At 44.2% G+C, this 230,686-nt stretch carries 211 protein-coding genes, 2 tRNA genes, 1 other RNA gene, 1 pseudogene and 2 other annotated features (2 of these 217 cut by a window edge); of the genes and pseudogenes, 182 read left to right on the top strand and 33 right to left on the bottom strand.

Features of this window, described 5'->3' with window-relative positions:
- A protein-coding gene (locus Dia5BBH33_RS03310) for a hypothetical protein (protein ID WP_108849849.1) crosses the window boundary here: on the top strand, positions 1-25 show its final stretch. The gene continues 812 nt to the left of window position 1, outside the view; 25 of the gene's 837 nt are visible here — the last part of the coding sequence; the start codon falls outside the window, past its left edge; it ends in the stop codon at positions 23-25.
- A gap of 493 nt (positions 26-518) precedes the next feature.
- Positions 519-1,802 (top strand): O-acetylhomoserine aminocarboxypropyltransferase/cysteine synthase family protein, encoded by a 1,284-nt coding sequence (locus Dia5BBH33_RS03315; protein WP_143332381.1) that lies wholly within the window; start codon positions 519-521, stop codon positions 1,800-1,802.
- A gap of 170 nt (positions 1,803-1,972) precedes the next feature.
- Here Dia5BBH33_RS03315 and Dia5BBH33_RS03320 read toward each other — a convergent pair whose 3' ends face one another.
- A complete protein-coding gene (locus tag Dia5BBH33_RS03320; RefSeq protein ID WP_022381488.1) occupies positions 1,973-2,428 on the bottom strand; it encodes a PaaI family thioesterase in 456 nt (151 codons plus the stop codon).
- 175 nt (positions 2,429-2,603) lie between these two features.
- Here Dia5BBH33_RS03320 and hslV point away from each other — a divergent pair, with 175 nt between their 5' ends.
- The 7 genes from hslV (at position 2,604) to Dia5BBH33_RS03355 (ending at position 8,681) form a co-directional block, all read left to right on the top strand.
- Complete coding sequence (gene hslV, locus Dia5BBH33_RS03325; protein WP_022382408.1) at positions 2,604-3,134, top strand: ATP-dependent protease subunit HslV; 531 nt, start codon at positions 2,604-2,606, stop codon at positions 3,132-3,134.
- Entirely contained in the window at positions 3,134-4,492 is a 1,359-nt protein-coding gene (hslU, locus tag Dia5BBH33_RS03330; RefSeq protein WP_143332382.1) for an ATP-dependent protease ATPase subunit HslU, read from the top strand. The genes hslV and hslU overlap by 1 nt, the downstream gene beginning before the upstream one ends.
- A gap of 210 nt (positions 4,493-4,702) precedes the next feature.
- Positions 4,703-5,692 (top strand): biotin--[acetyl-CoA-carboxylase] ligase, encoded by a 990-nt coding sequence (locus Dia5BBH33_RS03335; protein ID WP_022382406.1) that lies wholly within the window; start codon positions 4,703-4,705, stop codon positions 5,690-5,692.
- A 63-nt stretch (positions 5,693-5,755) separates the two neighbouring features.
- Positions 5,756-6,313, top strand: coding sequence for a biotin transporter BioY (locus Dia5BBH33_RS03340; protein WP_022382405.1), 558 nt, complete (start codon positions 5,756-5,758; stop codon positions 6,311-6,313).
- Positions 6,314-6,517: 204 nt separating this feature from the next.
- On the top strand, positions 6,518-7,570 hold the full coding sequence (locus Dia5BBH33_RS03345; protein ID WP_108849731.1) for an IS30 family transposase: 1,053 nt from the start codon (positions 6,518-6,520) through the stop codon (positions 7,568-7,570).
- A gap of 150 nt (positions 7,571-7,720) precedes the next feature.
- The gene (locus Dia5BBH33_RS03350) at positions 7,721-8,506 is read left to right on the top strand and encodes a type III pantothenate kinase (RefSeq protein WP_143332383.1); all 786 of its coding nucleotides are present in this window, start codon (positions 7,721-7,723) and stop codon (positions 8,504-8,506) included.
- 99 nt (positions 8,507-8,605) lie between these two features.
- Positions 8,606-8,681, top strand: a tRNA-Glu gene (locus Dia5BBH33_RS03355).
- Between the two features lie 59 nt (positions 8,682-8,740).
- On the opposite strand, the gene Dia5BBH33_RS03360 is transcribed toward Dia5BBH33_RS03355, so the two are convergent.
- Complete coding sequence (locus Dia5BBH33_RS03360; RefSeq protein ID WP_108849844.1) at positions 8,741-9,079, bottom strand: branched-chain amino acid transporter permease; 339 nt, start codon at positions 9,077-9,079, stop codon at positions 8,741-8,743.
- Entirely contained in the window at positions 9,076-9,786 is a 711-nt protein-coding gene (locus tag Dia5BBH33_RS03365; protein ID WP_143332384.1) for an AzlC family ABC transporter permease, read from the bottom strand. The genes Dia5BBH33_RS03360 and Dia5BBH33_RS03365 overlap by 4 nt, the downstream gene beginning before the upstream one ends.
- 143 nt (positions 9,787-9,929) lie before the next feature.
- Here Dia5BBH33_RS03365 and sppA point away from each other — a divergent pair, with 143 nt between their 5' ends.
- The 5 genes from sppA to Dia5BBH33_RS03390 all read left to right on the top strand — a co-directional run bounded on the left by sppA (position 9,930) and on the right by Dia5BBH33_RS03390 (position 16,435).
- Positions 9,930-10,880 carry a signal peptide peptidase SppA gene (gene sppA / locus Dia5BBH33_RS03370; protein ID WP_143332385.1) on the top strand — a complete coding sequence of 317 codons (951 nt, stop codon included), beginning with the start codon at positions 9,930-9,932 and terminating at the stop codon, positions 10,878-10,880.
- A 9-nt stretch (positions 10,881-10,889) separates the two neighbouring features.
- A complete protein-coding gene (locus Dia5BBH33_RS03375) occupies positions 10,890-11,480 on the top strand; it encodes a YIP1 family protein (protein ID WP_022381587.1) in 591 nt (196 codons plus the stop codon).
- Positions 11,481-11,738: 258 nt separating this feature from the next.
- A complete protein-coding gene (gene glmS / locus Dia5BBH33_RS03380) occupies positions 11,739-13,565 on the top strand; it encodes a glutamine--fructose-6-phosphate transaminase (isomerizing) (protein WP_143332386.1) in 1,827 nt (608 codons plus the stop codon).
- Positions 13,566-13,696: 131 nt separating this feature from the next.
- A complete protein-coding gene (gene trpS / locus Dia5BBH33_RS03385; RefSeq protein WP_108849841.1) occupies positions 13,697-14,692 on the top strand; it encodes a tryptophan--tRNA ligase in 996 nt (331 codons plus the stop codon).
- A gap of 165 nt (positions 14,693-14,857) precedes the next feature.
- Positions 14,858-16,435, top strand: a complete 1,578-nt coding sequence (locus Dia5BBH33_RS03390; RefSeq protein ID WP_143332102.1) for an IS1182 family transposase — start codon at positions 14,858-14,860, stop codon at positions 16,433-16,435.
- A 150-nt stretch (positions 16,436-16,585) separates the two neighbouring features.
- Here Dia5BBH33_RS03390 and ptsP read toward each other — a convergent pair whose 3' ends face one another.
- The 3 genes from ptsP to Dia5BBH33_RS03405 form a co-directional block, all read right to left on the bottom strand.
- Positions 16,586-18,214, bottom strand: a complete 1,629-nt coding sequence (gene ptsP, locus Dia5BBH33_RS03395; protein ID WP_143332387.1) for a phosphoenolpyruvate--protein phosphotransferase — start codon at positions 18,212-18,214, stop codon at positions 16,586-16,588.
- Between the two features lie 32 nt (positions 18,215-18,246).
- On the bottom strand, positions 18,247-18,822 hold the full coding sequence (locus Dia5BBH33_RS03400) for a cob(I)yrinic acid a,c-diamide adenosyltransferase (RefSeq protein ID WP_022381591.1): 576 nt from the start codon (positions 18,820-18,822) through the stop codon (positions 18,247-18,249).
- Between the two features lie 257 nt (positions 18,823-19,079).
- Entirely contained in the window at positions 19,080-19,763 is a 684-nt protein-coding gene (locus Dia5BBH33_RS03405; RefSeq protein WP_108849838.1) for a TVP38/TMEM64 family protein, read from the bottom strand.
- Between the two features lie 378 nt (positions 19,764-20,141).
- Positions 20,142-20,332: a binding site (T-box leader), on the top strand.
- A 42-nt stretch (positions 20,333-20,374) separates the two neighbouring features.
- Here Dia5BBH33_RS03405 and Dia5BBH33_RS03410 point away from each other — a divergent pair.
- The 3 genes from Dia5BBH33_RS03410 to citC all read left to right on the top strand — a co-directional run bounded on the left by Dia5BBH33_RS03410 (position 20,375) and on the right by citC (position 25,844).
- Positions 20,375-23,032 (top strand): valine--tRNA ligase, encoded by a 2,658-nt coding sequence (locus Dia5BBH33_RS03410; RefSeq protein WP_143332388.1) that lies wholly within the window; start codon positions 20,375-20,377, stop codon positions 23,030-23,032.
- Positions 23,033-23,197: 165 nt separating this feature from the next.
- A complete protein-coding gene (locus tag Dia5BBH33_RS03415; protein ID WP_143332389.1) occupies positions 23,198-24,535 on the top strand; it encodes a bifunctional folylpolyglutamate synthase/dihydrofolate synthase in 1,338 nt (445 codons plus the stop codon).
- A 220-nt stretch (positions 24,536-24,755) separates the two neighbouring features.
- The gene (gene citC / locus Dia5BBH33_RS03420) at positions 24,756-25,844 is read left to right on the top strand and encodes a [citrate (pro-3S)-lyase] ligase (protein ID WP_022381595.1); all 1,089 of its coding nucleotides are present in this window, start codon (positions 24,756-24,758) and stop codon (positions 25,842-25,844) included.
- 58 nt (positions 25,845-25,902) lie between these two features.
- On the opposite strand, the gene Dia5BBH33_RS03425 is transcribed toward citC, so the two are convergent.
- Positions 25,903-26,466, bottom strand: a complete 564-nt coding sequence (locus Dia5BBH33_RS03425) for a hypothetical protein (RefSeq protein ID WP_108849835.1) — start codon at positions 26,464-26,466, stop codon at positions 25,903-25,905.
- A 158-nt stretch (positions 26,467-26,624) separates the two neighbouring features.
- On the opposite strand from Dia5BBH33_RS03425, the gene Dia5BBH33_RS03430 reads away from it, so the two are divergent.
- The 13 genes from Dia5BBH33_RS03430 to Dia5BBH33_RS03485 all read left to right on the top strand — a co-directional run bounded on the left by Dia5BBH33_RS03430 (position 26,625) and on the right by Dia5BBH33_RS03485 (position 39,142).
- Positions 26,625-27,383 carry an NAD-dependent protein deacylase gene (locus Dia5BBH33_RS03430; protein WP_108849834.1) on the top strand — a complete coding sequence of 253 codons (759 nt, stop codon included), beginning with the start codon at positions 26,625-26,627 and terminating at the stop codon, positions 27,381-27,383.
- A gap of 315 nt (positions 27,384-27,698) precedes the next feature.
- The gene (locus tag Dia5BBH33_RS03435) at positions 27,699-29,003 is read left to right on the top strand and encodes an ammonium transporter (RefSeq protein WP_022381598.1); all 1,305 of its coding nucleotides are present in this window, start codon (positions 27,699-27,701) and stop codon (positions 29,001-29,003) included.
- A 10-nt stretch (positions 29,004-29,013) separates the two neighbouring features.
- The gene (locus Dia5BBH33_RS03440) at positions 29,014-29,385 is read left to right on the top strand and encodes a P-II family nitrogen regulator (protein WP_022381599.1); all 372 of its coding nucleotides are present in this window, start codon (positions 29,014-29,016) and stop codon (positions 29,383-29,385) included.
- A gap of 679 nt (positions 29,386-30,064) precedes the next feature.
- Positions 30,065-31,510, top strand: coding sequence for a cysteine--tRNA ligase (gene cysS / locus Dia5BBH33_RS03445; RefSeq protein ID WP_143332390.1), 1,446 nt, complete (start codon positions 30,065-30,067; stop codon positions 31,508-31,510).
- 82 nt (positions 31,511-31,592) lie between these two features.
- Positions 31,593-31,970, top strand: coding sequence for a Mini-ribonuclease 3 (locus Dia5BBH33_RS03450; protein WP_231939236.1), 378 nt, complete (start codon positions 31,593-31,595; stop codon positions 31,968-31,970).
- Positions 31,957-32,838 (top strand): 23S rRNA (guanosine(2251)-2'-O)-methyltransferase RlmB, encoded by an 882-nt coding sequence (rlmB, locus tag Dia5BBH33_RS03455; RefSeq protein WP_231939235.1) that lies wholly within the window; start codon positions 31,957-31,959, stop codon positions 32,836-32,838. The genes Dia5BBH33_RS03450 and rlmB overlap by 14 nt, the downstream gene beginning before the upstream one ends.
- A gap of 3 nt (positions 32,839-32,841) precedes the next feature.
- The gene (locus tag Dia5BBH33_RS03460) at positions 32,842-33,354 is read left to right on the top strand and encodes an NYN domain-containing protein (RefSeq protein ID WP_143332391.1); all 513 of its coding nucleotides are present in this window, start codon (positions 32,842-32,844) and stop codon (positions 33,352-33,354) included.
- A 192-nt stretch (positions 33,355-33,546) separates the two neighbouring features.
- On the top strand, positions 33,547-33,783 hold the full coding sequence (gene secG, locus Dia5BBH33_RS03465; protein WP_022382024.1) for a preprotein translocase subunit SecG: 237 nt from the start codon (positions 33,547-33,549) through the stop codon (positions 33,781-33,783).
- Between the two features lie 117 nt (positions 33,784-33,900).
- A complete protein-coding gene (rnr, locus tag Dia5BBH33_RS03470) occupies positions 33,901-35,937 on the top strand; it encodes a ribonuclease R (protein ID WP_143332392.1) in 2,037 nt (678 codons plus the stop codon).
- Positions 35,938-35,977: 40 nt separating this feature from the next.
- A complete protein-coding gene (gene smpB, locus Dia5BBH33_RS03475; protein WP_022382022.1) occupies positions 35,978-36,448 on the top strand; it encodes an SsrA-binding protein SmpB in 471 nt (156 codons plus the stop codon).
- Positions 36,449-36,461: 13 nt separating this feature from the next.
- On the top strand, positions 36,462-37,397 hold the full coding sequence (locus Dia5BBH33_RS03480; RefSeq protein ID WP_143332393.1) for a hypothetical protein: 936 nt from the start codon (positions 36,462-36,464) through the stop codon (positions 37,395-37,397).
- 166 nt (positions 37,398-37,563) lie between these two features.
- Complete coding sequence (locus Dia5BBH33_RS11180) at positions 37,564-38,103, top strand: transposase (RefSeq protein WP_198419626.1); 540 nt, start codon at positions 37,564-37,566, stop codon at positions 38,101-38,103.
- 301 nt (positions 38,104-38,404) lie between these two features.
- Positions 38,405-39,142 carry a transposase gene (locus Dia5BBH33_RS03485; RefSeq protein WP_408609033.1) on the top strand — a complete coding sequence of 246 codons (738 nt, stop codon included), beginning with the start codon at positions 38,405-38,407 and terminating at the stop codon, positions 39,140-39,142.
- A gap of 146 nt (positions 39,143-39,288) precedes the next feature.
- On the opposite strand, the gene Dia5BBH33_RS03490 is transcribed toward Dia5BBH33_RS03485, so the two are convergent.
- Together Dia5BBH33_RS03490 and Dia5BBH33_RS03495 are read right to left on the bottom strand one after the other, a co-directional pair.
- Positions 39,289-39,834 carry a GerMN domain-containing protein gene (locus tag Dia5BBH33_RS03490; RefSeq protein WP_022382645.1) on the bottom strand — a complete coding sequence of 182 codons (546 nt, stop codon included), beginning with the start codon at positions 39,832-39,834 and terminating at the stop codon, positions 39,289-39,291.
- Positions 39,835-39,844: 10 nt separating this feature from the next.
- On the bottom strand, positions 39,845-40,966 hold the full coding sequence (locus Dia5BBH33_RS03495; protein WP_143332394.1) for an N-acetylmuramoyl-L-alanine amidase family protein: 1,122 nt from the start codon (positions 40,964-40,966) through the stop codon (positions 39,845-39,847).
- 354 nt (positions 40,967-41,320) lie between these two features.
- Between Dia5BBH33_RS03495 and Dia5BBH33_RS03500 the strand changes: the two genes are divergently transcribed.
- From Dia5BBH33_RS03500 to Dia5BBH33_RS03510, 3 genes are read left to right on the top strand one after another with little or no spacing between them, the layout of a single operon-like run.
- On the top strand, positions 41,321-42,226 hold the full coding sequence (locus Dia5BBH33_RS03500; protein WP_022382647.1) for a polysaccharide deacetylase family protein: 906 nt from the start codon (positions 41,321-41,323) through the stop codon (positions 42,224-42,226).
- 27 nt (positions 42,227-42,253) lie between these two features.
- On the top strand, positions 42,254-43,201 hold the full coding sequence (locus Dia5BBH33_RS03505; protein WP_022382648.1) for a phosphodiester glycosidase family protein: 948 nt from the start codon (positions 42,254-42,256) through the stop codon (positions 43,199-43,201).
- A gap of 11 nt (positions 43,202-43,212) precedes the next feature.
- The gene (locus tag Dia5BBH33_RS03510) at positions 43,213-44,157 is read left to right on the top strand and encodes a hypothetical protein (protein ID WP_231939233.1); all 945 of its coding nucleotides are present in this window, start codon (positions 43,213-43,215) and stop codon (positions 44,155-44,157) included.
- 200 nt (positions 44,158-44,357) lie between these two features.
- On the opposite strand, the gene Dia5BBH33_RS03515 is transcribed toward Dia5BBH33_RS03510, so the two are convergent.
- Positions 44,358-45,410, bottom strand: coding sequence for an IS30 family transposase (locus tag Dia5BBH33_RS03515; protein ID WP_143332395.1), 1,053 nt, complete (start codon positions 45,408-45,410; stop codon positions 44,358-44,360).
- 198 nt (positions 45,411-45,608) lie between these two features.
- Here Dia5BBH33_RS03515 and pyrF point away from each other — a divergent pair, with 198 nt between their 5' ends.
- Entirely contained in the window at positions 45,609-46,349 is a 741-nt protein-coding gene (gene pyrF / locus Dia5BBH33_RS03520) for an orotidine-5'-phosphate decarboxylase (RefSeq protein WP_022382650.1), read from the top strand.
- On the top strand, positions 46,346-46,936 hold the full coding sequence (gene pyrE, locus Dia5BBH33_RS03525; RefSeq protein WP_143332396.1) for an orotate phosphoribosyltransferase: 591 nt from the start codon (positions 46,346-46,348) through the stop codon (positions 46,934-46,936). The genes pyrF and pyrE overlap by 4 nt, the downstream gene beginning before the upstream one ends.
- 63 nt (positions 46,937-46,999) lie before the next feature.
- Here the strand turns inward: pyrE and Dia5BBH33_RS03530 are convergent, their stop codons facing one another.
- Positions 47,000-48,130, bottom strand: a complete 1,131-nt coding sequence (locus tag Dia5BBH33_RS03530; protein WP_143332397.1) for an NAD(P)H-dependent flavin oxidoreductase — start codon at positions 48,128-48,130, stop codon at positions 47,000-47,002.
- Positions 48,131-48,761: 631 nt separating this feature from the next.
- On the opposite strand from Dia5BBH33_RS03530, the gene Dia5BBH33_RS03535 reads away from it, so the two are divergent.
- The 8 genes from Dia5BBH33_RS03535 to rnc all read left to right on the top strand — a co-directional run bounded on the left by Dia5BBH33_RS03535 (position 48,762) and on the right by rnc (position 55,601).
- Complete coding sequence (locus tag Dia5BBH33_RS03535; protein ID WP_022382653.1) at positions 48,762-49,286, top strand: DeoR family transcriptional regulator; 525 nt, start codon at positions 48,762-48,764, stop codon at positions 49,284-49,286.
- 12 nt (positions 49,287-49,298) lie between these two features.
- Positions 49,299-50,363 (top strand): phosphate acyltransferase PlsX, encoded by a 1,065-nt coding sequence (gene plsX, locus Dia5BBH33_RS03540; RefSeq protein ID WP_022382654.1) that lies wholly within the window; start codon positions 49,299-49,301, stop codon positions 50,361-50,363.
- A gap of 3 nt (positions 50,364-50,366) precedes the next feature.
- Entirely contained in the window at positions 50,367-51,359 is a 993-nt protein-coding gene (locus tag Dia5BBH33_RS03545) for a beta-ketoacyl-ACP synthase III (protein WP_108849824.1), read from the top strand.
- A 107-nt stretch (positions 51,360-51,466) separates the two neighbouring features.
- On the top strand, positions 51,467-52,405 hold the full coding sequence (gene fabD / locus Dia5BBH33_RS03550) for an ACP S-malonyltransferase (protein WP_143332398.1): 939 nt from the start codon (positions 51,467-51,469) through the stop codon (positions 52,403-52,405).
- A 2-nt stretch (positions 52,406-52,407) separates the two neighbouring features.
- Complete coding sequence (fabG, locus tag Dia5BBH33_RS03555; RefSeq protein ID WP_232518114.1) at positions 52,408-53,151, top strand: 3-oxoacyl-[acyl-carrier-protein] reductase; 744 nt, start codon at positions 52,408-52,410, stop codon at positions 53,149-53,151.
- 45 nt (positions 53,152-53,196) lie between these two features.
- Positions 53,197-53,430 (top strand): acyl carrier protein, encoded by a 234-nt coding sequence (locus Dia5BBH33_RS03560; RefSeq protein WP_008858827.1) that lies wholly within the window; start codon positions 53,197-53,199, stop codon positions 53,428-53,430.
- Between the two features lie 192 nt (positions 53,431-53,622).
- A complete protein-coding gene (gene fabF / locus Dia5BBH33_RS03565) occupies positions 53,623-54,870 on the top strand; it encodes a beta-ketoacyl-ACP synthase II (protein ID WP_022382658.1) in 1,248 nt (415 codons plus the stop codon).
- Positions 54,867-55,601, top strand: a complete 735-nt coding sequence (rnc, locus tag Dia5BBH33_RS03570) for a ribonuclease III (RefSeq protein WP_022382659.1) — start codon at positions 54,867-54,869, stop codon at positions 55,599-55,601. The genes fabF and rnc overlap by 4 nt, the downstream gene beginning before the upstream one ends.
- 96 nt (positions 55,602-55,697) lie before the next feature.
- On the opposite strand, the pseudogene rbr reads toward rnc, so the two are convergent.
- Positions 55,698-56,243: pseudogene (gene rbr / locus Dia5BBH33_RS03575) on the bottom strand (rubrerythrin).
- A gap of 373 nt (positions 56,244-56,616) precedes the next feature.
- Between rbr and Dia5BBH33_RS03580 the strand changes: the two are divergent.
- The 42 genes from Dia5BBH33_RS03580 (at position 56,617) to Dia5BBH33_RS03785 (ending at position 110,755) form a co-directional block, all read left to right on the top strand.
- Positions 56,617-57,243: a DUF47 domain-containing protein gene (locus Dia5BBH33_RS03580; protein WP_022382662.1), complete on the top strand. Its 627-nt coding sequence runs from the start codon at positions 56,617-56,619 to the stop codon at positions 57,241-57,243.
- On the top strand, positions 57,236-58,228 hold the full coding sequence (locus Dia5BBH33_RS03585; RefSeq protein ID WP_022382663.1) for an inorganic phosphate transporter: 993 nt from the start codon (positions 57,236-57,238) through the stop codon (positions 58,226-58,228). Before Dia5BBH33_RS03580 ends, Dia5BBH33_RS03585 begins: the two co-directional genes overlap by 8 nt.
- 156 nt (positions 58,229-58,384) lie before the next feature.
- A complete protein-coding gene (ylqF, locus tag Dia5BBH33_RS03590) occupies positions 58,385-59,245 on the top strand; it encodes a ribosome biogenesis GTPase YlqF (protein ID WP_143332400.1) in 861 nt (286 codons plus the stop codon).
- Positions 59,242-60,024, top strand: a complete 783-nt coding sequence (locus Dia5BBH33_RS03595) for a ribonuclease HII (protein WP_108849818.1) — start codon at positions 59,242-59,244, stop codon at positions 60,022-60,024. The genes ylqF and Dia5BBH33_RS03595 overlap by 4 nt, the downstream gene beginning before the upstream one ends.
- Positions 60,025-60,216: 192 nt before the next feature.
- Entirely contained in the window at positions 60,217-60,834 is a 618-nt protein-coding gene (locus tag Dia5BBH33_RS03600; RefSeq protein ID WP_231939306.1) for a precorrin-2 dehydrogenase/sirohydrochlorin ferrochelatase family protein, read from the top strand.
- Positions 60,818-62,086 (top strand): glutamyl-tRNA reductase, encoded by a 1,269-nt coding sequence (gene hemA, locus Dia5BBH33_RS03605; protein WP_232518080.1) that lies wholly within the window; start codon positions 60,818-60,820, stop codon positions 62,084-62,086. Before Dia5BBH33_RS03600 ends, hemA begins: the two co-directional genes overlap by 17 nt.
- Positions 62,076-63,005, top strand: a complete 930-nt coding sequence (gene hemC, locus Dia5BBH33_RS03610) for a hydroxymethylbilane synthase (protein ID WP_108849816.1) — start codon at positions 62,076-62,078, stop codon at positions 63,003-63,005. Before hemA ends, hemC begins: the two co-directional genes overlap by 11 nt.
- A gap of 22 nt (positions 63,006-63,027) precedes the next feature.
- On the top strand, positions 63,028-64,542 hold the full coding sequence (gene cobA / locus Dia5BBH33_RS03615; RefSeq protein WP_108849815.1) for a uroporphyrinogen-III C-methyltransferase: 1,515 nt from the start codon (positions 63,028-63,030) through the stop codon (positions 64,540-64,542).
- A gap of 1 nt (position 64,543) precedes the next feature.
- Positions 64,544-65,530, top strand: a complete 987-nt coding sequence (hemB, locus tag Dia5BBH33_RS03620; protein WP_022382670.1) for a porphobilinogen synthase — start codon at positions 64,544-64,546, stop codon at positions 65,528-65,530.
- Positions 65,527-66,825: a glutamate-1-semialdehyde 2,1-aminomutase gene (gene hemL / locus Dia5BBH33_RS03625; RefSeq protein ID WP_108849814.1), complete on the top strand. Its 1,299-nt coding sequence runs from the start codon at positions 65,527-65,529 to the stop codon at positions 66,823-66,825. Before hemB ends, hemL begins: the two co-directional genes overlap by 4 nt.
- Positions 66,826-67,020: 195 nt before the next feature.
- Positions 67,021-67,509 carry a ferritin gene (locus Dia5BBH33_RS03630; protein ID WP_022382672.1) on the top strand — a complete coding sequence of 163 codons (489 nt, stop codon included), beginning with the start codon at positions 67,021-67,023 and terminating at the stop codon, positions 67,507-67,509.
- 731 nt (positions 67,510-68,240) lie between these two features.
- Entirely contained in the window at positions 68,241-68,594 is a 354-nt protein-coding gene (locus Dia5BBH33_RS03635; RefSeq protein WP_022382150.1) for a YraN family protein, read from the top strand.
- Positions 68,595-68,632: 38 nt separating this feature from the next.
- Positions 68,633-70,147 carry a YifB family Mg chelatase-like AAA ATPase gene (locus Dia5BBH33_RS03640; RefSeq protein ID WP_108849813.1) on the top strand — a complete coding sequence of 505 codons (1,515 nt, stop codon included), beginning with the start codon at positions 68,633-68,635 and terminating at the stop codon, positions 70,145-70,147.
- Between the two features lie 2 nt (positions 70,148-70,149).
- Complete coding sequence (dprA, locus tag Dia5BBH33_RS03645) at positions 70,150-71,238, top strand: DNA-processing protein DprA (protein ID WP_108849812.1); 1,089 nt, start codon at positions 70,150-70,152, stop codon at positions 71,236-71,238.
- A 194-nt stretch (positions 71,239-71,432) separates the two neighbouring features.
- Entirely contained in the window at positions 71,433-73,793 is a 2,361-nt protein-coding gene (topA, locus tag Dia5BBH33_RS03650) for a type I DNA topoisomerase (protein ID WP_143332401.1), read from the top strand.
- A gap of 13 nt (positions 73,794-73,806) precedes the next feature.
- Positions 73,807-75,111, top strand: coding sequence for a methylenetetrahydrofolate--tRNA-(uracil(54)-C(5))-methyltransferase (FADH(2)-oxidizing) TrmFO (gene trmFO / locus Dia5BBH33_RS03655; protein ID WP_108850892.1), 1,305 nt, complete (start codon positions 73,807-73,809; stop codon positions 75,109-75,111).
- Between the two features lie 570 nt (positions 75,112-75,681).
- Entirely contained in the window at positions 75,682-76,821 is a 1,140-nt protein-coding gene (locus Dia5BBH33_RS03660; RefSeq protein ID WP_162501754.1) for an HAD family hydrolase, read from the top strand.
- Between the two features lie 98 nt (positions 76,822-76,919).
- Positions 76,920-77,936 carry a DNA polymerase III subunit gene (locus Dia5BBH33_RS03665; protein WP_108849809.1) on the top strand — a complete coding sequence of 339 codons (1,017 nt, stop codon included), beginning with the start codon at positions 76,920-76,922 and terminating at the stop codon, positions 77,934-77,936.
- Positions 77,933-78,772: a PSP1 domain-containing protein gene (locus tag Dia5BBH33_RS03670; protein WP_022382727.1), complete on the top strand. Its 840-nt coding sequence runs from the start codon at positions 77,933-77,935 to the stop codon at positions 78,770-78,772. The genes Dia5BBH33_RS03665 and Dia5BBH33_RS03670 overlap by 4 nt, the downstream gene beginning before the upstream one ends.
- Complete coding sequence (locus Dia5BBH33_RS03675) at positions 78,765-79,517, top strand: tRNA1(Val) (adenine(37)-N6)-methyltransferase (RefSeq protein WP_022382726.1); 753 nt, start codon at positions 78,765-78,767, stop codon at positions 79,515-79,517. The genes Dia5BBH33_RS03670 and Dia5BBH33_RS03675 overlap by 8 nt, the downstream gene beginning before the upstream one ends.
- A complete protein-coding gene (gene rsmI / locus Dia5BBH33_RS03680; protein WP_022382725.1) occupies positions 79,510-80,358 on the top strand; it encodes a 16S rRNA (cytidine(1402)-2'-O)-methyltransferase in 849 nt (282 codons plus the stop codon). The genes Dia5BBH33_RS03675 and rsmI overlap by 8 nt, the downstream gene beginning before the upstream one ends.
- Before the next feature lie 140 nt (positions 80,359-80,498).
- Positions 80,499-82,469: a methionine--tRNA ligase gene (metG, locus tag Dia5BBH33_RS03685; protein ID WP_143332403.1), complete on the top strand. Its 1,971-nt coding sequence runs from the start codon at positions 80,499-80,501 to the stop codon at positions 82,467-82,469.
- Positions 82,466-83,242 carry a TatD family hydrolase gene (locus Dia5BBH33_RS03690; protein WP_022382723.1) on the top strand — a complete coding sequence of 259 codons (777 nt, stop codon included), beginning with the start codon at positions 82,466-82,468 and terminating at the stop codon, positions 83,240-83,242. Before metG ends, Dia5BBH33_RS03690 begins: the two co-directional genes overlap by 4 nt.
- 191 nt (positions 83,243-83,433) lie before the next feature.
- Entirely contained in the window at positions 83,434-84,519 is a 1,086-nt protein-coding gene (gene mazG, locus Dia5BBH33_RS03695) for a nucleoside triphosphate pyrophosphohydrolase (RefSeq protein ID WP_108849808.1), read from the top strand.
- Between the two features lie 64 nt (positions 84,520-84,583).
- On the top strand, positions 84,584-84,883 hold the full coding sequence (locus tag Dia5BBH33_RS03700; protein WP_108849807.1) for an HU family DNA-binding protein: 300 nt from the start codon (positions 84,584-84,586) through the stop codon (positions 84,881-84,883).
- A gap of 103 nt (positions 84,884-84,986) precedes the next feature.
- On the top strand, positions 84,987-86,090 hold the full coding sequence (locus Dia5BBH33_RS03705; RefSeq protein WP_022382720.1) for an MGDG synthase family glycosyltransferase: 1,104 nt from the start codon (positions 84,987-84,989) through the stop codon (positions 86,088-86,090).
- 211 nt (positions 86,091-86,301) lie between these two features.
- The gene (gene uvrB, locus Dia5BBH33_RS03710; protein ID WP_108849806.1) at positions 86,302-88,410 is read left to right on the top strand and encodes an excinuclease ABC subunit UvrB; all 2,109 of its coding nucleotides are present in this window, start codon (positions 86,302-86,304) and stop codon (positions 88,408-88,410) included.
- Positions 88,411-88,481: 71 nt separating this feature from the next.
- Complete coding sequence (gene uvrA / locus Dia5BBH33_RS03715; RefSeq protein WP_143332404.1) at positions 88,482-91,340, top strand: excinuclease ABC subunit UvrA; 2,859 nt, start codon at positions 88,482-88,484, stop codon at positions 91,338-91,340.
- Positions 91,324-93,198 (top strand): excinuclease ABC subunit UvrC, encoded by a 1,875-nt coding sequence (uvrC, locus tag Dia5BBH33_RS03720; protein WP_108849804.1) that lies wholly within the window; start codon positions 91,324-91,326, stop codon positions 93,196-93,198. The genes uvrA and uvrC overlap by 17 nt, the downstream gene beginning before the upstream one ends.
- 311 nt (positions 93,199-93,509) lie before the next feature.
- The gene (gene rpmF / locus Dia5BBH33_RS03725; protein ID WP_022382717.1) at positions 93,510-93,695 is read left to right on the top strand and encodes a 50S ribosomal protein L32; all 186 of its coding nucleotides are present in this window, start codon (positions 93,510-93,512) and stop codon (positions 93,693-93,695) included.
- 186 nt (positions 93,696-93,881) lie between these two features.
- Positions 93,882-94,877, top strand: coding sequence for an ABC transporter substrate-binding protein (locus tag Dia5BBH33_RS03730; RefSeq protein ID WP_108849803.1), 996 nt, complete (start codon positions 93,882-93,884; stop codon positions 94,875-94,877).
- A gap of 209 nt (positions 94,878-95,086) precedes the next feature.
- On the top strand, positions 95,087-95,938 hold the full coding sequence (locus Dia5BBH33_RS03735; protein ID WP_231939232.1) for an ABC transporter substrate-binding protein: 852 nt from the start codon (positions 95,087-95,089) through the stop codon (positions 95,936-95,938).
- Between the two features lie 126 nt (positions 95,939-96,064).
- The gene (locus Dia5BBH33_RS03740) at positions 96,065-96,946 is read left to right on the top strand and encodes an ABC transporter permease (RefSeq protein WP_022382714.1); all 882 of its coding nucleotides are present in this window, start codon (positions 96,065-96,067) and stop codon (positions 96,944-96,946) included.
- Positions 96,947-96,950: 4 nt separating this feature from the next.
- The gene (locus tag Dia5BBH33_RS03745; protein ID WP_108849801.1) at positions 96,951-97,739 is read left to right on the top strand and encodes an ABC transporter ATP-binding protein; all 789 of its coding nucleotides are present in this window, start codon (positions 96,951-96,953) and stop codon (positions 97,737-97,739) included.
- A gap of 141 nt (positions 97,740-97,880) precedes the next feature.
- Positions 97,881-98,150, top strand: coding sequence for a 30S ribosomal protein S15 (gene rpsO / locus Dia5BBH33_RS03750; RefSeq protein WP_022382712.1), 270 nt, complete (start codon positions 97,881-97,883; stop codon positions 98,148-98,150).
- 191 nt (positions 98,151-98,341) lie between these two features.
- Positions 98,342-100,429 carry a polyribonucleotide nucleotidyltransferase gene (locus Dia5BBH33_RS03755; protein ID WP_143332406.1) on the top strand — a complete coding sequence of 696 codons (2,088 nt, stop codon included), beginning with the start codon at positions 98,342-98,344 and terminating at the stop codon, positions 100,427-100,429.
- Positions 100,426-100,875 (top strand): dUTP diphosphatase, encoded by a 450-nt coding sequence (dut, locus tag Dia5BBH33_RS03760; protein WP_022382710.1) that lies wholly within the window; start codon positions 100,426-100,428, stop codon positions 100,873-100,875. The genes Dia5BBH33_RS03755 and dut overlap by 4 nt, the downstream gene beginning before the upstream one ends.
- A 496-nt stretch (positions 100,876-101,371) precedes the next feature.
- A complete protein-coding gene (locus Dia5BBH33_RS03765; protein WP_022382210.1) occupies positions 101,372-101,902 on the top strand; it encodes an NUDIX hydrolase in 531 nt (176 codons plus the stop codon).
- A 333-nt stretch (positions 101,903-102,235) separates the two neighbouring features.
- Positions 102,236-105,907, top strand: a complete 3,672-nt coding sequence (cobN, locus tag Dia5BBH33_RS03770; RefSeq protein ID WP_232518115.1) for a cobaltochelatase subunit CobN — start codon at positions 102,236-102,238, stop codon at positions 105,905-105,907.
- Positions 105,908-105,963: 56 nt separating this feature from the next.
- On the top strand, positions 105,964-106,992 hold the full coding sequence (locus tag Dia5BBH33_RS03775; RefSeq protein ID WP_108849796.1) for an ATP-binding protein: 1,029 nt from the start codon (positions 105,964-105,966) through the stop codon (positions 106,990-106,992).
- Between the two features lie 28 nt (positions 106,993-107,020).
- Positions 107,021-108,886 carry a VWA domain-containing protein gene (locus tag Dia5BBH33_RS03780; RefSeq protein WP_232518082.1) on the top strand — a complete coding sequence of 622 codons (1,866 nt, stop codon included), beginning with the start codon at positions 107,021-107,023 and terminating at the stop codon, positions 108,884-108,886.
- 159 nt (positions 108,887-109,045) lie between these two features.
- Positions 109,046-110,755 carry an ABC transporter ATP-binding protein gene (locus Dia5BBH33_RS03785; protein ID WP_232518083.1) on the top strand — a complete coding sequence of 570 codons (1,710 nt, stop codon included), beginning with the start codon at positions 109,046-109,048 and terminating at the stop codon, positions 110,753-110,755.
- Between the two features lie 67 nt (positions 110,756-110,822).
- Here the strand turns inward: Dia5BBH33_RS03785 and galU are convergent, their stop codons facing one another.
- On the bottom strand, positions 110,823-111,707 hold the full coding sequence (gene galU / locus Dia5BBH33_RS03790) for a UTP--glucose-1-phosphate uridylyltransferase GalU (RefSeq protein ID WP_022382203.1): 885 nt from the start codon (positions 111,705-111,707) through the stop codon (positions 110,823-110,825).
- Between the two features lie 265 nt (positions 111,708-111,972).
- Between galU and Dia5BBH33_RS03795 the strand changes: the two genes are divergently transcribed.
- The 8 genes from Dia5BBH33_RS03795 (at position 111,973) to rplT (ending at position 118,291) form a co-directional block, all read left to right on the top strand.
- The gene (locus Dia5BBH33_RS03795) at positions 111,973-112,725 is read left to right on the top strand and encodes an amino acid ABC transporter ATP-binding protein (RefSeq protein WP_269459737.1); all 753 of its coding nucleotides are present in this window, start codon (positions 111,973-111,975) and stop codon (positions 112,723-112,725) included.
- Between the two features lie 14 nt (positions 112,726-112,739).
- On the top strand, positions 112,740-113,432 hold the full coding sequence (locus Dia5BBH33_RS03800) for an amino acid ABC transporter permease (RefSeq protein ID WP_022382201.1): 693 nt from the start codon (positions 112,740-112,742) through the stop codon (positions 113,430-113,432).
- 276 nt (positions 113,433-113,708) lie between these two features.
- On the top strand, positions 113,709-114,338 hold the full coding sequence (locus tag Dia5BBH33_RS03805; protein WP_108850889.1) for an MgtC/SapB family protein: 630 nt from the start codon (positions 113,709-113,711) through the stop codon (positions 114,336-114,338).
- Between the two features lie 352 nt (positions 114,339-114,690).
- On the top strand, positions 114,691-116,598 hold the full coding sequence (thrS, locus tag Dia5BBH33_RS03810; RefSeq protein ID WP_143332409.1) for a threonine--tRNA ligase: 1,908 nt from the start codon (positions 114,691-114,693) through the stop codon (positions 116,596-116,598).
- Between the two features lie 2 nt (positions 116,599-116,600).
- The gene (locus tag Dia5BBH33_RS03815) at positions 116,601-117,044 is read left to right on the top strand and encodes a HutP family protein (RefSeq protein WP_108849794.1); all 444 of its coding nucleotides are present in this window, start codon (positions 116,601-116,603) and stop codon (positions 117,042-117,044) included.
- Between the two features lie 20 nt (positions 117,045-117,064).
- Positions 117,065-117,174, top strand: a sequence feature (ribosomal protein L20 leader region).
- A gap of 15 nt (positions 117,175-117,189) precedes the next feature.
- Positions 117,190-117,708, top strand: a complete 519-nt coding sequence (infC, locus tag Dia5BBH33_RS03820) for a translation initiation factor IF-3 (RefSeq protein ID WP_022382197.1) — start codon at positions 117,190-117,192, stop codon at positions 117,706-117,708.
- A gap of 16 nt (positions 117,709-117,724) precedes the next feature.
- Positions 117,725-117,922, top strand: a complete 198-nt coding sequence (gene rpmI / locus Dia5BBH33_RS03825; RefSeq protein WP_022382196.1) for a 50S ribosomal protein L35 — start codon at positions 117,725-117,727, stop codon at positions 117,920-117,922.
- Between the two features lie 18 nt (positions 117,923-117,940).
- Positions 117,941-118,291, top strand: a complete 351-nt coding sequence (gene rplT, locus Dia5BBH33_RS03830) for a 50S ribosomal protein L20 (RefSeq protein ID WP_022382195.1) — start codon at positions 117,941-117,943, stop codon at positions 118,289-118,291.
- A 238-nt stretch (positions 118,292-118,529) separates the two neighbouring features.
- Here the strand turns inward: rplT and Dia5BBH33_RS03835 are convergent, their stop codons facing one another.
- Together Dia5BBH33_RS03835 and fba are read right to left on the bottom strand one after the other, a co-directional pair.
- Entirely contained in the window at positions 118,530-120,107 is a 1,578-nt protein-coding gene (locus Dia5BBH33_RS03835) for an IS1182 family transposase (RefSeq protein ID WP_143332102.1), read from the bottom strand.
- 112 nt (positions 120,108-120,219) lie between these two features.
- Positions 120,220-121,152 carry a class II fructose-1,6-bisphosphate aldolase gene (gene fba / locus Dia5BBH33_RS03840; protein ID WP_022381637.1) on the bottom strand — a complete coding sequence of 311 codons (933 nt, stop codon included), beginning with the start codon at positions 121,150-121,152 and terminating at the stop codon, positions 120,220-120,222.
- 380 nt (positions 121,153-121,532) lie between these two features.
- Between fba and Dia5BBH33_RS03845 the strand changes: the two genes are divergently transcribed.
- The 12 genes from Dia5BBH33_RS03845 (at position 121,533) to Dia5BBH33_RS03900 (ending at position 131,911) form a co-directional block, all read left to right on the top strand.
- The gene (locus Dia5BBH33_RS03845) at positions 121,533-122,873 is read left to right on the top strand and encodes an ISL3 family transposase (RefSeq protein WP_143332410.1); all 1,341 of its coding nucleotides are present in this window, start codon (positions 121,533-121,535) and stop codon (positions 122,871-122,873) included.
- Between the two features lie 292 nt (positions 122,874-123,165).
- A complete protein-coding gene (locus Dia5BBH33_RS03850) occupies positions 123,166-123,657 on the top strand; it encodes a YajQ family cyclic di-GMP-binding protein (protein WP_022381636.1) in 492 nt (163 codons plus the stop codon).
- Positions 123,658-123,686: 29 nt separating this feature from the next.
- Entirely contained in the window at positions 123,687-124,787 is a 1,101-nt protein-coding gene (gene cbiD, locus Dia5BBH33_RS03855) for a cobalt-precorrin-5B (C(1))-methyltransferase CbiD (RefSeq protein ID WP_231939229.1), read from the top strand.
- Positions 124,772-125,395 carry a precorrin-6y C5,15-methyltransferase (decarboxylating) subunit CbiE gene (cbiE, locus tag Dia5BBH33_RS03860; RefSeq protein WP_022381634.1) on the top strand — a complete coding sequence of 208 codons (624 nt, stop codon included), beginning with the start codon at positions 124,772-124,774 and terminating at the stop codon, positions 125,393-125,395. Before cbiD ends, cbiE begins: the two co-directional genes overlap by 16 nt.
- On the top strand, positions 125,395-125,967 hold the full coding sequence (cbiT, locus tag Dia5BBH33_RS03865) for a precorrin-6Y C5,15-methyltransferase (decarboxylating) subunit CbiT (RefSeq protein WP_022381633.1): 573 nt from the start codon (positions 125,395-125,397) through the stop codon (positions 125,965-125,967). Before cbiE ends, cbiT begins: the two co-directional genes overlap by 1 nt.
- Positions 125,968-125,976: 9 nt before the next feature.
- A complete protein-coding gene (gene cobM / locus Dia5BBH33_RS03870; RefSeq protein WP_143332411.1) occupies positions 125,977-126,753 on the top strand; it encodes a precorrin-4 C(11)-methyltransferase in 777 nt (258 codons plus the stop codon).
- On the top strand, positions 126,753-127,823 hold the full coding sequence (locus Dia5BBH33_RS03875) for a cobalt-precorrin 5A hydrolase (protein ID WP_022381631.1): 1,071 nt from the start codon (positions 126,753-126,755) through the stop codon (positions 127,821-127,823). The genes cobM and Dia5BBH33_RS03875 overlap by 1 nt, the downstream gene beginning before the upstream one ends.
- Before the next feature lie 20 nt (positions 127,824-127,843).
- The gene (gene cobJ / locus Dia5BBH33_RS03880; protein WP_022381630.1) at positions 127,844-128,533 is read left to right on the top strand and encodes a precorrin-3B C(17)-methyltransferase; all 690 of its coding nucleotides are present in this window, start codon (positions 127,844-127,846) and stop codon (positions 128,531-128,533) included.
- Positions 128,530-129,348 carry a precorrin-6A reductase gene (gene cobK, locus Dia5BBH33_RS03885; protein ID WP_022381629.1) on the top strand — a complete coding sequence of 273 codons (819 nt, stop codon included), beginning with the start codon at positions 128,530-128,532 and terminating at the stop codon, positions 129,346-129,348. Before cobJ ends, cobK begins: the two co-directional genes overlap by 4 nt.
- Positions 129,317-129,979 carry a precorrin-8X methylmutase gene (locus Dia5BBH33_RS03890; RefSeq protein ID WP_022381628.1) on the top strand — a complete coding sequence of 221 codons (663 nt, stop codon included), beginning with the start codon at positions 129,317-129,319 and terminating at the stop codon, positions 129,977-129,979. The genes cobK and Dia5BBH33_RS03890 overlap by 32 nt, the downstream gene beginning before the upstream one ends.
- A 187-nt stretch (positions 129,980-130,166) precedes the next feature.
- Positions 130,167-131,126 carry a FecCD family ABC transporter permease gene (locus tag Dia5BBH33_RS03895; protein ID WP_232518116.1) on the top strand — a complete coding sequence of 320 codons (960 nt, stop codon included), beginning with the start codon at positions 130,167-130,169 and terminating at the stop codon, positions 131,124-131,126.
- A complete protein-coding gene (locus Dia5BBH33_RS03900) occupies positions 131,123-131,911 on the top strand; it encodes an ABC transporter ATP-binding protein (protein ID WP_231939227.1) in 789 nt (262 codons plus the stop codon). Before Dia5BBH33_RS03895 ends, Dia5BBH33_RS03900 begins: the two co-directional genes overlap by 4 nt.
- Positions 131,912-132,076: 165 nt before the next feature.
- On the opposite strand, the gene Dia5BBH33_RS03905 is transcribed toward Dia5BBH33_RS03900, so the two are convergent.
- The 4 genes from Dia5BBH33_RS03905 to Dia5BBH33_RS03915 form a co-directional block, all read right to left on the bottom strand.
- The gene (locus tag Dia5BBH33_RS03905; RefSeq protein ID WP_198419628.1) at positions 132,077-133,210 is read right to left on the bottom strand and encodes a transposase; all 1,134 of its coding nucleotides are present in this window, start codon (positions 133,208-133,210) and stop codon (positions 132,077-132,079) included.
- Positions 133,116-133,655, bottom strand: a complete 540-nt coding sequence (locus Dia5BBH33_RS11185; protein WP_198419626.1) for a transposase — start codon at positions 133,653-133,655, stop codon at positions 133,116-133,118. The genes Dia5BBH33_RS03905 and Dia5BBH33_RS11185 overlap by 95 nt, the downstream gene beginning before the upstream one ends.
- A gap of 121 nt (positions 133,656-133,776) precedes the next feature.
- Positions 133,777-134,709: an ABC transporter substrate-binding protein gene (locus Dia5BBH33_RS03910; RefSeq protein WP_143332414.1), complete on the bottom strand. Its 933-nt coding sequence runs from the start codon at positions 134,707-134,709 to the stop codon at positions 133,777-133,779.
- 140 nt (positions 134,710-134,849) lie between these two features.
- Positions 134,850-135,839, bottom strand: a complete 990-nt coding sequence (locus Dia5BBH33_RS03915) for a sirohydrochlorin cobaltochelatase (RefSeq protein ID WP_143332415.1) — start codon at positions 135,837-135,839, stop codon at positions 134,850-134,852.
- Between the two features lie 448 nt (positions 135,840-136,287).
- On the opposite strand from Dia5BBH33_RS03915, the gene Dia5BBH33_RS03920 reads away from it, so the two are divergent.
- From Dia5BBH33_RS03920 to Dia5BBH33_RS04020, 21 genes are all read left to right on the top strand, one after another.
- Entirely contained in the window at positions 136,288-137,322 is a 1,035-nt protein-coding gene (locus Dia5BBH33_RS03920; protein WP_143332416.1) for a rod shape-determining protein, read from the top strand.
- 2 nt (positions 137,323-137,324) lie between these two features.
- On the top strand, positions 137,325-138,236 hold the full coding sequence (mreC, locus tag Dia5BBH33_RS03925; protein ID WP_022382146.1) for a rod shape-determining protein MreC: 912 nt from the start codon (positions 137,325-137,327) through the stop codon (positions 138,234-138,236).
- Positions 138,236-138,727: a rod shape-determining protein MreD gene (mreD, locus tag Dia5BBH33_RS03930; protein WP_022382145.1), complete on the top strand. Its 492-nt coding sequence runs from the start codon at positions 138,236-138,238 to the stop codon at positions 138,725-138,727. Before mreC ends, mreD begins: the two co-directional genes overlap by 1 nt.
- Positions 138,728-138,750: 23 nt before the next feature.
- Positions 138,751-140,589: a penicillin-binding protein 2 gene (gene mrdA / locus Dia5BBH33_RS03935; RefSeq protein ID WP_232518085.1), complete on the top strand. Its 1,839-nt coding sequence runs from the start codon at positions 138,751-138,753 to the stop codon at positions 140,587-140,589.
- Positions 140,589-141,452 carry an AAA family ATPase gene (locus tag Dia5BBH33_RS03940; RefSeq protein WP_108849790.1) on the top strand — a complete coding sequence of 288 codons (864 nt, stop codon included), beginning with the start codon at positions 140,589-140,591 and terminating at the stop codon, positions 141,450-141,452. Before mrdA ends, Dia5BBH33_RS03940 begins: the two co-directional genes overlap by 1 nt.
- Before the next feature lie 6 nt (positions 141,453-141,458).
- A complete protein-coding gene (gene rodA / locus Dia5BBH33_RS03945; RefSeq protein WP_022382142.1) occupies positions 141,459-142,574 on the top strand; it encodes a rod shape-determining protein RodA in 1,116 nt (371 codons plus the stop codon).
- Between the two features lie 9 nt (positions 142,575-142,583).
- Positions 142,584-144,479: a TIGR03960 family B12-binding radical SAM protein gene (locus tag Dia5BBH33_RS03950; RefSeq protein WP_108849789.1), complete on the top strand. Its 1,896-nt coding sequence runs from the start codon at positions 142,584-142,586 to the stop codon at positions 144,477-144,479.
- Positions 144,445-145,170: a TIGR03936 family radical SAM-associated protein gene (locus Dia5BBH33_RS03955; RefSeq protein ID WP_108849788.1), complete on the top strand. Its 726-nt coding sequence runs from the start codon at positions 144,445-144,447 to the stop codon at positions 145,168-145,170. The genes Dia5BBH33_RS03950 and Dia5BBH33_RS03955 overlap by 35 nt, the downstream gene beginning before the upstream one ends.
- A 5-nt stretch (positions 145,171-145,175) precedes the next feature.
- Positions 145,176-146,591, top strand: a complete 1,416-nt coding sequence (locus Dia5BBH33_RS03960; RefSeq protein WP_143332417.1) for an Rne/Rng family ribonuclease — start codon at positions 145,176-145,178, stop codon at positions 146,589-146,591.
- 12 nt (positions 146,592-146,603) lie between these two features.
- Positions 146,604-146,936 carry a thioredoxin family protein gene (locus tag Dia5BBH33_RS03965; protein ID WP_022382138.1) on the top strand — a complete coding sequence of 111 codons (333 nt, stop codon included), beginning with the start codon at positions 146,604-146,606 and terminating at the stop codon, positions 146,934-146,936.
- A gap of 134 nt (positions 146,937-147,070) precedes the next feature.
- Positions 147,071-147,322, top strand: a complete 252-nt coding sequence (locus Dia5BBH33_RS03970) for a type B 50S ribosomal protein L31 (RefSeq protein ID WP_022382137.1) — start codon at positions 147,071-147,073, stop codon at positions 147,320-147,322.
- Positions 147,323-147,508: 186 nt separating this feature from the next.
- A complete protein-coding gene (gene prfA / locus Dia5BBH33_RS03975; protein ID WP_108849786.1) occupies positions 147,509-148,591 on the top strand; it encodes a peptide chain release factor 1 in 1,083 nt (360 codons plus the stop codon).
- Positions 148,581-149,450 carry a peptide chain release factor N(5)-glutamine methyltransferase gene (gene prmC, locus Dia5BBH33_RS03980; protein ID WP_022382135.1) on the top strand — a complete coding sequence of 290 codons (870 nt, stop codon included), beginning with the start codon at positions 148,581-148,583 and terminating at the stop codon, positions 149,448-149,450. The genes prfA and prmC overlap by 11 nt, the downstream gene beginning before the upstream one ends.
- Positions 149,451-149,452: 2 nt before the next feature.
- On the top strand, positions 149,453-150,499 hold the full coding sequence (locus Dia5BBH33_RS03985; RefSeq protein WP_108849785.1) for an L-threonylcarbamoyladenylate synthase: 1,047 nt from the start codon (positions 149,453-149,455) through the stop codon (positions 150,497-150,499).
- Between the two features lie 167 nt (positions 150,500-150,666).
- Positions 150,667-151,113, top strand: coding sequence for a ribose 5-phosphate isomerase B (gene rpiB / locus Dia5BBH33_RS03990; RefSeq protein ID WP_108850885.1), 447 nt, complete (start codon positions 150,667-150,669; stop codon positions 151,111-151,113).
- A 1-nt stretch (position 151,114) separates the two neighbouring features.
- The gene (locus Dia5BBH33_RS03995; protein WP_022381968.1) at positions 151,115-151,672 is read left to right on the top strand and encodes a TIGR01440 family protein; all 558 of its coding nucleotides are present in this window, start codon (positions 151,115-151,117) and stop codon (positions 151,670-151,672) included.
- Positions 151,673-151,745: 73 nt separating this feature from the next.
- Positions 151,746-152,984, top strand: a complete 1,239-nt coding sequence (locus Dia5BBH33_RS04000) for a serine hydroxymethyltransferase (RefSeq protein ID WP_143332418.1) — start codon at positions 151,746-151,748, stop codon at positions 152,982-152,984.
- Between the two features lie 157 nt (positions 152,985-153,141).
- Positions 153,142-154,239: an efflux RND transporter periplasmic adaptor subunit gene (locus Dia5BBH33_RS04005; protein WP_143332419.1), complete on the top strand. Its 1,098-nt coding sequence runs from the start codon at positions 153,142-153,144 to the stop codon at positions 154,237-154,239.
- On the top strand, positions 154,239-154,955 hold the full coding sequence (locus Dia5BBH33_RS04010; protein WP_022381965.1) for an ABC transporter ATP-binding protein: 717 nt from the start codon (positions 154,239-154,241) through the stop codon (positions 154,953-154,955). The genes Dia5BBH33_RS04005 and Dia5BBH33_RS04010 overlap by 1 nt, the downstream gene beginning before the upstream one ends.
- Positions 154,952-156,166 (top strand): ABC transporter permease, encoded by a 1,215-nt coding sequence (locus tag Dia5BBH33_RS04015; RefSeq protein WP_022381964.1) that lies wholly within the window; start codon positions 154,952-154,954, stop codon positions 156,164-156,166. The genes Dia5BBH33_RS04010 and Dia5BBH33_RS04015 overlap by 4 nt, the downstream gene beginning before the upstream one ends.
- A gap of 192 nt (positions 156,167-156,358) precedes the next feature.
- Positions 156,359-157,495, top strand: a complete 1,137-nt coding sequence (locus Dia5BBH33_RS04020) for an acyl-CoA dehydrogenase family protein (protein WP_143332420.1) — start codon at positions 156,359-156,361, stop codon at positions 157,493-157,495.
- 40 nt (positions 157,496-157,535) lie between these two features.
- Here the strand turns inward: Dia5BBH33_RS04020 and Dia5BBH33_RS04025 are convergent, their stop codons facing one another.
- Entirely contained in the window at positions 157,536-158,588 is a 1,053-nt protein-coding gene (locus Dia5BBH33_RS04025) for an IS30 family transposase (protein WP_143332421.1), read from the bottom strand.
- A gap of 650 nt (positions 158,589-159,238) precedes the next feature.
- Between Dia5BBH33_RS04025 and pheS the strand changes: the two genes are divergently transcribed.
- Together pheS and pheT are read left to right on the top strand one after the other, a co-directional pair.
- Entirely contained in the window at positions 159,239-160,252 is a 1,014-nt protein-coding gene (pheS, locus tag Dia5BBH33_RS04030; protein ID WP_179951952.1) for a phenylalanine--tRNA ligase subunit alpha, read from the top strand.
- A gap of 20 nt (positions 160,253-160,272) precedes the next feature.
- On the top strand, positions 160,273-162,744 hold the full coding sequence (gene pheT / locus Dia5BBH33_RS04035) for a phenylalanine--tRNA ligase subunit beta (RefSeq protein WP_143332423.1): 2,472 nt from the start codon (positions 160,273-160,275) through the stop codon (positions 162,742-162,744).
- A 91-nt stretch (positions 162,745-162,835) separates the two neighbouring features.
- On the opposite strand, the gene Dia5BBH33_RS04040 is transcribed toward pheT, so the two are convergent.
- On the bottom strand, positions 162,836-163,330 hold the full coding sequence (locus Dia5BBH33_RS04040) for an S-adenosylmethionine decarboxylase family protein (RefSeq protein WP_143332424.1): 495 nt from the start codon (positions 163,328-163,330) through the stop codon (positions 162,836-162,838).
- Positions 163,331-163,661: 331 nt separating this feature from the next.
- On the opposite strand from Dia5BBH33_RS04040, the gene argR reads away from it, so the two are divergent.
- Complete coding sequence (gene argR, locus Dia5BBH33_RS04045) at positions 163,662-164,117, top strand: arginine repressor (RefSeq protein ID WP_108849779.1); 456 nt, start codon at positions 163,662-163,664, stop codon at positions 164,115-164,117.
- Positions 164,118-164,134: 17 nt separating this feature from the next.
- The gene (recN, locus tag Dia5BBH33_RS04050; RefSeq protein ID WP_143332425.1) at positions 164,135-165,799 is read left to right on the top strand and encodes a DNA repair protein RecN; all 1,665 of its coding nucleotides are present in this window, start codon (positions 164,135-164,137) and stop codon (positions 165,797-165,799) included.
- Between the two features lie 50 nt (positions 165,800-165,849).
- Here recN and Dia5BBH33_RS04055 read toward each other — a convergent pair whose 3' ends face one another.
- The 3 genes from Dia5BBH33_RS04055 to Dia5BBH33_RS04065 form a co-directional block, all read right to left on the bottom strand.
- Complete coding sequence (locus tag Dia5BBH33_RS04055; RefSeq protein ID WP_022381954.1) at positions 165,850-167,577, bottom strand: DUF4127 family protein; 1,728 nt, start codon at positions 167,575-167,577, stop codon at positions 165,850-165,852.
- A gap of 138 nt (positions 167,578-167,715) precedes the next feature.
- Positions 167,716-167,804, bottom strand: a tRNA-Ser gene (locus Dia5BBH33_RS04060).
- A gap of 8 nt (positions 167,805-167,812) precedes the next feature.
- Positions 167,813-168,250: a nucleoside deaminase gene (locus Dia5BBH33_RS04065; RefSeq protein ID WP_232518086.1), complete on the bottom strand. Its 438-nt coding sequence runs from the start codon at positions 168,248-168,250 to the stop codon at positions 167,813-167,815.
- 172 nt (positions 168,251-168,422) lie between these two features.
- Here Dia5BBH33_RS04065 and Dia5BBH33_RS04070 point away from each other — a divergent pair, with 172 nt between their 5' ends.
- The 48 genes from Dia5BBH33_RS04070 to Dia5BBH33_RS04305 all read left to right on the top strand — a co-directional run bounded on the left by Dia5BBH33_RS04070 (position 168,423) and on the right by Dia5BBH33_RS04305 (position 222,365).
- The gene (locus Dia5BBH33_RS04070) at positions 168,423-169,670 is read left to right on the top strand and encodes an IS256 family transposase (RefSeq protein ID WP_143332427.1); all 1,248 of its coding nucleotides are present in this window, start codon (positions 168,423-168,425) and stop codon (positions 169,668-169,670) included.
- A 120-nt stretch (positions 169,671-169,790) separates the two neighbouring features.
- The gene (locus Dia5BBH33_RS04075) at positions 169,791-170,237 is read left to right on the top strand and encodes a hypothetical protein (RefSeq protein ID WP_022381872.1); all 447 of its coding nucleotides are present in this window, start codon (positions 169,791-169,793) and stop codon (positions 170,235-170,237) included.
- A gap of 259 nt (positions 170,238-170,496) precedes the next feature.
- Positions 170,497-172,368, top strand: a complete 1,872-nt coding sequence (gene recJ, locus Dia5BBH33_RS04080) for a single-stranded-DNA-specific exonuclease RecJ (protein WP_232518087.1) — start codon at positions 170,497-170,499, stop codon at positions 172,366-172,368.
- Positions 172,369-172,380: 12 nt separating this feature from the next.
- Positions 172,381-174,801, top strand: coding sequence for a RelA/SpoT family protein (locus tag Dia5BBH33_RS04085; RefSeq protein WP_143332429.1), 2,421 nt, complete (start codon positions 172,381-172,383; stop codon positions 174,799-174,801).
- A gap of 3 nt (positions 174,802-174,804) precedes the next feature.
- Positions 174,805-175,254 (top strand): D-aminoacyl-tRNA deacylase, encoded by a 450-nt coding sequence (gene dtd, locus Dia5BBH33_RS04090; protein ID WP_108849774.1) that lies wholly within the window; start codon positions 174,805-174,807, stop codon positions 175,252-175,254.
- Positions 175,255-175,278: 24 nt separating this feature from the next.
- Positions 175,279-175,917, top strand: coding sequence for an MBL fold metallo-hydrolase (locus tag Dia5BBH33_RS04095; RefSeq protein WP_143332430.1), 639 nt, complete (start codon positions 175,279-175,281; stop codon positions 175,915-175,917).
- The gene (locus Dia5BBH33_RS04100) at positions 175,918-176,970 is read left to right on the top strand and encodes an AI-2E family transporter (RefSeq protein WP_022381877.1); all 1,053 of its coding nucleotides are present in this window, start codon (positions 175,918-175,920) and stop codon (positions 176,968-176,970) included.
- A 10-nt stretch (positions 176,971-176,980) separates the two neighbouring features.
- Positions 176,981-177,445, top strand: a complete 465-nt coding sequence (locus Dia5BBH33_RS04105) for a Fur family transcriptional regulator (RefSeq protein WP_022381878.1) — start codon at positions 176,981-176,983, stop codon at positions 177,443-177,445.
- Between the two features lie 115 nt (positions 177,446-177,560).
- The gene (gene hisS, locus Dia5BBH33_RS04110; protein WP_143332431.1) at positions 177,561-178,823 is read left to right on the top strand and encodes a histidine--tRNA ligase; all 1,263 of its coding nucleotides are present in this window, start codon (positions 177,561-177,563) and stop codon (positions 178,821-178,823) included.
- A gap of 53 nt (positions 178,824-178,876) precedes the next feature.
- Positions 178,877-180,691 carry an aspartate--tRNA ligase gene (aspS, locus tag Dia5BBH33_RS04115; protein WP_144269399.1) on the top strand — a complete coding sequence of 605 codons (1,815 nt, stop codon included), beginning with the start codon at positions 178,877-178,879 and terminating at the stop codon, positions 180,689-180,691.
- 58 nt (positions 180,692-180,749) lie between these two features.
- Positions 180,750-180,929: non-coding RNA, 6S RNA (ssrS, locus tag Dia5BBH33_RS04120), on the top strand.
- Between the two features lie 155 nt (positions 180,930-181,084).
- Positions 181,085-182,395, top strand: a complete 1,311-nt coding sequence (locus Dia5BBH33_RS04125; protein WP_022381881.1) for a replication-associated recombination protein A — start codon at positions 181,085-181,087, stop codon at positions 182,393-182,395.
- Between the two features lie 25 nt (positions 182,396-182,420).
- Complete coding sequence (locus tag Dia5BBH33_RS04130) at positions 182,421-184,916, top strand: DNA translocase FtsK (protein ID WP_232518088.1); 2,496 nt, start codon at positions 182,421-182,423, stop codon at positions 184,914-184,916.
- Between the two features lie 82 nt (positions 184,917-184,998).
- Complete coding sequence (locus Dia5BBH33_RS04135; protein WP_108850884.1) at positions 184,999-186,039, top strand: extracellular solute-binding protein; 1,041 nt, start codon at positions 184,999-185,001, stop codon at positions 186,037-186,039.
- The gene (rimO, locus tag Dia5BBH33_RS04140) at positions 186,036-187,382 is read left to right on the top strand and encodes a 30S ribosomal protein S12 methylthiotransferase RimO (protein WP_143332432.1); all 1,347 of its coding nucleotides are present in this window, start codon (positions 186,036-186,038) and stop codon (positions 187,380-187,382) included. Before Dia5BBH33_RS04135 ends, rimO begins: the two co-directional genes overlap by 4 nt.
- A gap of 20 nt (positions 187,383-187,402) precedes the next feature.
- Positions 187,403-188,674, top strand: coding sequence for a competence/damage-inducible protein A (locus Dia5BBH33_RS04145; protein ID WP_143332433.1), 1,272 nt, complete (start codon positions 187,403-187,405; stop codon positions 188,672-188,674).
- Positions 188,661-189,716 carry a recombinase RecA gene (gene recA / locus Dia5BBH33_RS04150; RefSeq protein WP_022381887.1) on the top strand — a complete coding sequence of 352 codons (1,056 nt, stop codon included), beginning with the start codon at positions 188,661-188,663 and terminating at the stop codon, positions 189,714-189,716. The genes Dia5BBH33_RS04145 and recA overlap by 14 nt, the downstream gene beginning before the upstream one ends.
- Positions 189,679-190,152 (top strand): regulatory protein RecX, encoded by a 474-nt coding sequence (locus tag Dia5BBH33_RS04155; RefSeq protein WP_022381888.1) that lies wholly within the window; start codon positions 189,679-189,681, stop codon positions 190,150-190,152. The genes recA and Dia5BBH33_RS04155 overlap by 38 nt, the downstream gene beginning before the upstream one ends.
- Before the next feature lie 288 nt (positions 190,153-190,440).
- Entirely contained in the window at positions 190,441-190,944 is a 504-nt protein-coding gene (locus Dia5BBH33_RS04160) for a CtsR family transcriptional regulator (protein WP_108849768.1), read from the top strand.
- Between the two features lie 19 nt (positions 190,945-190,963).
- A complete protein-coding gene (locus Dia5BBH33_RS04165) occupies positions 190,964-191,494 on the top strand; it encodes a UvrB/UvrC motif-containing protein (protein ID WP_143332435.1) in 531 nt (176 codons plus the stop codon).
- A 215-nt stretch (positions 191,495-191,709) separates the two neighbouring features.
- Positions 191,710-192,534 carry a hypothetical protein gene (locus tag Dia5BBH33_RS04170; protein ID WP_157952011.1) on the top strand — a complete coding sequence of 275 codons (825 nt, stop codon included), beginning with the start codon at positions 191,710-191,712 and terminating at the stop codon, positions 192,532-192,534.
- A 36-nt stretch (positions 192,535-192,570) separates the two neighbouring features.
- Positions 192,571-194,982, top strand: coding sequence for an ATP-dependent Clp protease ATP-binding subunit (locus Dia5BBH33_RS04175; RefSeq protein WP_143332436.1), 2,412 nt, complete (start codon positions 192,571-192,573; stop codon positions 194,980-194,982).
- A 78-nt stretch (positions 194,983-195,060) separates the two neighbouring features.
- Positions 195,061-196,452 carry a DNA repair protein RadA gene (gene radA, locus Dia5BBH33_RS04180; protein WP_022381893.1) on the top strand — a complete coding sequence of 464 codons (1,392 nt, stop codon included), beginning with the start codon at positions 195,061-195,063 and terminating at the stop codon, positions 196,450-196,452.
- Positions 196,453-196,609: 157 nt separating this feature from the next.
- Positions 196,610-197,713, top strand: a complete 1,104-nt coding sequence (locus tag Dia5BBH33_RS04185; RefSeq protein WP_022381894.1) for a PIN/TRAM domain-containing protein — start codon at positions 196,610-196,612, stop codon at positions 197,711-197,713.
- Positions 197,710-198,873, top strand: coding sequence for a 2-C-methyl-D-erythritol 4-phosphate cytidylyltransferase (ispD, locus tag Dia5BBH33_RS04190; RefSeq protein ID WP_108849764.1), 1,164 nt, complete (start codon positions 197,710-197,712; stop codon positions 198,871-198,873). The genes Dia5BBH33_RS04185 and ispD overlap by 4 nt, the downstream gene beginning before the upstream one ends.
- Entirely contained in the window at positions 198,873-200,342 is a 1,470-nt protein-coding gene (gene gltX / locus Dia5BBH33_RS04195; RefSeq protein WP_108849763.1) for a glutamate--tRNA ligase, read from the top strand. The genes ispD and gltX overlap by 1 nt, the downstream gene beginning before the upstream one ends.
- Positions 200,343-200,423: 81 nt before the next feature.
- Positions 200,424-201,062: an amino acid ABC transporter permease gene (locus Dia5BBH33_RS04200; RefSeq protein WP_022381897.1), complete on the top strand. Its 639-nt coding sequence runs from the start codon at positions 200,424-200,426 to the stop codon at positions 201,060-201,062.
- A gap of 20 nt (positions 201,063-201,082) precedes the next feature.
- Positions 201,083-201,802 carry an amino acid ABC transporter ATP-binding protein gene (locus Dia5BBH33_RS04205; RefSeq protein WP_162849330.1) on the top strand — a complete coding sequence of 240 codons (720 nt, stop codon included), beginning with the start codon at positions 201,083-201,085 and terminating at the stop codon, positions 201,800-201,802.
- A gap of 158 nt (positions 201,803-201,960) precedes the next feature.
- Positions 201,961-202,161 (top strand): cold shock domain-containing protein, encoded by a 201-nt coding sequence (locus tag Dia5BBH33_RS04210; protein ID WP_022381899.1) that lies wholly within the window; start codon positions 201,961-201,963, stop codon positions 202,159-202,161.
- Between the two features lie 648 nt (positions 202,162-202,809).
- Positions 202,810-203,349, top strand: a complete 540-nt coding sequence (gene hpf / locus Dia5BBH33_RS04215; RefSeq protein WP_022382770.1) for a ribosome hibernation-promoting factor, HPF/YfiA family — start codon at positions 202,810-202,812, stop codon at positions 203,347-203,349.
- Positions 203,350-203,499: 150 nt separating this feature from the next.
- Positions 203,500-205,971 carry a preprotein translocase subunit SecA gene (gene secA, locus Dia5BBH33_RS04220; protein WP_143332437.1) on the top strand — a complete coding sequence of 824 codons (2,472 nt, stop codon included), beginning with the start codon at positions 203,500-203,502 and terminating at the stop codon, positions 205,969-205,971.
- Positions 205,972-206,030: 59 nt separating this feature from the next.
- A protein-coding gene (gene prfB / locus Dia5BBH33_RS04225; protein ID WP_288178202.1) for a peptide chain release factor 2 occupies positions 206,031-207,144 on the top strand; the annotation gives its coding sequence in 2 pieces (ribosomal slippage) (positions 206,031-206,099 and positions 206,101-207,144; 1,113 coding nt in all).
- A gap of 12 nt (positions 207,145-207,156) precedes the next feature.
- Positions 207,157-209,193 carry a DUF5693 family protein gene (locus Dia5BBH33_RS04230; RefSeq protein ID WP_143332438.1) on the top strand — a complete coding sequence of 679 codons (2,037 nt, stop codon included), beginning with the start codon at positions 207,157-207,159 and terminating at the stop codon, positions 209,191-209,193.
- On the top strand, positions 209,180-210,286 hold the full coding sequence (csaB, locus tag Dia5BBH33_RS04235; RefSeq protein WP_022382774.1) for a polysaccharide pyruvyl transferase CsaB: 1,107 nt from the start codon (positions 209,180-209,182) through the stop codon (positions 210,284-210,286). Before Dia5BBH33_RS04230 ends, csaB begins: the two co-directional genes overlap by 14 nt.
- A complete protein-coding gene (locus Dia5BBH33_RS04240) occupies positions 210,283-211,116 on the top strand; it encodes a transketolase (protein WP_143332439.1) in 834 nt (277 codons plus the stop codon). The genes csaB and Dia5BBH33_RS04240 overlap by 4 nt, the downstream gene beginning before the upstream one ends.
- Complete coding sequence (locus Dia5BBH33_RS04245) at positions 211,116-212,048, top strand: transketolase family protein (RefSeq protein ID WP_162849331.1); 933 nt, start codon at positions 211,116-211,118, stop codon at positions 212,046-212,048. Before Dia5BBH33_RS04240 ends, Dia5BBH33_RS04245 begins: the two co-directional genes overlap by 1 nt.
- 9 nt (positions 212,049-212,057) lie before the next feature.
- Positions 212,058-212,744 carry a cell division ATP-binding protein FtsE gene (gene ftsE / locus Dia5BBH33_RS04250; RefSeq protein ID WP_143332441.1) on the top strand — a complete coding sequence of 229 codons (687 nt, stop codon included), beginning with the start codon at positions 212,058-212,060 and terminating at the stop codon, positions 212,742-212,744.
- Positions 212,737-213,621: a permease-like cell division protein FtsX gene (gene ftsX, locus Dia5BBH33_RS04255; protein ID WP_022382778.1), complete on the top strand. Its 885-nt coding sequence runs from the start codon at positions 212,737-212,739 to the stop codon at positions 213,619-213,621. The genes ftsE and ftsX overlap by 8 nt, the downstream gene beginning before the upstream one ends.
- A 3-nt stretch (positions 213,622-213,624) precedes the next feature.
- On the top strand, positions 213,625-214,791 hold the full coding sequence (locus Dia5BBH33_RS04260) for a murein hydrolase activator EnvC family protein (RefSeq protein WP_108849759.1): 1,167 nt from the start codon (positions 213,625-213,627) through the stop codon (positions 214,789-214,791).
- On the top strand, positions 214,791-215,942 hold the full coding sequence (locus Dia5BBH33_RS04265; RefSeq protein ID WP_108849758.1) for a S41 family peptidase: 1,152 nt from the start codon (positions 214,791-214,793) through the stop codon (positions 215,940-215,942). The genes Dia5BBH33_RS04260 and Dia5BBH33_RS04265 overlap by 1 nt, the downstream gene beginning before the upstream one ends.
- Positions 215,943-216,145: 203 nt before the next feature.
- Positions 216,146-217,441, top strand: coding sequence for a GTPase ObgE (obgE, locus tag Dia5BBH33_RS04270; protein ID WP_143332442.1), 1,296 nt, complete (start codon positions 216,146-216,148; stop codon positions 217,439-217,441).
- 20 nt (positions 217,442-217,461) lie between these two features.
- Positions 217,462-217,752, top strand: coding sequence for a ribosome assembly RNA-binding protein YhbY (gene yhbY, locus Dia5BBH33_RS04275; RefSeq protein ID WP_022382782.1), 291 nt, complete (start codon positions 217,462-217,464; stop codon positions 217,750-217,752).
- Positions 217,739-218,881 carry a glutamate 5-kinase gene (gene proB, locus Dia5BBH33_RS04280; protein ID WP_108849756.1) on the top strand — a complete coding sequence of 381 codons (1,143 nt, stop codon included), beginning with the start codon at positions 217,739-217,741 and terminating at the stop codon, positions 218,879-218,881. Before yhbY ends, proB begins: the two co-directional genes overlap by 14 nt.
- A 144-nt stretch (positions 218,882-219,025) precedes the next feature.
- On the top strand, positions 219,026-219,631 hold the full coding sequence (nadD, locus tag Dia5BBH33_RS04285; RefSeq protein WP_022382784.1) for a nicotinate-nucleotide adenylyltransferase: 606 nt from the start codon (positions 219,026-219,028) through the stop codon (positions 219,629-219,631).
- Entirely contained in the window at positions 219,621-220,226 is a 606-nt protein-coding gene (gene yqeK / locus Dia5BBH33_RS04290) for a bis(5'-nucleosyl)-tetraphosphatase (symmetrical) YqeK (protein ID WP_332835634.1), read from the top strand. Before nadD ends, yqeK begins: the two co-directional genes overlap by 11 nt.
- Positions 220,210-221,091: an LCP family protein gene (locus Dia5BBH33_RS04295; protein WP_162501756.1), complete on the top strand. Its 882-nt coding sequence runs from the start codon at positions 220,210-220,212 to the stop codon at positions 221,089-221,091. The genes yqeK and Dia5BBH33_RS04295 overlap by 17 nt, the downstream gene beginning before the upstream one ends.
- Positions 221,092-221,108: 17 nt before the next feature.
- The gene (gene rsfS, locus Dia5BBH33_RS04300) at positions 221,109-221,477 is read left to right on the top strand and encodes a ribosome silencing factor (protein ID WP_232518089.1); all 369 of its coding nucleotides are present in this window, start codon (positions 221,109-221,111) and stop codon (positions 221,475-221,477) included.
- Between the two features lie 9 nt (positions 221,478-221,486).
- Positions 221,487-222,365 (top strand): CvfB family protein, encoded by an 879-nt coding sequence (locus tag Dia5BBH33_RS04305; RefSeq protein WP_232518090.1) that lies wholly within the window; start codon positions 221,487-221,489, stop codon positions 222,363-222,365.
- Positions 222,366-222,460: 95 nt separating this feature from the next.
- Here Dia5BBH33_RS04305 and lexA read toward each other — a convergent pair whose 3' ends face one another.
- Positions 222,461-223,039, bottom strand: a complete 579-nt coding sequence (gene lexA, locus Dia5BBH33_RS04310) for a transcriptional repressor LexA (RefSeq protein WP_456298278.1) — start codon at positions 223,037-223,039, stop codon at positions 222,461-222,463.
- A gap of 334 nt (positions 223,040-223,373) precedes the next feature.
- On the opposite strand from lexA, the gene Dia5BBH33_RS04315 reads away from it, so the two are divergent.
- The gene (locus Dia5BBH33_RS04315) at positions 223,374-223,637 is read left to right on the top strand and encodes a LysM peptidoglycan-binding domain-containing protein (protein WP_022382790.1); all 264 of its coding nucleotides are present in this window, start codon (positions 223,374-223,376) and stop codon (positions 223,635-223,637) included.
- A gap of 98 nt (positions 223,638-223,735) precedes the next feature.
- On the opposite strand, the gene Dia5BBH33_RS04320 is transcribed toward Dia5BBH33_RS04315, so the two are convergent.
- From Dia5BBH33_RS04320 to Dia5BBH33_RS04345, 7 genes are all read right to left on the bottom strand, one after another.
- Positions 223,736-224,731 carry a site-specific integrase gene (locus Dia5BBH33_RS04320; protein ID WP_143332444.1) on the bottom strand — a complete coding sequence of 332 codons (996 nt, stop codon included), beginning with the start codon at positions 224,729-224,731 and terminating at the stop codon, positions 223,736-223,738.
- Between the two features lie 765 nt (positions 224,732-225,496).
- Positions 225,497-225,943 (bottom strand): hypothetical protein, encoded by a 447-nt coding sequence (locus Dia5BBH33_RS04325; protein WP_162501757.1) that lies wholly within the window; start codon positions 225,941-225,943, stop codon positions 225,497-225,499.
- 318 nt (positions 225,944-226,261) lie between these two features.
- Positions 226,262-226,693: a methyl-accepting chemotaxis domain-containing protein gene (locus Dia5BBH33_RS04330; protein ID WP_143332446.1), complete on the bottom strand. Its 432-nt coding sequence runs from the start codon at positions 226,691-226,693 to the stop codon at positions 226,262-226,264.
- A gap of 9 nt (positions 226,694-226,702) precedes the next feature.
- Positions 226,703-227,281 (bottom strand): GH25 family lysozyme, encoded by a 579-nt coding sequence (locus tag Dia5BBH33_RS04335; protein ID WP_143332447.1) that lies wholly within the window; start codon positions 227,279-227,281, stop codon positions 226,703-226,705.
- A complete protein-coding gene (locus tag Dia5BBH33_RS04340; protein WP_162501758.1) occupies positions 227,278-227,787 on the bottom strand; it encodes a phage holin family protein in 510 nt (169 codons plus the stop codon). The genes Dia5BBH33_RS04335 and Dia5BBH33_RS04340 overlap by 4 nt, the downstream gene beginning before the upstream one ends.
- Positions 227,777-227,935 carry a hypothetical protein gene (locus tag Dia5BBH33_RS11150; protein WP_162849332.1) on the bottom strand — a complete coding sequence of 53 codons (159 nt, stop codon included), beginning with the start codon at positions 227,933-227,935 and terminating at the stop codon, positions 227,777-227,779. Before Dia5BBH33_RS11150 ends, Dia5BBH33_RS04340 begins: the two co-directional genes overlap by 11 nt.
- A gap of 14 nt (positions 227,936-227,949) precedes the next feature.
- Positions 227,950-228,396 (bottom strand): hypothetical protein, encoded by a 447-nt coding sequence (locus Dia5BBH33_RS04345; protein WP_143332449.1) that lies wholly within the window; start codon positions 228,394-228,396, stop codon positions 227,950-227,952.
- 39 nt (positions 228,397-228,435) lie between these two features.
- Between Dia5BBH33_RS04345 and Dia5BBH33_RS04350 the strand changes: the two genes are divergently transcribed.
- The 3 genes from Dia5BBH33_RS04350 to Dia5BBH33_RS11495 all read left to right on the top strand — a co-directional run bounded on the left by Dia5BBH33_RS04350 (position 228,436) and on the right by Dia5BBH33_RS11495 (position 230,396).
- Positions 228,436-229,461 carry a tyrosine-type recombinase/integrase gene (locus Dia5BBH33_RS04350; protein ID WP_143332279.1) on the top strand — a complete coding sequence of 342 codons (1,026 nt, stop codon included), beginning with the start codon at positions 228,436-228,438 and terminating at the stop codon, positions 229,459-229,461.
- A 492-nt stretch (positions 229,462-229,953) separates the two neighbouring features.
- Positions 229,954-230,169 carry a gp53-like domain-containing protein gene (locus Dia5BBH33_RS11490; protein ID WP_456298280.1) on the top strand — a complete coding sequence of 72 codons (216 nt, stop codon included), beginning with the start codon at positions 229,954-229,956 and terminating at the stop codon, positions 230,167-230,169.
- Positions 230,142-230,396, top strand: coding sequence for a gp53-like domain-containing protein (locus tag Dia5BBH33_RS11495; protein ID WP_456298281.1), 255 nt, complete (start codon positions 230,142-230,144; stop codon positions 230,394-230,396). Before Dia5BBH33_RS11490 ends, Dia5BBH33_RS11495 begins: the two co-directional genes overlap by 28 nt.
- 250 nt (positions 230,397-230,646) lie before the next feature.
- On the opposite strand, the gene Dia5BBH33_RS04355 is transcribed toward Dia5BBH33_RS11495, so the two are convergent.
- A protein-coding gene (locus Dia5BBH33_RS04355) for a gp53-like domain-containing protein (RefSeq protein WP_143332278.1) crosses the window boundary here: on the bottom strand, positions 230,647-230,686 show its 3' end. Its footprint extends 1,004 nt past the window's final position; only the last 40 of its 1,044 coding nucleotides appear in the window; the start codon falls outside the window, past its right edge; its stop codon occupies positions 230,647-230,649.

Genomic DNA, 230,686 nt, shown 5'->3' on the forward strand with positions numbered 1-230,686 from the left:
TGTGACGACCGGAGTAACGCGGTAAAGAAAATCGTTATATAATTTTCTTGACAGAGATTTGCCCATATGGTAATTTAAATGCAACTCTAAACGATGAAGAAAAGAGTAAACAGATGGCGGCAGCCAAGCGAGTCCGGATAGTGGAAGCGGATATGTCAAAACTGTTGAAGTGCATTTCTGAGTTTGAAAGGCTGTAACCAAGTAGGCTTTCCCGGGTCCTCCCGATACAGAGGCACGGTATGCGGCACAGGCCAAGTACCTGTTAAGGCATGTATGGCGACATATATGCAAAATTAGGTGGAATCACGAAGCTCTCGTCCTAAACGGATGGGGGCTTTTTTGATTACATGAAGAGCAGTGCCTCTTCATGATCCGTTTTGAGTAAGCGCAAAGGAGAAGTCATTATGATGGAAAGGCGATGTCGTAGTTAAGAGACCGGGAAGTATAGAAGAAGCGTATTAAAAATGAGTGCAGGATGATTTGCACGTATAAACGGATTTCCAAGGGAGGAAAATAAGATGAGCGAAAAGAAACTTCATTTTGAAACATTACAGCAGCATGCAGGCCAGGTGCCGGATCCGGTAACAGGGGCAAGAGCCGTTCCGATTTATCAAACGACATCCTATGTATTCAAGGATGCACAGGAAGCAGAAGACCGCTTCGCACTCCGCAAGCCGGGTTACATTTACGGCCGCCTGACCAATCCGACGCAGGATGTACTGGAAAAGAGACTGGCTGCCCTTGAAGGCGGCACAGCAGGCCTTGCCGTAGCAAGCGGCGCAGCAGCAGTTACGTATTCCATTCTGAATATTGCAGGAGCCGGTGATGAAATCGTTGCCGCATCCACCCTTTACGGCGGCACCTATGAGCTCTTTACCGATACACTGCCGCAGCTCGGAATTACGACACATTTCGTGGATCCTGATCATCTGGAAGAAATCGAAAAGGCGATTACGCCAAAGACAAAAGCAGTCTATATCGAAACACTGGGAAATCCGGCCATCAATATCCCGGACTTTGATCTGATCAGGGATATCGCTCATGCCAAGAATCTTCCGGTACTCGTTGATAATACATTTGCTACACCTTACTTATTCCGTCCTCTGGAACACGGACTTGACGTATCCATCCATTCCACGACAAAGTTCATCGGCGGACACGGCACGACACTCGGCGGTGCTATTATTGAAAACGGAGAATTCAACTGGAACCAGCCTGAAAGATATCCTCACTTTGCGAAACCAGATGCATCCTATCATGGAATCAATTTTGCAACGGATATCCCGGGAGCCGGCTTCGTAACAAGAATCCGTGCCAAGGTGCTGAGAGACACCGGTGCAGCCATTTCCCCGATCTCCGCATGGTTCTTTATCCAGGGTCTTGAAACACTGTCCCTCCGTGTAGAAAGACATGTCTACAACGCAACGAAGGTGGCTGAATACCTGGAAGCTCATCCAAAGGTAGCAAAGGTCAACTATCCGGGCTTCAAATCTTCTCCATATCATAAACTGCAGGAAAAATACCTGCCGAAGGGCGCAGGTTCCATTTTCTCCATTGAACTGAAAGACGGATTTGAGGCAGCCAGAAAATTCATCGACAACCTCGAAATCTTCTCCGATCTTGCCAATGTAGGCGATTCCAAGTCTCTCGTCGTTCATCCGGCTTCTACTACCCATCAGCAGCTTGATGAAGCAGCACAGAAGGCAGCAGGAATCACACCGGGAACAGTACGTATTTCTGTAGGCATTGAAAATGTCGATGATCTCCTGAATGATCTGGAACAGGCTCTTGCCAGAATTTAATGAATAGAATCAGCCGTCTTCTGAATGCAGGGAAGCCCCTGTGCTCTGATGAAGAATGAAAATGAAAAGGCAGTGTGCGGTAATTTTGCACACTGCTTTTTATAGTGATGATTATAAGGGGTAACAAAAAATCTCTGCAGCAGGTTGAATACTTTCTGCAGAGATTTTTATCAGCCGTTCCAGTGGTGGGGGATTTCAGGAAATTCTCCGATGACCATCATGTTAGCCAGGATATTGGACATAAGGCGTCCTTCCTCGTCGCGCATTTCAGCAGTAATGGCAATGGTAGAGCGGCCGCGGTGAGTGACTTTGCTCGTGACGCGGATCGTTTCTCCAGGCGTTACCGTACGGATGAAATTCATCGTCAGCGTAACTGTTGCAACAACAGCGCCTACGGTTGCGCTTGTCACGCCTGTAACGGAATCAGCAAGCGCTGCAAAAACGCCTCCATGAATGACGCCTCTCTGATTGTTATGCTTTTCTGGGTCAGTCTTAAGGCTGACCGTTGCGCTTCCGCAGTGAATCTCTTCAATGTTGATATGGAAGTAATCCATCATGAAATGATTGGGCTTGTAGATATCTCTGATGTGCTGCCTGATTTGCTCTGGGTCTGTTAAAATTTCCATAAATAACCTCCCGCTGAAATAAGGAACTATATAAATAATCATAATCACGCACCAAGGGAATTGCAAGAATGAATCATCCTGACAGGAGAAATCCGTTCCACTTTACGATGAGTCTCCAAACAACGTATAATAATTATATATGTTCAATTGGATTTAAAAGGTATAAGGAGGTCATATGTTTCACGCAACGACAATATTGGCAGTCAAGAAAGATGGACATACAGCAGTAGCTGGTGACGGGCAGGTCACTATGGGCAATGCCGTCATCATGAAAAATACGGCGCGTAAAGTAAGACGCCTTTATCACGGCAAGGTAATAGCAGGCTTTGCAGGTTCAGTGGCAGATGCCTTTGCTCTTTTTGATAAATTCGAATCAAAACTGGTCGACTGCAACGGCAACCTGGTCAGGGCGGCTGTCGAGTTTGCCAAGGAATGGAGAAGCGACAGGGTTCTACAGAAACTGGAAGCGCTCCTGATCATGACAGACGGGGAGCATCTTTTCCTTGTATCCGGAAGCGGGGAAGTCATAGAACCTGACGACGGAATCCTTGCCATCGGAAGCGGCGGAAATTATGCGCTCGCAGCTGCCAGGGCACTGGTATCCGTAACAGATCTTTCTGCCCGTGAAATCGCAGAGAAATCACTTCATATAGCGGCAGATATCTGTGTTTATACAAATCACAACGTCATTGTGGAGGAAATATAATGAATGATGAATTAACGCCAAGACGTATTGTAGAATATCTGGATCAGTACATCATCGGCCAGCAGGATGCCAAGAAATCCGTGGCCGTTGCTTTGAGAAACCGCTGGCGCGCCAGCAAACTTTCTCCTGAAATTGCAAAGGAAGTCAGCCCGAAAAATATTCTCCTGATCGGGCCTACCGGCGTAGGCAAGACGGAAATCGCAAGAAGGATTGCTTCCCTTACCAATGCACCTTTTGTAAAAGTGGAAGCGACAAAGTATACGGAAGTCGGCTATGTCGGAAGAGATGTAGAATCCATGGTCCGTGATCTGGCGGAAGAATCGGTGCGCCTTGTCAAGAAGACAGAAGCAGACCGCCACAAGAAGGATGCCGAAGAGGCTGCCCTGAAGAAAATTCAGGAAGCTATGTGGCCGTCAAAGAAAACGGAAACCAGAAGCCCGATGGATATCATCTTCGGGGAAAAGAAAGCAGAACCTGCCATTGATCAGGGAGAAAAGGAAAGAAGAAAGGACCTTCTGGAAAGAATCAGGAGCGGGGAACTTGATGACCGCATGATTGAAATTGAGGTCGAAGACAAATCAGGAACCTCCGGAGATTCAGACAATGAACAGGCCAATCAGATTTCCATGATGCTTTCCAACATGATGCCTAAGAAAACACGCAAGAAGAGAGTGACTGTCCGTCAGGCTAAGAGTATCCTGGCAGAGGAAGCCGCAGAAGAAATGGTCGATATGGAAGTCGTCAAGGAAAAGGCAATCCGCCTGGCTGAAGAACGAGGCATCATCTTTATTGATGAAATTGATAAGATTGCCGGAAGAAACAATACGAGCGGGGCAGATGTCTCAAGAGAAGGCGTGCAGAGGGATATCCTTCCCATCGTAGAAGGAGCGACCGTAAAGACGAAGTATGGCCAGATGAAAACAGACCATATCCTGTTCATTGCTGCCGGTGCCTTCCATGTATCCAAGCCAAGCGACCTGATTCCTGAACTTCAGGGCTGCTTCCCTGTCCGCGTGGAACTCTCGAGCCTGACAAAAGAAGATCTAAGGAAAATATTGACAGAACCGCGCCAGGCCCTGATCCGCCAGTATGAATCGCTCCTTGAGACAGAAGGCGTGACGATTACGTTTATGGAAAGCTCTCTCGATGCCATTGCCGAGATTGCCACCCACGTCAATGAAGAGACTGAGGATATCGGAGCCAGAAGGCTTTATACCATCCTGGAAAGAGTGCTCGAGGATATTTCCTTTGAGGCGCCTGACCTGGAGGATAAGAACGTGACGATTGACGGCGATTACATAAGAGAAAAGATGGGAAGGATTACGCAGGATATTGACGTATCCAACTATATACTTTAATACAGATTTGTCATAACAAACCGGGATCTCAAACAGGGATCCCGGTTTTTCGCGCGGCGCATAATGAATAATGTCAATCGAGGAAATCTTATTGGTTGACCGATGGTTTACAACTGATTATAATGTAAGGAAATAAAATAGTCTTGAATAAAGTCCGTTTTATCTATAAAAATAAGGATATAAAGTACTTCACAGGATCGGAGGTTTATTATGCGAAATGAAATTCTGGATTATTTTCGCAAGGCGGATGGCAATTTCGTTTCCGGACAGCAGATTTCAAAAGACCTGCATGTCTCGCGTACAGCAATCTGGAAGCATATTAACGTCTTGAAAGAAAGAGGCTATATTTTTGAATCCAGTACAAGAAAGGGATACAGATTGATTTACGCACCGAATTTGCTGACACCGCTTGAAATTGACAGTGCACTCCATACAGAGACATTTGGAAGACATGTCGTCTATCTGGAATCCACACAGTCCACGAATGAAGAAGCAAAGAAGATAGCACGTGAAGGTGCTGAAGAAGGGACTATCGTCGTCGCTGAAGAACAGATTACAGGACACGGAAGACTTGCGAGAGGATTTTACAGCCCTTTTGCCAAGGGCATTTGGTTCTCTCTGATTCTCCGTCCTAAATTCTTCCCGATGGAAGCATCCAAGTGCACGCTTCTGGCGGCAGTAGGCGTTTGCCGCGGCATCAGAAGGATGGGGCTTGCTGACGCAGGCATCAAATGGCCAAATGATATCCTTGTCCATGGCAAGAAGCTTGTCGGCATCCTGACACTGATGTCTGCATCCATGGAAAAGATCGACTATATCATCATGGGCATCGGCATCAATACAGGGATCAAGAAGAATGAATTCCCGGAAGATTTCCGTGAAGGCGCGACGTCCTTCCTTAATGAAGGCATCAATGTTTCACGCAAGGATCTTCTTGCAGCCATTCTCGGCGAGCTGGAAAAAGAATACAGCATCGCGCAGGATGAAGGCTTTGACAAAGTGCTTGATGACTGGAGAGCGCTTTCTGTTACTTTGGGACAGGAAGTCCGCGTAATCTTCGGCGATGACAGCTATACAGGGAAAGCAGTCGATATTGACCGCGATGGCTGTCTGCTGGTCAATACAGGAAGCGAAGTCAAGCGCGTCATTGCAGGAGACGTATCCATACGCCCTGTAGATGCGCCAATTCCCAAACGCTGATCCAATCTGGTTGACTTAAAGAACGGCAATGATAAAAATGAAATTTCAGAAAAGAGGAAAAGTATGAAAAATCATAATTTTATCAGTGCTGCATTATTTGCCGGTATCATGGCAATATTATCACAATTTGCATTTCCGATAGGCGCCGTTCCGATTACGCTGCAGAGCTTTGTCTGTGCGCTGGCAGGAGGCGTCCTGGGCAAGAAATGGGGCGCCATTTCCATTGGACTCTGGCTGATTCTTGGCATGATCGGGATTCCGGTCCTCACCATGGGGAAAGCAGGCATAGGCATATTCCTCTCCCCAGTAGGCGGTTATTATCTGGGCTTCGTCCTGATGGCTTTGATCAGCGGATTCAGATCAGAAGAGAAGGTCAATATTTTCTGCTATATCGGATTTGCCATTCTTGGACTTATCTCCTGCTATGCATTGGGAACCATCTGGTTCATGGGATACTTCCAGTACGGCCTTGGAAAGGACATGCCTCTCTGGACAGCTTTGACCATGACGGTATTCCCGTTTGTTGTATTTGACCTGATTAAAGTGACCTTAGGTGTATTGAGCGGTGTCAGGATCAGAAGAGCATTGATTCAGGCAGGCTTCCGTCCGACGACACATTAAGGTACCATAAAGAGCTCCGGGGCTTCGGCCGGCTTCCGGAACTCTTTATTTATTGCAAAGAATGCGGCAAAACCGTTATTCCATCGATGACAGCAGAAAAGAAAAGGCGGATTGTATAATTAAGTTGAACACTTAAAAATCCATAGCGAACCCTTGTGGTAAAATGTAGTTGCACAAAAAACACAACCACAAAGGAGAATCGCTATGGATCAAAATCATTTTACCACGGATACGTTACGCAAAAAAGGGGCTCATTTAACTTTTGAGGAACGAGTCATTATCCAAACGCGTCTCCGCGACAAGCAATCGTATCGGAGCATAGCCCGTGAGATTGGGTGCTGTGTCAATACGGTACGCAACGAGGTGAAGCGTGGCAAGGTTCTTTGCTATAACGGCAAGGTGGAACGCTATCGCGCAGCAGACGGGCAAAGCACCTATGAGACGCATCGCGAAAACTGTGGTCGCAAATGCGACGCCATAGCAAAGGGAGCATTCCTCGACTATGTGCAGAAGAGACTTCAGGAACATCACTGGTCGCTCGATGCCTGCTTTGGCAGGGCACTGGTTACGGGAGAATTTCAACGTGGCGAGATGGTCTGTACGAAAACCCTGTACAACTATGTCACGCTGGGGCTCCTAGGAAAAATCAAGAGTATTGACCTGCCCTTGCGCGTCAAGCGAAAAAACGCCAGGAAGCGGGTTCGTGAGCGTAAGAAGAAGTTCGGCCGCAGTATAGATGAGCGCGATCCTTCTGTGGATGAGCGTCAGGATTTCGGGCATTGGGAGTGTGACCTTGTACTGGGATCTCGCTCAAAGGACGAAGTACTGCTGACTCTGGTTGAGCGCAAGACACGCTGTTCCCTCATCAGAAAACTGCCCAACAAGGAAAGTGCCTCTGTAATAGCAGCCTTCAGAAAATTGAAGGATGGAATGTTCCGCGGCTGTTTCAGCCGAGTGTTCCTCAGCATTACGACAGACAATGGCAGTGAGTTTTCCAGCCTGTCGGAGCTAGAGAAACTAAGTCACACACGGATCTATTATGCGCATCCGTACTGCTCCGGCGACAAAGGTACGAATGAGAATCACAACGGCTTATTCCGTCGATTTCTTCCCAAAGGGAAGAAAATCCAGGATTACCCAGTGGAACACATTTCCAGAGTAGAGTGCTGGGCCAACACCCTGCCAAGAAAAATACTCGGCTATAAGACACCCGAGGAGTGCTTTAGGGAAGAAATGCTTGCAGCACTTACTGCATAAAGGTCCGCCGGGTGTTCAACTTATTATTGCAATTCGGGGCAGAAAAGAAAATAGTTTGCAAGTCTTGACATTACGTTAACTTTGTTGCATTATACACTTGATATTAAATTTAGTCATAACCATAGGTTATCATTTGGAGGGGTATTCGAAATGCTTCTTGCCTTTGATGTAGGTAATACGAATATTGTATGCGGTGTCTATAAGGACCGTAAATTAATAAAGAATTGGCGCATAGCGACGGATACACTGCAGACAGCCGATGGTTATGTTGCTCTTCTTGGTACGCTTTTCCACCTGAATCAGCTGGAATTTGATGATGTGGAAGATATCATCATCTCGACAGTCGTACCGCCGATCATTCCTATTCTGGAAACGATGTCTCACCGCTATTTCCATGTAAAGCCGATTTTGGTCGGCCCCGGGATCAAGACGGGACTGAATATCCTGTATGACAATCCAAAGGAACTGGGCGCAGACAGGATTGTCAATGCGGTAGCAGCCATTGCTGAGTATGACTGTCCCCTGATCATCATTGATATGGGAACAGCAACGACATTCTGCGTTATCGATACAAAGGGAAATTACCTTGGCGGCGCTGTCGCACCGGGCATCGGCATTTCCAAGGAAGCTCTGTTCCAGAGAGCATCCAAGCTCCCGCGCATCGAACTCGTCAAGACGCCGAACATCATTTGCCGCAATACCGTATCCGCTATGCAGGCAGGCATCTATTACGGATTTGTCGGACAGATTGATGAAATCGTAAAACGGATTAAAGAAGAACTGAATGAACAGAATGTCAAGGTCATTGCGACCGGCGGACTGGCAACACTGATTGCCAAGTCGTCCAGCACGATCGATATCGTTGATCCGATGCTGACATTGAAAGGCCTTCTGATCTTATACGAAAAGAATAAAAACGAAGGTGGACGCAAGTAAATAGAGAGGCGGATGGATGCCATCCGTCTTTTTGCTTGTTTTGATAGACTTAAAAGGCCTTGAAATTTGCCTGTACATCAGTTATAATTACAAGCACATGGCCGGTTAGTCAAACGGTTAAGACGCTGCGTTCTCAGCGCAGAGAGTATGGGTTCGAATCCCATACCGGTCACCAAATAAAAGGGAGATGCTGCTGCATCTCCTTTTTTGCTGTGGTTGAAGTTGATTAAGGGGTTAAATGAAAACAAACTGGACGAGTCCCATGTAGCATAATGTACCGGCAGCCATGGATAAGAGCATCTGCCCTTTCCATAGATGAACGGCCGTGGTCACGGCGAGTCCTGCAATTTCAGGAATGCCGTAATTTCCGCCAGTCCACTGGACATCTTTCAGGCAGTAAATGACAAGAAGTGCAAAGACTGCAGAAGGGAGGGCCTTTCCCAGAAAATTGACATAGCCGGGAAGACGGCTTCCTGGTTTGAAGATGAGGAAGGGGAGGAGACGTGTCAGGATCGTTGCTCCTGCGCAGATGGCTATAATAAGGACTTGTTCATAAAAGGGAAGTGAAGTCATAAGAGGCCTCCTGCTTTTTCAATACGTCTCCTGAATAAAGTAATGATGCCCAGCATGAGCGCCATGGACGGGATAATGAAAGAATTGCTGCCGAAGAAATAGAGACAGACAATGCTTGAGAAAAGACCAATCAATGCCGTATAATGTTTTTTCTCATGCTTCCATTGTTCAAGAAAAATGACAAGGAACATGGAAGTCATGACAAAGCTCAGTCCCTTTGTATTGAAGGTAATGATGTTTCCCAAAAGGCCGCCTATGGCCGCGCCGCTTACCCAGTATACATAGTTTAAAAATGATACCCAGAACATGAACCAGCTTCTGTCTATACCATTTGGAATCGTTGCTGAATAATTGAGGGCAAACGTCTCATCGCACATCCAGTAGATGAGGAAGGGCTTTTTCCAGCCCATTCCTTCATACTTTTCCAGCATAGCAAGACCATAGAAGAGATGCCTTGCCTGAACGGTGAAGGCAATGATGAATGTCTGCCACGGGGCAAATGGGGAAAGCAGCATCGTGACTGTGATGAATTCAAGCGATCCTCCAAATATGAACATGGCCATAAATAAAGGATACAGGAAACTGAACCCAAGCGTATACATATAAAATCCATAAGCAAAGGCGATGAACCAGAAGCCGGCAAAAACCGGCAGCGTATAAGGCAGTGCTTCTTTGAAAGCAGAAAGCGCTGCATTTCTCTCCGTCATATTGAATCCCTCCATATAAGAGATTTATATCCTATCCTACCAAAAATGATGGCGCAATGGAATATGGAGAGTATCCTTTTTTCTAAGATGATAATCATGAATGTGCTATAATTTAATTAAATGGAAATCAGGGGAGGCAAATTATGGATACAAGCGCCAAGAGAAAATGGGTCATAGCTGCAGTCATACTACTTGTTGCAGCTGCTCTGGGGGCTGCCTGCATGAATGTCTGGCAGGACAGGAGCTTCCAGAACAAGGGAAAAGGATATGTGGTAGTTATCCGCATCGATGGTCCTATTTACGGCGGTGCCGGGTCAGAATCTGTGCTGAATAGTTCTGAAGGCGTCTCCAGTGAGGATCTGATGAGACAATTCCAGGCTGCGCGCAAGGACCCGCAGGCTAAAGCCATTCTTGTAAGAATCAACAGCCCCGGCGGTTCGACCGGTGCGACACAGGAAATTGCCGAGGAAATGGACAAGGTCAGAAGCAGCGGCAAGCCGATTATCATATCCATGGGGGATATGTGCGCATCGGCGGGATACTGGCTGGCAAGCAAGGGGAATTATATATTTGCTTCTCCTGCAACGATCACGGGCAGCATCGGTGTCTATATGGACTATAATAACGTCGAGGATTTAATGAACAAGATCGGTGTCAAGAATGAAAAGATCAAAAGCGGCGCGCATAAGGATATCCTTTCCATGTACCGCCCGATGACGGGAGAGGAAAGACAGATGCTGCAGTCGATGGTAGACGATATCTACAACCAGTTCGTGCAGACAGTTGCTGACGGCCGCAAGATGGATGAGAACAAGGTCAGAAGCATTGCGGACGGAAGGATCCTGACAGGCAAGGAAGCACAGGATTTAGGCCTGGTTGATGCTATGGGAAATTACTATGATGCACTGAACTATGCAGCAAGCAGCGGAGGAATTCCCGGAGAAAATGTACCTGTCAAAACGTATACGAATGGAATATCACTTAAAGGCATCCTTGCCGGCGAGGCAAAGAATGTCAGCAAGATCATGGCCAGAGAAATGGCCGAAAATATGACTAAGGCGCTTTCGGAATCTTCTGTTCCGTCTGTTAAGTAAGGAGGAACTATGAATTCTTTTCTCGATCTTGCATTTTCATTGATTACATCACCCAGAAAAGCGATGGTAGTCATTACGAACAGTGAAAAATTAAAAGAAGGGTTCTTCTTCTGGATTTTCGTCGTACTGCTGATGGCGATTTCTGCATTCAGGGAAGGGCCGGGACTCATCCTTCAGTTTGCACTCCTTTTCCTGGGGATGGGTACAGCCTTACTTTGCCACAGTGCCGCGATTGATTATATTTCAGGCATGTGGGGAGGAATGGGGACTGCAAAGGGGATCACAGCCGGTTTTATGGCTGCCTCTCTTCCTCTGGGCTTTTCGGTATTCTTTATGCTGATCGGCGCCTCCGGCGTCAATGAGATCAGCAGCGCAGGAACCTTTATACTTTCACTGTGGGCTTTTTATCTCGACGTTCTGGCAATCAGTGAAAATTATCGTTTCAGCACGGCAAAAGCCTTTGCTGTGGCAGTCATGCCGTATGCGCTTCTTGTCCTTGCATTCGTACTCCTTGCCGTTCTTGCCGTCCTGACGGCTGCTGCAGGGATCAGCTCCCTTGAAAGCATGGAAGGCATGGAGAATGTGCTGAGCCAGCTTTAAATGCGGGGTGGAAAAGATGCTGCCTTTCAGCGTCTTTTCTTTTTGTTTATTAATGTTAAAATGAATTGGCACCTGCCCGGACGGGTAATGTGAAAGCTTATTTTGACAGTCTATGCGATTTAGTTTGCATAAATTTTAAAATCTTTGCTTTTGTGATATAATAAGCAGAATATGAGCATCTTTAGGGATGCATATAAAAACAATAACAGTGAAATAAAATAGACATTAATAAGAAACTTGTAAGGAGGAATACCATTTATGTGCGGTATTGTAGGTTATGTCGGCAGCGGAGAAGCTTCTGAATTTTTAATTGACGGGCTCCGTCGTCTTGAATACAGAGGCTATGACTCTGCCGGTATCGCTGTGTATGAAAACGGAAAGATCCAGATCGAAAAGAAGAAAGGCGGTCTGGCTAATTTGGAAGCTGTTCTTAAGGAACATCCTCTCCATGGACATATCGGGATCGGTCATACACGCTGGGCTACACATGGAAAGCCTTCTGATGTGAATGCACATCCTCACGGCGACTGCCATAATCACTTTGTCATTGTCCACAACGGTATCATTGAAAATTACATGACGCTGAAAAAGGAATTGATTGAAAAAGGTCATGTTTTCAAGTCAGAAACGGATACCGAAGTTGTTGCACATCTTGCAGAAGAACTTGATGATGGCAATTTCCTTTCTACTGTCAGAAAAGTACTGGCTAAAATTGAGGGCTCTTACAGTCTGGTATTCATGGATGATTCCGATCCGGATACCATTATCTGCACGAAGAAGGATAATCCTCTGATTATCGGTCTGGGCAAGGGAGAAAACTTCATTGCTTCCGATATTCCGGCTGTCATCAACCGTACACGCCAGATTTACATCATGAATGATTATGAACTTGCTGTTGTCAAGAAAGACAGCATCACTTTCTATGATCATGATGATAAGGAAATCACAAAAGAAATCCATGAAGTAACATGGAGTGCTGAAGCAGCAGAAAAGGGCGGCTATCCGCATTTCATGCTGAAAGAAATTTATGAACAGCCGAAGGCTATTCATGATACAGTCCAGATTTATCTTAATAAAGACGGATCCGTAAACTTCAAGGATCTCGGCTGGACAGAAGACTGCTTTGATGATATTGACCACATCCTGATCACAGCATGCGGAACTGCTTATCATGCAGGTCTTGTAGCAAAGCATTACATTGAACGCTTTGTCAGAATCCCGGTTTCTGTCGAAATTGCATCTGAATACAGATACAGCAATCCTCTGACGACAAGCAAGACACTCTGTATCGTAGTCAGCCAGTCCGGTGAAACGATTGATACACTGGCAGCCCTGAAAGAAGCAAAGCGTCTTGGCGCAAAGAGCCTTGCTGTTACCAATTCCATCAGCTCTTCCATTGCAAGAGAATCTGATAATGTCATTTACACAATGGCAGGTCCGGAAATTGCAGTTGCATCCACCAAGGCATATACGACACAGCTCGTAGCGCTTCTTCTCCTTGCGCTGTACATGGGACAGCTCAGGAAGACTGTAAAGCCGGAACTTGTCAAGGAAATCACTGATGCCCTGAAAGATCTGCCGAAACAGATCGAAAAGGTACTGAAGGAAAATGATTACATGGCAGAAGTAGCTGAACGTCTGATCAAGGCTCACGATATCTTCTATCTGGGACGTTCCATCGACTATGCGATTGCCATGGAAGGCGCATTAAAACTGAAGGAAGTATCTTATATCCATGCAGAGGCTTATGCAGCCGGAGAATTAAAGCACGGCACTCTTGCCCTGATTACCGAAGATACACCTGTCATTGCTGTAGCTACACAGGATAATGTCAGCTCGAAGATGTACAGCAACATCGAAGAAGTCCGCGCCCGCGGAGCTGAAGTTCTTGGCATCGGTTATGAAGATGATGCAGAAATCGGCAAGTACACGACGGAAACTGTCAGAATCCCGAGAGTGGATCCTTTCATTGCGCCGATCCTTTCCGTTATCCCCATGCAGCTTCTGGCTTACTACACCAGCATCAAGAGAGGCAACAATGTAGATAAGCCCCGCAACCTTGCCAAGTCTGTAACGGTTGAATAATTGAAAATATGACTGGATTGCAAAGAGGCAGGTGGAGAGCCCTGCTTCTGGCAATCTTTTCATTTATGGATATTTTGTCAGTCACCCATTATAACCAAATCGATCATCAAATATCATAAGGAGGCATCGTTATGGATGTTATTTTTTCCGGAATTCAGCCCAGCGGCGACCTTACACTGGGAAATTATCTTGGGGCATTGAAGAATTTTATTCCGTTCCAGGATAAGGCAGAATGCTTCTACTGCATTGTAAATCAGCATGCGATCACAGTGCCGCAGGATCCAAAGCTTCTTCATGAAAGAACAAGAAACCTGGCAGCATTATATATTGCAGCAGGACTGGATCCGAAAAAAGCAACAATTTTTGTTCAGTCTGAAGTGCCGGAACATGCCCTTCTCGGATGGATGATGATCTGCAGCGCCTATGTAGGCGAAATGGAAAGAATGACCCAGTATAAGTCCAAAGCGCAGAAACAGGAGAAGAAGAACGGCTTTATCCCTCTTGGACTTTTGACCTATCCTCCGCTGATGGCAGCTGATATACTGCTTTATCAGGCAACATTCGTGCCGGTAGGCGATGACCAGCGCCAGCATATGGAAATCACAAGAGACCTGGCAGAAAGATTCAACCGTAAATACGGGGAAGTCTTCACGCTGCCGGAAATGTGGGCTCCTGAAGGAGGCGCACGTGTCATGAGCCTTCAGGAACCGACAAAGAAGATGAGCAAATCGGATGACAACGAATGGGCTACCATTCATATGCTTGATGAACCGGACGTTATTACAAAGAAGATCAAGAGAGCAGTGACCGACTCTATCGGACACGTTCATTATGACAAGGAAAACCAGCCCGGCGTTTCCAACCTGATGAGCATCCATTCCGCTTTCTCGGGCAAGAACTTCGAAGAAATCGAGAAGATGTATGAAGGACAGGGCTACGGCGTGTTCAAGAAAGACCTGATCGATCTCATTGTCGATCAGATGAGCCCTATCCTGAGCCGCTATAAAGAATTGATGGGTAGCCCGGAACTGGATTCCATTCTTGATGAAGGCGCAGCAAAAGCGCATGCAAGAGCAAGCATTACCTATAACAAGGCCATTCATGCCATGGGTCTGTACCGTAAATAAGAAAAAAGGGTCTGTGACGAAATGTGCAGTCATTTCGCCACAGGCCCTTTTGCGTATGCAGATCATAATATAAAAGGGGATGTGACAAAATTCATCCCAACAAAAAGGGCTCTGCCCCGGATCATTTGGTCCGGGGCAGAGCCTTTCGTGTTATAATTTTTTACAATGAAAAATAACAACACTAGCAATCATTTTACCGCAGAACAAGGCATTTTGCCAATGTTTCCCTCTGAGATTCTCAATGTCGATGATCCTGTTTTAATGTATGACAGATTTATGGAGGAAATCGATCTTAAAAAGTACCTTCGTTACATACCGACGCGTGGCGCTGGCAGACCCAGGTATAATCCCGTCAACATGCTGAAAACGATCATCTATGGTTTCGCAGAAGAAGGATATTGCTCTTTTAGAAAACTTGAAGATAATTGCAGGGTTAATATCAGATATATGTACCTGATGAATTATGAAGCCCCATCCTATCGGACATTCTGTCATTTCGTGAAGGGCTTTCTTAAGTATTCTCTCAAGGATATCTTTTATTCAATTACGAAAGAACTCTGCGGCAAACTCAACGTGGATTTGCAGCATATATATATTGACGGTTCCAAGTTTGAAGCGAACGCAAATAAATACAGCTGGGTATGGAAGAAATCCGCTGAAAAATCCCGCTACAAGCTTTTTGCCAAGATTACCAGCCTTTTTGAGTTACTCAATGATGATCTTAAGTATGACCATATGAGTGTAAACATCAATACAGAATACGCTCCGGACTATCTGCGTCTGGTATTGGATAAATTAAAAGAAATCTGGCAGATTGATGAGACGGCCTTTGTTCATGGAAGCGGGCATCGCAAGTCCGATCATCAACGCAAGTATGAGCAGCTTAAGGCATATACATCAAAACTTGAAGAATATGTTGAGAAGATACAGATATGCGGTACTTCCAGAAACAGTTATTCGAAGACCGATACGGATGCAACATTCATGCGAATCAAGTCGGACTACATGGGAAATGATCAGCTTCTGCCTGCATACAATGTCCAAATAGGTGTTGCCGATGAATTTATTGCCGTAATTGATGTTAACCAGTATCGTTCAGATATGGATTGCTTCGTACCGCTGATGGAGGAATTCCACGAAGTCTATGGGGCTTATCCTAAGTATCCTGTGGCAGATGCAGGATATGGATCTTTCAACAATTACATCTATTGCGAGCAGCACGGTATGGAAAAGTATATGAAATTCCCCATGTACAAGAAAGAAACGAAAGACAAGAAATACCATACCAATCCGTTTCGGCCAATAAACTTTAGAGTTGATGAGAATGGAACCATCCGTTGTCCAAATGACAGGGCTTTCAAATTTATCTATAGACATCTGGTCAGAGGGAACTTATACGGCAGGCAGGAGGAAGTATTTGAATGCGAAGACTGCCAAGGATGCCCGCTGGCAGAGCAATGTAAAAAGACCCCGAAGAACAAAAGAATCTCATTGAGCAGAGAACGGAATAACATGTACCAGGAGGTTCAGGATAATCTGGAAAGCATCCATGGAGCCCTGCTAAGAATGAACCGGTCAATCCAGGCTGAAGGAACTTTTGGAATCATGAAACATGACAGATGGTACAAAAGAATCGTCAGAAAAGGGATAGATTCTGTAAAAGCCGAGTTATACCTGGTAGCACTTGGCTATAATTTAAGGAAATACATCACAAAAATAATGCGTATAAGGATTGCCGCCTAAGACAATATAATTAAAAGTCTTATGGGGGTAAGGGGGCTTACGCGCATTTTTACGTAAAAGGCTTACAGCAGAGCTAAAAATGATGAAATAAAGACGCAAAAAAGAGGCTGCAACAAAATGATTAACCATTTTGTCACAGCCCCTTTTATATTATTTTGAAAGATCGATGGAACGGATCTGCTGGCGGAGCGGAAGAACGGAGTAGGGGGCAACGGAGATTTCATCAATGCCCATTCTGAGGAATGTTTCCGTGATGGAAAGGTCAGAACTCAATTCACCGCACATGCCTACCCAGATGCCTGCTTTATGGCCGTTGTCGATGGTCATCTGAATCAGCTTGAGGACAGCCGGATGATGGGGGTTGAAGAAATCAGAAAGGACGCGGCTTGAACGGTCTACAACGAGCGTGTACTGGGAAAGGTCATTGGTACCGATCGAGAAGAAGTCGACTTCCTTAGCCAGCTTGTCGCTGATGAGAGCGGCGGCCGGAGTTTCAATCATGATGCCGATCTGGATCTGATGGTCATAGGCAATGCCTTTCTTATCCAGATCCAGTTTGACCTCATCCAGGATTTCCTTTGCTTTCCATACTTCCCATACCGAAGTGATGAGCGGGAACATGATTGCAATCTTGCCGAATGCGCTGGCACGGAGAATAGCGCGAAGCTGTGTCTTGAATATTTCCGGCCTTTTAAGGGAAATACGGATAGCTCTCATGCCCAGAGCCGGGTTTTCTTCTTTAGGAAGATGGAAGGCAGAGGCATCTTTGTCGCCGCCGATATCAAGGGTACGGATGATGACGCGCTTACCAGTCATCGTTTCAACAGCAAGTTTGTAAATGTTGAACTGTTCTTCTTCGCTTGGAAGGGTATCTCTTCCCATGTAAATGAATTCACTGCGGAAAAGACCGATGCCTTCAGCGTCGTTCTTAAGGACAGCAGCCAGATCGGCGGCAGAGGAGACGTTGGCAGCGACTTCAATCCTGCGTCCGTCTTTCGTTTCACTCGGGACGCCTTTTAGCTCCTGCAGGAGCTGTTTGAGTCTTATGCTCTGATCCTGTTTTTCTTTCATGACAGAAAGCACACCTGGTGTCGGTTCAAGATAAACTGTCCCGGAGAAGCCGTCTATAACAGCGGTCTTTCCATCATAAGCATAGTCTACATCTTCGCCAGTAGCTACAATGGCAGGAACACCCAGAGCGCGGGCAAGGATGGCCGTATGAGATGTCGGTGTGCCTTCTTTTGTGACGAAGCCCAAGATCTTGCTGGTATCCATCTGTATGGTTTCACTTGGTGTCAGGTCGTCAGCATAGAGAATGCATGGTTCATCGGTGGAGAAAAGGACCTTCTTCTGGCGGAGTACGCGCAGAAGAATACGGGAAACTTCCTTCATGTCAGAAACATGAGCCTGCATGTAGGTATCCGAGCCAGCGCTGTAAATCTGGATAAAGTTCTGCTCAGCCTGTCCGATCGCATATTCTGCGTTGACGCTCTGGTTTCTGATAATAGAGCGGATGGAATCAATAAAGGAAGAACTTGTCAGCATATGCTGATAGACCTTGAAAATGAAGGCGTTGTCCAGACCTACATGGGATACGGCTTCCTGATAGAACTGCTCCATTTTGGCACATGCTGTGTTTCTTGCAGAATCAAAACGAGCCACTTCAGTTTCAGGGCGGTCTACCGTGGTCTGAACGATATCAAATTCCTGATGACGGAAAATTTTCAAAGGTCCGATGGTTACCATTCCCGAAATACTTTTACCACTAATTTTTAACATACTTTTCAATCCTTTCTTTGGCAGAGCTGTTGTCAGTCCTCTATGCCTTCGCGTCCTATAACACCCTTATCGTAGTAATGCCTGATTTTCTTCATTTCAGTAATCAGGTCAGCAGAGTCCAGAATCAGTTTCGGAACATTCCTTCCGGTAAAGACAAGCTCGACATTTGGCTTTCGTGCAGAAAGAATCCGCTTTGTATCTTCATCTGTGGCCAGGTCATACCAGCATGCCATATTGTATTCATCGAGGATGACAAGATCATAGCCATCAGAGACAGCTTTCACTGCTTCGTCAATGCCTTTCAGAATGAGCGCACGGTATTCAGCGGGCGGATTTCCTGCCGGATAAATCGTGACCTTGTCTCCCCATGCTTTAATTTCTTCTTCAGTCAGCATGCCTTCTTTTGCAATAAAGTAAGGTTTGCCGAGAGTGATCAGTGTAATTCCGGGAAGCGATTTCAGAATTTTCTGTTCTGAATAGGCCAATGACTTCATGAACTGGATAATGCATACACGATGCCCGGCTCCGATGGAGCGGATTGCCAGGCCAATGGCAGCTGTCGTTTTTCCCTTACCATCACCTGTATATACTTGAATGTAGCCTTTCATGAGAAGCCCTCCTTTTCAAGCAAATCTGGAAATCGGCCGTGCTTAGGCCAATCTGGCAGAGTAATATGATTCAACTATGATTTAAGCTTATTGATCAAGCTTAATCCTATAAGTCTGATATGAATCTATGAATATTATACAATACCTATGAAAATTTTTCGTCTAATCTCTGAAAGATGCATTTTTATCCTTATCAGTAATTGGAGTGAAATATTTCATCGTCTAAAAAAGGCCCGCAAAAAAGCAGGCCTTTCTAATTAAACTTCGTCACAATGTCTTTTCTTATGCCAGCGGTGTACAGCACAAATACCAATAACAAGAAGCAGCATAAGTACAAATCTGTCGCCATGCTTGGAGAAATAAATCAAGTCATGTCCTAGGAGAACTTCAATCAAAACAGAAGGAATCTTCCCAATCAGAGTTGCCTTTAAATGTTCTTTGATGGAAAGCTTGCTGAGAACAGCAAGCGCAGTGATCAGAATATTAGGAGAGTAAGGAATGGATCTTGCCAGAGCCATATTCTTCACGCTGCCGTATTTGTCCAGCTTGGTAAGCATGTGTTTCTGCTCGATAAATTCACGTGCTTCTTTTCTGAAGAATACGCGTCCTATGTGGAAGCTCAGCTCTATTCCGATGACCTCGCCAAGATAAGAGACAAGAAGTCCTGGAATCAGTCCGAATAATGCACCGTTAATTGTCAAAAATAGGATGGTTGGAATGCAAAAAATGTTGCAAAAAACAAGCAGCCCCAGACTTACGGCAAATGCTCCGTAGCCAAAGGATGATATATATTTTGACAGGCCATTAATGTCACCAGCCATCGTTAGAGATACCGTATGATAGTAAAATTCGGGGTAGTAGGTTTTCACAATGAAAAACGATACCGCGCAGATTAGGATCAGTCCGATAAGTCCAAGAACCTTCTTAAGTTTATCGATCATGGTTTATCCTTATGCTGTATTTGTAGAGGACAGTTCTGATTTGCCAGTCTGATAAAGTAAGATAAGTGCCGCTTTGCCTCAGGCTTGTTCTGAAAGCCTGAAGTGATGTATCGGCATATGACTGGCAAAATATGAAAAAACTTGTATTATATGTTTAGCAGGAATAGTCAGTTATTGAAAAATACTTTGCAAAACTATTACACCATTTATATATTATATTACATCAGAGACGGAGTTTCCAATTTACATAGATATCTATGTAAATGATTTAAGCAGTATTTTCCTGCTGGAAGGAAGAGATATCCATTATTTTATTCCTTTTCTCATGATAAGAATATTCTTGCATAAAGAAATAAATCCTGCTATTATATACCATATATAAAAGCTGTGAAGGGAAGAAGTCGTGGATTTCTTTACAGAGAGCCATTGGTGCTGGAAAATGGCAGGAAAGAATCGATAAGTCACCCCGGAGCTGACTCTAAGTCCGCCGCGCACGTTACGCGCTAATGAGAGATCATTTCTTAATGATTATTTAGGTGGTACCGCGGAAGCACTCTTTCGTCCTATAGATGGATGGAAGAGTTTTTTTATTTTAACAGGAGTTGAAAAACATGGCCGATTTAAAAGATCAAAAGCTGGACAAGTATGATCCAAGCGAAATTGAACAGGGTTGGTATCAGTATTGGGAAGATCATGGCGTTTTTCATGATGAACCGGATCCGGAGAAAGAACCGTACAGCATCGTTCTTCCGCCGCCGAACGTTACCGGCCAGCTTCACATGGGACATGCCCTTGATAACACACTGCAGGATATCCTTATCCGTTACAAGAGAATGCAGGGATATAACGTCCTCTGGCTGCCGGGCAAGGATCATGCCGGCATAGCAACTCAGGTTAAGGTAGAAAAGCAGATTGCTGAAGAAGGCCTCAGCAAGTATGATCTCGGCCGTGAAAAATTCCTGGAACGCGTTTGGCAGTGGAAAGAAAAGTTTGGAAACCGTATCGGCCTTCAGATCAGAAGGCTGGGTTCTTCCTGCGACTGGCAGAGAGAACGTTTCACGATGGATGATGTCTGTGCACGTGCGGTAAGGGAAGTTTTCTTATCCTTATATGAAAAGGGCCTGATTTATCAGGGATTCAGAATTACAAACTGGTGCCCGAGATGCCAGACTGCCCTTTCTGATATCGAAGTAGAACATGAGGATGAAGTCGGACATCTTTGGTATTTCAATTACCCGATCGTCGGTGAAGACGGATATGTCCAGATTGCAACGACACGTCCTGAAACAATCCCGGGGGATACAGCCGTTGCTGTCAATCCAAATGATGAAAGATATGCCCATCTTGTAGGCAAGAAGGTAAAACTTCCGACAACAGACCGTGAAATTCCGATCATTGCTGATGATTATGTAGATATGGCATACGGCACAGGCTGCGTCAAGATTACTCCGGCGCATGACCCGAACGACTTTGAGGTGGGAAGCCGCCACAATCTTGAGACCATCGTCATCATGAACAAGGACGGCACGATGAACGAAAAGGCCGGCAAGTACAACGGCATGGACCGTTATGAAGCCAGAAAAGCCATCGTTCAGGATCTGAAGGATGCCGGTCTTCTGGTAAAGATTGAAGAAACAAAGCATGCTGTCGGACACTGCTCCCGCTGCAAGACGATCGTAGAACCGATGACAACCAAGCAGTGGTTCGTCAAGATGAAACCGCTTGCCGGCCCTGCCATGGAAGCCGTTACATCCGGCAAAACAAAGTTTGTTCCGGAACGCTTCTCCAAGACATACATTCAGTGGCTTGAAAACATCCATGACTGGTGCATTTCCAGACAGCTCTGGTGGGGTCACAGAATTCCGGTATGGTACTGTGATGACTGCGGCGAAGTAAGCGCATCCCGCACGGATCTGACAAAGTGCCCGAAATGCGGAAGCGAACATATTCATCAGGATCCGGATGTCCTTGATACCTGGTTCTCCTCTGCACTCTGGCCATTCTCAACAATGGGCTGGCCGGAACAGACACCGGTTCTCAAGCAGTGGTATCCGACATCCACGATGGTCACCGGTTATGACATCATTTTCTTCTGGGTTGCCAGAATGATGTTCATGTCTATGGAATTCATGCATGAGATTCCGTTCAAGTACGTATTCATTCACGGTCTGGTCAGGGATTCCCAGGGCAGAAAGATGTCCAAATCCCTTGGCAACGGCATCGATCCGCTTGAAGTCATTGAGAAGTACGGCGCTGATGCACTGCGCTTTACCCTCGTTACCGGAAACACACCGGGCAATGATATGCGCTTCTACTATGAGAGAGTAGAAGGAAATAGAAACTTTGCCAACAAGCTCTGGAACGCAACAAAGTTCACACTGATGAACCTGGATGACTATGACAAGGATTTCGTCCCGTCCAAAGACCAGCTGACACTGGCAGACAAATGGATTCTTGACCGCCTTGCTTATACAGAAGATTATGTAAGCAATAACCTTGACAAATTCGAACTGGGTGAAGCTGCTGACAGCATTTACAATTTCGCATGGAACTATTTCTGCGACTGGTACATTGAAACTGCAAAAGCCCGTCTCTATGGCGAACACAATGATGACAGAAAAGTCACGCAGTATGTCCTTGTTTATACATTGACACGCATGCTTGCCCTGCTGCATCCGTTCATGCCGTTCATTACAGAACACCTCTGGCAGCATCTGCCGCATGAAGGAGAAACACTGGCAAGAGCTCCATGGCCGAAGGCTGATGAAAACTTAAAATTCCCGGTTGAATCGGAACAGTTTGACCGCATTATGGATGCCATCAAAGCAATCCGCAATATGCGTGCCGAAGCAAATGTAGCGCCAAACAAGCAGTGCCATATCCAGAATGTTGTCCTTCGTGATGACCTGAAGAAGTGCCTTGAAGAGAATAAGGGATACTTCGAAAAACTGGCTCATGTTGAAACCATGGATATCCTGCCGGCAGATGCAGACAAGCCTGAAAATGCGCTGACTGCAGTCGTTACAGGCATGGAAATCTATCTGGAACTGAAGGGCCTGATTGATACTGCCAAGGAAAAGGAAAGAATCGAGAAGAGCAAAGCATCTCTTGAAAAGGAAATTGCCAGAACATCCGGCAAGCTCAATAACAAGGGATTCCTGGCCAAAGCTCCGGAAGATGTTGTAAAGAAGGAACAGGACAAACTGGCTGAATTCGAAGAAAAGATGAAATCTTTGAATGAACGCCTTGCCTTCCTTGAAAACCTTTAATCAATGATTGACACTGACACTGCCTCTTGGGAATACCGACTGGCAGTATTATGGTGTCTTATCCAGGGAGAATAAAGCATTACAGCAGGCAATGATTTTCTTTCGACTTTATTTATTTCAATCCGGAAGGGATGAGTCAGATCCACGGCCGGAAAAGGAGAATCGATGAATTATCAGGAATCAGTAACTTACTTGGAACAGGCTGCTTCTTTCGGCATCAAGCCGGGTCTTGAACGTATTCAGGCAATTCTGGAAAAGCTTGGACATCCGGAAACAGCTTACAGAACAATCCATGTAACAGGAACAAATGGCAAGGGCAGCGTTGTTGCCATGATTACCAGCGTTCTGGAAAATGCACAGCTGAAAATAGGCAGATATGTGTCACCGCACCTGATTGACTACACGGAACGCATCTATGTAGGCGGCCACGACGTGACAAAGGAAACTTTTGCAAAAGCGGCTACTGTTGTCAAAGAAGCTGCCAATCAAGTTATTGCTGAAGGCGTTGAAGCTCCGACTGAGTTTGAACTGCTGACAGCGATGGCCTTCTGGATCTTCCGCGAAGAAAAGGTGGATTATGCGGTTGTCGAAGTGGGCATGGGAGGACTTTATGACTCCACCAATGTCATTCTTCCAGTCGTCTCAATCATTACGAATGTGGCAATGGATCACATGAAGTATCTGGGAAATACCCTGGAAGAAATCGCCCATCAGAAAGCCGGCATTATCAAGACGGGAATCCCTGTAGTTACCGCTGCGCAGCATGTTGCCTTGAAGAAACTCAAGAAAGAAGCTCACGAAAAGGGCTCCAGAATCTACTTCTACGGAAGAGACTTTGAAATTGATTCCAGAAGCAAATGGAAAAACGGACAGGTTGTTGTCGTCAAGAGAAAAGACATGCCGAAGGAACTGGAAAAGAGTCTGCTTTACGTTCCTTTTGTCGGTGCGCATCAGGCTGTCAATGCAGCCGTTGCCACAATGGCAATTTCTGTTGTCATGAAGCAGGATGACCGCATCAATGAAAATGACTTGAGAGAAGGCCTGGCAAGAAGCCAGTGGAAGGGACGCTTCGAAATCCATGATGTCAAGGGTGTTACCTATGTCATGGACGGCGCCCATAACCCGGCAGGCGCAGAAGCTCTTGGCGAAGCTTTGGATGAACAGTATCCTGGAAAACGCAGAATTTTCGTATTTGCCTCCCTGGCAGATAAAGATACGGAAACCGTTCTCCAGCTCCTGGTACGCAAGGGTGATATGGTATTTGCATGTGAAGCACCAACACCGAGAACACGCAAGGCAGAAGAAATCGGAACCATGCTTGAATCACAGAAAATCAAAGCTGAGTTCAAGGCAGAACACAGTGTAGATGAAGCACTTTCCGACGCTGCCGCGGCCGCTGGTGAAAACGATATCGTCATGATCTGCGGATCCCTGTATATCCTGGGAGATGCAATCCGCTTCATTGAGGAAAAAGAAGCATCCGCTGCAGAAGAGACTAAATAATGACCGCAATAAAAAGCTGTGAAAATGAACAATCATTTTCACAGCTTTTTTGCATATCCATCAAAATACACATATTTGATTTAGTAATCATCAAATGATAAATAATCATCATTATCTTGCCGCTGATTCGCTTATGTGCTATAATACTTATATAAAAATAGTAAATAGTATACTCTTGTTATGATATGTCGAGTATTATTTCAAATAAAGGAGCTGTCAAATGATTACAGAACGTGAAATCTTCTTAACGAATCCAGATGAAAAGGCTGCAGTCATAGAATTTTTAAATGGATTTGGACTTACCTTTACAGGCAATATTGATTATACGATGGGACTTTTTGAGGACGGAAAGCTGATCGGGACAGGCTCACTCGGCGGCAGAGTCATGCGTGATATTGCCATCAGCAAAGATTACCAGAAGAAGGGGCTGACAAGAAGAATCATCCGCAACCTTCAGGGAGAATCATACCGCCGCGGAATTACGGGAAATCAGATTTTCACAAAACCTGCCAATGTACCGGTCTTTGAGCATATGGGATTCAAATGCGTTGCTGTCGCTGAACCATATGCAGCGCTTCTTGAACATGGCACGGATACACTGGAGGATTACCTGGGGAGGGTACGCGCCATCCTTGGCTCCGGCGAAGGCAAGAACCGCGGCGCTATTGTCATGAACTGCAATCCTTTCACATTAGGCCACAGGAGCCTTGTCGAATATGCTCATAACAACTGCGATGAAGTCATCATCTTTGCTGTCAGGGAAGACAGGAGCGTATTCCCATTCTCCGACAGATTTTCCCTTCTCAAGCAGGGCGTAAGGGATATGAAGGGCGTAGAAGTCATCAGCGGCGGAGATTATATTATTTCCAATGCTACATTCCCGACATACTTCATTAAGGGCACCGATGAACTCGCTGCCCAGACAAAGCTGGATGCAACAGTTTTTGCAACCAGGATTGCTCCGGCCCTCAACATCAGCGTCAGATTTGTCGGGGAAGAACCGACAGATAAAACAACACTTGCTTATAATAAGGCAATGAAAGAAGTGTTCAACGAAAGCGGCATCGAGCTGAAGGAAATCCCCAGAGAGCAGAAGGGAAATCAGATCGTATCTGCTTCCACCGTCAGAAAGGCACTTGCCGAAGATGACTGGGAAACGGTATACCGCATGGTTCCAAAGACGACGCTTGTTTATCTGAAGAGTGATGCAGGACAGGAAGTCATACGCCGCATCAAGATGATGGACAAGATCAAGAAGATGGAGGCAGAAGAAGCGGCAAAGAAAACAGAACCGGAAAAAGAAAAGTAATATTGGTCAATAAAAAAGGAAGGCTCTTTCGGGCTCTCCTTTTTATTATCTATTCAGATTATTTCAATCCGAGTTCATCCTTGTGCTCAGTCATGCCGTCAATGCAGGCCTGCATGACAACATTCTGGTCAAGGCCGAGCATCTCAAAGCCTTTCTTGATGACGTCACGATTGCATCCGGCAGCAAATCTTTTATCCTTGAATTTTTTCTTCAGGCCTTTGACATCCATGCCTGTAATGCCTTCAGGACGCATGAGGGCGTATGCATGGACGACACCGGTCAATTCATCTACCGTAAAGAGACTTTTTTCAATGTCAGTCGTCGGAATGACTTCATCCGTGCATAATCCATATCCATGAGAAATGATTGTCTTGATATCATCCTCATCGACACCTTCGGGGGCCAGGAATTCCCTGACATGATGGCAGTGCTCATTCGGGTATTTTTCATAGTCTACATCGTGAAGATAACCGATTGCTTCCCAGTGATCCTTGTCACCGCCGTAGATGGCAGCCATAGCGCCCATAGCAGCGCTGACGGCAGCCGCATGAGTGAAAAGATGATCCTCTGTCGTGTATTTCGGCAGTATTTCCTTTGCTTTTGCTAACGTTAACTGACCCATAAAGAACCCTCCTTAAAATGCAGGCTTTAAAGTTTTGAATTATAATAAACAATAGAACAAAGAACGCCGTGTGTCAATGCTTTGAGAAGTATAATCCAGGGGAAAGACTGCCCGGATAAGACTTTCAAATTTATCATGTAAGAGAGGAGAGAGGAGAAATGGCTGAAGAGAATAGCAGTATTGAAAAGCTGGCTGAGATGATAAAGGACCACCAGCATATTGTTTTCTTTGGCGGAGCAGGTGTTTCTACGGAATCTGCAATCCCGGATTTTCGCGGCAAGAACGGATTGTATTATCAAAAGGTAAGCGAGAAATGGTCTCCGGAAGAAATGCTTTCCCACCATTTTTACAGGGAGCATCCGGATTTGTTTTTCACTATGTACAAGAAAATGGCGGAAACAATCAGCCATGCGGAGCCTAATGCGGCGCACAGGGCATTGGCAGAGCTTGAGAAGATGGGAAAACTTTCCGGTGTCGTCACTCAGAATATTGACGGGCTCCATCAGAAAGCAGGGAGCATGAATGTAGTGGAACTTCACGGCTCCACGCTTCACAATACCTGTGAAAAGTGCAGAAAGCAGTATGATCTTCCTGAATTCATCTCCCGCCCAAATCCAGTGCCGCATTGCGACTGCGGCGGCATCATAAAGCCGGATATAGTGCTTTATGAAGAGTCGCTCGATATCAATGCCATAGATGATGCTGTATGGCTCATACGCGGCGCGGATATGCTGATCATCGGGGGAACCAGTCTTGCCGTTTATCCTGCCGCAGGATTTATCAATGAGTTCAGTGGGGATGCACTGGTCATTATCAACAGGGATGCTACATCCAAAGATAACGCTGCTGATCTTGTCTTCCGTGATAATATAGGGGAAGTCCTGGGAAATACTGTCAGGATTCTCAGGGGAGAATGATTGCGGAAGGATATTGAATTTATGATATGGGCTTGTTTTTTGAAAAAAGGCAGGCTATAATTAGAAACATAATTTTACATATGGTGATGAGGCCCGCATACGATACGTATGCGGGCCTTTGACTTTTGGGAGGTGGGAATTGTGATAACATTCATTTTTTGTGGAACTGCTTCTAAGAATGAAAGAAACTATAAAGCATATGTGCATACGGGTTATCGACAGTGAGTAAAATCCGGATAATGAATAATTTTATAGATGGCAAAGATGTCATGACGAAGACTGCGTCATGATTTTTTTATTGGAGGGAATCTATATATGAAAAAGTATCTTTTACCCCTGTCATTTCTCTTAATGACACCAGGCGCTGCCCTGGCAGCAGATGGAGAAAACGCCCTGAATGGGGCAGACACTGCTTACGTAGCAATAGCTGCGCTTCTGGTCCTGATCATGACGCCGGCGCTGGGATTTTTTTATGGCGGCCTCGTAAGAAGAAAGAATACAATCAATACGATCATGATGCCCATGATATGCCTGGCTATCTTCACCGTACAGTGGTTCCTCTACGGGTATTCCCTGTCTTTCGGACCGGATGTCGGAGGTATTATCGGGAATCTTGACTGGGCATTCTTCAAGAATGTAGGCATGGCAGCCGAACCAGAGTATTCTGAAACGATTCCGCATATACTCTTCGCCTTGTTCCAGATGGCATTTGCTATCCTGACACCGGCAATCATAAGCGGCGGAATTGCTGAAAGAATGAGATTTCCTGCTTACTGCCTGTTTGTCCTTCTTTGGGGGACTCTGGTTTATGATCCGATGGCCCACATGGTCTGGGGCGTGGGCGGCCTAATCCGCGATATGGGCGGACTTGATTTTGCTGGTGGAACGGTTATCCATGTAACATCAGGCTTCTCCGCACTGGCTGCTGCTGTTATCATTGGAAAGAGAAGAGGATACGGAATCCTGACCATGCATCCTCATAATATCCCCTATGTATGCCTTGGCGGCAGTTTCTTATGGCTTGGCTGGTTTGGATTCAACTCCGGTGCAGCTCTCAATGCATCGGATGTCATGGCGCAGGCTCTGGCCAACACGGGCATTGCTTCCTGCACGGCCGGATTGGTCTGGGTGCTGATTGAACAGATCCTTCATAAAAAGATGACGGCACTGGGCCTTATGACTGGCATCCTGACCGGGCTGGTAGGTATTACGCCGGCAGCCGGATTCGTAGATGCTTCGGCCTCTTTCCTGATCGGCATAACAACTCCTCTTGTCTGCTATTTCTTTGTTTCCTATGTAAAGGCAAAACTTGGGTATGATGATACGCTTGATGCATTTGGCTGCCATGGTGCAGGCGGCGTATGGGGTGCATTAATGACTGGCGTATTCTGCACGAAGGCAGTCAATCCTGCCGGGGCTGACGGACTTCTTTATGGAAATCCGGCCCAGATGATTCCGCAGATTACAGGAATTGTTACAGGGATTATCGTTGCCGTTGTCATGACCGTATTAATTCTGAAGATTCTTGGCGCATTCATGCAAATCCGTGCGACGGCTTCCGAAGAAGCACAGGGGCTTGACCTGATCGACCATGGCGAACGTGCTTATTTCAAGTTATAAGGAGCCTGCTATGAGTGAAGAAAAGAAGATATACAAGGTAGATGCAGTGATTCGTCCGGAAAAACTGGAAGAATTAAAAGACAAGCTTTACGAAATTGGTGTTACTGGAATTACAGTGACCGAAGTCTATGGGTGCGGACTCACCAGAGGGCAGGAGGAAATTTATAGAGGAAGCGTACTCTATGTGAATCTTCTTCCCAAAATCAAAGTGGAAATCGTCATCTACGAAACACCGCTTGATACATTGATTGATACCATCCGCGGCGTCTGCAATACAGGGCATGTCGGGGATGGAAAGATTTTCGTCTCTGAATTGTATACAGCGGTCAAAATACGTACAGGAGAAAGAGGCGGCGCAGCCATTATCGATGATAAGGCCTAGGAACGCGGACAAATTTATTTATTCCTCAATCGGCATATTTGATGTCATTTTCAGCACGGAAAAAGGGAATTGACGATTCGTCTGTATTGTCGTATCTTATCCCTCTTTTGCTGTTGACAGCTTTGGCGTATTGCATCTATAATGATAAATAAGCATCACAGGTCTGTGGCTGAAAATCGATGGCAGTCGCAGCCAAAACGATCCACGTAACGCAGAAAAAATTTCTGCTGAGCATGGTGCGGTTTAGAAGTAAGTCCTGCCGGTAAACCGAGAGGGTTAGTAGTGAGAGGGAACACCGGGTAGCGAAAGCTCCAGCAGGCGAGTGTGGGGTCAAAAGCCAGGTCAGCTGAGGATGCTTATTTAAAAAAGTCATATGGGCGATGAACAAAAGAAGTACCTCAGGTTTGTCATACAGAGAGGACAGGAATCGGTGAAACTGTCTTGATTAAACGGAGCGAAATGCATTTGTGAGCTGAAAAGGGGAAACGTAGTATCCTTTTCCGTATGTTTGCGATAAAAACATTTTGAGCGGCTTATGCCGACAGAGTGGATAACGGGCCACCGTCTCTGTGAGGCGGTGGTTTTTTAATGGAAGCTGGCAGACAGTTCAATTAAAAGAAAGCAGTGTCTCACTGGTATTAAGGGCTGCGGATTCCAAATAGTCATTGGAGGAATTTTTATGGAAGAAATCAAAGTTTATAACACACTGACAAAGGAGAAAGAAGTTTTCAAGCCGATCACTCCTGGCGAAGTCAAGATTTATGTCTGCGGAGTAACGCCATACAATCATCCGCATATCGGAAATGCGCGTCCGGCAGTTACATGGGATATCATCCGCCGTTATCTTGAATACATCGGCTACAAAGTAAAATTCGTACAGAATTTCACGGATGTCGATGATAAGATCATCAATAAAGCGAATGCAGAAGGCACCGACTGGAAGACAATTTCCGACCGTTACATTGATGCATACTTCAAGGTCATGGATGCGCTGCATGTACGCCGTACAGACGTTTATCCAAGAGTTTCCGATCATATGGATGATATCATTCATATGGTGGAAGAACTGATCAAAAGCGGACATGCCTATGTTTTAGGCGGCGATGTTTATTATGACATTTCCACATTCAAGGACTATGGCAAATTGTCCGGAAGAAAAGTGGAAGATATGCTCGCCGGCGCCCGCATTGAAGTCAACGATGAAAAGAGAAACCCGGGCGACTTTGCCCTTTGGAAGGCAGCAAAGCCGGGTGAACCGTTCTGGGAAAGCCCGTGGGGCAAGGGAAGACCAGGCTGGCATATTGAATGCTCTGCCATGTCTACCCACTACCTGGGAAATACCATTGATTTCCATGGCGGCGGATCCGATCTTATTTTCCCGCACCATGAAAATGAAATTGCCCAGTCCGAAGGATGCACAGGCTGCCATTTCGTAAATTACTGGCTGCACAATGGATTTATTACCATTAATTCTGAAAAGATGAGCAAGTCTCTCAACAACTTCTTCCTTGTGAAGGATGTCCTTGAAAAGTATTCCGGAGATGCTCTCCGTTTCTTCCTCCTGTCTACTCATTACAGAAGCCCGCTTGACTTCTCCGATGACCGTCTGGAAGAAGCAGAAAAGAATATGGACAAGCTGAAAGATGTCATTGCCCGCATCAAGGAAATGTCCTCCATCGAAGGCAGCGAGGAAACAGAAGCTTCCAGGAAACTTGCTGAAGCAGCAGACCATGCCATGAAGGTATTCCATGAAGCCATGGATGATGACTTCAATACAGGCCTCACAACCGGTGCCATGTTTGAACTGGCAAAGGCAATCAATGTATATTACAACGAAGTACATGCAGGCACTGCATTCAACAAGGAAGCTGCCGATAAAGCAGGACAGACATTCAAGACAATTCTCGACGTCCTTGGCATTCTGGAAAAGGAATGGAAGAAAGAAGAAGCCTATGACGACAAAGACTATAATGATCTCATGAATGTTCTTCTTGAAATCAGACAGTCGGCAAGAAAAGCCAAACAGTATCAGATTGCTGATGAAATCCGCGACAAGCTTGGCGAAATCGGTATTGTGATTGAAGATACTCCGACGGGAGCAAGGTGGAAAAAACGTGGAGTTTAAAAGAGTCCTCTTTTTAAAAAAACAGATGACGCGCAAAATAGGAAAGGCATCTCCTGCTCTTAGTGAGCAGGAGGTTTTTTCCATGGATGCGCTGACACTGGCTTATATCGGCGACGTATGCTGGTCTTTCTTCATCAGGAAAGCTTTGATTGATACAGGAATTTATAATGTTCAAATTTTAAACAGCCTGGCCTCTGAAATGGTATCGGCCAAATGGCAGAGCCGTATCCTCTTTGATATCATGGAACTTCTGTCAGACAGGGAGCTCAAGGTCTGCAAACGTGCAAGAAATACACATTCCAATGTGCCGAAGAGTGCAACTGTCGAGGAATATCGAGAATCGACAGCTTTTGAAGCTCTGATCGGTTATCTGTATCTTTCGGGCCAGACGGAACGACAGAATTTTATCATGGACAGGGGACTGCGCTTTTTAGCGGAGGAAATGAATGATGAAGGATAAAAGAGCATCTCATACAACCAGGGAAAAAGATTCCTCGTATAAGCAGAACAAAGACACAGGCAGAAACGAAAAGCGTCCGAAGAGCATGCAGGCAAAAAGGAGAAATCCCGCCCAGCACAGGGGAGAAAGAAAGCCCGACATTGATACTTCCCTTGTGACATACGGAAGAAACAGTGTCATGGAATTTCTGCGTGCCGGAAAGGTCAGGCAGATCTATCTTAAAAGCGGCAGACATGATGAAAGGCTTCAGGAAATCCTTGAAGAAGCAAAATCACGTGCTGTTCCGATAAAGGAAGTGGAGGAAGAAGAACTTGACTCCATGTCCGGCGGTGTTGTCCATCAGGGAATCGCTGCGCTTCTCTTCCCTTATGAGTATCAGGATATGAACGCTGTCATTAAGAAATGGGAAGGAAAGGATCCGATTTTCATTCTTTTTGATGGAGTGGAGGATGTCAGGAATTTAGGCGCCATTGTCCGCACAGCTGAATGCGCCGGTGCTGCCTGTGTGCTTCTGCCGAATCATAAAAGCTCTCCTGTCACAGCAGCCGCTATGAAAACAGCAGCAGGCGCTTTCGCATATCTTCCTGTCTGCAGGATCGGCAACATACAGCAGACGTTGAAGTATCTGAAAGAAAAAGGTTTCTGGGTTGTGGGAACAGACATGGACGGGGAAAGCTTGTATTATGAAGCCAACCTCAAAGGGCCTCTTGTCATTGTCATGGGCGCGGAAGGAAAAGGGATGAGTCCTCTTACGCGCAGGATGTGTGATTTCTGTGTCCGTATCCCCATGAAAGGAAAGGTCTCGTCACTGAACGTTTCCGTGGCGGCGGCTTTATTGCTGTATGAGGCGGTAAAACAGAGGAATTAAATCATGAGAGATCTCTATCTGGTTGATGGATATAATGTGATATTCTGGGTGCCGGATGTATTTGGCAGAGATGATCTGGAATCCAGCCGGAAAAAGCTGATCGACCTTCTTCAGGATTACGGAGCCCATAACAATATAGAAATGATTGTTGTGTTTGATGGCATGGGCACATCGACAAAAGTGAAGAAGGAAGTATTGTCGGATTCTTTTGCCATTGTCTTTACTCCGAGCAGGATGACAGCAGACAGCTATATAGAAAAGGAATCGTATATCAGGCGGAATGAGTACAGGTCCATCTACGTTGTCACCTCTGACGGGCCTGAACAAAGACAGGTCCTGGGAAACGGATCCTACCGCGTGGCTGTTGATGATCTGATGTGGTCCTTGAAGCATGACAAGAAGGATCAGCATACATTCATCAAAAAGAATAATCAGACAAACCGCAGAAGCGAAATAGGACATTCACTTCCTCCATCCGTTCAGGAAAAACTTGATAAACTCAGAGGCAAAAAATAGACGGCAGTGCTTCCGGCTATGATCATGCACCATGTGAAACAATACATTGTATTTTTAACCGGGATTATAGTGTTGGTATTGACCCGCATGCAAGAGTAGTATAAAATAAAGGTTAATGTTAGGTTTATTATCTTAAGAAGGGCCGTGTCTGCTTTTAGGTATTGAAAAAGCGGATATAGAGGAGGATTTACAGTGAAGTACTTTTTGATCGGAACTACATTATTGGTATCTATTTTATTGATTGTCGTTGTTGTTGCCCAGGAATCCAAACAGCCGGGCATGGGTTCAGCTATCGGCGGCGGTGCTGAAGCAGTAGCAGGCGGCAAGACCAGGGGCAAGGATGCAGTTCTCTCTAAGTTTACTGTGGTATTTGGCATTATCTTTGCGGTGCTCTGCCTCGTACTTGGGAGATATATGAATACTTTCTGATTGATGAAAGGAGGCTTGCATAAACTGCAGGCCTTCTTTTTATTCACAGGGAAATATTCCGGCCTGGATAACGGATAAGCGAAGTATAAAGTGCGGTTTGGATAATTGGAGAGAAGAATGGAAAAGACAGAGAAACTAGTTTATAAGCCAGGCGTAACGCTTGAGGGGATTTATAAGGCATACAGTCCGCGTTTTGGTTTTCTCATTACAGATGATGACCATGAAGACGTATATATCGGGGAAGATAATCATCTGAACGCTGTTAATAATGACAAAGTCGAAGTGAAGACAATCAAGGGCGAGACCGGAAGGCATAATACGGAAGGCCGCATTACCCGTGTCATTGAAAGAGCAAATGATACGTTTGTATGCACGTATGAAATGCTGAAAGACGGCGGAGAGGCTGTGCCGATCGATGAAAAGGTCGATATGGTCATTGAAATTCCTGAAGGCCAGGAAATGGAAGCAACAACTGGCGCAAGGGTCATCGTTGAAGTAACGGAATGGCCGGGGAAATGGACGGATGCAAAGGGCCATGTCACGGAAGTTATCGGTTATGAAGGGGACAAGGGCCTTGATATCGATATCATCATTGCCCAGCACAGGCTGCCGCATGTATTCTCCGATGAACTCATGAAGGAAGCCGATGCGCTGCCGCGTGAAGTCGTTCCGGAAAATGGCGTAGCGGATTTCAGGGATCTTCCTATCGTTACCATCGACGGACCAGATTCCAAGGACCTTGATGATGCGGTATACTGTATCCGCAAGGAAAACGGTCATTTTGAACTGGGCGTTCATATTGCCGACGTATCCCGGTACGTGAAAAAGGGAATGCTCCTTGATGAGGAAGCTTACAGACGCGGAAACAGTGTGTACCTGGCAGACCGCGTAATTCCTATGCTCCCGTTCCAGCTGTCCAATGATCTTTGCAGTCTGAATCATGACGAAGACCGCTATGCGATGTCCTGTGTCATGGATGTGGATCAGAACGGAAATGTTCACACAGAGAAAATCACGCCATCCATGGTCCGCGTGGCACGCCGCTGCAATTATCCTGAAATAAACAAAGCATTCGAGGAAGGAATTGAACCGGATGATCTGAAACCGTTCCTCCCGATGCTGAAGGAGCTTAAAGCCTGCGCTGACTGCCTGCGCAAAAACAGATCCGAGCGCGGCGCATTGAATTTCGATTTCCCTGAATACAAGGTAGTCCTCGATCTTGACGGAACGCCCCTGCGTATCGAAAAACGCATCAGAGGCGCTGCCGAGATGATGATTGAAGACGCTATGATTGCGGCCAACGAAGCTGTTGCACGTTTCCTTGAAAAGACAGGAAACACATCAGTATACAGAGTCCATGACCATCCGGATGAAGAAAAACTCAATGCACTGAAGCGGCTGGTATCCATTATGGGACTTCCCATTCATATTCCGGAAGATCCCACGCCAAAGGATATACAGAAGCTTCTTGAAAGTGTAGAAGGCGAAGATATTGAACCTGTCGTACAGGTAATGACACTCCGCTCACTGCCGCAGGCATGCTACAAGACGGAAAATGCCGGCCATTTCGGTATCGCAAGCAAGTGCTATACCCATTTCACTTCGCCGATCCGCAGATATCCTGACCTCATGGTTCACAGGCTGATCCGCCAGGCACTGAGCGAGCAGCTCAAGAAGAATCAGCTCAAAGCGCAGACAGATTTCCTGGTAAGAGCCTGCGACCACTGTTCTGAAACAGAGCAGAATGCAACACAGACTGAAAGAGATGTCGATGATCTGAAGATGACAGAATATATGATTCCTTTCGTAGGGGAACCATTTGATGCCCATATTACGGGCATCACACGTTTCGGTATATTTGTTGGACTTGATAATGGTGTTGAAGGTCTGATCCATATCGATACCATGGAAGATGATGAATACGTCTATCAGGAAGACAGCATGACGCTCAAAGGCCGTTTCTCCGGAAAGACATATTCCATGGGCATGCCCGTCAGGGTAACGCTGGTAAAAGCGGACAAGGAAAGAAAAGAAGTCGACTTCTTCATGGGAGAAATCCATTCACCGCTGAACCTTGAGAAAAAAGTCAGATCATCCTCGAAATCACATTCCAAAAAGGGAAAGAAAAACAAGAAATCAAAAGGAAGAAGGTAATCTGATAAGGATTACCAGATAAAATATCCAGGAGGCGAGTATGGACGGAAGCAAGAATGCACCGCCTATTGTGAGTAATCGGCAGGCGTATCATAATTATTTCATTCATGATACTTATGAATGCGGGATCGCGTTGACTGGGACAGAAGTAAAATCGATCCGGGCCGGAAAAGTAAACCTGAGGGACAGCTTTGCGAGAATCCAGAATGATGAAGTATATTTATGGAATGCGCATATCAGTCCGTATGAACAGGGAAATATATTCAACCATGATCCGCTTAGAACCAGGAAGCTGCTTCTGCATAAAAAAGAAATCATGAAAATTGAAATGCAGCTTAAGACAAAGGGATATACACTGATACCGCTTAAAATGTACTTCAGGCATGGAAAGGTCAAAGTGGAGATCGGAACTGCTACAGGCAAAAAGCTGTATGACAAGCGGCAGGATATGGCGGCAAAAGCTGCAAAGCGGGATTTAGACAGAAGAATTAAAGAACAGAGATATGACTAGAAGGGATTAGAAAATGGACGAAAACAATAACCGCAAAGGACATTCCTATACATCGAAAGGCCCTCGCGGGAAGCGCGATTTTTCCAAGCGCGGCCATGGGAAACCAGGATTCTCCGGCGGCAGGGGAGCAGGACACGGTAAAGACTTCAAGGACGGAAAAAGGGAATTCCGCAGGAAACTGGAACCCGGTGTTGAATTCATAGACAGAAAACTTGGGGTCGGCATTGTACGCAAGGTTTCCGAGGATGGAATCACCGTAGTCTTTGGCGATCTTGAAAAAGTCATTCCCCGCAGAAAACCTGAAGACAGGAAGCCGGGAGGAAGATTTGCCGATAAGGACAGAAGAGGAGGAAGATTCGAAAAGAGCGGCAGACCTCCGCTGAAGAGAACAAATGCGAAGGGCGAACCGATTGAGAAGAAAATATTCTCATTCGATCCGAGCGAAATGAAGCCCGCTCCGGTGAAGAAGGAAGAAAAGGATCAGCAGCTTCTCGGTCTCGTTGTCATTGATGATGTCTTGGGAAAGGGAACGGCCAGCCGTATTACTGAAAGAGGCACTTATGTGACCTATGAAGCCACGGGCGAACACGTTATGTATCCGACCGGACTTCCGCAGAAGCTCCTGCACTCTGCCTCTCCTTCCAATAAGAAAGCGAAGAAAGATGCATTGCCCAGGGGCAAGGGAAGAACGTATACAGTGCCGGAAGGGGAAACAAGGAAAGAGAAAGCGGCACCAAGCACGGGTTCTCCCAAAGAAACCAGACACGGAAATACCGTATACTTCGAACTTGGAATTGGAACACTTGTCCATTCTCCTCTTTATGGAAACGGAAAGATTTCTGAAATCGGCAGCGGCCGCCTGACAGTTGCTTTTGACAGCGGGGATCAGGAATTCAGATATCCGCAGGCATTTGCAGATGGTGAGATAGCAGTAATTACAGAAGACTAAATAAAAATACTGGCGCTAGATCCGGGCGCCAGTATTTTTTTACGAATTTGTAAAGGTTATGAAGGCAATAAAAAAGGGGATGTGACAAAATTCATCCCAACAAAAAGGGCTCTGCCCCGGATCATTTGGTCCGGGGCAGAGCCTTTCGTGTTATAATTTTTTTGCAATGAAAAATAACAACACTAGCAATCATTTTACCGCAGAACAAGGCATTTTGCCAATGTTTCCCTCTGAGATTCTCAATGTCGATGATCCTGTTTTAATGTATGACAGATTTATGGAGGAAATCGATCTTAAAAAGTACCTTCGTTACATACCGACGCGTGGCGCTGGCAGACCCAGGTATAATCCCGTCAACATGCTGAAAACGATCATCTATGGTTTCGCAGAAGAAGGATATTGCTCTTTTAGAAAACTTGAAGATAATTGCAGGGTTAATATCAGATATATGTACCTGATGAATTATGAAGCCCCATCCTATCGGACATTCTGTCATTTCGTGAAGGGCTTTCTTAAGTATTCTCTCAAGGATATCTTTTATTCAATTACGAAAGAACTCTGCGGCAAACTCAACGTGGATTTGCAGCATATATATATTGACGGTTCCAAGTTTGAAGCGAACGCAAATAAATACAGCTGGGTATGGAAGAAATCCGCTGAAAAATCCCGCTACAAGCTTTTTTGCCAAGATTACCAGCCTTTTTGAGTTACTCAATGATGATCTTAAGTATGACCATATGAGTGTAAACATCAATACAGAATACGCTCCGGACTATCTGCGTCTGGTATTGGATAAATTAAAAGAAATCTGGCAGATTGATGAGACGGCCTTTGTTCATGGAAGCGGGCATCGCAAGTCCGATCATCAACGCAAGTATGAGCAGCTTAAGGCATATACATCAAAACTTGAAGAATATGTTGAGAAGATACAGATATGCGGTACTTCCAGAAACAGTTACTCGAAGACCGATACGGATGCAACATTCATGCGAATCAAGTCGGACTACATGGGAAATGATCAGCTTCTGCCTGCATACAATGTCCAAATAGGTGTTGCCGATGAATTTATTGCCGTAATTGATGTTAACCAGTATCGTTCAGATATGGATTGCTTCGTACCGCTGATGGAGGAATTCCACGAAGTCTATGGGGCTTATCCTAAGTATCCTGTGGCAGATGCAGGATATGGATCTCTCAACAATTACATCTATTGCGAGCAGCACGGTATGGAAAAGTATATGAAATTCCCCATGTACAAGAAAGAAACGAAAGACAAGAAATACCATACCAATCCGTTTCGGCCAATAAACTTTAGAGTTGATGAGAATGGAACCATCCGTTGTCCAAATGACAGGGCTTTCAAATTTATCTATAGACATCTGGTCAGAGGGAACTTATACGGCAGGCAGGAGGAAGTATTTGAATGCGAAGACTGCCAAGGATGCCCGCTGGCAGAGCAATGTAAAAAGACCCCGAAGAACAAAAGAATCTCATTGAGCAGAGAACGGAATAACATGTACCAGGAGGTTCAGGATAATCTGGAAAGCATCCATGGAGCCCTGCTAAGAATGAACCGGTCAATCCAGGCTGAAGGAACTTTTGGAATCATGAAACATGACAGATGGTACAAAAGAATCGTCAGAAAAGGGATAGATTCTGTAAAAGCCGAGTTATACCTGGTAGCACTTGGCTATAATTTAAGGAAATACATCACAAAAATAATGCGTATAAGGATTGCCGCCTAAGACAATATAATTAAAAGTCTTATGGGGGGTAAGGGGGCTTACGCGCATTTTTACGTAAAAGGCTTACAGCAGAGCTAAAAATGATGAAATAAAGACGCAAAAAAGAGGCTGCAACAAAATGATTAACCATTTTGTTGCAGCCCCTTTTAAGTCTTGGTCTGCTGGATGTAACTTTCATCTCTCATGAACTGCTTGGTCATATCCATCTGGAACTGGAGCGGTTTTCCTTCTGCCCGGAATTCCACGCGTTTTATATTGGGGAATTCGGTCAGCGTATCAACCGTCATAGCGATGAAAAGGGATTCCGATGTTCCGCCTTTGATCTGGTTGACCTCACCCGTGAAGTTGGCGATAGCCGTTCCGTCCTGAATGGACAGGTCTTTCAGATGAGTGCCGGCAGGGATGAACGGATACTTGGCTTTCCTGTCATACCTGATCATCTCTTCGACTGCATTCTTGGCTGTGTGATCTTCCGCCTTCACCTTGATGGAAACAGGGAGAATATGAAGAGCATCATCTGTCGGCCTGTAAAATACGAGTGTCGAAGATTCCTTGGCCGGAACAGATGACGAATTGGCCGATGCAGAAAGAGCTGATGCATTGGAAGCTGGTTTCGATCCGCTGTCAGGGGAACATCCGGCAAGAACCATGGATAAAATGAGCGCTGAAGCTAAGGCTATTTTTTTTCTCATGGGACCTCCTTTATTCTATAGCAGAGAAATAACTTACAAGGCCGTCAAACAGGCTCTGAGCCATGCTCTTGGGCGCCCAGCTCGAAGTCAGCATCTGGACCCTGTGATTGTTTGTAATGAAACCGACTTCCATCAGGACAGACGGCATGGCGGTATGAACATTGACATAAAAGTCATTGGAACGTACGCCTCTGTCCGGGATGGATAAAGAGTTGATGGTTGCCTGATGCATCATTTGCGCCAGAAGCAGATCGTTGGCGCTTTTTCCATTGTAGTAAGCAGTGATTCCATCAATGCTGGAATTGGCAAAAGAATCAATGTGGATGGATACGAAGGCGTCTGCATGGGCTTCATTAGCGACATCGCAGCGAGCCTGAAGTTCTGTCGTTGCATCAGCCCATGGACCGTAGACATCTTTGTCTGCGGAACGTGTCATGACAACCTTGGCGCCAGCGGATGTCAGAAGATCCCTGAGCGGAAGAGCGATGGAGAGGGTGATATCCTTCTCATAAATATCCTTTTTGCCAAGGTGTCCGATAGCACCGGTATCTGTTCCGCCATGTCCCGGGTCAAGACAAATAATTTTACCTTTCAGGACGTTTTTCGCTTTGTCAGAGACATCATACGTCTTGGCAGAAGGAGCAGCCACAGCAGGTGTTGAAACACTCTTGGCCGGTTTTGTGTAAGTCTGTTTTGCTCCCGGAATCGGTATATCTACGACTAAACGATGAGGCTTGTTCAATTTGCTGTCCGGACGAAGCGCAAAAACACGGATGTCATCCATCTTCTGTGATTTGGATAAGGCGACATCCAGGTATGTGTCTCCATCCTTTTCGGACAATGTCGCAAAATCAACTGCCCTTTTATCCATATTGTCAAACTGGGAAGCCGTGCCGCCTTTACTGGTATTTCTTAAGATGACCTCTAAATTTTTGCCGGAATCATCCATTGCGGCTTCTGCATGAACCGCTTTGGATAAATCCATGACGATCCGGACGAAAGGCGGATTTCCATCATTCCTGGATGTCCAGCGGAAATCGGTCAATTGCGCATCCTTTGCCAAAGATGTGGATCCGAACGGTATCAGAAGAAGTACCAAGAGAGGAATAAGTAACTTAAACAGATTCTTCATATTTAATCCTTTCTGGTAATAAACCACGTTCCCGTAATCCGGGATTCATTACTTTCATTTGCGTGACATAATTTATTATAGCACGATTGATGTTGATTCCCAAAAACCAATCTTTAAAAAGAGCCCGCGGCATATAGTATTTTACGATTAAAGAGGAGCATCCAATACAAAATATTTCTTGCTGAATCGTGCAATTAAGGGTGCTCCATTCTGGATTGATAAGGCTGAATATGCAGAGTTTATGGAAAATTTCATGAAAGAATTTTGTTTTATTATTGAATTCGTAGTAAAATGTACTATGTATTGTCAAAATAGGTGTAATGTAAGTTTCAATACCAGAAGGAGACTTAGAAATTGAAGATATCTTTGAAAAGCTGGCAAAAGGCAGCGCTCGTTGCCGCAGCAGCTTTGCTGTCTGTATCCTGTTTTGCTCTGGATGGTTTTAGCGGAAATGCTGCAGGAAAACCTGAAGCTGTTGCAGCATCTACAGTGCCGGCTGCTGCATCTAAAAGTACGGCGGCATTAAAGCCTGGAGAAGCGGTTGTCCACAGAGGACCGGATGTCAAGTATACGGTTCCCGAGGGCGTTTCCATCCTGATGTACCATATGATCGGGAACCAGTCAGGCAACGCAGCTATTATGAGTGAAGCAAACCTGAGAATTCAAATGAATTATCTTCGTGATCATGGATATCATCCGATTACCATGAAGGAACTGTATGACTATGTCACAAAGGGCGCTCCACTTCCGGAAAAGCCGGTCTGCATCACTTTTGATGATGGGTATCTGGACAGTTATACGGTCGTTTATCCTCTGATGAAAGAGTACGGATTCCCATGGACACTCTTCCTTGTTACTGATGACGTGGGCAAGCCCTATAACCGCATGACCTGGGATCAGCTGCGCGAAATGGCAAACAGCCACACTGTTACGATTGCCAACCATACGCTTTCTCATCCAAAGCTGCACAATCTCAAGACCAGAGCGGAAAAAGAACGTGAAATCGTAGGTGCCAATCAGGCTCTGAAGTATCAGCTTGGGATAGATAATGTCTGGCTTGCATATCCGTATGGCGATTATGATGATGAAGTCATTGATGTATGCAAGAAAGCAGGCATCAAGATGGCAGTTACTACAGATGCAGGGCGCGCACATGTAGGCAGCTATCCGTTTGAATTAAAACGCGCTTATATCGGAAATGACATTTCACTGGCACGCTTCTCGGAACGCTTGAGTAAGGATAATTATTCTACTGTTTAATGGTTGCAGAAACGTTTAGGAGAGAGAATGAAACGTATTTTTAATAATATTGTTGTAAAGTTCGTCATAATCACACTTTTGTTTTTCCTGTTCACATCGCCGATCGTCGTACTGTTCGGACCTTTCCCGAATCTGAAGAGGGCCGTAGTCGGTGCAATCATGCGCTCCCGCCATCCGCAGTACATTACCTGGCTGTATAACAAGGATGAACTGAACCAGATTCTCGGAACTGTGACAACGACAGACACGCAGAAAGTTTTCTCGTTCAAGCTTCGTACGGATCCCACTTTGAATTTGAAGAAGATTGAAACGTCAAGATTTGTCGGATACCTTCTTGAAATTCCGAACCCGACGCGCGTTCAGGTGGCAATGGCTGAGGATATCAACGAGAAGGGGGATACGACAAGCAATATTGCAAAGAAGAATAATGCCGTGGCAGCCATTAACGGCGGCGGATTCTATGATCCGAACGGCACGGGGACAGGCAGGCTTCCTTACGGATTTATTCTCCATGAAGGGAAGTACCTTTTAGGACAGCAGGTCGATGATAAGGAAAAGGTCGATTTTGTTGGCCTGACCAAGAGCGGAAACCTGATAGCCGGCAACTACAATAAGAAGCAGCTGAGTGATCTGGGGGCTGTTGAAGGACTGACCTTCGGACCGCCGCTTATCATTAACGGTGAAAAAGTAATTAAAAACGGCGATGGCGGATGGGGTATTTCACCACGATCTGCTATCGGGCAGAAGAAAGACGGAACAATCATGTTCCTCGTTATTGATGGAAGACAGCCAGGATACAGCATAGGGGCAACACTCGTGGATGCGCAGAACATGATGTATGAAAACGGCGCTTATATTGCCGCCAACCTTGACGGCGGTTCTTCTACCACGCTCTACTATAATGGCAAGGTAGTCAATAAACCTGCCGACCTTTTAGGCGAAAGAATGATTCCGACCGCGTTTATCGTTAAATAAGGAGGAGCAGATTGAAAAATAAAATTACGAAATTTATGATTTGCTTTGCTCTTGGATTAACGGTTCAGGCAGGCGCCTACCTTTACATGGACAGGGTCTTATTTGCACCGCTTGCAAGCGGAGACTACGACATGTCCGATGTAAAGGATAAAGTAGCAGAAGCAGCAGAAAAAGAAGGGAAAAAGACTTTCTCCAAGGTAAACGTCAAGGGGAAAGCGTATTATTCCTACGATTACAAGTACATGGCTGACGTAACAGCTGACTCGGTCACCATTTATAAAGCTGAAAACCTCAGCAATCCGCAGAAGGTGGATCTGAAGAATCAGGGCGTATCCTTCTTCGAATGGATGCCTGACCGCAATCTGGCACTGATGGCGCTGTATCCTATTCACTGGAATGGCGGACGCTGGGACGTGACGCTGGCCCGTTACAATCCTGAAGGTACGACTCATGAGTCAGATGCACCGATCAGGGATCTTCCGCGTGATGCCAAAATCGTTTCCGTTGCTTATTCTACAGCGACCAATGCAGTTTACATGAAGATGGAAGTCGGAAAGGGACTGTACCGTATTTACCGTACGGATGCCAACTATGACACACGCCGTATTTACGTGCAGACCTCCCATATCGGCAAGATTGCTGTATTCTATGATGAAGACAGACTCTTCTACGACGACAGCCAGAAGGGCATCATGTATACATTTAACGGCGATGACAGCTCCTGGCGCGTCATTTCACCTCCTGGTGCCTTCCGCCTCGTAGGTCTTGGCGATGACAAGACAATTTATGCCGCCAAAATTAATTCAAAGGGAGAAGCCGTCGCGTATTATACGGGCAAGCTCGGAGTAGGCTTCAAAGAAGTAAAGGCACTCCCGTCACCTGTTGATTTCAACTCTGTCACAGTGCATATGATCCATGAAGCAGCTCTTCAGGCGGCTTCCGCTTCGACAAAATAGTGAAATATGAGCCTTTCTCAGGCAGCAAAAACCGTACCGGCAAAAAATCAAAGCCGGTACGGTTTTTTATTGAAATCTTGTGAATCGGTATGTGCGTAGAAAGAAAATAACAAAAGAAAATGAATTTATTTTATTAAGATTAAAAATGAGTGCAAAAGAAAACCCGAATTGCAATAATAAGTTGAACACCCGGCGAATCTTTATACAGTAAGTGCTGCAAGCATTTCTTCCCTAAAACACTCCTCGGGTGTCTTATAGCCGAGTATTTTTCTTGGCAGGGTGTTGGCCCAGCACTCTACTCTGGAAATGTGTTCCACTGGGTAATCCTGGATTTTCTTCCCTTTGGGAAGAAATCGACGGAATAAGCCGTTGTGATTCTCATTCGTACATTTGTCGCTGGAGCAGTACGGATGCGCATAATAGATCCGTGTGTGACTTAGTTTCTCTAGCTCCGACAGGCTAGAAAACTCACTGCCATTGTCTGTCGTAATGCTGAGGAACACTCGGCTGAAACAGCCGCGGAACATTCCATCCTTCAATTTTCTGAAGGCTGCTATTACAGAGGCACTTTCCTTGTTGGGCAGTTTTCTGATGAGGGAACAGCGTGTCTTGCGCTCAACCAGAGTCAGCAGTACTTCGTCCTTTGAGCGAGATCCCAGTACAAGGTCACACTCCCAATGCCCGAAATCCTGACGCTCATCCACAGAAGGATCGCGCTCATCTATACTGCGGCCGAACTTCTTCTTACGCTCACGAACCCGCTTCCTGGCGTTTTTTCGCTTGACGCGCAAGGGCAGGTCAATACTCTTGATTTTTCCTAGGAGCCCCAGCGTGACATAGTTGTACAGGGTTTTCGTACAGACCATCTCGCCACGTTGAAATTCTCCCGTAACCAGTGCCCTGCCAAAGCAGGCATCGAGCGACCAGTGATGTTCCTGAAGTCTCTTCTGCACATAGTCGAGGAATGCTCCCTTTGCTATGGCGTCGCATTTGCGACCACAGTTTTCGCGATGCGCCTCATAGGTGCTTTGCCCGTCTGCTGCGCGATAGCGTTCCACCTTGCCGTTATAGCAAAGAACCTTGCCACGCTTCACCTCGTTGCGTACCGTATTGACACAGCACCCAATCTCACGGGCTATGCTCCGATACGATTGCTTGTCGCGGAGACGCGTTTGGATAATGACTCGTTCCTCAAAAGTTAAATGAGCCCCTTTTTTGCGTAACGTATCCGTGGTAAAATGATTTTGATCCATAGTGATTCTCCTTTGTGGTTGTGTTTTTTGTGCAACTACATTTTACCACAAGGGTTCGCTATGGATTTTTAAGTGTTCAACTTAATTATACAATCCGCCGTGCAAAAGAAAATATCCGGAGAAAATTAAGTGTCATTGCCGGGTTTAAATGGTATAATGAATCGGATATATATTTATAGTCAGGAAGGGAGAGCGAGCATGGAAGAAGAAAAGGAAATCTATAAAGCGGATGATCGTCTGATCGTAGCGCTTGACGTAGATTCTTTTGACAGTATGAAAGCGCTTGTTGATGAGTTAGGTGATCTGGTTTCCTATTATAAAGTAGGAATGGAACTCTATTATAGTGCCGGCAGCGCAACGATCCATTATTTGAAGGAACATGGGAAAAAGGTGTTCCTGGATCTAAAGCTGCATGACATTCCGAATACGGTGGGACACAGCGTCGCTTCCGTTACCAGATTAGGCGTAAATCTTATTACGGTCCATGCTGGAGGCGGAAGAGCCATGATGCAGGCTGCTGCGCGTTATGCCAAAATAACCGCTGATGAATTAGAAGTGGAAAGACCAAAGATTCTGGCAGTAACAGTTCTTACCAGCTTTGATGATAAAGGCTGGCAGGAAATCGGAGGACATCTTCCGATCCAGGATCATGTACTTGAACTGGCATCCCTTGCCAAGGAGGCAGGCGTTGACGGTGTCGTAGCATCCCCGAAGGAAGCAACTTCCATCCGTGAGATGGCTGGAGATGATTTTCTCATCGTTACGCCGGGCATACGTCCTGCATTTGCACAGACGGATGACCAGAAGCGTATAGCAACGCCATCCCAGGCATTTAAAGACGGAGCTTCAATGCTGGTCATTGGCCGTCCTATTACACAGGCAATTGATCCGAAGGCAGCAACCCGCCTGATTTTAAAAGAGATAAAGGAGAATGCATGATGAATGAGAAGGAAGTAGAAACTTTACTAAAGGAAACCAAAGCTATTTTAGAGGGACATTTTCTTCTGACCAGCGGCCTCCACAGCCCGCTTTATGTAGAAAAATTCAACGTTCTCCAGCATCCTGAATACACAGAAAAACTTTGCAGGGAAATTGCAGAACATTTCAAGGACCAGGGAATCGAAACAGTTATCGGACCGGCTACCGGCGGAATTATCCTCTCGCAGGTTACTGCAAGAATCCTTGGAGTCAGATCCATTTTTACAGAACGTGAAAATGGCAAGATGACACTCAGACGCGGATTCACCATTGCGCCAGGTGAAAAAGTGCTGATTGTTGAAGATATCGTTACCACCGGCAGCTCCATCAAAGAAGTCGTGGATGTAGTCAATAAGGCAGGCGGAGATATCGTAGGCATCGGCCTTCTGGTCAACCGCTCCGGCGGCAAGGCAGACTTTGGAGTTCCACAGGAAAAAGTGTTCCCGCTCCTGAATCTGACAGTCCCGACCTATGATCCGAAAGACTGCCCGCTGTGCAAGGCCGGAGTTCCTCTGACTGAACGCGGAAGCCATCACTTGAAAAAATAATCAGGACAGAAAAATCAAAGCAATAAAAAATGTCCGGTCTGAGCCGGACGTTTTTTATTTTCGTTATGCTTGTTTCTTTACCTGTTCAACAGGGATTGTCTTATCAGAGGCATCCGTCGGGATTGTTTCATCAACCGGATCCTGGGTGAGTTCCTGAATCAGATCGTGAACGGTTGTGATTTTGTCGATCTTCCACGAATTAGCACCGGAAAATACCAGACCATGATCGACATCTCCGCGGACGGCACGGATCAGTGCCATGGAGATGCAGTAGGGGGTAGTAGCCGGATCGCAGGTCTTCAGGCAGTGGAAGCAGTTGGTGACCGGAATTCTGTGCTGGCGGAAAGCTTTGACAAAAGGATTCAGCAGAGCGCGTCCCGGCATATGGACCGGACTCTGAACGATGGTAACATCGCCTTCCTTTGCTTTGACGTACATATTCTTAAACGCATCAGAAGCATCGCATTCCTTGGTAGCAACAAAGCGCGTAGCCATCTGTACGCCGGAAAGACCCAGCGAGAGGTAGTGTTCAATGTCCTTCTTATCGAAAATGCCGCCGCCGAAAACAACGGGGATTTTCTTGTTGAATTTCTCTTCAAATTCTTTGACGACATCAAGAATTTCCTCGATTTCCTTTTCGTAGCCGTCACTCTCATGCATTTTCACCTGCTCGCGGGTATAGCCGAGATGGCCGCCAGCCTTAGGTCCTTCAATAACAATCATATCGGCTGTGCGGTGATGATGTCTTTCCCAAAGATGGAGAATGACGCGTGCTGCCTTCGGGGAACCGATAATCGGTGCGATTTTGGTGGAAGTGCCTTCAACGCAGTCCGGAAGGTCAGATGGAAGGCCAGCACCGGAGAAAATGATATTGGCGCCGTTTTCAACAGCACAGCGTGCATAGTCTTCGTAATGCTGTCCGCGCCACATGATGTTGACACCTATGATACCGTCCCCGGCAATTTCGCGTGCTTTCTTCAGCTGTTTGGCGAGAGCTCTCTTGTTGGCCTCAACAGTATTGGTCATGAAGTCTGGTTCATTAAAACCGACCTGGGCAGCGGAAATGACACCTACGCCGCCTTCACGTGCGACTGCCCCGGCGAGACCGGAAAGGCTTACGCCGATTCCCATACCACCCTGGACGATCGGGACTCTGGCGGTTAATTCGCCAATGTGTAATGCGGGTAATTGCATATTATCACTCCTAAAAGATGCAAAAATACTTTCGAAATATATATACGATTAATAGAAAGCGTTTAACTAAGTTTAGCGATTAAAACTTGTGTTTTATATTCCGTGTTTATTGTAGTTTATGATAAGAAACGAAATAAGTCAATCATGATATTGAGAAAGAGACTGCCATAAAATTAAAACAAAAACAAAAATTAGTTTTAATTATCAAAATAAAATTTTCCCTTGAACCGCAGTGGGGCAAGGGAATTTTCTTCCTCCGCTAAGGATGACAGGTCCTCTATATTCAGGAAATCCAGGCAGATGAAAAGCATGCTGCCTGATGACTGTATATCTATTATACAATGAACCAGTTAAAAATTCATCGAGTTATAGCAAGACTTTCTTTGATTCAGAACATGGTTTTCCAAATCATGGCAAAACGGTGCGGGAATATGGATTGGAGGATAAAATTGCCAAAATATATCTTAAAATATATCTTTAAGAAACGGGAGGGCATGGAGACGAAAAAGGCAGGATTTACGGGCTTTGATGAATGCAGATGCACACTAGTTTTCAAAATAAGTTATACAGGACTTGCGTGATTGTGGTATAGTATTATCGGCAGGTGATATAAGGTGGGTGAAAACGTAAAATGGATAAAAATGCCAGAAGAGAAGAAATGCAGAAAATACTGCGTCAAAATCCGTGCCTGACAGATGAAGATCTGGCAAAGCATTTTTCTGTGTCCTCAGCAACGATCCGTCTGGATAGGCAGACGCTGGGGATTCCGCAAATGCGCGAACGGATGGAACAGCTCGTTTTCGGACATCCTTCCGAGTACGTTGAAGGTGTTCACGTATTGGATCTCGATGTCGGTGTGAAGGGTGTAGGCCTTTTCCGGACAACATCTGAAATGGCGGATTCAACAGGAGCAGTGGCAGGTGACAAACTTTATGGTGCAGCCTCAAATTTTGCAGAGAAGCTGGCTGGTGTCCCTTTTGCACCCACACAGGTCGGGAATATTAAATACAAAGTTCCGGTAAAGCCGAATACCGTTCTGGCCGTCAAGGGCAGAATCGTACTGATGAGAGGCAAGAAAAAGTACATATATATTGGATTTTTTGACGGCGACATAGAAGTTTACCGCGCGAAATTCATTATGGAGATTTTAAACTGATGGAGGCATTCCATGGAAAAAATAGCCGTTGACGCAATGGGCGGCGATTTTGCGCCGCTTGAAATTGTATTGGGCTCCATACAAGCCGTTAGAGAATTCAAGATTCCGGTTGTGCTTGTAGGGGACAAAGAACAGATTTTAACGATTCTGAAAAATAATCATGAAGAGAACAATCCTCTGATAGAAATTCACCATGCGTCTGAAGTCATTGAAATGGGAGAACATCCCGGACTGGCTTATCGTAAGAAGAAGGATGCATCTGTATCAGTCGGAGCCCGTCTTGTGAGAGCCAAGGAATGCGGAGCTCTCGTCGCTCCGGGATCTACTGGTGCAGCTGTCACTGCCGGACTTCTTGGAATCGGACGAATCAAGGGAATTGAACGTCCTGCCATACTGACTCCAATTCCAAATGAAAAGGGAAGGTACACTTACCTGATTGATTCAGGCGCAAGTGCCCAGCCCAAGGTAGAAACGTATGTCCAGAATGCAATATTGGGATATATTTATGCTTCTAAAGTGGCAGGCATCAAGAATCCGCGTATCGGTCTTTTGAACATCGGTGAAGAAGATACGAAGGGAAGCCCGCTTGTAACAGAAGCAAACAAAGTTCTTCAAAACCAGTCTATTATTCCTTTCTCGGGAAATGCAGAAGGAAGAGATATCATGACTGGAGAGTTTGATGTTGTCGTTACTGATGGATTCACAGGAAATGTTGTCCTTAAATTTGGCGAAGGCGCAGGCAAGCTTGTCAAGACATTGCTGAAAGACGCAGTGACTAAAGGCGGAATCCGAGCAAAGATCGGAGCGCTGCTTCTTGCTCCGGCACTGAAGAAATATCTGGCCAAACCTATGGATTACGCTGAATATGGCGGAGCTCCGCTTCTCGGTATCAACGGCGGACTGATTATCTGCCATGGTGCATCCAAAGCGAAGGCAATCAAAAATGCTATCCGCATGGCTGAAGATGTCTGCAAAGAGAATTTGGACAAGGTAGTCACTGAAACGCTGGCACAGCTGAATGAAAGCACAAAGGCAGAAAGCGAAGAGGAAAAGTCAGTAACAGATAAGGAGATTTAATATATGGCTGAGCTACGATTTGCCAGTATTCTTGGAACCGGCCACTACGCGCCAGAGAAAATCCTGTCAAATGCCGACTTGGAAAAGATGGTAGATACATCGGATGAATGGATCCGGACGCGGACAGGGATCGCAACGAGGCACATTGCTTCTGCATCGGAAACCACATCGGACCTTTGCGTGAAAGCAGCTGAAAAAGCGTTGGAGGCTGCGGGAAAAACAATTGATGATATTGATTTCATACTGGTCGCAACAGCTTCTCCTGACTACGTCGTGCCTTCTACAGCCTGCATGGTTCAGGACAAGATGGGTGCAAAACACGCAGGAGCCATGGATATCTCCGCAGGCTGCTCCGGATATATTTATGCGGTAGCATGCGCTTCAAACATGGTCAAGGCGGGCATGTATGATAATGTTCTGGTCATAGGTGCTGAAATTCTTTCCAGGCTTGTTGACTGGCAGGACCGTTCTACATGTATTCTCTTCGGCGATGGCGCAGGAGCAGCGGTCATTGGACAGGTGGATGAAGGCTACGGTCTTCTGGCATCTGAGCTTGGATCCGACGGAAGTCTTGGCAAGATTTTGAATATCCCGGCAAGCGGCGTGGCAGAACCTGTTACGCACAGAGCCATCGATTCGAAACGTATTTATATCCATATGGAAGGCTCGGAAGTGTTCAAGGCGGCTGTCCGTCATATGGGACAGACAACACTCAGCACTTTGGAAAAAGCAGGAATTACGAAGGAAGATATCAATATGTTCATTGCCCATCAGGCCAATGACAGGATCATTCAGTCTCTTGCCAAGAAACTCTCGATCCCGTCTGACCGGATGTATGTCAATGTTGACCGCTACGGCAATACGTCTGCAGCATCGGTCGGCATTGCTTTGGATGAGGCCGTCCGGGCAGGCCTGGTAAAACACGGGGACTATGTGGTCCTGACAGGCTTTGGAGCAGGTTTGACATGGGGCTGTGATGTCCTTCGCTGGATGTAACAGGAATTCCCATGATCCATTCGTTGGACTGATCGCCGCGATAATAAGACAATATTATATCTATAATATATAGTAAAAAGTAAGCTGTATTTACATGAGGTGATACGATGAAAATTGCATTTCTTTTCCCGGGACAAGGCTCACAGAAAGTAGGAATGGTGCATGATCTTTATGAAAAGTACGATTCTGTAAAATCGCTGATTCATGAAGCTGATAATACCCTTGGATTCTCCATTTCCAAAATGATGTTTGAAGGTCCGGACGCCGAACTGATGAAGACAGAATTTACACAGCCGGCCATTCTTGCTGCCAGTGTTGCAGTATGGCAGGTACTTAAGGAAAACGGGATTGAAGCAGATATTGCTGCCGGACACAGTCTTGGCGAATACTCTGCCCTGGTAGCAGCAGGCGCACTTTCCTTTGCTGATGCCGTTCATACCGTTCATCTGCGCGGAAAATTCATGCAGGAAGCTGTACCGCTCGGAAAGGGTGCTATGGCTGCTGTCATCGGACTTACACCTGATGAAATCGTTAAGATCTGCGGAGATGTTTCTACCGAGGATGCACCTGTGCAGGCGGTTAATTTCAACTGCCCGGGACAGGTCGTCATTGCAGGTGAAGCAGGCGCAGTGGAAAAAGCATGCGGCGCACTTAAAGAAGCCGGAGCAAGAAGAGCAGTCATGCTTAAAGTCAGTGCTCCATTCCATTCGACTTTGATGGAACCGGCAGCAAAACGCCTGAAGGAAGTACTTGACACAATCTCAATTCATGATACACTGATTCCTGTCTTTGCAAATGTAAATGCAAAGGAAGAAACAAAGGCAGATGAGATCAGAAAGAATCTGGTGGATCAGGCTGCTCATGCAGTACACTGGGAAGAATCTGTAAGAAATATGATTGCCGGCGGTGTTGACTGCACTGTTGAAGTAGGACCTGGAACCGTGCTGTCCGGATTCATGAGAAAAATTGACCGCTCCGTCACCAATCTGCATGCTGAAGATATAGATACAATAAATGAAGTAGTTTCAACATTGAAGGGAGAATAATGATGGAGAATCTGGGAAAGACAGCACTTGTAACAGGAGCATCACGCGGTATCGGCAGAGCAATTGCTCTCATGCTCGCATCAAGAGGATATGCAGTAGCTCTCAACTATGCAGGAAGCCGCGAAGCTGCAGAAGCAGTAAAGACTGAAATCGAAAATGCCGGCGGAAAAGCATTCACCATTCAGGGAGATGTTTCAGTCAGCGAAGATGTCGATCGTATTTTCAAAACGATCAAGACAGAATTCGGCGGTCTCGATGTTCTTGTAAACAATGCAGGCATCAACAGAGATGCTCTTTTGATCCGCATGAAGGAAGAAAACTGGGATGCAGTCATTGCAACAGACTTGAAGAGCGTATTCCTTACGACTAAGGCTGCTGCTGCAATGATGATGCGCAAGAAAAATGGTGCAATCGTAAATATTTCTTCCGTCGTTGGTCTGACCGGAAACATCGGCCAGGCTAACTACGCTGCAGCCAAAGCAGGCATTGTAGGATTTACAAAAGCCTGCGCAAAGGAACTGGCAGCAAGAAATATCCGTGTAAATGCTGTGGCTCCAGGATTCATCGGTACAGATATGACCGACAAGATTCCTGAAGATCTCAAGGCTAATATGCTTCTGTCCATTCCACTGGGCCGTATGGGTCAGGCTGAAGACGTTGCAAAAGCGGTATGTTTCCTTGCATCTGATGAAGCAAGTTATATTACCGGACAAGTTTTGAATGTAGACGGCGGAATGGTTATGTAATATAATCTAAAAGGTACGAATACTTTGAAAGGTGGTGAAATCTCAATGAGCACATTTGACAGAGTCAAGAAAATCGTAGTTGATCAGCTCGGCGTTAACGAAGCTGACGTTACTATCGATTCCACTTTTATTGACGACTTGGGCGCTGATTCCCTCGATATTGTTGAATTGATCATGGCATTCGAAGAAGAATTCGATATTGAAATTCCGGATGATGCTGCTGAAAAGATCAAGACAGTAAAGAACGCTGTAGACTATATCGACAGCCAGATTCAGTAATAAGTAGTGAATTTGATATTCATAATGGAGCCGGGGAAGTATATTGCTTCCCCGGTAAACCAATATGATAAGGAAAATTGGGGAAAATGCCTCAAAAAAGCGGATTACGTATCTGCTGTCATCCGTTTTTTTGAGGTTTTGTCCTGGGATCGAATACATAATAATCATATTTTTTTAGTGAGGTGCTCCTTTATGGAAAAGAGAAGAGTCGTTATTACAGGGATGGGTGCAGTAACCCCTGTTGGTATTGGAACAGAAGAATTTTGGGATGCGCTGCTGGCAGGAAAATCCGGCATCGCTCCGATTACTGAATTTGATGCAACAGATTTCCCTGTAAAGATCGCAGGCGAAGTCAAAGGCTTTGATCCTGAAAAATATGTTGGAGATAAAAAAGCTGTACGTCACATGGACAGAAATGCCCAGTTCGCTGTAGCAGCAGCTAAGATGGCAGTTAACGATGCAAAGCTGGATATGGCTAATGAAGATCCAAACCGTGTAGGAACCATCATCGGAACGGGCATCGGCGGCATCAAGACAATGGAAGATACCGTACACCGCATCGATACCCGCGGTTCTGCAAAGGTCAACCCGTTTGCTGTACCGATGATGATTGCAAACATGGCTTCCGGCCAGATTTCCATTACATTCGGCCTGATGGGACCGGTACTTGCTGATGTAACAGCATGCGCTTCCGGCAACAATGCAATTGGAAGAGCAACAAGAATGATCCAGTACGGTGATGCCGATGTCATGTTTGCCGGCGGCACCGAAGCTGCAGTAGCGAAGACACCGATGGCTGGATTTGCTGCCATGAAAGCACTCTCCTCAAGAGACTGCCCTCCGGAAGAAGCATCCTGCCCGTTTGATATCAGACGTGACGGATTTGTTCTCAGTGAAGGCAGCGGCGTCCTGATTCTTGAAGAACTGGAACACGCTAAAAACAGAGGCGCACATATTTATGCTGAAGTTATCGGCTACGGCACAAATGGTGATGCATACCATATTACAGCTCCAAGACCGGATGGCGAACTTGCAGCACGCTGCATGCAGAAAGCTATCGATGATGCAGGAATTTCTCCGGAAGACATCGATTACATCAATGCGCATGGCACATCCACAGGTCTTAACGACAAGAACGAAACCAAGGCAATCAAGAAAGTACTTGGAAAACATGCCTATGATATCGTTGTCAATTCAACAAAATCCATGACAGGGCATCTTCTTGGCGCTGCAGGCGCAGTTGAAGCAATCGTCTGCGTCATGTCCATTATGAACAATAAGGTTCATCAGACACTGAACCTGGTTACTCCGGATCCGGAATGTGATCTTGACTACGCTCCGGAAGGCCCGAGAGACATGAAGGTTGATGTAACCATGTCCAATGCATTCGGCTTTGGCGGACATAATGCTGTTGTTATCCTGAGGCGCTATGAAGAATGAATCATTCGGAAATAAGACGGAAGGAACGTCTCGCAGAAGTGAGGGAATTTGCTGAAGAAAATCAGATTCCTGTGCAGAACATTCAGCTGCTAAATACTGCATTGACACATACGTCTTATGCGAATGAACATAAGAATGAAGTGATCCATGACAATGAGAGACTTGAGTTTTTAGGCGATGCAGTCCTGGATCTTGTTGTCGGTGAATATCTTTTTCTGCGTTTCCCGTCATGGCCGGAAGGCGAACTGACGAGAGCAAAAGCCAGTGCAGTATGCAAGCCGGCTTGTGCGGAATGTGCTGCCAAGTTTCAGGTAGGGAAGTACATGCGTCTTGGAAAGGGCGAAGAACTTTCCGGCGGGCGTACAAGGATTTCGATTCTTGGAGATGCCTTTGAAGCTGTTATCGGTGCCATCTATCTGGATAATAATTATGAAGTCGCTGCCCGTTTTATCCTGGGGCATCTGAAAAAGTTCCTTGATCTGATTGATCAGGGCGATTATGATCATGATTACAAATCCGATCTTCAGGAACTGGCGCAGAAGCACGGAGACGTGGATATTCGCTATGACGTTGTCAGGGATGAAGGCCCCGATCATGACAAGACCATTTGGATGAAGATCATGATTAATGGCAAAGACTTCGGTACGGGCGTTGGAAAAAATAAAAAGGAAGCAGCGCAGAAAGCTGCCAAGGAAGCAATAGAGCGTATCCATAAGGGAGAACGCTTTTAACGAAAATAAAAAGCTGTGAAAACGAATCATCATTTTCACAGCTTTTTTTGTTACATTGATTCATATTTAAGTAAGAAATCGAAGGCAGACGAAATCTTAATAATTCTCAGCTTTGATTTCGAAGAAAGATCTTGGGTGACCGCAGACAGGACATTCAATAGGAGCTTCTACAGATTCAACCGTGTATCCGCAGTTGGAGCAGATCCAGAGCTTCTTTTCACCTCTCTTGAACAACCTTTCGTTTTCTACATTGGCAAGCAGAAGCTAGTAGCGGGTTTCATGGGACTTTTCAATTTCGCCGACCTTGGAGAAAAGGAATGCAATCTGCGGGAAGCCTTCTTTTTTAGCGGTTTCAGCAAATTCAGGATACATGGAGGTCCATTCATCGTGTTCGCCTTCGGCAGCCATCTCCAGATGTTCAGCGGTCGATTTTCTCAGATCTCCGACAAGCCAGAACTAGATCTTGGCATGTGCTCTTTCATTATTGGCTGTTTCTCTGAATAAGTCAGAAATCTGGCGGGAGCAGTCCGGATCCTTTTCAGCTTTATTGGCAAAAAGATTATATTTTACATGAGCCTGCGATTCACCGGCATATGCTGCACGCAGATTCTTTTCTGTTTCTGTGCCTTTGAGGCGCACCATTTCTTTCGCAATCTTTTCTCTGTTCATGATATATTCTCCTTTACCCTAAAAAAACGAGCGGCTTTGCATATCCGCTTTTTTTATTTTCAGTATAGGTTCATTGGGTATTTATGTCAATTCATATATGACTTGCGGCCGGTTTGACAGGTGCATCGGCTATAAATTTGCCATTGGATGCTCTTAATTGAGACCTGAATACCATTATAGCTAAAAGGAATAGGTACATAACTTCCTAATACAAAAATCATATAAAAACTTAACTTTGTAAGCACAAAATTTACATACATTTTACACAGGTAAGGTAACATTGGAAATAGAGTAAATTTTTCATAAAATTAATAATAATATTAAAAAATGGAGGATATCCGATATCATGTTTAGTCTGGTTAACAAGCATGAAGAGTTCTTTGATTTTCTTGTGACAAATGCGGAATATTTCCACAAGGGAACTGTCATGGCAAAAGAGGTTCTTCAGGATCCTTCCAAGCTGGAACGTTATTCCAAAGAAGTAAAGAATCTGGAGCATTCCGCAGATCGTGTAACTCATGAAATTACTACCAAGATGCGTCATGTATTCATTACTCCGATTGACAGGGAAGACTTCTTCCTCTTGACCAGTACACTTGATGACTGCGTTGATGATGTACAGGATGTCGTATTGAGCCTGAAGCTTTATCATGCGGGAATTGGCTGGGAACTTCCGCTGCGTATGTCGGAAATCCTTATTGAAATGTCCAATGAACTGATTATCCTCTTCCGTCTTCTGAAAGATATAGACAAGAATGAAACTGAAATAGGGGAACGTACAAGAAAGATCAATTCGCTGGAAAGTGAAGGCGATGCTGTTTACAGAAATGCGATTTCAGATCTTTTTGACGGTACCCATGAAGTCATGGAAATCATACGGTGGAAGGAAATCATGGAAGCGATGGAAGATACCGCCAATCGTGCAGAGAAGGTGGGGAACCTGATTAAAGAGGTGGTCATGAAATATGCCTGATATCTACATGATTGGAGTCGTTATTGTATTGGCACTGTGCTTCGATTTCATCAACGGATTTCATGATACGGCCAATGCAATTGCCACCTGTGTTGCAACGCGCGCATTAAGTCCTCGTGTTGCGATCATTATGTCGGCTATATTGAACTTTGTTGGTGCAATGATTTCAACGGGCGTTGCTAAAACTATCGGCGGAGAGATAGTTACATCTCCTCACATGGTCGATTCTGTTGTTCTGGCTGCGGCTCTGGCATCTGCCATCCTCTGGAATCTCTTTACCTGGAGAATTGGGATGCCTTCGAGCTCCTCTCATGCACTGATCGGCGGCGTTATCGGCGCAGTCATCATTTCTTACGGAACGGGTGCCATTCATCTGGCCGGCGTTCTGACTATCGTTCTTGGCCTCGTCTGCTCGCCTGTAGTAGCACTTGTCATGGGTTACATCTTAATGACTCTTCTATACCTTGTTTTCCGCAACGTAGGCAAGTCCAGAGTCAACTATGTCTCCACCCATATTCAGATCCTTTCTGCCGCACTTATGGCATTTTCCCATGGTTCCAATGATGCTCAGAAATCCATGGGTATTATCACGCTGGCACTTCTTTCTGGCGGCTATATCGGAGCGCTTGAAGTTCCGTGGGAAGTAAAAGTTGCCTGCGCTCTTGCCATGTGCTTCGGAACAAGTATTGGCGGCTGGAAAATCATCCGTACTGTCGGCAATAAAATTTTCCGCATGCAGCCTGTCAACGGCCTTGCTGCAGACTTGAACTCTGCAACGATCATTTTTACAGCTACGATGCTTCATCTCCCGGTTTCCACAACGCATGTTGTTACCGGTTCCATTATGGGGGTCGGCTGGGCTAAAAGATTCCGTGCTGTTCACTGGAGCGTTGCTTATCAGATGGTATCTGCCTGGGTAATGACGATTCCGTGTACGGCAGCCGTCGGAGCATTCGTATATCTTGTAATCAGACATATTTATTAAATACAGAAGTACTGATCATAAAAGCACTGAGGCGTTCAAGTCACGGTGCTTTTTGTTTTCATTGTAGTTACAGAAACCTGATGGATATATTGCCATTATAATAGTGCTGTTTATGATAAAATAAGTATAAAAGTAAAATACGCAGGAGGAAATAAAGTGCTTATTCAGTGGTTCCCCGGTCATATGACCAAAACGAAGAGAATGATAGAAGAGCATTTGAAAGCAGTGGATGTCGTCGCCGAATTGCTCGATGCCAGAATCCCTGTTTCAAGTGCCAATCCCATGGTAGAAGAGCTTGTATCAGGAAAGCCCAGAATCATTATTTTAAACAAGGCGGATCTTGCCAACCCAAGAGCAACTGACCAGTGGATTTCATATTATGAAAAAAAGGGCATCCCCGTTTTGCCCATGAGTGTAGGAAACAGCAAGAACAAGAAAAAACTGCTGCAGGTTATCCGTGATACAGCAGAACCGATTCTTGCAAAATGGAAGAGGAGAGGAATGAAAAGCCGCTCTGTCCGTCTGATGATTTTGGGGATACCGAACGTAGGCAAGTCCTCATTGATTAATTTTCTTGCAGGAACAGCAGCGACAAGAACAGCCAATACACCAGGCCAGACGAGAGGAAAACAGTGGGTGCGCCTTTCTGAAGGGCTGGATCTCCTTGATACGCCAGGCGTGCTCTGGCCAAAGTTTGATGATCAGACTGCTGCACTGAGGCTGGCAGCTACAGGAGCGATTGCCGGGGATGTGTTCAATGCCAGCGAAGTTGTGGCTGAACTCATGTCATCTCTGGGCAAGACTTCTCCGGAAATATTAAAGGAACAATATAATATAGAAAATCCGGATCAGGATCCGCAGGTTCTTCTTGAACAGGCCGGACGAAGGAGAGGCTGCCTGCTCCCCGGAGGGAATATAGATTTTGACCGGGCAGAGATGGTTGTTTTAAGAGATTTCCGAAATGGCAAGCTTGGAAGAATTACATTAGATCCAATACCGGAAGGGAAAGACGAATGACAATTCAGGAAATCAGGAACATCCTGAAAAATGATGATGTGCCGGCGTCATTGATGGAAGAAATTCTGTCTGATGAGCGCAAAGGTGTCAAACAAGCCGTGGTTTCTTACATGAACAGGCTGAGACGCGAAAGCGAAGAACGCCTGCGCGTGGAATCCATGTATGAGAAGGAAAGCGAGTTCTACAAAAAAGGAATCAACCTTATTGCAGGGATTGACGAAGTGGGAAGAGGCCCGCTTGCCGGACCCGTTACCGTAGCAGCTGTCATATTGCCGGCGCACTGGTTTGCATCCGGTCTTAATGATTCCAAAAAAGTAACGCCCAGACACAGGGAAGAGCTGTCCCGGAAAATCAGGGATGCAGCTGTAGACTACTCCATTGTAAGCATGTCTCCGGAAGAAATTGATTCGCTGAATATCTATGAAGCAACCATGCTGTGCATGTACCGTGCGGTCAAAGAACTCAAGGTAAAACCGGAAGCTGTCATCGTAGATGCCATGCCGCTCCACTTTTCAATTCCTACGATTTCTTTGATTCATGGTGATGCTATCAGCGCTTCTGTCGCTGCGGCTTCGATTGTTGCCAAAGTATACAGGGATTCATTGATGGATGAATATGATGCCAGGTATCCTGGATATGGATTCAAGCAAAATAAGGGATATGGCACAGCCGATCATATTTCAGCAATCCATCAGCTTGGCATTAATCCGATTCATAGAAAGAGCTTTGAACCCATAAAAAGCATGATTTTAGAAGGCACTTGCATTGAGCAGAAGTAATAGGAACACATTGTTCATTATTTCGCGTAATATTGATAAGTTATCCATGCATCTTTGTTGTTATGAATGGCATTCAGTGTTACAATTTTAAAGATAGAATAATTATAATCAGCTTAAGAAATAAAAAGCTCTCAATGAGCTTTTATCCTACTTATATTGAGGTGTATTTGTTTGTATCCTGTCAATCTAAAAGTGGAAGGTATTCCGTGTCTCGTAATCGGAGGAGGGCATATTGCACTTCGAAAGATTAGGAAACTGCTGAAGGAGAAAGCATTGATTACTGTACTGGCACCTGAAGCCTGCAGTGAAATTGGCGATATGGCCGTGAATAAGGATATTCAATGGGAAAAACGGACTTATACCGCCAATGACTGGAACGGGTATCAGATTGTAATCACTGCGGCAGGCCGGCGGGATGTAGCGGAAGACATAAGAAAGGAATCCATCGCGCATGGATTCCTTTATAATGCGGCAGACTTTCCAGAGCTTGGGAATTATACGATTCCGGCAAGCTTTAGGACTGGAGGGATACAGATAGCCGTTTCCACCGACGGCAGATCACCAGCTATGTCCAGGTATGTAAAAAAATGGCTTGAAAATAAAATACCTTCGGACTTTCCCCGATGGCTGGACAGGGTGGAGGCAATCAGGCTTGAAGTCAGGGCCGGCATTGCCGACAGCAAGGTACGCGAGGAATTTTGGCATGCTGCCTTTAACGATCAGATTATGGATCTTGTATTACAGGGAAATTTAGACGAAGCAGAGGAGTGTGTACGTCATGCGATTGGTAGTTTTGGGGTTAAATCATAAGACTGTGCCCGTAACTATTCGCGAGCAGTTTGCCGTTTCGGAGGAAAGCGCCAGAAGCGGCCTGCGTCATCTGGATGAGCAGTCAGGGATCAATGAGGCCGTTATCCTTTCTACATGCAACAGAACCGAGATTTATGCAGTTCTCGGCGATGCAGGATCAAGGGAAGGATTAATGAAGTTTTTCCTGGCTCTGTCCGGAAATAGTGAATCCAGGGATGAATATTTCTTCTATTATGAAGGAGAGGAATGCATCCGTCATTTGTTTGAAGTTGCTTCCGGCCTTGATTCCATGGTCATTGGCGAAGGCGGAATATTAAATCAGATCAAGACGGCTTATACGCTGGCACTGGCTGAAAAAGCAACAAAAACAATACTGAACACTTTATTCCACCGTGCAATTACAACCGGGAAACGTGTAAGAACAGAGACGCAGATTGCATACAGTGCCGTCTCAGTCAGCTATGCAGCGGTAAAACTGGCAGAGAAAATTTTAAACGGCCTGGAAGGCAGGAGCGCTATGGTATTTGGCGCAGGCGAAGCAGCTGAGCTTTTAGTTAAGAATCTTCAGGGAAAGGGACTCAGCCGCCTTGTCATTACAAACCGTCATTACGACAAAGCTCTGGAACTGGCAGGCAAGTTTGATGGGGAAGCTGTTCCGTTTGCCAATGCACTTTCACATGCTGATGATATTGATATCATCGTAACCGCTACCGGTGCATCCCAGTATATTGTAAAAGCATGGGATGTCAGGAACCTGATGATGAGAAGAAGCGTCAAGCCGCTTGTTGCCATCGATATTGCAGTACCAAGCGATATAGAGCCTGAAGTTGGAAATATCCGTAATGTTTCCTTGTATAACATGGATGACCTTCAGGGAATCGTTGAAAAGAATATCCGTTTCAGAGAAGGCGAAGCGGAAAGAGCGGAAATTATCGTTGAGGAAGAAATCCGCTCCATTGAAGAGAGATTTACTTATCTCAGCACCCGGCCTGTCATGGTTTCCCTGTCAGACAAAGCAGAGGAAATCAGGCAGAGGGAAATGAGAAAAGGTATGGCCAAAATTGATGGCCTTACCGATGAGGATAAAAGAGTACTGAATCATATGACTCATATGATCGTACGCAAAATACTTAGGGAACCAATGATCCATTTGAATGAGCATGCGGGGACAGAATGGGAAACCCCGGATAAAATTGCTTTGACACGCTTGTTCAAGCTGGACGTCAGAAAGGGGCAGGAACTTGAAAAATAGGATCGTCATTGCAACCCGTGAAAGTTTATTGGCACTTTGGCAGGCTCGTTATGTAGCCGGTAAAATTAAGGAAGCACATCCGGAAATCGATGTGGAGCTTCTTCCTGTAACGACCAAGGGGGATCAGATTCTCGACAGGCCGCTCGTTGAAATCGGAGGGAAAGGGCTCTTTATAAAAGAGCTCGAAGTGATGCTTCTGGAAGGGCAGGCGGATCTGGCGGTTCACTCCTTGAAAGACATGACGGCAGAACTGGCTGATGGACTGACTCTGGCAGCTGTGACTGCCCGTGAAGATCCAAGAGATGCATTTGTATCAGGGAAATATGCATCACTGGATGAACTTCCGCAGCATGCTGTTGTCGGTACATCAAGCTTGAGAAGACAGGCTCAGCTTCTTCATTACAGACCGGATCTTACTGTTAAATCCCTTCGCGGCAATGTACAGACAAGACTGCGGCATCTTGATGAAGGAGAATATGATGCAGTCATACTTGCTGCAGCAGGCTTGAAGAGACTCGGGCTGGATAGAAGAATCAAATCGTATATTGATACGAATGACAGCATACCGGCTGCCGGACAGGGCGTCATGGCGATAGAGGCCAGAACGGATGATGCAGATACGCTGGAAGCGGTTTCTTTCCTGCATAATGCGAATATTGCTTACTGCATCAGGGCAGAGAGAGCCTTTCTTGCCAAAGTAGGCGGCGACTGCAAAGTTCCGGCCGGAATATTCGTGGTTCCTGATGGAAGAAAGAAAATTGTGGCCAAGGCCTTTATTGCTTCGCCGGATGGAAAAGAATTGTACAGGGGCGAGGATGGAGCCTCGGATGCAGAAGCGGAAGCTCTTGGCGAAAGACTGGCGGAAAAACTGCTGAATGCCGGCGGCCGTGAAATCTTGAAAAATCTTCAAAAAATATAACCATACTAGTGAGGAGACGTACATGAACAAGGGAAAAGTTTATCTGATCGGGGCTGGCCCCGGGGATCCGGAACTGCTGACTTTGAAAGGGAAACGGTGCCTGGGAGAGGCGGACGTCATTGTCGGCGATTACCTGGCAGATAAGAGAATATTGAAGTTCGCAAAACCTGATGCTGAATATATTTATGTTGGCAAAAAAGTGGGCTGCCACACGATGAAACAGCATGAGATCAGTGAGCTTCTGGCGGAAAAAGGCAGGGAAGGCAAAATAGTTGCCCGTTTGAAGGGCGGCGATCCTTTCGTCTTCGGTCGCGGCGGGGAGGAAATCGAAGTACTGCGCAGGGCGGGAGTTGCCTTTGAAGAAATTCCGGGTGTAACAAGCGCAATAGCTGCGCTGGCTTACGCAGGCATCCCTGTAACTCACAGAGGTGTTGCAGCTTCCTTTACGGTTATTACCGGTCATGAAGATCCGACAAAAGACAAGTCTTCCATCCACTGGGATAAGCTTGCCTGCGGCTCTGACACATTGATTTTCCTGATGAGCGTCGGCCACACGGAACTGATTGCTTCCCAGCTGATGAAGTATGGCAGAAGCCCTGATACACCTGCGGCTTTTGTAAGATGGGGCACAAGGCCGTATCAGGAAACATATACAACGACACTGGAAAATGCAGCCAAGGATGTTGTCGAAAAAGGCATTGAGCCACCGGCCGTATTTGTCGTCGGAAATGTTGTAAAACTGAGAGAAGAAATGCGCTGGTTCGATAACCGCCCGTTATTTGGAAAGCGCATCATCATTACAAGATCACGTACACAGGCATCCCGCCTTGCCAACGCATTGGAAGAAAGAAGCGCATGCTGCATTGAAATTCCCACCATTTCGATTGAAGCGCCTTCTGATGATTATGCAGGCATGGATGATGGCATTGAACATTTAGATGAATATAACTGGCTGATATTCACAAGCCAGAACGGCGTCAACTATTTCTTCAACCGCCTGTTTGAGAAAGGAAAGGATCTCAGATCTGTCGGCCATCTCAAACTGGCAGCCATTGGACCTGCTACCGCCAAGGAACTCAAAAAGTACGGATTGAATAACGACTGCGTGCCTAAGCAGTATAAAGCGGAAGATCTTGTCGAAGAAATGAGACCGCTTGTCAAAGCAGGGGATAAGATTCTGATTCCCCGTGCCAAAGTGGCAAGAAGCGTCCTTCCGGAAGGATTGGAATCCATGGGCTGCGATGTGAACGTTGTTGAAGCGTATACAACGCATCCTGACAAGGGTGGAAAAGAAAAGCTTCTTGAAATACTTGAAAACAAGAAAGTAGACATTGTTACTTTCACAAGTTCATCAACAGTCTATAATTTCATGGACCAGCTTGATGGCCGCACCGAACTCCTGAAAGGGGTCCAGCTTGCATGCATTGGGCCTATTACAGCTGATTCATGCAGGAAATATCACTTGGAGCCGGATGTTGTTTCTGATGTTTACACAATTGACGGCCTTGTAGATGCTATTGAGAAGGGAGTTCATTAATATGAAATTAAATACACTTCGTCCGCGTCGTTTGAGAAGAACAAATGCAATACGCAGCATGGTCAGAGAAAATTCTCTGGAAATCAATGATTTCGTATATCCGATTTTCGTCGTTCCCGGTACGAATGTTAAGGAAGAAATTCCGAGCATGCCCGGACAGTATCATCTGTCCGTAGACAATGCAGTCAAAATGGCTGAAGAAGTCTATAAACTTGGAATTCCGGCAGTTGAAGTATTCGGCCTTCCTGAATATAAGGACGAAATCGGTTCTTCTGCATGGGACATGACAAGCCCTGTTCAGCGCGCAATCAAAGCTATCAAGTCGGCTGTCCCGGATCTTGTTATCGTTGGGGATGTCTGCCTATGCCAGTACACCTTAAGCGGCCACTGCGGAGTTCTTAAAGGACATGAAGTAGATAATGACCCGACACTGGAACTGATTGCGAAAGTCGCTCTTTCCCAGGCAGAAGCAGGTGCCGATATTGTAGCGCCTTCCGATATGATGGACGGACGTATTGCGGCCATTCGTGAAACACTGGACAAGAATGATCTCCAGAATGTAATCATCATGTCTTACGCTGTTAAATATGCATCCGGCTATTATGGTCCATTCCGTGATGCTGCTGATTCTGCACCGCAGTTCGGTGACAGAAGAGGATACCAGATGGATCCGGCAAACAGCAGAGAAGCTATGAAGGAAGTAGATCTGGATATGGAAGAGGGCGCAGATATTATCATGGTAAAACCTGCACTCGCATATCTTGATATCGTCCGTCAGGTCCGCGACCGCGTGGACAGACCGGTTGCCGTGTACAATGTATCCGGCGAATATGCCATGGTGAAGGCTGCCGCAGCCAAGGGCTGGATTGATGAGAAGAGAATCGTTATGGAATCACTCCTCAGCATGAAACGCGCAGGATCGGACATCATCATTTCCTATCATGCTCCGGATGTAGCAAAATGGCTTAAGGAGGAATCCGGAAGATGATTGACCTTCAGAAATCCAAGGCTGCATTTGAAGAAGCAAGAAAGTTTATGCCTGGCGGCGTAAACAGCCCGGTCAGATCCTATCCGCATATGGGCTGCCCGCCACCATTCATTGCAAGCGCTAAAGGCTCTCATATTACAGATATCGATGGAAATACATACATAGATTATGTCGGATCCTGGGGTCCGATGATTCTTGGCCATGCTCATCCGGCTGTCATTTCAGCTATCTGCAAGGCAGCGGAAAATAGCACCAGCTATGGCGCACCGACACTCAAGGAAACGGAAATTGCAGAACTGATTCATTCCGTATATCCTTCCATTGAAAAAATAAGAATGGTCAATTCCGGAACGGAAGCAACCATGAGCGCCTTAAGGGCAGCAAGAGGCTACACGGGAAGAGATAAGATTCTCAAGTTCGAGGGTTGCTACCACGGGCATGGGGACAGCCTTCTTGTAAAGGCAGGCTCCGGTGCAGCTACCTTCGGAAAGCCTGACAGTGCGGGTGTTACAAAGGGAACAGCCAAAGATACCCTCGTTACGCCATACAATGATATCCCGGCGTTTAAAGCCATAATGGATGCTGAAGGCGACGAGATAGCAGCTGTCATTGTTGAGCCGGTAGCAGGGAATATGGGATGTGTACTGCCGGTTCCGGGTTTCCTGGAAGCACTAAGAGAAGAGACGGCAAAATATGGCACTGTCCTGATTTTTGACGAAGTCATGTGCGGCTTCCGCACTTCATCACATGGAGCGCAGAGCTTCTATCATATCCATCCGGATATGACCTGTCTCGGAAAGATCATTGGCGGAGGCCTTCCAGCTGCTGCCTATGGCGGCAGGAAGGAAATCATGGCCTGCATTGCCCCTGACGGATCTGTTTATCAGGCAGGAACCCTGTCTGGCAATCCGCTTGCTGTTACTGCAGGGATTGAAACAATCAGGCAGATGATGAACATTCCGGATCTCGATAAGAAGCTGGCCGAAAAGACAAGTGCTCTTCTGGAAGGATGGAAGGAATCTGCAGACAAGGCAGGCGTTCCTCTCATCTGCCATCAGTCCGGATCCATGTTCGGCATTTTCTTCTCCGAAAAGGATGTCCTTAATTATCAGGACTCCTGTGAAGCAAATGCAGCTCAGTTCAAGGCATGGTTCCTTTCCATGCTTGACCAGCATGTTTACCTGGCACCATCCCCGTTCGAAACATTGTTCATGTCCTGGGCACATACAGATGAGGATATCGAACGTTCCATTGCAGCATCCCGCAAGGCAATGGAGGAAGCTGCAAAAGCGTAGCTGGTACCTGCAAAGGGATTCAGCATGATCTGAGGATGATAAAATAGTTTATAAACTATAGATATTTATAAATGAATAAGCGTATTTTCTCTTTACACTTTCCGTGTCCGGCGTTATAATATATATATATTATATATATATAAGGCTCGATAATGAGCCTTACCATTGGTTATTGGATACAAAGGAGAATGCCTTATGAAATTATCTGAAAAGCTTCTGAAGGCCCTTGTTGCACAGGTCAACATGGAATTCGCATCTGGCTATCTGTACCGCTCCATGTCTCATGACATGAAAAACCTGGCTCTGAACGGCTATGCTAAATGGCTCGACAAACAGTATGAAGAAGAAAGAACACATGCACTGAAACTGATCGGCTACATTGAAGACAGAGATGGCGTTGTTGATTTCACCGATATTGCCGGCGTAAAGAAACACTACAGCAATCCTCTCGATGTTGCTAAAGATTCTCTTGCACATGAAGAAGCAGTATCTGCTTCCATCCGCAGCATTTTCAAACTTGCCCGCGAAGAAGGAGATCTGGAAACAGAAGTTTTCCTGCAGTGGTATCTGACTGAACAGGTTGAAGAAGAAGTCAACGCCAGAGACAATGTTGCAGGCTTCGAAAAAGCAAAAGACTGCGATGGACTGCTCTACATGTTCGACGCTCATCTTGCTGATCGTTAATCGTATTATGGAAGAACGGCACCTTATTGGTGCCGTTCTTTTGTTTTTTAAAAAGGATAAATCTCGGCTTATAGGACATTTCGTGTTGTTTTTATAGTCGATGAGCCCCGCGTTTATCGGGCTCCATCGTCATTTTAAGATTTTCAGTAATTATTAAAGGGTGGACAAAACGTGTTGGTAAAAAGCCTCAAACCCCTGATAAATACAGGCTAAAATGGGATTTTATCTTTTCAGTGTGAATAATCTTCTGGAAAGATTATCGTTATGAAAAATAGATGCCCTTATTGTGTCTTTATCTGCTGCTGATGCGGAAAAGTGCGCATTTGAACACAAACCTGGAAGTGCTGAGAATATGGGCGCTTTTACGCTTCCAGCTAATTGTGATGAGATGGATTACAGTGCAGCTCGGGCGTATTTCAGTATGCCCCGTATTCTGCCCTTAATACAAGCATAATATAAATTTTTACCAACACGTTTTGTCCTATAACCCTAAATCTCCTCCAATCGTTTTATTTGCCGTGTCATTCTTCTTTACAGAATTTTTATACTTTGGCATTGACTATTATCCAAATGGGAATTTAAAATGAAAGACAAAGTATGTTCGTTATATACAGGACGGTATATAAATTTAAAATAAGTATAACAGGGCATGGGATCTTTCCTGCTCCCTGCGCCTGTTCTTACGCGGTCATAAAATTGCAAATATTGTATTTTCATGTTATGGAGGACTCATGGGAACGACAACTTTTGGCCGGGAAGGTGAAAATTTAGCCAAGGTGTATCTCGAGAAAAAAGGGTATAAATTTCTCGACCGCAATTTTAAGCGGATACATGGCGAAGTAGATTTAATTATGATGGATGGAGATGTTATTGTTTTTGTAGAAGTGAAAAGCAGGCATAACAGAAAATATGGTGATCCGATTGAGGCAGTTAACAAATATAAGCAAAAGCATATCCGCTATTGCGCAAACTTATACCTGTCATCACATCGTATCACTGATCAAAGTGTGAGATTTGATGTTGTAGAGGTACTGGCTTCAGCAGGAAGAGCAGTCCGGTACAGGCATACTCGAAACGCATTCTAGAACTTGGTATGGAAATTTAATTGTTGAGGGAGACAATTATGTATGCAGAAGTCTTAGGAACGACAACGTATGGGCTCAACGGGCATGTAATCGGGGTGGAAGTAGATATCAGGAGAGCGGCAGAAGCATTGGAAATAGTCGGACTTCCGGCCGCATCTGTCAAAGAATCTAAGGAAAGGGTCAATTCGGCAATCAGAAATTCCGGGTACCGCTTCCCTGGAAATAAAGTCATCGTCAATCTGGCGCCGGCAGACTTGAAAAAGGACAGCTCGGGGCTTGACCTTCCGATTGCAATCGGACTTTTGGCGGCCAACGGCGGTATTCCGCTGGATCGTTTGAAAAATATGATTTTCATCGGAGAGCTTTCTCTTCAGGGGGAAATAAGGCCTGTTCCCGGCGTACTGTCCATGGTATTGACCGGCAAAGCCGCAGGGATAACCAGATATTTCATGGCACCTGAAGTCACGAACGAAGCACTGCTCTGTGATGATATTGAAGTGTACGGGCCGAAGACGCTGCGGGAACTGGTTGAATTTCTGGTCGGAGAAAGAGACCTCCCTCAGGCAGTGAGAAAAGAAGACACAGAGGCAAAAGCCAGTGATGTCGATCTTTCTGAAGTTCAGGGCCAGGTCATCGCTAAACGCGCGCTTGAGATTGCGGCCGCAGGTGCCCATAATGTTCTGATGACAGGCGCACCGGGATCGGGCAAGACGATGCTTGCCAGAAGGATTACGACCATTCTTCCTCCCATGACTAGGGAAGAGGCGCTGGAAGTAACAAAGATATACAGTGTGGCTGGCCTTTATAAGGCGGATGACATTATCAGGGAAAGACCTTTCAGAAGCCCGCATCATACGATTTCCATGGCAGGCCTGATCGGAGGGGGAACGATTCCGCGTCCGGGCGAAGTAACTCTTTCTCACAGGGGCGTCCTGTTTCTGGATGAACTTCCCGAATTTCCGCGTTCCGTCCTGGAGGTTTTAAGACAGCCGCTTGAGGACAGGGAAGTGCATATTTCAAGAGTGAATGCATCCTTTGTCTATCCCTCCGATTTTATTCTGATTGCGGCCATGAACCCCTGTCCCTGCGGATATCTCGGGGATCCGCAGCATCAGTGTACCTGCACGGATGGGGAAATCAGGAGCTACGGAAGAAAGATATCAGGACCGCTGCTTGACAGAATCGATCTTCATGTAACGGTACAGCGTCCTAAATATAAAGAGCTCATTGCAACGACAAAGGGAGAATCCTCTGCCGAAATTGCAGCCCGTGTTTCAGCGGCCAGAGCAATCCAGACATCAAGACTTTCCAAATGGCATATGCAGAACAATGCACAGATGGGGCACAGGCAGCTGAAGGAAACCTGCCAGCTTGATAAGGAAGGCACTGAACTGCTTCATGAAATATTCGAAAAGCTGCACCTGTCTGCCAGGAGCTATGACAGGATCATCAAAGTTTCCCGTACGATTGCCGATCTTGACGGGCAGCCGCAGATTCTTGCCAAGCATGTTGCTGAAGCGATAAGTTACAGGAATATGATTCCGCAGAGGTGATTATGGATATTTATGCTGCTGCTCTTCCCGGATGTCCGGGATTAGGTGCCAAAAATATCAGGGAACTGATTGACCACTTCAATACGCCTGAAGACGTATGGAATGCCTCTGAAAAAGATATCATCGATCTTCATGTGCTGACTCCTGCCAGAGAAAAGGCCTTCCTCAAGTACAGGCGCGAAACGGATCTGGAAAAACTGGGGAAAAAGCTGCTGGGACTTGGAATCCGCTGGTGTACATGGGAAGACAGCACGTACCCTTCTCTTCTGGCAGAAACGTCCAATCCGCCGGCCGTGCTCTATTATATGGGAACTTCTCCGGTCTTTGAAAAGACGATAGGGATTGTGGGATCGAGAAAGGCAACCGCATACGGAATAGAAACAGCCGGACAGTTTGCCAGAGTGCTTTCAAAAGAAGGCGTTACGGTTGTCTCCGGCGGAGCTAGAGGGATTGACAGTGCTTCGCACAGCGGCGTCTTGCAGGAAAAAGGGAGTACGGTTGTCGTGATGGCATGCGGGCTGGATAAGGTCTATCCGCCGGAAAACAGGAATTTGTTCCAGCAGGTCATTGATAACGGAGGCACACTGCTTTCTGAATACCCGCCGGGAACGCCGCCTCTTGGACGGCAGTTTCCCGCCAGAAACAGGATTATTGCCGGAATGAGCCGGGGAGTTATCGTAGTGGAGGCTGCTGAGCGCAGCGGTTCATTGATTACTTCTGATTTCGCATTGGAAGAAGGAAGGGATGTCTTCTCCGTACCGGGAAGCATATGGATAGATTCCTGCAAAGGAACCAATCAATTGATCAGGAATGGAGCTATATGCTGCACATCGGCAGAAGATGTCCTTTCCGAATACAATTGGAAGGAAGAAAAAGGGAAGCCTGAGAGCAAGTATCTGGAGCCTTTAACGATTGAAGAGGAGTATGTATTCCATTTCTGCCAGACCGAAGGAGAAGTCAATTCCGAAGATATATTGCAGCATTCTGGATTTTCTGTGGTAAAATTGACTATGATTTTGCTCCAGCTCCAGCTGAAGGGATATATCCAGGAGACTGAACAGGGCAGATATATAATAAAAACAGGATTGTAACATTCTTTCATCAGCCCTTTAAATCGGCGGATCTTCGCATCATTTTAGGGCAGTTCGATTTTATTCTTTTTAGAAACTGCGCTGAAAGTGTATAATAAAGGAATTGATAAAAGTATTTAAATCATGTATCATTCTTGTTCATAGATCTGAAAGATGAAAGAACTTGTACTTTATTAAGTAAGTGGAGGAAGATTTTGCCAATTACAAGAACAATCACAATAGGAAGCAAACGCAAGACAAGAACAAAGGCTCCTGCTGAACCATCTTTTAAACGTAAACCAAATCCCAAGGGAAAGCATCTTGTTGTCGTAGAATCTCCGGCTAAAGCAAAAACAATAGAGAAAATTCTCGGACCGGATTACAAGGTCCTTGCTTCGAAAGGTCATTTGAGAGATCTGCCGCAAAAGACACTTGGCGTTGATATCGATGATAATTTCAAGCCTGAATACGTCAATTCCAAGGACAAGGAAGACGTTATCAAGACACTCCAGAAGGAAGCAAACCATTGCAGGGACATTTATCTGGCAACGGACCCTGATCGCGAAGGAGAGGCCATTTCCTGGCATTTAGCGAAGCTTCTTGATGTGAATCCGGAAGATAATGTAAGAATTGCATTCCACGAAATCACGGCTCCTGCCATCAAGGAAGCCATTAAGCATCCGGGACCGATTGATTTGAACCGTGTCGATGCGCAGCAGGCCCGCCGCGTCCTTGACAGGCTGGTCGGCTACAAGCTTTCTCCCTGGCTCTGGAAGCAGGTATACCGCGGCCTTTCTGCAGGACGAGTGCAGTCTGTGGCAACGCGTCTGATCTGCAAACGCGAGGAAGAAATACGCGCCTTCAAACAGGAAGAATACTGGACAATCGAATGTGTCTATACGACTCCGGAAGGGGATGCGTTTAACGCAAAGCTGGCACAGATCAGCGGAAAACCTGCAGAGCTTCACAATGAAGAAGAAGCAGAAAAAGCAGCAGCAGGCGTCCGGAATAAGAATGCGGATGTAGTTTCCGTAACAAAGACAAAGAAGCAGCGCAAGACGAAGCCGCCTTATACGACGTCCACTATGCAGCAGGATGCTGTCAATAAATTGAACTTCGGATCCAAGAAAACCATGCTTCTTGCGCAGGAACTCTATGAAGGCATCGAGCTTCCTGAACAGGGGCATGTAGGTCTGATCACTTATATGCGTACGGATTCCACGCGTATTTCTGATGAAATGGTCAAGCAGGCCAGAGAATATATCGGAAGGCTTTACGGAGACAAGTACCTGCCGGAAAAGCCGAATGTTTTTGCCAAGTCCAAAGAAGCGCAGGATGCCCACGAAGCCATAAGACCGACAAGTCTTGCACTTCCGCCGGCCGCATTGAAAGGTGTTTTGAAAAGAGACCGGCTGCGTCTTTACACACTGATCTGGAACCGTTTCATTGCATCGCAAATGGCACCGCAAATTGCCCAGAGTACGAATGTCACCCTTCAGTGTGGTGAATTCACCTTAAAGGCAAGCGGACTTCACATTCTCTTTGATGGTTTTACAATCATGCAGCCAGCCAAGGATGAGAAGAAGGATGAAGAAGAAGCAGCGATTATCCCGCCGCTCAAGAAGGGTGATTCTGTCCTCAATGTCAAGGCAGACGGGAATCAGCACTTTACTTCTCCGCCCCCCAGATATACAGAAGCAAGCCTGATCAAAGTACTCGAAGAAAAGGGAATCGGCCGCCCGTCCACATACGCTCCGATTCTTGATACCATACAGAAACGCCGCTACGTGACCAAGGAAGGAAAGCAGTTTGTTCCAACGGAAATCGGTTTCAAGGTAACGGATCTTCTTAAGAAGTATTTCGATGGAGTCATCAATGTAGACTTTACGGCCAACCTTGAAAACTGGCTGGATAAGATTGCTGACGGCCATGCGACTTATACAAAGGTCATCACTGACTTCTACAAGGTCTTTTCAGACGAACTGAACGCAGCTAATGTGGAAGCTTCCAAAAACAAGAAGGAAGAAGCAGAGGTTTCTGATGTTGTCTGCGAAAAATGCGGCGCAAAGATGATTGTAAAGCTGGGGCGCTACGGCAAGTATCTTGCCTGTCCGAACTATCCGGACTGCAAGAACATCAAGCCGTACAGCCTGGTCAACGGGCCGGAAGAGGTTTCTGATGTCCATTGCGATAAGTGCGGTACACTGATGGTTTACCGCATGGGACCGTATGGAAGGTATTTGAAATGTCCCAACTGCAATGCGAATAAGGCCATTGTCATTGACACTTCCATCGTCTGCCCGAAGTGTCATGAAGGACATATGATCCAGAGAAGAACCAAGAGAGGGCGTACCTTCTATGGATGCAGCCGGTATCCGGCGTGTGATATGGCACTCTGGAACGAACCGGTAGACCAGTTCTGCAAAGTATGCGGATCGATCATGGTCAAGAAGGTATCCAGAGACGGGACAGAGACGATTGTCTGCTCGAACCCTGAGTGTCTGACAGCTCCCAAGAAGAGTACCACTAAAGGAAGAAGGGCAACAAAGAAAACAGCATCGAAAGATGAAACATGACAGGAGAAATAAATTGACTGATAAAGTAACCGTAATAGGAGCCGGACTTGCAGGCAGCGAAGCTGCGTTTCAGCTTGCTGAACTTGGAATCCCGGTAGAATTGGTAGAGATGCGTCCCCTTAAGCAGACACCGGCGCACCATACCGGCTATTTTGCTGAACTTGTCTGCAGCAATTCGCTTCGCGCGGCTTCCGTGACAAATGCAGTAGGCCTGCTGAAGGAAGAAATGCGCCGCCTTCATTCGGTCATCATGGATGCTGCCGATCACCACTCTGTACCAGCTGGCGGAGCTCTGGCTGTCGACCGTATGGGATACGCGGAAGCCGTGACTGAAATCGTAAAGAACCATCCGCTGATTACATTTACGGAAAAAGAAGTGACTGAAATTCCGGAAGATGGCATTACGATCATTGCCACGGGTCCTCTGACAGAGGGAAAACTGGCAGAAGCGATTGAAGATTTTTGCGGCGGAGAGGGCTTTCATTTCTATGACGCAGCTGCTCCGATCGTAACAAAAGAATCACTGGATCTGGACGTAGTTTATGCGATGTCACGCTACGGAAAAGGGGAAGCAGCTTATCTGAACTGCCCTATGAATGAAGAAGAGTATGCGGCATTCCAGGAAGCGCTCTGTCATGCAGAAATGGCTCCGGTCCATGGGTTTGAAAACAAGAAGGTTTTTGAAGGATGCATGCCGATTGAAGTCATGGCGCAGCGCGGAGCAGATACAATGCGATTCGGCCCGTTAAAACCGGTCGGGCTTCCTGATCCGAGAACCGGGGAAACTCCATATGCAGTCGTCCAGCTTCGAAGAGACAATGAAGACGATACGATGTACAATATTGTCGGCTTCCAGACTCATCTGAAGTGGGGTGAACAAAAGCGGGTCTTTGGCATGATTCCTGGCTTATCGCATGCGGAATTCGTCCGTTATGGCGTTATGCACAGGAATACATACATCGATTCGCCCGATCTTTTGAACGAAACCATGGAAACGAGAAAAAGGAAAGGGCTCTTCTTTGCAGGACAAATGACCGGCGTCGAAGGGTATGTCGAATCCGCCGCATCAGGGATTGTTGCCGCTTACAGCGCAGCTGCAAGATTCCGCGGTGAAGAACCGGAAGCATTTCCGAGAGAAACCGCCATTGGCTCTCTTTGCTACTACATCTCTCACTTTGATGGCAAGAACTTCCAGCCGATGAATGTAAATTTCGGACTTATGCCGCAGCTGGAGAAAAGAGTGCCTAAGAAAGAAAAGAACCAGCGCATTGCTGACCGTGCATTAGAAGCAATTGACAATTTTATAGAAAATCACTAAGAGAACTGGGCAGTCATATATGGCTGCTCTTTTCTTTTGCTGAAATGAGGCTTATAGGACATTTCGTGTTGTTTTTATAGTCGATGAGCCCCGCGTTTATCGGGCCCCATCGTCATTTTAAGATTTTCAGTAATTATTAAAGGGTGGACAAAACGTGTTGGTAAAAAGCCTCAAACCCCTGATAAATACAGGATAAAATGGGATTTTACCTTTTCAGTGTGAATAATCTTCTGGAAAGATTATCGTTATGAAAAATAGATGCCCTTATTGTGTCTTTATCTGCTGCTGATGCGGAAAAGTGCGCATTTGAACACAAATCTGGAAGTGCTGAGAATATGGGCGCTTTTACGCTTCCAGCTAATAGTGATGAGATGGATTACAGTGCAGCTCGGGCGTATTTCAGTATGCCCCGTATTCTGCCCTTAATACAAGCATAATATAAATTTTTACCAACACGTTTTGTCCTATAGCCCTGAAATGAAAACCTTTTGGCGCATTGATTCATTAATGGAATGTGAATATGATAAAATAAGGATAAATTATGAAAATGTTCCATTTCATGGAGGAAAAATGAAAAAAGTCATATTTGACGTCGATGGCGTACTTCTTAGTGAAGAAAGATATTTTGATATAGCAGCACTGACTGTCTGGGAAATTTTATACAGCCCGAAGTATATGGGCATGCCGGCAGAAAAGGATAATTTTATTGTTGGCACGGTCAATGAAGGACGCATTGCAGAATGCAGGAAAAGCGTGTGGGGAAATGGCACGCTCATATCCTGGCTGAAGGCAAGAGGGATCAACTCAAACTGGGATATGGTTCATGCTGCGCTGATTACGATTTTCTGGATCATGGCAGAAGTTTATTCTGCCCGCTCCGGCGGAGAAAAAGTGGCATTCCGTCTGGAATCGGAGAAAGATGTGCAGGAGACAGGGAAAATATTGATGGGGATTCCTGTTCCGTCTGCGGATAAGATATTAGAGAAATGGGAGAAGACAGTGCCGGAGGGGATTTACGGAGAAGATGTCATTCATACACTGGCAGCAGCAATGGCTCCGTCTTTTGCCAATCCGGATACATGGGCAGAATTGAGATCTTCTTTTTGGAAAATCCATACGTCAGCTTTTCAGGAATGGTACCTGGGGGATGATAATTATATCCGCTATCTCCATAAAGCGCCATACAGCGGCGGGAAGCCGGGATTCCTGGACAGGGAAACACCGCTTGCTCCGCCTTCTGGCATAAAGAATATGTTTGAAAGATTGAAAGAAAGCGGTTATGAGCTTGGGGTTGCGACGGGACGTGCCCGGATTGAAATGGAAGTCCCTTTTAAAACCTATGGCTGGTATGAAGAGTTTGAATCAAACTATTTAGCGACTGCGTCTGATGCGGTAGATGAATCAAAAATGTACGGAGGAAGTGTTCCTGATAAACCGCATCCTTTTATCTATTTGTGCGCTGCTTATGGCAGAAATAAGGAAAATTATCCTGCATATATGGCAGGAACAATTGCGCGCGGCAGCGAAGATGAGATTTATGTCTGCGGGGATTCCTTCTCGGACCTGCTGGGAAGCAGAGCTGCAGGCTTCAGGTTCATAGGAGTGCTGTACGGAGCAGAGAAAGATAAGACTGCCAGCCTTTTTGAAAAAGAAGGCGTTCCTTACGTGCAGAACGTACTCGAAATCCCGGATTTATTATCCGGAATCTGACATGCATTCTGGCAGAAGTGCTAACTTTTGCAGTCATTCTTCATGCATGGTAGAATTAAAGTGTATTACTTAACTAACAGCGTATATGGAGGTACCAGGTGTCACTCTTTCTTCCGCATATTTATGGACAGGAAAAAGTTCAGAAGGAATGGAAATCCTTGCTGAAAAACAACAGGTTTCCTCATACCCTGATCCTATATGGGGATGACGGGCTGGGCAAGACGACAGCAGCATTTGATCTGGCGGGAATTCTTACAGGAGAATCTGAAAAGATTTCCGGAGAATTTGATGAATTGCACATATCATCCGCCAGAGAAGAGATGACGCTCCCGATGGCTGGAAACAGGCTGTGGTATCTTCGCCCCGGGAAGATGGAATTGAAAGTAGAGCAGTTCCGTACATTTCTTGAAAGCATGGCGTCCTTTGATGAAAAGGCTCATGTCTGCATTATCGATGAATGCCAGTTCATGAGAGCGGCTGCTGCAAATATTATGCTCAAAACCCTTGAGGAGCCTCAAAGCAATGTTTATTATATTCTGATTTCTACGGATCTGAACTCCATTCTTCCGACAGTGATTTCCAGAAGCGAGAAATTTGCCTTTACCCCGCTTGGAAGGGAAGAATATCTTGCACTTCTCCAAAGGGAAAGCAGCAAATACCCGGTGCCGGTGAATATGACTCCTGATATGCTTTACCAGCTTTCAGAAGGAAACCCGGGCATTACTTTGGAAATTTGCAGTGAAAAAGATAATGCACAGCCTGATGCAGCCATGTCGTTCTGGGAAACCATTACGGATAATCCCCGTTCATTTTCTGCATTAAGCGGGCATAAATGGAAAGACAGAGATGAATTCCATCAAATGCTCCGCTGGATCATCCTGGTCGGGCGGGATATACTCGTGCTGGCTGAAACCGGTGACCAGAACCGGGCAAGGTGCATGTCGGTCATGGGACGCGAGATGGCTGTTTCCCGGAAGTGGAATGGCAAAGTCATGCAGGTGATGGAAGTTTTCCGCGATGCGGAGCTCGCATATACGCATTATATTAATATAAAAAATATTTGGGATATGATTCTTATCCAATTGAAGAATATACAGAGAGGCAGAAAAGAATGAATCAAGTTATAGGTGTCAGATTTAAGCCTGCGGGTAAAATATATTACTTTGATTCCAACAATCTTGATTTGCATATAGATGATGGAGTTATTGTTGAAACATCCAGGGGACTGGAATACGGTTATGTTGTCCTTATGCCAGATAAAGTCAGCGAGGAGGATATGCCGCAGAAACCGGTCATCCGCAAAGCTACGATTAAAGATATGGCGCAGCTGGAAAGAAACAAGGAGCGCGAGCAGTCAGCCTACGAAATCTGTCTTAAGAAAATAGAGAAGTTCAAGTGTCCTATGAAGCTTCTCCGCGCTGAATATACCTTTGACCGGAATAAAATCGTTTTCTTCTTTACGTCTGACGGACGAGTCGACTTCAGGGATCTTGTCAAAGAGCTGGCGTCTGTGTTCCATACCAGGATTGAACTGAGGCAGGTAGGCGTAAGGGATGAGGCTAAACAGGTGTCCGGAATCGGCCCCTGCGGGAGACCTTTATGCTGCGCAACATTTCTCGGTGATTTTGCACCGGTTTCCATTAAGATGGCAAAGAATCAGGGCCTTTCCCTGAATCCGACGAAGATATCCGGTGTATGCGGGCGCCTCATGTGCTGCCTGCGTTATGAAAACGACCAGTATGTACATGACGGATGCAAGAAGAAGGGCTGCTGCCATAGAGATAAGGGGAATGAGAAGATGTTCCGGGTCGGCATGAAGGCGATTACGGAAGAAGGTGCGGGACAGATTCTCTATGTCAATACACAAAAACATACAGTTAAAGTGCAGTTGGAGGGGCAGAAGACAAAGACTTTCCCCTGGGACGAGGTAGAGCAGGCTGAAAATGGCTGATGAATGGGTATTGAATGAGGGAGAAAGACTCGACGATTTAGTCAGGGATGATATGAAACTCATCCAAAGGCCGGATCATTTCTGCTTCTCTGTAGATTCTGTATTACTGGCTCATTATGTAGAGCCTAAGAAAAATGATGTCATCGCCGATCTTGGAACAGGCACAGGTGTTATTGCACTGCTTGTCTCTTCACTCGGCGGCAATCATATTGCGGCTTTTGAACTGGACCCTGTAATGGCGGATCTGGCAAGAAGGAATGTGGAAGGGAATCATAAAGAAGCGCAGATCAAAGTCATTGAAGGAGATTACCGGGAATCTTCCCGGCAGTTCGATTCCGGAAAATTCTCTCTGGTACTGGCTAATCCGCCTTATCGGGAAGTGGGGACTGGAAGAATGAGTGCCAAAAGCGGGGTGGCCAGCGCCAGTTATGAAATGAATGCGACGATGGATGACGTATTCAAGACAGCGCAGTATCTTCTGAAATACGGCGGACGGCTGGCTATGGTACACAGGGCGGACAGGACGGCTGACCTTATCACTATAGGAAGAAAGTATCATATGGAGCCTAAACGCATGCGCTTTGTCTATGCCAGAAAAGGCCATACGGCAGTCAGGGTACTGATAGAATGGAGATACGGGGGGCATGCAGAACTTGTCGTAGAACCGCCGCTTCTTCTTCATAATGATGATGGTTCTTACACAGAGGAAGTCTGTGAGATATATGGGAGGAAAAGTCATGAGTGAAGTGGAGAAGGGGACACTTTATCTGGTACCGACGCCGATCGGCAATCTGCAGGATATAACCTATCGCGCCGTTGATATATTGAAGAATGCAGATATCATAGCGGCCGAAGATACAAGGCACACACGGATTCTTTTAGAACACCTGGGGATACAGGGACACCCGGTATCCTACCATGAGCATAATAAAAAAGAAGCCGGGCCCAAACTGATTGAAGCTTTGAAGGAAGGACACTCTGTTGCGCAGGTCAGCGATGCAGGGATGCCGGTCATATCCGATCCGGGAGCTGATTTAGTCCGCCTGGCGCTGGACGAGGGGATTCCCGTCGTCCCGCTTCCGGGTCCCAATGCTGCTTTGACAGCCCTTGTCGCATCCGGACTTGATGCCCGCCAGTTTGCTTTTATCGGGTTTCTGCCTAAAATTACGGCCAAACGTAAAAAGCTTCTGGCAGATATTTCAAGAGTGCCGCTGACGCTCATTTTCTATGAAGCGCCTCACCGCATCAAAGAGACCATGGACGTACTCATTCAGTCGCTCGGAGACAGAAATGCGGTAACGGCGAGGGAACTGACTAAAAAATTCGAAACATTTGAACGCGGGACTCTCGCAGAACTCAGAAGCGGGATGAACGAGAACGATCCCCGCGGCGAGTATGTCATTCTGGTTGAAGGCTGGAATGAATCCATGGAAAAAGAGGATGAAGAAGAGACATCCTGGCAGGATGCCGCTGTGACTTTGGCGGAAGGAATGCCGCTCAAGGAAGCTGCACGCAAAGTCTCCGGCCGCTACAATGTTTCGCGAAGAGAGGTTTACCAGTATCTTCTGAAGCATAACGATCATTAATCTGATCAGGCTGCCTGCATTTTCCTTTTTTGACTTTTATCTTTTTATCAGAATGGTATAATAAAAAGATATTAATAGAATATGAATAAGATGTCCCAGCCAATATAAATTATAAAAAGAGGGATCGGGAGGAAACATTTATGAGTGAAAAACCGAAATATTATATTACGACACCAATTTATTATCCTAGCGCAAAACTCCATATCGGTCATACGTACTGCACATCGATAGCCGATGCTGTAGCACGTTTCAAACGCCTTGACGGATATGATGTGTTCTTTTTGACCGGTTCTGACGAACATGGACAGAAAATTGAACAGAAAGCAGAAGAAGCCGGAGTAACGCCTATCCAGTACGTCGACGGCATTGTCGCTTTATTCAAACAGCTATGGAAAGAACTCAATATTACCAATGATGACTTCATCAGGACAACCGAGGAAAGACATAAGAAAGTCGTACAGATGCTTTTCCAGCGCGCTTACGACAAGGGCGACATCTATCTGGGCAAGTATGAAGGATGGTACTGCATTCCTGATGAAACATTCTGGCCTGAAAACAAATTGACGCCGGAACACATTTGTCCTGACTGCGGCCGTCCGCTGCAGAGAGTAAGCGAAGATGCTTACTTCTTTAAGATGTCAAAATATGCCGATCAGTGGCTTAAATACATTGATGAACATCCGGACTTCATTCAGCCGGAATCCCGCAAGAATGAAATGGTGCAGTTCGTTAAAAGCGGTCTGGAAGATCTCTGCGTGTCCCGTACAAGCTTTACATGGGGCATCCCTGTTCCCTTTGATCCCAAGCATGTCGTATACGTCTGGTTTGATGCGCTCGTCAATTATTTGACAGCAGCAGGCATTGTTGACGATCCTGAAAAATTCCACAAATTCTGGCCGGCAGATGTTCATCTGGTAGGAAAGGAAATTGTCCGCTTCCACAGCATCATCTGGCCGATCATGCTGATGAGCCTTGGCATTGAAATCCCGAAAAAGATTTACGGGCATGGCTGGCTCATTGTTGATGGCGAAAAGATGTCCAAATCCAAGGGCAATGTCATCGATCCGATTCCGCTCCTTCAGGAATTTGGTTCGGATGCGATCCGCTATTATCTCCTCAATGATATCCAGCTTGGACAGGATGGCAACTTCAGCCGTGACCGCCTGATTGGAAGAATCAATTCCGACCTGTCGAATGATTTAGGAAATCTCTTGTACAGAACGCTTTCCATGGTTGAGAAATACAGAGGCGGCGTCCTGACAAATGGCGATGCATCCGGAGATCAGGCTGTTGCAGATGCATCTGCAGACATCGAAGAAAAAGCTAAGCAGACACTGGAAGAATTCCGCAGCGGAATGAGCAACTGGAAAATCAATGATGCAATCAAGGCAGTATGGACTTTTATCCGTGCCCTGAATAAATACATTGACGTAACCGCCCCCTGGATTCTGGCAAAGGATGAATCCAAAGCAGGGGCACTCGATGCTGTACTTTATCATCTCTGCGAAGGACTCCGTTTTGTTTCCCTTATGGCAGAACCGGTGATTCCGATTGCGTCTGAAAAGATCTGGAATCAGCTCGGACTGAAAGATTTCAAGGATGCTGATTACAAAGATCTCGTATGGGGCGGAATTGCTGACGGCACCGTGGTTCACAAAGGCGACCAGATCTTCCCGAGAATTGAAATAGAGGAAGATGAAGAGGAAAAGGCAAAACCAGTCAAAAAAGCCAAGAACAACAAGAAGGCAGAAAAAGCATCTTCTTCCAAAAAAGAAGCAGAAGAGAAAACTGAAGAAATCGATATTTCCGAATTCTTTAAGACCGATCTTAGAGTAGCGGAAATTATGACAGCGGAAAAGGTTGAAAAATCCAACAAGTTGATCAAGATGACAGTATCACTTGGCGGCGATGATACAAGAACAGTGGTCAGCGGAATTTCCCAGTACTACAAACCAGAAGATCTTGTCGGCAAACATGTCATTTTTGTTTCCAACCTCAAACCTGCCAAATTGATGGGAATCGAATCGCAGGGAATGATTCTGGCAGCTTCCAAGGACGGAGAGCTGCAGGTGCCATTTGTAGACATGCCTGCTGGAAGCAAAGTCAAATGACCGGACTTTTTGATACGCACGCCCATCTCTATGACAAAGCGTTCGACAAGGATCGTGAAGACGTCATTGCCCGGATTTTCAAGACACTGGATTATGTCGTCATTCCATCAGAGGATCTGGAGACAAGCCAGAAGGCAGTCCGCCTAGCCGATACGCATGAAGGAATTTATGCCGCTGTCGGCATTCACCCTCAGGTGACAAACGGCGCATCAGATGAAGTGCTCGCTGAGATTGCCCATCTGGCAAAGACTCATGATAAGATCAAGGCAATCGGGGAAATCGGACTCGATTATCACTATCTCTATACGGATAAGGATACCCAGAAGTATTGGTTTGAAAGACAGATCCAGATGGCAAAGGAACTGGACCTTCCTATCCTTATTCATGACAGGGAAGCTCATGGAGATGTTCTGGAAATATTGAAGCGCAATGCAGACAGCCGCCTTCGCGGCATTCTGCACTGTTTTTCAGGGAGCATAGAAACGGCAAAGGAACTGATGAAGCTTGGCTTCTACATCTCTTTTGCAGGACCTGTGGTCTTTTCAAAGAGCATAAAGCTCAAAGAAGTTGCTGCAGATATTCCCATGGACAGGCTGCTGATTGAAACTGACAGCCCGTACCTGACACCGCCTCCTTATCGGGGAAAAAGAAATGATCCGTCCAACGTACTCCTGGTTGCTGAGGAGCTGGCAAGGATCAAAAATATGGATGTTCAGGAACTGATTGATATTACCCGCGAAAATGCCATGAAAATTTATCAGATTCATCAATAAAAAGGGTGCGCCATCTGAGGCGCATCCTTTTTGCTTATAGAATATCCGTGAAGATTTCTGCATTTATTTTATTCTCTTCGATGAACATGATAGAATAAAGAAAATCAAGTTGATAATCTTGCCTGAACGCTGTGAATAAAGCGCTCAAAAAAGGGTTTAAATTGCAGTTTCCCGCATTTAGAGGTATATAGATGAAAATTAGTACAGCTTTAGACTTATTGATGGATAAGGGCTTGCTGTCAGAGGAAGATACATTCACTATTGTACGAGATAATGAGGCCGGGAGTGTATCACTTCAGCTCAAGCATCCCTTGATTGTATTATTTTCAAATGCTCAGAATCTTAAATCATTTTCTGCCAGATTAGAAAGATTATACACAAAAGATTCTTCTGTATTGGCAATTGATCCGATTGGAACTATTTTAAGGCTTTCCGTGGAAGAATTTTCCAATCACACAATGGATTCTGATTTTATTTTCTTCTTCGACAGCAGGAAGGCCAGGACGCAGCCGCTTCATCCTTTTTCATTGAAGCAGATTGATGATGTTGTTGGACGGCTTCTTGCTCCTGGAGGGTGCCCGTGGGACAGGAGCCAGGATCATATGTCCCTCAGGACGTACTTCCTTCAGGAAGTGTATGAAGTCATCGATGCAATCGATAAAAACGACATTCCTAATTTAAAAGAAGAGCTTGGGGATGTACTGTTTCAGGTCGTCATTCATGCAAAGCTCTGTGAAGAAGAAGGCCAGTTTTCCATGCAGGATGTAGTCGATGGCATATCCGAAAAAATGATAAGAAGACATCCCTTCGTTTTCGGAAATTCATCCTCTGAAGAGCTCGATCAGGCTTTTGAAACATGGGAAAAACGTAAGAGAATTGAAAAAAACAGGCAATATCTGTTATCCGGAGTGCCTAGGAGCTTGCCAAGTCTGCTTCTAGCGTGTATAATTCAAAAGAAAGTTAGTTCCAACGGACTGGAAGAAGTGTTCTTTTCAGAAAGTTTCCCAGAGGATGTACGAAGGAAAATCTGCGATATTCTTGACGCAGAAGACCAACGAACCGGAGAATTCAGCGCGGGTGCTTTTCTTTTCGCTTTAGACCGTGTACTTTGCGAAAGAGGGATCGATCCGGAGCTGGCATTACACAGTTATACTGTGAATTTTATGGATCGGTTGAGATCATTTGAGTCGGATCTTCAGAAATCCGGCAAAACCCTTGCTGACATGACTCCTGAGGATGCTCAGAAATCCTGGAAAAAATTCAACGGAAATAGTTGATTACTTCTGTCCGAAAGAACTAAGGGCGAGGATTTCGCCAATTATTAAAGGAGGATGTTTAGTTATGAACAAAACAGAACTCATCGCAGCAGTTGCCGAAGAAGCAGAAATGACTAAGAAAGATGCGGAAAAGGCAGTCAAAGCCGTTATTGATGTCATCTCTGACGCTCTTGTTCAGGGAGATAAGGTTCAGCTCATCGGTTTTGGTACTTTCGAAGTTCGTGAACGTGGTGCACGTGTTGGTCACAATCCTTCCACTCAGAAGGAAATCAAGATTCCTGCATCCAAAGCTCCGGCTTTCCGCGTATCCAAACAGCTGAAAGAAAAAGTAAACGTAGTAAAAGCAAAGAAAGCAAAGAAATAAGAATGAATTAAAGGACCACCTCAGAATTGAGGTGGTTTTTTAATTTATCATACTTCCTGACTATGTTATAATTTGAACAAGACGAATGAAAAGGGGAAGTATAATGGCGAATCAAGGGCGAAAGCTTTTTATTTTAACAGCAAGTATAGGAACCGGACACAGCCAGGCGGCCCGGGCCATAGCAGAGGCTGTTAAACGACTCCATCCGGAAGACTCTGTCAGTGTTCTGGATTTTGTTTCGAGCAATATGTTCTCTATTGACCATATCATCAAGGATACATATCTGAAAATGATCGATGTATTTCCCGAATTATATGATCATCTGTACAGTGATTCCCAGAGCAGCAAGTTTGGGCAGCTCTCGCAGAAAATGCTTTCGCTTACCTTCAAGCGCAGGATGAAGAGTTTGATAGAAACTTTAAAACCGGATGCCATGATTTTCACACACCCGTTTCCTGCCGGTGCGGCTGATCTTCTGAAACAGGATCAGAATATTTCGTTTCCCATGCTTGGAGTAATCACGGATTTTGATATTCATCAGCTTTGGGTAGACCATTACCTGGATGGTTATTGCGTCGCAACCCCGGATTTGAAAACTCTTTTGGAAAGCTACCATATTCCGCCTGAAATCATTCATGTGACAGGGATTCCTGTACGCAGGGCTTTCTATGAAAAAGCTGCAGAGGGAAAGCCTTTCGAAAAGGGCACGGTTCTTGTTATGGGCGGAGGCCTCGGGCTTGGAAATGTCATCGATAATATAACCCGCCTGGATGAAGTGAAGGAAATTTCAAAGTTTATCGTCATCACAGGGAAAAATATTAACTTATATGAAAAAGTTGCCATGCTTTCTGAAAAGCTTCATCATCCGGTAGAGCTCCACAGCTATACCAACAAGGTTGCTGAGATTATGGCAAGAAGCGAGCTTCTGGTTACGAAGCCTGGAGCACTCACCTGCACGGAAGCATTGGTTATGCATCTTCCGATGGTTCTGGTAAACACACTTCCCGGACAGGAACGGGCCAATGCCATGCATATGAAGAATCAGGGATGCGCTGAATGGGTCAAGAGGGATGAACTGCCGTCTACGGTTAAACATATTCTTACCAATCCTGATTTGAGACTCCGCATGTCTAAAGCCTGCGGCGAATCGCTCCCCGACAGTGAAAGTGATGTTGTCAGGATTCTCTATGATATGATGAACAAATAACGTCCTGTCGAAGGATCAATAGCATGATGTGATAAAACCGGTTTAATAAGCTGCATGGAGAGCTTATTGAACCGGTTTTATCCATAAGTCATATTTGCATAAGATATTGATATGGCAAAGAGCTTTTCCATGTACAAAACAAATATTCTTTTACGTGATATAATATAGAAATAGAGAATATTCGATTATTGAACTGGATACGAGGAAATTTATGGATAGATCAAGAATAGAACGAGAATATATCGAGCCGATGATTCCATTCAAGCTGAAAGCACCCTTTCAGCCGACAGGAGATCAGCCAAAGGCAGTGAAGTCACTGGTCAATGGATTGAATGAAGGGCAGTGGGCTCAGGTACTGCTTGGTGCAACAGGCACAGGCAAGACTTTTACCATGGCCAAGGTCATTGAAGAAGTGCAGCGGCCAACATTGATTATTTCTCCTAATAAGACACTTGCGGCACAGACGGCCAGCGAGTTCAAGGATTTCTTCCCAGATAATGCTGTTTATTATTTCGTATCCTATTACGATTATTATCAGCCGGAATCCTATGTGCCACAGACGGATACCTATATTGAAAAGGATTCGTCGCGAAACGAGGAAATCGACCGTTTGCGCCATTCTGCGACTATGGCGCTTTTTGAGAGAAGGGATGTCATTATCGTGGCATCTGTCTCCTGCATCTACGGTCTCGGCGATCCGGAAGACTACAGCACGATGGGATTGTCGCTCCGTCCGGGTGAAGAAATAGAGCGCGATAAGATTATCGAAAAATTAGTGAATATGCAGTATATGCGCAATGATATGAATTTTACGCGCGATACGTTCAGGGTGAGAGGGGATACGATTGATGTATTTCCCGCATCTGAAAACAATATAGCTGTCCGTATTGAGATGTTCGGTGATGAAATCGATTCGTTAACCGAATTTGACGTACTGACAGGCGAAACAGTGGCAGAGAGAAACCATATAGGCATATTCCCTGCGTCGCACTATGTAACAAGCTCGGACAAGCTCAGGAAGGCAATTACTTCCATTGAAGCTGAGCTGGATCAAAGGCTGAAGGAATTAAGATCGCAGGATAAGCTCTTGGAAGCACAGCGCCTCGAGCAGAGGACAAATTATGACTTGGAAATGATGCAGGAAGTCGGCTATTGTTCCGGAATAGAAAATTACTCCAGGCATATGTCCAACAGGAAACCCGGGGAACCGCCATTTACGCTGCTTGATTATTTTCCGGAAGATTTTCTGATTATGATTGATGAATCCCACGTAACCGTGCCTCAGCTGCGCGCTATGTATAATGGCGACCAGTCACGCAAAAAGACCTTGGTGGACTATGGCTTCCGCCTTCCAAGTGCACTGGATAACCGACCGCTTACTTTTGATGAATTCACAGAAAGAATCAATCAGATTATTTATGTATCGGCAACACCCGGTCCTTATGAAATGGGGGTTCAGACAAATCTGGCGGAGCAGATCATAAGGCCGACCGGACTTTTGGATCCGAGCATCGAAGTGCGGCCTATAGAGGGACAGATGGATGACCTCCTTGGGGAAATACACAAGAGGGAAGAAGTCCACGAAAGAGTCCTGATCACTACATTGACTAAAAAGATGGCAGAGGACCTGACGGATTTTCTGACAGAAGCAGGCGTAAAAGTCAGGTACCTCCATTCTGATGTCGCCACAATTGAAAGAGCCGAGATCATCAGAAATCTTCGTGCCGGTGTGTTTGATGTGCTTGTCGGCATCAATCTTCTCCGCGAGGGCCTTGATATGCCTGAAGTATCGCTCGTTGCCATTTTGGATGCTGACAAGGAAGGATTCCTTCGTTCAGAGACCTCAATGATCCAGGTCATCGGACGCGCTGCCCGAAACGAACACGGGCATGTCATCATGTATGCAGACAGAATTACCAAGTCGATGAAGTATGCCATCGATGAAACCAACAGGAGAAGGCAGATACAGGATGCGTATAATAAGGAGCATCATATTACGCCGCATACGGTACAGAAAAGGGTCAAGGACCTGATAGATTTGACGAAAGTCGAAGAAAAGCCGTCTGATTATGGCAGCGAAAGTACTAAGACAGAAAAGACGACAGATGAAGAGTTATATGCCCAGATGAAGGAAACTGAGAAAAACATGAAAAAAGCTGCCAAGTCACTGGAGTTCGAAGAGGCAGCCATGCTTCGTGACCGTTTAAGCAAGCTTCGTCAGGAATGGACGAATAGATATGGTTCAAGGGCAGATGCCGCATTGAAAAGGCAGGAATCAGCCAAGAAACGTATCAACAGGCCTATGAAAAAGAGAATCTAGCCTGATGACAGTTTGATACGCATCTGCGGCTTGACGCACTGGAAAATCTTGTCATGTTATGAGGAGAATGTATGGAAAAAGGAATTGTTATACAAGGGGCACGTCAGAATAACCTGAAGAATATCAATCTGACACTCCCCAGAAACCAATTGATTGTATTTACCGGACTTTCCGGATCCGGGAAGTCTTCACTCGCTTTTGATACGATTTATGCAGAAGGACAGAGAAAATATGTAGAATCTCTCTCTGCTTACGCCCGTCAGTTCCTGGGGCAGATGAATAAGCCGGATATTGATAAGATTTCCGGCCTGTCTCCTGCCATATCCATCGATCAGAAATCAACGAGCCGTAATCCAAGATCCACCGTAGGCACGGTTACTGAGATTCATGATTACCTGCGTATGCTGTATGCGCATGCCAGCAGAGCTTTTTGTCCGAATTGCGGAAAACCGATACAGCGCCAGACCATCGACCAGATCGTGGATGCACTGGAAGCACTGGGGGACTGCACAAAACTTCTTATATTAGGGCCGGTAGCTGTCGGGAAAAAGGGGACACATAAAAAGCTGCTGGAAGAGCTCAGGAAAGAAGGGTATGTCAGGGTACGGATCGATGGAGAAGTCGCTGTCCTGAATGATGACATTGATCTGGAGAAGAACAAGAAACATACCATTGAAGTGGTAGTAGACAGGATCATCATCAAAGAGGGAATTACACAGCGCCTGACTGATTCTGTTGAAGCAGCTCTTAAGCTGGGAGACGGAATGATGGTTGCGGGAGTGATTGGCGGCAAAGACCACATTTTCAGTACGCATTTTGCATGCCCGGAATGCGGGATTTCACTGCCTAAGCCTGAGCCCAGGATTTTCTCATTCAACAATCCTCTTGGTGCATGTCCTGCATGCACGGGGCTCGGAGCTTCCCTGGAAGCTGATTTCAGCCGTATTCTTCCGGAACACGGCCTGTCATTCCGTCTGGGGGCCATCAAGCCATTTCCATACAACAAGGAAAGCTGGCTCTATAAACAGCTGGATGCGTTCCTTAAATCGTATAGTTTGGGAATGGACAACTGCTTCGATGATCTGCCGGAAGAAGCGCAGATGGAATTCGAATTCGGCGGTACAGAGCTCCTGACGTTCCAATACACGAATCAGGATGGCGAAACGAAGACGTATCAGCGGACATTTGAAGGAATTGTCCCCATGACGAAACGGCGCTATGAGGAAGCATGGACGGAAAAGATGAAGGAAACTCTGTCCAACTATCTCATCGAAAAACCGTGTCCTGTCTGCCATGGCGCACGTCTCAGGCCCGAAAGCCTTGCGTTCCATGTCGGAAATAAGAATATTGCTGAACTGTCCGCTATGCCGGTTGCTGATTTGATTCCTTTCCTCGAAAATCTCGATTTGACGGAAAAGGAGAAGGTCATTGCAGACCAGATTCTCAGGGAAGTAAAAAGCCGTTTAAGCTTCTTGTCCAATGTCGGTCTGGAATATCTTACGCTCTCAAGAAATGCGATGACACTTTCCGGCGGGGAAGCGCAGCGCATCCGTCTTGCTACACAGATAGGGTCCGGGCTTGTGGGAGTCCTGTATATATTGGATGAGCCGTCCATCGGACTCCATCAAAGGGATAACGACCGTCTCCTTGCCACTCTTAAGGGAATGCGAGACCTGGGAAATACCCTGATCGTGGTAGAGCATGATGAGGATACGATCCGTACGGCAGACTGGGTCGTTGATATCGGTCCTGGTGCAGGTGAAAAAGGCGGATATATTGTTGCTGAAGGCACGCCTGAAGATGTAAAAAATACACCTGGTTCCATAACCGGGGCTTATCTGAGAGGTGAAAAATATATACCGCTTCCTGAAAGCAGGAGGAAGGGAAACGGGCTCTACCTGACAATCCGCGGGGCAACAGAACACAACCTGAAAAATATAGATGTAAAAATCCCGCTTGGAGAGATGACGGTTGTCACAGGCGAATCGGGATCGGGCAAGAGTACCCTGATCAATGAGATTCTCTACCAGGGACTGTCAAATATCAAAAACCATACATCATATGGAACCGGCTCCTACAAGAGCATGGAAGGAACCGAATACATTGATAAAGTCATTGATATAGATCAGCAGCCGATCGGGCGCACACCCCGGTCGAACCCGGCAACTTATACGGGAATCTTTACGGATATCAGGGAGCTCTTCAGCCAGACTTCAGAAGCCAAGATGAGAGGGTATAAGCCTGGAAGATTCAGCTTCAATATAAAGGGCGGACGCTGCGAAGCTTGTCATGGCGACGGCATCATCAAAATTGAGATGCAGTTCCTCTCGGATGTCTATGTTCCCTGCGAAGTCTGTCATGGGGCAAGGTATAACAGAGAAACTCTTGAAGTGCGGTATAAAGGGAAAAATATCTCAGACGTACTGAATATGACTGTTGATGAAGCCATTCCGTTCTTCGAGAATCATGATAAGATCCTTCGCAAGCTCTTAACACTGCAGGAAGTCGGGCTGGGTTATATCCGTCTGGGACAGCCGGCTACCACGATGTCCGGCGGCGAGGCGCAGCGTGTAAAGCTGGCTACGGAACTGATGAGAAGAGGAACGGGTGATACCCTTTACATCCTCGATGAGCCGACTACAGGACTTCATAGTGAAGATATACGCAAACTGCTTATCGTACTGCAGAAGCTGGTCGATCAGGGGAATACAGTTGTCATTATCGAACATAATCTCGATGTGGCAAAAGTAGCTGACTACATTATCGATCTCGGTCCAGAGGGCGGCGATAAAGGCGGTGAAGTCGTTGCAGAAGGAACTCCTGAGGAAATCTGTCAGGTTTCCAGATCTTATACCGGCCAATATTTGAAGCCTGTCATCGACCGGACTATAGAAATAATGAAGAGGCATAAGGATGATAGAAGTCAATGATAAAATCCGGGCTAAAGTCGAAGCACTTCCTGACTCGCCCGGTGTATATAGATGGAAAGATAAGGACGGCCGTATCATCTATGTCGGGAAAGCAAAGAACTTAAAAAACAGGGTTCGTTCCTATGTCAGAGAGGACAAGAATCGTTCGCCTAAAGTTGCAGCGATGATACGGCATGCTGATGATCTAGATATCACCATGACTGGATCTGAGATGGAAGCACTGATCCTGGAATGCAATCTGATCAAGGAAATGCACCCTAAATATAATATTTCCTTGAGAGATGACAAGTCATATCCATATGTCAAAATCACGACGGGGGATGAATGGCCGCGCATCTTCGTAACAAGGAATATACGAAGAGACGATCATGCTAAATATTACGGCCCGTTTACGGATGTAGGCAGCCTTCGCAAGACGCTGAGTGTTTTGCGGAGATACTATCCTATCCGTACATGCCGTTCCATGAAAGTGCCGCGACCCTGCCTTCAGTACCACCTGCATCTTTGCTGTGCTCCGTGCTTCAATTACTGCACGAAGGAAGAGTATCAGCGGTACGTAAAGACCATCTGTGACCTGTTTGAAGGCAAGAGCACAGAACTGGTAAAGGAATTGCAGCAGAAGATGGAGCAGGCATCAGAAGCACTGGAATATGAGAAGGCTGCAGAATTCAGGAATCAGATCAGGGCGATTCAGAGCGTTCAGCAGAGACAGAACATCATCTCCAACGAAGGAGACTTTGACGTTGTCGGAATGGCAAGAGATGGAAGCCATACCGGCCTTGAAGTCTTTTACATCCGCTATGGCAGAATGGTTGGAAAAGAAAATTTCAGTATTCCGGAAAGCGCTGATGAGCAGGATCAGGACATTATTACAGTCTTTATCAAGGATTTCTATGCCGGGAATCCGATGTCCGTTCCGAAGGAAATCATTCTTCCCATGCTGCCTAAGGACTCTGAGCTTCTGCTGGAATGGCTGAAGCAGATCAAAGGAACGGAAGTGAAGATGATTGTTCCTGAAAGAGGCTTCAAGAGAAAGCTGAAAGACATGGCTATGGCAAATGCCAAAAAATATCTTTCTGATAAGAAACTGCAGTGGGAATATCAGGATGCCAGAGAACAGGGCGCTGTTAAGAAGCTGAAGGAACTACTGAACCTGCCCCGTCTTCCCGAGCGAATGGAATGCTTTGATATATCTCATAATCAGGGGGCCGAAACGACCGGCTCAATGGCTGTTTTCGAGCATGGACGTCCCGCAAAAAGCGAGTATCGCAAATTCAAACTGGTAACCACGCAGGGACATGCAGATGATTTCAAATCCATGGCGGAAGTGATGCAGCGAAGATATGGAAATAGAAAAGACTGGCCTGAACCAGATCTCATTGTTCTTGATGGCGGGCTTGGGCAGCTGCATGCGGCCCTTCCTGTAATCAGAAATGCGGGCTGCAACGCGCCGGTCATCGGGCTTGCTAAAAGAATAGAGGAAATCTATGTGGAAGGCAGTGATGTTCCTGTTGTGCTTGATCATCACGAGCCTGCGCTGCAGCTTCTTCAGTTCATCCGCGATGAAGCGCACCGCTTCGTAATTACGTATCATAGAAGCTGGACGAATAAACGCAATACAGAGTCTATCCTTGATCATGTGGAGGGAATCGGGCCGACACGAAGGAATGCCCTCTGGCATGCTTTTCGTTCCCTGGATGAAATGAAAAAGGCGACAGAAGAAGAACTGGCAAGCGTTCCGGGAATGAATAAGAAAGCCGCGGCCAATTTGTACCGCTTTTTCCGCTTGAGAAAAGACGAGAAGCAGATGGTGATTGCGGGGATACATGCAGATCCTTCCGGGGCAAATCAGCCATAAGGAATTTCTGCCTGCCTAAGCAAAAGGATTGTTATGCTTTTCATTGATATGGTATACTGATACACAGCATTACAACGGAATTCTTTGTATGAAGATTTCTTTTCAGGACGCTCCCTCAGTGTTCAGCAATATGTCATGGAAAATACCGTATAGAATGAATGTTATCCTTGACAAATGGCATAACTCTTCGTATAATGATGAAGTTGATAATTTACTCTAAGTTGATTAGAGCAGTGCACCGAAATCGTAATTGAAGTGCAGCGAAGACGAATAAAACGGCATAACGGCCGATAGGTAAGGAGGTGCTAGAAATGCCGGTTCCGAAGACAAAAAGTTCTAGATCCCGTCGTGATAAAAGACGTGCTAATTGGAAGCTGACTGTTCCGGGTCTTGTGGAATGCCCACAGTGCCACGCAATGAAAAAACCTCATCATGTATGCCCGGTATGCGGTTTCTATAAAGGCAAACAAGTCATTACAAAAACTGTAGAAGGTTAATAAGAAGACGTCTCTCCTGTAGAGGCGTTTTTTATTGTGTTATTTTGTATATTACATGGTGAAAAATGCCTTTATATGCTATAATTATCGAAAGTCATCACTAAAACAGCATATCGGTTCCATAATTGTTCTTATTGATTGTGGAAATTTGATTTGTTTTAGATTTAAGAATGGAGGAATAGTAGAATGGTAGGGAAAAATTGGAAGAAAATCTTAGCTGTCGGGATTTGCGGATTAATGGCAGCAGGTGTAATCGCAGGTTGTGGAAACAACTCCGGGAGCTCCGGAAACAGCGGTAAAATGAAGGTTGGCGTTGTACAGATCGTGCAGCATCCTGCACTGGATGAATCCAACAAGGGCTTTGTCGATGCATTAAATGAAAGCGGCCTGAAGGACAAAATCGAAATAGACCAGCAGAATGCGCAGGGAGATCAGTCGAACCTCAGATCTATTGCTAACAGATTCGTATCTGGCGACTACAAGCTTATTGCGGCCATTTCAACGCCTGCAGCACAGGCTATGGCCAATGCAACAAATAAAATTCCGATCATTTGCACCGCAATTGCAGATTTTGAAAATGCAAAACTGATGAAGTCTGAAAAACAGCCTGACAGCAATGTGACCGGTACTCATGACAGGGGACCGCTCGATAAGCAGGTTGCTTTGATCAAGGAAATTCAGCCTAATATCAAGAAATTAGGAATCATCTATAATTCAAGTGAAATCAATTCAGTGATTCAGGCCCAGAAACTTAAAGATGCCTGCAAGCCATTAGGCATCGATGTCATTGAACTGACCGTAAACAGTGTCAATGATGTACAGCAGGTTGCCGAAGGCTTCCTGGGTGGAAAAGTAGATGCAATTTTCGTGCCAACGGATAATATTATTGCTTCTTCTATTCCGACACTCATGGCAGTTGCCAATAAGGAAAAGATTCCGGTATACGGCGCTGAGCAGGGACATGTAAAATCTGGTGTTCTGGCTTCTGAATCAATCAGCTTCTACGACATCGGGCACCGTGCCGGTGAAATGGCAGCCGAGATCCTCAAGGGAAACAAGACAGTAAAAGACTTCCCTGTTGAAGGTGCTGACAAATCTAAGTTATATATCAATAAGAATGAAATGGACACGCTCGGAATCAAGATTCCTCAATCGGTTCTTGACAGGGCTGAAATGGTATGATTTAAGAAGGGATTCAGGAAGTGGCCTCGAAACTTAAAAAGCTCTGGTGGCTTATGCTTGTTTTTGCAGTCTGCAATATAGCAATAGCCTTAATTCTCTTTTTTGGCAATAAGCAGAAATCTCCGGAGGAAAGCACAAAACCTATACCGCAGAAAAACGTATACAGTATTGGTGTTCTGCAATCCGAAAGCCTGCCTGAACAGGATAAAATGGTAGCCGGGGCTTTAGCAGGATTGGAATCCAGCGGTTACGCGAATGGAGAAAGACTTCATATCGAAGTGATCAATGCCAATGGGGATGACAAGAAGCTTGAACGGGGCGCCAAGAAATTTTCCTCGAATAAAAAAGATCTTATTATAGCTGTCGGTACGGATTCGGCCAAGGCTCTTGCCAAAGTGACCAAAAACATACCGGTCGTAGGTGTTGGAGTATATCTTTTCAAAAGTGACGAGGTTTTCAAATCCCACGAAAACTTTACAGGCATCTCGGATACTCCGCAGGTACTGACGCAGATAAGAACGGCTGCGCAGTGTTTCCCTGTGAATAAGCTTGGAATCCTGTACGATCCCACAGATGAGGATTCAGTGCTCCAGCTTAAGATTTTGAGAGCAGTTTCAGAACAGAAAAATATCAGTCTTTTCGAGGTTGCTTTTAATCCGGACCAGAGATCGGATATCCAGATCCGTAAATTTTTGGGCAATGTGAATGCTGTTTATATTCCGGAGGATCCCGCCGTACTCAAGAATTTTGATGCAGTGGTAAAGATTTTGACACCCGCGGGAATTCCTATTATCGGTGAACAGATGGAGATGGTGAAGAAAGGTGCTCTGATATCGGTTTCACCGTCCTATTACCGTATGGGATTTAGCGGGGGCAGAATTGCTGCCAGACTCTTAAGCGGGAATTTCCTGCCGGAGAACATTCCGATTACCCGTCAAATCGATCCTGATATGGTTATCAATATGAAACAGGCGGACCTGCTTCATATCAAGCTGCCCAGTGACGTATGGCAGCGGGCAAGAAAACTGTACTTGTATGATAACCAGCCAGCAAGACCTTGATTTAAATCCGGAGACTGCTGTCCTCGCATTTTACAGGTAGTTAACAGGCGGCAGCGGTAGAACAGCGCTTGCCGCCTTTATTGATTGACAGGCAATTCGCTTGATTAAAGGAGGGAGATTGTATCTATGGTAGATTTAGCAATATCCACAGTGGCACAAGGGCTCATGTGGTCAATTCTGGCAATCGGTGTATTTCTTTCCTTCAGGGTGCTTGATGTGCCTGATATGACTTGCGAAGGCAGTTTCCCTTTGGGCGGAGCCATTGCGGCTTCAATGATTGCAGCAGGTGTTTCACCCTGGGCCGGACTGGCCGCAGGTGCATTGGGCGGGCTCATCGCAGGGGTTGTTACCGGCGTTCTTTACACGAAGCTTAAGATTCCTGCTATTCTGGCCGGGATCCTGACAATGATCGCTTTATATTCCATCAATCTTCACGTGATGGGGAAAGCGAATATTTCGCTGCTCCGTGCCGATACGGTATTCTCAACAACATCTGAAATGCTTCACATCAGCATGTCTGCAGCTGGTTTTGTCGTTCCGCTTATTATGATGGCTGTGATTATCGGTTTCATTTACTGGTTCTTCGGAACAGAACTTGGCATGTGCATTCGTGCTACGGGCTTTAATCCGCAGATGGTTCGTGCACAGGGTGTCAATACAGACACGATGACAATTATCGGATTATTCATCAGCAACGCGCTCATCGGACTCTGCGGTGCGGTTGTTGCACAGAATAATGGGTTCGCTGATGTCGGGATGGGGATTGGCACAATCGTTATCGGCCTTGCTTCCGTCATCATCGGCGAAGTTATTTTAGGCGCTGACAGCTTCTCCGCTTCGCTTGCTGCTGTCGTTCTGGGGTCCATTCTTTACAGAGTGGTCATTGCAGGTGTACTTTATCTCGGAATGCCACCAAATGATTTGAAACTGTTTACTGCGATTATTGTCATGCTGGCACTTGCAGCACCGATGATCAAAGATAAAGTGAATATGGGGAAGGCAGGCTGAACAGATGTTAAACGTTTCTCATATCAGCAAGACCTTTTTTAAAGGAACCATCAACGAAAAGAAAGCTTTGAACGATCTTTCTCTGACACTCAATGACGGGGATTTTTGTACTGTTATTGGAGGCAACGGAGCCGGCAAGAGCACGCTCCTGAACTCTATCGCAGGCGCGTATCTTCCGGATTCAGGAACTATTGAAATCAACGGCAAAGATGTCACTAAAATGAGTGAATATAAGAGAGCCAAGTTTATAGGCCGCGTATTCCAGGATCCGCTTAAAGGAACTGCGGCAGGAATGCAGGTGGAGGAAAATCTTCTGCTGGCATCCAGAAGAGGGGAAAGCCGCCGTCTGCGCTGGGCATTCTCTGCTGGCGATCATGACAAGTACAAAGCAATGGTATCCAGGCTTGATCTGGGACTTGAAGATCGTCTCTCTACGCGCATCGGATTGCTTTCAGGCGGGCAAAGACAGGCGCTGACACTTCTTATGGCCACGATTAAAAGGCCGGAAGTACTGCTTCTTGATGAACCAACTGCCGCGCTTGATCCGAAAACAGCAGCAAAGGTTTTGAAAATTACGGATGAAATCGTGCATGAACAGCACTTAACGACCTTGATGATCACTCATAATATGAAAGATGCCCTGAAGTATGGCAACAGGCTTATCATGATGAATAATGGCAGGATCATTGCTGATTATTCAGAAGATGAGAAGAAGAATCTGACCATTGATGATCTTCTCAAGAAATTTGAGGAAACGGCAGATGCTGTAAGCGATCGTATCGTTTTAGGCTGATGAATCATCAATTCATTTGCTTATTCTCTTGCAAAATTCACGCATGGCAGGTATAATAACTAGCGTGTGAACTGTATCCCGGTTTTTCGCATCTCCGGCGATGACTTAGATACAGCAATTTATATTTTTTAGGAGGCTATTATGCTTACAAACGAAGTAAAGAAAGAAATTATCGAACAGTATGCTGTTCATGAAGGCGACACCGGATCTCCGGAAGTACAGATCGCAATTCTCTCCAAGAGAATCGCTCTTCTGACCGAACATCTGAAGATGCACAAGAAAGACCATCATTCCCGCCGCGGACTGCTGAAAATGGTTGGCCAGCGTAGAAACATGCTTGACTACCTCCGCCGCAAGGACATTGAACGTTACAGAACTCTTGGACAGAAACTCGGATTACGTCTGAAATAAGAAATGAAAAAATCCCTCCTGCTGTATCCAGCAGAAGGGATTTTTCTATATGTGTAAAATTTTTTCATACAACTTCTAAAAGATTAATCATTATGCTGTCTTAAAACTGTTTCAGCAGACTTGTTAAAATTTTAGATTTTATTATATAATAAGGAGTACATAAAATTATTTGTATAACAGGAGGAATAGGGATGTTTAAGACATTTCAAATGGAACTTGCCGGCCGACAGTTAGTCGTTGAAACTGGTAAAATGGCAAAACAAGCAAATGGAGCTGCGTTAATTCGCTATGGTGATACAGTCGTACTCGTAACTTCTACAGGAAGCAAAGAAGCGCGTGAAGGAACAGATTTCTTCCCTCTGACTGTAGACTATGAAGAAAAGATGTATGCTGTAGGTAAAATGCCGGGAGGATTCCTGCGCAGAGAAGGAAGACCAGGAAATTCTGCGATTTTGAACGCACGCCTGATCGACCGCCCTATTCGTCCGCTTTTTGATAAAAGATGCCGCAATGATGTGCATGTAGTTGCGACTGTACTCTCTGTTGATTATGATAATGCGCCGGAACTTTGCGGTATGCTTGGCGCATCCGTTTCCCTAGGCATTTCTGATATTCCGTGGGATGGACCTATTGCAGGTGTCAGAGTAGGCAAAGTCAACGGTGAATACGTCATCAACCCGACTCAGGAACAGATGGAAGCATCTACTATGACTGTAACTGTTGCCGGTTCCGAAGAAGCTATCATGATGGTTGAAGGCGGCGCTAAAGAAGCTCCGGAAGAAGAAGTTCTGGATGCTATTATGTTTGGCCATGAAAGCATAAAGGAACTTTGCCGCTTCCAGAAGCAGATTATTGCTGAAGTCGGCAAACCGAAACGTACTCTTGTATTTGCTGATATCCCGGCAGAAATTGAAGAAGCAGTAGAAGCTTATGCAACTGATGCTCTCAAAAAGGCTGTTTTTGATGCAGATAAATTGAGACGTGATGGCAATATCGATGCTGTCAAGAAAGATGCAAAGGAACACTTTGCTGAAATTTATCCGGACAATGGCGCAGACGTTGCAGAAAGTCTCGATCATTTGACAAAGAAAATCGTCCGCAAGATGATCTCCAACGAACATATCCGCCCGGATGGAAGAAAGCTGGATGAAATCCGTCATATTACCTGTGAAGTAGGACTCCTTCCACGTGTCCATGGCTCCGCACTCTTTACCCGCGGCCAGACACAGGCTCTGTCCATTACCACACTGGCTCCTATGTCTGAAACACAGACCATTGATGATCTGACACCTGTTACAGAAAAGAGATATATTCATCAGTACAACTTCCCGTCTTACAGCGTAGGCGAGACAAAGGGCTCCCGCGGTCCTGGCCGTCGTGAAATCGGTCATGGCGCTCTTGCTGAAAGAGCTCTGCTTCCGGTTATTCCATCTGTAGATGAATTCCCATATGCAATCCGTGTCGTTTCTGAAATTCTTGAATCCAACGGATCATCTTCCCAGGCTTCCGTCTGCGGAAGCACCATGTCCCTGCTTAATGCAGGCGTACCGCTGAAAGCTCCGGTTGCAGGCATTGCTATGGGCCTGATTGAAGATGGCGGCAACTTTAGCATCCTTTCCGATATCCAGGGCATGGAAGATGCTCTTGGCGATATGGACTTCAAGGTAGCAGGAACAGCAAAGGGCATTACAGCTATTCAGATGGACATCAAGGTACATGGCCTGTCCCGCGATATTCTTCTGGCAGCATTGAAGCAGGCTCATGAAGGACGTCTGTTTATCCTTGGCAAGATTGCTGAATGCATTGATAAGCTGGCAGAACATCTTTCTGCATATGCTCCAAAAATTATTACTATCACAATCCCGGTTGAAAAGATTCGTGATGTTATCGGAAGCGGCGGAAAGACGATCAACAAGATCATCGCTGAAACCGGTGTCAAGATGGATGTTGAAGAAGATGGAAGAATTTACATCGCTTCTCCGGATGAAGGCGCTGCCAACAAGGCCAGAAAGATTGTTGAATCCCTGACCAAGGAAGTCCAGGTGGGAGAAACATACCTGGGCAAAGTAACAAAGCTGATGAAATTTGGCGCATTTGTTGAAATCCTTCCGGGCAAAGAAGGCCTGGTTCATGTTTCCCAGCTCGCACTGCATCGTGTAGAGAAGCCGGAAGACGTCGTTAAAGAAGGCGATGAAATTATGGTTAAGGTAACTGAAATTGATGACAAGGGACGCATTAACCTTTCCAGAAAAGCACTCCTTCTGGAGAAAAAACAATGAGCCGTATCCGCGGATTTGAAGTTGTAAAAGCTTGGGAAATGAAGGGAATCCACCTCCCTGAAAGAAAAACAAGCAAATCTTCCGGGTATGACTTGGAAAGTGCCGAGGACGTAATCCTTGCCCCGCATAAAACCACCGTTTTATCTACCGGCCTGAAGGCATATATGCAGGAGGATGAATATCTTGCTGTCTATATCAGATCAAGCCTGGCAATCAAGCACGGAATTGTTCTTATCAACAGCACAGGAATCATAGACGCTGATTATTATAATAATCCTGACAATGAAGGACATATTATGATTGCCGTATATAATACGACGGATAGTGCGTTTACCGTCAATAAGGGCGATCGTATTGCGCAGGGAATATTTGCAAAATATTATAAAGCAGATAATGACAGCGCGGATGGAACAAGAACTGGTGGAGTAGGAAGCACTGGAACTTAAAAGAAAGCCGGTCAATGGTGGTATTTTATACCACCATTGATTTTTGGCTTATAGGACATTTCGTGTTGTTTTTATAGTCGATGAGCCCCGCGTTTATCGGGCTCCATCGGCATTTTAAGATTTTCAGTAATTCTTAAAGGGTGGACAAAACGTGTTGGTAAAAAGCCTCAAACCCCTGATAAATACAGGCTAAAATGGGATTTTATCTTTTCAGTGTGAATAATCTTCTGGAAAGATTATCGTTATGAAAAATAGATGCCCTTATTGTGTCTTTATCTGCTGCTGATGCGGAAAAGTGCGCATTTGAACACAAACCTGGAAGTGCTGAGAATATGGGCGCTTTTACGCTTCCAGCTAATTGTGATGAGATGGATTACAGTGCAACTCGGGCGTATTTCAGTATGCCCCGTATTCTGCCCTTAATACAAGCATAATATAAATTTTTACCAACACGTTTTGTCCTATAACCCTGATTTTTTATAGGGGAGGAAATCTTATGAGTGTGGAAATAGAAAAACAGCTCTCACGTAAAGAGATTTATGATGGACATATCATCCATGTATGCGTGGATCAAATCGATTTAGCCGGGAAGAAGAAAATCCGGGAGGTCGTCCTCCACTCAGGCGCATCTGCCATTGTTCCTGTGACGCAAAATGGCGGAATCATTTTTGTTAAACAATACCGCTATCCGGTGCAGCAGGCGCTTCTGGAAATTCCGGCAGGCAAAATGGATCCCGGCGAAACCCCGGAGGACTGCGCTTCCCGTGAAATGGAGGAAGAAATAGGATATCAGGGATCATTGATCAAGCTTGGAATGGTATATACGACACCTGGCTTCAGTAATGAGGCCATACATCTTTACCTGGCAAGAGATCTTGTTAAAACGCATCAGCATCTCGATGAAGGTGAATATCTTGATATCATTGAGCTTCCGATTGAAACTGTCCGGGAATATGTGAACAAGGGATTGATGCAGGATGCCAAGACACTTTCTGCTTTGGCAATTGCCTCTCAATATCTGAAATAAGAAAAGCTGTGAAAAACGAGCGCTCGTTTTTCACAGCTTTTTTGCTGCAGGAATACTCGGCTTTCATAAAAGACAGTTATCCATAAAAATATAATTGAAAGCAGTTATTATAAATTAATTAAATAAGTTAGGCGTATCTTATCTAACAATACGCAGAATAATATTTCAATATGTTTAAAATAACATTGGAATAGTATAATAAAAAAGAAGAAATCAAAAAAATTTGATTCTTTCTAAATCATATAGAATAGTATATTTATATAATATTAACGAGGGATGAAAATGGGTAATGGCGTTGTATATATAACAAACCATGATCGCAAATATTCGTCAATGAAGAGAGTTTGTGATGAACTTAAAGCGGAAGGTCAGATTTCGGCCCAATGCCGCACATTATTTATTGAAGACGGAGCGGAATGGGATGCTTCTCTGGCTGCAGCTATGCAAGGTTCAAATCTGGTTATAGTTCATTTGATGAAAAATGCTATGAACACACCTTTATGGAATCATTGCAGGGATTTTTTATGTGACAATAAGGTCCCTTTTTTTATTGATGCTAACGATGGAGATGTACAGGACAGCCGGTTTATTGATGATGATAAGCTGGCACGGTTTAAACTTTACTGCTTGTACGGGGGGCCTGAAAATTATAAAAATCTGTGGCTTTATGCGGAATCTTTCAATGATGAGCATAAAGCAGATCCGCCGCTTCCCGAAATCTCACCGGAATCAGGGATTTATGCACCATTTGTCAAAGAAAGCTTTATGGAAAGTGCAGAAGATTATCTGAAAATTCGTGTAAAGCCGCAGCAGGTCATTATAGGCCTCCTGTTTTACAGAGATGAATGGATAGGCGGCGATTTAAAGTATCAGGATGATTTCATGGCTGCCGCTGAGAAGCAGGGCTGTGCCGTAATTCCTGTTTTTGCCAACAGCCAGATGGGATCTTCTAAAAATGAGAAATCCTTGTCCAAAGCCATTCGCAAGTTTTTTATGAAGGACGGGAAACCGATCATTGATGTGCTGGTCACGACGATGAAATTTTCCCTGACTGGGACTGGCAAGACTGATATTGGTACATTAAAAGAACTGAATGTTCCTATTATTGATGCTTATACGCTTCTTACTCCCGAAGAGGACTGGAAAGCGGATCCGGAAGGCATGAATGCTGTTGAAGTATCGATTTCTGCTGCCCTTCCTGAGCTTGACGGCGTCATTCACGGTGTGCCTGTCGCAGGAAGAATCAAGGAAAATGGTCTTCTAGAGTATCGTCCGATTCATGAACGTATAGCAAGAATCGTATCGAAAGCATACAAATGGGGACATCTTCACCGCATGAAGAACAGCTATAAAAAAATTGCTTTGATTTTTCATAATTTCCCCGCAGGGAATGCAAATATCGGGAGCGCTTCCGGACTGGATACGATGGAGAGTGCTGTTCTTCTGCTGCAGAAGATGCAGAGCGAAGGCTATAGGATCCAGCAGATCCCTGACTCGGGTGCTGATCTTCTGAAATCAGTGAACTCACATGTAACAAATGATATTGCTATGATGACAGATAAGCAGTATGAAGAATCCATGAAGTTATCCGGCGAGAATTACCAGGACTTTTTCTCTGAGCTTCCTGTCGCAGTACAGCAGGATATGGAACATACATGGGGGAAAGCACCCGGGGATGTCATGCTGGATGATGATGGAAATTTCCTGATTCCCGGATTTGAAAACGGAAATGTATTCATAACCGTCCAGCCGTCCAGGCAGTACGGGATGGATGCAGTCAAGCTTTATCATGACCCGAAAATACCTCCAACGCATCAGTACCTGGCATTTTATCACTGGCTTAGAGATGTATGGAAGGCTGATGCGGTAATCCATCTGGGAACTCATGGGAATCTTGAATGGCTCTCGGGAAAGAGTGTAGGGCTGGACGATGAAAGTTACCCTGATATTGCGCTGAATGATCTTCCTAATATATATCCTTACCTGATGACAATCACAGGTGAAGGGATTATCGCAAAAAGACGGTCCTCAGCATGCCTGATCGGGCATCTTCCGGCTCCTATCGCAGAGGCAGGGGCATATGATGAACTGGCTGAACTGGAAAAGACATTGGATGAATATGCACAGCTCAAGAGGGGAACTTCGGATATAAGCGGCATTGAAGCAGATATAAGAAAACTGTCTGTGGCTGCAAAGCTTGATGAAGAGGTACATTATGATGAAAGTGAGCCATTTGAGGACTATGCAGCTCATCTGCATGCATATATAGAGGAACTGAAAGACAGCGAAGTCCACGTGGGACTTCATATACTGGGGAAAGCACCGGAAGGAAAGCTGCTACTTGACTGCGTACTGCAGATATTAAGACTGTCTAATGGGGATATTCCGTCTGTTTTTGAACTGTGGGCCAAAAAATATAATCTGACGCTGGATGATATTCAGACGCATCCGGATGAAATTTATGAGCCTCTGCATATGACGAAAAGCCAGTTAATGGAGAAAATTCGTGAGGAAACGCGAAAAGTCATTTCCTTCGCGATAGAATCCATGCAGCAAGAAGACTGTATTGAACAAATTATGAACCTTCCTGAAGCACAAGGCAGTGATGCATGGAAACAGGAATCGAATAAACTGCTGGATTTCGTTATACATGAGCTGATTCCGTCAATCCACAGGACTTCGGATGAAATGACAAACACGATTTCTGCATTATCCGGGCAATATATAAATCCAGGACCTTCCGGGTCACCTAATACAGGAGGCGCAGGACTGCTCCCTTCAGGAAGAAACTTCTATGGCGCTGATCCCAGGACACTTCCATCCCCAGCCGGATGGAATTTAGGCGTAAAGCTGGGAGACAGGACTATCGCCAAATATATTGCTGAAAAAGGGCATTACCCGGAAAATATAGGAATGGTTTTATGGTCAGGGCCAAATATGAGAACCTTTGGCCAGGATATCGCCGAATTCCTGTACTTGCTGGGGATTAAGCCGGTATGGCAGAAGGGCAGCTTAAAAGTCACAGGATTAGAGGTTATACCGCTTAATGAACTGAAGAGACCGAGAATAGATGTTACTGCAAGAATCAGCGGACTTTTCCGTGACACGCTTCCGCAAATTTCCAAATTGCTGGATCAGGCAGTTATGATGGCTGCAGAACAGGACGAAGGAAATGAAGAAAATTTTGTAAGAAAGCATATATGCAGTGATGCAGAAGTTCTTAAAGCTAAAGGTAAAGAGGAGACTGAAGCATGGCGGACTGCATCGTACAGAATATTTGGCAATGCCCCGGGGACTTATGGCGCAGGTGTCAATGTGATTCTTGATACCCGTGAATGGGAAAACACGAAAGACCTTGCTGATGTATATGTCAGATGGGGCGGACATGCTTTTGGAAAGGGAGCTGACGGATGTTTTGAACCTGAGCTTTTCAAAAAGCAGCTGGCGCGCATAGATCTGACTGTAAAAAACGAAGAGAATCCCGACAGCAATATTATGAGTTCAGATGATTATAATGCATTCCATGGAGGCATGATTGCTGCAGTGAAAAGTCTGTCCGGTAATTCACCCGAATCCTATGTGGGGGACAGCACGAACAGAGGCAATGTTAAAATCCGTACCGTCAACGAAGAAGTCAAACGTATTTTCAGGAGTGAGTCCATGAATCCTAAATACATCAAGGGTTTAATGGAGCATGGTTATAAAGGCGCATCCGATCTTGCCAACAGGATGGCAATCAGCTTCCAGTGGGATGCTACCAGTGATGTAATAGATGACTGGATGTATGATCAATATGCCGAAAAGTACGCGCTGGATCCTGAAATGAAAAAATGGATGGAAAAGGTGAACCCCTGGGCACTGAAAAATATAGCCGAAACACTTCTGGAGGCGGAAAAACGCAAGATGTGGAATGCCAAGGATAGTATGAAGAAAGAATTGGAGAAGTTATATTTATCTATCGAAGGAACCCTTGAAGAAGACGACGATGACGATGACGAAGATTAATGCAAGAATTTAATGTCACAAAGATAGAACTTAATCATTTACTGATAGGAGTCAATATGAAAAGAAGAGATGTATTTCCTTTTACCGCAATTATCGGACAGGATATGATGAAGCTGGCTTTGGAACTGAATGTGATTAATCCAAGATTGGGAGGAGTGCTGATCCAGGGAGAAAAGGGGACTGCCAAATCTACTGCAGTCAGGGCTCTGGCGGACCTTCTGCCTCCCAGAAAGTGCATAGACGGATGCCGCTATCATGACGATCCTAATGACAAATCCAATTGGTGTGATGAATGCAGTGAAAAATATAAGGATGTGGAACCACCGGTAAAGCTCCAGTCCATGAAAGTAATCGAACTTCCGGTGAGTGCTACTGAAGACAGAGTTGTTGGGACATTGGACATTGAAGCAGCTATAAAGACAGGAAACAAATCATTCGAGCCCGGGATTCTGGCTGATGCCAACCGGAATATCCTGTATGTCGATGAGATAAATCTGCTGGATGACCATATTGTAGATGTTCTTCTTGACTCCGCAGCAATGGGAATCAATACAATCGAAAGAGAAGGCATTTCCTATTCCCATCCTGCGCGTTTCTCTCTGGTCGGGACAATGAATCCGGAAGAGGGGGATATTCGTCCGCAGCTTCTCGATCGATTTGCCCTGTCGGTAAAAGTAACAGGGGAACAGGATCCTGAGAAGAGAGCCGAAATTATAAAAAGGCGCCTTTCTTACGAAACCGATCCGGAAGAGTTCGTCAATCAGTGGAAGGATGAGCAGGAAAAGGAAGTCAGCCGTATAGAGCGTGCTATGGATCTTCTGCCGCGTATTTCTATTTCAGACGACATGCTCCTGATCGCAGCGAAGATCGCAATTATTCTAAAGGTCGATGGACACAGAGCTGATATTACATTGATAAAAACTGCTGAAACCATAGCTGCTTTGGAAGGGCATCTTGAAGTTTCCAAAGAAGATATTAGAAAAGCTTCACGCTTAGCATTGCCGCACCGTATGAGGAGACGCCCGTTTGAAGAACAGGAGCTTGATTGGTCAGAAGTAGATAAGGTCATTGATGATGAAGCGTAATGTATATCCTTTTTCCGCCATAACAGGTATGGAGAAGGCTAAAAAGGCTATTTTGATTAATCTGGTGAATCCTCATGCGGGAGGCCTCATTATATCCGGTAAGAGCGGGTCGGGAAAATCAACTTTGGTACGCGGGGCAAGAGATTTGATTGATGATCCATGGGTCGAACTGCCTGTCAGTGTAACGGAAGACCGCCTCCTGGGATCTATAGATACAGAAAAGGCGGTTAAGACAGGAGAACGGACTCTTCTTCCGGGACTCGTTGATGAAGCCAATGAGGGGATTCTATACATAGATGATGTGAATCTCCTGCAGTCTGATTTATTGTCAATTGTTTTGGATATTCAGCAGAATGGCAGTTACAAACTGGAACGGGACGGACTGTCTGTAGAGAGGAAGTCCCGCTTTACCATCTTGTCGGTAATGAATCCTGACGGCGGATCGCTCCCTTCATCAGCCCTGGACCGATTCGGACTTTTTGTAAATATAGAAGGCACGGAAGGTATCAAGGACCGGGAAGAGATTATCCGGCGCGTTCTTGCATACGAGAATGATGGAATCGGATTCAGAAATAAATGGGCTGATGCAAACTCCGTATTAAGGGAAAAAATCAGGAATGCAAGGGAAATCCTGCCTGAAGTAGAGTGTCCGGATGCCATGATCCAGCTTGCTGCGGTATATTCCCTGAAAGCAAATGTTTCAGGTCATAGAGCCGATATCTATCTGATCGAAGCTGCCAAAGCGATTGCTGCCTTATATAATCGCATGTTCATTATGCCGAAAGATATTGAAGAAGCTGCTGAATTTGTCCTGCCCCACAGGATGAGAAAACCTGATACGGAGAGGAACAATACTCCGCAGACTGAGCAGAACAAAGAGCAGGAGCAGGAAAAAAAGGACAAGCCTGAAAATAATGAACAGCAGGCTCCGAAGAATGAGGATTTAAGACCAGCGCAGTTAAATGACACGCAGGATGAATCAAATGATGACAGTGAACCGGAAGATAATACGGAAAATGCCCCTGCTCCCCGGGAAGATCAGGTCGATCAGGCGGATTTAAGTGTAGTACTGCCTCCTATGTGGATTCAGCCCCAGAGATTGAGGCTTAAGAAAAGCGGGGATGGAAAACGTGAATTCGTACTGACAGACAAGAAACAGGGAAGATATGTAAAGTCGAAGCTTCCCAGGGAAAAAGTGTCAGACATTGCATTTGACGCTACACTTAGAGCAGCTGCGCCTTACCAAAAAGCCCGTCATTTATTAAATAAGGATCTGGCATTTGTCATCAAGAGCAGGGATCTTAGAGACAAGGTAAGAGAAAAACGTACGGGACATGTCTTTTTATTCGTTGTTGATGCCAGCGGATCAATGGGTGCTAAAAAGCGGATGAGCATAGTCAAGGGCGTTATTTTCAAAATGCTCCTTGAGGCCTATCAGAAAAGAGACAGGGTAGGCATGATAGCCTTCAGAAAGAAGAAAGCCGAAGTCCTTCTTCCAATAACAAGAAGTGTCGAATTTGCACAGAAAAAGCTGGCGGACCTTCCTACCGGCGGAAAGACCCCTCTGGCAAGCGGTCTCCGGAAAGCGGAGGACGTGCTCGATATGCTTTACCGTCAGGAACCAACTCAGGAACCGGTTGTCATTCTTATAACTGATGGACGAGCCACGGCTGGCTCAAATCCTGATTCGGATCCTGTAGCAGATGCTTTAAGAGAAGGAGCCCGCCTGAGAAGAAGAAATCTGCCAATTGCAGTCATAGATACGGAAAGCGGATATATCAGGCTGGGACTGGCAGAAAAATTAGCAGATATTATGGGAGCATCTTATTTCCATGTAGATAAACTATCCGAAGATTCCCTGCTGCATATCTGGAGAACGACGACAGAGGATTAATCATTTAAAGATTTTCTAACATGATGGTATAATTTTAGAAGCATAGATAAATTCCGTTTTATTTAAGGGAGGCACAGGCAGGCTTTATTCCTGAAATCATATAAAGCTCCAGAGGTATATTTTATGGTAAAAAGTTTTCTGAAGTATTATAAGCCTTACATGACAATACTCATTGGCGTCATTATCGGTACATTTGTCATGGCCGGTCTTGATCTTATCTTTCCTATTGTTGTCAGATACTTGATTAATGAGATACTGCCGTCAAAGAATATGCACCAGCTGTTCATAGGATCAGGGGTATTGCTCTTTTTATATATTGTTAATTTTATCGTGCAGTATGCAGTGCAGTATTATGGGCATATTATGAGTGCTTCCATAGAGCACGATATGAGATCGGAATTATTCAGGCACATAGAAAAGCTCTCTTTCCACTACTTTGATAATGAGAAGACGGGACAGCTTCTTTCAAGAATTACAAGTGATGTAACGGAAATCAGCGATCTGGCATTCAGAGGACCTAATGACGTGCTTCTTTGCGGTGTCATAATGGCAGGAACTTTAATAGTCATGCTGCTTATGAACTGGAAACTTGCGATTATTATTGGTACATTGCTGATTGCCAAGAGTATTCACACAGTAAAAGTAAACCGTGCTATGAAAAAATCATTCCGGAAAAACCGTGTGAAAGCCGGAGAAGTGAGTGCTCGCGCAGAAGAGAGCCTTTCTGGTATCCGTCTGGTTAAAGCTTTTGCCCAAGAAGGGTTCGAGTTAAAACGTTTTATAGATAAAAGCAGGGAATTAAGAGATACAAAATTTGAATCATACCGTCTTGTTGCTTATTTTTCCAGCGGCATTAATTTCTTTACCAATATCATTAACGTTGTCGTTTTATTAGGCGGCGGGATGATGATTGCCGGCGGGACCTTGACGGTCAGCGATTTTGTCGCATTCCTGCTTTATGTCAATATCTTCATGCGCCCTGTATTCCGTCTGACAATTCTTGCTGAAGTTTATCAGCGGGGGATGGCAGGCTTCCATCGATTTGAGGAAATTATGAAGACAGAGCCGCTGATTAAGGACAGCAGAGAACCGGCCAGTGTAAAAGATATCCGAGGAGATATCGTGTTCGAAAATTTGTCATTTGGATATGATCCAAATCATCTCGTCCTGCATGACCTCAATCTCTCTATTCCGGCAGGCCAGACGGTCGCTTTTGTCGGAGAAACCGGGGCAGGGAAAAGTACTCTTGTAAACCTGCTGCTCAGATTTTATGAACCGACAAAAGGGCGTATTACACTGGATGGAAAGAATCTCAAGGATTTCCGGCAGCAGGATTTAAGGCGGCAGATTGGGATTGTGCAACAGGATGTATTCCTGTTCAGTGACTCGATTGCAGAGAATATCAGCTATGGCAAGGAAAATGCAACAAATGAGGAAATCGAAGAAGCAGCCAGACTTGCCGCTGCAGACAGCTTCATCAACAACCTTCCTGAAGGCTATCACACAAAAGTTGGTGAACGCGGCGTCAAGCTTTCTGGCGGGCAGAAGCAGAGAATTGCAATTGCACGTGTCTTTCTGAAGAATCCGCCTGTTGTTGTTCTTGATGAAGCAACATCCGCACTGGATACGCAGACGGAGAAAGTAATCAAGGAAGCACTCGACAGGCTCGCTGCTGATAGAACAACAATTATTATTGCACATCGTCTTTCTACCGTAAGGAATGCAGACTGCATCTGTGTTCTTGATCATGGAAAGATTATAGAAAAAGGAACCCATGATGAACTGATTGCCGGAAAGGGAAAGTACTTTGAACTTTATCAGGCCCAGCAGAAAAAAATCCGCCATGAGGAACCTTTTGAAGAGGCATAAGCATTTAACAGGAAATTTGAACAATAAAGAGGAGCCGGCTCAACCGGCTCCTCTTTATTGCTGAATGTTAAATTTTATTATCCATGAGCAATGACTTCAGATATTGACGGAATTCAGGACCGATATCGTCCCTTCTCAGGGCAAATTCCACGGTTGCCTTTAGATATCCAAGCTTATTCCCGGTATCATAGCGCTTTCCTTTAAAGTTATAAGCATAGACGTTTCCGTTTTTGGCCATGACACGCAGGGCATCTGTCAACTGAATTTCCCCGCCTTTTCCGGGCTTGGTCTGCTCCAGGATTTTGAAAACTTCAGGAGTGATGACATAACGGCCCAGTGCAGCAAATCTGCTGGGAGCTTCCTCAATGGAAGGCTTTTCAATCATATTCTTAACCTTGAGGAGATCGGGATTTTCTGTTGGCGTTCCGTTGATAATGCCATAGGAAGATACCTGCTCCGGACGTACGAGCTGGCAGCCGATGATCGTTCCGCCTGTTTTGTCATATTGGGAAATTAATTGCTTAAGTGCAGGTTCGCCGGAACCATTATAGACAACATCGTCGCCTAAAATGACACCGAATGGTTCCCCGTCCATAAATTCTTTAGCGCAGAGAATCGCGTCTCCAAGACCCCGCATATATTGCTGGCGTGTGTAATGAATCTTAACGGAAGCAACCTGACGGACTTCTTTCAATAAATCCATCTTTCCGGATTCATAGAGATGCTGTTCAAGTTCAGGAGAAGAATCAAAATGGTCCTCAATAGCTCTTTTGGCATGTCCCGAAATGATCAAAATCTGTTCAATACCGCTGGCCTTTATTTCCTCAACGATATATTGAATGGTCGGTTTATCAACGATAGGAAGCATTTCCTTAGGCATCGCTTTCGTTTCCGGAAGGAAGCGTGTCCCGAATCCTGCTGCAGGAATGACAGCTTTTCTGATTTTTTGCATAACTTTTCACCTCAAATAGTTTAGAGACTCCTGCTGTTTGAAGAGTCTGGAACCTGAAACTATATTTATGTCTTATTCAATTAGTATAGCATAATCGGTTTTATTTTGAATTTAAGGATTTGATCCAGGTCTTTCTTAAACATCCAGTTCATAAAATCTTGGCTTTAAAAGATGAAAAATAATAATTTATACGATTTATGCAGAATTTAATTGACTTAATTGTATAATTATGCTATATTCAGATGCATAGAAAGGCGTGAGAATAATGACTGATAAAAAGCAGATTATATACGAAGTCAAGCACCTGCAAAAATCTTTCGGCAATGTCGAAGTACTCAAGGATATAAATATGAAAATAGAGAACGGGGAAGTTTGTACGATCATAGGACCGTCCGGATCCGGGAAAAGTACGCTTCTTCGCTGCCTGAATTTACTTGAAAAGCCGACAGGCGGTGAGCTTTGGTTTGAAGGCAAGAGGGTCAATGAAAAGACGGATGTCAAAATGCTGAGAAGAGATGTCGGCATGGTATTCCAGTCATTCAATCTTTTCCCTATGTTTACAGCGCTTGAGAATGTTATGTATGCGCCAATCCATATAAAAAAGATGCCCAAAAGCCAGGCTCGTGAAGAGGGGATGGAACTGTTGGCCAAAGTCGGTCTGGAAAACAGAGCTGATTATTATCCGGGAGAGCTTTCCGGAGGTCAGCAGCAGCGTGTCGCTATTGCACGCGCTCTTGCGATGAAACCTAAGATGCTTTTATTTGATGAACCGACATCCGCTTTGGATCCTGAACTGGTAGGGGACGTTCTTTCAGTTATGAAAGAGGTAGCCCTGGCTGGAATGACGATGGCAGTTGTTACACATGAAATGCAGTTTGCAAGATCCGTTTCCAACCATGTTGTTTTTATGGATCAGGGGTATATCGTAGAAGAAGGAAATCCGGAGGATATATTTACTCATCCGAAGGAAGAAAGAACGCAGACATTCCTTAAACGGTTGCTGCATGCAGATATATAGGAGATGACATTATTATGGATTTGGTAATTGATACAGCGGTTAAATATAATGACATCTTTATGTCCGGCGCTAAAATTACGATTATTATTTCATTGCTTTCCTGCTTTTTCGGCCTTTTACTGGGGATTATTCTTGCATTCATGAAAATCTCCGGCATTAAAATTCTGCAGGCAATTGCTACTGTTTATGTTGAAATTATCAGAGGTACGCCAGTACTCGTACAGATTTCGCTCGTGTTCTTCGGGCTTCCATTCCTTGGAATCCATTTCCCGAGTTTCCAGATCTTAGGCGTTGATTTTGAACGCTTGTCTGCAGGTGTGTTGGCGCTTATTATCAATTCCGGGGCTTATGAATGTGAAATTGTAAGATCGGGCATTCAGTCGATTCCTAAGGGGCAGCTCGAAGGGGCAATGTCGCTCGGGTTTTCCAAATGGGAATCAATGATCCGGATTATCATCCCGCAGGCGATTCGTAATATTCTTCCGGTCATCGGCAATGAATTTGTTACACTTATCAAGGAATCCTCTCAGGTTTCCGTCATCGGTATGGCAGATCTGATGTATACGGCTACCACGATTCAGGGAATCAGCTTCCAGCCGTTCCCGCCGCTGGTTATCGTTGCATTGTATTACTTCATCATGACATTCTTCGTATCTATGTGTCTTAAGGTTCTTGAAAGACGTTTAAAGGTTAAGAGCGTCAGGTAATTGAGTTTAAAACTTCTATCTGGAAGGATTCATATTCCGGATAGAAGCTTTTTAATTAGGATGAAATTTTCAGGCATATGCTAAAAGCACCCGGCATTAAAGGAATAAATAAAAAATGTAATATTTTAAAACGTTTTCATGGAGTTGAGTGTTATTATATTTATAGGGAAAAGAATTGGAATTTGTATTTCAATGTGAGTTGAGGTGGTGGCTTTGGATACATTAGATGCTCTTTTTAAGGAATGGAGCATTGGGGGAATATGTTTTCGCCTGCTGATGGCGACTGTGGCTGGCGTTATCATAGGAATGGACAGAGAATATAAAAATAAGGGCGCCGGTGTAAAAACCCACGCGCTTGTCTCTATCGGAGCCGCTATGGCAATGATATTAAATGAGTATGTTTTGCGAAATTATCCTGCATCCAATACAGATCTGACACGTCTGGGAGCGCAGGTTATCAGCGGAATCGGCTTTCTTGGTGTAGGTACGATTATTGTCACGGGCAGAAATGAAGTCAAAGGGCTGACAACGGCAGCCGGATTGTGGGCATGTGCCATCATAGGACTCTCAGCAGGCATCGGTTTCTTTGAGGGGACTATCATTGCACAGATTTTTGTAATCTTTGTATTAAGAGTGCTGGAGCCTGTAGATAAGCATCTGCGGACGCAGGCTAAGGATTTTGACCTGTATGTTGAGTTTAGCGATGTCCAGTCAATTAAAGCATTTCTGATGGACGTAAGGAAGAAGGGCGTGGAGATTACAAACTTCAATGTATTTAAAGAAAAGCATGGAGCGGCTGCTCTTGCCGCAACTATGACCATGAAGGTGCCGCATCATGGTGAGAAGGGGAAGTATATTTCCTATTTGCAGACCGTTGAGGGAATCTCCTATGTTCATGAAATTTGAAATGTTTTAAATTTCTGCCGGAATTACAATTAAGTTCTGCTAATTTCTTGACAAACTAATTTTATAAGGTTATAGTGTTTATATTAAATGTAGTGCAAGAGACATGACATTTCAGACAGGCATGCCAAGAGAGTCTATGGCTGGTGTGAATAGACGATGCAGTCGATCTGTTACCACTCTTAAACAGAAAGATCTGAAATCTTTCCGGTGAACACCGTTATATGTCAGAGTGAAGCTTAGGCTTTAATTTGGGTGGAACCACGGAATATACCTTTCGTCCCTTACGGGACGGAAGTTTTTTGTTTTGTTGGATGTATCCCGAAACAGATTTTATAGAAAGGGTGAAATTGTTATGGTTACAATTCATTTGAAAGATGGAAAGGAAAAGCAGTTTGAAAGCAATGTTGCACTTTCCGAAGCTGCAAAAGCTATCTCCAACAGCTTGGGGAAAGAGGCCGTTGTAGCTAAAGTTGATGGCGAATTGACCGATCTTCGTGATCCGATCGTGGATGGGGCCACTGTGGAATTCTTCACAAAAAAGGATCCGGAAGGGCTTTTCACACTCAGACATACTGCAGCGCATGTAATGGCTCAAGCAATCCAGCATTTATATCCAGGCGTAAAATTTGCAATTGGCCCGGCTATTGATGATGGATTCTATTATGATATTGACTCTGAACATGTCTTCAGCCAGGAAGACTTTGATGCCATTGAAAGAGAAATGGCAAAGATCAGCAAGGAAAATATTCCGCTGGTAAAAAAGGTTTTGCCGAGAGCAGAAGCATTGGAATTCTTCAAAGAAAAGAATCAGGATTATAAAGTCATGCTGATTGAAGACCTTCCGGAGGATGCTGTCATTTCCTTATATGAACAGGGAGATTTCACAGACCTTTGCGCAGGCCCGCATATGAAAGCAACCGGCAAAGTCAAGGTATTTAAGCTGATGACCGTTGCAGGTGCTTACTGGCGCGGCGATGAACACAACAAGATGCTCCAGCGTATTTATGCGACTGCATTCTTCAACAAAGAAGATCTTGAACATTTCCTCTTTGTACGTGCAGAAGCAGAAAAACGTGATCATAGAAAACTCGGAAAACAGCTTGACCTCTTTTCCTTCCATGAAGAAGGACCTGGTTTCCCGTTCTTCCATCCAAAGGGAATGGTTCTCCGCAATCAGCTGATGGAATATGAAAGACAGCTGTTCAAGGAATTCGGCTATGTTGAAATCATGACACCAGTCATCCTCTCCAAGAAGCTGTGGATCCAGTCCGGCCATTGGGATCATTATAAAGAAAATATGTACTTCACCAAAATTGATGATGAAGACTATGCAATTAAGCCGATGAACTGCCCGGGAGGAATTCTTTACTTCAAGAGCCAGCAGCGTTCCTATCGTGATCTCCCGATGCGCGTCGGTGAATTCGGCCTTGTACACAGACACGAGCTGCACGGAGCCCTTCATGGATTATTCCGCGTCCGCTGCTTCACACAGGATGATGCGCATATCTTCATGACTCAGGATCAGATGAAGGAAGAAGTTATCAAGTGCATGTCTATGTATAAGAAGATGTATGGAGTTTTCGGCCTTGAATACCATGTAGAACTGTCCACCCGTCCTGAAAACTCAATGGGCAGTGATGAACTTTGGGAAATTTCGACAAATGCACTTCGTGAAGCTATCGAAATTGCCGGCGTTCCGTATCAGATCAATGAAGGCGACGGTGCATTCTATGGACCTAAGCTGGATTTCCATGTACAGGATTCCCTTGGAAGAACATGGCAGTGCGGCACGATCCAGATGGATATGCAGCTTCCGGAAAGATTCGACGTCAATTATGTCGGTGAAGATGGAAACAAACATCGTGCTGTCATGCTGCATCGTGCAGGATACGGCTCTCTTGAACGTTTCATCGGCATCCTGATTGAACATTATGCCGGCGCTTTCCCGACCTGGATTGCTCCTGTACAGGTTAAGGTTATCCCGGTAACTGAAAAGAATCTGGAATATGCAAAGGCTGTTGCAGACGCTATGTCTGAATCTGATATCCGTGTAGAAGTCGAAGAAGCCAATGAAACACTCGGATACAAGATCCGCAAGGCACAGATGGAAAAGGTTCCTTATATGCTGATTGTCGGCGACAAGGAAATGAAGTCTCATACAGTTTCGATCAGAAGCAGAAAAAATGGCGATGAAGGTTCTACGCCGGTTGCCATGTTTGTTGCCAATCTGATTCGTGAAATTAAAACCAGAGAAGGCTGATTATGTATAAAGAATTCCAGAGCGCTGATGTAGCCAGAGCAGCCATCAGGATGGCACTCTCTGAAAACAGAAGCGATGAAAACGAGCTTCGTGAAAAACTGGCAAAAAGTGGAATTCGTGCTGTTGCAGTCAACTTTGGCGGCAAGTTCCTGGATATCATCCCTAAAATTTATGAGTCTGCCATTGTTGCAGCCCAGCGTCAGCATGTTATCTCTGATACACATGTTGGCGATGGGTCCGTTGTCGGAGCCATGGAATCCGCTATCGAGCAGATCAAGCTTATGGCGATGGGGATGAACGTAGGCGGCAAGATTGGAATTGCCAGATGGAAGGAACATCTTTGTGTTGCTGTATTCGTTGAAGTAGGTGTTTTACATTTCAACGAAGTAACTTTAGGAATGGCACATAGAGTTCTTAGAAATGACTTGACAGATGAAGATGATTGAGGTATTATAGCAAAAGTGATTTATTAAAGCAGAAGTGATCCGCTTCTCACCTTACAAGGCTAAGAGCTACTAGGGTTTAAACAATGATTTAAAAGCGGACAGCTCATGCTGCCCGCTTTTATTATTTAATGATTTCATTTCGGGGGTGAAAAGAATAGGTAAGGAACTCAGTATCAATGAAGAAATACGAGCCAGAGAGGTTCGTGTTGTCAGCGATGCAAACGAACAGTTGGGGATCATGACGCTTCATGAAGCGATCAGTCTGGCTGAAGAAAAAGGCCTTGATCTCGTGGAAGTTGCTCCAAACGGGCATCCTCCAGTATGCCGTATTATGAATTATGGCAAATACAGATATGAACAGCAGAAACGTGATAAGGAAGCAAAAAAGAAACAGAAGGTTTTCCAGATAAAGGAAGTTAAGCTTCGTCCGAATATCGAAGACCATGATTTCTTTGTCAAATTAAAAAATGCACAACGCTTTTTGTTGGATGGTAATAAAGTCAAAGTTACCATTATGTTTCGGGGTAGAGAAATGACTCATCCTGAATTAGGTCAGGATGTTCTCGATCGCTTTGCAAAAGAGTTGGGAGACTCAATTGTTCGAGAAAAACCACCGAAAATGGAAGGGCGCAATATGACTATGATTATCGCCCCGAAAGCATAATAAAGGAGAGAATAAAATGCCGAAAATGAAAACCCGTCGCGCTGCGGCAAAACGTTTTACAGAAACCGGATCCGGTCAGTTCAAGAGAAATAAAGCTTTCAAGAGCCACATTCTCGAAAAGAAGTCCCCAAAGAGAAAGAGAAATTTCAGAAAAGCAGCACTGGTTTCTAAGTCTGATTACAAACGTGTAGCGAAACTGCTGCCGAACGGCTAATAAGGAGGATTTAAGAGAATGGCAAGAGTAAAAAGCGGCGTTACCGCACATGCAAGACATAAGAAAATTCTGAAACTGGCTAAGGGTTATAGAGGTGCACGTCATACTCAGTTCAGAAAAGCAAATGAACTGGTTATGAAGGCTCTCTACTATGCAAGAAGAGACCGCAGATCCAAGAAGAGAGAATTCCGTAAGCTTTGGATCGTTCGTATCAATGCAGCAGCTCGTCTCAACGGCCTGACCTACAGCAAACTGATTGCCGGACTTACAAAAGCTGGCATTGAAGTAAACCGCAAGATGCTGTCTGAACTCGCTATCAATGATCCTGCAGGCTTTGCAAAGATCTGCGATGCAGCTAAGAACGCTTAATTAGGACTGCTTCAAAACTTTGAACTAAAAAATCAGTTATCAATATCCGGGAAATCCTGGTATTGATAACTGATTTTTCATTATAGTATAAAAAAGGGGCTGTGACAAAATGGTTAATCATTTTGTTGCAGCCTCTTTTTTGCGTCTTTATTTCATCATTTTTAGCTCTGCTGTAAGCCTTTTACGTAAAAATGCGCGTAAGCCCCCTTACCCCCATAAGACTTTTAATTATATTGTCTTAGGCGGCAATCCTTATACGCATTATTTTTGTGATGTATTTCCTTAAATTATAGCCAAGTGCTACCAGGTATAACTCGGCTTTTACAGAATCTATCCCTTTTCTGACGATTCTTTTGTACCATCTGTCATGTTTCATGATTCCAAAAGTTCCTTCAGCCTGGATTGACCGGTTCATTCTTAGCAGGGCTCCATGGATGCTTTCCAGATTATCCTGAACCTCCTGGTACATGTTATTCCGTTCTCTGCTCAATGAGATTCTTTTGTTCTTCGGGGTCTTTTTACATTGCTCTGCCAGCGGGCATCCTTGGCAGTCTTCGCATTCAAATACTTCCTCCTGCCTGCCGTATAAGTTCCCTCTGACCAGATGTCTATAGATAAATTTGAAAGCCCTGTCATTTGGACAACGGATGGTTCCATTCTCATCAACTCTAAAGTTTATTGGCCGAAACGGATTGGTATGGTATTTCTTGTCTTTCGTTTCTTTCTTGTACATGGGGAATTTCATATACTTTTCCATACCGTGCTGCTCGCAATAGATGTAATTGTTGAAAGATCCATATCCTGCATCTGCCACAGGATACTTAGGATAAGCCCCATAGACTTCGTGGAATTCCTCCATCAGCGGTACGAAGCAATCCATATCTGAACGATACTGGTTAACATCAATTACGGCAATAAATTCATCGGCAACACCTATTTGGACATTGTATGCAGGCAGAAGCTGATCATTTCCCATGTAGTCCGACTTGATTCGCATGAATGTTGCATCCGTATCGGTCTTCGAATAACTGTTTCTGGAAGTACCGCATATCTGTATCTTCTCAACATATTCTTCAAGTTTTGATGTATATGCCTTAAGCTGCTCATACTTGCGTTGATGATCGGACTTGCGATGCCCGCTTCCATGAACAAAGGCCGTCTCATCAATCTGCCAGATTTCTTTTAATTTATCCAATACCAGACGCAGATAGTCCGGAGCGTATTCTGTATTGATGTTTACACTCATATGGTCATACTTAAGATCATCATTGAGTAACTCAAAAAGGCTGGTAATCTTGGCAAAAAGCTTGTAGCGGGATTTTTCAGCGGATTTCTTCCATACCCAGCTGTATTTATTTGCGTTCGCTTCAAACTTGGAACCGTCAATATATATATGCTGCAAATCCACGTTGAGTTTGCCGCAGAGTTCTTTCGTAATTGAATAAAAGATATCCTTGAGAGAATACTTAAGAAAGCCCTTCACGAAATGACAGAATGTCCGATAGGATGGGGCTTCATAATTCATCAGGTACATATATCTGATATTAACCCTGCAATTATCTTCAAGTTTTCTAAAAGAGCAATATCCTTCTTCTGCGAAACCATAGATGATCGTTTTCAGCATGTTGACGGGATTATACCTGGGTCTGCCAGCGCCACGCGTCGGTATGTAACGAAGGTACTTTTTAAGATCGATTTCCTCCATAAATCTGTCATACATTAAAACAGGATCATCGACATTGAGAATCTCAGAGGGAAACATTGGCAAAATGCCTTGTTCTGCGGTAAAATGATTGCTAGTGTTGTTATTTTTCATTGTAAAAAATTATAACACGAAAGGCTCTGCCCCGGACCAAATGATCCGGGGCAGAGCCCTTTTTGTTGGGATGAATTTTGTCACATCCCCTTTTTTATACTATAATCCTTGATTAAATCGTATTTGCGGAACCGAGGACAGCTTCAATCTTATGCATGACCATCTGTTTGACAGCTTCGCGTGCTGGTTTCAAGTATCCGCGCGGGTCAAAGTTGGATGGGTCTTCAGCAAGAGCTTTTCTGATGGCACTTGTCATCGCAAGACGAATGTCTGTGTCGATATTAATTTTGCATACAGCCATAGTCGCAGCTTTTCTCAGCATATCTTCAGGAACACCCTTGGCACCGAGTACTTTTCCGCCATAGGCATTGCACTGTTCAACAAATTCCGGAATAACGGTGGAAGCACCATGAAGAACGATCGGATAATCCGGCAGAAGTTTTCCAACCTTTTCCAGGCGGTCATAATCCAGATAGGGGTCGCCTTTGTATTTATAGGCGCCATGGCTTGTGCCGATGGCGATAGCAAGGGAATCGCAGCCAGTCAGTTCAACAAATTCTGCTGCCTGATCAGGATCAGTGAAGATTGCATCTTTTGCATCTACACTGACCAGGTCTTCTACTCCGGCCAGTCTTCCTAATTCTGCTTCAACCACAACACCTTTATCGTGAGCATATCCAACAATCTGTTTCGTGATTCTAACGTTTTCTTCATATGGGTGTTTTGAACCATCATACATGACGGAGGAGAATCCGCCATCAATGCAGGCTTTGCAGATTTCATAGGAAGAGCCATGGTCGAGATGAAGAGCAGTTGGGATTTCCGGATAATCCTGAAGAGCAATTTTTACAAGTCCTACAATATATTCCTGGCCTGCATAGTTGCGTGCACCTTCGGAAGCCTGAAGAATAACTGGTGAGTTCTCCTCTTTGGCTGCTTCCATGATTCCCTGAATAATTTCCATGTTGTTGACGTTGAAAGCGCCTATTGCATAGTGTCCTTCATACGCTTTTTTGAACATTTCAGTTGTTCCAACGAGCGGCATATTTGTTTCCTCCATTTCAAATAATGCAAGAATAATTCTATCAGTACATGACTTTCAGAAAAGTCATGTAATCATTCTTCTTTATTATACTGAAAGAATCAATAGATTTCCATGGGATTTAAATAAAGATATGAAATGTTGAGCGCCCTAAATCTGCCTTCCTTACAGCGTCTGGGGGATTACTGTAATTGGAACTGGAAAAATACATCCGGAAAGATATTCGTTATTTTTATCGTTCAGCTGATGCTTAGGACCAGAATATTTTGGTTCTTCACGCTTTCTTGTGGGATAAAAATAATAACATATAAAATTGGCATTGAAAAAGAGCATTATCTACTCCAAAATGTAAGTTGCCTAAAACTACGCACGGAGGTCGAATAATGCTCTTTTATTACCATAATGAAATCACTTTTAATTGTCAATATTATCGCACAGAAAATATCACTAACCATCCAAATCCTCATTGCCATACCCGAGTTACCAGTCTACGGACTGCCAGAGATTTTTCCTGTCCGCACTGTCACTCCCGTATGTATAGTTATGGGGCTTTTTCTGTACTCATCAAGGATTTTCCAGATCTTCCTAAGCAAAAGAAGTATATAGAGTTCTCGGGGCACAGATTCCGCTGCACATCCTGCGGGGAGACCATAACGGAAGATATCCCCTGCCAATGCCCTTTCACACGCGTTACTTGGGATATGGCCTTGTGGATTATCCATCTGCTTAAGTGTCATACATCCATTTCTGCCATTTCGGCCATGCTCTCTGTACATTGGAGTACCATACAGAAAATACAAAAGCATATCATGGATAAGGCGTTGGCTGCCTTTGAAACCTGCCTGAAGAAAAGTAACTATCGCCCACGGTATTTGGCCGTAGATGAGTTCGCTATCCATAAGGGCCATCGCTATGCCACCTGCGTTATGGATTTGGAAACGGGATTCATCTTGTGGGCCGGCCTGGGTCGCTCCATGGCAGATTTTGAGCACTTCTTTAAGAGCATTGGCCTTTCGCTTCTTTCCAGGCTAAAAGCGGTGGCCATGGATATGAACGCATCCTTTAACAGGCTGTTCCAGAAATATTGTCCGAAGGTCCCCATCGTTTATGACCGGTACCATATGCAGGCACAGTTTGGGCGTGATGTTATGGGAGCCGTGCGCCTGGAGGAAGCACAAAAGCATAGGCAGGAAGCAGAAGCATTAAAGGAATATACGAAAGAAACTAATAATCCAGAGCTCCAGAAGATGGCCAGGGAAAAGAGCCATGAAGAAAGGAAGCTTTATACCGAATTAAAGAAATCCCGATGGATACTGTTAAAGAAGGACGACCACCTGAATGAAAGGCAGAAAACTCATCTGTTGGATATCCTGAGCGAGCATAGGGATTTGGCGATTTGTTATGCCATGAAGCAGGAGATGACTCGTCTGTTCACATTGACTGACTATGAAGAAGCTCTCGCCGGATGGACAAAATGGATTCAGGCTGGACTGGAGAGCGGGATTCCTGCCCTGGTAAAGTTTGCCCGGCAAAAGCAGAAGCGAATCAAGGGACTGGCTGCTCATGCCCTGTATCCTATCAATACGGGGAAGCTTGAAGGATTCAATAATAAGATCAAGGTACTAAAAAGAATCGGATATGGGTACCGAAACATGGATTATTTCTTTACCCTTATCCGATTCCATTCTTTACCTAAAAATTATTCATCCCCCCAATTTCCGTGAAGAGCCAATATTTTAGCATTTTGATAGAAAAAAGAAGTTAATTTATATAAATGATAGCAAATATTAAAAGTTGCCAATGCATGAGAAAAGATTTAGAATTTAATTAAAAGTTCTATTTTCCTTTGAATCCTATAGAAAAAATAAAGCATGTCAAAATTAATTGGAATTTAGCTAAAAATATAAATCCCGATGACGTTGAATATGGTAAAATGAAAAGGTATGGTTTTCCTTTATTATAAGGTGAACTTCACAAGCGTAACAAACTTTCACAATATATAGACAGGAGGTTGCTATGGCAAAGGATTATTCATTCGATGTTGTTTGCCGCACAGATATGCAGGAAGTGGCTAATGCGGTCAATCAGGCGTCCAAGGAAATAGGTACGAGGTACGATTTCAAGGGGAGCAAAAGCTCTGTCACTTTAGATGACGGTCATATTACTTTAATTGGTGATGATGATTTCAAGCTGAGATTGGTCAGGGAAATCATTAACGGCAAGCTTGTCAAGAGAGGCATTTCTCTGAAAAATTTAAAAGAGCAGAAGAAGGAAGCTGCTGCCGGGGGAACTGTACGTCAGGTACTTGAACTCCAAAATGGAATCTCATCAGAGCTTGCAAAAGAAATTGTCAAAGAGGTCAAAGGTTCCAAGATTAAAGTCGCTGCTAAAATTAACGGTGATGAAGTTCGTGTAACAGGGAAAGACAAAGATGATCTCCAGGCATGCATTGCCTTTTTGAAGAAGCTGGATCTTCCGGCTGATTTGCAGTTTGTAAACTATAGATAATCGAGGGAGTTATAATGACGCCAGAGGAAATGATAGGTAGAACGTTAAGGGAAGGCCATACGACAGGAGCTACGGCTGCTGGCGCAATGAAGGCCGCGATTCTTGCCATCAGAGGAGAATTTCCGAAGCAAGTATCAGTATTATCCCCGCAAAGGAAAGAAATTGTTATTCCGGTCGAATCTGCATCTGCAGAGGGTACTGTCGGCACGGCTACCTGCATTAAGGATGCCGGAGATGATTTGGACTGCACGAATGGCACTCCCATTGTTGTCACTGTCGAACTGACTGACACCAAGGGTATGGAACTGAAAGCAGGAAAGGGAGTCGGTATCGTAACCAGACCCGGACTGCAGGTCAAGATAGGAAAGCCTGCAATCAATCCGGGCCCGCAGATCATGCTCCGCTATGTTTTTGAAGAACTCATCGGAAAAGACAAGGGATGCATCGTTACGATATCTATTCCTGAAGGGGAAGAGCTGGCGAAACAGACTTTAAACCCGGCAATCGGGATTAAAGGCGGCATCTCTGTACTGGGGACGACAGGAATTGTAAAACCGATGAGTGAGGATGCATATAAGAGATCTTTGGCACCGCAGGTGCCGGTTGTCTGGGCAGACGGATACAGGACGGCTGTGCTCTGCCCCGGACGCATCGGTGAAAACGCTGCTAAAATAATGGGAATTCCGGAAGGAGCCATTATTGAAACCAGCAATTTCATTGGGTTTATGATGGAGCAGTGCATTGCACGCGGCTTTGAAAAGATGATCCTTGTGGGTCATATGGGAAAATTGGTCAAGGTCGCATCAGGCAGTTTCCATACGTATAATCGAAACAGCGATGGCAGAATGGAGACAATGGCGGCATATGCAGCTGCAAATGGGGCATCAAAAGAAGTCGTACGTGAAATTTTAGATTGCAATACGACAGATGGTGCAGCTATTATTATTCACAGAGAACATCTTGATATGATTTATTCACAGATGGCAGAAAGAGCCCAGGTAAGATCCGAACGCTATATTTTTGGAAAATCAAGAGTGGGTGTCATATTTGCCGGGATGGATGGAACCATTCAGGCAGTCAGCTCACATGCTAAGGATATATTGGAGGAAGAGGGATGGAACATACATTAATTGTTGCAGGCATAGGGCCGGGAGGAAAGGATTTTATTCTTCCCAAAGCTCTGACTGCAATAAAACGTGCTCATTACCTCGTCGGAGGTCACAGGGCGCTTTCTGATTATGCATCTGAAAATCAAGAGACTTATGCCGTTACGGGTAAACTCGCACCTCTTGCACAGTGGATTAAAGAGGCTCTCAGTAAAGATGATGTAGTTGTCATGGTCAGTGGTGATCCGGGATACTATAGTCTTCTTCCCTGGCTGAAGAAACAGTTTCCGGAGTGTCCTTTGACTGTTATTCCCGGAATATCTTCTGTGCAGGCCGCATACTGCGCTTTGGCACAGCCATGGCAGGGATCTGAATGGCTGAGTTTTCACGGCCGTGTTCCGGATGATGACAAGCTTATGTTTTCTGAAGGCAGGAAATTATCCTTTTTAACGGACGGTGTACATAATCCTGCTTTTATAGCGGAATATCTTATGGGCAAGGGCTGGCCCGGCGAGACACCGGCTTCTGCCTGCGAACATCTATCTTACGAGAATCAGCACATTGTTACGTCAACTTTGTCTGAAATTGCAAAGCTGGATGGATTTGAAGAATCGGTAATGGTGGTGGGATAATGGCAGCATTCGGAATTGAAGATTCAGAATTTATACGTGGGAAGGTGCCCATGACAAAAGCTGAAATCAGGGCTATGGTCATGGTTAAAGCTGCAATCCAGGATAACGATATCGTTGCTGATATTGGTGCAGGAACCGGCTCATTGACCATAGAAGCAGCTTTATGTGCAAAGTCCGGCAAGGTCTTTGCGATTGAAAAGAATCCTGAGGGCATTCAGTTAATTAAGCAGAATGCAGAAAAGTTTGGCTACCAAAATATCATTGCAATCGAAGGCAGCGCACCTGATGCAATGGATGGACTTCCACCTCTTGATGTAATTATCATAGGCGGCACCAGCGGCAATATGCATAAAATATTGGATAATGCGGAAAATCTCTTGAAAAAAGGCGGAAGAATCGTACTGACCGCAGTCACAGCTGAGACTACGGGTGAAGTTGTCAGAGAATTCAAAGACCGCCCTTTCAAGTTTGAGGGATTCCAGATGCAGATCAATCGTCTCCGCAAGCTGGGGAGATATCATCTTTTCGATCCGCAGAGTCCAGTTTTTATATTTACAGCAACTAAAATTTGAGGAGGATTTATGTTAGGGAAACTTTACTTTATCGGCGCCGGTCCGGGAGACCCGGAATTAATCACGGTCAAGGGAAAAAGAATCATTTCTGAAGCAGATGTAATCATCTATGCTGGTTCTCTGGTTAATCCGGAAGTATTGAACTGCAGGAAAAATGGTGCTGTTGTTTATAACAGTGCAGAAATGAATCTGGACGAAGTGTTGAAAGTTGAATTGGAAGCTTTAAATAAGGGGCTTGAAGTCGCTCGTGTTCATACAGGCGATCCGGCTATCTATGGTGCGATTCAGGAACAGATGGATGGTCTCCGTGCTGCCGGCATCAACGAAGAACAGTTTGAAGTCATTCCTGGAGTCAGCTCTTTCCTTGCAACTGCAGCTGCTTTGAAGCAGGAATACACACTGCCTTCCATATCGCAGACTGTTATTATTACCCGTATGGAAGGAAGAACACCAGTGCCTCCAAAGGAAAAATTAGCTTCTTTGGCTGCGCATCAGGCAACCATGTGCATTTTCCTTTCTGTTCAGGCGATCGATAAAGTAATGAGCACTCTTAAAGAAGGCGGTTATCCGGGAGATACACCTGTGGCTATCGTATCCAGAGCCAGCTGGCCTGACCAGAGAATTTTCCGCGGTACGATTGATACGATTGCTGATATCCTTCATAAAGCAGGGGTTGTCAGACAGGCCATGATCGTCGTTGGCAAAGTTCTTGACACAGACTATGAACTTTCTAAGTTGTATGACAGCAAATTTACCACGATGTTCCGTAAAGGGACTGAAGACTAATGAAATATGCCATTGTTTCTGTTTCGAAAACCGGTGCCCGGTTAGGCGCAAAAGTCAAAGCGGGCATTTCGGGTGATGGAACCCTGTATGAAAGAGCGGGATCGGAAAGTGGTCAGGTAGCCGTTTATTTCAAGAGAACGATGGATCTTATTACCGAAATATTCGCGCTTTATGACGGGATCATTTTCATCATGGCATCTGGAATTGCAGTGAGAGCCATAGCGTCTCATGTAGTCAGCAAGGCCAGCGACCCTGCGGTTCTGGTTATGGATGAGTGCGGAATTCACTGTATCTCGCTATTGTCAGGACATTTAGGCGGAGCCAATGCGTGGGCAAGAGAAGTAGCTGCAGCAACTGGTGCCGAAGCGGTCATAACTACAGCAACGGATGTTCATGACCATAAGGCTCCGGATGATATTTCCCGCGAATTGATGATGAGAGTCGAGCCATTGCAGGCTTTGAAGCCGGTAAACAGTTTAATTGCTGAAGGCAAAGTATTTGCCTGGTTCCTCGATTCAGAAATACCGGATGCAGATATCATAAGGAACAAACTAGATAAGCTCGGTATAGAGTGTTTAGATATAAATCTTCTCTCAAAAGCAGATTATGCAGGCTGTGCAGTTATATCCGAGAAAAGTTTCAATATATCCAAGCCTCACGTTTATTTGCGCCCTAAAAACCTGTATATCGGGATAGGATGTAAACGCGGCACTCCCGAGAAGAATATATATGATGCTTTTCAGGATTGCCTGAAGAAAATAGGGGCTTGTGAATATCAGGTAGTTTCTCTTGCCAGTGTAGATTTGAAGGCGGATGAAAAGGGACTGCTTGATTTTGCCAGGCACATGAATTTGCCTATACATTTTTATAGGCCTGAAGAATTAAAAATAATCACGGATGAGTATCAGTTGGAAAAGTCATCATTCGTAGAAAAAACAATAGGAGTTGGAAACGTATGTCAATCAGCAGCACTAATGGAATCAGCAAAGGGCCGAACAATTCTTCCGAAAACAAAGTATGTGGGGGTAACAGTGGCAGCAGCCATGGGGTTATCTACGTTATCGGAATAGGACCAGGATATAAGGAAGAAATGACACCAAGAGCTGTCGACGCTCTTGAACAGTCTGATATCATTGTCGGATACAATACTTATATTGCTCTCATAAAAGATCTTATCGGTGATAAGGAAGTAGTCGGCAATGGCATGCGCCAGGAAGTGGACCGCTGCCAGAAGGCTGTCGATCTGGCCGTCGAAGGCAATAAGGTCGCAGTTGTTTCTTCCGGGGATCCGGGTGTTTATGGCATGGCCGGACTGGTTCTGGAACTCATCCAGAAAGTTGATGCACAGAAGAGACCGGAATGCATTGTCATTCCTGGCCTTACCGCTGCGAATACCTCTGCAGCTGCTTTGGGAGCACCTCTCATGCATGACTATGCAGTTATCAGCCTTTCCGATCTTATGACTCCGTGGAATCAGATCAAAAAGAGAGCTGATTTTGCAGCTCAGGGTGATTTTGTTATTGCCATTTACAATCCTAAGAGCCGCGGCCGTGCTACATACCTGAATGAGATCAGAGATATTGTCATGAAATATCGCAAGCCTGAAACTCCGGTAGGCATCGTCCGCAAGGCCGGACGTCCGGGAATGAACTGGACGATCACGGATCTTGAAAAACTTCCTGATGAAGATGTCGACATGCAGTCCACGGTTATCATCGGAAACAGCAATACCTATGTAGCTGATGGCAAAATGATTACTCCAAGGGGGTACAAGCTTTGATTTGGATTATTTCCGGAACTCAGGACGGACGAGAACTTGGCGCCGAACTTGCTGATCGGGAAAATTTGAAGAACCCGGATGAACGAAAGGGGATCCTTATGACGGTCGTAAGCCAGTATGGCAAAGTTTTGGCCGAACATACCGGAATTGATATAGAGGTCGGGCGTTTCACGAAGCCTGATATGGTCCGTATTATTCATGATAAGGATATCGAATTGATTATAGACGCCAGCCATCCTTATGCCGCAATTGTCTCTGAGACGGCTTTCAGTGCATGCAGGGAAACCGGTATCCAGTATATCCGTTACGAAAGACCTGAAATTCCTCTGCCGGATTACGATAAACTTTACGTAGTAAAAGACGAAAATGAGGCGGCCGAACTGGCAGGACGTTTGGGAAACAGCATCCTCCTTACGACGGGATCCAAGACACTCAGCACATTTGTCAATTCCAAAGCCCTCGAAGGCAAAGAAATATGGGCGAGAGTACTTCCCACTTCCGGTGTAGTCAAAATGTGTGAAGAACTCGGCATGAAAGCTAAGAATATACTGGCAGTGCAGGGACCGTTCTCCTATGAGATGAACATGGCAATGATTCATGATTACAAAGCTGATGTTCTGATTACAAAGAACAGCGGATTAGTGGGAGGCAGCGATAAAAAGCTTGAGGCTGCTATGAGCGCAGGCATTGCTGTTATAGTTATCGAAAAACCGAAGTCTGTACTTACCGGAGTGCCTGTTTTTAACAATACGCAGGATGTATTGAGTTATATGGAGGATCACTATGGACTTTATAAAGAACCCAAGAGCAATTGAAGAAAAGAGCATGGATTTGATTGATCCATTTATTTCTGATATTGATTTAACTGATGAAGAAGTTACCGTTTATTCACGGATGATTCATGCGTCCGGAGATGTAGACTACGGTCATCTTATTCGTACGAGCGAGAATGCTGTAGAAGAGGGCATCAAAGCATTAGCTAAAGGCTGCAATATCTATTGCGATGTTAATATGGTTAAAGCCGGCATCAACAAGAATGCACTGAAAGTTCTGGGAAGTGAAGTATTCTGCCGTGTTTCCGATCCGGAAATTGCTAAAATCGCAAAAGAAAAGAATATTGCCCGCTCCATGGCCGCAATGAATTCTTTCGGAACTGATCTGAATGGCGCTATTATTGCTGTAGGCAATGCTCCGACGGCCCTTTATGAAGCTATCCGCATGACACTGGAAGATGGAATTAAGCCGGCGCTGATTATCGGCATCCCGGTTGGCTTTGTAGGAGCTGCTGACTCCAAGGAACAGCTGATCAGGAAAGCTCCGTGCCCTTATATCACAGTAAGAGGCACGAAAGGCGGAAGTTCCATCGTGGCATCCTGCGTCAATGCACTTATGTACAATCTGGTAAAACGCGATAACATGCTTTATATAGAAGGCAAAAAGAAATAACTCTTGAGAAGCACTGATGCGCATTGGAGATCAGTGCTTCTTTCTATAGCTGTTTCTGGTGCTCTGAATCATGTGGTTCAATAATGATTTGCCTAACTTTTGTCTCAAAGGCCGCTGGCTTTACTAGGAGGAAAATTATTTGAACGAGATAGAAACGGATGAGACGATAAAAAGCAAAAGTCTCAAAATAATTATTATTCTTTTTTTCACCGGGTTTACTATATTTGCGATGGTAGCAAGCCTTACCCTGGGCTCCGTAGATATTTCTTTCTCAACTATCGTGCATACACTCTTGGGAAATGTCCAGACTACTGATGAAATGGTAATCTGGAATATCCGGTTCCCCAGAAATATCGTAGGAGCCCTTGTCGGGGCCAACCTGGCTGTCTCAGGGGCTATACTTCAGGCAGTCATGAAGAATCCCCTTGCAGATCCTGGAATCGTCGGTGTTTCAAGCGGTGCCGGATTGGCAGGCGTTATCATGCTCATATTTATGCCGGAAGCGTCTATCCTTCTGACTCCCGTCGCTTTTGTGGGGGCTATGCTTTCTGCGGCAGCTGTTTATGCGCTGGCCTGGAAAAATGGGATACGGCCGACACGAATCATACTGGCAGGGGTTGCAGTCAGCGCCTTTCTGGGAAGCGGAATATCTGCCCTGCTGGTGTTCTATTCTGATAAAGTGCAGGGGGCTCTCCTTTGGATGGTCGGTGGTTTATCTGCAAGAAGCTGGCCGCAGGTAGAGACGCTTTTCCCATACACGATACTGGGGCTTGTTCTTGCCCTGGCCGGATGTAAAGCGCTTACAATCCTGAGCCTTGGTGATGAAACGGCAAGAGGGCTTGGTGTGCCTGTCGAGCGTGTACGATTTTCCATGACCGCAGTGGCAGCTCTTTTAGCGGCAGGGGCCGTCAGCGTTGCTGGATTGATCGGGTTTGTAGGACTCGTGGTCCCGCATATTGTCAGATTGATTATCGGAACGGATTACAAGTATGTCATTCCCGGATCAGCTATTTTGGGAGCGGGCGTCCTTGTATTCTGCGATACTCTGGGCCGTGTTGCTTTTTCTCCAATAGAAATACCTGCCGGCATTATTATGGCATTTTTAGGAGCTCCGTTTTTCCTGTACCTGCTTAGGAGGAGTTCATGATGAGTGATGATATTGCTATTAAAATATCCGATGTACATGTTTCATTTGGAAATCATCATGTGCTTAAAGGAGCGAGCGGAGAAATCAAAAAGGGGAGCATTGTTACCTTTTTGGGGAGAAACGGCTGCGGGAAATCAACACTGCTGAAAGTCGTAACCGGAAATTTAAAGCCGGAAAACGGATCCATTGAAATTGAAGGGCGTACATTGTCCAGCTTTTCCGCCTCCGAGATGGCACAGAAAGTTGCTTTCCTGCCTCAGGTTCATGAAATCCCACGGGATATGACGACTGAGGAATTGGTAGCATGCGGCAGGTATCCATACCAGCACTGGTGGACAGGTGTTTCCGAGCACGATCGGGAAATCATTGAACTTGCTATGGAAAAAACAAATACGATACATTTGAAAAATCGTATTGCGGCCAATCTTTCCGGCGGTGAAAGACAGAGAGTCTGGATTGCCATGGCTCTGGCACAGGAACCTGAAATTTTGATTCTGGATGAACCTACCACGTATCTGGATATCTGCCATCAGCTTGAAGTGCTGGAGCTGATAGAAAAACTGAATCAGGATGAGAAATTGACCGTAGTGATGGTTCTTCATGATATTAATCAGGCGATACGTTATTCCCAGGATATCCTCGTGCTTGAAGATGGTATTATCAAATATCATGGGAATCCTGTTGAAATCATGACACATGAGACAATCGGTGAAATATTCAAGGTGGATGCGGACATAGAAATAAGACAGGGCAGGCCCAGTGTTATAGTCAACGGGCTGCTTTAAATCAATCTGCCTAAATGAAAAGGGGCTGCAACAAAATGGTTAATCATTTTGTTGCAGCCTCTTTTTTGCGTCTTTATTTCATCATTTTTAGCTCTGCTGTAAGCCTTTTACGTAAAAATGCGCGTAAGCCCCCTTACCCCCCATAAGACTTTTAATTATATTGTCTTAGGCGGCAATCCTTATACGCATTATTTTTGTGATGTATTTCCTTAAATTATAGCCAAGTGCTACCAGGTATAACTCGGCTTTTACAGAATCTATCCTTTTTCTGACGATTCTTTTGTACCATCTGTCATGTTTCATGATTCCAAAAGTTCCTTCAGCCTGGATTGACCGGTTCATTCTTAGCAGGGCTCCATGGATGCTTTCCAGATTATCCTGAACCTCCTGGTACATGTTATTCCGTTCTCTGCTCAATGAGATTCTTTTGTTCTTCGGGGTCTTTTTACATTGCTCTGCCAGCGGGCATCCTTGGCAGTCTTCGCATTCAAATACTTCCTCCTGCCTGCCGTATAAGTTCCCTCTGACCAGATGTCTATAGATAAATTTGAAAGCCCTGTCATTTGGACAACGGATGGTTCCATTCTCATCAACTCTAGAGTTTATTGGCCGAAACGGATTGGTATGGTATTTCTTGTCTTTCGTTTCTTTCTTGTACATGGGGAATTTCATATACTTTTCCATACCGTGCTGCTCGCAATAGATGTAATTGTTGAAAGATCCATATCCTGCATCTGCCACAGGATACTTAGGATAAGCCCCATAGACTTCGTGGAATTCCTCCATCAGCGGTACGAAGCAATCCATATCTGAACGATACTGGTTAACATCAATTACGGCAATAAATTCATCGGCAACACCTATTTGGACATTGTATGCAGGCAGAAGCTGATCATTTCCCATGTAGTCCGACTTGATTCGCATGAATGTTGCATCCGTATCGGTCTTCGAGTAACTGTTTCTGGAAGTACCGCATATCTGTATCTTCTCAACATATTCTTCAAGTTTTGATGTATATGCCTTAAGCTGCTCATACTTGCGTTGATGATCGGACTTGCGATGCCCGCTTCCATGAACAAAGGCCGTCTCATCAATCTGCCAGATTTCTTTTAATTTATCCAATACCAGACGCAGATAGTCCGGAGCGTATTCTGTATTGATGTTTACACTCATATGGTCATACTTAAGATCATCATTGAGTAACTCAAAAAGGCTGGTAATCTTGGCAAAAAAGCTTGTAGCGGGATTTTTCAGCGGATTTCTTCCATACCCAGCTGTATTTATTTGCGTTCGCTTCAAACTTGGAACCGTCAATATATATATGCTGCAAATCCACGTTGAGTTTGCCGCAGAGTTCTTTCGTAATTGAATAAAAGATATCCTTGAGAGAATACTTAAGAAAGCCCTTCACGAAATGACAGAATGTCCGATAGGATGGGGCTTCATAATTCATCAGGTACATATATCTGATGTTAACCCTGCAATTATCTTCAAGTTTTCTAAAAGAGCAATATCCTTCTTCTGCGAAACCATAGATAATCGTTTTCAGCATGTTGACGGGATTATACCTGGGTCTGCCAGCGCCACGCGTCGGTATGTAACGAAGGTACTTTTTAAGATCGATTTCCTCCATAAATCTGTCATACATTAAAACAGGATCATCGACATTGAGAATCTCAGAAGGAAACATTGGCAAAATGCCTTGTTCTGCGGTAAAATGATTGCTAGTGTTGTTATTTTTCATTGCAAAAAAATTATAACACGAAAGGCTCTGCCCCGGACCAAATGATCCGGGGCAGAGCCCTTTTTGTTGGGATGAATTTTGTCACATCCCCTTTCTTTAATATGAAATCGGATGCAGCCATTTAGCCGTTATAGGCCAGATCATACAGCTTCTCCATGGCTTCTGGTGTTCTTACACCAGGATTTAGCAGAAAGAGATCCGAGGGGAGGAAGAAGACCTTATGATTTTCTACAGCTTTCAAATGATTCCATGCAGGATTTGAACGCATGTCTTCATCCATCTTCTTGTTGATTTCATCAGCATTTCCCATCGTCACAACAAAGATGATATCCGGGTCGTCTGCAGTCAGCTGTTCAAGAGAATAAGGAACGGTTTTCCCAGTCAGATTAATATTCTTATGGGAAACGACGACATTGTTCATTTTCAGCAATTCTACCATAGATGCACAAATCGATTCAGGAGTTTCGGCAGTAATTGATTTGCCGGTAGCTCTTAATACGGCGACTCTGGCTGGTGTCTTTGCAGATGCCTTTTTTTCTATATCAGACATCTTGTTATTATAATCAGCTACAATCTTTTTTGCGGCATCTTCCTTGCCATAAACCTGTCCCATAAATTCCAGCAAAGGAACGTTATCCTTGATTCCATCATAATTAATCAGGATATAGGGAATCTTGTTGCTTTGAAGCAGCGATTCAAGTTTTGCATCATGACTTTTCTCGCCGATAACAAAGTCCGGCTTCATTCCCACCAAGGTTTCCATATTGATATGCTGGATAGTGCCGATGATTGGGAGAGATTCTGCCTCAGGAGGAATCGGGCTTGTGGTTACAGGTCTTGCAACAGAAGTGCCGCCGACACTATAAGCCATGTTCAGCAGGGGAGCGGTCAGCGTGACGACTCTCTTCGGCTGGGCTTTCATTGTTACCGTATGCTCCTCATATTTGTATTGAATGGAACCCTTCTCAGAGGATGTACCTGAAGTTGCACATCCTGCAAGAGCGAAACAGAGTGCAGCCGATACAAGAAGCGTGCAAATCTTTTTTGGAGACATTTTTCCCCTTTCTACGAATATAGTTCGTCTGCAGAAGCAGAATAAATATCAAGCCTGATGGATTTTATTGGAGGATTGTTAAAAGAACCTCCTCGGCATAGAATGACGGAGAGGTTCTTTTTATCATATCACAAATGGGATTATTTCTGCAGTGCGGACAGCGCTTCTTCAGCTCTGTTCACATAGATCTGACGGACATTCTTGTTTTCACCAAGTCCATGGATGTAAGTCTTTACAGTAAATCCGTCTTTTTCAAGGATGCTCTTATGAGAATCCGGATCACTGCCAGCCATATCATTATTTGCATGATCACCAGCGACCATCATGATTGGCATCAGGGTAACTGTCGTATAACCGCCAGCTTTCAGCTTCGGGATGACATCTTCAAGATTCGGACGGCCTTCTACGGAGTATACGAACACATTATTCATACCGAGCTGCTGCAGACGATCCTGAATAACAGAATAGTAAGCATTGCCCGGATGCGGGGTGCCATGAGCCATAATCAAGGTAGCTTCATGCGGTCCCATTTTCGGAATTTGGCTCTTGAGAGCATTTAAGAATTCTACGATCTGATCTGGTTCACCTTCGGTGCCCTGGAAATACATAAGAGGCATTGCAAGAGAAAGTTTCTTGAAGTTATTAGCCTGCATCTTGGTAATGATAGAGTCATAGCTGTATTCCATGCCAGGAATAACATCGAGAGAAACGACGGCAACACGTGTATATCCGTCTGCTTTCAGTTTAGCAAACGCTTCCTCAGGCGTTAACTTCTGAATTCCTTCCTTTGCCTTGACTCGATCGATGATGATATGGGAGGTATAAGCTTCATATACAGGTACCCCGGGATTGGCTTCCTGAATGGCTTTTTCTACTGCATCAATGGTTTTGGCACGAGTGTCTTTAAATGTTGTGCCAAATGTCATTACGAGAATGGCATCTTTGTTTGGCGCATTCTTCATTGCGGGGTTTTCAGATGTCCAAACACCTACGGTAGATGCTTCGCGAAGAGCTGGTGTAACATCCTTGACTTCCGGATTCAATTCATAGGCACTTGTCGAAAAACTGGCACCCAATGCACAAAGTGCAGCCATAGAGGCAACCACCATACGTCTAACTCCTTTTTTCATTAGAAAATCACTCCTTTTGCTAAAATTCTGATAGAAATAGAATTATAAGCAACTCGAGAGAGAATCTGAGCATTTCCCAAGTACTTGATCACAGTCTTGAGTTGTTTTATATCATAACTTTAATACAGGATTATTCTAAAGTCAACAAAAAACACAGAATTAATTAATATATCAATAGAAATAAATTAGAACAATCGGTACGTTTGAAAACATTTATAAATTAAGGTTTAGAATATAAAGCTGCATACCAGGAAATAAAAGGAAAATGAAAAATAATACGCTTCTTCTTCAGGATGATTAAAAGCAACAGGAAACCATCCGGAATTTCACCTGGAAGAGCAAATAGCAAAGCAGGTCTTCTTTACAACAGATAAGCTGGTTTTTGATGATTGTTATACCACAAACATGATATAATAAATTGTATTACTATAGAAAGGTATAAAAATGTATGAAAGCATTTTCCGCATTAACGAATAAATTAGGAATCGATCTGGGCTCCTCTCAAGTCCGTATTTTTCGTGATGACAGAGTGGTATTAGAAGAATCCAGCGTTGCCGTAGTGGATAACATCAACGGCAGAGTTCTGGGATTTGGCACAGACGCATTGATCCGATACCATGAAGAGCCAGAAAATCATTACTTGGCATGGCCTGTAAAAAACGGTTCTATTGCTGATTATAACATTGCAAAATCAATGCTGCGCTATTTTATCAATAAGGCGCTTCATCATTCGGTCAGCCGTCCATCCGTAATGATAGCGGTTCCCTGTGAGACAAGTTCGGTAGCAAGGCATGCATTAGTGGACGCCTTGATGCATGCAGGCGCGAGGCAGGTTTATTTAATCGCCTCTCCGGCTGCAGCAGCTATCGGGGCTGATTTCAATCTTGAGAATTCCTCGACGATTTTATCCATGGTCATAGGCCGGGATGTTACAAATGTCGGATTATATTGCTGCGGCGGCATCGTCTCTCAGGTGGGAGATGCCTTTGGCGGACATAATATTGATGTTGGAATCTGTCAGTATCTTCAGGATAAATATAATGTCCTGATAGGAATAGAGCAGGCTGAAAAATTAAAGAGTGAAGTGATTTCTTTAACCCGCGGAGGGAATCAGGATACTTTTACCATACGAGGCAGAAGGATCAGTGATGGGGTAGAAGTTGTCATCGAACTGTCCCTCGAAGAGCTGAGCCCTGTTATGAAAAAAATCATGAAGCCTGTCTTATCGTCTGTTAAAAGGGCTATAGCAGAAGCAACACCGGATATGGCAGGCGATCTGCTGAAGAATGGCCTGCTCCTTTCTGGCGGCAGCGCACTATTGTCCGGATTAAAGGACTGGCTTTCTTTTGAATTGGGGATTCCTGTGCTCGTTCCGGATAATCCCGCAGATATTATTTCAGAAGGCTGCCTGAAAGCTTTTGACAAGCAGAAACATCTTTCTCTCTTGATAGAGAATGGTGAAAAATATTATGGAGGCGCTTAATCGTGATATTTTTTGATAGGAAGAAGATAGTATTTGCCATTCTTCTTTTTATATTTGCAGGAGCTTGCGGCTGGTTCTGGAGGCACAGAGAATATATTCCCTTTGTTTCCCAGCCTCTTTCCACCGGAGCAGCACCCTTTGAATATGGGGTAAGCCGCGCAGCCTGGAATACAAGAGATGGATTGGGAATCCTTTCTCAGGTTCTGAATAACTGGAAAGAATTGGATTCTCTTAAAAAAGAAAACGAGAGCCTGAAAGCTGAACAGTCAGGTTATAGTGAAATATTGGCTGAAAACATAAGGCTCAGGAGTCTCTTGCAATTCAAGCAGGGTTATAAGCAGTACAATATGCTTGGAGCATCAGTCATTACGAGAGATTATGGCGGATGGACACAGACCATGGTGATTGACCGCGGAGAAGACAGCGGTTTAAAGAAGTATATGCCGGTTATTGTTCCGCCCGGTCTGGTCGGATTCATCAGCGAAGTCTATGAAAATTCAGCCCGTGTTCAGCTTCTTCTTGATCCAAGGACTACAGTTGGCGGCATTGTAGAGAGACCGGCTTCCCGTGTCGTTTCTATGGTATCGGGAAACAGCGGCAGTCCTGACAAGCTTGCCTTTATAAATCTCGCAAGAGAGGCAGATGTCCTAAAGGGTGATGTTATCATCACTTCGGGCTATGGCGGAGTTTATCCGAAGGGTCTGGTTATTGGAACAGTTTCTAATGTTGATGTGGATACGATAGGCGGAAGCCAGGTCGCATATATAACGCCGGCTGCTGATTTTTCTCATTTAGAAGAGGTATTCGTTATTACGGATCAAGTACAAAAAACAGCACCCGGGAGTATTACGGCTAATGCACCTAAGCGTGAACCGCCAATGAACCCCAACAAGGTGCAGGCAGGTGAGAAATAATGAGTTCTTTTTCGATAACGATTTTCATACTTGTCGTTATTTTTATTCAGGCTTCATTTGCTCCAATGCTTTTTCATGGATTGGTCCAGCCGGATCTGATCCTGACCAGTATTGCCATTGCAGCACTTCTTTTTGATAAAAGGAAAGCTTTTGCCATAGCAATGGCCGGCGGGCTCATTCAGGACATTATCATTGGCAACTTTTTTGGCCTTCATTTACTGCCATACTTATTGATAACAGCGCTTCTGGTCAGATTTGGAAGAGGAAGATATACACGCCACTGGTATATATCTTTGCTTGCTGTTGTTATGGCAACGATTGTGTACTTGCTGTTCTCCAGTTTGATTTTGTGGTGGGGAGGAAGTCATTATCTTTCCTATTCCTACTTCTTGAGTCTAGGTATTCCGCTGACTTTCTTAAATGGTCTTTCGTCTATAATCCTTTATAATTTATTGTGGAGGATGAAGCGTGAAAGTGAGCCCAAATGGTGAAAAGAAAAAACATACCAACTTTTTTGACAAGCTTATTAAAAAATAAAGAAGAATCCAGATATGCCCGGATGATTTATGCTGCAATCATTCTCTTGTTCATATTGTCAGCCAGATTATTTTACATGCAGGTGGTCGAGGGCAGTTACTATAAAGAAGAAGCAGATGGAAACAGAATCCGCAGTATTCCTGTTCAGGCTACCCGCGGAGTCATGTATGACAGGAACGGAGTCATTCTGGCAGGTTCAAGGCCTGCATACAGCGTCATCATGCCTGTTGACAGGAAGGGAAATACCTTAAGTGATGACGAACTGCAGAAATTATCAGTCCTGCTAAAAATGCCTGTTGCTGATCTGAAGAAAAAGATAGAAGACAATAAGAGAGCTTTTGGTGCTATTTATCTTGCCAATGATGTCGGCGTAGATGTAGCAACACAGATTGAAGAAAAGAAAGATGATTTCCCGGGAATTCAGATCGAGGTCAATCCTCTTAGAGTGTATCCTTTAGGAGCGGCTGGAGCGCAGGTACTTGGATACGTTGGTGAAGCCGGTCCGGATGATAAGGATGCTGATGGAAATCCATATACAACAGCAACTTTGATCGGAAGAGCCGGAATCGAAAGGAAATACAACCAATACCTTGAAGGGAAAAACGGATCAAAAACAATTGAAGTCAATGCTTCGGGGCAACCGGTCGGTTATGTCGGCGGTACACCTGCCGTTTCCGGAAACAATATCCGATTGACACTTGATGCCAACCTGCAGAAAGCTGCAGAGGATGCGATTGATTCCCAGGTCAAGATTCTGGCGAAATCAGGTATTTATGCAACGGGAGCTTCTGCTGTAGCGATTGATCCTAACAGCGGCGCGGTACTGGCTATGGTCAGCGAACCAAGTTATGATCCGAACCGCTTCAGCAAAGGAATTTCAACTGCTGACTGGAATCAGATTATTAATAATAAAAATCATCCTATGCAGAACCGTACCATTGCATCCATGTATCCTCCCGGATCCCTGTTCAAGGTCGTTACGGGGGCGGCTGCGCTGGAAGCAAAAGTCATGTCGCCGACAGAGAGGATTTTTGACAGCGGCAAGCACTGGCTTGTAGATAAAAGGAATGCGCAGGGCGAAGCCTTTGGGTGGATTGATTTTTATGAAGCCCTGGAAAAATCAGATAATGTGTATTTCTATGAAATGGGCCGCCGCCTTGGAATCGATAAGTTATCCCAGATGGCGCGCGAGTTTGGATTAGGCAAGCCAACTGGGATAGATCTTGCTGGTGAAGCTGACGGAAACGTTGCCAGTGAAGAGTATAAAAAGAAAGTCTTTGATCAGGACTGGTATCTGGGCGAAACAATGGATGCTGCTATAGGGCAAAGTTATACATTGACTACGCCAATCCAGATGGCCATGGTCTATTCGTCCATTGCAAACGGCGGCTTCAAATATCAGCCGTATCTTGTAAACCGTATTGATAAGCTGGATGGTTCTCCTTTAAAGATTTATTCTCCTAAGCGTGTCGGATCGCTTCCTGTATCCAAAGCAACTTTGGACGATATCCACACTGGTTTAAGGATGGTTATGTCCAAAGACGGTACCGGCGGGATGCTGTTCCATGACTATCCGGTAAGCATTGCCGGGAAGTCGGGAACCGCAGAAACGAATGGTCTGGATAATGGCTGGTTTGTAGCATATGCTCCATTTGACAAACCGGAAATTGTCGTTTTATGTATGTTTGAACACAGCGGATTTGGTGCAGATTCTGCAGCACCAGTGGTTAAGGAAATCATGGATGCATACTTCCATTTTGGAAAATATGCTAAGTCAGCTGCATCTAAGGATTCCGGGACAGGAGGTAAATCCTAATGGCTAAAGTCTTATCTATAGCTTCCGGAAAGGGCGGGGTAGGCAAGACGCTTTTGACAGCCTCATTGGGGATAGTCATGGCCCATAAAGGTTACAGAGTCCTGCTCATAGATGGAGACATGGGCTTAAGAAACATGGATTTGATTCTTGGTTTGGAAAATGAATGCTTCTATAATATTTTAGATTTGGCTGAAGGCAGATGCTTCATGAATGATGTAAAGCTTTCTGTCAGCAAAAATCTTGACTTTATTCCCGCAGCACAGGCAGAAACATGGGATGAAATATTCCCTGCAGCTATCAGTGTCATACTTGATGATGCCGGCGATGATTATGATTTCATCTTATTGGACTGCCCTGCAGGAGTAGGGAGCGGAATTCAGTTCGCAGCAGATGTTTCAGATAAGTTTATGATCGTTGTGGCTCCTTCGTGGGCATCCAGACGGACGGCTGACCAGGCCGCTCAAATGATTAAGCCCAAAGTTGATTTCTCTTATGTGATGAATCAATTTTCGTTCTCCAATCAGAATCAGGCATCCTTTCAGGAAATGCTCGAAACGATCGATTCGGAGTATTTCGGTGGAGTGATTCCTTTTTCTGTAGAAGCAGCTCGTCTTGCAGGTCATGGAAATCTGAAGGATTTAAAGCTGAACGGGCCTTTTGGAAAAGCGGTTGATTACGTATACAGATCAGTCATTGAAGGGAAGGAATTTCCGTTAAGTGTCTGGTCAAAGCTTATCCGGGGCTGTGACAATGAAGCTGATGAGATCTTGAATAAGAGCGCTGGTTTGGTTCCTGTTATTAACAAGCCTGGGCTTTCCTGGAACTCAGGAAGCCAGTTTTACAAATGGCGGAGAAGGAGATGAACCGTATTGAATTTGATTCATTATTGGCGCCGTATTGACAGTACGCTTTTATTGACGGTTCTTGGACTGGGCATCATCTGCCTTTTGATCATTGCAAGTGCTACACATGCAAATATTCCTGATTATCCCGGCAGATATGATTTTGTTATGAAACAAGGCGTTTTTCTTGTAGGCGGAATCTGTATTGCCGCAGGAACGCTTTATTTCGACTACAGGAAATTATATAGATTGGTTCCTGCATTATATATCATTAATGCAGTCATGCTTTTAATCGTAAAATTTGCCGGAACAAGTGCCCTGGGGGCGCAGCGCTGGATCCAGATCGGACCTTTTACACTTCAGCCTTCAGAATTTGCCAAGCTGATCATGATTATCTGTCTGGCCCGCCTGCTTTCTACCAACCATACAGGGTTTAAAACATGGAAGAGTCTGATTCCGGTTGCCGGCATGATGTTTTTGCCGACAATACTGATATTTATCCAGCCGGATCTGGGAACGAGTCTCGTCTTTGCCGCGATTGCTTTCGGCATGCTTTACATTTGCGGACTCCGGATGGAGCTTGTAAAAAGAGCGCTCATTGCGTTAGTTGTCATGTTTCCGGTAATTTGGTTCTTCGTTCTTCACAGCTATCAGAAGATGAGAATTCTGGTTCTTTTCAATCCAAGTGTTGACCCGTACGGATCTGGTTACCATGTCATCCAGTCCAAAATATCTATCGGTAGCGGCGGATTTTTGGGACAGGGACTTTTTGAAGGGACGCAAAGCCAGCTGAACTTCCTCCCGGAAAATCATACGGATTTTATTTTCTCTGTTATTGGGGAAGAGCTTGGATTTATCGGTGCCATCTTTGTCATATTCCTGTATTTTGTACTGCTTTACAGAACGATTATGATTTCCCGCTCATCAGGAGATTCCTTTGGCAGCCTTCTGGCATGCGGAATCTTTTCGATGTGGCTGTTTCAGGTATTTATTAATGTGGGAATGACGTTAGGAATCATGCCTGTTACAGGCATTCCTCTGCCCTTTATGAGTTACGGCGGCAGTGCATTAGTTATGAATCTGCTGTGCGTTGGTATTTTGATGAACATTTATTTAAGACGTAAGAAGTTAATGTTTGACTAGGAGAAGAAAATGAATCGAGTAGAAATAGATCCAGTTTGGTTAATGCATGTCCAGAAACCAGCCAGATATGTCGGCGGCGAATGGAACAGTGTAATGAAAAATCATGCAGACGTGGATGTAAAGGTCGCTCTCGCGTTTCCTGATGTTTATGAAGTCGGAATGAGCCATTTAGGGCTGAAAATCATTTACAGCGTCATCAACTCCAGAAAAGATGCCCTGGCTGAACGAGTCTATACACCATGGGTTGATATGGAAAAAATGATGAGAGAAAGAAATATACCTCTCTATGCACTGGAATCCAAAGCGCCGATTAAAGACTTTGACGTTCTTGGTCTTACAATGCCCTATGAAATGTGTTACACCAACATCCTCAATATGATCGATCTGTCTGGAATCCCAGTGCTTTCCAAAGACCGCACAGATGAGGATCCTATTGTTGTTTCCGGAGGCCCCTGTGTTTATAATGCTGAGCCGATGACTGATTTTATCGATGTATTTTTTATCGGCGAGTCAGAAGAAGCCATTCAGGAAATGGTTGAAGTCATAAAAAAATGGAAAGCAGAAAATAAACCCGGCGGAAGATGGGAAGCCATTCATAGACTGGCTGAAATCAAGGGATGCTATGTTCCTTCTCTGTATGAAACTTCTTACTACGAAAATGGCATATTCAGAGCCATAAAGCCGATTGATCCATCGGCACAATTTCCTGTTGAAAAGAGAGTCATAAAAGACGTCGATCATGTTATCGTAGACGATAAGCCGATACTTCCTCATATCGAGATTGTCCATGACCGCGCTGTGCTTGAGATGTTCAGAGGCTGCAGCAGAGGCTGCCGTTTCTGTCAGGCGGGCATGATTTACAGGCCGGTCAGAGAAAAGAGTGAGGAAAAGCTCCAGGAAATTGCTGATACTTTGATTAAGAATACCGGATATAATGAAATTTCCTTAATGTCACTGTCCTCGGCAGATTATTCCTGCCTTCCGGAACTGGTCGATCATTTGATGGATAATTTCAAGGACAAGAGAGTCAGCGTAAGCCTTCCGTCCCTGCGTGTCGACAGTTTCTCCGTCGATATTGCCAAAAAGGTGCAGCAGGTCAGGAAGAGCGGTCTTACCTTAGCACCGGAAGCCGGTACACAGAGGCTTCGCGATGTAATTAATAAAGGCATTACCGAAGATGACATCATGGGAGCATGTTCAAACGCATTCAGAAATGGATGGGACCGCGTTAAGCTGTACTTTATGATGGGTCTTCCTACAGAAACTGATGAAGACCTGAAGGGGATTGCTGATTTAGCAAACAGGATCAATGAACTGTATCATGAGATACGCGGCAAGTATGGGTGCAGAATCACTGTCAGCGTTGCAAGCTTTGTACCAAAGCCTTTTACTCCGTTCCAGTGGATGCCTCAGTGTAGCGTAGAAGAAATAGAAAGAAAGCAGAAATATTTAAAGAGCCTGTTTACCAACAGACATATTAAGTTTGCATACCATGACGCACGGACCGGCTATATGGAAGCCGTTCTTGCAAGAGGTGACAGGAAGCTTAATCAGGTTATCCTCAAGGCCTGGCAGAAGGGCTGTGAATATGACAGCTGGACAGAATTCTTTGATTTCGATAAATGGATGTCATGTTTTGAAGAGTGCGGAGTCGATCCGGATCAGTACGCTGCCAGAGACAGGGATGAATATGAAGCTGAACCCTGGGACCATATTGACTGCGGAGTAACAAAAGATTATCTTCGCAAGGAATGGAAGCTTGCACAGAAGGGCATTCTCACACACGACTGCAGGCATCTGGCATGCAATGGCTGTGCAGTCTGCCCGATACTTGACGTAGCATTGATTGATCATAAAGAGGAGAATTGGAATGATAAGGCTGTTTTTATCTATAAGCAAAGGTGAGGAACTGAGATTTCTGGGGCATTTGGATTACTTAAGAACTATGGAAAGAGCCATTATGAGATCCGGCCTTCCGGTAGCATTTTCAGAAGGATTCAATCCGCACATGAAAATATCAATGGACTCTGCGCTGGGCGTAGGGGTTACTGCGGATCCTCTTTATATGGAAATGGATCTTGAAAGAGAAGTTCCTCTTGATGAAGTTAAGTCAAGCCTGACAAGCCAGCTGCCTGGAGGAATCTCTATTAATGGAATCATTGTTGTCGTAAAAGAATGCCCCAAGCTTTCCGCGATTTTCAACGAAGATGTATATCAGATGGAAGGCCCTGTTTATGAAGATTATGACGCTGCCAAAGCCGAAGCAGGCATCCAGAAATTCAATGATTTATCTTCTTTTATTTATAAAAGAGTAACTCCTAAGAAAGTCAGGGAGATGGATGTAAAACCTATGATTCTTGAACCTCTCCGCTTAAGCATCAGGAATAACAGGGCTTACCTTACCTTTTCCCTGGTCAGGAGCACTACGGGAACCGTGCAGCCTAAGGATATCTGGAAAATGCTGTCGGACTCCTTTGGCCTTCCCTGGGTCAATGATGAATTTATATGCTCAAGGGCAGGTACCTATCAGCGCGACGGGGAGAAGAGAAAGACACCATTCGATCCTGAATTTATTGAAGTTTATTCGAAAGGGTAATATAAATGAGACAGATTCTTCTTCATGTCGAGCCGGATGAAAAGATATTTGCCGCGCTTGATGATGGTATCTTAAATGATCTTGAGATCGAACGTAATAATAATTTGGATATAGTCGGAAGAGTCTATAAAGGAATCGTCAGAAATTCAGTTCCTTCTATAAACGGATATTTTATTGATATCGGTATTGGAAGGAATGCGTTTCTGAGGAAGAGAGATTTGCCTGCGGATACAAATATTACCGAAGGAAGCACTGTTCTGGTGCAGGTCGAAAAAGACAGCACGGAAACAAAAAGCCCCTTAGTGACCGGCAAAATCGGCATACAGGGCAAGTATTTTGTTATGCTTGTAAATAGCAGCTATGTTGGCGTATCCAAGAAGATTGTAGATACAAAGCGCAGAAGCAGCCTGAGGAGCTGGGTAAAATCTGTGCGTCCGGATGGCAAGGGTATCATTATACGAACTGCGGCTGCAAACGTCGAAGAGGATGTACTTAAAGAGGAAATCGAGTATCTGGATCATATATTCAACATTATTTCCAAACGATCCAAAGTGGAAAGGGGACCGGTGCTTTTATACAGAGGAAGCGATCTTATCGTCAAGGGGATAAGAGATTACATGAATGATGATGTGGAATCGTTCTTTATTGATGATGAGGAGTCCTTTGACCGTGCTTCTGAATTAGAAAAGAAGAAACCCAACAGTCTTGAAGACAGGCTGCATTATTACCATGGACCGGAGCTTTTACTTGAGAAATTTCATGTCGAAGAACAGATAGAGCAGCTGTTTGACCGAAAAGTCGAGCTAAAATCCGGGGCTTACTTTGTTATTGATTACACCGAAGCTTTGACCGTCATTGATATTAATTCAGGATCCTTTAAAGGGAATGGAATCCCTCACAGCGAGTCGGCTTTCCTGATCAACAAGGAAGCCGCTGTTGAGATTGCAAGACAAATCAAACTTAGGGAAATCGGAGGAATCATTCTCGTTGATTTCATTGATATGAATAAGAAATCGCAGAAGGATGAACTGCTTGATACGCTGAAGCAAGCATTTCAGAAAGATCATAACAAAGCCGTTGTATGCGGAATCACATCGCTTGGCCTTGTTGAAATAACAAGGAAGAGAACCAATCAGAGACTTTGGCAAAATTATTTTGATGCGTGTCCGGTGTGCCATGGTACGGGGATAGTACTTTCTCCTGAATCGATTGCCCGTTCTATCTACCATGATCTTCAAAAAAGGAAATCAGGGACTGGAATTAAGACAGGAATTACAATAGTATGTAATAAAGAAGTTGCAGATTTTATAAGTATAAAGGATAATATAACTAACTTTGAGACACTTGTTAATAAGCCGGTTAAACTGGAAGCAGATGATAGTCTCAAATGGGGGGTATATAGTATATTGTCAGAAAGATAAGAGGGGAAAACTATGGCTGTAGATATTCACTCAAAGCAAAATCTGGAAGATGAAGTTTATCAGAAGGATGGATATGTCCTTTTGAACCTATGGGCTGCATGGTGCCGTCCTTGTCAGGTCATGGAACCAACCTTGAAATTTGCTGAAGAAAAGTTTAAAGACAAAATTTCCTTTTGCAGATTAGAAGTAGAAGAACAGGAAGCACTGGCTGATTTATTCCAGACTGTCGGCATTCCGACTTTTGTCTTGTTTAAAGACGGGAAGGAAATCGGCAGGATCATTGGATATCGTCAGAAGGCCAAGTTCGTTGATGAAATAGCTAATATCATTAGGGACGGCCAGTAAACGAAGAGCCGGTCTTACAAGCTGATTTTATTGCAGAAATGGAATATTATTTTATTTCCTTTCCTTGCATTACCAGATTTCTTCTGATATAATAACAAAGAATTATCTATGTATTTGAAGTGAGGTGCAATTAAGTGAAGAAGGACATCCATCCGGACTATCATCCTGTCGTTTTCCGCGATATCGGTGCTGACTATTCCTTTCTGACTCGTTCTACAGCTGTTTCCAACCAGACTGTTAAATGGGAAGATGGAAATGAATACCCGCTGATCAATATTGATATCAGCAGCAAATCTCATCCGTTCTATACGGGACAGCAGCGTTTCGGTAAGGCTCGCGGCCGTATCGAAAAGTTCAACAAACGTTACGGAAAAACATCAGACTAAGAAACAGGGCTATGAAGCCCTGTTTTTTAATTTCATTTTTTAGGGATGGAATGCCTGCACACTTTGTTATTCATAGTGATATTCTGTTATACTGTACAATATAGTTTATTAACAGAATGGGATGAAATGGACTGTCATCATCCTGATATGAATTTATTTTTATAGTTTGAAGGAGCGTTTTGAAATATGCAGATCAATAAGTTGGATAAAATGGAAGCCAGGTTTATTTCACTGGAAGACCAGCTGAGTGATCCTTCTGTTATAGCCGACCAAAATAAATGGAGAGAACTTTCAAAAGAGCATTCTGAGCTGGCAGAAGTCGTCTCTAAATATAGAGAATATAAAGAAGTGCTGGATCAGGCGAAAGAGGCTTTGGAAATTCTTGGAGATAAATCACAATCAGACCTGCATGAGCTTGCCAAGGAAGAACTTAAGGAAAGCGAAAAACGCAGGGATGAACTGGATTTGGAAATACATAAATTGCTGATTCCAAAGGATCCCAATGACAGCAAGAATGTCATTCTTGAAATCAGAGCCGGAACAGGCGGTGAAGAGGCAGCGCTTTTTGCTGCAGATCTTTTAAAGATGTATCTGAAGTTCGCTGAGAGAAAGGGCTGGAAGGCAGAAATTGCAAGTGCTAACGAAACCGATCTGGGCGGATTTAAGGAAGTAACATGCACGATTGAAGGAAAGAACGCTTACTCCATTCTTAAATTTGAAAGCGGTGTTCACAGAGTACAGAGAATTCCTGAGACGGAAAGTCAGGGGAGAGTGCATACTTCTGCTGTCACCGTGGCAGTTCTGCCAGAAGCTGAGGATGTAGATATCGACATAAAACGTGATGATTTAAGGATAGATGTATATCGTTCTTCAGGTGCAGGCGGACAGCATATCAATAAGACATCTTCGGCTATCCGTATTACGCATATTCCTTCCAGTATGGTTGTTACCTGTCAGAATGAACGAAGCCAGAGACAGAATAAGGAAAAGGCGCTCCAGATTCTTAAGTCCAGATTATATGACCAGGCCCTGCAGAACAGCCAGAGCAAAGAGGCAGAAGACAGGAAGAATCAGGTTGGATCAGGAGACCGCTCCGAACGAATCCGTACATATAATTTCCCGCAGGGACGTGTTACCGATCACAGAATCAATATGAGCATCTATCAGCTGGATGATTTTTTAAATGGTGACATGGACGCGATACTTGACAGGCTCATCGAGGAAGACCTGTCGCGAAGAATGAAGGAAGGGGATTCCAGTGGCCGGTAATACAATATGGACGATTAATAAATTAATAACATGGACAACGCATTATTTTAAAGACCATCATATAGAATCGCCACGTCTTGATGCGGAAATCCTTCTTGCCCATGTGCTGAATAAATCACGCATTTATCTCTATACTAATTTTGATTTAATCGTCAATCCGGATGAGCTGGCCATGTATCGCGGATATATCAAAAAGCGCATTGAAGGATATTCGGTAGCAGCCATAACGGGTGAAAAGGAGTTTATGGGGCTCACCTTCAAGCTGAGTGAAAATACATTGATTCCAAGGCAGGATACGGAAACCTGGCTTGAAAAGGTCATACAGTATCATAGAAATGATCCTGAATTGTTTGTCGCTGATCTTGGGACGGGGAGCGGAGCTATTCTTCTTAGCTTCCTCTACTATTGCGAAGGTGCGCATGGTGTCGGTATTGATATATCTGAAGATGCGCTTGCAATTGCCAAGGGAAACGGAATTCAGCTGAAAATGGAAGACCGCGTGGAATGGCGTTTGGGCAATTACCTGACAATGCTCAAAGAAGGAGAGCTGTTTGACGGCATATTGAGCAATCCTCCGTACATTCCGTCAAAGGATATTTCAGGACTGGCTCCTGAAGTACAGAGAGAACCCAGAATTGCATTAGACGGCGGGGAAGACGGCCTTGATTTTTACAGAGAGCTTGCCAAGGAAGCGGCAAATCATTTAAAAGAAGGCGGTTTTCTGGCTGTTGAATATGGCATTGGGCAGACGCAGCCAATACTGGATATGCTGAAAGACAGCGGTTCATTTGAGGATTTCGAAGTCATAAAGGATTACGGCGGTATAGAAAGAGCTATATATTGCAGAAAGAAGTTTTAAAAATGGATACAAAACGAATTCATGTAAATGAGTCGTATTATAAAGAAGAAGTTTTCAAGTTAGGTAAAATATTAAGAGAGGGCGGACTTGTTGCGTTTCCAACGGAAACAGTATACGGACTTGGCGGCAATGCGCTGGATGCAGATGCTGCGAAAAAAATATATGCGGCAAAAGGAAGGCCATCCGATAATCCGCTGATTGTACATGTTTCCGGCAGGGATGAAGTAGAAAAATATGTAGAGCATGTAGGAAGCATAGAAAACAAATTAATAGAGAAGTTCTGGCCCGGGCCGCTTACGATTGTTTTTCCGAAGAAAGATATCATTCCGAAAGAAACCAGCGGAGGTCTTGATACAGTTGCATTAAGGTGCCCGCAGAATGCTGCGACAAGAGCCCTTATTAAGGCAGCCGGTGTTCCTCTTGCGGGCCCCAGTGCAAACATTTCGGGAAGGCCCAGTCCGACAACAGCAGATGATGTGCTCCATGATATGAATGGGAGAATCAGTGCTGTAGTGGATGATGGTCCATGCAACATAGGGCTTGAATCTACCATTATCGGTGTAGAAAATGGAGAAATCGTTGTTTACCGGCCCGGCGGCATCACGCTTGAAATGCTTCAGGAAATAGGACCCGCCAGAATGGACAGCAATCTGATTGTTGATACAGGTCATCCTAAAGCACCGGGCATGAAGTACAGGCACTATGCACCGAAAGCGCCTTTGACTGTATACACAGGAGACAGAGATTCTGCAGCCGCTAAAATCCTTGAAAAGGTTCATGAAGGAGATGTAAGTAAAATCGGATTTTTTGTCAGTGAAGAAACGGCTAAGATGCTTCCTGAAGATGCGATCTGCTATATCTGGGGCAAAAGAGAGGATAAGGAAAGCTTCGCACATAACTTATTCACAGGGCTGTTATATTTCAATGAGCAGCCTGTTGAGCAGATATACGGTGAAGGAACAGATCAGGCAGGTATAGGCCGCGCCATCATGAACAGACTGAAAAAAGCATCAGGCGGGCATATCGTGGTCGAGGAAAAAGAAACTTAATATAAAATTATTATGTATACACTTAATAGGTAATTGAATGAAGCTTTAAGTGCAGTAGCGGTAATTGATACATTTAAACCGTACATAGTGCATATTTATTTGCAATAAACTCCAATAAGGAGTATACTTTACGTAAAAGTTTATGTATTTTGACGAAAGGGAAAAATATGAAAATAGCCATTGCAAGTGACCATGGCGGAGTGGGATTAAAATCAGTTTTGATTAAACATTTATCCGACAAGAACATTGATTATGTTGATTGCGGCACTTATACAGAAGAATCCTGTGATTACCCTGACTATGCAGAAAAAGCGTGCAGGCTGGTGCAGAATGGCGAGGCAACGTATGCTGTCCTTGTTTGCGGTACCGGTATCGGCATGTGCATCGCAGCTAATAAAATGAAGGGAATCAGAGCGGCACTGTGCGGTGATGAATTTTCAGCACACTTTACCCGTGCCCATAATGATGCCAATGTATTGACACTTGGCGCAAGGGTTATCGGGCCAGGACTTGCTGAATCTATTCTCGACACTTTTTTATCCAGTGAATTTGAGGGCGGACGTCATGCCCGTCGTTTGGAGAAAATAAAAAAGATAGAAAACGAGGAATTGTAAGATGTATGAAGATCTCAAGGAACAAACAAGAAATTCCTTTAATGAGCTTTGCGAAACAGCCCAGTTTAAACCTGGCAGTTTAATTGTGGTCGGAGGATCGTCCAGTGAAGTAAGGGGAGGCGTGATTGGAAAGGACAGCTCTTATGAAGTTGGAAAGACTGTTACAAGTACAATTATCGAGGAAGCGGGCAAAAGACATTTGAGGCTTGCTTTTCAGTGCTGTGAACATTTAAACCGTGCTCTCATTATGGAAAGGGAAGATGCTGAATTCTTTGGGTATGATGAAGTTACAGTCGTTCCATGGCTTCATGCCGGCGGTGCATTTTCTACAAGTGCCTTCTATCAGTTCAAGGATCCTGTTGCAGTTGAAAGAGTAGCTGCCAGCGGAGGTATTGATATAGGTTTGACTATGATTGGAATGCATCTTAAGAGAGTGGCTGTACCCATCCGGCTGAAAGCAAACAGAATCGGACAGGCTTATGTTTCTGGTGCAAAAACCAGGCCGCCTCTTATAGGTGGTGAACGTGCCCATTATACAAGAGAGGATGGAATGGATTAAGATTTCAGAATCTCTTTATGGAATGATAATTGGAAATAGTTAAATTCGTGGGGATTTCAAGGAGGAAGGGAATATGGAGCATTTAAAAGCTGATCAGGCAGTATATGAAGCAATCCAGAAGGAATTAGGCCGCCAGAGGGATAAACTGGAAATGATCGCCTCTGAAAATATTGTCAGCTATGCTGTAATGGAAGCTCAGGGAAGCGTATTGACCAATAAATATGCGGAAGGATATCCGGGCAAGAGATATTATGGCGGATGTGAATATGTTGATATCGTTGAGCAATTGGCTATCGACCGTGCTAAAGAACTTTTTGGTGCAGAACATGTCAATGTTCAGCCGCATTCCGGCTCACAGGCAAATTTTGCCGTTTATTATGGGCTGCTGAATCCTGGTGACACAGTCATGGGCATGAACCTTACGGACGGTGGTCATCTGACACACGGAAGTACGGTCAATATCTCCGGAAACTATTTCAATTTCGTTCCTTACGGTGTCAGAAAAGAAGATGAACTTCTTGATTATGAAGCAATGGAAAAGATTGCCAAGGAAGTACAGCCAAAATTAATTATCGGCGGCACCAGCGCGTATTCCCGTATTATCGACTTTGAACGTATTGCAGCAATTGCAAAAGAAGTTGGCGCATTATTCATGGTCGATATGGCTCATTTTGCAGGTCTGGTTGCAGGCGGCGAATATCCAAGTCCGATTCCTTGGGCAGATATCGTAACGACAACTACACATAAGACACTTCGCGGACCAAGAGGCGGTGTCATCATGTGCAAGGAACAGTATGCAAAAGCCATTGATAAGGCTGTTTTCCCAGGCATGCAGGGGGGACCGCTGATGCATATCATTGCAGCAAAAGCGGTTGCTTTCGGTGAAGCACTCTCTGATGACTTCAAACAATACGCTAAACAGATCAAACGCAATGAAAAAGTTCTTTCTGATGAACTGCAGCGTGTCGGAATCCGTGTTGTTTCCGGCGGTACGGATACTCATGTACTCTTAGCTGATATGCAGGCCGTAGGCACAACCGGCAAAATAGCACAGAATGCTTTGGATGAAGTCGGCATTACTGTCAATAAGAACACAATTCCATTCGAAACGCTCAGCCCGTTTGTGACAAGCGGCATTCGTCTGGGATCCCCGGCCTTAACAACCAGAGGGTTTGTTGAGGAAGACTTTGTTGAAATTGCTGATATCATTGCAACAGTAGTCAAGAATCCTGAAGATGAAGCTGTTAAATCAGCATGTGCTGAAAGAGTCAAAAAACTTTGTGAAAAGTATCCGCTCTATCAGGATCTCTAATTGAACGAATATAATTTCAAAAAGGGTGAGTACGTAATGCAGGCGCAGGCGTACCCGCCCTTTTTTGATTCAGTGATATTGGGGGCAGTGCATCATGTGTGCTATAATTTAAACCATAGGGAATGGAATTCAAACACTCGATAAGGAGTTGGTGTATATGACAAAGAAAAAAGGCATAATAGCAATTATTGTTGTCATCTTGATTATTATTTCAGGTGCATACTATTGGTACACGAAATCAAATGAAACTAAAAAGGATGATTACACACTGGGAACTGTTGCAAGGAGCAATATAGGTTTGTCTATTGATGCGACAGGAACTATTGAACCGGTAAACAGCGTTGATTTGTCTGCGACAGCATCCGGTACATTGGAAAAGGTTTATGTCAAGCAGAATGAAAAAGTCACTAAGGGCGAGACATTGGCAACCATCGAATCAAAAGCACTGACCTCCACAATGAAACAGGCTCAGAATACATTGTCGAATAAGGAATCCTATTACGACAGATTGAATAACCTTTATAAACAGGGAGCGATATCTTATCAGGAAATGGACAATGCCAGACTTGATTATTTGAATGCACAGGCATCCTATGACAAAGCACAGGCAGATGTCAATGATACAGTCATTGTTTCCCCAATGGATGGGGTTGTCATCGGTGAACCAATGAAGGAAGGGGAAACCGTCTCCCAGGGGCTGTCCAGCCAGATGGTCATTGTGAGCGTTGCTGACCTTTCTTCCATGCGTATTGAGCTTCTGGTAGATGAAACAGATATTGGAGAAGTAGCCGTCGGACAGGGTGTAGAATTCACCGTTGATGCGTATCCGAATAAGACATTCCATGGTGTTGTTACTGATATTTCCAAAAAGCAGTATTCCTCATCCAGCTCTTCCTCCAGCTCCTCCAGCTCTGTCGTATATTATACGGTTTATGTTGGAATCAATAAGGACGAATTGGATGGGCTCTACCCCTCTATGACTGCCCGCGCAACAATCAAGGGACGTCAGGATGATGATGTCTTGACTGTTCCGGTAACTGCAGTCAGAACAGATTCAAATGGATCTTACCTATATGTAAAGGATGGAGACGGAATCAAAAAGTCCTATATAAAGACAGGAATTACGACAGATAAGGCCGTAGAGGTGCTTTCTGGTGTAAGCGAAGGCGATCAAATCGTCGTAAGCGGTACTGTATCTCAGGAAAAAGCTGCGGCTCCGACGACAAGGGATACGCGGAGAGGACCGGGGTTCTAATGGCAATAAAAACAGATGAGCAAGCTGAAGAAGTTATCCGGCTCCAGGGAATAGGAAAGAGTTACTACATCGGTGATCAGGAAGTGCCTGTATTGACGCATATAGATCTTTCCATCACTAAGGGGGAATTCGTGTCGATTATGGGCCCTTCCGGGGCTGGCAAGTCCACACTGATGAATATCTTAGGCTGTCTTGACCGGCCGACAAAAGGGTCCTATAAATTAGACGGAAAAGAAGTCGCTAATCTGACAGATAAAGAATTGGCATATACCAGAAACAAGAAGATTGGATTTGTTTTCCAGAGCTTTAATCTGCTGCCGCGCCTGTCAGCTCTTGATAATGTTATTCTTCCAATGATATATGGAAATGTCTTTAAAAAAGAGCGCAAAGAACGTGCAGTGAAAATGCTGGAATCAGTGGGGCTGGGTGACCGTATAGACCACATGCCGGCGGAAATGTCAGGCGGCCAGAGACAACGCGTTGCCATCGCCAGAGCATTGGTCAATGATCCCGCCATTATCATGGCAGATGAACCTACAGGGAATCTTGACAGCCACTCGACCAGGGAAGTCATGGAGATATTTGCTGATCTTTATAAAATGGGGAAGACGGTTATACTGGTTACCCACGAAACGGATGTAGCCAATTATGCCAACCGCCATGTGGTATTGTCTGATGGCCATATTAGCAAAGACTTTAAGGGGCGATTGCTATGACAAATATATATTTTGAAAGTGTATTGATGGCCTGGAGTTCTATCATCAGCAATAAAATGCGGTCGCTATTGACAATGCTCGGTATTATTATCGGTGTTGCTGCGGTCATTGCATTGATGTCTATAGGTTATGGTGTCCAGTCATCAATCGAAAGCAATATCTCAAGCCTGGGAACGAATACAATCACTATTACTCCTGGTACAGGCAGAAAGCCCGGCATAAGGCCGGCTGCCGGTTCTATGCAGACTTTGACATACAAGGATTATGAAGCAATAAAGAATCTTCCTAATATCTCTTATGCAGCGCCGCTGGTCAATACGAGCTATGTCGTTGTCAATGGCAACAAGAACTGGACAACCCGCATCTATGGATGTACAGAAGACTATGCCAAGCTTTCAGATCTGAATGTTTCAGAAGGACGTTTCTGGACGGCAAGAGAATATAATGAAAGAGCAAGAGTGGCTGTTATCGGCCAGACGGTAGCAACAAGCTTATTTGGAGAGGAATCCCCGATCGGGCAGAAGATACGTATCAATGGCGATCCGTTTACCGTTATCGGACTGCTTGAGGCGAAAGGGTATTCCTTTATGGATCAGGACGATCGTATCCTCATTCCGTTTACTACCGTACAGGAAAGAATGCTCCATATAACATATGTCAATAATATTGCCATCTCATCGGAAAACAGCAGTGATTTAAGCCAGATAGAAACGGATGTTACGAACCTGCTGAGACTCAGGCATCATATAGCAACCGGGGCTGATGATGATTTTTCCATTCAGAATTCTCAGGATCTTCTGAAGACAATGGAATCAACGACCAGAACATTGACCATTTTCCTGGGAAGTATCGCTGCTATTTCCCTTTTGGTAGGCGGTATCGGCATCATGAATATCATGCTCGTTTCCGTTACGGAGCGTACCAAGGAAATCGGCATCAGGAAAGCACTTGGAGCAACTTATGAAATGATTATTGTCCAGTTCTTGATTGAATCTGTGACAGTCAGTGTCGCCGGCGGGCTGATCGGGGTCATCCTTGGAATTATTATTTCAAAGATCATTCCTTATGTTTCTACCTTAACCACGGTTTTGACAGTAACCCCAATCTTGGGATCTTTCTTATTCTCTGTGCTTATTGGTTTGATTTTTGGTATATATCCAGCACAAAAGGCTGCCAAATTGAACCCAATTGATGCCCTTCATTATGAATAAGTCAGATAATTGATTTCCTGTTTTATAGAACTGATTATTTCTTTATTATGTCTGATATGCTAAAATTTTACAGAGATCAGCATTAACTTGCATCTGATGATTTTTCAGACTATTTCACAGTATAAGCAAAATAGGGAAGAGACCGTTGAACTGATGTATTGTTAATTTTTATGTACCTAATGGAGGTAAAGTATGGATTTTTCGCTGACAGCCAAACAGCAGGAGCTAATCGGATTAGCTAAAGAAATTAGTGAGAAGGAAATAGCTCCCAGAGCCTTGGATATTGATAAAAGCGGAGTTATGGATGAAGATCTTCTTAATATTTTGAAACAGTCAGGAATGACTACCCTGGCTGTGCCAGCTGAGTATGGCGGACCAGGACTTGATCTTCTTACGGTTGCTCTGGTGACAGAAGAAATCGCAAAGGGGTGCGCTGGTGTTGCTACTGTCTGTGCTGCTAACTCCTTAGCTTCTTTCCCGGTTGTTGTAGCGGGTTCTGAAGAACAGAAAAAAGAATACTTCGACTGCCTGAATAAGGGCGGCATGGCATGTTTCGCACTTACCGAACCGGGGGCAGGATCTGATGCCGGGGCTGTTGCGTGCAAGGCAAAAAAAGTAGAAGGCGGATATCTGCTTAATGGTACGAAATGCTTCATCACCAATGCACCGATTGCTGATAAGATCACTCTCTTTGCAAATACAAGAGAATTCGGCGGCATTCGCGGGCTGACTGTATTTATGGTGGATAGAAATACACCGGGCGTTACAATTGGCAAAGAAGAAGACAAGATGGGTATCAGAGCATCTGCTACATCTGAAATCATTCTTGATGACTGCTTCGTGCCGGCAACGGCTCTGGTAGGCAGAAATGGTATGGGATTCCGTATTGCGATGGAAACTTTAGAGAAGGCCCGTCCTATTGTAGGCGCCATTTCCGTCGGCATTGCACAGGCGGCTCTTGAACATGCCATTCACTATGCCCACCAGCGCAAGCAGTTCGGACAGAAGATTGCATCGTTCGAAATGGTTCAGGAAATGATTGCCGATATGGTCATGAAGACAGAAGCTGCAAGAGCTCTTGTTTATAAAGCCTGCTGGCTTGAAATGAACAATGATAAACAGGCTTCTCTGTATTCTTCCATGTCCAAGTGCTATGCATCTGATGTGGCAATGGAAGTAACTACGACTGCCGTGCAGGTTATGGGCGGCAATGGATATTCCCGTGAAAATCCGAATGAAAAATACATGCGCGACGCCAAGATCATGCAGATTTATGAAGGAACCAATCAGGTACAGAGACTGGTTATCGCCAATGCTGCATTGTATTAATTCCCGAATTGCAATAATAAGTTGAACACCCGGCGAACCTTTATGCAGTAAGTGCTGCAAGCATTTCTTCCCTAAAGCACTCCTCGGGTGTCTTATAGCCGAGTATTTTTCTTGGCAGGGTGTTGGCCCAGCACTCTACTCTGGAAATGTGTTCCACTGGGTAATCCTGGATTTTCTTCCCTTTGGGAAGAAATTGACGGAATAAGCCGTTGTGATTCTCATTCGTACCTTTGTCGCCGGAGCAGTACGGATGCGCATAATAGATCCGTGTGTGACTTAGTTTCTCTAGCTCCGACAGGCTGGAAAACTCACTGCCATTGTCTGTCGTAATGCTGAGGAACACTCGGCTGAAACAGCCGCGGAACATTCCATCCTTCAATTTTCTGAAGGCTGCTATTACAGAGGCACTTTCCTTGTTGGGCAGTTTTCTGATGAGGGAACAGCGTGTCTTGCGCTCAACCAGAGTCAGCAGTACTTCGTCCTTTGAGCGAGATCCCAGTACAAGGTCACACTCCCAATGCCCGAAATCCTGACGCTCATCCACAGAAGGATCGCGCTCATCTATACTGCGGCCGAACTTCTTCTTACGCTCACGAACCCGCTTCCTGGCGTTTTTTCGCTTGACGCGCAAGGGCAGGTCAATACTCTTGATTTTTCCTAGGAGCCCCAGCGTGACATAGTTGTACAGGGTTTTCGTACAGACCATCTCGCCACGTTGACATTCTCCCGTAACCAGTGCCCTGCCAAAGCAGGCATCGAGCGACCAGTGATGTTCCTGAAGTCTCTTCTGCACATAGTCGAGGAATGCTCCCTTTGCTATGGCGTCGCATTTGCGACCACAGTTTTCGCGATGCGCCTCATAGGTGCTTTGCCCGTCTGCTGCGCGATAGCGTTCCACCTTGCCGTTATAGCAAAGAACCTTGCCACGCTTCACCTCGTTGCGTACCGTATTGACACAGCACCCAATCTCACGGGCTATGCTCCGATACGATTGCTTGTCGCGGAGACGCGTTTGGATAATGACTCGTTCCTCAAAAGTTAAATGAGCCCCTTTTTTGCGTAACGTATCCGTGGTAAAATGATTTTGATCCATAGCGATTCTCCTTTGTGGTTGTGTTTTTTGTGCAACTACATTTTACCACAAGGGTTCGCTATGGATTTTTAAGTGTTCAACTTAATTATACAATCCGCCCATTGTATTAATTGGAAATTTTAATTGACATTTCCGTCTGGAATGTTAAAATATTTTTATCATTATAGCAATGACGAAGACAGAACTCCCAAGTTCTCTCATAGGGATCCGATGATAGTGGAACATTGGAAGGGTACCGGAGTTTATTCACTTCAGAGCTTTTGGCTGAACGGAGTAGGCCAAACGTAGGGACTGCGTTAAGGTTTTCAAGATATAAATTAGGGTGGTACCGCGAGTAAGAGAACCTCGCCCCTTTGCCGGGGCTGGGTTCTTTTTTTATTTAATTATTTGATTGTTCACTTTTCTGATTACATCAAAAAAGTATTTTTACAGGAGGGGACTGGAACATGGACAAGGATTTAGAAGAGCTTAAGGTAAAAGCTCAGCAAATGCTTAAAAAATGCAGAGAGGGTGACTTAAGTGTAGAAAACCTGCCTGATGTCCGCAAATCTTTAAACAATCTGCTGAATGATATCAAATCTCACAAATTGCTCGAGGATGTCGAATTCATGAAAATTGCAAAGGAACTTGGCAATGAGGTTGTTAATTTCATCAATACTGATTTAGCTGAATTGCAGAAATCTGCCGAAGAAAAAATCAGTGCAGCAGTTGATGAAAGAGAACTGCAGGATGCCAAAGTATTTTATCTTGGCAAGAAAGGAAAGCTGACCGCAATCCTTAAAAACATGAAAGACGTTCCCGCAGACCAGCGTCCGGTTATCGGCACTGCAGCGAATACAGTCAGGGCTGCTGTTGAATCTTTCATCGGTGAAAAGCAGGCACAGCTTAAGGCAAAGCGTCTCGAAAGCCAGATTAAAAATGAGACCGTTGATATTACACTGCCCGCCAGACACCATAAGGCCGGCCATGTCCATCCATTGGACAAAGCTTTGAGAAAGATCATGGAATCCTTTGTTCGTATGGGTTACTCTGTCGAAGAAGGACCGGAAATCGAATCGGATTATTATAACTTTGAATGCCTCAACCTGCCGAAAGATCATCCCGCCAGAGATATGCAGGATTCATTCTACATAACAAATGAAATTCTCTTAAGAACACACACTTCTCCGGTTCAGGCCCGCACCCTTAGAAGACATGAACCAAACTCTCCAATCAGAATGATTGCTCCTGGCAAAGTTTTCCGCTGGGATAATGATGCTACACATTCTCCTGTATTCCATCAGGTAGAAGGCTTAGTCGTCGATAAGGGCATCAGCTTTGCTGATTTGAAAGGAACACTGGAAATTTTCTTAAAGGATCTGTTTGGTTCCGATACAAAGATCAGATTCAGAGCCAGCTACTTCCCGTTCACAGAACCATCTGCTGAAGTCGACATCTCCTTTGCTTCCAGAACTCATGATGAGGGCGGAGATCCTGACTGGCTGGAAATTCTTGGCTGCGGCATGGTGCATCCTCAGGTATTGAGCCTTAACGGGTATGATCCGCAGCAGGTGAGCGGCTTTGCCTTCGGTATGGGTATTGAACGTATTGCCATGCTGCTTTACGGAATTGATGATCTTAGAAACTTCTATGAAAATGATGTAAGATTTTTGGAACAGTTCTAAGACAGAGAGGGGATATTAGAATGAATGTATCTTTAAAATGGCTGAGTACATTAGTTGATATAAAGGGCCTTGATGCTGAAGAAATGGCCGAAACTCTGACTATAGACGGAATACCGGTTGAACATGTCATTTATCCGGGAAAGAACCTCAGGGGCGTTGTAACCGGGGAAATACTCAGCGTTGACAAGCATCCTGATGCAGACCGCCTTTTAGTCTGCAAGGTCAATGTTGGAAGCGGCAAAACCGTTCAGATTGTTACCAGTGCACATAATGTTGAACCGGGACAGATTGTACCGGTCGCTCTGGATGGTGCACATGTGCCGGCAACTCATGATGCAAGCCAGCCTTCGGGTCTGAAATTTGGTGATACACTGATCAAGGCAGGAAAGCTCAGAGGTGTTGAATCTGCCGGAATGATGTGTTCCGCTGGTGAGATGGGCCTTGATTTGAATCTTTATCCTGAACTTAATAAGGAAGGTATTCTGATTCTTCCCAAGGATACACCTGTAGGGAATGATATTCATACCTTATTTGACTTGGATGACGTTGTTTATGAAATGGAACTGACTGCCAACAGAGCCGACTGCTTCAGTATGATAGGTATGGCGCTTGAAGTTGGTGCAATTTTCAACCGCAAGGTCACTTTGCGGGAAATCGCAGTCAGGGAAACGGGTCTCCCGATTGCTGGCCGCGCTTCCGTTCATATCAGTGATTCCAAATACTGCAAGCGTTTTTGCGGACGCCTCCTGGAAAATGTCACCATTACACGTTCTCCTGTGTGGATTGAAAACCGCCTGAGAAGCAACGGAATCAGGCCAATCAATAATGTGGTTGATGCGGCCAATTACGTTATGCTCGAAATCGGGCAGCCTCTTCATACGTATGATTATGACAAGATTGACGGCCATTCATTGACATGCCGTCATGCAGAAGAGGGAGAAAAGATAGTAACCCTCGATGAAAACGAGAGAATCTTATCCTCTTCCGATCTTGTTATTTCTGATGGAAGCAATACGGCTGCATGCATCGCCGGTGTCATGGGAGGACTGAATTCCGAAGTTACGGAATCGACGAAGAACGTCCTCCTGGAAGCAGCTGTTTTCGACAGCGCATCCATAAGACGTACTTCACGCCGCCTGGGCCTTCGTTCTGAAGCGTCCGGCCGTTACGAAAAGGGAATCAACCCTGCAAGAACGGAAATGGCCATTAATAGAATCTGCCAGCTTCTGGAAGAACAGGGAGCCTGCCAGGTTGCATCCGGAATGGTTGATGAATATCCGGTCAAAGCTGAGCCGCAGATCATCGTTACATCTGTAAGAAAAATCAATGAATATATCGGCATTGAAATTCCTGCTGAAAGAATCATCAATATCCTGACCAGCCTTCATTTCGATGTCAAGGAATCGGAAGGAACGCTTGCGGTCACTGTTCCTGATTTCAGGCTTGATCTTGAAGGAATGCCTGATCTGGCAGAAGAAGTGGCAAGAGTATACGGGTATGCGAATATTCCTAATAAGACCCCATGGAGTGCTATTAAGAAGGGCAGCATCTCAGATGAGCAGAAAGTTCTCTTCAATATCAGCGATACCTTGATTGCCGACGGAATGTCTCAGGTTGTAAATTACAGCTTCATGGATAAGAAGGAACTGAAAAAGCTCAACTATCCTGAAACGGATAAGGTTTACAACGCAATCAAGATCATGAATCCTATTTCAGAAGAATATCCTGATATGAGAACAACGCTGCTGCCAGGACTTCTTCACACTCTGGCTTACAATCTGGCACAGCATAATGAACAGATTTCTATCTTTGAACATGGACATGTTTATCAGCCAAAGTCGCTTCCATTAACAGAACTTCCTTATGAATATGCACTGGTTTCCGGTCTGCTTTGCGGTGGTCCTGAAGAAAAAGGATATCCAAACAGCAACAGGGAATATGATTTCTTTGATGTCAAGGGAATCATGGAAGATGTATTCAAGGCACTGAACATCAAGGGGTATGAAACTGTAAGGTCCACATATCCTGTATTCCATCCAGGTATTTCTGCGGACTTTGTCAAAGATGGAAAGGTAATCGCTTCTTTTGGCGCATTGCATCCTTCCGTGCTGGATCAGATGAATATAAAGAAAAAGGTTTTCGGTTTTGTCATTTCCATTCCGGAAGTCCTTGGCATTGTCGATGAGGTCATAGATTATCATAAGATTCCTAAATTCCCATCCTCGACAAGAGATCTGTCAATGATGGTTCCGACGCAGTACATGAATATTGATGTAGAAAAGATCATTCATGATGCAGCAGGAGATAATCTGGAATCCCTGTATCTGTTCGATCTGTATCAGGGAGAACAGGTTAAGGAAGGCTTCAAGAGCATGGCCTACAAACTGTCTTTCCGCGCAGCAGACAGAACCCTTACCGATGCAGAAGTGGATCAGTGGGTGAACAATATTGTCAATGCACTTGCAAAGGCAGGAATTAATTTAAGAGCGTAACACCAATAAAAAAGGAGCACATGCCGAAAAGGCAGTGCTCTTTTTTTAATTGGTATGGATCCTGATAAACGAATATATTGAACCGCAGAAGTTATTCCGGCCCAAGTCCGCCTCTCTTTTCATTCCGGTGGACAATGTAGCTGGCTACTTTCTTTCCGGCAGCCGACATCTGATGTCCTGTATTTTTGAACTTATGCATCGTTGTCGATTTCGAATGGATATTAGGCTTCATATCAGGATTTATATTTCCTCTCTTGACTGAGGTTGCCCTGATTTTCTCCGGATGGAAATAGTTTCTGAGCATCACCATGGTCCGGGTCGGTTTTAAATCTGCATCAAAGCTGTAAATATCCACGGCTGCATAACAAAGCTGCGGGTAAGCATGTACGCAGATATGAGATTTATCTCCGTAAGCAGCAATGATTACCTCATCTTCGCTTTCATGGCAGAAGTTTTCTTTTAATGTCATTCCGATTTTTTCAGCAGCATCAATCATGGCTGCAAGCAGATCTGGTGACGAATCTATAGAAGAAGGTCTGCATCCATAGCAGTCAACCAGCAAATGCTTTCCGATATAATTATCCATATACATATCCCTCTATACAATGAATTGATTTTCTTTATTAAATTATAACAGAATATCCGATTTCATGCATTTATTTTGCAATTGTTTGCATTATCAAGAGCGTTAAACGGACGAAAGCAGAAAATCCTGACTGAAAACTTAATAAAATTTCAGGAAAGTGATCCGTAAAAAGAATTTTTATACAGAAATCATTGACCTTATTCACTAAATGCTTTAAAATTTATAATAAATATTCATAGGATTTAAAGTATGTCTATTCATTTGCAGGGATCTCATCTTGAACCGATGACTGAAGACTCCTGCAAAGGAAGCAATAGGAAAGGTAGATATAATGAAAAGATATAGAATAATGAAGATAAAGGAAATCATACAGAATCAGGTCATTGAAACGCAGGAAGAATTGGCCGCTGCTTTGAAAAAAGAGGGGATCGTAGTTACACAGGCAACTGTATCCAGAGATATCAAGGAGCTTATGCTGATTAAGGTTCCCTACAAGGACAGGCATTACAGATACGCTTTATCTGATGAAAAGCAAAATGTCATGCCCAAGAACCACACAGCCATGTTGTTTCAGCAGGCAGTCACAAAGATTGACAGCAGCATGAATCTTGTCGTTTTACACACGATTCCCGGTTCCGCATCGGCAGTTGCATTTGCTATCGATCATGCCAATTCTGATGTGGTTATAGGAACGCTGGCCGGGGACGATACGATTCTGATCATTTTGAAGAGCCCGGAAGACGTTCCTGTCTTTCTTGAACATATTCAAGGACTCTTAAAGTCATAAAAGTGAGGCGGTGAACAATGCTTCAAAGTCTTCATATCATTAACTTTGCAATCATTAAAGATACTGTTCTTGATCCGGCATCCGGCGTGACAATCTGCACGGGCGAGACCGGATCGGGAAAGTCTATCGTTATTGATGCACTGGCAGTTTTAATGGGAAGGCGTGCAAAGACTGATTTCATACGTACGGGAGCCGATTACTTCAAAATTGAAGGTGTGTTTTATGTAGATGACACTATCATCGAAGATCTTCAGAAGGAAGGGATCGATACCGACGGCAATCAGCTTATTTTATCCAGAAGACTCAATAGGAATGGAAGAGGCATATGCACAATTAATGGCAATTTCTGTACGGTTCGCCAGCTGCAGAGTCTGGGAAGCAAGCTCGTGAGGCTTCACGAGCAAAATGATAATATGGAACTTCTGTCGATCCCGTTTTGCGAAAGAATGGTGGATACAGGTACTCCGGATGTCATAGCATCATATAAGAAATACCGGGAACTATACAAAGAATGGAAAAAATTAAAAGATGATCTCGATGATTATAAGTTAAGGAAACAGGAGAGAGAACGCAGGCTTGATACCCTGGAATGGGAACTCAACCAAATCAATGCAGCAAATCTCCATGAGGGAGAGGATGAAGAGGTAACCAGCAAGCTAAATATCCTCCAGAATCATGAGAAGATCCTGAGGGCATTGCAGGGAGCACTGGATATTATCACAGCTGATAATGGGGTACAGGATTGTATAGCAAAAGCGGTCAAGGAGGTATCCATTGCCTCTTCCTATGACAACTCCATTGCATCACTCTCGGAATCCTTGGATTCAGCAGCATATTCTCTGGAAGACGCAATTACGGGAATTGAATCATACTTGTCAGGCAGTGATTTCTCCGAGGAGGAACTTAGCGGGCTTCAGGAAAGAAATGAAGTTATTCTTGAAATGAAGAAAAAATTTGGCCCTGCCATTAAGGATGTAATCGCATATGAAGCCAATGCAAAGGCAGAGTATGACTCCCTCAAGGAAATTATTTATGATAATGACAGTATGCGGGAAAAATTCAGCGTATTGACGAAGATGGTTATGCAGGCAGCAGAATCATTGAATCACTTAAGACAGGTTTCCTCCGCCAGAATCCTGAACCGTGTAGTCGATATCTTGAAAGATATGGGTATGAATAATGCCAGGATGGAGCTGCACCTCGTACCTGCGAAAGAACCAGTTCCCAACGGTGCTCTTGAAATGGAATTTTATTTTTCCGCCAATACGGGCGAACCTTTAAGAAGCATGAAGGATACAGCGTCCGGCGGCGAAATATCCAGAATTGCGTTAGCCATTGAAATGGTGATTTCCAACCTCTTGAAAAGACAGACACTGATATTTGATGAAATTGATGTGGGCATCAGCGGGCGTGTTGCTATTCAGGTCGCGAAGAAAATCGGAATTCTATCCAAATCTCTGCAGATCTTATGTATTACGCATCTTCCCCAGACCGCATGCATTGCGGATAAGCATTATAAAATTGCTAAGAAAGTCATTGACGGGCATACTTTTGCTGAGGCAGACCTCCTTAATGAAAGCCAGCATCTGAATGCCATTGCTCTGATGATTTCCGGCACCTATGATTCGGCAAGCGCCTTAGAGTCTGCCAGAGAAATGGAAAAAAGCGTCAAAAACGGTTAATAAAAAAGGAGACCAGTTTCAAATGCGGTCTCCTTTTCTGCTGCAGATTTTTATTTATTTATATAGACGGTCGAGATATCCGTACCTTCGGATACATTGCTTCCCTTAGCCTGCACGGGAACGGAAGCGGATTCGGCTTTTGCTTTCTGCTGTTCCTGAGCTTCTTTCAATTTTCTGGCAGCTTCCTGCTCTTCTTTAAGTCTCTTGGCTGCCTGCGTCATATAGACGGGGTATATAGGATTCGGAGAGACTTTTGCATCAATTTCAAACAGGCGGTTCCATGGGAAATCTGCTGAAACGGTGGCCGGATTCAATCCTAATTTTCTCTTCGCAAAATCCTGGACTTCAGCTATCATTTCTTCCTTGATATCCGGGGTAGGGATATAGTTTGTATGCTGAGATTCACACATTCTGGTTATATCCTTGCGGATATTTGCCTGATAAGCCCAGTTGTCGAGATATTGCTCGGTAAGCATATCTTTATGATCCTGCGCGGACATGTCAGGAGCCAGGATAGCCTGTGCGATGGCAAATCCGATTGTATTCGACGCAGTATTCCATCCGTCATAGGCAGCTACTTTGTAGAGAATGTCATGCTTCTGCATAAGCTTCATTAAAGTATTATCGGAGCCGTTTGCAAAGTAAACATCAACCATGGCAACCGGGATTCCGCGATCGATAATGCTGTCGACCTGGTTCATGAAATCTGTTGTGCTTTGTTTCATCATGCCGTAGTTGCTGAATGTTCCGGATTCTCCAGTCGAAACAAGAGGCGTATTAACGGCAAGCATAATATCCGGTGTGTTCTTTTTGATAATCGTTCCGCCGGCCGCAATGACATGTTCTTCTATCGTCTTTCCAATCGGCTGATTCTCATAACTTGGAACCGTATCTTCTTCACGGCCTAAAGGATAGATTACAGAAAATGTCGGCTTCAGGTGATTGGCATCATTGTGGTATCTGGCAATTAAAAGCAGGGCCAGCTGATCGGCGCCTGGGAAGGAACCGTAAATTTTAGGGGAGAGTCCCTTCGCATCCTTGGTCAGGTATCTGGACTCCAGAGCGGACTGAGAGTTCTTGCTGTTATCATCATGTCCTTTGCAGAAGTACGCAAAAACACCTTCCCGTGTATCTTCGATCAGTTTCCTGTTGATGATTGTATTTTTAGTTCTTCTTTTATACCAGTCCTGAAGGTATTCTGAAGGGACAGAGAGTTTCAAAGAAAGAAGCTCAGCAGTTTCAGCATTGGAGATCGTCCCGATATCCATTTTGTCCTGCAGAGCAGAAATTCTGTATAATGATGTCCCGTAGCTGGTATAGTAATAGGGCTCTACTCCTCCGCTGGAAGCATAAGGAGTTCTCATAATTGTACCGAATGCATAAATCGGAACACTCGGGAATCTTCTGTGAAGTGTGCGGATTCGGTCAGCTCTGTTCTCCAAAGTCTCAAGTGATTCATTATGTTTTCTGGAATCAACGAGTCCTCCGTAAATCAAGGTATCAGTGGAGAGGATGGCAGCATCTGCTTTGCCTATGTTCCTGTCTACCCATTGCCAGATAAGATCGGGGCTTCCCTGATAATTTTTCCCGGACAGATATGCGTCCGGAGGCGTAAGGACCGTATAGCCTGCCTTTGTTGCTGTTGAAACTGTATAAGATAAGCTTACGGGACGGTTATCCTGAGGAACCAGAAGCAGGGTCTTGGCATCGGAAGATAGAATCCCGCCTGCAATGAAAAGAGCAGAGGCCAATACGAATAGTTTTCTTTTCAGTACCAAGTTAAAATCCTCCATAGTTAAAAGTTATTTTAAATATTATATCACGTACAGGATAAGTAATAAATTTTCCGTGCAATAGAAAAAGCAGAATTAGAAAAAGCAGAATTTTCCCGAAAAAGATAATTCTGCTTTAATTTCTGGCGGAGCAGGTGGGATTCGAACCCACGGGCCGCGAACGGCTAACGGATTTCGAGTCCGCCTCGTTATGACCACTTCGATACTGCTCCATATTAAGTTAATGGCTCTCCCGGCTCAATAAAAAGAACTTGTCCATCAGTTCTTTGCACTCATTGAATCTGACTCCGGCAGTAATGGAGAGATTATGGTTGAGTGCCTGAGACTGCCCGATCTGAAAGATGGAATTAATCCCACCATACTGCATATTAGGAGCTCCGTACACAAGTCTTGATATACGGGAACCCATAATTGCACCGGCGCACATAGGGCATGGCTCTATGGTAACATAAAGAGAACAACCCGTCAAACGCCAGCGGGACAGGAATTTTGAGGCACTTTTTATTACCTGTATCTCGGCATGGCCCGAGGGATCATTCATCGTTTCTTTGGTGTTATGGCCTATGGCAATGACAAAATCGTCAAGGGTCAGGACAGCACCGATTGGAACTTCTCCTGCGGACAATCCCTTCAGCCCTTCTTTAATGGCTAGATTCATATATTTTGTGTCATCCATTATAACCTCTGTTATAGAGCATTCGTAAATAACAATACTTTCTGTATTTTGCTAATCATAATTCGGGAGTGTAAAATAGTTTGTGTAAATCGGTATTGCATGAATCTACTTTATGCCCCATACTGGGGTAAACAAAGATAAGGACGGTAACAGAATGGCAAAGTGTAAAACTCCACCAACTACCCCAGGCGAGCAGATTGCTCAGCAAATCCTCAACAACTACGACATCAAGAGCGCGGAAGACGTACAGGACGTCCTGAAGCAGATTTTTGGCCCCATTTTTGAGTCCATGCTCAAAGGTGAGATGGAAAATCATCTCGGCCATAAGAAGCATGAGCGCTCCGAAGACGGTGACAATGTCCGGAACGGCTATTCATCCAAGACGCTCAAGACCTCTCTGGGCGAGGTTCCTATCCGCGTCCCTAGGGATCGCCAGAGTACGTTTGAACCGCAGATCATCAAGAAGCACCAGCGCGACGTTTCGTCCATCGAGGGCAAGGTACTGTCGATGTATGCCCGTGGCATGAGCCAACGCGACATCGCTGCAACCATCGAAGACATCTACGGCTTCCAGATGTCACATGAACAGATCTCCACCATCACAGGCTGCGTCATGGAAGAGGTCGAGGCATGGCGGAATCGTCCGCTCCAGTCGTTCTATCCATTTGCTTTCGTCGACTGCATCTACGTATCGCTGCGCACGGAGTATGGCGTCCAGCAGGTGGCCGTCTATGTCATGCTTGCCTATGACGTCAACGGCTGCAAGGATGTCCTTGGCCTCTGGATCAACGAGACGGAGAGCAAGCATGACTGGATGCAGATCTTCGACGAGCTGCGGGCTCGCGGCGTTAAGGATCTTGGCATCCTGTCCATGGATGGCGTGAGCGGATTGGAGGAAGGCGCCAAGGCTGTATTCCCGCATGCCACGGTTCAGCGCTGCATCGTACACCTCATCCGCAATTCCATCCGCTACATCCCACGCAAGCAGTGGAGTGCATTCACGAAGCAGCTGAAGCTCATCTATGGTGCCATCAACGTCAAGCAGGCCCGTCAGGAATTCGAGAAGTTCAAGACCGACTGGCAGGCTTATCCAGGCGCGGTCAGCGTATGGGAAAACAATTTCTCACACGTCGAGCAGCTCTATAACTATGGCAGTGCCGTGCGCAAGATCATGTACACGACCAATGCCATCGAGAGCGTCAACTCTAGCTTCCGCAAGGTGACCAAGAAAGGCGCTTTCCCCAACGAGGATGCAGTCTTCAAGATTTTCTACCTACGCATCCAAGAGCTCTATAAAAAATGGAAAGGTCGTCACGTCGCAAGCTGGGCGATGGTCCGGAACCAGCTGCTCATGGACGACAGGATGTCTCAGCTTATGCAGCAATACGATGTTGCTTATTGAATCGATTTACACAAAACTCTTGACACACCCCATAATTCTATAGTATGTAATATGGAAATAAATTACAAGTTAGTGTAGAATAAAAAAGAGATTTATATTTTAATTGGAGGGTAATTATAAATGGCAGAAGAAATCAGAGTGAACGGAAAAGCTGGCAAATTTGAACAGTACACACAGGAAAAGAACATGAATTTCTTCAATAAGAATGAACTTCATGATGAAGCAGGCACTGTTGTTTTCCAGTCTAACATTAAAGTAGAAGGCCAGACAATCCCTGTAGGAATCATTACCGATAACACGATTTATACGATTATCCGTGTTCAGGTAGGAAGCGGACTTGTAAAAGAAGGAAATAAGGCAAAATTCCTGGAATACATCAACAACCTGAACAGAAGCTATAAAGTATTCAAGTATGTGGCAGCTGAAGATGGTTCTTTGTTCCTTGATGCATGCCTGCCAAGCACAAATGAAAGCTTTGATGCTGACATCGTGCGCGTTGTCCTTGATGTTATTGTTGACCATTTGACACAGGAATACAAAAATATCATGAAGGAAGCTTGGGAATAAAAGAATAAGCTTATCAATGAAGGACCCCGGGGGAAGCGGGGTCTTTTATTATGCCGTTTTAATTTTGAGAATGATAATAAAAAATAGAAATTGAGAATAAAAGGTGATAGAATAAAAAGGAATATACTTGAACTGAGGAAATCATATGAATACGGATAAATACAAGTGGCATATTCTAAATTCCTTAAATAAGACGGAAACAGGAGTGCCTGAATTTTCCAAAAAATATAATATAACTGAAGAACTAGCTAAGATACTGATGAATCGCGGAATAGATGATGAGTCTAAGTTATCCCACTACCTATTTGATTCTGCTGCAGATCTGGGAGATCCATTCCTGATGAAGGGAATGCCTGAAGCAGTCGACAGGATTCTGCGCGCGATAGATGGCAGGGAGAAAATCGTTATTTATGGCGATTATGATGTGGACGGGATTACCTCGACATCGATTCTATACCGGGGGCTTAAGAGCCTTAAGGCCGATGTCGGCTTCTATATTCCTCATAGGGAATCTGAAGGATACGGGCTTAACGCGAAAGCTGTCGAAAAATTAGCCAATGATGGCTTTAAGCTGTTAATTACAGTGGACTGCGGGATCAGCTCGGCAGACCTGATCAAGGAATTCCAGGGGAAGATAGATATCATAGTTACCGATCATCACACGCCTCCGGAAAATCTTCCGCAGTGCATTGCGGTTTTGAATCCTCACCAGTCTGACTGCGGTTATCCATATAAAGAATTGGCGGGATGCGGCGTCGCATTTACTCTTTGCAGAGGACTCATGCTGAAAAAATATGGAGTCAGTTATACAGATAATATAGAACTGGCCGCTCTTGGCACTATAGCTGATGTAGTATCCCTGACAGGGGAGAATCGGATTATAGTTAAAGAAGGCATGAAAAGATTCTTGTCCACTCCGGTAAAGGGGCTTTTTGCTTTAATTCAGGCTGCCGGGCTTATAAAGGATACGACACAAAGCATTACTCATGCGGATCAGATTTCTTTCGGCCTTGCACCACGCCTCAATGCGGCCGGGAGAATATCGCATGCCAAAGAAGGCGTCGAGCTCATGATCACAGATTCGACGCAGGAAGCACAGCAGCTGGCTGAAAGGCTGTGCAGTACAAATGTCACGAGACGGGAAATAGAAAAAGACATCTGCACGCAGGCGGAAGAACGTATAAAACAATTAGGCATTGAAAAAGACATGGCGATCGTTGTAGACGGTCCTAATTGGCATCCGGGCGTTATCGGAATTGTAGCTTCCCGTATCCTGGATGAACTCCATCGCCCGGTTCTGGTGATTACTGTTAATGACGGGATCGGTAAAGGATCCTGCAGAAGTATACCGGCATTTAATATTTATGAAGCCCTCGCAGCGCAGTCAGATCTTCTGATCCAATTCGGAGGCCACAAAATGGCAGCCGGCTTTTCTATCAAGGCTGAGAATATTGAAGAGTTCCGGAAGCGGATGAATGAGTACGCAAAGGAACATCTGACAGAAGAAGACTGCATACCGGTTTTGGATATTGAAGAAGTGATTCCGGTAGAAAAATTAACGGTAGATTTCGTTAAGTCATTAGACTTATTGGAACCATGCGGCTGCGATAACCCAAAGCCTTTATTTGCTTCAAATAACATTTTTGTTGAGACCGCCAGATACATAGGCGCAGACAAGCGGCATTTTAAATGTCAGCTGGGGAAAAATTCCGATCTTATTGATGCTATATTCTGGGGAGCCGGAGAACCGCAGCCATGCAGAGCCGGAGACAATATTAATATAGTCTTTGAACCGGAAATCCATGAATGGTATGGTGAACACGTCCAGCTGATCTGCAAAGATATACGGGTAGACAAGAAAAGAATAATAACCAGGGATTTTCTGGCAGACGTGTATCGCAAAATCAGGAGTATACTACGGGAACCTCGCCTGGCAGAAGACGTTAAGCGGCTCCTGACAGAAGGAACCGGATTCGATGCTGCTGATATTGATATAGCGCTGGCGGTGTTTGAAGAATTGCGGTTAATATCCAGATATAATTTCGATGGTGAAGAATTCTATCAGTTCCAGATGGTCAATAAAAAGATGGATTTGCTCTCATCTTCGGTATACAGAAGGCATATGCGCTAAGGAGAGGATATTATGGATAAAAATATCGAAAAAGACGGAACGCAGGCAGTGACGGAGCAAGAGAATGTACGCACTCCGGTCAGCAAGAACGTTAATACCAAAGCGGCAGTCTTCAATAAGAACCTGAATGAAGAGACGATACATACAGATGCGTCTGCCTCGACTCTGGCAGAGTTCCTGATTCATCAGGATGAATATGTAAAAAAACAGCATGAAAAGAAAGATTTTGCCGGAGAAGAAGCAGCAGAGTACCAGAAGCTGATTGATAAGGTCAAGACGTACATAACTGACAAGAAAAGTCTTGAAGCCATCAGAGAGGCATATGAACTTGCAGACAAAGCACACAGCGGACAGATCCGGGCTACCGGAGAACCATATATTGTCCATCCTCTCGCAGTCGCATATATTCTGGCTGAACTCGAAATTGATACGCAGGGAATCATTGCGGCACTCCTTCATGATGTAGTGGAAGACACGGATTACACACTCGATGATATAAAAATGCTCTTCGGAGATGAAGTTGCGTTTCTTGTAGACGGTGTCACGAAACTTTCTCAATTCCATTACAAGGATAAGGAAGATCAGCAGCTGGAAAACTTCAGGAAAATGTTCCTGGCGATGGCTAAGGATATCAGAGTTGTCGTTATAAAACTGGCTGACAGACTTCACAATATGCGTACGCTCGGCGTATTCCGCAAGGACAAGCAGCAGCGTATAGCAAGAGAAACGATAGAAATATATGCTCCTCTGGCTCACCGTCTTGGTATTTACAATATCAAATGGGAGCTGGAAGATCTGTGCTTCCATTACCTGCATCCGGATGAATATTATGACCTTGTCCGTCAGATGAAGCAGAAGAGGAAGGCCCGTGAAGAAATCGTTAATGATACGATGAGAGTCCTTCACGAAAACATAGAGAAGGCCGGAATCCAGGCAACAATAACGGGAAGACCGAAGCATTTTTACAGCATATATAAGAAAATGAAGAGGGATGGCAAGGACTTATCCCAGATTTATGATCTGTATGCAGTCAGGGTTATTGTCGACACGATTCCGCAGTGTTATGCAATTTTGGGAATTGTGCATACGCTTTGGAAACCGCTGCCTAACAGGTTCAAGGATTATATCGCTGTTCCTAAGCCTAATATGTATCAGTCCCTCCATACAACAGTCATCGGTACTAAGGGACAGCCGGTTGAAATCCAGATAAGAACATGGGAAATGCATCATATTTCTGAATATGGTGTAGCAGCCCACTGGCGCTACAAGGAAGGGAAACAGGCCGGTTCAAAGGATTTTGATACGAAAATCAGCTGGCTCCGCAGGATTCTCGAATGGCAGGATACCAGCAATCCGAAAGAGTTCATGAATGCATTGAAACTCGATGTATTTTCAGACGAGGTATTCGTATTCACACCAAAAGGTGATGTCACCAATCTGCCTAAAGGGTCGATCCCGATCGATTTCGCATATAGGATTCATACGGAGGTCGGCAACAGATGTGTTGGGGCAAAAATAAATAATAAGATTGTCCCGCTCGATACAAAACTCAAGAATGGCGATATTGTTTCGATTATAACATCAAAGACGGGAAAACCTAGCTATGACTGGATCAATATGGTTGGGGCAGCTGATAGTAAAGCTAAAATCAGGAGCTGGTTCAAGAAGGAAAATAAACCGGAGAATATTGCCCGCGGCCAGGAGCTTCTGATCCAGGAAGCAGACCGTCTTGGATTTGAATGGAAGAAACTGACACAGAAGAACAGGCTTGAAGATATTGCCAAAACTTTCAATAATATTACGGAAGAGGATCTTCTTGCATCTGTAGGATATGGTGGAATCCCATCCAAGAGCGTCATACTCAAGCTTGCCGAAGTATACAAAAAAGAACTGAATGCACAGAAAAATACTGCGCAGAAAACGGCAAAAGATCTTGAAAACCTGAAAATGCGCAGCGTAAAGACCAGATCCAACAGCGGCATTCTCGTAAAAGGAGAGGAAGGTCTTGTCGTACATTTGGCCAAGTGCTGCAATCCGGTACCTGGTGATAACATAGTAGGCTTTGTTACAAGGGGAAGGGGCGTATCTGTACACTGTGTGGACTGCCCGAATGCTGTTAATTTCCCTGACAAGGACCGGATGATTGATGTATCCTGGGAAGATCAGTCTGGCGGAGTTTTCCTTGTAACCATTGAAGTTATCAGTTATGACCGTACAGGTTTGATGGCAGATATTCTGGCGGCACTGACTGAAATGAAGTTGTCAGTTTCTTCTGCAAATGTAAAAGTAGAAAATAGTGGTATGGCTGTAATGAATCTGGGAATCCAGATCAAGGATCTCCAGCAGCTTGATTATATTATGACAAAAGTCAGACGAATCAAGGGCGTTCATTCTGTACGCCGTATGAGATCAGCACAGCAGGGAGAGGCCTGAATTATGAGAGCAGTCGTACAACGATGCAATTGGTGCAAAATCACTCTTGAAAACGGAGAAGTCTCCGAAACGGGAAAGGGACTAGTCGTTCTTCTTGGGGTCGGTAAGGAAGATAATGATAATGATGTAAATTATATTGCCGATAAAGTTATGAATATGAGAGTTTTTGAAGATGAAAACCAGAAAATGAATCTTTCTCTCAAAGATGTGAATGGAGAGCTTGCCATTGTATCGCAATTCACTTTATATGGTGATATGAGAAAAGGGAGACGTCCCAGTTTCTTTGAAGCGGAAGCTCCGGAACGTGCCAATGAATTATATAACCAGCTCGTTGAGAGGTGCAGAGATTCCGGAGTGCATGTCAAGACAGGAGAGTTTCAGACCTATATGAAAATCAATCTGGAGAATGACGGACCTGTTACGATTCTCCTGGACAGCAAAAGGAATTTCTAATATTCCTTTGAAAGGAGAATACCAGTGAAAATTGAATATATGACTCTTGGGCCGTTTGCGACAAACACTTATATTGTTTATGATGAAAAAACTTTACATGGTGTAGTAATAGACCCTTCTTTTTCACCAGATAAATATATCAGCGAATTGAATGACAAGAAAATAATCTTGGAATCCATTCTCCTGACGCATGCACATGTGGATCATCTGGCAGGTTTGAATCAGCTGCGGGAAGCTTTTCCTGATGCCAAGTTTTACATGGATAAAAGAGACGAGGAGCTTCTCCGTGATCCGAATATGAATTTATCTGATTTTCTGCCGGAACCCATTGTCTGCAAGCCTGCAGATGTATGGGTCAAAGACAGAGATATAATCAAGACCTGCGGGCTGGAATTTACAGTTCTTGATACCGCCGGTCATACGCCGGGAGGGATTTCCTTCTATCTGAAAAATGAGGGAATCGTTTTTACCGGGGACTCGCTGTTCCAGGGGTCCATTGGACGAACTGATTTCCCCGGCGGGAATCTGAAAGAATTATTGACAAATATCATGCAAAATCTGTTCCAGCTGCCTGATTCGGTCCGCGTGCTTTCAGGGCATGGCGAGATAACGACAGTGGGTTATGAAAAAGAAAGCAATCCTTTTTTTCAGGAGGAATTTTAAATGAGGTGGGGCGCTGAGTTTTGGCTTCGTGTTGTTATTGTAGCCATGTTTTGCGTTTTAATAATTAAAGCACCTATAGTTTTATTCCCATTCATTACTTCTTTAATTATTACTATTCTTTTAACGCCTCTGGCCCGCTTTATTTATAAAGGAGCAGGGCGCCTAGGAATAAAACGTTTTCCTTATGATGCAGCTATCCTGATATCATTTGCAGTTTTTGTTGCGGTCATATATCTTATTGCAGTTCATGTGTTTGTTCCGTTCATCAAGGAATTCAGGGAATTTATAAAAAGTGTTCCGGGGATGCTTGATACGGCACAGCTTGCCATACCGGAAATCGAACGCCAGTACCAATTGGATTTACTGCCGCCAGAGGCCAAAAATCTGATATCAAGATTTGTTCAGGATGTAGGGGAATATACATTAAAGCTTGCACAATTCAGTCTTTCCGCGATTTTCAGTTTTGCCAGCACGATTATTGAGCTGATCGTCGTACCATTTGTCACATTTTATATGATGAAAAAAGGAGGCGCTTTTATTTCTTCTTTCATCGGTATATTTCCTGACAGATATCATGCACACCTGACACAATTATTCAGAGAAATCCATTTTGTGCTGAATGCGTATATAAGAGGGCAGCTCCTTCTTTCCATATTGATGTCCATCGTTGTTTTCCTTGGCATGTGGTCCATGAACATACCGTACCCGCTTGTGATTGGCTTCCTTGCCGGAATTGTTGAAATGATTCCGCTGATCGGACCGATTATCGGAGCGGTACCCCCGGTGCTCCTCGGACTTCTGCAGGGGACGGGAGTCATGTTCCAGGTTATAATTTTTTATATCATTGTTCAGCAGCTTGACGGACACTTTGTGATGCCGAAATTAATGGGCAGCATTATTGATGTACATCCGGTTGCCATCATCGCCGGTGTGCTTGTGGGTGGGCATTTATTCGGTGTTGTTGGAATGATGATATCAGTTCCTCTTGTTGCAGTACTTCAGGTTTTACTGCGGCATATGTGGTTCTATGATAGATACAGAACGATGAGGTAGGAGACAGGTTATGAAAAAAGCAACCGTAATGAGCACGCTTAAGAAGAAAATAAAAGAGCATCAGTATAAATTCACGACGCAAAGGAAGATTGTGCTTCAGGCGTTTCTGGACAGCAAAGAGAACCATATGAGTGCTGAGGACGTATATGAAATCGTACATGAAGAAAATCCTGCGATTGGTTTGGCAACTGTATATCGTTCTTTGGAACTGTTTACATCTTTGGAATTGCTCAAGAAGCTGGACTTTGGTGACGGCAGAAGCCGGTATGAATTGAACGATAAAACAATTACGCATTCCCATCATCATCTGATTTGTCTGGGATGCGGAAAAGTTGTTGAATTTTCGTATGATTTCCTGAACGATGTCAAGGATAAAATACAGAAAGAAAATGGATTTAATATCGTAGATTACCAGTTGAAATTTTATGGCTATTGCAAGGATTGCATAAAAAAGGCAAATAATAATAAAGGATGACTGCATAATGAGCAGTTAAAATTTGCCAATGAAGTATAGAAAATGATACAATTCAAATGTTAATCTCTAACGAATAAATCTTAGTAGTAATATTTTAAAGAGGTGTCGTGCAAAGATGCAGGCGTTAAAAGGGACCCATGACATTTTACCCAGTGAAGTGTATAAATGGGATTATATGGAAAGCGTTATACGAGACGTATGTGCTCGCTATGGATACAAAGAGATTAGAACACCTATCATTGAAGCAACTGAACTTTTTCAGCGCGGAATTGGGGACTCGACGGATGTCGTATCTAAAGAAATGTACACATTTCTTGACAGAGGCAACAGATCTGTAACACTGAGACCTGAAAATACAGCTTCTGCAGTCCGTGCATTCCTGGAACATAAACTGTATGCTGACCAGCAGGTTCATAAGATGTTTTATATTGGATCAATGTTCAGATATGACAGGCCGCAGGCAGGGAGATACAGAGAATTCCATCAATTCGGGCTGGAAGTACTGGGAGCATCTTCTCCGCTGGCTGATGCTGAAGTTATTGCCATGGCTTGTGAAATATTCCATAAGCTTGGATTAAAAGACCTTGATCTTCATATCAATTCAATCGGGGATAAGAATTGCCGTCCTGCATACAGGCAGAAATTGATTGATTTCTTCATGCCTAAAGTTGATCAGTTATGTGATGACTGCAAGGAAAGGCTTCTGAAAAATCCGCTCCGCATATTAGACTGCAAGGAAGAAGGCTGCAAGGCTGCATCTGTTGGAGCGCCTGTGATTACCGATTATCTTTGTGAAGACTGCAATACCAAATTCGAAGCAGTCAAAAAGTATCTGACTGCTTTAGGAATCGATTATACGGTAGACCCCAAGCTTGTCAGGGGATTGGATTATTATACCAACACCGCTTTTGAAATTCAGTATCCGCCTCTTGGCGCACAGAGCGCTGTTTGCGGCGGAGGCAGATATGATGGTCTGGTTGAAGAAATGGGCGGGCCGTCCACTCCTGGAATCGGATTCGCCATCGGTCTTGAAAGACTGCTGCTCGCTTTGGAAATGCAGAATCTGATTCCTGTTCCGCAAAGCGCACATAAAGTTTATATTGCTTCTTTAGGACAGGATGCAGTCATTGAAGGAATAAAGATCCAGCATCTGCTCCGCTCTGAAGGAGTGATTGCGGAAATGGATCTTCAGGATAAGAGCCTGAAGGGACAGATGAAGCAGGCAGGCAAATCAAAAGCTGATTTTGCAATTATCATTGGCAGCAATGAATTGGAAGAAAAAGCTGTAACCGTTAAAAACATGAATAATGGGGAACAAAAGCAGGTTCCTTTCGATAATGTTGCTGAATATATCCCTTCAGCTTTGAAAAACAATTGATAAATCTGGCCTAAGCCATCATTTATATATTATTAATGGAGAGGTGTTTGAATATGGAAACAATGGCAGGTATGCATCGATCCTGCGGATGCGGTCATGTAACAGAACTTGACTATGGCAAAGAACTTACATTAGCTGGATGGGTTAATACACGAAGAGATCATGGCGGATTGATCTTTATTGATCTTCGTGATCGCAGCGGGATTGTACAGCTGGTCATGAGTCCACAGTATGGTGAGGAAGCTTTCCATAAGGCTGAATCCGTACGCAGTGAATATGTTCTTGCAATTAAGGGAAAAGTAAGAGCAAGAAGCGAAGATACAATCAACCCGAAGATGAAAACAGGCAAAGTTGAGGTTGTAGTAACTGAACTTCGCATTTTGAATAAATCCAAGACTCCTCCATTCTACGTTGAGGATGGAATTGATGTAGATGAAAACGTTCGCCTGAAGTACAGATACATTGATTTGAGACGTCCGGAAATGCAGAATAACCTGATCATGCGTCATAAGATTGTTCATGAAATGAGAACATTCCTTGACAAACATGATTTCCTTGAAATTGAAACCCCGATGCTTACAAAGAGCACACCGGAAGGCGCACGCGACTATTTGGTTCCCAGCCGTGTCAACTTGGGCAAGTTCTATGCACTTCCTCAGTCACCACAGCTCTTCAAACAGCTTCTGATGGTGTCTGGATTTGAAAGATATTTCCAGGTTGCACGCTGCTTCAGAGACGAAGATCTGCGCGCTGACAGACAGCCGGAATTCACTCAGCTGGATATGGAACTTTCCTTTGAAGATCAGGACTTCATCCTTGATCTGATGGAACACATGATGCAGACGGTTTTCAAGAATGTTTTAGACATTGATATCCAGATTCCGTTTAAACGTATTAAATGGGATGATGCAATGAATCTTTACGGATCTGATAAACCAGATCTGAGATTTGATATGCATTTCTATGATGTATCTTCTTTATTGGTCGATACAGGATTTAAGGTATTCCGTTCTGTTCTCGATAATGGCGGCGTAGTCAAGGCTATTAATGTTAAGGGCTATGCAGGCATTCCACGCCGTGAATTAGACGGACTTGTCGATTATGTTGGAAGATATGGCGCAAAGGGCCTTGCATGGATCGGATTCAATAACGACGGCAGCCTGAAATGCCAGATTACCAAATTCCTCGGCGAAGAAAAAATCAGAGAAATTGGCAAGGCCTGCGAAGCAGAACTTGGCGATTTGATCCTTATTATTGCTGATAAGCCGAAGGTAGTAGCTCAGGCTTTGGGCGAACTGCGCCTTGAAATGGGACGCAGAATGAATCTGATTGATCCGAACGAATTCTGCTTCCGCTGGGTTACCGATTTCCCGATGTTTGAATACAGCGAAGAAGAACATAGATATGTAGCTGAACATCATCCTTTCACTGCACCGCGTGATGAAGACATTCAGTATCTCTCCACTGATCCGTCCAAGGTATATGCTAAAGCTTACGACATGGTTCTCAATGGTGTCGAAGCCGGCGGCGGAAGCCTCCGTATCTATCAGGAAGATCTGCAGGAGAAGGTATTTAGGGCAATTGGAATTACCGAAGAAGAAGCTCAGCAGAAATTCGGATTCCTTCTTGATGCATTCAAGTATGGTGCACCGCCGCATGCAGGCATTGCACTCGGCCTTGACAGACTCGTTATGCTGATGCTTCATCTGGAATCTATCCGCGACGTAATTGCATTCCCGAAGACACAGAGCGCTATTGATCCATTGACACAGGCTCCATCTTATGTTGCTGACAAACAGCTGAAAGAACTGCACATTAAAGTTGAAACGAAGAAAGATAAAGAAAAAGATCTTTTTGAAGACGATTAAGACTGAATGTGCTCATCTTGTAAATTCACAGATGATTTGTTAAACTATATGTAAGTAAAGAACCCTGCTGTGCACGTGCAGCTTTATATTTTGAACCAACACCTTTACCTAGGGAGTTCGGATTTGGATGGAAATAGTCTATGCCCCTTTTGGGGGACAGATGAAACTCTTCAAGAGAACACCCACCTGCAATTATGCAGACTCAAAATACGGCAATTAACGACATGGTGGGGTATGGATACTAATACCGTCAAGATTATCTTGGCGGTATTTTTATTTTGCATTTTACTCTCAATAATGGCATACTATACTAAACAGATGTTTTCTCACGAATGGATGTTTTAACTTTCATTCTTTAACGGTATGAACAGTCTTGAATGTTGAGGCATTATAATGGATTCACTATTTGATCTAGACCAGAATGACCACATGAAATTTGCACCTCTTGCAGAGAGAATGCGGCCTAAGAAGTTGTCCGATGTCGTAGGACAGGAGCTTGCTGTCGGCCCAAATTCATTTCTAGCTAAGATGATTCAAAAGGACATGGTTCCTTCCATTCTGCTATTTGGGCCTCCCGGCTGCGGAAAGACCACGATTGCTACTGTCATTGCCAATATAACTAAAAGCAAGTTTGTGAAATTGAATGCGACTGCCAGCGGCATAAAGGAAATCAGGGATTTGGCCAAAAGCGCGAAGGATGAGCTTCAGTTTTATCAGAGACGCACTATTGTTTTTGTTGATGAAATTCATCGTTTCAATAAAGGACAGCAGGATATTCTGCTGCCATATGTTGAGGATGGAACATTTATATTAATCGGCGCAACGACCGAAAATCCTTATTTTGAGATCAATGCACCGCTTTTATCAAGATTAAGGCTGATCCGCTTAAAAGCACTGGATGAGGAAAGCATTGTTGAAATACTTGAACGGGCACTCAATGACAGGGAGCGGGGACTTGGAAAACATGGCTACCATGTTTCGAGGCCCGTATTGAAAATGGTAGCTTCCTATGCTTCAGGGGATTCACGCGCAGCGCTCAACTTATTAGAGCAGGCAACGGCACTTCTTGAGGACAATGGAACGCTTACAGAAAAGGAACTCAAGGAGCTGGCGGGCGAAAAGATACTCAACTATGATAAAAACGGGGATTATCATTATGATGTTGTCTCAGCCTTTATAAAAAGCATGCGCGGCAGTGATCCGGATGCTGCACTCCATTATCTGGCCAGAATGATCAACAGCGGGGAGAAACCCTCATTCATTTCAAGAAGAATCATCATCTGTGCTGCTGAAGATGTCGGCCTGGCTGATCCCAATGCATTGACCGTTGCAGTGGAAGCTGCAAAAGCGGCTGAATTTGTTGGATTTCCAGAGGCACAGATTCCTTTGGCAGAAGCTGTCTTATACATATGTCTTGCACCTAAGAGCAACAGCGCTGTTATGGGGATCATGGCAGCTTCCGCAGAGGCGGGGAAACGGTCCGACTGGTCAATTCCTGATTACCTGAGAGATGCTCATTATGCGGGCGCCGCGAAATTAGGTCATGGCAATGGATATTTATATCCACATGATTTTGGCGGATGGGTGGAGCAGGAATATATGCCAAGTGAACTTAAGGGGCATGTTTATTATTCACCGGGAAAGAACGGTATGGAGTCTTCGCTTGAAAGCAGATGGAATAATTTTAGACGGAAAAACAAATAATGATTAGGAGCGGATTTTTTCTATTATGCGAAATAAAACTCAGAAAAAGAAAGATGTACAGTTAAAACAGAATAATAGAAATTATGAGATAACCGGAATTATAATGCTTCTTTTTGGTGTCTTTTCTTTTGTGAGCCTGGCCAACTACAATACGGGAATTCTCGGGAGCTGGGCAAATAATGGACTCCATTTCTTATTTGGCATGGGAGCTTTTTTGTCTGTTCTGGTTATCATATTCATGGGTGGTTATTATGTTTTAACAGCAAAGCCATTTCATTCAAACCGCTATTTTTACTACTTTGGAGTTTTGTTTTGCTTATGTTTGTCGCTGATTCATCATTTCTTTGTGCCAATAGGAGAGGAATTTGGTATTTCGAATCTCCTTGAGTATGGCGGTGCCATTGGCTCTGCCATTTCCTGGGCACTTCATATCTCGGTCGGGGAAATGGGTACGTCTATCATTCTTGTCGGAGCCATAGTGATTGATATTTTACTCCTGACACATTGGTCGGTATCCAATGGAGCCAGGAAGGTGGGCGTGAAAGCACAAAAAATAGGCTTAAAAACAGAGCAGAAACTGGAAGATGCTGCATCTTACTGGAAGCAGAAAAGGGCACAGATCAATGCAGAGAAATCTGCTGCCAGACTGGAACCATTGGAAGAAAGCAGGGGTGAATTCATTTACAAGAAGTCAGGAAATGAAACACCGGATGATGAAGAAAAGAGCGCAGATTTTTCAGCTAAAGATGATGAGCCGATACCAGACGATATTGCAGAACTGCTTAATTCCGAAGAAAGTAGTTCACCCGTACAGGCCGAACAAAATGGTCCTGATTTGAAGCCTATAGATGAAGAAAATATGCCTTTTGAGGCAACTCGAATAGAGCCTGTAGAAACAGAAAAGGAAGCTGAAGAAGTGTCCGCAGGACAAGAAGGTCAGGAATCTGAAGCTGCGGAGAATCAAAAACCAAATGGCGGCCTGCATGCCGATGAGCATCTTCCTGATAAGTCCAAAGTCATCAGCAGTTCTGATCAAAAGAATACAGATGAACCGGCTGCTCAGGAATATGTGTTCCCGCCGCTGTCACTGCTGCATACGGATGGTCCGGTGCATGCCAAACAGGATGATATCCAGCATAAGGCCAAAATCATTGAATCTACGCTGGCAAGCTTTGGCGTGGGTGCAAAAGTAATCAATGCCAGTGTCGGGCCGACTGTCACAAGATTTGAACTCAAACCCGAAATCGGTGTAAGAGTCAGCAAGATCGAAGGTTTGTCAAATGAACTTGCTATGGCACTTGCAGCCACACATATCCGCATCGAGGCACCAATTCCAGGTAAATCAGCAGTTGGAATAGAGATACCAAACAGCAAAATTATTCCTGTACCTCTCAGGGATGTTCTTGCAAGTGATGAATTCCAAAAGGGGAAGGGACATATTCTGGTTGCCTTAGGGAAGGATATCACGGGAAAACCAGTTGTTACTGATTTATCAAAAATGCCGCATTTGTTGATTGCAGGTTCTACAGGGAGCGGCAAGAGCGTATGCATTAATTCCATCATCACAAGTATTATTTATAAGAGCAAGCCAAGCGACGTGAAATTAATGCTGATCGATCCAAAGGTCGTTGAGCTCAGTGTCTATAATGGAATTCCGCACCTTCGTACGGAAGTTGTCACGGATATGAAGAAAGCACAGGGAACGCTGAATTGGGCTGTGCGTGAAATGGAATCAAGGTATCAGCTTTTTGCCGGCTGTAAAGTCAGGAATATTGAAGGTTATAATAATCTGAATCCTGATAAGAAGATGCCTTATATTCTGATCATAGTCGATGAATTTGCCGATTTGATGAACGTAGCGGCCAAAGAAGTTGAAGTCCTGATCCAGAGACTTACACAAAAGGCAAGAGCAGCCGGAATCCATCTGATACTTGCGACACAGCGCCCGTCTGCTGATGTCATTACAGGGGTTATCAAGTCTAATATCCCAAGCAGAATTTCCTTTATGGTGGAATCCAATCTGAACTCCAGAATCATCCTTGATGAAGGGGGCGCTGAATCGTTACTTGGAAAGGGTGATATGCTGTTTAAGCGCGCAGGCGCGCTCAACCTTGTAAGAATCCAGGGCGCTTTTATTCCCGATGAAGAAGTTGAGAACGTTGTCAATTATGTGAAGAACGAGTGCCTGAAGCAGGAATCTGAGCCTGTAAAGTATGAACCGATTGATTTGTCCATTCCTGAAAAATCTTCGAATGAGGCGAATGCGGAAGATATGATGGATGATCTGCTGCAAGAGGCTTCCGAATGGGTTTTAGACACCAAACGTGCATCCGTATCTGCTCTTCAGAGAAGATTCCGTATCGGATACACGCGTGCGGGCCGGCTTATGGACTCCATGGAGAAAATGGGAATCGTTGGACCTGCGGAAGGTGCCAAGCCGCGTGAAATCCTGATGACTAAAGATAAAGTATCTGAAATGTTTATGAATATGGAAAATTCTAAGGAAGAAGAACAACAATAGCTCTATTGCTGCGGATTGCTATTAGTAATTAGCTGCTGGAGATGGTATGATATAATTCTTATTGGGAATCGGGGTGAAAAATATGAAGCGTCTGCTTTCCGTTATCCTGTTTCTGATACTTGCGGGGGCGGCATATCTGGGCATTTTCCAATATGCAAAAAATCAGGAAAACCTGAAAAAACAGAGATCTGATACCACGGAAAAAGTCGTAGTATATACCGATTTGCAGTCAGGAATGCTGGAACCGCTGAATGCGCCTTTCTATAAGGAAACCGGAATGAAACTGGATATCGTATATTTGACCTCGAATCAGATGGTGCAGGGATCTTCAGATTCTGATAAAATACCCGATGTCTATATCACATCCCAGGATTCTCTGGTCAAATTGAAAGATAATAAAATGTTAGAGCCATATTTTTCATCACGCACAGATACAGCTTTGAATGTTTTTCGTGATGATGATTCATACTGGACAGGCATCTGGATAGATCCGGTTATATTTGCAGTCAATAAGGATTTCTTTTTAAAGCATCCTGCATTCAGCTATACCTGGACAGAGGTGCTTACCAGGAAATCAGTTCAGTTATCAATGACAGATTTCATTGCTGCAGATATGGCTGAAGACCTGCTTATGTGCATGGCAGAACATTTCGGTATCAATGAAACCTTCCAGCTTTTATACCAGGCACAGGGGCATGTAGTTCAGTACGGCAAGTATCTGTCTACTCCTTCAAGAATGGCTGCCATGGGAAAATGCGATATCGGTATCTCGGGGCTTAATGAAACGCTTCGTACAAGAAATGAGAACATGCCCGTTACTATTATTTATCCGGAAGATGGTTCTCCATGGTATCTTTATGGAGCAGGTCTTTCAAAAAGCAGCCTGAATCCGGACCGGGGCAGACAATTCATAGAATGGCTGCTTAATCCGGAAGGATACAAGAAGATAATGGAACAGAATCAATATTATTATGTTTATGTTAATGATGAAGATATGAAGCCGGACGTTATTGGCGGAGATCTTCGCTTCTGGGATTTGAAAAAGATGTATTTTGATGAAGGGAAAAAGGATTTGCTCAACCAATGGGCTGACAAAATTCGTTTTGGAGGAACAAATAATTGACAGTTAAAACTTTAGGAGTTGTAAGCTTAGGCTGCTCTAAGAATCTCGTTGATACGGAAATGATGGTAGGCATTCTTGAAAAAGATGGCTACAAAATGGTAGATGATCTGGATGATGCACAAGTCATTTTTGTAAATACTTGTACGTTTATTGATGCAGCCAAAGAAGAATCCATACAGACGATTTTGCAGGCAGCTGAATATAAGAAGTCGGGCATTTGCGAAAAATTGGTTGTGGCAGGCTGTCTTGCACAGCAATACAAGAAGAGCCTCAGCGCTGAACTGCCGGAAGTGGATATTTTCATCGGAACCGAATCATGGCAGCTTATTTCCGAAGCATTGAAGGAATCCTATGCTGAGCAAGGGGAAAATGTTTTCAAGTTCAACATGAAACCCTGCAATAATGAAGAATCAATGCCAAGAGAAATATTGACGCCAAAATATTCTGCTTATGTGAAAATTGCAGAAGGATGCAGCAACGGATGCACATTCTGCTATATCCCGTATGTTCGCGGACCGATGAGAAGCCGTCCCGTTGCATCTATTGTGCATGAAGTCAGAAGACTGGCTGCCGATGGCGTGAGAGAGTTCAATTTAATAGCACAGGACTTAAGCTGCTACGGAAGAGATTTGAGTGAACCGGCAAGTCTTGCCAAGCTTCTAAAAGAGCTTGTAAGGATTGAAGGCGTAAAAAGGATAAGACTTTTCTACCTTTACCCGACTTATTTTGATGATGAACTTTTGCAGATCATTCTGACTGAACCCAAAATCTGCAAATATGTTGATATTCCATTGCAGCATATTAGCAATAATGTGCTGAAACGTATGAACCGCAAGGACTCAACGGAAAGTATCAGGGAGTTGTTGTCAAAGATACGTTCATCTTCTCCACGCATGACAGTCAGAACTACTTTGATGGTCGGCTTCCCTGGAGAAACAGATCAGGATTTCCAAGAACTTTGCGATTTCATCAAGGAAGTAAAATTTGATGATATGGGTGCTTTCATGTTCTCACCGCAGGAAGGTACACCGGCTGCAGGAATGGCAGACCAGATTCCTGAAGAGGTTAAGGAATCCCGCTATCATGAATTAATGTCTATCCAGGCCGGCATTTCTGAAGAAAATAATGAAAATCTGATAGGCACTGAAACGGAAGTCCTTGTCGAGGAACTTATTGATACCGGTGACGGGAATATCCAGGCAAAAGGACGTGCATCTTTCCAGGCTCCGGAAGTTGATGGAAATGTGTATATCGATCAGCCGGATGACCTTCAGCCCGGTGATTTTGTAAATGTAAAAATTGTTGATGGCTATGCATACGATTTAATTGGCGAAAAGATCTAATGACCTTCTGAGAGGGAATCATGATAACTGAAATCATAACCACAGGCACTGAGCTGCTTTTGGGAGAGATTGTTAACGAGAATGCGCAGTGGCTTGCATCTTTTATGAATGAACATGGTTATACTGTGGCATATTTGACCACAGCAGGGGATAACCCGAAACGTTTGGAAGAGACTTTCAAGACTGCTCTGGCAAGAGCGGATATTGTTATCACTTCAGGCGGACTGGGCTCAACTATGGGAGATATTACAAAGAAAGCCGGAGCTGACGCATTGGGGATTCCATTCATGCTAAATGCTGACGAATCCATTCGGCTGAAGTCATATTATGAACAGAAGAAGCGTAAATATCTTCCGTCTTTAGAAAGGCAGGCCTGGTTTGCCAAAGGGGCTGTTTTACTGAAAAACGAGTATGGTTCCGCTTCCGGATCAGTAACAGAATGCAATGGCAAATTGCTGATTCATCTGCCCGGACCTCCATTTGAAATGAAAATGATGGCGCAGAATCAGATGATGCCATTCCTTGAGGAAAAATTCGGGAATCAGGGCGTGATTCGTTCTGCTGAACTGCCGGTCAAAGGATTATCGGAAGCTGAAATAGAAACAAGGATCAGCCATTTATTAAAAGCCCAGAATAATCCTACAATCGCGCTCCTGGCAAGACCGGGATATATTCTGGTCAGGGTGACTGGAAAGGGATGCAGTGCAGATGATACCTATCATCTGATGGAACCGGTCATAAAGCAGATAGGAGAATTGCTGCCTGTCTCAAGTTATCATATAGAAAAGAATGCAAGGGAAGATTTAGTCAAGGAAATCCAAAACAATAAGCTGACTATAAGTGCCGCAGAATCTTGCACAGGCGGATTGATTGGGAAACTTCTCACGGATCTGCCCGGCAGTTCTGATTATTTCAAAGGCAGTGCGGTGACGTACTGGAATGAAGCGAAAGAAAATGTACTGCATGTCGATCCTGAAGTGCTTGAAAAATACACGGCAGTCAGTGAAAATGTGGCAAAAGAGATGGCAGAAGGGGCACGCAGACTTTATAAGAGTGACATATCCGTTTCTACTACAGGTTATGCCGGACCAGGCTCCGGAGAAAGGGGAGAACCGGCCGGGCTTGTTTATATCGGGGTTTCAGGGCCAATCGGGACTGTAGTTTACGAAGAACATTTCATGGGTTCACGTAAAGGCGTCCGTTATGCCGCTGCAGAAACGGCTTTCTATTATGCTATGAAATACATTAAGAAGTTAGTGCAGGAAGAGAGGGAAAAAGATGGCAACAGATAGTAATGCAGAAAAGAGAAAAGCTCTTGATAATGCAATCCATCAGATTACTCGTGAATTTGGCGCCGGATCGATTATGCGTCTTGGCGATATGGGGAATAAATTAGATATTGATGTTATTCCTACAGGTTCCTTAGCACTCGATATTGCTGTCGGTGTTGGCGGATATCCACGCGGCAGAGTGATTGAAATTTATGGTCCGGAATCTTCCGGTAAGACCACACTGGCCCTGCATGCAATTGCTGAAGCCCAGAAATTAGGCGGATTCGCTGCTTTTATTGATGCTGAACACGCATTGGACCCAATGTATGCTCATCGGCTTGGCGTTGATACTAAGGATTTATTAATATCCCAGCCGGACAGTGGTGAACAGGCACTCAGCATTTGTGAATCTTTGGTCAGAAGCGGCGCTGTTGATATCGTAGTCATCGACTCCGTTGCGGCATTGGTTCCAAAACAGGAAATTGAAGGCGATATTGGCGATCAGTCTGTCGGCCTTCAGGCAAGACTGATGAGTAAAGCACTCAGAAAACTGACCGGCATCATAAGCAAATCCAAAACAATCGTCATTTTCATTAACCAGATTCGTGAAAAAGTCGGCGTTATGTTTGGCAACCCGGAAACCACGACAGGCGGACGCGCACTTAAATTCTATGCATCCATGCGTATTGAAATAAGAAGAGCGGAAGCCATAAAGAATGGCACGGATGTTATCGGAAACAGGACAAGGGCAAAGGTTGTAAAGAACAAAGTGGCTCCTCCGTTTAAGGTGGCTGAATTTGATATCATGTATGGGGAAGGCATTTCTGTAGAAGGAACACTTCTTGATATTGCTGTAAATATGGATATTATCCAGAAGAGCGGAGCCTGGTATTCCTATAATGGAAGCAGAATCAGCCAGGGACGTGAAGCAGCCAAGACATACTTAAAAGAACATCCGGATGTTGCTGCTGAGATTGATAAAACCATCAGGGATACACTTGTCGTTGAGCCTGGCCATTTTGAAGATGGCGTATTATCTGAACAAGATGAAGAGGACAAATAAGACTGCATATGAATCAGCAATTCATTTATTGAATTACAGACCCCAAAGTGAATATGAACTTAGAACCAAACTGGCCCGCAAAGGATATGATCCTGATGAGATCGGCAAAGTCATGGATAAGTTAAAGCACTATGGGTATCTGAATGATTCTGAGCTCGCGGATGATTTGTTTGATTCATTCAGGAACAGAAAATGTTATGGGGACACCTATATTCATCAGAAGCTTAAGTCCAGAGGGCTCCATACCAATAAGCATTTAACGGCGGAGGAAGAAATAGATATTGCCGTTTCCTTACTGGAAGAAAAAGTTCGGATCAAACCGGAGTTATTAATTAATTACAGGAAGGCCGCCGCATTTCTTCTGAGGCGCGGACTCTCGCAAAGTGCAGTGATGACAGCTTTAAGAGAAGTAAGAACATTCGAATACGAAGATTAGTCTCTTATAGTACCTGCCACATTTACAAAGAGTCCCGTAATTTGGGACATTTCAGAAATTTCAAATTTGAATTGATAAAGCCATGCTGAAGTTCAGCATGGCTTTTCATGTTTGGTAAATAGATATGCGCGCAGGTTTCAACCATGATATTCGGGGAAAACCGTCCGTTGGCAGAATAGTTTTGATGGAATAAAAAAATAATCAGATAGTTTACTTTGACCTATTGACTTTTTGATTTATTGTTTTATAATATAGAGAAGAATCAATGGAAGGGAGGGCTGGCAAGCAATGAATAATTCAATGTTATCTGACAGGATTGAAAAGTTTATTTTGGAAATGCTGGGTAAACAGTCAACTGATGAAATTTTACTGAAAAGGAAAGATGTGGCAGATTTATTAGAATGTGCTCCTTCTCAAGTTACGTATGTAATTAATACCAGATTTTCTCCCGATAATCGTTTTGTCGTGGAATCAAGGCGCGGAAGCGGAGGATATATCAAGATATCGTTAAGGGAAGATAATGCACCTTCACATTCTAAGGATCAGGCTTCATCCAAGACCAGAAGCAGTACCAGCACAGGAGGGAAACAACGAACCAATGAAATTCATCCCAATAGTATTACAGAAATAGAGAATGGATTAGACAGCTATTTCAGAATGCTCTTAGACTATGAAATTATCTCGTCCAGAGAATACAGATTAATTTGTACACTAACTCATACAATGCTGGAGTATTGTCCTGAAAGCCACCGTCGTGAGGCGGCCAAGACAATGATTCATAGAATTGAATAGGTCACGAAAGGAGAATAAAATGCTTTGTGATTCTTGTCATCAAAAAGAAGCTGTCATTCATATGACGCAAGTGGTTAATGGCAGAAGATCTGAACGGCATTTATGCCGGGATTGTGCCAGGAAAGAAAATTTGATCAACGATCCGTTTGATCTTTGGAATCAGGAAGTTTTTGCTCATCCATTTGATTCCTTTTTCGGTAATGACTTTGTCAATCCTTTCCAGCATGCAGAGCAGAACCTGCAGCCTGGTTTGTCATGTTCCAATTGCGGGAAGACATATCAGGATTTTAGAAAGGATGGTCTGCTTGGCTGCGAGGAGTGCTATAACCAGTTCCGTTCCAAATTGAAAAATTTCCTGAATAAAAATCAGGGAACTGATCAGCATAGCGGAAAGGCTCCTGGTAAACAGGACGAGGAAAAAACAGAAGGAATGTCTGAAATCAATCGGCTGAAAAGTGAGCTCAAGAAGTGCATCAAGGAAGAAAACTACGAACAGGCAGCTGTAATCAGAGATCAGATTAATAAACTTGAGGGAGGCAGCTCTAAATGAAATTAGAGGAGTTTTTAGCCGGCCCGGCAGGCGGCTTGACTGATGGAAACCAGGATCGGTCTGAATTTGGGAAGCGAATCTGCATCAGGAGGAATATAAGCGGATTTCATTTTCCGGAGAAGCTTTCCATGCAGGAAAGACAAAAGGTCTTGTCTGAAATACAAAGGGCTCTTGATGCAGCTGGACTTGATGCTGAAGAGTATCCGCTGGCAGGCATGGATTCAAACGAAAGACAGGTATTGCTTGACAGAGGCATGATTCCGAAAAAGAGTCTGCGGAATTTAAATGGAATAAGTTTGTTCCCGATTGGAGACGGACATATTTCTCTCCTGTCTAATGCATTGGATCATATATGCCTCAATGCAGTCGGCCATGCGGATTCTTTCTCTGGCAGCTGGAAAGATTTAACACAAATTGATGATAAATTATCTCAATCAATCCGCTATGCTTATGATAATCAATTCGGCTATTTAACGGGATCTATTTTTAATACGGGTACCGGATTAGCTGCCGAGGCAATGCTCTTCCTTCCAGGTCTTACTGCCAACGGCAGGATCAGGGATCTGGCCAGGGCTGTTGAACGGCAGGGATTTTCCATCAGGAGCCTGACAGGTAATGATTCCTGGAATAGTGCCTTTTATGAAATAAAGTCTACACAGACGATCGGTGTCCAGGAAGAAAAGTATATGCAAAGATTTGATTCGCTTCTTTCGGATATCAACGACATCGAAAACCAGTACTGGGAAAAGATGTTCAAAGGTTCTGAGATAACTATCAGGGATCAGATCTGGAGGGCATTGGGAACTTTGAAATATGCCCGGCAGATTGACGGACAGGAAGCGATGAAACTGGCAGGCCTTATAAAAGCTGGCGTAAAAGAGAAAATGATACCAGATAAGAATGGGTTATTATTTCATCAAATCTTTTCTCTGGTTTCAAATAACCAGGTCGCTTATACGACACATAAAGAAATGGATGATGCACAATCAATCAATGCATGGCGTGCTGCTTTGCTGAGAGATGCAGTTAAAGAATTATAATGAAAGATTATTTTACCCTTATAAGGAGGGATTAATATGGAAGATAGATATACTGATGGTGTTAAGAATGCCTGGAAATTTGCAGCACAGGAAGCTGCAAAATTGGGCAGCGATTACATCGGTACTGAGCACTTGCTGATTGGCATTGCTCATGAAGGAGATTCCGCAGGCGGAAAGATTTTAAATTCCCTGGGGATTACTGTTGGTACTCTGGAAGAGCTTTTGTCCGGCAGCAGAAATACATCCCTGTCCCGGAGATCCGAACTGTATGTTGCACCGCGTACAAAACGCGTACTGGAGATGGCTGTCGAAGAAGCCAATGAACTCGGAAATTCTTATGTCGGGACAGAACATCTGCTTCTGGCAATACTGCACGAAGGCGGCCTGGCTGTAAGAATTTTAGAGCAGCTGGGAGTCACTGAGGATAAACTTCAGAAAGCATTTGAAGATGTACTTTCTGAGGATAATTCCAAGAGTGATCAATCGGCTTCCCTTGGCGATTTAAGTGACTTTGCCATTGATTTGAATGAACGTGCCAAACAGGGAAAAATCGATCCTGTCATTGGCCGCGAGGAAGAAATCAACAGAGTTATTCAAATTCTGTCCAGAAGAAGCAAAAACAATCCTGTGCTTATTGGCGAACCTGGCGTTGGTAAAACTGCTATCGCGGAAGGCCTGGCTCAGAGAATCGTAAACAATGATGTGCCTGAAATATTGAAAAACTGCCATATTATTTCACTGAATATGTCTGCAGTTGTTGCTGGCACAAAGTACAGAGGTGAATTTGAGGAAAGGCTGAAAAAGGTGCTGGATACCGTCAAGCAGCATCCCGACTGGATTCTGTTCATTGATGAACTCCATACACTGGTAGGAGCAGGTTCCAGCGAAGGTTCCATGGATGCAGCAAATATCATGAAACCTGCACTTGCAAGAGGTGAGCTTCACTGCATTGGCGCTACAACCCTGAAAGAATATAAAAAATATATCGAAAAGGATGCAGCTTTGGAAAGACGTTTCCAGCCTGTAAAGGTAGGAGAACCGAATCCTGCAGATACCCTTCGTATTCTGGAAGGCCTGCGCGACAGATATGAGGCATTCCATAAGGCTAAAATTACTGATGAAGCATTGAAGGCTGCTGTTGAGCTTTCCGGACGTTATATTACGGATAGATTCCAGCCGGATAAATCAATTGATGTAATCGATGAAGCGGCTGCCAAGGTACGTATGGAAGCTTCTTCAGCACCAGAAGGACTTAAAAACAAGGAAGCCCAGCTTGCATCCCTGCAGAAAGAAAAGGAAGCGGCAATCTCCACGCAGGACTATGAACGCGCTGCTATTTACCGTGACCAGTCCAAGAAGCTTGAAGCGGATATCGAACAGTTGAAGAAAGAATGGAAAGGTGCTGACCATGATCATCTTACTGTAACTGAAGAAGATGTTGCAGAAGTTGTTTCCAAATGGACAGGTGTTCCTCTCCAGAACCTGAAGAAGAGCGATTCCGAACGTCTGCTTCACCTGGAAGATGAACTCCATAAGAGAGTCATCGGACAGGATGATGCTGTTCATGCGGTTGCTACTGCAATCCGCCGTGCGAGAGCAGGCATGAAGGATCCAAAACGCCCGATTGGTTCTTTCCTGTTCCTCGGTTCGACCGGTGTCGGCAAAACGGAACTGGCACGTGCCCTGGCAGAGACAATGTTTGGCAGCGAAAAGAATATGATTCGTTTTGATATGTCCGAATACATGGAAAAGCATGAAGTTTCGCGTCTGGTCGGTGCACCTCCAGGATACGTCGGATACGAAGAAGGCGGTCAATTGACAGATGCCGTCAGAAAGAATCCTTACAGTGTCATTCTCTTTGATGAAGTAGAAAAAGCTCACATGGATTTCTTCAATATCCTGCTGCAGGTATTGGATGACGGCCGCCTGACAGACGGTCAGGGACGTACGGTTGATTTCACAAACTGTGTCATCATAATGACAAGCAACCTGGGATCCAATTATCTCAAGGGACACGTAAAGAAACCGGGCTTCTCTTCTGATAGTGATGATAAGAAGGATGAAGATTTCGAATCGATCAAGGAAACAATCCTTGCTGAAGTAAAGCGTACCTTCAGACCGGAATTCATCAACCGTATCGATGAAATCATTGTTTTCCATCCATTGACGGAAGAGAACCTTTCTGCCATCGTAAATCTGCTTTTGAAAGATGTAGAAAAGAAACTGGAACATTTCAATGTAAGTCTTGAAATTTCTGATTCCGCTAAGAAGCTTCTGATCAAAGATGGTACAGATATTGAGTATGGTGCCCGTCCTTTGAAGAGGGTTATTCAGAAAGAAATCGAAGATCCGGTTGCCAACTTGATTCTGGAAGATGGATTGGAAGGCAAGTCAGTACTTCAGATTAATACGGACGACAAGAATAAATTGACTTTTACAGCTAAATAATTTCAGTTATATAAACGTATAGTATAATGGATACAGGCCGCATTGCCTGTATCCATTTTTTTGTATGAGGTATTTAACATGAGTGGGAAAAATAATAAAAATATTAAATATAAATGTTCGAACTGTGGTGCAGAAACACTAAAATGGATGGGTAGATGTCCACAATGTGGGGAATGGAATACCCTTGAAGAGAAAATTGAAGTGTCTGCTCCCAAAAATATAAGAATCAGTGGTGCTGAAACCATTTCAAAGGCTCCTGTCAGCCTTTCCAAAATCAATCTGTCGAACCATAACAGAATTAAGCTGGGTCTTTCTGAAGTAGACCGGCCGCTTGGCGGCGGCGTCGTTCCAGGGTCCGTAATTTTATGGGGCGGTGAGCCTGGTATAGGCAAGTCTACACTTATCCTGCAGATATGTAATGCTATGGCGAAAACCGGGAACACGGTCCTTTATTGCAGCGGAGAGGAATCAGAAGAGCAGATCAAGCTCCGGGCTGAACGTCTTAACATCAATGAAGATGCCTGCTATATTTATTCGGGCGGAGATCTTGAGGCAATTATCAACGAGGCCAACGAAATCAAGCCTAATATGCTTGTTATTGACTCCATCCAGACCATGTACATTTCAGATAACGATTCTCCCATGGGGAGTCCCGCTCAGATACGAGATTGTACAGCTGCTCTTGTCAGGTTTGCAAAAGCGAATAATATAACAGTCATGATTATAGGGCATGTTACCAAAGAGGGTAATTTGGCAGGACCCCGTATTTTGGAACATATGGTGGATGTCGTACTTTATCTGGAAGGCGACCGGAGCTATCAGTTCAGGGTTCTGCGGACAGTAAAGAACAGATTTGGCTCTACTGCAGATTCAGGCCTTTTTGTCATGGAAGGAAAGGGATTAATCGGAATTCAAGATCCGTCAACCTATCTGTTAAGAGACCGCGCTGAAATGGTGCCCGGGTCTATCGTCATGGCATGCATGGAAGGCCTCAGGCCGATATTGATTGAAATTCAGGCGCTGACAACACATTCTGTGCTGGCCATACCAAGAAGGATTTCTTCAGGATATGACTATAACAGGCTTGTTATACTTCTTGCTGTTCTGGAAAAGCGCGGGCATGTTATGTTTTCTTCAGATGATGTCTATCTTAATGTTGCCGGCGGATTTAAGGTGAGGGAAACAGCGGCTGATCTTGCTGTTGCGCTGGCCTTGGTTTCAATGAAGAAGGAAAAACCTATACCATCCGGGCTGATGGCCCTTGGGGAAATCGGGCTGACAGGTGAAATACTCCCTGTTTCTCATATAGGTATCCGACTCAAAGAGGGGATAAAGATGAATTTCAAACAATTTATTCTTCCTTCCAGAAATAAAAATGAGGTATTATCTCTTGAAAAAAGTGGTAAAATTGGTCATGGTTTAGATATTCATTTTGTTGAAAAGATTACGCAGGCTCTTGATTTTTTATAATGTCTCGTTTTTTCTAGCAAGAGTAGTGTAAATCGCATGCATATTTTGGTATAATAAAAAAATACATAAAACATACATAAGAATGAACTAAACTCATAAGATTTTTGTTTCAATTTGTTTATGACACTACTTTTTTTAATTAAGAGGAAATTTTAAGATGCCGGAAAAAATACTGAGAGCAATATTTGTCTTGCTTTTCACTGTCCTCGGAATCGTTTTATCGAGGCAGGGAGAAACAGTACTTGCATTGCTGCTGCCAAACTCAGTTCTGACTGAAACTATTTTAGGAATTACATTTATGTCGCTGGCTGCCATGCTGGTTGGCGGTATATTCGGGGCAATTATCGGGAGCTTTATTTCACCATACCTGATCAAGAGCCTCTTTATGTTCACATCAACAGTAGAAAAGTCTCTTTCAGCCATGTCCACGCAGGATCTCATTGCGGGAACCCTGGGGCTGTTTTTGGGTCTCATTATTGCAAACCTTGTGGGACTGGCATTTGGGAGTGTTCCCTATATCGGGCCATATGTTTCCGTAGCTTTGAGTATTATTCTCGGCTATCTTGGAATGCACTTGGTGGTCAGTAAAAAAAGTGAATTGGCAGGCTGGCTGCATTTGCATGCAGAAGGATCTTTTGATAAGAAAAAGAATAAAGATCATCATACCGGCAAATTATTGGATACAAATGTTATCATAGATGGACGTGTAGCAGACATTTACAGATCAGGATTTCTTGAAGGGCCGATCATCGTCCCTGTTTTTGTCTTGGAAGAGCTGCAGAAGATTGCTGACAGTTCTGATATTCTTAAGAGAAACCGTGGACGCAGGGGACTCGACATACTCAATCATATGAGAAAGAACAGCAAGGATGATGTGATCATCGTAACAAATGATTTTGAGGATATTTCTGAAGTCGATTCCAAACTTGTGAAGCTGGCACGTGAGAAAAATTACAAAATAGTCACTAATGACTATAATTTGAATAAGGTAGCTGAGCTGCAGGGCGTTGCTGTTCTGAACATAAATGATCTGGCAATAGCCGTGAAGCCTGCTGTAATTCCGGGCGAGCAGATTTTTGTCCAATTGGTCAAGAGCGGCAAGGAAGAAGGACAAGGCGTTGCTTATCTTGAAGATGGCACAATGATCGTTGTTGAAAACGGGAGCCAGTGCATAGGAAAAGAGGTTCCGGTCATCATTACATCTGTATTACAAACTTCTGCCGGAAAAATGATATTTGCAAAATTGGAAAGTGACGAATGAATAGTTTGATCTTAGTTGCTGCAGGTAAGGGTACCAGAATGAATGCAGCAAAAAATAAACTGTTTTTGGAGTACCAAGGATATCCCTTAATTTATTACACGCTGAAAAATATTCAGAAAAGCAGGCTGCTTTCTGAATTGATTGTTGTCGCCAGCAAGGAAGAACTCAGTATTTTTCTCCCTTTAGTCGAATCTCTCAATTTTAAGATTCCTGTGAAATTTGCATCAGGCGGAGCCAGAAGAATTGATTCAGTCAGAAATGGTCTGGCACAGGTGTCAGATCGTTCAGAAAAGGTACTGGTCCATGACGGGGCAAGACCTTTCGTGGATGGAGAAATAATCGATCTCGCGTTCATCTCTATTGATTCCCGTCATCCTGCCGTTATGGTTGGAATACCCTGTGTTGACACGATGAAGGCTGTGTCATATGACACTATAGTAAAGACGCTGGATCGTTCCAATTTGATCAGGGCACAAACTCCGCAGGGCGCTTATACAGATATTTTCCAAAAGGCAGTATCTGCATTGGAAAATGACAGCACTATTACAGATGATGCTTCCATTTTGGAAAATAAAGGCATAAAAGTCAGCGTAGTGCCTGGGAAAGAATCATATTTTAAGGTAACAACACCAGAAGATTGGGATCGATTCAAGACAATGATGAATAAAGATAATGCGTTTTGCCGCATAGGGCAGGGGTATGATATTCACCAGATGGATGAATCATCACCGCTTGTCATCGGTGGTGTCAAAATTAGAGATCATCATGGATTAAAGGGGCATTCTGATGCGGATGTTCTGATACATGCCATCATAGATGCTCTGCTGGGTGCCGCCGGGCTGCGGGATATTGGGTATTATTTCCCCGATACTGATGACAGGTATAAGGGGATTTCCAGTTTGAAACTGCTTGAGAATGTCGGTAAAATGATAACTGAATCTGGTTTCCTGATTGGAAATATAGATACGACTGTTATTGCTGAGAAACCTAAGCTGGCAGGATATATTGATACTATGAAGGCTAACATTGCCGGTGTATTGGATATCCCGGTTTCCAAATTGGGGATTAAGGCAAAAACAAATGAAAAATTAGATGCAGCAGGCAGAGAAGAAGGAATTGCGTCTTTTGCATCTGCGATATTATTTAGGAGGGATTTTTAATGGAGAAGAAAGTTAAAGTTCGTTTTGCACCAAGTCCTACAGGGCCTTTTCATATTGGCGGCGCCAGATCTGCTTTGTTCAACTGGCTCTATGCACATCATATGAATGGTACATTCCTGGTTAGAATTGAAGACACAGACTTAAAGAGATCTACGAAAGAATCCGAAGAAAACATAAAGGATTCTCTGAAATGGCTGGGACTTAACTGGGATGAAGGCATCGATGTGGGAGGAGACAATGGCCCATATAGACAGACTGAACGCCTCGATATTTACAATGCAGAAGTTAAGAAACTGATTGACGAAGGAAAAGCCTACTACTGCTACTGCACAGAAGAAGAACTGGAAGAAAGCAGAAAAGAACAGATAGCAGCAGGCAAGACTCCGGTTTATGATGGACATTGCGAACATTTAACGCAGGAACAGATTGATCAGTATAAGGCTGAAGGTCGCAAACCGGTCGTCCGCCTGAAAGTCAGAAAAGATGGTGTGTTTGCATTTGATGATATGGTCAGAGGCCATGTTGAGTTCCAGGCATCCGGAATCGGTGATTTCATCATTGTAAAATCCGATGGCATTCCGGTGTATAACTTCGCAGTAGTTATCGATGATGCCAAGATGGGGATCACTCACGTTATCCGTGCTGAAGAACACCTTTCCAATACACCCAGACAGTTAGCTATTTATGAAGCGCTGGGTTATGAAGTTCCTAAGTTTGGTCATATTTCTCTGATTCTGGGTGCTGACCATAAGAAGATGAGCAAGAGACATGGCGCTACCTCAGTGACTGAATATAGAAATATGGGATATCTTCCGCAGGCTATGTTCAATTACCTGGCTTTGCTTGGATGGGCTCCGCAGGGAGAACAGGAAATTTTCTCAGTAGATGAATTAGTCAAGCAGTTCTCTATGAACCGTGTTTCCTCCAATGATGCTGTTTTTGATATTGAAAAGCTGAACTGGATTAATTTCCAGTATATGAAGCAGTTAACACCGGATCAGCTGCTGGAACTGACTCTGCCATTTATTGAAAAGGCAGGATACGTGCAGGAACCTATCGATGCTGATAAGAAAGAATGGCTCAAAGCAGTCGTGTGGTATGTACGTGATCATTTGTATTATGGTGCGCAGGCTCCGGAAAATGTTAAGGTTTTCTTTGAAGATCTCCCGGCGCTTCAGGATCCGGAGCTGCTTGCTGTCATGAAGGCTGAAACAAGTGCATTGATTATCAAATCCTTTGCAGAAGAACTGAAAAAGCTGGAATCCTTCGATGCTGATTCTATCAAGAGCTGTTTTACCCGCCTGATGAAGGAAACAAAAGTCAAAGGAAAAGCTGCATTTGAACCAGTCAGAATTGCTTTGACAGGCGTTACCCATGGACCTGGCCTCTATGATATGATTGCATTATTTGGTAAAGAAAAGGCCGTCAAACTCTTAGAAGATGCTTTGGCGTATTGTTCTGACAATTAAGAATTTGGCTAAATCTTAGCTGCCAATTATTGGTGTTGTTTATTGATGGTCAGATTTAGTCAGATATAAGGAGAAGTCTCGATGGATTTTGAACTTATTGAGCATGCCCTTCCCATACTGCTTCTTGGAGCAGGTGTGACGATTGAAATCACAGCGGTCAGCGTTGCCATTGGTTTCTTTATTGGCTTGTTTGTGGGCATTGCCAGAATTTCCCAGATGAAAATTTTAAGAATTCTGGCCACTATTTACGCTGACTGCATCAGAGGAACTCCTCTGCTGGTGCAAATCTTCCTTATATATTTTGCACTGCCAATTGTTACAGGGCACAGAGTTGAACCTTTTGCAGCTGCCGTTATTGCCTGCGGTATTAACAGCGGTGCTTATGTTTCTGAAATTTTCAGAGCAGGAATCCAGTCAATCGATATCGGTCAGACCGAAGCAGGAAGATCTTTGGGATTAACATGGTGGCAGACGATGTACTATGTAATACTGCCGCAGGCGGTCAGAAACATTCTGCCGCCGCTCGGTAATGAATTCATTGCGATGCTGAAAGATTCTTCTTTGGTTTCAGTTATTGGATTTGAAGAATTGACAAGAAGAGGACAGTTAATTATTGCTCAGACGTATGGATCCTTTGAAATTTGGACAACCGTTGCAATTCTTTACCTCATTATGACATTAGCAATTTCTCGAGTAGTTGCCGCTTTGGAAAAGAGATAATTATGCCTGAAACAAAAAATTTGATAGAGATCAAGCATATAAGCAAGAAGTTTGGTGATCTTACAGTTTTAAAAGACATCAGCCTGAAGGTCAAGGAAAAAGAAGTTGTGGTTATCATAGGACCGTCCGGTTCAGGAAAAAGTACGCTTTTACGCTGCATAAACGGACTTGAAACACCGACATCGGGCGCTATTTTCTTTGATGGCCTTGAGGTTAACGGGGAAAAGAACATCAATTACGTAAGAACTGAAGTCGGCATGGTCTTTCAGCGATTTAATTTGTTCCCGCATATGACAGTACTGCAAAATCTTATGCTGGCGCCTATGAAGGTAAGAAAGATTTCCTCTGATGAGGCGAAGGAAAGAGGTATGCTTCTTCTGAAGAAAGTCGGCCTTGCTGATAAAGCGGATTACAAACCGGCACAGCTCTCAGGCGGTCAGCAGCAGCGAGTCGCGATTGCCCGTGCTCTTGCGATGAAGCCGAAAGCTCTCTTGTTTGATGAACCGACTTCTGCACTGGATCCAGAAATGGTCCATGAAGTATTGGACGTCATGAAGGAAGTTGCTGAAGAGGGCATGACTATGGTCGTCGTTACTCACGAAATGGGATTTGCCCGTGAGGTTGGATCGCGCGTGGTATTTATCGACCAGGGCGTCACAGTAGAAGAAGGTACTCCGGAAGACGTGTTCAATCATACAAAAGAAGACCGGACAAAGGAATTCCTCTCCCAGGTTCTCTAAACAATCCTGCCATAATTTATTTTTATACCAAAGCCCAAATTTTTATAATATTTGGACAGCTATATTTCGGCTTTTAGATTGACGAAATTAAAAAATTATGGTATTGTTAAAACATGCTCAATCTGAGCAATGTAGTAATTTTTTTAGGAGGAATTTCCATGAAAGGTACAGTTAAGTGGTTCAGTGCAGAAAAGGGCTATGGCTTTATTGAAAGAGAAGAAGGCGGAGATGTTTTTGTTCATTTCTCTGCTATTCAGTCCGATGGCTTCAAGACACTGAATGAAGGTCAGAAAGTTGATTTCGAAATTATTGATGGTGCAAGAGGACCGCAGGCTGCAAACGTAAAAGTTGAAGGCTGATCACTTACTGAAGCAATAGAGCGAAAGTTTCTGAATCAAAGAATGGGAGTAAATCTTTAATGGATTTACTCCCATTTTTCATTTGTTTCATAAATATAAATTTAGGCTTATAGGACATTTCGTGTTGTTTTTATAGTCGATGAGCCCCGCGTTTATCGGGCTCCATCGGCATTTTAAGACTTTCAGTAATTCTTAAAGGGTGGACAAAACGTGTTGGTAAAAAGCCTCAAACCCCTGATAAATACAGGCTAAAATGGGATTTTATCTTTTCAGTGTGAATAATCTTCTGGAAAGATTATCGTTATGAAAAATAGATGCCCTTATTGTGTCTTTATCTGCTGCTGATGCGGAAAAGTGCGCATTTGAACACAAATCTGGAAGTGCTGAGAATATGGGCGCTTTTACGCTTCCAGCTAATTGTGATGAGATGGATTACAGTGCAGCTCGGGCGTATTTCAGTATGCCCCGTATTCTGCCCTTAATACAAGCATAATATAAATTTTTACCAACACGTTTTGTCCTATAACCCTAAATTTATAGTATGCTAATTATGATTAAATAATTTTGATTTGAAAAAAATTATAAATATCGTATAATAAATACATAAGGATAAGCAATTCAGCTTATTAAGGAAAGGGGGATCTTATTATGGAGTTAACAGTAAGAGGCAAAAATCTTGAGATCACCGATGCTTTACATACTTATGTAGAAAAGCATACGGGAAAGATTCAGAGGTACTTTGATAAACCCATTAAGATCAATGTTTTACTTCGCATTTCCAATATGACGAAAACTTGTGAAGTGACAGTGTTTGTTGATGGCGTAATTCTTCGTGGTGTTGAAAAGTCTGACGATATGTACAAATCGATCGACCTTGTTTTTGACAAAGTTGAAAGACAGATTCATAAATATAAGACACGCCTGGCAAAGAAATTCAAAGAAAGAAACACGCTCAGCAAACAGTTTATGCAGGAAGAAGAAGCTGTACAGCCTGTATCTGAATCTGCTTTTGAAATTGTTAAGACCAAACATTTCAACATTACCCCAATGTCTCCGGAAGAAGCAATTCTTCAGATGAATCTTTTAGGACATAGTTTCTTCATGTTCTTCAATTCCGAGACCGAAGGAATGGCTGTCGTTTATCGCAGAGATGACGGCAAGTATGGTCTGATTGACGCTAACAAATAAATTAGTAGAGATTAATGAAAAAGGGAGCGGAATATTCCGCTCCCTTTTGACTATATGGGGGTATTTTGATAAAATAAACAAGATGTACAGATGAATAGATATGCTGGAAGGATTAGATTCTTGAATCAATTTAAATAAGGAGCTGCTTCGATGTTTGATAAGTTTTTTGACAGGTTGTTCAATGGTTCAAATGAGAAAGAGATCAAAAAGATCCGCAAGATCGTTGAACAGGAAATAAATCCTCTTGAAGGTTCAATGAAGAAACTTAGCGATTCCTCGTTGGCAAACAAAACAAATGAATTTAAGGCAAGACTGGCGAAAGGGGAAACTCTTGATGATATCCTGCCGGAAGCTTTTGCTGTAATACGAGAAGCATCCCGCCGTGTACTTGGCATGCGTCACTTTGATGTGCAGCTGATTGGCGGTATTATCCTCCACAAGGGAAATATTGCTGAAATGTGCACCGGCGAAGGCAAGACCTTGGTTGCAACTGCTCCGGTATATTTGAACGCTCTGGAAGGAAAGGGCGTACACGTCATCACTGTCAACGATTATCTTGCTAAGCGTGATAGTGAATGGATGGGCCAGGTTTATAAATTCTTAGGACTTACTGTAGGACTGATTGTACATGATCTTGATTTCAACCAGAGAAAGATTGCCTACAACTCAGATATTACCTACGGGACAAACAATGAATTTGGCTTTGATTATCTTAGAGATAATATGGTCACATCATTGGATCAGATGATACAGCGTCCGCTGCATTTCTGCCTGATCGATGAAGTCGACTCCATTCTGATTGATGAAGCACGTACACCATTGATCATTTCCGGACCGGGACAGAAATCTACGGATAATTACTACGTAATGGCAAAACTTGTCCCGCAGCTGAAGAAGGATGAAGATTACACAATTGATGAAAAGCAGAAAACTGTTGCACCGACTGAAGCCGGTGTTGCAAAGATGGAAAAACTGCTTCATGTAGATAATCTTTATGACGCAGAAAATCTGGAATTAAACCATCTCTTCGTTCAGGCCCTGCGTGCGCAGGCCATGATGGAAAGAGACCGTGACTATGTCGTCAAGGATGGCGAAGTAGTTATTGTTGATGAATTTACCGGCCGACTGATGTATGGCCGTCGTTACTCTGATGGCCTCCATCAGGCTATTGAAGCAAAAGAGGGACTGGAAGTACAGCGTGAAAGCCAGACTCTGGCAACAATCACCTTCCAGAACTACTTCAGAATGTATGCTAAGCTCGCCGGTATGACCGGTACTGCAAAAACGGAAGAACAGGAATTTATCAAGATTTACGGACTTCCTGTACTTCAGGTTCCAACCAATAAACCGATACTGCGTAAGGATCTCCCCGATGTTGTCTTCAAGACAAAAGCAGGGAAGTACAGAGCGGTTGTCAAGGAAGTTCAGCGCAGACATCAGACCGGGCAGCCAATGCTTATTGGTACAACGTCGATCGAACAGTCCGAAGAACTCTCACATCTTTTGACCCAGGCAGGCATTGTCCACAGTGTACTGAATGCTAAATATCATGAACGTGAAGCAATGATTGTCGCTCAGGCAGGCCAGAAGGGGCAGGTTACCATCGCAACGAATATGGCAGGCCGTGGTACGGATATCCAGCTTGGCGAAGGTGTTGCTGAACTTGGCGGACTTGCGATTATTGGTACTGAACGTCATGAAAGCCGAAGAATTGATAATCAGCTTCGCGGACGTGCCGGCAGACAGGGCGATCCGGGTTCAAGCCAGTTCTTCCTTTCGCTGGAAGATGATCTTCTCAGAATCTTCGGTGGCGATAATATAAAGAAATTCATGGAAAAGATGGGCCTTGATGATGATGAACCGATCAACAGCAAGATGGTTTCAAATGCTATCCAGAAGGCCCAGAAACGTGTAGAAGCTCGTAACTTTGATATACGTAAGTACGTTCTCGAATACGACGATGTCATGAACCAGCAGCGTAAGGTCGTCTATGAACAGAGAAGAAGAATCCTTGAGGGCGAAAACATGAAGGACCAGATCCTGAACATGGTCGACACAATCATTGAAAAAGGAATGGAAATTTACGCTGATCCCAAATTATATCCGGAAGAATGGGATTTTGCCGGCCTTCTGAAGTATAGTGAAAAGTACTTCCTCTCACCGGGTGAACTTACGGTAGAACAGCTTGAAGAAATGAGCCGTGAAGAAGTAGAAGACAAACTGAAAACATGCGCTCATGAAACATATGACTCCAGAGAAAAATCCATTGGATCTCCTATGATGAGAGAACTCGAAAAGGCTGTCATGCTTAAAGTTGTCGATTCCAAATGGATGGAACATCTCGATGATATGGACATGCTCAAGGAAGGCATCGGCCTGCGTTCCTATGGTCAAAGAAATCCGATCGTAGAATACAAAGTTGAAGCTTATGACATCTTTGAGGAAATGCAGCAGGCTATGATGGAGACAATCATTCTCTATCTGTATCACATTCAGATCAGATTTGCTGAAGAGCCTCCGGCTGAAGCTGTAGAACAGGATGACCATTTGAAAGATGCAACACCTCATTATGTCAATGAAGATTCATCCTATACAGACAATGAAAATGCCAGCAAGAATTAAGTCACTTCACATATAAAGAATACCAAGCATTGAATAAAGAGAGAGAGATGATATATCAGATGTTAGAAGATTTAAAGAAAACACTAACTGATTTACTGAGTCATGAGAGAGAAATAAGGGATTCACTTTGACTTACCCAGACTGAAAGAACGAATCAAGAGTTATGACGTCCAGATGAGCGATCCGACATTCTGGAATGATGCTGACAAGGCCAGAGAAATTTCCCAGAAGGCGACAGAAGCAAAGGATGCTTATGAAACATATACAAATCTGTTTCAGCGTGCAGAAAGCTTGAAGGATATCCTTGACCTGGCAATCGAAGAAGATGACCAGGAAATGGAGCCTGAAATTGCAGAAGAATTAGCCGAGGTCAAGGCAATCCTTGATAAAAAGGAAATAGAACTTCTTCTGAGCGGCCAGTATGACAAGAATAATGCCATTATCACGTTCCATGCCGGTGCTGGCGGTACGGAAGCTCAGGACTGGACAGAGATGCTCATAAGAATGTATATCAAATGGGCTGAATCAGAAGGCTTTACGATAGAAGAACTCAATATGCTCCCAGGCGATGAAGCTGGTATAAAGAGTGCGGAATATATGGTCAAGGGAGAGTATGCTTACGGTTTCCTGAAATCCGAAAAAGGCGTTCATAGACTTGTCAGAATATCTCCGTTTGACGCTGCCAAACGCCGCCATACTTCATTCTCTGCTGTTGATGTAATGCCGGAAATCAGCGATGATGTCCAGGTGGACCTGAATATGGCTGATGTCAGGGTCGATTACTATCGTTCAAGCGGTGCAGGCGGACAGCACATTAATAAAACAAGTTCAGCTGTCCGTATGACACATATCCCTACCGGGATTGTGGCAGCCTGCCAAAACGAACGTTCACAGTTCCAGAATAAAGAGCAGTGCTTAAGACTCCTTCGCGCAAAGCTTTATGAACTAGAATTGAAAAAACGTGAAAACATGACAAAGGAAATTGAAGGCGAGCAGCAGTCGATTGAATGGGGCAGCCAGATTCGTTCCTATGTTTTCCAGCCGTACACACTGGTAAAAGATAACAGGACTGGTGTAGAAACAGGCAATATCCAGGGTGTCATGGACGGAGATCTGAATCCATTTATCGAAGGTTACCTGAAGATGAACAAGTTCAACTCCAAGGCACAGTAAAAGGTGGAAATAATGAAAGCTATGCATAGTGGTTTTGTTAAGGTTTTAACAGTTTTAATATGCATTGGTGCAATTGCTGCAGGGATGATCTCCCTGCAGCGTAATCATGTAGAAACTGCTGCAAGAACCGTAGAAATGGTTTATGATTACAATAATATTATCGACAGCGCATCTGTGGAGAAAAAAACACCGGATGAGCTTTTTTCGCTTTATAAGCAAAGTGGGATAACCTCTCTGGCAGTGTATGATGAAACTCCGGAAAAATTGGTTAATCATAACTATTTGAAGGTTTACCGTGGTTCTGATTTTGCTTTTAGAAATCCTTCTGAAGCAGGCAGGATCGATAAAGATAAGATTTACATTCAGCAGGGTTCAGAAGATAACAGCGCCGAATATTTCGGCGAAGTAAAAGAGCACCTGAATGCACTTCTTCGTCCTGAAGACTTAGAAGAACATCAAATTGCAGGCACCGATACACTTGAAGTGAACGGAGCATATGATAAATTTATGACGATGCCTCTTGGCATATTCAAGCAATCCATCAAAAATGCGGCTGCAAAAGGATTCTATGTAGTAGTAAGACCATCCAATATCCCGCATGTAACACAAGATGATGTTCAGCTGTTCTTGGATGCTGTATCGTCTTCGGATAAAGTGAGTGCTGTTATATTCCAGGGAAAGGAAGCGTTGGGATATAAAAGCCAGCTTAAATATCTTGCCGGCGGGCTCCAGAAACTTAAAATCCCCGTTGTTCTTATAGAGGCTCAGAATCAGCTCGGCTTTGAACGCCAGGATGGTATTTTGGATCTTGCAAGATATATGGACTATGATGTCGTCCGTCTGTATGCCATGTCAAAAGATGAACTGATTAAAATCAGTCCGGATGAAGCTGCATCCAGATTCTATATTTCTGATATTGAACGAAATATAAGGATGAATCTTTTCCCGTCTTACAAGTTTGCTGCTGATGGCAAGACCTTGTCTGAGACGAATGCAGAATATATTTCTGATGTCAAGCAGAGGCTTGAAGAACATGGTTTCTCGGTAGGGAAGGCTTCCATCATGGAACCATATTTCCCTAATTCCATAGTACGCGCTATTGCTATGGCAGGTGCTGCATCATTATGCGTACTTGCATTTGTTCTGATATTCCCTGCCGCATTTAAATTCGGATATGTGATTGAAATCGCTGTGCTCCTACTTACACAGGGCTTATTCTGGCTGACGCATTCCGTCCTGCCTTTGCAGATGCTTGCCCTTGGATGTGCCGTCTGCACTCCGGTAGTTGTTGTGTCTTTATTCCTTGAATATTGCATCAAGCAGAAGAACAAAGCTTTCTCCGAAATCGGCTGGGGCAGACTCTTCGTGGAATCCGTCGCTATTCTGTGGATTGCAGGAATTCTTTCCCTTATCGGCGCCCTGTTTATCAGCGGCCTTCTCGGGGACATCAGATTCTTGCTGGAGATGCAGATTTTCAGAGGTGTAAAAGTAACCTTTTTGCTCCCTATTATCCTGGTATCCATTATCTATATTCAAAAATTCCCTTTCTTCGGACATGTAGTTGCATCAGACAGAGATTTCGTTCAGTTTGTCAAGAAATTCTGCTCTGTACAGATAAAGCTGGGATTATTGGCCGGGCTTGGGATTCTTGCAATTGTCGGGTATGTCTTTATAGGCCGCAGCGGTAATAATGGGGCTCCTATACCTGCTTTTGAAATTGCCTTAAGACGTTTCCTGGAAGATACCATGTATGCCCGTCCAAGAGAAAAAGAGTTCTTGTTCGGACACCCCGCCATCCTGCTGTCTTTGGCTGCATTATATAGGAAATGGCCGCAGATCCTGCATTATCTCTTAATTCTTGCGGTAACGATAGGGCAGGGATCCATGGTCGAAACCTTCGCGCATATGCGCAGCCCCTTTATCCTGAGCTTTATCAGGGGACTGGATGGTCTGGCCGCTGGTACGCTGTCCATGGTTGCAGCACTTTTGGGTGTAATGATTCTGGCACGAATTACTAAGTTTTTTGGAGAACGATATGGCAAATTATAAAATCGTAATCTCTGGCTATTATGGTTTTAATAACGCCGGTGACGAAGCCATGCTGTCAGCCATAATACAGTCACTTAGAAGTACTTTTGATACTCCGGAGATTACTGTTATTTCTGGTTCTCCAGCCAAGACATCCTGGATTTTTGATGTTAAGGCAATTCCGCGCTTCGGCATGCTTCCTATCATAAAAAGTATATTCCGTTCTGATCTCATCATAAGCGGAGGCGGAAGCCTCCTGCAGGATGTGACCAGCTGGAAAAGCATGATTTATTATTTATCCATCATTACGCTGGGCGTTTTATTCAGGAAACGGGTCTTCCTTTATTCACAGGGGATAGGACCGGTCAGATACCGTGTAATCAGAATTGTACTGAAACATGTCCTTAACCATGTGGATGTTATAACGGTCAGGGATAAGGAATCAAAAGGTTTTCTTGAAAGACTGGGTGTCAAACGCAGGATATATACAACGGCAGATGCCGTCCTTTCACTGCATCCCCCGAAGCTGGAACCTGGAAGAGCAATTCTTGATGCAGAAGGGATTCCCGCCGATAAGAAAATCATTGGCGTTGCCATCAGACGCTGGGAGAAAAAGTATTCCTGGACAAATGATTTGATTTCCTACATTAATAAGATTGCTTCGTTGAAAGATTATGCTGTTGTCTTTATACCGATGCAGTCACCTGATGACAGAGTGGCTTCCGAAGAAATAGCAGGAAATCTTGCTAAGGAAAATATTTTCCGTCTGCAGGGCGGATATACTCTGGACGAATTAATTTCTATTATCGGCAATTGTAATCTGATTGTTGGAATGAGACTGCATGCCTTGATCTTTTCTGCACTGATGAGGGTTCCTTTTATAGGGATTTCCTATGACCCTAAAATAGATAACTTTTTGAGTTTGATTGGTCTTGAACCGGGTGCTTCTGTGCAACATCTGGATGCAGAAAAGTTGTATAATAAGACATGTCACATCCTTGAACACGGAATGCCTCCTAAGGTATGGGATTCTGTTCAAGATCTTCAACATTATGCAGGTGAAAATGCTAATATTCTGAGACGCTTTGTTGAAACAAAGGAGGAAACCAGATGAGTCATCTGAGTGAAAGTGAAATTCAGGGCCTGAAGAACAAGGCTAAAAATTTGCGTATTGATATTATAAAAATGATAACTAAAGCAAATTCGGGACATACAGGAGGCTCCTTATCTGTCATCGATCTGCTGACTTTATTATTCTTTAAAGAAATGAAAGTGAATCCAGCCCAGCCTCAGGATAAGGAAAGAGACAGATTTGTCCTCTCCAAGGGTCATGCAGCTCCGGCTCTGTACGCTGTCCTGGCTGATAAAGGATATTTCCCGAAGGAAGAATTGTCTCATTTAAGACAGGCTGGTCATATCCTTCAGGGGCATCCGGACATGAAACATATCCCGGGTGTGGATATGACAACAGGTTCTTTAGGCCAGGGAATCAGTGCTGCATGCGGCATGGCTCTCTGTGCAAAAATAGATAAAGCATCCTGGAGAGTTTATGCAGTTCTCGGCGATGGAGAATTAGAAGAAGGCCAGGTCTGGGAAGCTGCAATGTATGCAGGAAATTACAAACTGGATAATCTGACTGCATTCGTTGATAACAACGGCCTGCAGATTGACGGACCTATTACAAAGGTCATGTCTCCGCTGCCTATTGCTGATAAATTCAAAGCTTTTGGATGGAATGTTTTATCAGTCAATGGACATGATATGGCTGAACTTCATGATGCTATTGAAAAAGCAAAAGCCACAAAGGGCAAGCCGACAATGATAATCATGAAGACTGTCAAGGGCAAGGGAATCCCTGAAATTGAAAATCAGGTTGGCTGGCATGGCAAAGCACCGTCAGAAGAGGAATGTGAAAGATTTATTAAAGTTCTGGAGGCAGAATAATGGGTAAAGCTACGCGTGACGCTTATGGTGAAGTTTTAAAAGAATTAGGTGGAGAAAATCCGGACATTGTCGTATTAGATGCTGATTTATCCTCATCAACAAAAACACAGGTATTTGCTAAAGCCTACCCTGATCGTTTTTTCAATACCGGTATTGCCGAAGCAAATATGATGGGTGTAGCCGCAGGCTTAGCTGCTGCAGGAAAAATTCCGTTTGCATCCACATTTGCAGTTTTCGGGGCTGGCAGAGCCTATGAACAGATTAGAAACTCTATCTGCTATCCTAAATTAAACGTTAAAATTGCCGTAACACATTCAGGTCTGACTGTTGGTGAAGATGGTGCTACCCATCAGATGCTCGAGGATATTTCTCTGATGAGAGCATTGCCTAATATGACTGTAATTGTTCCTGCAGATGGCGAGGAAACAAAAGCTGCAGTTCGCTGGGCAGCTTCCTATCATGGTCCTGTTTATATCAGAATGGGTCGTGCAAAATGCGAAGACATCACGCCGGAGGGCCATGTCTTTACGCCAGGATGCTGCACCACTTTAAGAGAGGGCAGTGATTTGACGATCATCGCCTGCGGAATCATGGTCGAAAAAGCAGTACAGGCCTCTGATGAATTGGCAAAACAGGGAATTTCTGCCAGAGTTCTTAACATGAGCTCTATTAAACCGATTGATGAAGCTGCCATTAACAAAGCTGCTTCTGAAACAGGTGCGATTCTTACATGTGAAGAACACACCGTCAAAGGCGGTTTAGGCGGAGCTGTCGCTGAAGTTCTCTGCCTGAATAAACCGGTTCCCATGTCTATGATTGGTACGAATGACACATTTGGCGAATCTGGCAAAGCAGAAGATTTATTAAAGAAATACAATCTGACTTCAGAACATATTGTAGAAGAGGCAGTAAAACTTATCACTAGGAAGTGAGGATTTTTAATGATTACTTTTGATGATGTGTCATTAAATTATGATGCCAGACATACTGCTTTAAGCAATATAAATATACATATCGACAAAGGAGAGTTTGTCTTTATCGTAGGCCCCAGCGGAGCGGGGAAGTCAACCTTTGTTAAGATACTCACACATGAACTGGTTCCTGAAACCGGTTCTGTCATTGTAAATAACATCAAGATCAATAAGCTCAAACCCAGCAAAGTACCTTATTACAGAAGAAGTCTTGGAATTGTATTCCAGGATTTCAGGCTGCTGTCTGAAAAAACAGTTTTTGAAAATATAGCTTTTGTACTGAGGGTTACTGGTACAAAATCGAAAGACATCAAGGAAAGAGTCAATAAAGTTCTCGATCTTGTAGGACTTCGTGGAAAGGAAAAAGAGCTTCCGAGCAAATTATCCGGTGGTGAACAGCAGAGAGTTGCTATTGCGCGTGCTTTAGTTAATCAGCCCACATTACTTATCGCCGACGAACCGACGGGCAATCTGGATCCTAAGACATCCGAAGAAATTATGAAGCTTTTTACAGAAATCAATCATATGGGAACAACTATTATCATGGTTACCCATAATAAAGATCTGGTTAATGCTATGCATAAAAGGGTTGTAAATATCGAGGAGGGCCATATTGTCAATGATGTGAAGAAAGGTGGCTATGATCTAAATGTTTAGTTCTTTATCTTATTTTTGGGGTGAAACATTTAGGTCCCTCTTAAGAAACAGATTCATGGCTCTGGCTTCCATTCTGACAGTAACGCTTTCCATGTTTATACTCGGGGTATTTCTTGCTGCTGTTCTGAATATTAACCATATGGCGTCCTATCTGGAAAATCAGGTGGAAATGACGATATATCTTAAGGATGGTCTCACCACCAATCAGGTAATGGATGTTGGCAAACAGTTAAAAACTCTTCCAGGCCTCAAGGAAATTTCATTCACAAACAAGGATCAGGCCATGGCTGAATTCCGCGAAAGGATGAAGGATCAGCAGGGGCTTCTGGATGCAATCAACGGCAATCCGCTTCCTGCTTCTTACAAGACATCCTTTACCACTCCGGATCAGCTGAAAGAAGCTGCACAAACGGTAGCAAAATATAATAGTGTCGAAAGTGTGCAGTATGGACAGGATATTATTGAACAGCTTTATAAAGTTGCTCAGGTAATAAGAATCAGCGGCGTTGTTCTTATTGCATTCCTGGCAGGCGCAGAACTGTTTATTATTTCCAATACCATCCGCCTTACAGTCTTTGCAAGAAGGCGCGAAATTCAGATTATGAAGTATGTCGGCGCTACTAACGGCTTCATCCGCTGGCCATTCCTCTTCGAAGGCATGATTATAGGCCTGATTGGTTCCGGTATTGCTTCTTTCATCTTATGGGAAGGCTATAAACTGGCAATCAATGAAATGACCGGGGCAGGGCTTGTATTTATCCCTATCATTCCTCTCTGGCCATTCATGATGTATACCACCTTGATCATTTTGGCCATTGGTATAATTATCGGCATACTGGGCAGTGCAATTTCACTTCGTAAATATATGAAGGTGTAATTAATGAATAGAAAAAATCAATTTGCTTTATCGATTATCATAGCCTGCACCTTAGCCGCGTCATCTTATCAGGGGACTTTTGCCGATGATCTTGATGATCAATTACAGGATATTCAAGGTCAGATAGATGAATCACATAATTCTCAAGCAAATTGGCAGGAGATTATTGACCAGGTAAATGTAAAGCTGAGAGCGATCCAGGTAGATCTAGATGCTGCAAATGCCAGACTCAAAGATATTCAGAATCAGCAGGCACAGATCAATGCTCAGATAAAACAGACTCAGGAGGAAATCAGAAAGGCACAGGAGCATTTGCTCCAGCATCAGAAGGTCCTGAACCAGAGAGTCCGTTCCATCTACATGCATGGCCAGCTGAACTACCTTGAAGTTATAACTGGTGCAAAGAGTTTCAGTGATTTTGCAAACCGGCTGGAACTTTTAAAACGTGTCATCAGGTCAGATTATAATTTAATATTGGAAATCCAGAATCAGAAAGCCCAGATTGAAGCTAAAGAAGAACAATTGGAAAAGGATAAGGCAAGATTAGATGCACTCGCTCAGGAAGCTCAGAAAGCACAGAGTCAGATTGCAGCTAAGAAAGCTGAACAGCAGAAAGTTCTTGATGATGCGAAAGACAATAAGGCTGCAGCTGCTCAGATGGAACAAGATTTGATTGCTGAATCTAAGCGGGTTCATAACTTGATTCAGGAACGACTCCGCCAGCAGGAAGCTGCCAGACAGGCTGCCTCGCAGTCCGGTGGTGAAGCGCCATCCTATACGCAGGGCAGCGGTGTTCTCAGCTGGCCATGCAACGGTCCAATCACTTCTCCATATGGCTACCGTGTCCATCCGATATTTGGAACGACAATCTATCACTCCGGTATTGATATAGGCGTCGATTATGGAACTCCGATTCATGCCGCTGACAGCGGAACCGTTATTTATGTCGGCTGGATCAGCGGTTACGGGAATGCAGTCATCATAGACCATGGAAACGGAATGCAGACACTTTATGGACATAACCAGTCGCTGAATGTTTCTGAAGGTCAGAGCGTTTCAAAGGGCCAGGTCATTGCCTTTGCCGGTTCCACGGGCAACTCCACAGGGCCTCACTGCCATTTTGAAGTGCAGGTAAACGGTTCAGCCGTTGACCCGATGGGTTACTTATAATGTCTAAGTTCCATATGTCCTGGAAGAACGTATTGCTTCATATTGTTCTTTGCCTGGCACTCTGCATCGTGTTTCTTACAGGTGTGCTGTACTGGCTTACGGATGATCCTCAGGCATTTATAGGATTCCTTTGCAATTACCGTACGGTAAAGGCGGATTATTATGAGCCTGTATCTGACAGAGTCCTGTTTGAAGGCGCTGTAAACGGAATGGTGAAATCACTGGGAGATCCCTATTCAACATATCTTACTGGTGAAAAGCTGAATTCCTTCATACAGGGGATAAACGGAGAATATCACGGTATCGGCATCATTATCGGTTTTACCATTGATAAAGAACCTGTGATATTATATGTCATTCCCAATAGCCCTGCTGCCTCAGCCGGACTGAAATCCGGAGATGTCTTGAAATCTGTGGATGGAAAGAGCATCGATGGATGGGAACCGAATGCCATCTCTCAGTCAATTCAGGGAGAATCTGGAACGTCTGTCAAGATTGGATATACCAGAGGCAGTGAATCCTATTCTTCGGATATTATACGTTCTGATATTAATATCCCCAGCGTCTCGTCTTCTATGGCAAGCCCTGATACAGGATACATTCATATATTCATCTTCGCCAAGAATACACCATCTGAATTCAAGCAGGCATTAGCCGATCTGAAATCAAAGGGCATGCAGAAGCTCATCATTGATTTGCGTATGAATCCTGGCGGTTCCATCGAATCCGTTGTGGATATTGCTGATCAGATACTGAGCAAGGGACTCGTTCTAAGTTATATTCCTAAAAATGGAGCCCCTAAGCAATATGATATAGAGGGAATTTCAAATCCTATGCCGATGGCAATCCTTGTTGACAGGAACAGTGCCAGTGCTTCTGAAATATTGGCTGGTGCCGTTCAGGCCAGACATGAAGGGCTTATCATCGGTGAAACTACTTTTGGCAAGGGAACCATACAGGATGTCATTTTTGAAAATGATCAGGATGCTGCTTTGAAGATCTCAATCGGCGAATACAAGACTGCTGACGGCAAAAAGATCAACAAGGTCGGAATTACGCCTGATATAAAGATTTCCCAGGATGGGAAAGCCTTTGATGCCGGACATGACTCCGTGTTACAGTTTGCTGTCAAAAAACTTCAGGATACATGATAAAAAAACTGCAGCGATTTTCTTATATCGTTGCAGTTTTTATATATCAGGAAGCTGGATTTTCAAACTCTGCTTTATTTTGAAATTTACCATGCAGAAATTTCTATTATTAAATTATTTAGGCATGACAGATGATATTCAAATCAGCTATAATAGAAGCTGAATGATTATGTGTTTTTATTGAAAGAATCAAGAGGTTTCATATGTTTATCGATAGAGCAAAAATTATAGTAACGTCAGGTGCCGGCGGCGACGGAATGGTTTCCTTCCGTCGTGAGAAGTATGTTCCGCGCGGAGGCCCGAGCGGCGGAGACGGCGGCAAAGGCGGTTCCGTCATTGTCGTTGCAAATCCTGATTTAAATACTCTCGTCAATTTCCGCCGTCACAGGCACTTTACAGCCAATAAGGGTGAAAATGGCGGTGCAAAGGAAATGTTTGGCAAAAATGCTGAAGATGTCATCGTCGAAGTTCCTTTGGGAACAATGATTTATGATAATAAAACTGGCGAACTTCTTGCGGATATGACGCAGGAAGGCCAAAGAGCAGTCATTGTCAAAGGCGGACATGGCGGAAGAGGCAACTCTCATTTTGCAACAAGTGCTGTCCGTGCCCCTACATTTGCTGAAAAAGGGGAACCAGGAGAGCAGAAAGAAATCAGACTGGAACTTAAGATTTTAGCAGATGTGGGTCTTTTGGGATTCCCAAGTGTCGGCAAGTCCAGTTTCCTTAAGAAAGTTTCCGCTGCCAAGCCGGAAGTTGCAGCATATCACTTTACTACACTTTCCCCGATCCTTGGCGTGGTAAGTCTTGACGACGAAAGAAATTTCGTTGTTGCAGATATTCCGGGCCTTATTGAAGGCGCAAGCCAGGGCGTTGGTCTTGGGGATGAATTCCTTCGTCATGTAGAACGCACAAAGGTTTTGATCCATATTCTGGATGCTGCCGGAAGCGAAGGCAGGGATCCTTTTGATGATTTTAACATTATCAATAATGAGCTCTCGTTGTACAGCCCAAAACTTCTTCAGAAAAAACAGATTGTTGCAGCCAATAAGATTGATTTGATACAGGATCCTAAAGTGCTTGATGATCTGAGGAGCAAAATCGAAGCGAAAGGTTATGAATTCTTCCCGATCAGTACACTGACAGGAGAGGGAATCCGCCCGCTGCTTGAAAGCGTATGGGACCTGCTGCAGGAAATTCCGGATGTCCAGAATGAGGAATCCGAAAAAGTTATTGTTTATGAAGAACCTAAAGAGGAATTCACTGTCGAAGTCAAGGATGGCGTATTCTACATAACAGGGAAGCGTATTGAAAAGCTCGTAAGCATGACAAACTTTGAGGATTACGTTTCTTTGAGACGTTTTGATCGTGCATGGAAATTCATGGGCATCGATAAGCTGCTCAAAAAGAATGGCATTCAGGAAGGCGATACCGTCAACCTTTATGGAACTGAATTTACGTTCTCTGACAATAGGAATCAGGAAGAGACAGAAGAATAGTCTTAGAGGAGTGTCTTAATATGCTTACCAGCAAACAAAAACAATATTTGAAAGCGCTGGCATCTAAAATGCCGGCAGTTCTTCAGATTGGCAAAGAAGGTAATACTGAAAGCGTCTTAAAGAGTGCGGAAGATGCTTTACTGGCCCGTGAATTTATTAAAGTTAAAATCAACCAGAATTCAGATGAAGATATAAAGGAAACAGCCTCTTATATTGCAGATAAACTTCAGTGTGATGTTGTCCAGGTGATTGGAAGGACCTGTGTCCTTTTTAAGCAAAAAGAGAAGAAGTCACATTATGAGCTGCCCTGAAAATAAACATCGGTCTTTACTTAAGAACAAGAAAAGAATAGTGATCAAGGTTGGAACCAGTTCAATAACCTATGATAACGGCAAGATCAATCTGCGTTTTATTGATCACCTGGCCCGCCAGATATCCGATTTGAAAAACAGCGGACTGCAGGTTATTTTAGTTACCTCTGGTGCCATCGGAGTAGGACTTCCCGAGCTCGGCTTTGAGAAAAAACCAGATTACCTGCCATATAAACAGGCCGCCGCAGCTGTCGGCCAGGGAATACTTATGAATATTTATGAACATACTTTTCATGAGTATGGCCAGGTTGTGGCACAGATGCTTCTTACCAAGGGCGATGCGGTAAATTCCAGCAGATACCTGTATATGAAGGGGACATTGGTTTCACTTCTTGAGCTTGGTGCGATCCCTATCATCAATGAAAATGATGCTGTTACCGCTGATGAGATAAAAATCGGTGACAATGATACGCTGTCGGCGATTGTTGCCAGCATATCTGATGCAGATCTGCTGATTATCTTATCTGATATTGACGGGCTTTATGATGCCGATCCGCGTACACATGAAAATGCCAGGATCATTCATGAAGTACCTGAGTTTACCCGCAGCTTATTCAGCATGGCAGGAGGTTCAGGAACTGCCCGGGGTACAGGCGGAATGTATACGAAGCTGCAGGCTGCTGAAATATGTGTCCGCTCTGGGATTGACATGATTGTGGCCAAGAGTGATGAACCTGAAATCCTTTACCGTTTGGTTGAGGGCGAGCAGTTAGGCACGCTTTTCTATGCTGAAAATGTCCACCCGCAGCTGAAGAAGCGCGATATCATTATCGGTACCGCTGTTAAAGGAAGAATTTATGTGGATAAGGGATGCAGTGAAGCCATCCTCCAAAAGGGATCGAGCCTTCTTCCTGTAGGAATAGTCAGCGTTGAAGGACAGTTTTCTGATGGGGATACTGTTGCCGTATATTGCGGCGATACAGAATTGGCCCGCGGCATAACGCACTATAATAACGCAGATATAGAAAAGATCAAAGGCTGCCATTCAGAAAAATTAGAAAGTCTCTTGGGATATGCACCGCCATATGAAACAGTCATTCATCGAGACAATTTGCTGATCATGAGATGATAAGATGAGTATATTCACGAAATCAAAATGGCTTTTGTTTTATTACACGAAGCACCCAAAGGGAAAATTTGAACTGCGCCATATTTTAGAACTAATCATTACATTGCTGATATTCATTTCACTTTCGGAAGTGGTGTTGTATATATGTCTAAACGCATAGGGATATTCGGCGGCTCTTTCAATCCAATACACATCGGTCATCTTGTCATAGCAGAAGCTGCATGGCAGGAGTTCGGTCTTGAGAAAGTGCTTTTCATCCCATCTGGTGATACGCCTAACAAAGACATGCACCATATAGATAAACATTTAAGATACAACATGGTTCAGAAGGCAATAGAAGGAAATGAGCATTTTGATATTTCTCCTATTGAAAGAGAGCGAGAAGGCCCCTCTTATACGGTAGATACGATCAGGCTGCTGAGGACTTCATTGAGTCATGACTGCCAGATTTTTTTCATTTGCGGCACTGACGCTATAGTCGATCTGCCGAATTGGAAATATAATAAGGAACTCCTTGATTCATGTGACTTTATCGCTGCGAGCCGGCCGGGGAGCGAGATACAGTTAGAGGAATCAATCCGTTTCTTTGGCGAAACCGGAATAAAGAAAATTCATCCTTTAAATACGCCTGAACTGGATATTTCCTCTACGAAACTAAGAGAATTAATTGCAAACAAGAAATCAGCCAGATATTTTATACCTGACAATGTACTAACTTATATTAAGAAATATCATCTTTATGAGGCATGAGAGGCATATGGACTTAATAGATATTCAAAAGGACTTAAAAAAAATACTCAGCGCGAAAAGATATCGTCATTCTGCCGGCGTTGCAGACTCTGCCAGGGCATTGGCCGATAAGTATGGTGCAAATGCTGAGAAGGCATACATAGCCGGTTGGGTTCATGACTGTGCAAAGGAATTATCTCTTTCAGAAATGCATGATATAGTCAATGAACATTCACTCAGGCTTGATAAATATGTACTGTCCAGCAAAGCCCTGCTTCACGGACCCGTCGGCAGTATTTTGTGCGAAACCAAGTATGGAATAGATGATAAGGACATCAAAAGTGCAATTTTTTATCATACGACAGGCCGCACAAATATGACACTTCTGGAAAAGATCATTTTCCTGGCAGATTATATCGAGCCATCCAGAGATTTCCCCGGGGTGGATACTATCAGGAAGCTTGCAGAGAAGGATCTTAATCAGGCAGTTCTCTCTGCTTACAACTCAACAATCAAGCATTTAATTGATCAGGATGCTTATATATACGATTTAACTTTCCTCGGCAGGAATGATATGGTTCTTTTGATAGATGGTGAAAATGATACGGCCAGATAAAAAGAGAAAAGGAAAACTTAAAATAGGGCGCATCCTGCTGGCAGTCCTGCTTTGCATCGCCTGTATTTTTCTGGGCATATCCGCTTTCAGCAAAATTGGATTTCCTGGCAGGATTTTAGGTCAAAAGGATGCAGGGCCTTCCTATTACCTCGTTATAGGAACATATGATAAAGAGAATACCGATGCGGATCTTATACTGCTCGTCGCATGGAATGAAGTGAATAAGAAGGTTTCGTTTATATCAATACCGCCAAACACTCAGATCGGACGTCCGGAGGGCAAAAGTGTACTTCTGAATAAGACGTATTCAGAAGGCGGTGCTGAGGAAACAAAGAGTGCGATCGAGAACCTGCTTCATATCAGGATTGATAAATACGCGGTGTTTAATACTTCTGCTTTTGAAAATCTGGACACTACAGAAAAAGGTGTAAATCTTTACGTTGAAAAGGATATGAGCCATTTTGACAAGTACGGCCAGCCGGATATAAACATACGCAAGGGATATCAGAAGCTTGACGGGGACCAGGCACTTGGCTATTTACGTTTCATTGATGCTCAGGATGGCGAAATAGGGCGCCTGCAAAGGCAGGAAAGATTGATCAAGGCATATATTGCCTCACTTCAGAATAATCCCTCCTTATACAACTGGGTTGAAGCCAGATACCATTGGGACAGCGTTGATAGTGATATAACTTCTTCTGAAATCGCTAAGATTATCTATAAGGTCTCTGGCTATGAATCTTCAGATTTCAAATTTATCATTCTTCCAGGAGAAAAACAGACGAAAAACGCTCAAAAAGTCTGGGTTATGAACCCGGTGGAGGCTCAGAAGATCATTGCAATGACCATGGAGCAGGATAGTTAATTATATTAAAGGAGATAATGATGAATAACGTTTTACAAACAATATGCGATGCATTGGCAAACAAAAAATGTGTTAATACAAAAGTACTGGATGTACGTGAATTGACAACAATTGCAGATTATTTTGTTCTTACTTCTGCCAGAAATAAGAAAAATACACAGGCTGCCGCAGATGAAGTCGAAGAAAAACTTAAGGAAACAGGAATTATCGCTATAAGAAAAGAAGGCTACAACGAAGGCGACTGGATCCTTCTTGACTTTGGTGATATTCTTGTTCATATCTTTATCGATGATGAAAGACGCAGATTTGATTTCGATACTTTATGGAAAGATGCACCAGCTGAAGAATTCCATGAAGCAGAAGTGCCAGAAAATGATGCACAGTAATAAATTGCCATGAGGAATAGTGATTTGAAGGCAATGGGAAACTTAAAAGAAAATACAATTGAAGAACTTACAGTAGTACGTCTTTCAGATATGGGCGCATTTCTGGAAGCTGGAACCGGTAATACAAGCGATGACATACTGCTGCATAACAATCAGCAGACTCACCCGGTGGAAGTAGGACAGAAAGTTACGGTATTCTTATACCATGACCCTCATCACCGTTTGACGGCAAGTATGCATCTTCCGCAGATTCCTCTGGATGGCATAGGTTATGTCTGTGTTCTTTTGACCACCAGATTCGGTGCATTTGTCGATGTTGGTACGGAACGCGGGATATTCCTTCCGTTCTCGAACATGATTGGACGAGTGGAAAAGGATCAGTATATCTGGGTTAAATTATACAAGGATAAATCTAACCGTCTCGCTGTGACTATGCATGTAGAAGATGAAATGAGAAGAATCGCACTGCCCTGTCTTGAGTATAAGGTGGGCGATTCCATTACTGGAACCATATATAACATGACTCCGGAAGGTGCATTCCTTATCTCCAAAGATCGTCATATCTTATTTTTACATAAATCTGAACTCCGTGATGATATAAAAATGGGAAGCGAGATCAAAGGAAGAATCGTATTTATCAGGAAAGACGGCCATGTAAACATATCCCTGCGTCCTCAGAAGGAATCTGCAATGGGTACTGATGCCGAAGCTCTCCTGAAAAAGCTCACGGAAAATGGGGGAGAATTGTTTATCACAGATTCTTCGGATCCACAGGAAATTAAAGATATGCTTGGGATCAGCAAATCTGCATTTAAGCGTGCAGTCGGAAATCTGTTAAAGAAGAAATTGATTGATTTAGGTGAAAAATCGATTCGATTAGTAAAATAGCATATGCGGCAGCATAAAAAGGGCTGTGACAAAATGATTACACATTTTGCCACAGCCCTTTTGCTTTTGTTGATTAGTTATGGAAACAGAATGCCTTACATGTGTCTGTATAAACCGATAACCTTGCCTCTGATGATAACATCCTTGGAAATAATCGGTTTATAAGCATCGTTTTCCGGCTGAAGCCTGATATGATCTGCTTCCCGGTAAAAACGCTTGACAGTTGCCTCGTCATTGCCGACGAGTGCAACAACGATATCTCCGTTTCTTGCATCATCCTGTTCGGATACGATCAGATAATCGCCTTCCTTGATACCGGCATTAATCATGCTGTCTCCGCGAACGACAAGAATAAAGCAATTATTATCTTTCCCAATAAGTTCAGACGGCATAGGGAAGATCGATTCCAGGTGTTCATCAGCGACGATTGGTTCACCTGCACGAACAGCTCCGACCAAAGGCATAGGAATCATCTTCTTATGACGCCAGGAAGCATCATTGACAACTTCGATAGCTCTGGAGCTGGCCGGATCCCTTTTTATAACGCCAAGTTCTTCCAGGCGGGCAAGATATCCATGTACTGTTGAAGTGGAACGTAATCCAACAGCCTGACAAATCTCACGAACAGTAGGCGGAAATCCGTCTTCCCAGACTTTTTGTCTGATAAAATCCAATATACTCTGTTCTCTACTTGTCAATTCTCTATCTTTTTTACCGAGTCTTTTAGCAGCCACTTTTTATAAACGTCCCTTCTAAAACAAACTTTCTTATTTATATATAATATGAATATTTATTTGCTATTATTATACAATACCATATTTTCAAAATCAAACAAGAGTTCACAGAAACGTCAGAATTCAATATATCTAATGTTCAGAACATATTAAAAATTATCTAAATTCTAATTTTATGTTCGATTGTGCGAATTTTTGTTTTGGTGTAGTATCTTATATAGAAATAACGTTCTAAAGAATAATAGTTTGTTTGTGCTTTTAGGAGGCTGCTATTATGCGTAAGATAATGTTCTTGCTAATTACTACCGTATTATTCTGCGGCTGGGGTGTAAATGCCTCGGTTGCTTCGGTTACACCTTTGTATGAGACGGTGACTGTTGAGTCCAATGATACTCTTTGGAGTATTGCGGCTTCCAGAACGGATGACAGCAAGGATATAAGAGAAGTCATCTATGATATCCAGCAATTGAATGGAATAAAGGATCCCGGGCAGATCCAGCCAGGCGATAAAATAAAGGTAAGATCATCCGTTATATAAAAATGATACTTCTTTAGAAATTAAAACGTCAGTATAGATTCTAGTTGAATAGATTCTATACTGACGTTTTTTTAGCTGATCAGGCATGTTACTCACAGCTATTTTTTATTGAAAATGGCACTGATTGGGTTATTGACGAACAAATCAGCTTCATTAATATATCTTCTAACCATTTCAACCGAACGGTGCCGCGTCTGCCTCATAATCAATCGTTCTTCAACACCATTCAAAGCAGCATATGTGGCAAACCCATGCCTAAGGCTGTGTGCACCATATAAATCAGGATTCAGCCCAATCATTGACACGTACTTTTTTACGATTAGATTAATACTCTTGGAACTAAGCCTGTTTTTAGAAGCTGTGTTGTTCTTGAGAATCGAGCGGAACAGGGGGCCATCGACTAGATTGGCAGCGGTAATCCACTGTTCGACGGCTTTAACACAGTCAAAATCGTCGTCGCTGATGCAAGGGATACCAACTTGCTGGCCCATTTGCTGCTGATCTGTTTTAGACTGTCTGACTGTCACAATAATTCCCTGATGAACTCTTTTAATATCTGTTACATCTAAACCGGAAATTTCGCTTCGGCGGAATGCACCCATAAATCCCAGCAATAAGACTGCCTTATCTCTTAATCCGCCCAGACCTTTGGTATCAATGCATTTGATCATATCGCACAGCTGGTCCCAATATATGGGAGTTTTTCCGGTTTGGGCGCCGCCCTTGAGTCTGGTCAGGCCCGTCAAGGCCTCCTTGACAATCCATTCCCGGCAGGGGTTCTCGACCTTTATGCCAGAAGTAATGGCCGCGTTATAGTTCTCTGAAATGGCACTGACCCTTCTCCTGATGGTAGCTGTCTTGGCATAATCCGCCAAATCATTGATGTAGTTGACAATTGTTTCAGCAGTTGCGGGGAAGGACGTTTGCTTATGGTATTTGCACCAATCGCAGAAATCATCCCAATCAGACCTGTATGCATCAATTGTATTCTTAGCCTTTGTACCGGCCAATGAGTTCAAACTTTTTGCAGACAACTCTTCCTGCATGAGTTTTGATTTTTGAAAATCACTGATATAAAAATTATTGCCATCCATTTATAATGATCCGATCCTTCCAGTATAAAATGCATATTATTATTATATGCTATCACATATCATATTCAAAAGATATTTAAAAATCGAAAAGCTATTTCTAAATATAAAGAATAGAAATACAGAGGGGTTGTGCAGTACAGATATACAGCGGGAGATTCGTTCATGACCTGCATGGACATTCCCGGGATTCAAATCAATAAGACTCCAAATTAAATGATCAGCTGATAGATACAGGTGATTATTTAATTTGGAGTCATTATAAAAAATAGAATTGGTTGTTGTATTTGTAGTATCCAAATAGAGGAAATAGATCCTCAGCCAGTTTTCAGTAATACAATACCAAAAAGAACATATGAGAGGGGTAAAAGCATTACGAGAGAGACCTGGCTGTTTTAGGGAGAATTTGTAGGTTCCGATAATTTAATGTTATCGGAAGTAATAACGTTCTCATTATCCCACAGTGTCCTACAGTGTTTCAGAATTCAAGTTTTGCTAGATTTTATCTATAATTATCAGTGCTCTCATAACGTCAGTGGTGTTCCTCGTACGTTCTCAGTATTTGGCTGACTTTTTATGATTTTGTGGCAAAAAGTGTGGCAGGATTTTACAGGAAATAATCCGATAAAAACGATATTTTTTGAGAGCCTGTTATATATTGACTTCATAGTTTTAATTAGAAGCATTAAAATTATCAGCAAAAAGGCCGCCTCACTTCATATGAGACGGCTCTTTTATTTTGCTCATTTCTGTCAGAGCAGAGCGCTTTTAAATCTTGCCTGCATAGTAATCATTCATGTAGTCACCCTTATCAGCCGGCTTCTCTTTGATTTCATCATCATGAGTCGGCCAGTCTCCAAGGCGATAATACTTAATTCCGCTTTTTGTAGTATCAATGGAATCATCAAGAGAATCAATCTTTTCTTTGATAGCCTTTTCGCCTACTTCGCTGTTCAGATCCGCATGTTCAAGGCCGGTATCGGTATAAGCTTCATTGTAGTCTTCCAGGCACTTACGGATAACCTTTCCGAAAATTTCTTTATTTTCTTCTGTAGCTTTTACTCCGTTGAAAGCTGCCAGAATATCAGAGTAGCTGTCATTAGAAGTATCAAGGCAGGCATCGAATAATGCATTGATTGCTTTTTTCATTTTCTTTTCTTCCTCTCTTAAATCATTTAAAAACTTTTTTACTTTTTCATACTCAGAATCAGTCATTCTGATTCCTCTTGACTTGGTATCTTTATGAACGGATTTTGCTGGCGCACCGGCTTCCTTTCTTCTTCCGCCCCATCCGTTTGATCTCTCCATCATCAATTCCCCCCCCCTTTTCTTTATTGTCTCTTCATCTCTTGATTATATGATAGCACATATTACTTGACTATTCAATAGCATTTTATCAAGTTTTTTGATTTATTTTGTGATTTGGGCAAAAGAAAAAGCGGCCGCATTTCTGCAGTCGCTTTTATATATTACTTGGAAGCTGCCACGCCAATGATCACGCCACCAGAAACGATAAGTGCAATCTTCAGCAGTTTATTTTGCTTTTTCAGTGATTGATTCTGCTTTTCGAGATCCTCCACTTGTACTTTCAGCGCTGCTAAGGATTTCTGCAATCCGGTTATTTCGCTCCTGGCATCTGTCAACGATTTTTGTGACATCATCAAGTCCAGTTTCAAACTGGCTATCTGACTGTTTAATTTCGTCGACTGTGTTTCCAATTTCTGCGCCTGTTCTGCTGATGTCGTCTGCTGTTTTTTCAGCGTCTCTAATCGAGTCTGAAGCATCGTCAAGTCGCTCTGCTGTTCTGTCAACAGAGTCTGCAGCTCGCTCCACTGCTCCGCTGACAGAGTTCTCGTTTCCTGCGCTGGCGTTTCGGATGCCCAGCAAATATCCGACTCCAAAAAAGGCAATAATAAGAGCAATAGCGGCAAAAGCAGCATAGATTTTCTTATCTTCATTATACATAAATCCTCCTCAGAAAGAATAGTTCTTATCAAACTGAGCACCATTGATGAAATAGTTATCCGTGCACTGCCAGATGGCAGCACCATCATAGTCGCACTGGCTGTTATACTGGGCGCACCATACAGGAACACCTGTAAGGCGGCTCATATCAATGACGTTGGTCAAGTAATCATAGTTGGCATACAAGCCACAATGATATCCGGCTTCTTCCAGAGTGTTGATAAATGTGGTGCAGATATCCGTAATTTCTGCCGGATCAGTCAGCCTCTCCGATTTCCAGCTGTCATTTTCTTCATCAAACCATACGCCCATCTCCAGCATATCCGGAGTGATGCCGGCATCCTGCATGACATAAAGCGCGAAATCTGCTTCTGCACGGGCCTCCGACGCATCAGTGGCTTCCGAGTAATAATAAACGCCAATTTTAATACCAGCATTTAAAGCTCCATTCACATTGTCATAGAATTTTCCATCCAGGTGGCCCCTTCCGTATCCTAGTCGAATGATTGCAAAATCAAAACCGGCATCTTTAACCGCCGGCCAGTTAATATTTCCGTTATTTTCAGAAACATCAATTCCTTTTTTCATCTTATCCTCCTCCCTTTAATGAGTTGCACAAGCCCACCTACTGCACTGACCCCAGCATCATTTAGATTTTCTATAATGCTGAGAAGCTCTGAAGCGGCCAGATAAGACACACAGAGCGGCATTATCATCCCCCCTGTGTGTACATGGGCTGTCATTTCATCTGCAATGCTTCCGGCGATGACAATCACGCAGTACACTATGATCTTTCCACAGAACTGCGTCTTCATGACTCTACTAGAGATGATTCCTGCTCTATGTGCTGTTGGGATAGCCTTAATTGCATCAATTAAACTCGGTGTATAGTTTTCTGTTTTTATGTTGTTGTATGAAAGTTCTACCCACTTTGTCGCCAGGTCAATTACAATCAGCAGTGCAAACAGTGTTAGCAGTTCAAGGTGAAATTGTACAAGTGCAACAATCCCGCCCACGGCAATTTTAAACGGCCAACCGTCAATTAAACGGCTGACCGCTTTCTGCGTGTAAATAAGCAAGGTGTTAATATCCATCAGGGTTGTCCTCACTCTTCTCTGTCTTTGCTTCATCGGCTGCTTTGGCTTCAGCCATAGCGTCGATGATTGCATTGTGCGGGCATCCATCCCATGGGCAGCGCCCGTCTTCATTTAAAAGGTTACCGCAATATTCGCAAAATTCCATGATTTATCCCTCCTCTATGCGTTCTTGATTTCCGTTGCCATGTTGGCAAGGGTAGTTTTGTACTGGCTGTCAATCTTAGTGGTGTCGGCGCCCAGCATGGCCGCTTTTACCCTAGCTTCTACCAAACTATCCAATGTCGGCTGGTACTTTGCTTTGATAGTGGCGATGGCGGCCTGCTTTTCCTCGGCTTCGGTCGGCACATAATCCGGTTTCGGAATAAAAGTGTCCCCGCTCAGGATGTATTCTTTACTTTCTGTATTATTTCCAAGCAGGTTCATGTAATCTTCGGTTGTGACGGCTTTTACTGTCACAATATCGGCATTATCCGCTTTCATCTTTTCTGCTTCGGCTTCCAGCTTATCCGGATGTTTAATTGGATCAAACATACAAATTTTACCGGCGGCACGGCTACCGTCCGACTTAAAGCCGACGATGTAATAATCAACATTTGTTGCGTTCATAAGTTATCTCCTTAACAATAAAAATGAGGTGATTTTAAAATGCGTAAACCAAATGGATATGGTTCAATCAAAAAGCTCTCCGGCAATCGGAGGAGGCCATTTGTATTTGTTATCAGCGTTCATGGGAAGCAAAAGCCTGTCGAGTACTTTTCCACGCAGGTTGAAGCTGAAATCTTTCAAGCTGACTACAATAAATTTCATTTCCATCGCTCCCTTCCAGGTCATCAGATAACGCTTGCTGAGCTCTATTACCGTTGGCTTCCTGCTCATACGGTCAACACCGCACCATCGCAGTCAACACTTGACAGCTACACCAATTCATTCAAGCACTTGGTTCCTCTTCACTATGAGCCATTCCAAAGTCTAAAATATGCAGACTACCAGAAAATTCTTGATTCCATGCGAAAGAGCGGGCTGTCTTACAGTTCTCTGAAGAAAGTCCGCTCTTTGATTTCGTTACTTGAAAAATATGCTGTGAAAATTGAGTTGATAAATAAATGCTACGCTCCCCTGCTATCAATCGGCAAGAATAAGGCTGTACATCCACACCATCCATTCAGTCGGCAGAAAATTAATCGGCTTTGGGCACACTGCGATGAGCCCGGTGTTGATACGGTGCTCATTCTGCTTTACACCGGTATGCGTGTTGGCGAGATGCTGGCACTCCAGAAGAATGATGTGAACCTCCGGCAGGGATACATGCGTATTACAAAAAGCAAGACCGTTTCCGGCATCAGAACCATCCCCATCCATCATCGGATTTTCCCTCTCATTACAAACCGTATGAAATCAATCGGTGTGCATCTGATAGCGGATTCCAAAGGAAAGCAATATGACTACAGTCGCTATTGCCAGCTTTGGCGTGATGTCATGCACTCCATCAAAGCTGATGGTCATACAACCCACGACTGCCGCCATACTGTAGCAACACTGCTGGACAATGCAGGAGCCAATGAAACAGCAAAACGGCGTGTATTAGGTCATGCCGGAGGAGATGTGACTGAAAGGGTTTACACACACAAGGGCTTGCGACAGCTACGAAAATGCATAGAGCTGCTAAAGTAGTGTTACTAGTACGCTACTCAATCAATCGCACGCATTACCGTATTATCTGCATTATCCGTGGCTTGATGGTTGTTACTATTGATACTGGATAAAACAGCCAGATTAGCATATATTTACACTTCTACGATTGTAGATATCTGATGTTCTGGCGGGTTTTTCATTGATTTTATTTTTAAAAAATCATGCATACTCTGCTTACTCTAACCTACTTCTCCTGTTTCGTAACAATCCCTCTACAGTGGGTAACAACAGATACGTTTCACTTAAACGGCGAACAAATTTTTGATGCCACAATAACTTATCCAGTACAAATGGCACATGCACTTGCTGTTACAGTCCTCCATCAAGGAGGACCAGTATCCAATCCAGCAAGTTGCGCTTGTACAAACTTTACGGCGACCACCTGCTCTTTACGTATAGGGGTTAAGGCTCAAACCAATAACGTGACTGGTATATGCCTTATCATCGGCAGTAACTAAACAGTGGGGAAATATCTACACGAGCAGTGATGGATTCGGAGCAGTTAATTTTCCTCTATCGTATACGCAAAATTGCTTTGGGATTTATGCCATGGCACAAGACACTGCAGAAACGCATGAACATGTTTCGTACTATCAATTGGGAAAATCTAGTTGTATGTTTTATACAGAAACAAATCAAAGCGGTGGGAAATCGCTGCATTGTTTATACTTTTCTGTCGGATATTAAGCCCAGATGTTCAACAGTGGGGATTTTTATCCAATGGTATGCTAACTGCTTTACCTATTGCTTTTAATAATAACGGATATACGTTAGTCGCCACTGCAAATGGCGAAGTTTCAAATTCTGGGTCTATCAGAGTAGTAAAAGTGCTATCTCAGAATCAAATCCAAATAATTAGCGATGGCCAGCCTACAGAGTCGAAGGGCAGTTATTGGATTGCTATAGGGAAATAGCCATTTAACGTTGTCTACTCAAAAATAAACCAAAATCCATTTTGCCATTACTCCTTTAGTCGAAATGCCATTAGGACGATATGTCGTTATCAATATAATGTTTTGGGAGACTAAATCTCCATTCCACACGGCATCACTAGTTCCTGCATCAGATACATTTAGAACTCCTATGCCGTGTGTTGCGGAGATTGGCAATGTTACATATGTATTTGTATTACCATTAGAATTTACTATACGTCCCCACTGTCCATTATTTCCCGATTGCTATAACAGCAGCATAAATGTCGCCC

Origin of the sequence: Dialister hominis, assembly GCF_007164725.1 — a bacterium.
Taxonomy (GTDB): Bacteria; Bacillota; Negativicutes; order Veillonellales; family Dialisteraceae; genus Dialister; species Dialister hominis.

Coding starts and splice junctions, on each gene's coding strand:
- Dia5BBH33_RS03315 (WP_143332381.1), top strand. CDS start 519: ATGAGCGAAAAGAAACTTCATTTTGAAACATTACAGCAGCATGCAGGC.
- Dia5BBH33_RS03320 (WP_022381488.1), bottom strand. CDS start 2,428: ATGGAAATTTTAACAGACCCAGAGCAAATCAGGCAGCACATCAGAGAT.
- hslV (WP_022382408.1), top strand. CDS start 2,604: ATGTTTCACGCAACGACAATATTGGCAGTCAAGAAAGATGGACATACA.
- hslU (WP_143332382.1), top strand. CDS start 3,134: ATGAATGATGAATTAACGCCAAGACGTATTGTAGAATATCTGGATCAG.
- Dia5BBH33_RS03335 (WP_022382406.1), top strand. CDS start 4,703: ATGCGAAATGAAATTCTGGATTATTTTCGCAAGGCGGATGGCAATTTC.
- Dia5BBH33_RS03340 (WP_022382405.1), top strand. CDS start 5,756: ATGAAAAATCATAATTTTATCAGTGCTGCATTATTTGCCGGTATCATG.
- Dia5BBH33_RS03345 (WP_108849731.1), top strand. CDS start 6,518: ATGGATCAAAATCATTTTACCACGGATACGTTACGCAAAAAAGGGGCT.
- Dia5BBH33_RS03350 (WP_143332383.1), top strand. CDS start 7,721: ATGCTTCTTGCCTTTGATGTAGGTAATACGAATATTGTATGCGGTGTC.
- Dia5BBH33_RS03360 (WP_108849844.1), bottom strand. CDS start 9,079: ATGACTTCACTTCCCTTTTATGAACAAGTCCTTATTATAGCCATCTGC.
- Dia5BBH33_RS03365 (WP_143332384.1), bottom strand. CDS start 9,786: ATGACGGAGAGAAATGCAGCGCTTTCTGCTTTCAAAGAAGCACTGCCT.
- sppA (WP_143332385.1), top strand. CDS start 9,930: ATGGATACAAGCGCCAAGAGAAAATGGGTCATAGCTGCAGTCATACTA.
- Dia5BBH33_RS03375 (WP_022381587.1), top strand. CDS start 10,890: ATGAATTCTTTTCTCGATCTTGCATTTTCATTGATTACATCACCCAGA.
- glmS (WP_143332386.1), top strand. CDS start 11,739: ATGTGCGGTATTGTAGGTTATGTCGGCAGCGGAGAAGCTTCTGAATTT.
- trpS (WP_108849841.1), top strand. CDS start 13,697: ATGGATGTTATTTTTTCCGGAATTCAGCCCAGCGGCGACCTTACACTG.
- Dia5BBH33_RS03390 (WP_143332102.1), top strand. CDS start 14,858: ATGAAAAATAACAACACTAGCAATCATTTTACCGCAGAACAAGGCATT.
- ptsP (WP_143332387.1), bottom strand. CDS start 18,214: ATGTTAAAAATTAGTGGTAAAAGTATTTCGGGAATGGTAACCATCGGA.
- Dia5BBH33_RS03400 (WP_022381591.1), bottom strand. CDS start 18,822: ATGAAAGGCTACATTCAAGTATATACAGGTGATGGTAAGGGAAAAACG.
- Dia5BBH33_RS03405 (WP_108849838.1), bottom strand. CDS start 19,763: ATGATCGATAAACTTAAGAAGGTTCTTGGACTTATCGGACTGATCCTA.
- Dia5BBH33_RS03410 (WP_143332388.1), top strand. CDS start 20,375: ATGGCCGATTTAAAAGATCAAAAGCTGGACAAGTATGATCCAAGCGAA.
- Dia5BBH33_RS03415 (WP_143332389.1), top strand. CDS start 23,198: ATGAATTATCAGGAATCAGTAACTTACTTGGAACAGGCTGCTTCTTTC.
- citC (WP_022381595.1), top strand. CDS start 24,756: ATGATTACAGAACGTGAAATCTTCTTAACGAATCCAGATGAAAAGGCT.
- Dia5BBH33_RS03425 (WP_108849835.1), bottom strand. CDS start 26,466: ATGGGTCAGTTAACGTTAGCAAAAGCAAAGGAAATACTGCCGAAATAC.
- Dia5BBH33_RS03430 (WP_108849834.1), top strand. CDS start 26,625: ATGGCTGAAGAGAATAGCAGTATTGAAAAGCTGGCTGAGATGATAAAG.
- Dia5BBH33_RS03435 (WP_022381598.1), top strand. CDS start 27,699: ATGAAAAAGTATCTTTTACCCCTGTCATTTCTCTTAATGACACCAGGC.
- Dia5BBH33_RS03440 (WP_022381599.1), top strand. CDS start 29,014: ATGAGTGAAGAAAAGAAGATATACAAGGTAGATGCAGTGATTCGTCCG.
- cysS (WP_143332390.1), top strand. CDS start 30,065: ATGGAAGAAATCAAAGTTTATAACACACTGACAAAGGAGAAAGAAGTT.
- Dia5BBH33_RS03450 (WP_231939236.1), top strand. CDS start 31,593: ATGGATGCGCTGACACTGGCTTATATCGGCGACGTATGCTGGTCTTTC.
- rlmB (WP_231939235.1), top strand. CDS start 31,957: ATGATGAAGGATAAAAGAGCATCTCATACAACCAGGGAAAAAGATTCC.
- Dia5BBH33_RS03460 (WP_143332391.1), top strand. CDS start 32,842: ATGAGAGATCTCTATCTGGTTGATGGATATAATGTGATATTCTGGGTG.
- rnr (WP_143332392.1), top strand. CDS start 33,901: ATGGAAAAGACAGAGAAACTAGTTTATAAGCCAGGCGTAACGCTTGAG.
- smpB (WP_022382022.1), top strand. CDS start 35,978: ATGGACGGAAGCAAGAATGCACCGCCTATTGTGAGTAATCGGCAGGCG.
- Dia5BBH33_RS03480 (WP_143332393.1), top strand. CDS start 36,462: ATGGACGAAAACAATAACCGCAAAGGACATTCCTATACATCGAAAGGC.
- Dia5BBH33_RS11180 (WP_198419626.1), top strand. CDS start 37,564: ATGAAAAATAACAACACTAGCAATCATTTTACCGCAGAACAAGGCATT.
- Dia5BBH33_RS03485 (WP_408609033.1), top strand. CDS start 38,405: ATGGGAAATGATCAGCTTCTGCCTGCATACAATGTCCAAATAGGTGTT.
- Dia5BBH33_RS03490 (WP_022382645.1), bottom strand. CDS start 39,834: ATGAGAAAAAAAATAGCCTTAGCTTCAGCGCTCATTTTATCCATGGTT.
- Dia5BBH33_RS03495 (WP_143332394.1), bottom strand. CDS start 40,966: ATGAAGAATCTGTTTAAGTTACTTATTCCTCTCTTGGTACTTCTTCTG.
- Dia5BBH33_RS03505 (WP_022382648.1), top strand. CDS start 42,254: ATGAAACGTATTTTTAATAATATTGTTGTAAAGTTCGTCATAATCACA.
- Dia5BBH33_RS03515 (WP_143332395.1), bottom strand. CDS start 45,410: ATGGATCAAAATCATTTTACCACGGATACGTTACGCAAAAAAGGGGCT.
- pyrF (WP_022382650.1), top strand. CDS start 45,609: ATGGAAGAAGAAAAGGAAATCTATAAAGCGGATGATCGTCTGATCGTA.
- pyrE (WP_143332396.1), top strand. CDS start 46,346: ATGATGAATGAGAAGGAAGTAGAAACTTTACTAAAGGAAACCAAAGCT.
- Dia5BBH33_RS03530 (WP_143332397.1), bottom strand. CDS start 48,130: ATGCAATTACCCGCATTACACATTGGCGAATTAACCGCCAGAGTCCCG.
- Dia5BBH33_RS03535 (WP_022382653.1), top strand. CDS start 48,762: ATGGATAAAAATGCCAGAAGAGAAGAAATGCAGAAAATACTGCGTCAA.
- plsX (WP_022382654.1), top strand. CDS start 49,299: ATGGAAAAAATAGCCGTTGACGCAATGGGCGGCGATTTTGCGCCGCTT.
- Dia5BBH33_RS03545 (WP_108849824.1), top strand. CDS start 50,367: ATGGCTGAGCTACGATTTGCCAGTATTCTTGGAACCGGCCACTACGCG.
- fabD (WP_143332398.1), top strand. CDS start 51,467: ATGAAAATTGCATTTCTTTTCCCGGGACAAGGCTCACAGAAAGTAGGA.
- fabG (WP_232518114.1), top strand. CDS start 52,408: ATGGAGAATCTGGGAAAGACAGCACTTGTAACAGGAGCATCACGCGGT.
- Dia5BBH33_RS03560 (WP_008858827.1), top strand. CDS start 53,197: ATGAGCACATTTGACAGAGTCAAGAAAATCGTAGTTGATCAGCTCGGC.
- fabF (WP_022382658.1), top strand. CDS start 53,623: ATGGAAAAGAGAAGAGTCGTTATTACAGGGATGGGTGCAGTAACCCCT.
- rnc (WP_022382659.1), top strand. CDS start 54,867: ATGAATCATTCGGAAATAAGACGGAAGGAACGTCTCGCAGAAGTGAGG.
- Dia5BBH33_RS03580 (WP_022382662.1), top strand. CDS start 56,617: ATGTTTAGTCTGGTTAACAAGCATGAAGAGTTCTTTGATTTTCTTGTG.
- Dia5BBH33_RS03585 (WP_022382663.1), top strand. CDS start 57,236: ATGCCTGATATCTACATGATTGGAGTCGTTATTGTATTGGCACTGTGC.
- Dia5BBH33_RS03595 (WP_108849818.1), top strand. CDS start 59,242: ATGACAATTCAGGAAATCAGGAACATCCTGAAAAATGATGATGTGCCG.
- cobA (WP_108849815.1), top strand. CDS start 63,028: ATGAACAAGGGAAAAGTTTATCTGATCGGGGCTGGCCCCGGGGATCCG.
- hemB (WP_022382670.1), top strand. CDS start 64,544: ATGAAATTAAATACACTTCGTCCGCGTCGTTTGAGAAGAACAAATGCA.
- hemL (WP_108849814.1), top strand. CDS start 65,527: ATGATTGACCTTCAGAAATCCAAGGCTGCATTTGAAGAAGCAAGAAAG.
- Dia5BBH33_RS03630 (WP_022382672.1), top strand. CDS start 67,021: ATGAAATTATCTGAAAAGCTTCTGAAGGCCCTTGTTGCACAGGTCAAC.
- Dia5BBH33_RS03635 (WP_022382150.1), top strand. CDS start 68,241: ATGGGAACGACAACTTTTGGCCGGGAAGGTGAAAATTTAGCCAAGGTG.
- Dia5BBH33_RS03640 (WP_108849813.1), top strand. CDS start 68,633: ATGTATGCAGAAGTCTTAGGAACGACAACGTATGGGCTCAACGGGCAT.
- dprA (WP_108849812.1), top strand. CDS start 70,150: ATGGATATTTATGCTGCTGCTCTTCCCGGATGTCCGGGATTAGGTGCC.
- Dia5BBH33_RS03660 (WP_162501754.1), top strand. CDS start 75,682: ATGAAAAAAGTCATATTTGACGTCGATGGCGTACTTCTTAGTGAAGAA.
- Dia5BBH33_RS03670 (WP_022382727.1), top strand. CDS start 77,933: ATGAATCAAGTTATAGGTGTCAGATTTAAGCCTGCGGGTAAAATATAT.
- Dia5BBH33_RS03675 (WP_022382726.1), top strand. CDS start 78,765: ATGGCTGATGAATGGGTATTGAATGAGGGAGAAAGACTCGACGATTTA.
- rsmI (WP_022382725.1), top strand. CDS start 79,510: ATGAGTGAAGTGGAGAAGGGGACACTTTATCTGGTACCGACGCCGATC.
- metG (WP_143332403.1), top strand. CDS start 80,499: ATGAGTGAAAAACCGAAATATTATATTACGACACCAATTTATTATCCT.
- Dia5BBH33_RS03690 (WP_022382723.1), top strand. CDS start 82,466: ATGACCGGACTTTTTGATACGCACGCCCATCTCTATGACAAAGCGTTC.
- mazG (WP_108849808.1), top strand. CDS start 83,434: ATGAAAATTAGTACAGCTTTAGACTTATTGATGGATAAGGGCTTGCTG.
- Dia5BBH33_RS03700 (WP_108849807.1), top strand. CDS start 84,584: ATGAACAAAACAGAACTCATCGCAGCAGTTGCCGAAGAAGCAGAAATG.
- Dia5BBH33_RS03705 (WP_022382720.1), top strand. CDS start 84,987: ATGGCGAATCAAGGGCGAAAGCTTTTTATTTTAACAGCAAGTATAGGA.
- uvrB (WP_108849806.1), top strand. CDS start 86,302: ATGGATAGATCAAGAATAGAACGAGAATATATCGAGCCGATGATTCCA.
- uvrA (WP_143332404.1), top strand. CDS start 88,482: ATGGAAAAAGGAATTGTTATACAAGGGGCACGTCAGAATAACCTGAAG.
- uvrC (WP_108849804.1), top strand. CDS start 91,324: ATGATAGAAGTCAATGATAAAATCCGGGCTAAAGTCGAAGCACTTCCT.
- rpmF (WP_022382717.1), top strand. CDS start 93,510: ATGCCGGTTCCGAAGACAAAAAGTTCTAGATCCCGTCGTGATAAAAGA.
- Dia5BBH33_RS03730 (WP_108849803.1), top strand. CDS start 93,882: ATGGTAGGGAAAAATTGGAAGAAAATCTTAGCTGTCGGGATTTGCGGA.
- Dia5BBH33_RS03735 (WP_231939232.1), top strand. CDS start 95,087: ATGGTAGCCGGGGCTTTAGCAGGATTGGAATCCAGCGGTTACGCGAAT.
- Dia5BBH33_RS03740 (WP_022382714.1), top strand. CDS start 96,065: ATGGTAGATTTAGCAATATCCACAGTGGCACAAGGGCTCATGTGGTCA.
- Dia5BBH33_RS03745 (WP_108849801.1), top strand. CDS start 96,951: ATGTTAAACGTTTCTCATATCAGCAAGACCTTTTTTAAAGGAACCATC.
- rpsO (WP_022382712.1), top strand. CDS start 97,881: ATGCTTACAAACGAAGTAAAGAAAGAAATTATCGAACAGTATGCTGTT.
- Dia5BBH33_RS03755 (WP_143332406.1), top strand. CDS start 98,342: ATGTTTAAGACATTTCAAATGGAACTTGCCGGCCGACAGTTAGTCGTT.
- dut (WP_022382710.1), top strand. CDS start 100,426: ATGAGCCGTATCCGCGGATTTGAAGTTGTAAAAGCTTGGGAAATGAAG.
- Dia5BBH33_RS03765 (WP_022382210.1), top strand. CDS start 101,372: ATGAGTGTGGAAATAGAAAAACAGCTCTCACGTAAAGAGATTTATGAT.
- cobN (WP_232518115.1), top strand. CDS start 102,236: ATGAAGAGAGTTTGTGATGAACTTAAAGCGGAAGGTCAGATTTCGGCC.
- Dia5BBH33_RS03775 (WP_108849796.1), top strand. CDS start 105,964: ATGAAAAGAAGAGATGTATTTCCTTTTACCGCAATTATCGGACAGGAT.
- Dia5BBH33_RS03780 (WP_232518082.1), top strand. CDS start 107,021: ATGGAGAAGGCTAAAAAGGCTATTTTGATTAATCTGGTGAATCCTCAT.
- Dia5BBH33_RS03785 (WP_232518083.1), top strand. CDS start 109,046: ATGACAATACTCATTGGCGTCATTATCGGTACATTTGTCATGGCCGGT.
- galU (WP_022382203.1), bottom strand. CDS start 111,707: ATGCAAAAAATCAGAAAAGCTGTCATTCCTGCAGCAGGATTCGGGACA.
- Dia5BBH33_RS03795 (WP_269459737.1), top strand. CDS start 111,973: ATGACTGATAAAAAGCAGATTATATACGAAGTCAAGCACCTGCAAAAA.
- Dia5BBH33_RS03800 (WP_022382201.1), top strand. CDS start 112,740: ATGGATTTGGTAATTGATACAGCGGTTAAATATAATGACATCTTTATG.
- Dia5BBH33_RS03805 (WP_108850889.1), top strand. CDS start 113,709: ATGGCGACTGTGGCTGGCGTTATCATAGGAATGGACAGAGAATATAAA.
- thrS (WP_143332409.1), top strand. CDS start 114,691: ATGGTTACAATTCATTTGAAAGATGGAAAGGAAAAGCAGTTTGAAAGC.
- Dia5BBH33_RS03815 (WP_108849794.1), top strand. CDS start 116,601: ATGTATAAAGAATTCCAGAGCGCTGATGTAGCCAGAGCAGCCATCAGG.
- rpmI (WP_022382196.1), top strand. CDS start 117,725: ATGCCGAAAATGAAAACCCGTCGCGCTGCGGCAAAACGTTTTACAGAA.
- rplT (WP_022382195.1), top strand. CDS start 117,941: ATGGCAAGAGTAAAAAGCGGCGTTACCGCACATGCAAGACATAAGAAA.
- Dia5BBH33_RS03835 (WP_143332102.1), bottom strand. CDS start 120,107: ATGAAAAATAACAACACTAGCAATCATTTTACCGCAGAACAAGGCATT.
- fba (WP_022381637.1), bottom strand. CDS start 121,152: ATGCCGCTCGTTGGAACAACTGAAATGTTCAAAAAAGCGTATGAAGGA.
- Dia5BBH33_RS03845 (WP_143332410.1), top strand. CDS start 121,533: ATGCTCTTTTATTACCATAATGAAATCACTTTTAATTGTCAATATTAT.
- Dia5BBH33_RS03850 (WP_022381636.1), top strand. CDS start 123,166: ATGGCAAAGGATTATTCATTCGATGTTGTTTGCCGCACAGATATGCAG.
- cbiD (WP_231939229.1), top strand. CDS start 123,687: ATGATAGGTAGAACGTTAAGGGAAGGCCATACGACAGGAGCTACGGCT.
- cbiE (WP_022381634.1), top strand. CDS start 124,772: ATGGAACATACATTAATTGTTGCAGGCATAGGGCCGGGAGGAAAGGAT.
- cbiT (WP_022381633.1), top strand. CDS start 125,395: ATGGCAGCATTCGGAATTGAAGATTCAGAATTTATACGTGGGAAGGTG.
- cobM (WP_143332411.1), top strand. CDS start 125,977: ATGTTAGGGAAACTTTACTTTATCGGCGCCGGTCCGGGAGACCCGGAA.
- Dia5BBH33_RS03875 (WP_022381631.1), top strand. CDS start 126,753: ATGAAATATGCCATTGTTTCTGTTTCGAAAACCGGTGCCCGGTTAGGC.
- cobJ (WP_022381630.1), top strand. CDS start 127,844: ATGACACCAAGAGCTGTCGACGCTCTTGAACAGTCTGATATCATTGTC.
- Dia5BBH33_RS03890 (WP_022381628.1), top strand. CDS start 129,317: ATGGACTTTATAAAGAACCCAAGAGCAATTGAAGAAAAGAGCATGGAT.
- Dia5BBH33_RS03900 (WP_231939227.1), top strand. CDS start 131,123: ATGATGAGTGATGATATTGCTATTAAAATATCCGATGTACATGTTTCA.
- Dia5BBH33_RS11185 (WP_198419626.1), bottom strand. CDS start 133,655: ATGAAAAATAACAACACTAGCAATCATTTTACCGCAGAACAAGGCATT.
- Dia5BBH33_RS03910 (WP_143332414.1), bottom strand. CDS start 134,709: ATGTCTCCAAAAAAGATTTGCACGCTTCTTGTATCGGCTGCACTCTGT.
- Dia5BBH33_RS03915 (WP_143332415.1), bottom strand. CDS start 135,839: ATGAAAAAAGGAGTTAGACGTATGGTGGTTGCCTCTATGGCTGCACTT.
- Dia5BBH33_RS03920 (WP_143332416.1), top strand. CDS start 136,288: ATGAAAGCATTTTCCGCATTAACGAATAAATTAGGAATCGATCTGGGC.
- mreD (WP_022382145.1), top strand. CDS start 138,236: ATGAGTTCTTTTTCGATAACGATTTTCATACTTGTCGTTATTTTTATT.
- Dia5BBH33_RS03940 (WP_108849790.1), top strand. CDS start 140,589: ATGGCTAAAGTCTTATCTATAGCTTCCGGAAAGGGCGGGGTAGGCAAG.
- Dia5BBH33_RS03950 (WP_108849789.1), top strand. CDS start 142,584: ATGAATCGAGTAGAAATAGATCCAGTTTGGTTAATGCATGTCCAGAAA.
- Dia5BBH33_RS03955 (WP_108849788.1), top strand. CDS start 144,445: ATGATAAGGCTGTTTTTATCTATAAGCAAAGGTGAGGAACTGAGATTT.
- Dia5BBH33_RS03960 (WP_143332417.1), top strand. CDS start 145,176: ATGAGACAGATTCTTCTTCATGTCGAGCCGGATGAAAAGATATTTGCC.
- Dia5BBH33_RS03965 (WP_022382138.1), top strand. CDS start 146,604: ATGGCTGTAGATATTCACTCAAAGCAAAATCTGGAAGATGAAGTTTAT.
- prfA (WP_108849786.1), top strand. CDS start 147,509: ATGCAGATCAATAAGTTGGATAAAATGGAAGCCAGGTTTATTTCACTG.
- Dia5BBH33_RS03985 (WP_108849785.1), top strand. CDS start 149,453: ATGGATACAAAACGAATTCATGTAAATGAGTCGTATTATAAAGAAGAA.
- rpiB (WP_108850885.1), top strand. CDS start 150,667: ATGAAAATAGCCATTGCAAGTGACCATGGCGGAGTGGGATTAAAATCA.
- Dia5BBH33_RS03995 (WP_022381968.1), top strand. CDS start 151,115: ATGTATGAAGATCTCAAGGAACAAACAAGAAATTCCTTTAATGAGCTT.
- Dia5BBH33_RS04000 (WP_143332418.1), top strand. CDS start 151,746: ATGGAGCATTTAAAAGCTGATCAGGCAGTATATGAAGCAATCCAGAAG.
- Dia5BBH33_RS04005 (WP_143332419.1), top strand. CDS start 153,142: ATGACAAAGAAAAAAGGCATAATAGCAATTATTGTTGTCATCTTGATT.
- Dia5BBH33_RS04010 (WP_022381965.1), top strand. CDS start 154,239: ATGGCAATAAAAACAGATGAGCAAGCTGAAGAAGTTATCCGGCTCCAG.
- Dia5BBH33_RS04015 (WP_022381964.1), top strand. CDS start 154,952: ATGACAAATATATATTTTGAAAGTGTATTGATGGCCTGGAGTTCTATC.
- Dia5BBH33_RS04020 (WP_143332420.1), top strand. CDS start 156,359: ATGGATTTTTCGCTGACAGCCAAACAGCAGGAGCTAATCGGATTAGCT.
- Dia5BBH33_RS04025 (WP_143332421.1), bottom strand. CDS start 158,588: ATGGATCAAAATCATTTTACCACGGATACGTTACGCAAAAAAGGGGCT.
- pheT (WP_143332423.1), top strand. CDS start 160,273: ATGAATGTATCTTTAAAATGGCTGAGTACATTAGTTGATATAAAGGGC.
- Dia5BBH33_RS04040 (WP_143332424.1), bottom strand. CDS start 163,330: ATGGATAATTATATCGGAAAGCATTTGCTGGTTGACTGCTATGGATGC.
- argR (WP_108849779.1), top strand. CDS start 163,662: ATGAAAAGATATAGAATAATGAAGATAAAGGAAATCATACAGAATCAG.
- recN (WP_143332425.1), top strand. CDS start 164,135: ATGCTTCAAAGTCTTCATATCATTAACTTTGCAATCATTAAAGATACT.
- Dia5BBH33_RS04065 (WP_232518086.1), bottom strand. CDS start 168,250: ATGAATCTAGCCATTAAAGAAGGGCTGAAGGGATTGTCCGCAGGAGAA.
- Dia5BBH33_RS04070 (WP_143332427.1), top strand. CDS start 168,423: ATGGCAAAGTGTAAAACTCCACCAACTACCCCAGGCGAGCAGATTGCT.
- Dia5BBH33_RS04075 (WP_022381872.1), top strand. CDS start 169,791: ATGGCAGAAGAAATCAGAGTGAACGGAAAAGCTGGCAAATTTGAACAG.
- recJ (WP_232518087.1), top strand. CDS start 170,497: ATGAATCGCGGAATAGATGATGAGTCTAAGTTATCCCACTACCTATTT.
- Dia5BBH33_RS04085 (WP_143332429.1), top strand. CDS start 172,381: ATGGATAAAAATATCGAAAAAGACGGAACGCAGGCAGTGACGGAGCAA.
- dtd (WP_108849774.1), top strand. CDS start 174,805: ATGAGAGCAGTCGTACAACGATGCAATTGGTGCAAAATCACTCTTGAA.
- Dia5BBH33_RS04100 (WP_022381877.1), top strand. CDS start 175,918: ATGAGGTGGGGCGCTGAGTTTTGGCTTCGTGTTGTTATTGTAGCCATG.
- Dia5BBH33_RS04105 (WP_022381878.1), top strand. CDS start 176,981: ATGAAAAAAGCAACCGTAATGAGCACGCTTAAGAAGAAAATAAAAGAG.
- hisS (WP_143332431.1), top strand. CDS start 177,561: ATGCAGGCGTTAAAAGGGACCCATGACATTTTACCCAGTGAAGTGTAT.
- aspS (WP_144269399.1), top strand. CDS start 178,877: ATGGAAACAATGGCAGGTATGCATCGATCCTGCGGATGCGGTCATGTA.
- Dia5BBH33_RS04125 (WP_022381881.1), top strand. CDS start 181,085: ATGGATTCACTATTTGATCTAGACCAGAATGACCACATGAAATTTGCA.
- Dia5BBH33_RS04130 (WP_232518088.1), top strand. CDS start 182,421: ATGCGAAATAAAACTCAGAAAAAGAAAGATGTACAGTTAAAACAGAAT.
- Dia5BBH33_RS04135 (WP_108850884.1), top strand. CDS start 184,999: ATGAAGCGTCTGCTTTCCGTTATCCTGTTTCTGATACTTGCGGGGGCG.
- Dia5BBH33_RS04145 (WP_143332433.1), top strand. CDS start 187,403: ATGATAACTGAAATCATAACCACAGGCACTGAGCTGCTTTTGGGAGAG.
- recA (WP_022381887.1), top strand. CDS start 188,661: ATGGCAACAGATAGTAATGCAGAAAAGAGAAAAGCTCTTGATAATGCA.
- Dia5BBH33_RS04155 (WP_022381888.1), top strand. CDS start 189,679: ATGGCGTATTATCTGAACAAGATGAAGAGGACAAATAAGACTGCATAT.
- Dia5BBH33_RS04160 (WP_108849768.1), top strand. CDS start 190,441: ATGAATAATTCAATGTTATCTGACAGGATTGAAAAGTTTATTTTGGAA.
- Dia5BBH33_RS04165 (WP_143332435.1), top strand. CDS start 190,964: ATGCTTTGTGATTCTTGTCATCAAAAAGAAGCTGTCATTCATATGACG.
- Dia5BBH33_RS04170 (WP_157952011.1), top strand. CDS start 191,710: ATGGATTCAAACGAAAGACAGGTATTGCTTGACAGAGGCATGATTCCG.
- Dia5BBH33_RS04175 (WP_143332436.1), top strand. CDS start 192,571: ATGGAAGATAGATATACTGATGGTGTTAAGAATGCCTGGAAATTTGCA.
- radA (WP_022381893.1), top strand. CDS start 195,061: ATGAGTGGGAAAAATAATAAAAATATTAAATATAAATGTTCGAACTGT.
- Dia5BBH33_RS04185 (WP_022381894.1), top strand. CDS start 196,610: ATGCCGGAAAAAATACTGAGAGCAATATTTGTCTTGCTTTTCACTGTC.
- ispD (WP_108849764.1), top strand. CDS start 197,710: ATGAATAGTTTGATCTTAGTTGCTGCAGGTAAGGGTACCAGAATGAAT.
- gltX (WP_108849763.1), top strand. CDS start 198,873: ATGGAGAAGAAAGTTAAAGTTCGTTTTGCACCAAGTCCTACAGGGCCT.
- Dia5BBH33_RS04200 (WP_022381897.1), top strand. CDS start 200,424: ATGGATTTTGAACTTATTGAGCATGCCCTTCCCATACTGCTTCTTGGA.
- Dia5BBH33_RS04210 (WP_022381899.1), top strand. CDS start 201,961: ATGAAAGGTACAGTTAAGTGGTTCAGTGCAGAAAAGGGCTATGGCTTT.
- hpf (WP_022382770.1), top strand. CDS start 202,810: ATGGAGTTAACAGTAAGAGGCAAAAATCTTGAGATCACCGATGCTTTA.
- secA (WP_143332437.1), top strand. CDS start 203,500: ATGTTTGATAAGTTTTTTGACAGGTTGTTCAATGGTTCAAATGAGAAA.
- Dia5BBH33_RS04230 (WP_143332438.1), top strand. CDS start 207,157: ATGAAAGCTATGCATAGTGGTTTTGTTAAGGTTTTAACAGTTTTAATA.
- csaB (WP_022382774.1), top strand. CDS start 209,180: ATGGCAAATTATAAAATCGTAATCTCTGGCTATTATGGTTTTAATAAC.
- Dia5BBH33_RS04240 (WP_143332439.1), top strand. CDS start 210,283: ATGAGTCATCTGAGTGAAAGTGAAATTCAGGGCCTGAAGAACAAGGCT.
- Dia5BBH33_RS04245 (WP_162849331.1), top strand. CDS start 211,116: ATGGGTAAAGCTACGCGTGACGCTTATGGTGAAGTTTTAAAAGAATTA.
- ftsE (WP_143332441.1), top strand. CDS start 212,058: ATGATTACTTTTGATGATGTGTCATTAAATTATGATGCCAGACATACT.
- ftsX (WP_022382778.1), top strand. CDS start 212,737: ATGTTTAGTTCTTTATCTTATTTTTGGGGTGAAACATTTAGGTCCCTC.
- Dia5BBH33_RS04260 (WP_108849759.1), top strand. CDS start 213,625: ATGAATAGAAAAAATCAATTTGCTTTATCGATTATCATAGCCTGCACC.
- Dia5BBH33_RS04265 (WP_108849758.1), top strand. CDS start 214,791: ATGTCTAAGTTCCATATGTCCTGGAAGAACGTATTGCTTCATATTGTT.
- obgE (WP_143332442.1), top strand. CDS start 216,146: ATGTTTATCGATAGAGCAAAAATTATAGTAACGTCAGGTGCCGGCGGC.
- yhbY (WP_022382782.1), top strand. CDS start 217,462: ATGCTTACCAGCAAACAAAAACAATATTTGAAAGCGCTGGCATCTAAA.
- proB (WP_108849756.1), top strand. CDS start 217,739: ATGAGCTGCCCTGAAAATAAACATCGGTCTTTACTTAAGAACAAGAAA.
- nadD (WP_022382784.1), top strand. CDS start 219,026: ATGTCTAAACGCATAGGGATATTCGGCGGCTCTTTCAATCCAATACAC.
- yqeK (WP_332835634.1), top strand. CDS start 219,621: ATGAGGCATGAGAGGCATATGGACTTAATAGATATTCAAAAGGACTTA.
- Dia5BBH33_RS04295 (WP_162501756.1), top strand. CDS start 220,210: ATGATACGGCCAGATAAAAAGAGAAAAGGAAAACTTAAAATAGGGCGC.
- rsfS (WP_232518089.1), top strand. CDS start 221,109: ATGATGAATAACGTTTTACAAACAATATGCGATGCATTGGCAAACAAA.
- Dia5BBH33_RS04305 (WP_232518090.1), top strand. CDS start 221,487: ATGAGGAATAGTGATTTGAAGGCAATGGGAAACTTAAAAGAAAATACA.
- Dia5BBH33_RS04315 (WP_022382790.1), top strand. CDS start 223,374: ATGCGTAAGATAATGTTCTTGCTAATTACTACCGTATTATTCTGCGGC.
- Dia5BBH33_RS04320 (WP_143332444.1), bottom strand. CDS start 224,731: ATGGATGGCAATAATTTTTATATCAGTGATTTTCAAAAATCAAAACTC.
- Dia5BBH33_RS04325 (WP_162501757.1), bottom strand. CDS start 225,943: ATGACTGATTCTGAGTATGAAAAAGTAAAAAAGTTTTTAAATGATTTA.
- Dia5BBH33_RS04330 (WP_143332446.1), bottom strand. CDS start 226,693: ATGTATAATGAAGATAAGAAAATCTATGCTGCTTTTGCCGCTATTGCT.
- Dia5BBH33_RS04335 (WP_143332447.1), bottom strand. CDS start 227,281: ATGAAAAAAGGAATTGATGTTTCTGAAAATAACGGAAATATTAACTGG.
- Dia5BBH33_RS04340 (WP_162501758.1), bottom strand. CDS start 227,787: ATGGATATTAACACCTTGCTTATTTACACGCAGAAAGCGGTCAGCCGT.
- Dia5BBH33_RS11150 (WP_162849332.1), bottom strand. CDS start 227,935: ATGGAATTTTGCGAATATTGCGGTAACCTTTTAAATGAAGACGGGCGC.
- Dia5BBH33_RS04345 (WP_143332449.1), bottom strand. CDS start 228,396: ATGAACGCAACAAATGTTGATTATTACATCGTCGGCTTTAAGTCGGAC.
- Dia5BBH33_RS04350 (WP_143332279.1), top strand. CDS start 228,436: ATGCGTAAACCAAATGGATATGGTTCAATCAAAAAGCTCTCCGGCAAT.